Raw genomic sequence first — 230,686 nt, 5'->3', positions numbered from 1 at the left:
GGCAACGCATTGCTGTCGGCGGGTGCATCAGTAAGCGCATCCACCTTTTCGAACCAATCGGATTTCAGCGTATTTGACACCGATGACGCCTGATAATCGCCCAAACCGGTTCCCAATTCGCTCAAGCCAACACGCGCGTCCGATTGCAGCGGCATGGCACCATGCTTTTCGGCATCATACGCAGCGGTGTTCAGACAGACCATTTTGCGTTCAGGGTTTGAGAACAGACCCCAGGACCCTGTGGTGAAATCCTGAAGTCGCGTGCCTACACCCAACACCAGATCGGCCTCGGCACACACGGCATTTGCAGGCTCTCCGCCAGTTACGCCAACAGGGCCAAGATTAAGGGGATGATCCCACGCAAGAGATGACTTGCCAGCCTGCGTTTCTGCGACAGGCACATTGTGGGTTTCGGCAAAGCTTTGCAATGCGGCAGTAGCATCCGAATAGTGCACCCCGCCTCCGGCTACGATTACCGGACGTTTGGCGGCCTTAATCGCTTCGACGGCACGCGCAAGCTCACCTTCATCCGGTCGAATACGGCGTTGGTACCAAACGCGGGGCTCAAAGAAGCTTTCGGGATAATCATATGCCTCGGCCTGAACATCCTGACAGAAGGCCAGCGTCACCGGCCCGCAATCGGCAGGGTCGGTCATGGTGCGGAATGCGCGCGGCAATGCTGTCAACAGATGTTCGGGGCGGCTGATCCGGTCGAAATACCGGCTGACAGGACGGAAGCAGTCATTTGCACTTACGGTTCCGTCGCCGAAATCTTCGATCTGTTGCAGCACCGGGTCCGGACCGCGCGTAGCGAACACATCACCCGGCAGCAACAGAACCGGCAGGCGGTTAACATGCGCCAGCGCTGCTGCAGTAACCATGTTGGTCGCGCCAGGCCCAATTGAAGATGTCACGGCCATTGCGTGGCTGCGACCCATCTGCTTGGCATAGGCGATAGCCGAATGCGCCATGGTCTGCTCGTTATGTCCCCGATAGGTTGGCAAACTGTCTTTCACGGCGTGCAGCGCCTCACCCAGACCGGCCACGTTACCGTGCCCAAAGATGGCCCAGACGCCTGCGATAAACGGCTCTCCGGCCTCGTTCATCTGCGCCCCCAAATAACGCACCAGAGCCTGCGCCGCGGTCAGTCGGACTGTCTTGCTCATCACGATCCCTTTCAACACGAAGCCGCCATCGGCCTTCCGTTGGTTGTCACATTTGCGAAAGTGTCAGGCTTTTTTGCCGAGCCTGCAATCAGTGTGGCGTCCGGTGCCACCTTCCCTTTCGGATGCCCCTATTGGGACACCCGGAATATCCTAAGTTAAACCGTGCCGCCCAGCGAACCTTCAAGCTCGGCCATTTCCTGACCACCCGCCATCAGGTCCTGCAGCTCTTCGGGCGTGATCTCACCGCGTCGGGCCGTACCAAGCGTTTTTCCCCGGTTCAGCACGGTAAAGCGGTCACCTACAGCCAGCGCATGGCGAACGTTGTGGCTGATGAACACCACACCCACGCCCTGACTGCGCACGCGATCAATGGTAGCCAGAACGTTCGAAGTCTGACGCACGCCAAGAGCCGAGGTCGGTTCGTCGAGGATCAGAATCTTGGCACCGAAATATACCGCCCGTGCGATCGCAACGGTTTGGCGCTCGCCGCCTGACAGTGTTCCGACAGCCTGATCCGGGCCGCGCAGGTTGATGCCCATCTTGCGCATCTCTTCCATGCAGACATCGTTTGCCTGTTCGACATCAAATCTTTTTAGCAAACCCCGGCCTTTGGTCGGTTCGCGCCCCATGAAGAAGTTGCGCGTAACGCTCATCAGCGGGATCATCGCCAGATCCTGAAACACAGTCGCAATGCCTGCTTCCATGGCATCTCTGGGCGTGTCGAAGTGCAAAGGTTTGCCTTCGAACAAGATCTCGCCTTTGGTGGGTTTATGAACCCCGGACATGGTCTTGATGAAGGTGGATTTGCCCGCACCGTTGTCGCCCAGCAGACAGTGACACTCACCCGGCTTCACATCAAAACTGACACCAGCCAGAGCGATGATGTTGCCAAAGTGCTTTTCGATGTCTTTCATCTCGACGATCGGAGCGGCGTCAGTGGCGGAGTCCCCGTGATGGAATTTGGTATCCTCGGTCATATCAGCGCTCTCCCGTTACGCGTTTACGGATCGCGTTGTTGAACAGAACGGCAATCAGCAGCATCGCGCCCAGGAAAACCTGGAACCAGTCCTGATCGAAATCAGTATAGGTCAGGCCGATAACAACCATGCCAAAGATGATTGAGCCGAAGAATGCACCGATGGCTGAGCCATAGCCGCCGGTCAGCAGACACCCTCCGATAACAGCGGCGATGATCGCTTCAAATTCTTTCTGGAAGCCACGGCGGGCATCGGTCGATCCAGCATCCATCACTGTGATGATGGCAACCAAAGCGGCACAGCAGGCGGTCAGCATGAACAGCGAGATCTTGACGCGGTTCACCGGGACGCCCGAGTTTGATGCGGCGGTCTTGTCACCGCCCGAGGCGAAAATCCAGTTGCCAGCAGGGGTACGCAGCAACACATATGTTGCCGCCAGCGCCAGCACGACAAACCACAGAATTTCCACCGGGATACCCGGCACTTTGGGTGCGCCGCTTTTGAATGTATCGATCATTCCGTTTGCGGCGAGCCATGCGAACAGGCTGCCAAATGCTTCACCTGAGAACATCGGCGACAGCCAATCGTTTTCGACCGCGTCACGGACGCCACGCAACTGTGTCGACCCGCCGGTAGCTGCCTTCAGACCCACCAGCGACAGACCGCGCAAGATGAACAGGAAAGCCAGCGTGACGATAAAGGATGGCAGGCCCGAGCGGATCACGATCGTGCCGTTGATCGCGCCGACGAAAGCCGCAAAAACAAATGTCATGGGGATCGCGACGATCAGTGGCAATTGCCATGTCACCACGCAGACGCCGAAGAACAGGCCAGAGAACGCCACCATCGAACCGATGGACAGGTCGAACTCACCCCCGATCATCAGCAGCGCCGCGCCGATCGCCAGAATGCCCAGCTGCGCCGCAGGTGTCATGAAATTCATGATCCCGGCAAGGGTAAACATCGAATCATCCGCCGTAAGGGCGAAGAAGATGACGACCAGAACCACCCCGGCCATGGCGCCAAGCTCGGGCCGTTTCATGAGCTTGGTCAGGAAAGGCTCTTTCTTGACCCTTTCATCCCCTGCGAGTTGAGCTGAATCACTCATCGTTTCCTCCCATTCGGTGGGAACGGCGCTGGTGCGCCGCCCCGTTTGTTCAGGTGTTGGTGTTGATCAACGGATGCCTTGCGAGGACAGTTCGATCACCTGAGCTGCCTTGTCCTGCGTGATCAGGTTCGGACCCGAAGGTACATTGCCACCCGGCATCAGGCCGTACTTGGCGTGCAGACCCATGAAGTTCACCGACAGGTAACCCTGCAGATACTGCTGCTGGTCGATTGCAAAGGCTGCGTCGCCATCCGCGATCGACTGCAGGAAGTTGGCCGACAGGTCGAAGGAGGCAACATTCACGTCACGGCCCGAACCTTTGACTGCTGCTACAGCAGGCTCACCGGCCGAGCTGGCACCCAGTGCCATGACGGTGTCGATGGCTTCGTTCGCAGCCAGAGCAGCAGCAACCTTGGATTCAATTTCTGACGGATCGTTCGAAGTTGGCAGTACCTCAACGTTTCCACCGAAACCTTCGGCAAAGCCCGCGCAACGCAGGTCAAGGGCAACGTTGCCTACTTCGTGGTTCACACAGATCGCGGTGCTGCCGCCCATCGAGGCAAGCTCTGCACCGGCTGCCTTGCCCGCGTCGAACTCATCCTGACCCACGTGTAGCAAAGCGCCCAGATCTTTCGACACATCCGAGCCCGAGTTGATCGAGATCACCGGAATACCCGCTGCGACGGCGCGTTCGATTGACGGGCCAAGCGCGTCCGCATCCGGGATCGAAACGATCAGGCCATCGGGTTCCTGGTTCACGGCGGCATCGATCAGCTGCGACATGGCGACCATGTCGAAAGTTTCGGGCGCGCGGTATTCGACGTTTACACCGACGTCCTTACCGGCCTGCTCGACACCGTTCTTTACCACGTTCCAGAATGCATCATTGGCCTGGCCGTGCGAAACGACAACAATTTCCTGCGCGAAGGCCGGCGTTGCGAGCGCCAGCGCGCCTGCGGCCAATGCACCTTTAACGAACTTGTTCATTTGGTTTCCTCCCATTGGAACAAATTTTTCTTCGTGTCGGGGTCTCAACCCCAAGCATTCGGCCAAGCCGAATCTCTGCGGCCCCGCACCAAAACGGGGTCTAATTCAGTTTCCGGATATCCAATCATTTTGCAACCGGTTTCAAAATTTCGGACATCGCGACCGGTTGACCGGTCTGTGCGGAACGCGTCGCGGCCTCGGCCATGGCCAATGCGGCAACACCATCTTCCAGCGTCACAGGCAGTGAAGATCCAGACAGAGTGGCCTGAACAAACGCATCCCATTCCGCCTGATATGCGGGCATATAGCGCTCGAGGAAAAAGTAGGTCGGTTTCGCGCCGACAACGCCGTCCGCAGTCGATTTGACCAAGGTATTTTCCAGCATGTTCTGCGCCTGTAGCAGGCCCTCGGATCCCAACATCTCAACACGCTGGTCATATCCATAGACCGCACGCCGCGAGTTCTTGATGACCGCGATCCGCCCATCATCGTAAGCCATTGTAACAACAGCTGTATCGACGTCTCCGGCGGCCCCTATTTCAGGATCGACGATAGATGTTCCTACCGCTGAAATGACCTTGGGCAACTGCCCCATCAGATAGTTGGCCATATCAAAGTCGTGGATCATCATGTCCCGGAACAACCCACCGGAAACCTTGATATAGCTGACCGGCGGAGGCGCCGGATCAAAGGACGTGATCGACAGCATTTCGGGTGTCCCGATCTCGCCGGCATCTGCTGCGGCTTTGAGCGCCGAAAAGTTCGGGTCGAAACGCCGGTTAAAGCCAATCATCACAGGCTGACCGTTAGCGGCTGCGGATTTCTGGCAGGCGACGGCACGGTCAAGGTCCAGATCGACTGGTTTTTCACACAAAACCGCTTTGCCAGCCTGAGTCGCCGCCTCGATCAAATCGGAATGGGTGTCTGTTGGCGTGGCAATCAGAACGGCATCAATCGAAGGGTCCGCGATGATTTCGTCGGAAGGCCGCGCCTCAGCTCCGCTTTCCGCAGCCAAACCCTGAGCCGCATCCTCAATGGCATCCGATACAGCGCACAGCTGGCTTTGGGGATGTGCAGTGATGGCCTTTGCATGAACACGACCAATGCGCCCAGCCCCAAGCAATCCGATCCTCAGCATGCAGTTCTCCCGAATCCTTAATTTTCGGGTGCCAGAATGATTCTCTTTGCAACCGGTTGCAAGATATTTTTTGCATACATCTCAGACAGCCCCGAATTAAGCCTGATCGTCGGGTCTATGCCCCCGGTCCGAACGGATCAGACCACAGTGCAAACAACAAAAAAGGGCAGCCGATGCGGCTGCCCCAGAGCTGAATTCTCCGGTCTCTTACAGTTTGATGCGGAACGCAGCGAACCCATCGGCACCTTCGCCTGCATCCTCCAGTGACACGCCCTCGACATCACTTAGATAATCACGGGCCTTGGGTCCGGTTTCAAACAACACGCTGGTGTCGTTGAGAGGGGCGAAAGACCAGTTTGCATCCGCCTTTGGATCGATGGTTCCCTGTTCGACGATGTAACGCACGATAACGTCGCGATTGGTGTCCGGTGCCTCGAAGATAATCGTGTCACCCATTGCACCGGGGAAAGATCCCCCACCCGACGCACGATAATTGTTGGTCGCTACGATGAACTCCATATCGTCTGTCACAGGCGCGCCATTGAATTCGAGGTTCACAATCCGCGCCGCATCGGGGTTGAGCTCTTCTCCCTTCGGGTCAAAGCGCGATGGCTGGGACAGATCGATTTGATAGGTCACGCCATCCATGACGTCGAAATTGTAGGACGGGAAAGACGGGTTCAGCAGAATTGCGTCCTCCGATCCAACTTCGATCTGGTTGAACATTCCTGCGGACCGCTCGAGCCAGCCGCGGACCTGAGCCCCGTTTACGCGCACGGCCCGCACCGTGTTCGGATACAGATAAAGGTCCGCCACGTTCTTGATCGCAACATCTCCCACAGGCACATCTGTGTAGTATTCGGGGCCGCCGCGGCCACCGGCCTTGAACGGAGCCGCTGCAGACAGGATCGGCAGACCCTCATGCTCGGTGCCTTTCAGCATCTGTTCGACATACCATTTTTGCGCGATCGAGACGATCTGTAACGAAGGATCATCTGCAACCAGCGCAAAATAGCTGTGCAGCGGCGCCGAGGTCTTGCCAACCGCGCGGCGAACATAAGCAAGGGTCTCGTCATGGTCGGTGGCAACCGAGTCCAGCACCTTTTGGTCATCCCCCACCAGCGCGGTGATCGAACGATCTTCGTTGCGTTTCGAAATGGGGCGCGCCTCGGATGTTGTGGTCACCACCCGCCACGTATCTCCGTCACGTTCGAGCAACAGATCCAGCACGCCAAGATGCGACCCCCAGAAGCCCCCCATGACAGCGGGCTTGCCCATCAAAGTACCCTTTTCGACATCCACACCGGGACTGTCGGCAAAGGTGGGCGATGGGAACACAAGATGGTTGTGACCAGTAACCAGGGCATCGATACCTTCAACCCCCGCCAAGGGTACCGAGGCATTTTCCATCCCTTCCGAATGATCCGCCTCGCCGATACCCGAGTGGGACAAGGCGATGATTAGATCGCAGCCCTGCTCCTTCATTTCTGGAACATACGCCTGCGCAGACTCAACAATGTCACGGGCCTGGACATTGCCTTCAAGATGCTTGCGATCCCAGTTCATGATCTGGGGTGGGGTAAAGCCTATGACGCCGATCTTGATGGGATGCGTGCTGCCGTCGCCCAACTCGATTTCGCGGTCAAGGATTGCGTATGGGGCAACCAGCGTTTTGTCGTCACGCGCAGTCGCGCCTTTTTCCGTGACAATATTCGCCAGAACAACCGGGAATTCGGCCCCGGCAAGCGACTTCTCGAGAAAGCTCAGACCGTAGTTGAATTCATGGTTGCCCAATGTGGCTGCATCATAGCCGATGGTGTTGAACGCTGTGATGATCGGATGGGCGTCCCCGTCTTTCATCCCGCGCTCGTAGGCGATGTAATCCCCCATTGGGTTGCCTTGCAGAAAATCACCATTATCGACCAGCAGCGAATTGGTGGCCTCGGCCCGTATCTGGTTGATGATTGAGGCAGTCCGCGACAAGCCAACCGTATCTCGCGGCTTGTCGGCATAATAGTCATATGGGAACACGTGCACGTGGATATCCGTGGTCTCCATGATCCGAAGATGCGCCTGATTGCCAGCCGCAGAAGCCGAGAATGGATGAAGCGTGGCCAATGCCACCCCGGCGGTTGTCGTTGCAAGAAACTGTCGGCGCGAGATTGAGAAATTACCGGAAACAGACATCTTCAAACCTTTCTGAAATTGAGTTTGACGTGTGTTTAGAGTGCCTTTGACAACAAAAGCATGACACGGGCGGCAATACTGGCCCTTGTCACATGTTCAACATGTCTGAGTCGTAGTCTGCGCTGATATCCCGGGGTTAGTAAAGCACGTCCTGGGCTGACACGTTTGTCAGGCTCCTAAATCTGGTGCCGCGCCGAAACGTAACGGAACAGTGGCAAAAGCTGACATGCACCGACACAGTTCGACCGGATTGGGTCGGCGATAAGGGCCTGAACAATTGGTGGGGAGTATTCGTGTTGCGCAAAGCACTTAAAATATTCGTTGGAACAGTGGCTTTGCTTGCAGTCGCTGCAACGGGGTACTTGCTGTTCGCACCGCCGGATTTGCTAAAGGTTGGCACGAATTACTCAGCCAAAATCGTGTGTTCCAATGTCTTCATTGCAGGCCGTGATCCTGACGAAGTGCTGGAGATCGACGTGCAGGCCCCGGGGCATCCACTCCTCAAACAGATCTCGATTGAGGTGGACCAAGACGCACAGACAGTAAAGGCCTGGATGTTCGGCTTTTTCGCACCGGCCACATCGCAATATCGCGACGGTCTTGGATGCACAAATGTTCACGAGGCCGCGCTAAGCGACCGAACTCTCGCAGCTCCCGCGCCTTTGCCAGCCGGTCCATGGCCACAGGGCAATGATGTGAGTCTGTCTCAGAATCCTGAAGTCCTGAACATAATGTCTGACAACGAACTGTTGGGCGAAGGCTATCGCGCGGTTGTTGTTGTTCGAAACGGACGGATCGTGGCCGAGGCTTACGCAGACGAGTTTGATGAAAACACACCGCTGCTGGGCTGGTCGATGACCAAAACGGTGACAGCCGGACTGATTGGAACGCTGATCAAGTCGGGCCGCATGTCGCTGGATGACACGCTTATAGATAGCTACCCGGATTGGTCGCAGGACAACCGCAAGGACATCACAGTCAGGGACATGCTCGCAATGTCGAGCGGGTTGCAGTGGAACGAAGAATATGGCGACGTATCAGACGTTACCAGAATGCTCTACCTCAACGATGACATGGCGGAATTTGCCTCGGGCCGGGACGCAGGCGTCGAGATCGGCACCGAATTCAACTACTCGTCCGGCACATCCACAATGCTGTCACGGGTCTGGCAGGACAAGCTGGACAAAGACAGCCTCAGCTATCCGCGTGACGCATTGTTCAAGCCGTTGGGTATGACTTCAGTTGTGTTGGAAACCGACACCGATGATACCTTTGTCGGGTCTAGTTACATGTACGCAACCGCGCGTGACTGGGCCCGTTTCGGTCAACTATTGCTGCAGAACGGGGAATGGGAAGATCAACAGCTTCTGCCTGAAGGATACACGGACTGGATGTTCGAACCGGTCGAAGTCTCAGACAATCTGTATGGCAAAGGCCATCTCTGGCTGGAAGCGCCGGGCGGATACCCCCCTTTCGAAGATTCAGTCTGGCTTCAGGGGCATGACGGGCAGTTCATCGGCGTATTCCCATCACATGACATGGTGGTTGTACGGCTTGGTCTGACGCCCTCTCGGCTCGAGTACTCTTCTCTTCCGCTAGCCAAAGAGCTGATCGTCGTTTTCGGAGAGTGACGCACCCGCGATCAGCAACCAAGTTCAGCCTGCAGATCGCGGACACCGTTACCGTCCTGATCTGCGACACCACTGTCGATCAGGCGACCGGTCTGACCGCATCGGATGACGCTGTCGTTCTGATCAATCATCTCGGGCCGTTCGGTATAAGCGACCAGCCCGCTACCCAGCACCGTATAAAGACCATCAGGTTGCGGGGCTGAGTAGTATCCCTGTACCTGGATGATGCCGACAGTTTCATCGAACAGGCCGGTCTCAAGCCGCGTCGCCTCGATACCGGATGGTTTGGGTTCGCCATAGACACGGACCAGATCACCCGATTGCAAATGCTGTGGACTGATCCCGCTGATCAGGCTGCTGCCAACAACCAATGCGCCGTTCTGGTCTGAAGACAGATATGTTCCACTGATGCGGGCCTGATATTCAGTGCCGATCAGGAGTTCAATCCGCGACGCACGAACAGCCTGGTCCTGCCACAGACCGCTGACCGCAACCCAATCCCCCACCATCAAATCCGGAAGCGTCTCGCCGACATTGACCCTGGTACCCAGAACGGCCAACTCACCGTCACCAAAATCTGTGACCTGACCCACCAGTGGAAAAACCTGACGGATATGGCGGGCGTGCCAACCATCTTCGACCCGTTCAGCGACAATCGCGACCGTGTGACCGGGCTCCAGATCACCAGCGGTCATAGGCTCGACAGACCCGCTTATCGGCATCATGTCATCGACTTGTATGTGCAGACCGTTCACATGAATGCTGCCCAGATGGGTGATCGTCCCAACAATACCGGTACCGATAATTCCACCTTCTCGCTCTTCCTCACTGCGGCCCTGCGCCGGAGCATAAACCCAGAGCGCGATCAGGAATGCGGCCAATATGCGGGGAAACAAAACCATGGCTACTCCCCGTCTTCCTGCGTCCCATCCGGAGAGGGCAGGATATATGCGCCCAGTGCGAACCGGCCCGTATGGCCACCCTTGTGATCGTGGTCCTGCAGCTTACGAGCCAGCGCATTAATGTCCTGCAACAAGGTCTGCGCCCGTTCATCGGATATCCGCCTCAGCTCTTCGATCGACTCAGCCGACAGGTGTGAGTATCGGACGGCACGATCGAAATTCCGCGCCGCGCCCGGTTCGGCCAGCAGGTTCTGGGTCGCCGCCATCATGTGCACCGACAGGGTTGCCTGATAGGCCGCCACCTGCTCTGCACCGCCACCCGAAGGCAGAAACGCATGGGTCAGAAGACGTAATCCCCCTGCCCCGTTCTGTTCGACGATATTCTGGTCCAGCAGCGTTTTCAGGACAGTTCCCGGCGCCATGTCGATCCGGGCAAGACGGACCAGATCGTCAAATCCCGGCCCATCCTCACCCCCCTTGCGTGTGAGTTCACGAGGATCACCGGATTCATCCTGAAATTCAGGAGACGTGGCCCAATGGCTGATTACCAAAGCCGCCGCGCTGCAGCTGCGTCTTTCCGGTGTATCCTCATCCAGATTGCGCAGTCGCTTTACATCTTTCCGGTGAAGACCCGTCAAAAGGCTGGCACGACTGTCGCTGAGCGCGGCGTCGGAGCTCTGTTCCGCTGCGGTCAGCAACGCTTTTTTCAGTGCTTCGGTGGCCGATCCTACCGTGACGCCATGCGCGACCATCGCTTGCGCCAGTGGCTCAAGCAGTGCGGCCAGCGCGGATTCAAGAGGTGGCTTGGAGTTCGTCGGCATCACGTCACTCGTTACAGGTTGGTCTCTGATAACATTTCTCAGTTGTTAACCAATTCAACGGTTTCGTGACCATAATGTGATTGATTGTGACGATAAATGGGAATTTTTCCCATTATCACTAAGGCGTGACCCTCTCAGAAAAGGAAAACGCCATGCAGAACTTTGCTGTCAATCCTCTGAAAGACTACCATCCCCTGACACTCCCCAAACCCGGCAATGACTGTCTTGCTGATCTCAACTCTGCAGATCGGGCCAAATTCCGGGCCTTTGGATGGGGTCCAACACTTGCACCGCGCCACGCAACAATTGCCGACGCACTGCGCCATCAACTTCATCAGAATTCCGATGCTATAGCCGTTGAATGCAGCAGGCATGCGCTCAGCTATGCGGCGCTGGATGAAGCGTCAAACCGACTGGCCAACGTGCTGCGGGCCCATGGTGTGAAACGCGGCGATGCCGTTTGCCTGTTCCTGCACCGCTCGATCGAGATGGTGGTCGGCATTGTCGCGGTGATGAAGCTGGGGGCTGCCTATGTTCCGCAACATGTGGGTGTTGCCCCCACAGAAACCCTACGCCATGTGGCAGAAGTTACCGGCGCTAAGGTTCTACTTAGCCTGAGCTCTCTAGCCGATCAGGTGCCCGTTGCGGTCAATCAAACTCTGATCACCATCGATACGATCATGTTCGATCCGATGCTGGATGCTCCCGCCCCGGATACCGCTGCTCACCGTGCCCGAGCGGACGATCTTGCGATGATCCTGTTCACCTCCGGAACGACGGGTGTACCGAATGGCGTACAGGTCACTCATGCCAATCTGGCCAATATCCTGCTGACTTCGCCGGGTGATCTGGGAATGCGGCCGGGACTGCGGGTTGGGCAGATCCTGTCCATTGCCTTCGACATGGCCGCGTGGGAGACGCTGGGTGCCCTGTCCAATGGGGCAACATTAGTCATTCGCGGTAAATCCATTCAAGATACTGCAGAACGGGTCGATGTGCTGATTGCCACCCCTTCGATCCTGAACGCGCTGGACCATAGCCGGTGCCAGCAAGTAAAAGTCGCCGCCGTCGCCGGAGAGCCCTGCCCGCGTCCATTGGCAGATGCCTGGTCGTCCTTTTGCACCTTTTACAACTCATGCGGCCCGACCGAGACCACGATCATAAACACGGCTGAGCCACATCATCCTGACAAACCCATCCTGTCGATCGGCCGCCCAACACCGAACAACACGGTCTATGTTCTGGATGAAAATCTGCGCCCCCTGCCCATCGGGCAGAAGGGAGAGATGTGGGCTGGCGGTGATTGCGTGACAGCAGGTTATCTGGCCAACCCCAAACTGACCTCAGAACGTTATCGCCCTGATCCGTTCCGGCCCGGTCATATGATGTTCCGTACCCGTGATCTGGGTCGATGGTCCCCGGATGGAGAGCTAGAGCATTTCGGGCGTGTCGATGATCTGGTCAAAATCCGCGGTTTCCGGGTTGAACTGGACAGCGTCACAAATGCGCTTGAAGCTTCACCCTGCTGTCAGCAGGCGGTGACTCTGCAATATGACAGCCGAAACCTTGTCAGCTTCATTTCCCCCGGTACGGCCTGCCCCAAACGGGCGACGCAATCGGTCGCTGATCGCCTGCCCTATTATTGCAGCCCGATCATGGTGATGCCCTTGGACGCCCTGCCCCGAACCCCGCGCGGCAAGCTGGATAAGAGACTGTTGCTGAAACTTGCGCAGGACCACATCGCCAAGACCCGGACGGAGCTGAACTGATGACAACCGAAGCTACAAATCTGGAATCCCGTGCGCTGAACTGGCGGCGGGTTACCCGGCACCCGGCGCTGATGGAATATCGCCGACTGGCACTGCTGGTCGCGCTGGTGAATCTGGGTGTGTTCGCGATGGGGCTGCGTGAAGGTCGCTGGTTATCCGGGAATGAGTACACGCTGTCCCTTATCGCGGACATGGCGTTGATCAACCTAAGCATCGGAATCCTGATCCGACAGCAAAGGGTGGTCAACGCTCTGTTCTGGCTGGCCACACGAGTCCCGACATCGTGGCCGCTCTGGATACGCTGGGGCGCCGGAAAGGTGTTTCACTTTGGCGGATTACATTCGGGCTGCACCGTTGCGGGCACGATCTGGTTCGGTTTTCTGCTGTTTGGCATGGTGTCCAACCGTGTGGTCGGCGCATCCATCCCCTCGGATCTGACCCTTGGGCTAAGTGCAACAATGGTTGTGCTGATGACAATCATGGTCGTCTCAGCGCTGGGGCCAATTCGCGCCCGTTTTCACAACGCGTTTGAAAAAATCCATCGCTTCGTCGGCTGGACTGTTCTGGCGCTGTTCTGGGCGCAAACGATCTCGATCACACACGATATGGGCGGTGAACTGTTACAAAGCCCGGCGTTCTGGATGCTATGCCTGATCACATTGTCGATCCTGTCCCCCTGGCTAACCCTGAAGCGTGTGAGTGTTGAGATCGAGAAGCCTTCGAACCACGCTGTAATCGCCCGGTTCAATTATGGTGATACGCCATTCCCCGGCAGCTCCAACGCGATCAGTCACACGCCGTTTGGCGAGTACCATTCCTTCGCCAATATCCCTGCCCCGGACGAATCCGGCTATCGACTGGCGATCAGCCGTGCCGGAGACTGGACAGGCAGGTTCATTGACACTCCACCAGACAAGGTCTGGGTCAAAGGGATCACCACCTCGGGTGTTGCCCGGATCGAGGTTCTATTCAAAAAGGTGGTCTATGTCGGCACCGGGTCGGGCATCGGGCCGATCCTGCCACATCTGCTGGCGGGTGACGTGCCCAATCGCCTGATCTGGTCAACACGAAGCCCGCGCAAAACCTATGGCGATGCTCTGGTCGACGAGATCGAAGCGAACACCGAAAGGCCTCTGATCTGGGACACCGACGCGCAGGGCAAGCCAAACCTTTCAGCATTGGCATTGCAAGCTGTACGCGAGAGCGGTGCCGAGGCAGTCATCGTGATCTCGAACCAGAAACTGACACGAAAAGTCGTACACGACATGGAAAGCCTGGGCATCCCGGCCTACGGCGCAATCTGGGATAGCTAACTATGTTTGAGACAATCGAGACATCCATACAGGGGCGGGTCGCAACGATCCGCTTCAATCGGCCGGATCAACTCAACGCCCTGAACACACAAGTGATGGAAGAGGTGCTCGCTGCTGCATCCGGTTTTGAGGCTAACCCGGATATCGGTTGCCTGATCCTGACCGGTAATGGCCGCGCCTTTGCGGCTGGCGCAGACATCGGTGAACTGGCAGTCCAAACCTATGCCACGATGCAGTCCAGCGATTTCTTCGCAGGTTGGGACCGCTTTGCGGCGCTTCGTATTCCCAAAATTGCGGCCGTCAATGGCTATGCCCTGGGCGGCGGGTGCGAGGTTGCGCTTATGTGCGATCTGGTCTTCGCCTCGGAAACCGCAAAATTCGGGCAACCCGAAATCAAGATCGGTTGCATTCCGGGTATTGGTGGCACACAGCGCCTAACCCGTTTGATTGGGCGCGTTCGCGCGATGGATATGATCCTGACCGGGCGCATGATCGATGCGCACGAAGCCCTGCAGATAGGTCTGGTCAGCCGGTTGGTACCTTCTGACGACCTCGCAGATATCGCAATGGAAACGGCGCAGATGATCGCGGGATATGCCCCCGACATCACCCAGATGGCACGTTCATGCGTGAATATGGCCGAGCAAAGCACGCTGGACACCGGAATACGGCACGAACGCCAAACCTATCACGCGCTCTATGGTCTGCCTGCTCAAAAGGAAGGCATGGCAGCATTTCTGGAGAAACGATCACCGAAGTTTCATCCTGACTGAGCCAAGTCATGACGTTCATTCCCGGTTTTGAGATGAGATAGACTTGGTTCAGTTGCGGTCTCTTGCGAACGATGGCCTGTTTAGTCGAATACAGATGATCCGAAAAGAATCAGCTCGGCGACGGAGACGGGCCATTCAAACAGCATGCTCAGTTAACCAACTAAGCAGTGCAAGTTTCGAGCCGCGCTCATTCTTCCAAAAAACTCGCGACTGAGACTCAGTAATGCGCAGATAGCGGGCTTATAGCTTTTTTTGCTGGGCTACCGAATGGCGCGCACCTCCAAGCGACCAGGGTGTTGCAGGCAGTAAGATGAGATTTTTTTGTTGCCGAAACCGGTTTCGGAGAACCAAATAATGGAATGATAACGAATCCCAGTCTACCGAAGCGCCAATCTTCGCTCCGTCGCGACCCTTCATCCGGAAGGGTGAAGCTGGACGAATTGGCTCATCACCTCGGACTTTCAAAGAGCACCGTGTCGCGCGCTTTGAACGGGTATTCCGACATCTCAGAGTCCACCAGAAAACGGGTCGAGACTACTGCAAGGAAGATGGGCTATCGCCCGCTCAGCCACGCGCAGGCGATCCGCACAGGGAAAGTGCGTGCAATTGCGATGGTCATTAACAGCGGGGAACCGGACCGGCATAATCCGTTTCTGCAGGACTTTCTGGCAGGCGCTTGCGAAGGTGCCAGCGCATTCGATTGGACGATGACTATCTCAACGGCCAAGTCCGAAGAGGATATGCTCAACGTTCTGGGGCGCCTTGTGGAAGAGCGCAAAGCGGATGGGTTTATTCTGCCCAGGACGGAAGTCGACGACGCTCGTATCAAGTATCTAAGCGCGTTGAGTGTTCCATTCATACTCTACGGTCGAACAGGATACGGGCAGGCGGACACATACAGCGATACATCTTGGTTCGATATCTCGGGTGAGACGGCAATCCGTAGCGCGGTCAGCCGTTTGAGCGGCTTTGGCCATCGCCGCATCGGCTTTGTCGGCAGCGATCCGAAATTCAACTACAGCCACCTTCGACGCGATGGCTATCTTGAAGGTCTGAGGGCCGCTGGCCTGCCTATCGATCCTGAACTGATCCGCGAGGGCGCGCGCACTCGTGATGAAGGGGCAGTCCAGGCGCGAGCTTTGCTGGAGATGGAGAATCCACCAACCGGGATCGTCTTTGCGACTGATCTGGCCGCACTGGGGTCATATACTGTTTGCGCCAAGTTTGGTCTGCAAATCGGTCAGGATGTCTCGATCCTTGGGTATGACGGCATACCCGAAAGCCAATACGTCAGCCCGGGTCTTACGACATTCAGCGTCGATTCACAGCGGGCTGGCGAACGCCTTGCTGAAATGCTCATACGGCAAACCCGTGGAGAAGCACCGGAAAGCCTGCGTGAGCTGGGCGAAGCCGTTCTTTTGGAACGGGAATCTGATGGACCACCGCGCCTGACACCTGAAGAGCTGGCGCAAAAAATTACACAATTCAGAAATGGAAATCGGGGAGGAGACCGATCATGAAACTTACACCAAAGGCATCTCGACTGATGCTTGGCACATCGCTGGCGCTGGCCTTGGCAGCCGTGTCAGCACAGGCAGATACAATTCGTTTCTGGACAACTGAGGAGCAACCAGAGCGGCTCGCGAAGCAGCAGGAAATGGCGGACCAGTTTAAAGCGGAAACCGGCACCACCGTTGAGGTGATCCCGGTCACCGAGACCGATCTGGGCACGCGAGCGACCGCAGCCTTCGCAGCAGGAGATCTGCCAGATGTGGTCTATCATCCATTGCAATACGCCCTGCCCTGGGCCGAAGCAGGTATCCTTGACACCGAAGCTGCGACAGAAGTGATCGAAGAGCTGGGTGCCGACACTTTCGCCCCCGGTGCGTTGGGTATGGCGGCCTTTAATGGCGAAACAGCCTCAGTGCCTGTCGATGGTTGGACACAGATGGTTGTCTACCGCAAAGACTTATTTGACGAAGCCGGGCTGGATGCGCCCAACTCGTTTGAAAGCGTCTTGGCCGCACTGGAGAAACTGCACAACCCGCCTGAAATGTATGGCTTCGTTGCGGCGACCAAAGTGGATGAGAACTTCATGAGCCAGGTGCTGGAACATGTGTTCCTCGCCAATGGCGTCTCGCCGGTTGGCGCTGATGGTTTCAAGCCACTGGATGAGGCCAAGACAACCGAGGTTCTCGATTTCTACAAAGCAATCTCAAAAGCGTCGCCTCCGGGTGAGCTGTACTGGAAGCAATCGCGAGAGCTTTATTTCGACGGCAAGGCAGCGATGATCATCTGGTCGCCCTTCATTCTTGATGAACTGGCCGGCTTGCGGGACAGTGCGCCGCCGACAATCAACGACGATCCGACCTCAAGCGAACTGGCAAGCAAGACCGGCATCGTGACCAACTTCTCTGGCCCGTCCAATCCAGATGGCGCAGCGTGGGGTGATGTGCGGTACTTTGGCATTACCAACGATGCTGACACGGACGCGGCGATGGAATTCGTGAAGTTCGCGATGGATGACGGATACACCCAAACGCTGGCAATTGCGCCTGAGGGCAAGTTCCCTGTTCGTCGCGGCAACGCCGACAATCCGACTGCCTTTTCCGAAGCATGGGCCGAGCTGCCTGTAGGCGTTGACCGTAAGGCCCCCCTGGGTGAGCTTTATGACCAAGCGATGATCGACGAGATCGTTGGCGGTCTGGACGTTGCGCAGCGCTGGGGTGTGGCTGAAGGTCAATTGGCGCTGGCGTCGAAGATGATCAACTCTCAGGCCATCAACCGCGTGGTCCGGCAGTATATCGATGATGAGATTGACGCGGCTGCCGCAGTTGCAGCCATGAACGAAGAGCTGGCCAAAGTTCAGTAATCAACCAGCACCTGCAGCGGCGTTCGCGCCGCTGCTCGCAACCCTTCGAGGTATCTCATGTCTTCGGCCACCCCACCGACCGGAACCGGGGCTCTTGCCAAACGCGAGGCGCGTCTGGCCTGGGCGCTGCTGGCTCCGACCGTGATCAGCGTGTCGCTTGTGGTGATCCTGCCCTTGCTGGCAATCATCTGGATCAGCTTCAAGCCGTTTACCCTGTCCGACCTGCGCCCGCCTGCTCCGGTTATCCGTGAAAGCCTACGCGGCTCTGGTGACGATCTGCGGATCGAATACCGTCTAAGGAACTCCAGCCAGGAAATCGCCATCGAAGGCGTGACCCTGACCGATGTGCTGCCCGATGGTGTTGCCGTGGGCGAAGTCACAGCGCCCTGTGTTCTGGACGGGAAGGATTTGTTCTGCGATTTTGGAACCTTGGACGGCGGCCAGCGTGAGCGTATCCGCATCCCGGTCACGGTCGACGGAGATCCCGACGCATTCGAAGAAATTGTTGAAGGCTCCAAACCGCGCCTCACCGGCAGTGGGCCGAACGTTCTGACCAACTTTGAATTCAGCCTCGAGAACTTCGCCCGTGTCTTTGATGGGTCGGAGTTCTGGGGCGTCCTCTGGGTCACGCTTTTCTATACGGTCTTCGGAACGATCGGCGCTTTGGTCATGGGCTTGTTCGCGGCTATGCTGTTGAACAAAAGCTTTAGGGGTCAGGGGTTTATTCGTGGCCTCTACCTGTTCCCCTATGTCGCCCCTGTCATCGCCGTCGCATTCACCTGGGTGACGCTGTTTGACCCCTTCTCGGGTTCCGCAAATGCCTTGCTGGTGCAGATGGGGCTGAGTAGCGAGCCGATCAATTTCTTCGGTGAACGTCCGCTGGCGCTGATCATGGTCACAGTGTTCGAGATCTGGCGCTACTTCCCGCTGTCCTTCCTGTTCATTCTGGCCCGGATGCAGTCCATCGACTCCAGCATGTACGAGGCCGCCGATATGGACGGGGCCTCTCCGTTCCAAAAGTTCTGGTTGCTGAGCATCCCGCAACTGTTGGGCATTCTGTCAGTGCTGTTCCTGCTTCGCTTCATTTGGACGTTCAACAAGTTCGACGACATTTTCCTGCTGACCGGCGGCAATGCAGGCACCCGCACGCTGACCGTCAACGTCTATGAACAGGCCTTTGCGATCTCGAACATCGGTGCCGGTGCGGCGGTGGCCGTCGTGATCCTGGTTTGCCTGATCGCCTTCAGCTTTGTCTTCTTCCGCTTCATCAGCCGTGAGGAGGGTCTGTGATGCGCAAAGGGTATCTTACCGCTCCGGTTTTGGGCGCGCTGTGGCTAGTTGTAGTCGCCACCACCGTTGCCATCACCATGTCGTTTTCAACCGGGGCCGCTTTTCGCCCGCAAGTTCTGCTCTGCCTGATCTGGGGTGCGGTCGCCGGTTTGGTATATGTCCGCTTTCCCGCGCAGCGTGCTCCGGCCCGCCTTGGCATATCGGCGTTGTTGGGCCTGTCTGGGCTGACCGGGTTTGGCCCGGTTCTGATCGGCTCGGACACATCCCTGCAGGCGGTTTTGGTCACAGTTATCGCCATGGCCGTCGTCATGCACCTCTCCTTGGCGGCAATCCTGAAAGAAACGCCATTCGGAGAGCTCACGCGCCATGAATACGAAGAGGCGTTGATCCGCTTCTGCACAGGTTTCGGGTACATATTCTTCACGGCAATCGTCGTGATCCCGTTCTACGTGATGGTCATGACCAGCCTCAAATCTCAACAGGCATTGTTGCAGAACCCGTTGGACTTCTCGGTCGACCTGTCTCAGGGCACCGACCTGTTCCGCAGCTACACCGAACTGTTCCGTGACTTCAATTTCGGTACATACCTATGGACCTCGCTTTATGTCTCGGTCCTGACCGTATTCATCACGCTACTGTTCAGCGTACCTGGCGCATACGCGGTGGCGCGGTTCCGGTTTCAGGGTCAAAAGGCGTTCTCGCGTTCGATCCTGTTGATCTACATGGTGCCGATGATCGTTCTGGCGCTGCCGATCTATATCGCCTTCTCGCTGACCGGATTGCGCAACTCGATCCTCGGCATCGTCATGATATATCCGGTCACCACGATCCCCGTCGCGCTGTACATGCTGCAAGGCTATTTCCGCGGTCTACCTACCGAGGTTGAAGAGGCCGGGTTGATGGACGGGTTGTCGCGTCTGGCGGTGATCTGGAAGATCACCCTGCCACTCAGCCTGCCGGCGCTGGCATCGGTCTCACTTTATGTCTTCATGATCGCTTGGAATGAATTCCTGCTGGCCTTCATGCTGCTGGACGACCCGTCGAAATTCACTCTGACCCGAGGGGTCACGATGCTGAACTCCTCAGAAATTCCCCGTCAGCACCTGATGGCCGGTGCGGTGATCGCCACCGTTCCGATCATGGCGCTGTTCCTGGGGCTTGAACGTTTCATGACCAAGGGCCTCACAGCGGGGTCTGTCAAAGGATGACACAGATGAACCAACATACGAACCCCGACCGCGAGGCGCGCAATATCCTGATTGCCAATGATCGCGGCGGCTACACCATCCCGACCGAAGGGCTGTATCCATACCAGTGGAACTGGGACAGCGCGATTGCAGCACTTGGCTTTGCCCAATTCGACCTTGACCGCGCCTGGACTGAGATCGAGACGCTGTTCACCGGGCAATGGGAAGACGGCATGGTCCCGCATATCCTGTTCCACCAGCAGGATGATGGATATTTCCCCGGTCCCGATGTTTGGGGATGCAATGGCCCGATCCCGTCTTCGGGCATCATCCAACCCCCAATTGCCGCGACCATGGTACGCAAAATCTGGGAACAGGATACCGCTTTCGGGGACGATCGCATGAAGGAGCTGTTCCCTAAAATGCTGGCGTGGCATCGTTGGATCATGAAATGGCGCCTTGATGAATTCGGTGCCGTGTGCACGACCCATCCGTGGGAGGCGGGTCGCGATAACGCCCCTGATTGGGACAACTCTATGGCGCGCATGGATGCATCGGATGTTGGGGAATACCAGCGCCGCGACACCAGCCACGTGAACAGCGACGACCGACCCACAAAGTTCGACTACGACCGATACATCAAGCTGGTTCAGATCGGCCGAGATGCGGGATGGGACCAGCAAGCCCTGTTGTCGCTCAACCCATTCCGCGTCGCCGATCCCACTATGACTTTCACCACCCTGCGCGCTGCACGGGACTTGCTGATGATCAGCGAGAAGCTCGAACTGGAGGCCGAGGGCCTGAGTGAGGATATTGAAAAGCTGGAATCCGGCGCGCGTTCGCTTTGGAACGAGGACCTAGGGAGCTTCGACTCCCGTGACGCGCATACCGGGGAGATTGCCGACAGTATTTCCAACGCGTCATACTTGTGTTGGTACGCTGGCATGGAGTCTGATCGGATGCTTAAGGGATTGAAATCAGTTCTGGAAACTGTGCCTTACCCCGTTCCTAGCTACGATCCGGATATGCCGAAATTCGACGCACGTCGGTACTGGCGAGGTCCGACATGGGCGTTCATGAACATGATGATCGGGTTTGGCCTGGCGGATATGGGGCATGCACAGCAGGCAGAACAGCTGCGCCAGAAGACTGCCGAACTGATATCGGGCTATGGGTTCGCCGAATACTTCGACCCAAAAACCGGCAGCCCTGCAGGTGGCCAGGCATTTACCTGGACAGCCGCCGTCTGGCTTCACTGGGCAGGGAGGGCCTGATGGGTAGCATCGAACTAAGGTCAGTCGAAAAATGGTTCGGCTCGGCGCAGGTCATCAAGGGCGTAGATCTCAAGATCGAGGAAGGTGAGTTCATTGTCTTCGTCGGCCCGTCCGGCTGCGGAAAGTCTACCTTGCTGCGCATGATTGGCGGGCTAGAAGACATCTCGCGCGGGTCTTTGTTGATCAATGACAGCGACGTCACAGATCATCCGCCCTCAAAACGCGGGCTGACGATGGTGTTCCAATCCTATGCGCTTTACCCGCACCTGACGGTTGCCGAGAACATGGGGTTCTCTCTGAAAGTAGCCGGTGCTTCCAAGGCCGAGATAGCCGAACAGGTCAACCGGGCCGCCGAGGTTCTCAAGCTGGGACCATTCCTTGAGCGCAGGCCAAAGGACCTGTCTGGCGGTCAGCGGCAGCGGGTGGCAATCGGAAGATCCATCGTACGCGATCCGACGGCGTTCCTCTTCGATGAGCCACTTTCAAACCTAGATGCAGCGCTTCGGGTTGAGATGCGGTATGAAATCGCCAAACTTCACCAAAGCCTCAAGCGTACGATGATCTATGTCACGCATGATCAGGTTGAGGCAATGACACTCGCCGACCGCATTGTTGTTCTCGAGTACGGCAAAATCGCCCAAGTCGGTACGCCACGTGAACTTTATGAGCGTCCTGCCAACCTGTTCGTGGCCCAATTCATCGGTAGTCCAAAAATGAATATCCTGCCCTGCACGACCGAAGGCGGCACTTACAAGCTTGAGCACGGTCGCAGTGGTGAGTTCGGTCTATCGGGCAACGCAACCAAACTCGGCGTGCGGCCTGAGCATATTGAGGTGGTCGCAGCTGGTGATGGTCAAAGCGATGGTATCATTGAGGTAATCGAATATTTGGGCGCTGATACTTTCCTAATCGTTGATTGTGGCGGCGAAGAAAAAGTTACTGTCCGCCTGAATGGAGATACGGATCTTGAGCCCGGGGCTAAGATCGGATTGCATTTCCCACCTGAAAAACTGCACTTCTTTGGTGAAAGCGGGCAGGCTTTGGGGGCGAGTTAATGCCGTTGCCAATCCATCTTGAGAGATCATGTCGAAAAAGATGCTCTGGCTCCTCTTCTTGAGGAACTCAGAGCATTCCTCGGATTTGATCATGAACATCAAATATAGGATTCGCACTACGAAGCAGGCGTGCATATCTTTCCCGTTCCGACCGATGTAAGCACTACTGAATGGCCGGTATGGCGAAACGCAGCATTTGCACCGCTCAATATCCGCTCAGGGTTCAAAGGGTCTGTTCAGGCTCGCCCCAGAGAGCGGCGGCAGGATCTCATTTTGACAAACGTCGCACGGTCAAGACACGTCCGCTTTTCGGTTCATATTTCATTTAGTTCGGCAAAGATCGAATGGGCAATGCCTTAGTGTCTGTGTACTGCGAATTCAGGTCGAGGCCGCAATTCGGCAGAGTCTCATTGAGAAGACCGATACCTTTCTAAACATTCGTGTGATGGTACATCTTTGTCTTTGACCAATCCCCGGCGGTCAGCGCTTCGATCGGAGTCCAGATCGAAAACCCATCTTGGTGTTCACTCTCGGTGCCAAGATAATAATCAGCTTTGATATCCAGCACGCATTGGACACTGCGAAAGTCCAGGATCGAAGTCGTTTTTGGAAGTTTCTGGCCAAAAAGCCTATGTCCGCGCCAGGCGCTAATGTGCTTGCTCACAAAGTCGTGGAAACACTCAGGCAGGTCAGACAGCTTTTCCTCAAGTGTCACATCTCTTTCCAGAAGCAAGCTATGAAGTATATTTGATTGATGATCGCGGTTGAGCGAAGCGATACCGTATTTGGCATTTGCAGGCAGATTTGCCACAAGGTCCATCCGTGCAGACATCAGGCGTTGTAAGGCTTCCTGATCTACGACGTCGCTTGGATCGTGGTTTTCCGCAAGCTTTCGAAACGCTGCAATCTCTTTCTGCAAGGGCGACAACAAATTCGAGACCTGCCGGTAGAATCTTGTTCTTTCCAGTATCTCTGGGTTGCCGCGCGCTGCAGGCCATTCACTCCGTTTCATTCGACGCAGGTCGCTCAGATGCCTGTTTCGGTCACTCCGATGGCTCCGGATTGAACCGGATGCAGCATCCAGCTCTGCCAATGCGAGGCCCCAGTTCGTGATCCATTCGTGAGGTTCCTCTTCACCCAATATTCCGGGCGGAGTCGCTTCGGCGCTGTCTAGATAAGGAATCAGCTCAAAATGCCACTTTGGAAACACAGCCTTTCTTCGATAATGGAAAGTGGCCTCCAGATCATCTGGCTCTGACCGTTCCCGCAACTGACTATGCTCTGGAAAGATCGTGATCAAATGGCCCAGATCGCCTCGGAAATTGGCAAAAACCACCATCGTGCCGGCCTCGGGAAGCCCGGGTATTCTTTGCGTAGTCTCCGGTTCCGGGGGGATTTCGCCGAGATCTATCTGGGCTACAAAATTCATCGCCTGACCCGCTGTGTTCCTCGGCCATTCAAAATCAGCGGGAAGTGCGGGCCGTCCTCCGAACCAAGAGTTCGGCGGTGGCGTATCTGCATAGGGCGACACCAACCGAATGGCCCAACCCGGTATTTCAGCTGGTCTCGTCGCATGACCTTCCAGCTCTTCCATGACTGCTCCGATTTCCTGGGAATCGACACCAGAAAGCATCTCATCAACAGTCATTTCAATTCGCGGTTTTTCAGGCTCATCAGGGCGTTTCGATGAGGGGCTGCCCAGATCCCAGGGCTCTTTAGCCATCAGCGCAACGAAAGTTGCGAAAATGCCGCCCAGCAACAGCAGAAAATGGGTCATGCTCAGCGGCGTCTTTGCTACCTGGAGCATCCAGAAAAGAGTACCAAAGCAGTAGATTATTGCGCAAATAGCGGCGATCTTTATCAGGGGTCTCAATACAAATCCTAATTCTTTGTTTTCAATAAAGATTAATGCACAAACGCAGAAGCGCAACACCCTTCAGGCACCGAGTAGCCTTAGCTTTTAAGGTCATCAGCTGAGTGCTGCCGTTCATGAGGTTCGGTGCTGCAAACGCGACTGGCCCAAAGATGACATTCTTTGGTCCGCAAAAGTCGATTCTAAGCGAACCTTCCTCCCCGGCAGTTTTCAGTTTGAAGAGCCAAAGTTGCCTAACTCTGCTCGCTTCCCGTCTCATCTATCCCAACTGCATGAGGCTTGGCTTTCACCCCTTTCAACATCTTTAGCACTTCGGCTTTCCAACCCGCTTTGATCTTCAAAGCCAATTGAGACGGTGGACGGTGATCGGGCTCGAGAAGCGCGTATTCGTATCTTAGTGGTTTCTCAAAGGGTAAAAACGCGACCTTTCCGTTTGACAGATTTAGTTCTTGTTCAGTCGCTACGGTCAGCGGGTCCACGATCGAGTAACACTGACCAGAACTCACGAATGGTATCAATGGCAGAAAGTACTGGCAGGTCACCGTTGGATTATAGTCAGCGGAGACATCCTCAAACTCTTGTCTAATTTTGCGCTGGAATGGATGCGTGGCATGCAACCCTCCCATGGGAGCCCCATCGAGGTCGGAAATGCTTATGATCTTGCGGGAAGCAAGCGGGCTATCACTGTCAACGGCACAAAAACAGTCTGCCCGGATCAGTTCGGTAGAATACTGGGGCTCTTTCCCGGCTGAATGCTCGAAATCCGCAAAGCCAAAATCAATATTCTGGGTCCCCGCAAGCTCCATAATCTGAGGCGAACTGCGCGTGGACAATGTGATACGTATCTCGGGGTTCTCACCAACCGACTGGCTAATAAAACGCGGGAACAAGAAGGCGGACGGACCAGGCATTGTAGCGATATTGAGGCTGCCGGAATGCCCCTTGATCAATCCTTCCATTGTGCTGGAAATTGCCGCGAGGCGGTCCAGAATACCTGTGGTTTCAGCTAAAAGGTAATGCGCCTCAGGTACGGGCACTAATCGTCGTCCCTTGCGCTCGAACAGGGTCAGTCCCAGTGCCTTTTCAAGGTTCTTCAATGCAAGGCTGATCGCGGGCTGAGTGCGGTTCAGTTTCTTGGCGGTTTGCGAGATGGAGCCGGTTTCCATCACCTCGCGAAATACGGTGAGCTGTGTCAGGTTCATACTCAATACATAAGCGAAACCTTAGTTTTGTGAAATATAACAAATTTGTATTTATGATAATTCTCACTAGGCTTTCAGGATCGAAGTTCGGATCAACCGAATCCAACGAACCAACGACGGAGACTACAATGAAATTTGTGAAGTGTTTGACAGGCCTTGCATTGGCTGGCGCCTTAGCCGCACCCGCGCTGGCGCAGGACCCGACGTTTTTCCGCATCGGCACCGGTGGAGCCGGTGGCACCTATTTCCCCATCGGCGGTACCATCGCAAACGGTATCTCCGCCCCTCCGGGGTCGCGCCCGTGTGAAGAGGGTGGACAGTGCGGTGTTCCGGGTCTGATCGCGATTGCGCAATCCACCACCGCGTCTGTCTTTAACAATGCAGCCGTTCAAAACGGCGAGTTGGAGGCCGGTCTGGCCGCCGCCGACGTCACGCGCTCGATGTATCTGGGTGAAGGCAAGTTTGAGGGCAAACCTCACCCCAACCTGCGCATCGTGGCCAACCTGTTCCCAGAAGACCTGCATCTGGTGCTGCCAGCCGGAGCGACGATCAACGATCTGAGCGATCTGGAAGGCAAGCGGGTTGGTATCGCGCAGGCTGGTTCCGGCACACAGGTTGCCGTGCTGCAGATGCTGGACGCCTGGGGCGTCAACCGTGACAACATGGACGAAGCCGAGTTGAACAACAGCCAGAGCGCCGAGCGACTGGCAGACGGTCAGCTGGACGCCTACTTCTATGCTGCGGGCTGGCCGGTTGCCGCGATGGTGCAGCTGTCCTCGACCAAGGGCATGAACCTGCATTCCTTCTCGGACGAGGATCTGGCGAAGATCAATGAGATCATCCCGGCCTATATCCCCTCGGCCATTCCGGGCGGTGTCTATGAAGGGATCGACGCCGAAACCAAAACCCCCGCTGTCAGCGCGATGCTGGTTGTATCCTCGGACCTGTCCGACGATCTGGTCTATCAGCTGACCAAGGCTCTGTGGAACGACAACACCCGCAAGCTGCTGGATAACGGTCATGCCAAAGGCAAGCAGATCACAGCCGAGACGGCGCTGGACGGTGTCGAGGCACTGGGTGTTCCGCTGCATCCGGGCGCTGAGAAGTTCTACAAAGAAGCCGGGCTTCTTCAGTAATCCTCTCTCACGAAACTTAAACGTCCGGTGTCCCGATTGGGGCACCGGGTACTCGAAATACGCGTAATCAGGGGGCCATCATGTCCGAGACACAGAAACTTGATGACCACGAGCTGACAGCCGAAGAGCTGGCTGCCATCGAAGAACAATTCGACGAAGGTGCCGCCGTCCGGCAGGTTACGCCGACAACCGGCAAGGTTCTGCGTGTCGTTGCCCTGATCTTTGCATTCTATGAATTCTTCACGGCCGGGTTTGGCCTGCCGGCCGATCACTGGCACATGGGTATCTATCTGGCCCTGCTGTTCATTCTGGTCTACGCCACCATTCCGATTATCGGGGCCAAAAGCCTCTATGCGCTTAAGGTCAGCCGGTTCCGCATCGGCAACATCCCTCTTTACGATCTGGTCTTCATGGCGCTGGGGATCGTGGCTGCCCTGTATGTGGGCGTTGCATGGCGCGGCATTCCGTTTCTGGGGATCGAGGAACAAACGTTCCGCATGGGCAACCCGAACACCTATGACGTGGTTTTGGGCGTGATCATCATCCTTCTGGTGCTGGACATCGCGCGCCGCACGCTGGGCTGGGTGCTGCCGCTGATCATCTGTGTCTTCATCTCATATGCCCTGCTGGGGCCGTACTTCCCCGGATTGCTGCAGCATCCCGGCGTGAACTTCAAAACCTTCGTGTCTTCGATGTATTTCCCGCAAGAGGGCATCTACGGCGTCACCCTTTGGGTTGTTTCGACCATCGTGTTCCATTTCGTACTGTTTGGCGTGATCGCGCAGCGCACGGGGTTGGGACAGCTTTTCATCGATAACGCCACGATTTTGGCGGGCCGCTATACCGGCGGTCCGGCAAAAGTGTCGGTGGTATCCTCGGCCTTCTTCGGCACGATTTCGGGCTCTTCGGTGGCCAACACCGTTTCGACCGGCGCGCTGACAATTCCCAACATGAAGCGCCTTGGATACCCCGGCCATTTTGCGGGCGGGGTCGAGGCCGCGTCGTCGGCCGGTGGTCAGATCACTCCGCCGATCATGGGGGCGGCCGCCTTCATCATGGCCGAGTTCCTCGAGGTTCCCTACACCACCATCGTAATCGCGGCGATCTTCCCGGCAATCCTGCACTATGTCGGCGTCTTTGCCGTGGTGCACCTGATGGCGCGCAAACTGAACCTGAAAGGTCTGGCGAAAGAGCAGCTGCCGCAGTTGAAGGCTGTCTGGGCTGAGGGTTGGGCCAATATTGTCCCTCTGATCGGCCTGTTGGTGGTGCTGTTCACGGGCTACACACCCTTCATGTCGGCCTTCTGCGGCATATCGCTGGCGGTGATCGCGGGCATGTCGCGCATCAAGCAACCGACAACCCTGATCTATACGGCGGCGTTCCTTGCGTTCGTGCTTTGGAAGCTCTCTGATGGCGGATTCGATCTGACCATGACGGCCATTCTTTGCGGCCTGTCAGTGATCGCTACGCTGAACCCCCAGAAACGGATCGAAGTGCCCGAGATGCTGGCCGCGGTCGAACTGGGCGTGAAATACTCGCTGGCCGTGGGGGCCGCTGCCGCCGCTGTCGGCATCGTGGTGGGTGTCATCAACACCACCGGCATCGGCTTTCGCATCGGTTTTATGGTTACGCAGGGTGCGGGCAATCTGGCTTCGGATCTCTACAACATGATCTCATTCGGCAGCTTCCAGCTATTTGCTATGGAAGACCTGCAGTTGTTCATCTCGCTGGTCTTCATTGCTGTTGTCTGCATCCTGATGGGCGCAGGCATCCCGACCACGGCGCTGTACATCATGCTGGTATCCGTTGCGCAGCCCGCACTTGCACAGCTTGGTGTCCCGCCCATCGCAAGCCACCTGTTCGTGCTGTATTACGGTGTGGTGTCCGAGATCACCCCGCCGGTCTGTACATCGGCCTATGCGGCTGCGGCGATTGCCAACTCGAACCCGTTCCGAACCGGGTTGTCGGCCTTCACCCTTGGACTGGGCAAAGTCATCGCCCCGATGGCCTTTGTCTATGCACCGGTCCTGCTGTTTGTGTCCTCAACCGGGTTCAATCTGTGGGAGTTCACCTATACCGCAACAAGCTGTATCGCCGGTGTTATAGCCCTGTCGGCCGCTGTCGTGGGCTATTGGCTGAAACCGATGAATATTGCAGGTCGGGTTCTGATGGCTATCGCAGGGATCATCTTCGTTGCACCAAGTCTGACAGCGGACCTGATCGCTCTGGCCGTGGCCTCTCCGGTCATTGTCACCCAGTTGATCGCGCGCAGCCGCAGTCAATCTCCGGCCTGATGCGATGACGGAACAAGTGACCATCATCGGCGCTGGGATCGTCGGAATTTGCTGTGCCCTGTCACTGCAGGAACGCAGCATCCCGGTTCGGCTGATCGACCGAGGTGAACCCGGGCAAGAAACTTCGTTCGGGAATGCTGGTGTGGTATCGCCGTGGTCGATCATTCCCCAGGCAGTTCCAGGCATTTGGAAGAAACTTCCCAGAATGCTGCTGGATCCCAAAAGCGCGCTATCGGTCCGGACGTCATTCTGGCCCAAGATGATCCCATGGGGGATGCGTTTTCTTGGCAAGTCCGACGAGGGGTCTGTGCGCGAAGTCTCGGATGCGATGGAGATTTTATGTCGTCCGTCCATCGATCTATATCGTCGGCATCTGCAAGGAACTGGGCATGAAGACCTGATCGCCGACAGCTACTACATCCACGCGTTCCGCAACCCGGAGGAGGCGGACCTGGATGGGCTTGGTTATCTAATCCGCCGAGAAAAGGGAGGTGAGTTGGAGCGTGTCGACGGCACTGAGTTAAGACGCCTGGAGCCCGCTCTGTCTGAAGAATTCAAAGCCGCAATTGTGATCAAGGGACAGGCGCGCGCAATTTCTCCGGGTCGTTTGGGTGCGGTTCTGGCCGAAAAAGCACGTGCGCAAGGGGCCGAATTCGTGCGATCCGAAGTCACCAAGCTGACACGCAACGAAGAAGGCAACTGGCAGCTCGCCACGTTGCAAAACACGCTGCACGCGCGCCAGGTTGTTCTGGCGGCCGGCGTTTGGTCTGCTGACCTTCTGAGACCCCTCGGTTTATCTGTGCCGCTCGTTGCCGAGCGGGGCTACCATGTTGAATTCCCAAGCCCTTCAGCTGTGTTGAACAATTCAATCATGGATGTGGATGCAAAGGTCGTCGCGAGCTCAATGCAAGGCGGTCTAAGGGTCGCTGGTACGGCCGAATTTGGCAGTGTCGATGCTCCGGCCGATCCGCGCAAAGAAAAGATACTAATCGATCAGGCCAAGTCTTTGGTGCCGGATCTCAATACAGAAGAAGCACAGTTCTGGATGGGACGGCGCCCCTCTTTTCCCGATAGCCTGCCCGCAATTGGGCCGCTCGATGGCAAAGACGGGCTCTACGCTGCGTTCGGGCATTCTCATTACGGCCTGATGATGGCGCCAAAGACCGGAGAGCTCGTGGCGGATCTCATGTCTGATCGCAGCCCAAATATCAATCTGGACCCATTCTTGCTGGCCCGTTTCTAAATCTTCAATTCGAAAGGACCTTAGCACCATGCCAATCTACGAAGGCGGCCAGAATATTTGCGGGGCTTCGATCGGGGTATTGTGCCTTGAAAGCTATTTCCCGAAACCGCCCGGGCATATCAAGAATCCGTCCAGTCTGCCATTTCCAGTGCTCTATGAAATGATCGACGGCATTACGGTCCCGACACTGCTGAACAACCCCACGCCTGAGTTGCTCGCCCCCTTTATTGAGGGCGCAAGACGGCTTGAGGCAGAGGGCGTTCGGGCCATCACAGGAAGCTGCGGTTTTCTGGCCTTGTTTCAAAAGGAGCTAGCCGCTGCAGTTTCCATTCCCGTCTTCGCGTCCAGTCTGATCCAGGTGCCACTGGCCTTTCACATGACCGGAGCGAATGCCCCGGTAGGCGTGCTAACCGCAGATGCATCAGCACTGACACCTAGGCATTTCGAAGGTGTCGGGGCTGCTGGTATTCCTGTCGCGGTGCAAGGGTTGGAGGATACCAGCGAATTCGCTGAGGTTATCCTGAGGAACACGCGGACCCGCATGGACACTGATCTGATCGAGGCCGAAGTTCTAGAGGCCGCGCGGCGACTGAAACACCAAACACCTGAAATACGGTCTCTGGTGCTGGAGTGTACTGATTTGCCTCCATATGCCGCGCGCCTTCAGGAAGAGCTTCAGCTTCCAGTCTTCGATTTGACGACACTGGCGCAGATGGCACATACCGTTGCGACGCGCCAAGCCTATACCGGCATCATGCCTTGGGCGTAACGAGACATCAGAATCACGCGGAATGTGGGGGGGTTAGTGTCCGTTGACTTTGCCATCCTGATGGCTGCCATCGGCCTTGGCGCAATGCTGCAAGTCGGCGTTGGCATCGGGTTTAGCATCATTGCAGGGCCGCCGATGATGATCCTGCTTGGGACTTCGACAGCGGTTCCAGTATTGCTACTGTTGAACACCCTTGTTTCAGCAGTGGCAACGGACAGGCACGTGCTCAGGTCCGACAGTCAGACAATTCGCACGGCAATTTTAGGATGCCTCGCCGGAGTCATTGCAGGACTCGCAATCTACCCCTTGTTGAGTGAGGCGTTTGTCCTGGCATTGACGGCCAGCCTGTTGCTGATCGGGCTTATTACGACCTTGCTGCCCTTGCGGCGTTCAATTGGAACAGCGGGATTTTCAGCCGTCTCTGGATTGTCCGGGCTGGCAACCGTTTGGGCGGCGACGCCCGGTCCCCTGATGGTTTTCGGATTGATTGCGAAAGGCCGCTCAGCCAAAGAGGTTGCAAAGCTGGTGCAACCCATTGCGCTTGTGGCGTACGGTATCGCGTTCCTGTTGCATAGCCTGTCTCAGGCACAGGCGTTCACTTATGGACCACAACTATGGGTCTTCGTCGCACTCACACTGATTGGTAGCCTTCTCGGTCGCGTCATTGGCCCTTATTTGGCACAATCGCTAGTCACTGCAGCTATCCGCGTGGTTTCTTTGATAGCCTGCGGTGTTCTCTTTCATCGCGCATTTACGATCGCATAAAATCGAAGGGCAGACGATGACACAAAGAAATAACTTGGACAGATTTCCGCGAGCCCAGCTCATGTCTGGTGCAACACCTTTGGAACGGTTGGACAGATTGTCTTTGGAATTGGGGATAGACCTTTGGCTTAAACGCGATGATCTGACTGGTCTGGGGTTCGGTGGAAACAAAACGCGGCAGCTTGAGTTCTATTTTGGGGACGCACTTCAACAAGGTGCCGATACCATTTTGATTACCGGTGCAGTTCAGTCCAACTTCGTTCGGTCCGCGGCAGCCGCTGCCGCCAAATTAGGAATGCAGTCCGTGCTGCAACTGGAAGAGCGTGTGCCGGATATGGGCGAGGAATATTACAGTTCCGGGAATGTGTTGTTGGCTCAGATTCTAGGCGCTGATCATATGAGCTATCCTGAGGGTGAGGACGAAGCAGGCGCGGATGCTGCGTTGCACGCGCGCGCCGACGAACTGAAAGCTCAAGGGCGCAAACCATATGTCATACACTTGGGATTGAACCATCCACCCTTAGGTGCCTTGGGCTATGTCATCGCCGGACAGGAATTGTCCCAACAGATGCAAGATATCGATGCCGTCGTTGTCCCGTCTGGTAGCGGAGCCACACATGGAGGCTTGTTGACAGGAATAGCCTTGGAAGAAAACGGTGCCTCCGTTTTTGGGGTCTGCGTGCGCCGGGATCGCGAAAAACAACAGGCCCGAATGAATACCGTTCTGCAGAAACTGGCGGATTTGCTGGATATCAACGCAGCACCCCTGCAGGACCGGATAAACGTTCTGGATGAGGCGCTGCCCCCGGGGTATGGCAAACTAAGTGGAATGACCCACGCGGCTCTAAAAAAGATGGCGCGCACAGAAGGAATATTCCTCGACCCAGTCTATTCCGCAAAAACCTTTGCGGGGTTGTTGCATCTGGTGACCGTAGGTGAAATCCAACCCGGGCAGAAAGTCGTCATGTTACACACTGGCGGGTTGCCTGCGCTCTTTGGGTACCAAAACGAGCTGACAAACGACCAACCATAAAACCAGCCAACACTGTCCCGAAAGCCCTGCAAGACGCAACAAATCTTAACTGCCAATCGCCTTCTGGCATCACACAACATCACTCAAGCTTCCCAAAATTGGAAGGGTACAAAACATGACTATCACTCGGATCGAAACCGGCCAGCGCATGAGCCGGATCGTCAAACACAACGGCGTAGCTTATCTTTGCGGCCAGACCTCGGACGCAGCTACAGTATCCGAGCAAACGCGCGATATCCTGGCCAAGGTTGAAGACCTGCTGACCAAAGCCGGCAGTGACAAAACCCGTATTCTTAAATGTGAAATCTGGCTGGCCGACATGGCTGACTTTGCCGAGATGAATGCTGTTTGGGATGCTTGGGTACCCGAAGGCCATGCTCCAGCCCGGGCATGCGGGGAGTCTAAGCTTGCACGCGACGTATTGAAGGTAGAAATGATTGTCACGGCGGCCTATGACTAAACCTCTATCAGGCAGAGCCAGTAAGATTGGTGAAGTGCTTTATGAGGTATGGCAGGCATAAGCCCTCGGGTTTGCTCCGTTGGTAGCAAAGTTTTATTGCCTGCCGACTAAATGCGGCCCCAACAGCGCTCAAGCCGAGTGAGAGGCTCTCTTCAGGGTATCCTGAGCTTAGCACTGAGTCCTCACGCAATTCAGCCTTTAGTGGCTGTTTTCGGTCATGAACGTATGGTGTTGAGTGCTTGCTTTGAAGGCCATGTATGGATGTCGGCATTGATGCAGCGAAGGCCAGCTCTCACCGCCCATAGCGCATTTAGGGGGCAGTTCTGTCGCTGACACGAGGCAATTATGTACAAAGTACGCTGGTACCGTTTCTCAGCCCCCTACCCTTCCCGGTCCAGTTTTAGCCAATAGCGTGTATACCGGAGTTCACCCGTTCGGGTCAGAGCACCCTTCTCCACCAGATCATGCAGATCGCGCGTCGCGGTAGCGCGCGACGTTCCGGTGATCGATATATAGTTCTCAGCGCTCAGCCCCCCGTTGAACCCGTCCGGCCCAGCTTTGAACAAACGGGCTATTACCTTGTTTTGACGGGCGTTGAACTGATTGCGATACCGGTCATAAAAATGCGTCTTGGAGATAAAGAAACCAACCCGGTCGAGTGTCACTTGCTGTGCTTTCAGGACGGTTTCGGCAAACCAGATGAGCCATGATGTGACGTCCAGCGTCTTTTGATGGTGTTCGAGTTGGTCGTAGTAAGCCTTCCGCTCTCGCTCAATCGTGAAAGCCAGCGCGATAAGGCTTGGCTGACCAATATTCTGTGCCAGAGACTTTTCAGCCAACGCCCTGCCCAACCGGCCATTGCCGTCTTCAAAAGGGTGAATGCTCTCAAAATATAGATGGCTCAACCCGGCGCGGATCAGTGCACGCAGTGGTTTGGGACCATCTGGTGCAGTGCGGTTGAACCAGTCTACGAACTGATCCATTTCAGTTGGAATATGATGTGAAGGTGGTGCTTCGAAATGCACCGTTGGGCGGTCTAATCGGCCTGATACGATTTGCATCGCATCCTCGTGGCTCCGGTAGGCTCCAATCGTCTCCAAGTGCTTGTCATACGAAAGCAACATGTCATGCCACCGAAACAGGGTGCTGTGTGACAGTGGTTCCGAATAGTTGGAGTAAACATCCACCATCATCTCAGAAACCCCCTGCTCGCGAGGCTTGGATGGATAGCTGTCAGGGGTCAGTCCAAGATGCCGACGTAAGGATGACTGCACGCTAAGCCGATCCAGCATCTCACCTTCGATCGCGCTGGTTTTCATCGCTTCTTCGCTCAGAAGGTCGATACGCAATTGGTCTCGATCCGACGCGTTCACATGATGTACCGCACCTATAACTTCTCCTGACGACAACAGGAACTGTTGTTCGTAAGGTTCAAGTCTTGCGGCGTCGTAACAAAATGTCGGCCAGTTTGGGTTCTGCCAGTTCCACATCTTGAGGTATAATAATCCACTCTATAACTCACTATTTATGTAATTATGATCCATAGAGGTCAATCTTATAACTCATCTTCCCCATTACTGTTCGATTCAACCGTCAGCTAGAATGGGCAACCTGCGAAGGCACTGCTCCTCTATGTTGAATAGAATCTGATGAGCATTGGAGGTCCGAGACAGCATTGCCTTTAGAAATGCTCTCTCTTTTCGAACCTGGCCAGAAGAGAAAGCTAATAAGCCCTAGGAGATTTAGTTTTCTCAGCAGGTTGAAAGGTCTAACGCAGTACATCGACCCTATCGAAAGAGTGGTGACTGCATCATTGTTAACTTTCTGTAAGTCGGGATCCCTGACCTATAATGCGCATTATTCGATCACTTTGCGGATCACATGGAAACCACGTATAAGGTACCCATTTCCGGGATGACCTGCAGCTGACCGTTTGAAGGACCGACCGCAGGCCATTATTGGGTTTCGCAACGAAACTAGTTCAGCTTTCGGGCGATTTCATTCAATAGCTTTTGAGCTTCTTCGACGGAAATCGATCGCCCTCGAATACGAATACGCAACTCATCTGAGGTCACTTCGGCCCGCATGTCACCTCCGCCCGACAATGCCTGTGAGGGAATGCGCTGGACCTGTTGTGGGCGACCGCCCTTGGCTTTGTCCTTGGATACCTCAGGAGCCTCCTTCAGCGCCGCCTCCAACAGCATCCACTCGGACTTCGGGTCTGCAACCGTCGCACCGGCCAAAGCTTCACGCAGTTTGCTTTGGGCACCATCACGCAAGGCCGCTGCCAGTTTCAGACCGGCTTTCTCGGTCAATGAAATCGGATGCTGCAACAAATCCCCAAGCGCCTCATGTACCACTGCGAAACTGCGCACCTTGGATCGCTTTGCTTTTGAGGCCGCTGCAAAGAGAACATCAACAGCGGCCTCGGTTGTTGGGAAGACCCCCTGCCCTGCTGCCAGAACCGCGATGCGTCCCCGCTCATACGGGCTGAGGTTTGCACGCAGCTCGTTCTCTTCGACCATTGAGATATATGCGCCCTGCCCTGTCCCAGCTTCGCGAATAAAGGCCGGGATCTCGGCAAAGCGCGGATCAGTTTCGGCGAGACGCCGAAACGCATCAAGGCGCCGAAATCCCGAGATCAGGCCATAACCATCATCCACCTTGGTGACTTCGATTGGCGTGCGCAACCCGTGAACGCGTAGCGACTCCAGCAGCTCGGCCATCGCCTCTTCGTCTTCAACCATCCGGTCACGGCGAATAAAGTCGGCGTCGATTTGGTCCAGCGGCAGCATTTCTGCAACCAGACCAGCGTCCTGCGCATCGCGCCAGCGCGCGGCATCACCCTGATCCTGCGCCAATGCGACCCGATCTGTCACAGCAGCCATACCATTCAGCGATGCGGCTTCACCTGCCACCTTGGCAATTGGCGGCGTTGTTGACTTGGTTTCAAACGGGCTGATCGAGGGTTTCGTCGCGAAACCTGCCTCCATCTGTTCCAGTTCAGTCGTATCCGGGGCGATCAGTCTTCTGCGTTTAGCCATCTGCCTCTCCTCCCATCTGAGCATCGCGCCACCAACAACCGATCAGAACCTCTTTAAATTCCGCATAGGTCCGATCAAAGGTTTCTCGCCCGCGCACATAGGTGTCGCGGTTGAAATCGCGATAGTCTGCTTCGTAGATGCCGTTCACCTGCTCGCCAGCCTGCCCGACCAATGCCGTATAATCCTGCCGATAGGCATTCATGAAATCTCCGAAATACGCCTGAATTACGTTGGCCATGTCCGTCTGTTGGCTTGCATCGAACCGCGTGATTATCGCACGCACTACATCCCATTCGAACTTTAGTTCCGGTAAACCAGCCGCGCGTTGCGCTGCATTCTCTCCATCTTCGATACTGGCGAAGGTGGTATAGAGCATGTCAAAGAACCGTCCGGTCGAGTCGAACTCAAGAAACGATGCCCCAAGCGGCACCAGCAAAATGTCTGCCGCAGCCAGCGCATTGATCGTTAGGTACCCAAGAGCAGGAGGCGTATCGAGGAAAACGATGTCGTAATCATTCAGCACACCTTCATCGTGCAGGAAGTTCGTCAAGCCATCCCACAGCGGCCAGCTACGCAATCCCATGCGCCAGACCGGGATCTGAAATTCAGCCCAGTAAAGGTTCAGCTGAGCGCCAATCAGATCAATATTAGGCCAGTGGGTTTTCTGGATGACATCGCCGGGCAGTGTGGTCAGTGCCTCCTGCAATGTCTCATCCAACGGAATCTCGGGCTGACCAGCGGCGGTCCGAACGCGGTTTTCCTCTTGCACAGCACGCGCATAATCCTTGGCGATCAAGGGGAAGACCGTCTGCCATTCATCTGCGACCCGTCCCCCAAGTATGGATGTCATAGAACCCTGGCTGTCGAGATCGATCACCAGAACCTTGTAGCCATCCAGCGCAGCGGACATAGCCAGATGTGCAGCTGTTGAGGTTTTGCCTACGCCGCCCTTAAAATTGGCGACAGCTACAACCTTGGCTGGCAAACCTTCAGGCCGATAAGGAAGATACTCTTTGGTGCTGACACCTTCAGCTGCAAAGTGGCGCCTGAGTGTCAGGACCTCTTCCAGCGTAAACCATTTGGAACCCGCTTCCCCTTCGCCTTGTGGCAAATCGGGATTTGCTTTCAGAACGCGGCGCAGATGTGCTGGCGCGACGGGGATAAGGTACTTGGTGATTTCCCAGATTGAGAAACGGCGAAGGCGCTTTTCGCCGTCAGGGGCATAGCCGCGCCGGGCAAGATCTTCGCGCCCTTTGGCGCAGAAAGCCGCGGCTTTAGCGAATCGAGAAGTCCCGATAGGATCAGGTAACTTCGTCGCTGAAATCTCGGGATCGAGATTCAAATAGGGCGGCAGGGGAGGTTGGGTGCTTTTGTTCACTGTCGATGCCTCAGATAATGTTCGCCTTACCGGCGTATATCGGGCAATGTAGCGAACATTTCGCTTCGAAGCTATCCTAGAATGCAGAGTTTTCCACAGAAGAAGCGCCCTTAGCCAGGTTTCGCCACGAAACCATTCAAAAAGATAAGAACACAAGCGAACAAATCGTTTATTATCTTTAGATAGTTTAGAATATTTGGCATACTATTAGTTAATTAAAACAATTGGTTATGCCAAATTCGGTACCAAGATACGGTCTTAAGGGTACCTGAATACAGGATCAATGGTACCCGGATACAGGTGCTAGAGTGCCAGAATCCAGTAGCAAGGGTGCCGATTCGCAGGACATTGGAAATATTACCGTTTCAGGGTCTATTGTTGCGGCATCTGATCCACTAGTCGAAGCTGATTTGAGTGCTCGAACTCTTATTCAGGTCCCAGCCTGGGGATAACTCTGCCTCGCTGACTCTTAGGTACCTGTTTGCGGGATTTGCTTCATCCTGTATTTGGGCACCCAAACAAGATTGATCCATGGGTACCTTTTGTGCCACAAATACCAAAACGAGCAGTCAGGCAGAATCATGCCAGATACACAATTGGACATGGACCACCTTTCCGGCGCATTGCGACGGGAAACGGTGAAGAAGAACGTTGCCGCGATTCACATCAGCGGCAAGCTTTCGTTGTTGCAGCGAAAGCTATCGAATGTGTTGCTACTCAATGCCTATGATGCGCTGACCTCTGCGACTACGCATACGATCGATGCTCGTACTCTGGCAATGATGGTCGGCTACAACTCGAATGATTTCGATACGCTCCGCGCGAGCTTGCGAGCCCTGGCAGAAACCGTGGCAGAGTGGGATATGCTCGACGAACAGGGCAAACAGGAATGGGGAGTGTCATCGCTCCTTAGCTTTGCCAAGCTTAAGAATGGCGTGTGTGAATATGCGTATTCTCCGGCCTTGGCGCAAAAGCTGTATGACCCAAAGATCTACGCACTCATCAATGTGCACATTCAGCGTAACTTCAGCTCCGGGCACGGGCTGGCCCTTTATGAAAACTGCTACCGGTTTGTCCGCACAGGCTCGACCGGATGGTGGGCGCTTGATGTGTTCCGCAAGTTGATGGGGGTGGATGGCAGTGACTACTACGCCAGCTTCAAACACCTCAATGCCAAGATCATCAAGACAGCAGTAGCCGAGGTGAACAAAAGTTCGGACATTCTGATCGAGCCTGAGTTCCGCAAGAAGGGCCGCAGTGTCACGGACATTCGGTTTAGGATCAAAGGCAATCCGCAAAAAGCGATGTTCGAGATTGATGACAGCGATGGCGTACGCAATCTGGATGTCTACAAGACGCTGCGCAAACAGGGTGTTTCGGATCGTCTGGCACGTCAGTGGATAGCTGAGCATGGGGAAGACTATGTGCAGCAAAAGCTCGACTATGTGACGGGGCAGGGGGACGTGAAATCGACGGTCGGGTATCTGTCGGCTGCTTTGCGTGACGACTATCAGGCGCCCGGAAAAGAAACACCACCAGAACCCAGCGCCGAAGCAATTGCCGCCGCGCGCCAGCGCGCTGAAGAAAAGGCGAAAGAAGATCAGGCCTTTGATGCACGGGCGGCTGAAAGAACAGAACGGGCGCGTAAACTTTCGATCGTCGAGGAACTGGTTTCGCGGCGAAACCCCACACAAAGGGACGCCGACAAGCGGCTGTTCATGGCGGGACTAAATGATGAGCTGGACCGTGAACATTTTCGGGCGCATGGTTGGCGATCCGGATTGAACGCATCGGCGATATTTGATTTTTGGGAAGAACTGGAACCGGACGCATTCCAGTAAAAGAAACCCTCTGGCGCAGGAAAGGCAGAGGGTTTCGTTGTCACCAGCCTTTATTGCTTTTTGAATGCGTCGCGCAGCGCGTCACCAAGCGCGCTGTGCTGCGCATTATGTCCAGATTTTGCGTGTTGTGATGATCGTGGTTTTGAGTGCGCATGTTGCTTCTTAGGCCCGCGAGAGGCCTGATCCTCGCGTGCAGATGCACCACCGTCCTTGCGCATGGTCAGCCCAATGCGTTTGCGAGGCACGTCCACTTCGACAACGCTGACTTTGACAACCTGCCCAGTTTTGACCACTTCATGCGGATCTTTGACGAACCGGTCCGCCAATTGGCTGACGTGAACCAGACCGTCCTGATGAACGCCAATATCCACAAAGGCGCCAAAGGCGGCGACATTTGTGACTGTCCCTTCCAGCACCATTCCGGGCTTTAGATCCGTGATCTCTTCGACGCCGTCCGTGAAAGAGGCGGTCACAAAACTGGGGCGAGGGTCGCGACCTGGTTTCTCGAGCTCGGCAAAGATGTCCCGCACGGTTGGCAGCCCGAATGTGTCATTTACAAATTGCTCGGCGCGAAGCCCTTTCAGTGCACCGTCGTTCCCCATGATCTGGCGGATATCGCGTCCACAGGCAGCGACAACTCGTCGTGCAACGTCATAGGCTTCAGGATGAACCGAAGAGGCGTCCAGCGGTTCGGCCCCGTCGCGAATGCGCAGGAAGCCCGCACATTGTTCAAAGGCGCGTGGTCCAAGTCGGGCCACGTTCAGCAAATCCTTGCGTGATCCGAATGCGCCATTCAGATCGCGATGCGTGACAATTGCTTCGGCAAGACCCGGGCCAAGACCCGAGACATGAGAGAGCAGGGGAGCTGAAGCCGTGTTCAGATCGACCCCGACAGCGTTCACCACATCTTCGATCACTGACTCGAGCGATTGTGACAGGCGATGTTGGTCCACGTCGTGCTGGTACTGACCGACACCGATCGACTTGGGCTCGATCTTCACCAGTTCTGCCAGAGGATCCTGCAGGCGCCGGGCGATGGACACAGCACCACGCAGGGACACGTCCAGATCCGGGAATTCACGCGCCGCCAGTTCTGAGGCTGAATAGACCGAGGCACCGGCCTCGGACACGACAACTTTGGTTGGCGCTTTCACCGTTTTAGGTAACAGGCTGAGGGTGTCTGCCACCAGCCGCTCTGTCTCGCGGCTGGCAGAGCCATTGCCGATGGCAATCAGCTCGATCTTATGAGCGCTGATCAGGTTCAGAATAGCAGCCTGCGCCCCGCGCAGATCGTTCTTGGGCTGAAATGGATACAATGTATCCGTCGCGACCACTTTGCCGGTTGCATCGACCACTGCTGCTTTCACTCCGGTCCTAATACCGGGGTCCAGGCCCAACGTGGCGCGTGCCCCGGCAGGGGCGGCGAACAGTAAGTCTTTGAGATTACGAGAGAAAACCTGAATTGCCTCATCTTGCGCGCGCGAGCGCAGATCAGCCATCAGCTCGACCATCATCGACAGCGACAGTTTCACCCGCCAGGTCCAGCCTGCCACTTTGCGCAGCCATAGATCACCCGGCTGATCGCTGCGCGTCTGCAGATGAGAGGCAACAATGGCTTCAGCCCTTGCCGCGCCTGCCTCGGGTTCCGGCGCGATATCCAGCGTCACAATCCCTTCTTTCGACGCGCGCAGCATTGCCAGTGCGCGGTGAGAGGGAACCTTTGCCCATAGCTCGGAATGTTCAAAGTAATCGCTGAATTTGGCGCCTTCTTTGTCTTTGCCCTCGATCAGTTTAGAGGTCAGCAGGGCTTCGCTTTGCATGAAGCTCCGCAATTCGCCCAGCAATGTCGCGTTTTCTGTCAGACGCTCGGTGATGATATCCCGGGCACCGTTCAGAGCGTCCCTTGTGGTTGGTACCGCTTCGGTCACGTAGGCTTCGGCCATCGTTTCGGGGTTTGCCGACCGGTCATTCAGGATTGCATCTGCCAGCGGCTCCAACCCGTTTTCGCGCGCGATCATGGCCTTGGTGCGGCGTTTGGGTTTGTAGGGCAGATAGATGTCTTCCAACTGCGCTTTGGTATCAGCCTGCGCAATGGATTTGACCAGATCATCGGTCAGCTTTCCCTGATCCTTGATCGAGTTCAGGATCGTTTCACGCCGGGCCTCAAGCTCTCGCAGATAGGTCAGGCGGTCAGCCAGCGTTCGTAGCTGGCTGTCATCCAGCCCGCCCGTTACCTCTTTACGGTAACGCGCGACAAAAGGCACGGTCGCCCCTTCATCCAGCAGCCTGACTGCGGCACCCACCTGCTCGGGTCGCGCGTTGATTTCCGTGGCGATAGTGCGGGCGATACGATCCAAAGGGGCCTCCTGAAATTCGGTTGGGAGAACTTCTTAGCCAGCAGGGCAGGGGAGGGAAAGAGCATCTGCCCGGCTCAAGAGAAAATTCGCCTTCTGCACAGATTCTGCACGACCGGTACGCGGTGATCTGCACCTGTTCGGGCCAGACATGATCGCACAAAAAAGGAGCAGATCATGGGACAGTATGTTGTACGGGGCGTTCCGGCCTCGGTGTTGCAGGACAGTTGGTGGCTGGACGAACCGAAAAAATCCCCGGACCGGTCTGATGGGACCACAGGTCCGAACAAGAAACTTGCCGGCGGTGCGCTTGCGCTGTTGGTTGCATTGGCAGATGTGTTGTTTCTGGACTATGCGCCGGGGATTTCGCTGGCAGTGTTCGCGCTGGTTGTTGCGGGTTTAGTTTGGGTATTGCTGGGTCGGCGATCAGGTCTTTTTGGTCCGGCTTTGCTTCTGATCCTTAGCGTTTTGCCTGTTGTGGAATATGTGCAGGCCTTGTCCATCGCTTTTCTGATTGGCGGATCGACAGTGGCGCTGTGCTGGGCTGTTTTGGGCAGCAGGCATGATCTGGGCGCTGCCGTCCGCCGGTTTCTGGGGCTGTGGCCTATTCTGGCTATCTGGCAATTGATCGGCGCGCTTCGCAGTGGTCAGGCATTGCCCGACAAGGACAGAATTGGTCTGCAGTTTCTGCGGGCCTGGGCCTTTCCGATTGGGGGCGCTCTGGTTCTGGCGAGCCTGATGGTGTCGGCGAATCCCGTTCTGTCTGAATGGGTGGATGGTCTTTGGAGTTTTGATATCCGGTTTGAGCGGGTGCTGTTCTGGATTGGCACTGCGATAATGATCTGGCCTGTCCTGGCGGTTGCATCCCAGCCGGGAATACTGTCACCGAAGTCCGGACCCGCCAAACAGCGAAAACTGCCGGCGATTGGGCTGAACGCGCAATCCGTGGCGAATGCATTAATCCTCTTCAATCTGATGCTGGCGGTTCAGACCGTAATGGATGCCTTTTTCCTGTGGGGTAATGTCGAATTGCCCGACGGTATGAGCCATGCGGAATATGCCCATCGTGGGGCATACCCCCTGTTGGTAACTGCTTTGCTTGCTGGCGCATTTGCACTGGCCGCGCGGCCATATCTGACCGAGCGCAAAGGGTTGACCGGTTGGATGATGCTTTGGCTGGGGCAAAACGTATTGTTGGTGATTTCGTCGATCCTGCGCCTGTCGATCTATGTGCAGGAATACGGTCTGACCTATCTGCGCATCCATGCGGCGATCTGGATGGGACTTGTTGCGGCGGGGCTTTGCCTGACTGCATGGCAAATCCTCAAGGGACGGTCCAACAGATGGTTGCTGCTGCGATCCGCTGCCCTTGGACTTGCGGTCCTTTATGCGTGTTCGTTTGTGAATTTCGCCGCTGTAATCGCCCGTGAAAACTTACGCCACACCGAGCGATACGATGAGTACTATGTTTGCCAATTGGGTCGGATGGCCTCGGCCGAGATCGCGGCCTCTCCTCGCCCGACGGGTTGCACGATCTATCCCCCGCATATTGCCAACTGGCGGGAATGGGGGTTTCGCGCGGATCGGGTGAGCCGTAGTCTGAACGCTGAATTGAAACCGGAGACTGGCTATGAAAATCCTCGTCGTGGATGACGACCCGCGCCTGCGCGAGCTGGTTTCCATCACATTGGAGCGCGCCGGATACCAGGTCGTTACTGCGCGTGATGGGCAGATGGCCCTGACCCATGCCATGCGAGAGGCGCCTGATCTGGTTGTTCTGGATGTTGGCCTGCCCGAGCTGGATGGGTTGGAGGTCTGTCGCAGGCTGCGTGCGCGGTCGGACGTACCGATCCTGTTTCTGACCGCACGTGATGATGAGATTGATCGGGTGCTGGGACTTGAACTCGGCGCCGATGACTATGTCACCAAGCCCTTCAGTCCGCGTGAGCTGGTAGCGCGGATCAAAGCCATTTTAAAGCGCAGTACAGTCCGTGGTGCTGCAACGGTTCTGCGCTATGGACCACTTGAGTTAGACCCGACAGGGCATTCGGCAAAGGTAGAAGGTGAAGCCCTGACGCTGACCGCAACTGAATTGTCGATCCTGCGGCGCTTGATGCAAACGCCCGAGGCAATTGTTTCGCGGCCGCAACTGATCGATGCGATTTATGGTTCAGGCAGCCCTGTCTCGGACCGTACGCTCGACAGTCACCTGCGAAATTTGCGTCGCAAGCTGGGGGATCAGGGTTGGGCAAGCGCGATTGAAACCGTGCACGGCATCGGGTTGCGGATGGGTCAATGGCAAGGCTAAGGCGTAAATGGCGCCCATCTCTGGGTTTGGTTCTGGGCGGAGGATTGGCCGGAACATTGGCCTTGTCTTTACTTGGCCTGATTGCCCTGCGTTATCTTGGCCCCGAGATTGGGTTTCGCAACGCTGCAATTCTTCTTGCCGTAATGATTGGTCTGGCCACCGCATTTCTGGGATATTTGCTAGTACGTCTGTTGTTAAGGCCGATAACTGCACTGGCTGAGTATTCATCCGCTGTGCACAAGGGCGAACCTGCCTCGCCACCGGGTCATTACGGAACACAGGAGCTATCTCGCCTTGCGGGATCAGTTCTGGATATGGCGGCTACGCTACAGAGGCGCGAGGCGTCGATCCGCAACTTCGCCGACCATGTGACGCATGAACTGAAAACGCCGGTTACAGCCGTGCGCGCCGCGGCAGAATTGCTGCAGGACGCAGAAGGGTTGGATGATCAGGATCACGTTGTTCTAAATCAGATCATCGGTGCCAACGATCAGATGCAGACCCAGTTGCGCGCTTTGAATCAGGTCGCCGCGTCTCGTGTGCCCGAGCATCACGGCCAAACAACACTTGCAGAGCTGGAAGCCACCCTGCGCGATGAGTTTCCTGAAATTGAGTTAACCATTGATGGTGCTGAGGTGCCGCAGCCCCTGGCCATTTCGGGCATGAAAGTGGTGTTTGGGCAGCTATTGGACAATGCGCGTCGCCATGGGGCAGGGCGGGTCAGTCTAACCTCGACCCCGGGGCGGGTAATCGTGCAGGATGACGGCCCCGGCATTTCCGAAGGGAACCGGGACCGTATCTTTGCGCCATTCTTCACCACCGCGCGTGAGCAGGGTGGCACAGGAATGGGTCTGAACATTGCCTCAAATCTGCTGGCCGCACACGGTGCCCGGATCGATCTGGTTTCGACCGATCATGGCGCCCGGTTTGAGATCCGGTTTCCGGACGTCTGAAGCACGCCTATTGATCAATTCTGGATTAGCAAGTTCTGCCGGATCATCTGAACCTCAGCGTCACTGATACCCAGAACATCACGACGATAGGCCTCGAATGAACCGTGTTTGTCGGTGATGGTTTGCAGCGACGCCTGGATCTGCTCGGAATGGGCCCCAAATGCGGGTTGGAGCGATTGAGGGCCTTTGCCAACCAACTGTTCCAGTTCGTCGAAGGTATAGAGATTTGTGGTCAGGTAATCGCGCATCACATCCTGTTCGGAATAGCCCAGCGTCAGCAGAGTGACCGCCGCCAAATATCCGGTCCGGTCTTTGCCTCCGGCACAGTGAAAAAGCAGTGGGAAGTTCTGATCATCGGTCAGCAGATGCAGAAAACGTGAGACCTGGGGATCGAATTTGGTCGCAAAATCCCGGTAGCGATCGATCCGTACCTGCGGCAGGTCTACGTTATGATCATCCAGTAATTGATCGATTTCGTCGAACTTGCCATCGAACCACAAGGGACGGATCTGCGCTGCAACTTCGACCGGCATGATCTTGGCTATGTCAGCGGGATCAGAGCCGATTGGCAGATTGACATCAAAACTGACCGTATCAAGCCGCGTGTTCGGGTGGGTTTCCAGCTCTTCATGCGAACGCAGGTCGACTATGGTTTCAATACCAATGGCGGTCAGTTCTGAAACTGCGTCCTCGGACAACTCATCCAGTTGATCCGAACGAAATAGCAGATTTGGTTTGATCCCGTTGTCGGGTGTGGTCAGTTGCCGAAAATTCCCGAGCCCATCAACGGGGTGGGTCACAGGGATGGTCTCGCACTCGGCCGGCACATCAATATCCAGCGAAGTCTGACATGCTGGCGATTGTGCAGCAGCCATGTGCCCGAGGGTAAGCAGGCTCAGTGTTCCTGCACCCATGACCAGAAGAGGGGGCGTTCTCATTTGTGTTGTCCTCACAGCAATGCAGAATCTTTCCGCGCCCTTTAACCAGACCCATATGTGATATAGAAAGTTAAACTCTATCGTAATTTATGATGGAGTTTTTAATGTCTGATATCGACCAGCTTCGCGCGTTTGTTGCCGCCGCCGACTGTGGCTCATTCTCTGCCGCAGCACGTAATCTGGGCAAGGCTCAGTCCGTCATCAGCACGACGATATCAAATCTCGAAATTGACCTGAATCTGCCGCTCTTTGATCGAGAAGGCTATCGGCCGGTTTTGACTGAGCAGGGCATCTCGGTGCTGCGACATGCCAGAACAGTGCTGGAAAGCGTTGACGCCCTGCGTGGTCAGGCAGAAGCGCTGAACGGTGCGATGGAGCCTAGTTTTTCACTTTATGTCGAGGATGGGTTGCTGGTCGAACGGGTCAGAAGCTTAATTGCAGAACTGTCCGAGACCTTTCCCGGGATCGAGTTGAGCATCGAACAGCGACCAAGGGACATGATCCTGAATGCGGTCGAGAGTGGCGAGGCCAATGGCGCATTTGTAACTCAGGCACCGGAAGGGGAACGACATTATCAAAGCCGGGGAATCGGGTTTCAAAGAATTGTACCGGTGTGCCGTGCCGATCACCCTCTGGCAGCTAAGAAACGTGTCAGCCGAAGTGATTTGGCCTGTTACCGGCAGATCGTGGAAGGGCTGCCATCGTCAAGCAAACGACACTTCAGCCCGGATGTCTGCGTGTCCGTAAATCCGGATATTCGCAAGCAGTTGGTGAGCGATGGTCTCGGCTGGGCCGAGCTCCCGGTTACTACGGTCGAGCGTGATGTGCTGAATGGCGAACTGAAAGTGATCGACTATGCGTTTGCGCAGAATGCGATCCTGAAAACCGTTGATTTTCTGACCTCGAACCCGTGGGTGGATGGACCTGTCATGAGATGGGCAATTGAACAGATCAGCAGTTGGGATCAGCGCGCCTGGATAGGTGATCATCAGGTTGGCAGAAGATAGCCGTGACCCCCCGACTTAGCAGGCGGTCTGCAACAGAACACCCGCTGGTCGCCAATCATCCCATGTGACCGGTTCAACCGGTCAGCCACGCCTTCCTGATCTGAACAGGTAAATGAACACAAAGAGCGACCCGATCGATGTTGTCACGATACCCACGGGCAGTTCCTGTGGTGCCAGCAGAAGTCTGGACAGGATGTCCGAGAGGGTCAGCAGCACGGCTCCTACAAGCGCCGCCGTTATCAACAGGTTCTTGTGAAGTGGCCCGGCAATACCGCGTGCAATGTGCGGGACCATAAGGCCGACGAACCCGATCACGCCCGCCACAGATACAAACGCTGCCGTCGCCAGGGCTGCTGCAAAGAACAGTCTGTATCGCAGTCCTTTGACAGGTATGCCCAGAGTCGAAGCGGTGAAGTCTCCGGTCAGCAGCGCATCCAGCCATCGGCTGCGATAGAGTGCATAGGCTAGGATCAGGCCAAACCCTGCAAGGACAAGAGGGAAGGTTTCCCACCGCGCCAGTCCAAGCCCGCCCAGCATCCAGAAAATCACGGAATGGGCTGCTCGGTTGTCGCCGGCAAAGATCAGATAGTTGGTAATTGCCGAGAACAGGAATGAGACCGAAAGCCCGGCAAGGATCAGTTTTTCCGGTGCACTTGTGCGTAAGCTCTGCACCAAAGCCAGAACTACCCCGGATGCGATAAGACCACCGCAAAAGGCTGCAAGCGGCAAGGTCCAGATGCCCAGAACATCACCAGTGACGGTGATGACCAGAACTGCACCCGCGGCAGCGCCAGAGGAAAGGCCGAACAGAAACGGGTCGGCAAGATCGTTTCGAGTGGTGGTCTGAAGCACGACCCCGACCACACCAAGACCCGCGCCGATCACCGCAGCGAAAAGAGCACGTGGCAAACGCAGGTCGAACACGATCCGATGCAGCGGGGACATGTCGCCTTCGCTGATACCAGTGCCAAGCGAGATGGCGGTCAGGACGTCCGCAACAGGGATCGGCGTGGTGCCGTAGATTGTCGACACCAGCAAAAGGGCGACCAGAACGGTCGCCCCCAGCAGTGTTGTCCGGCCCAACGGGCCCATATCAGTTGATCTCGGCGTGCATTTCGCGCGCCATTTTCTCGATCGCTTCGATGTTTGCCGGTCCCGGTGTCAGCTCTTCGTAGCGCAGACCGATCCAGCGCTCGTTCTTGACTGCGTCAGTCTGGGACATCACCGGATGCTCTTGCAGGAATTTGAAGGTATCCGCGGCACCGTTGCCGGTCTGGTAGTCCAATAGAACCAGGAATTCAGGGTTCGTGGCGGCGACTGCCTCCCACGAGGTGCGGCCCCAGCTGGTGTCCAGATCATGGGTTACGTTTTCGCCACCAGCGGCGGTGATCATCGCGTCAGGGATCGCGAACTTGCCCGCGGTAAAAGGCGCATCAGCCGGGCCATCCAGAAGGAAGACGCGGGGTTTCGCCAGATCTGCGGTTTTGGCTTCGATGGCGGATAGTTGGCCTTTCCAGCCATCGACCAGTGCTTCGGCCTTGTCCTCAACATGCATGACTTTGCCCAGACGCAGAACGTCATCGAACAACAGGTCCATGCTGGCTTCGGGGAGGTCCTTGTTCAGGTGTACGCAGCTTTCGGTCAGGACCATGGTCTTGATACCGAACGGGGCCAGCGTGTCCGGAGTGACTTCGCCGCCGGGCTTCATGCCATAATACCACCCGGCAAAGAACAGATCGGGTTCTACCGCTACCAGATTTTCGACAGTGGGGTATTTCGGCGCCAGCTCGGGGATGTCACCGCGCAGCGTGTCGAATTCCGGGCTGGTCTTGTACCATCCGGTGATACCGGTCAGACCAACGATCTTGTCCTGCAGGCCAAGCGCAAAGGCCATGTCGGTCATGTTCATGTCGTGTACGACCAACCGTTCGGGCGTTGAGTCAAAAACAAGCGGTTCGCCGCAATTGTCTACGGTGACCTCATGTGCGGCCGCACTGGTGGCGAGGCCGATGATCAGCGCCACGGGCCAGAGTTTCACGTTCATGGAAAGCTCCTGTCAGTTTGTAAGCTTGGTTTTTCGGATGTCGAGTGCGGGGATCACCCGGTCTTCGTGTTGAAAACACAGGTATTCGACGCCAAAGGTTTCGCGCACGCGCTGTGGCGTCAGGATGTTGCTGACCGGTCCAAAACCCGTCAGTCGGGTGGATTTCATCAACGCAACATGGGTGGCGAATTCTGGTATCATGACCAGGTCGTGGACGATCATGACCACGGTGATACCAAGATCGGCGACCAGCGAGAGCATGCGCCCCTTGGCGTCGGGATCCAGATGGTTGGTGGGTTCGTCCAGAAACAGCAGCGACGGGTTTTGGGCCAAAGCGCGCGCAATATGCGCGCGCTGACGCTCGCCTCCGGACAGGGTCGACATCTGCTTGCCTGCCAGATGATGCAGCTCGGTCAGGTCAAATATCCTGTCCAATGCCTGTTTATGTTCATCTGCAGATCGGTCGCCTTTGATGGGAATCTGCCCCAAGGCAACGTAATCTCTCAGTCGTAACCGTCCATCGGGCAACTCTTGTTGGCTTACAACAGCGATGGTCCGGGCGCGATCCTGAGGCGATAGCGATCGCAGGCTTTGACCGCGTATCAGTACATCCCCGAGCGCGATGGTTTCGACACCACATAGCAAGTTCAGCAGGGTGGTTTTGCCTGCGCCGTTCGGGCCTGCGATGGCCAGTACTGATCCCTCGTCCAGATCAAAGGACACACCCTGCAGCAGCACATCACCGTTCAATGCATAATACTCGAGATTTTCGGCAACCAGAAATGTCATGCCTGACCTCCAGACAAGATGCGCGGCATGCGCGACAAGGTTTTGGTGTAAAGGGCAGAGGGTCTGTCCGTAGCATTGGTCCAGCCGTCAGCGCTGTCCTGATATTGCCAGGCAAACGCGGCCAGCGCTTCAATGTCCTGCGCTGAACTAATGCGACCGAACAGGTATTGCGCTTTGTCCGCTGCCTGAAAGCCAACAGTCGTAGGATGTGAACAGCCAGCCATGCAGGAAACCCCTCGGATTGCGAAGCAGGACGGAAGCTTGTCCGCAATCGCCGTTCGAAGCGCATCGGCACTGTCCGAGCCCTGACAGGTCTCGCAAATCAACAGGAAATGATCAGAGTTTTCTGGCATTGCGCGCTCCACTTACTGACAATCCGGATGATAAACAATGTAATAACATTACAGAAAATTCATTGCAGCTCGGATTTGCGATGCTGTGCCGCTGCTGGTTATGAAAATACAAAGCGAAGGGTTCAGTTGCTTCCGGCATGGTCCGCTCCACTTGTTGCCAAGTGCGGACAGAAGGTGCCGTTTATGTACACACGCAGATTATGCGCCATCAAAGCCTCCTTCCAGGACGCCCCGCCCCGGGTTGGTTAAACATCTGATGGCAGGTCTCCTGACTCGCGGGTCGATGCTTGGCCAACCTTCCCGGCCTTTGGGCCAGTGGTCTTTTGGCTTCGCTCTCCGCCTACAGTTGCGGGGGCAGTCACGGCATTGGTACGCAGAACGTACCGCACCGTATTCCCATTTTCATCCCTCGGGCAAACCGTCGGGAACCATCTCGTGTCAGCTAGTCTGGTGTCGATAGCGTTGTCAAGCGCCAGCTGAAGGCTTGGGCAACGCAGGGATAGGTTTTTACTTCACGACCCGAAGCATCGGCCGGCGGAAGGTGTCGCCGCGTCGATCGGTACCGTTCGGAAAGCGATTGGCAAGCGTCAGACCAGCCTGAATCAGATGGGCATCCGGATAGCCGCCTGTAACAAGGTTGACGGCATCGCGCGCTTCGGGCGTGTTGTCGCGCCGCATGTGATGCAGCATCTTCATCAGCGCAAGCTCATCGCATGTCAGTGACCCACGCTGTTCAAGGCAAAGCGGGTCGTTGAAGGCCAGCCCCGCCGGGCGGCAATACAATGTGACCTTGACGATTTTATAGACCAGATGCGCAATGCTCAGGCCCTGATCAACGCCCCAGCGTTCGATGGCCGTGGAATAGGCGTGTTGCCACGATTGTGTATCGGGATCGGCAAAGCTGAGGATGAAGTGCCGCATGACAGGCAACAGTCCCAGCTCAAAATCATCGAAGTCTGGTCTGCCCGCAGCTGGTCTGTCGCCGTTTGATCCATAGACTGAAAAGCTCATGCGCGCTTCCTTTCAGAATTTCGGGAATGCGCCGAGAGGCTGAGCACGTTTTCTGGCAGCTCATCTGCGGTCAGCTCTGTTTCCGGGCGGGGTGCGGTGGCATGTGCAGGGAACCTCAGGTTGGCTTCGATGGCCTCGCGGAGTTTCGGTTTCAATGCACATCCATGTCGGCTGGCAACAGCATCCATGGCCAGCAGGTCAGCAAGCGATTTTGTCATTATCTGGTTGTCTCTTGGTCAGCGTCGGGCAGGGCGGTGACCGGGCGTGAATCCAGAGAATCTGACTAGGTCGGGATTAAACTGACAAAAATAGTCGGGAAAAGCAATAAGGAAAAGACGGACCGGTTGCGACGGTCCGTCTTCCGGCGGGAAAACCCGCCTTCCAAGGCGAAAGCCAACCCTGCGAACCTGGGTCAGCTAACTGATGGGGTTATCAGCCGCCGTTGGAATTCGCGAGCGCAGGCTGGGCAAAGTCATTCGCTTCAGGGGTAAGATCCTGCGCGCCGGTGCCCGGCATCAGTTCGAAGCCAAGATCGAACTGATCAAGTGTCGAGGCCAGTTGTGCTACGATCTCGGTATCGCCTTCAGATTTGGCGGTTCCATCTGCCAGCATGTCGGTCAGCTTACGTTCGCCGGTCATGACCTTTTCCAGATCAGCGCGGTTCAGACTGATCGACAGGTCGGCGTTTTCCGCGGTCTGATCAACGATATGGGTCAGGGTGGCGTTGCTCATTTCAACCACAATGTTTTCATCGCGATCCGGAATCGACAGGTTGATGGTGAACTCCATGTCTGCCGCTTTTTCGCTGTTGACGCGGATGCCAAGGAAATCCAGCCACATGGTGGTTTGCATCGCCTTGATCGTATCCGGACCGGTAGTCTCGATGGTGGCGCCCTGCGGGATACCGTTGCGCAGTTCATAGGCCGCACCAAGGAATGAGTTTCGGACCGACGGGCTTTCCTTTTGGTATCCGATCTGCTCGAAGGCGTCCGCCAGCAAGTCCTTGGCGGCCTGGTTCTGCGGTTCGGCATAAACCAGTTTGTTGAGGATCTCGGTCGCTTCCAGATATTTCCCGGCATCGACCAGTTCTTGCCCTTTCGTCATGATCGGTTCGGCACCGCCCATCATCTCGACAAACAACGGAGCGCTGTCTTCAGGCGAAAGCGGTGTCAACGTGGTCGGATTAGCATCCCAATACCCCAGGTATCGGTTGATAACCGCACGGCTGTTATGCTCGACGGAACCGTGATAGCTGCGCGCCGCCCATTGCTGCTGCAGGCTTTCCGGTACCTCATAGACATTGTGCACCTCATTGATGGTGACACCCTTGTTGGCGAGGTTCAGAACGCCGTTGTTGAGGTTGGCATAGGTATCGCGCTGCGCCCGCATCACTTCCTGAATGCGGTCATTGCCGAACCGTGGCCAGGAGTGAGAAGCAAACATCACCTCTGCCTCCTGGCCGAACTCGTACAACGCATCGTTGATGTGCTTAGACCAGCTCAGCGCATCGCGGACCAGTGCACCGCGCAGGGTGTAGATATTGTGGATCGTGCCGGTGATGTTTTCCGCCGCCCAGAAGGCCTTGAGGTCGGGGAAATAGGTGTTCATCTCGGCAGGGGCTTCGGTGCCGGGAGTGTTCTGGAAGATCATGCGGACACCATCAATGGTGATCTCTTCATAGTCGTCCGAGACATAGCGGGTTGGCTCGATCAGGCCGGTGGTCCCGGCCGAGATGTTCTTGCCGATCGACTGATCCACGTGACCATAGGGGTTACGCGGCAGCAGCACGCCGTATTGGAAGAACAGGCGGCGGTTCATCACGTTGCCTGCATAGACGTTTTCGGACACCGCATGTTCCATGAAGCCAGCCGGCGCGATGACCTCGACACCGTTTGCAACGTCTTCGTCAGTGATGACACCACGAACGCCGCCATAGTGGTCGGCATGCGAGTGTGAATAGACTACGGCCTTAACGGGAAGTTCGCCGACCGTGTCGTTCAGCAGTTTCAGCGCTGCTGCAGCTGTTTCTTTCGAAGCCAGCGGATCAAAGATGATCCAGCCAGTGTCGCCCCGGATGAACGAAATGTTGGACAGGTCGAAACCGCGGACCTGATAGATTTTGTCATCCAGAATCTCGAACAGACCATAGTTCATGTTCAGGATTGCCTGACGCTGCAGCGACGGGTGGATCGAGTCGAATTCCTGACCTTCCTCAAGCAGGAAGTCATAGCTGCCGATGTCCCAGGCAACAGTGCCGTCTTCGGTTTTGATCTGGCGGTAGTCGGGGACGGCGATCAGGCCCTTGCTGCTTTCTTCAAAGTCGCGCTGATCTTCGAACGGCAGAGAGTCACGCATCAACTCCTGAAATTCGACGGTGAAGCGCGAGGGCGCTTTGCCCTTGGGGTCAAAATGTTCCTGCGCGGTCGCGACGCTGGCAGTGAAGCCCAGCAGCGCGGTTGTCAGTACCAAAAAGTTTCGGCGTGCCATATTTGGAACGGCTCCTGTGGATGGTGGTGTCAGAATACGTATGGGGCAGAAAAAGAATGGGCGTCGCCGCGCGTATATTCGGCATACGTAGCTGCGTCGGTGGCGATGATGGCCGACATTCAGGCGCTCTCCTTGACCCCTTGAAGCTCGCCGAATTGGCAAACAGTCCACCTGTCCTAGCCATCCGCATCGTTCCGTGAAGTGCGAACATGTTGCTACCTGCGAGGTAAACAGAGTAAGAGCCGTTGATCGCACACGGTAACTCACCGGTTTTAAAAGCTTTTAGTATTGGGGCTCTGACGAGTGACAATTTCGGAACAGGACATCCGCGAACAGCTTTCGCGCTTACTGAAGCACCCGGATTTTGCCGCGACACCGCAACGCCGGGCATTCCTGACCTATGTTGTCGATGAGTATTTGGCGGGGCGCGCGGATCAGATCAAAGGCGTTTCGATCGCCATGTCGGTCTTTGACCGCGACGCAAGTTTCGACCAGCAGGTCGATCCGGTTGTCCGGCTCGAGGCGCGCCGGTTGCGTCAGGATATTGACGGCTATTATGCGGGCCCGGGACGGAATGACCCGATCCGGCTGTCGATCCCAAAGGGTGGATATTCCCCCCGATTTGAGCGCGTGGAAATCGTAGAACCCCATTCGCAGGATGATCCGAACACGAGCGTCGAACCCGAACAGCGTTTTCGCTGGCCATATCTCGTCGCAAGTTTCGGGCTGCTGCTCGGTTTGATATTGTTTGCAGTGGTTCAGAACACTCTGGCGACCGGGCGCGATCCGGAATTGCCCAACGGACCGGTCATCGCTGTTCTTCCCTTCACATCACCAGATGATGCTCAGGAAACGCTTGCAGATGGTATTACGCAACAGCTGACCACCGAACTGGTTCGGTTTCGCGATCTCTGGATATTGCCGCTGGGTACTGTCAGCCGGTATCGCCAGCAGGAGATGGACCCGCAACAGTTGCGGGACGAGTTCGGGACGGATTTCGCGCTGGAAGGGTCAGTGTTGGAAACCGGAGACCAAGTCACCCTCTCAGCGCGTCTGATCGATTTGAATGAGGGGCGCTATTCCTGGGTGCGCTCCTACACGGTCGGGCAGTCCCCGGGCGAGATCTATGCGGCTCAGGATCAGATTGTTCGGGATGTGACTGGTCAGCTGGCCGGAAAGTATGGGTTGTTGACGCAGGGCGCGATGCAAACCGCTGCACGTACGCCGCCGGGAAATCGCGATGCCTATGATTGTGTGCTGGATTACTACAGCTATCAGATCACCATCAATCTTGAGCGGCACGGCGACGTACTGGCCTGCATTCAGAATGCGGTGAAACAAGACCCCGGTTATGCCGAAGCCTGGGCTGTGTTATCGAACCTTTATCTGCAGCAGATCCGGTTCAACCTTGGGGGGGATCGAGCTGAAATTCTTGCGTCAGCGGATATGGCTGCGCGCAAGGCGATTCAGTCGGATCCCAATCTGGCCGCGGGTCATCTGATGTTGGCGAACATGCGATTTGTCACGGGTGATATCGAAGGGTTCAAACAGGCCGGTCAGGCAGCGGTTGCGCTCAATCCCAACGACGCGGCTGTTCTGGCCCATTACGGGATGCGGCTGGCGTTTGGGAATGACTGGGATGAGGGGCTGGCCATTGTTGATCGGGCCATTGCGCTGAACCCCGTACATCCACACTGGTATCATTTTCCACGCGTGTTCTATCTGTTCGATCAAGGTGAGTACGAAGATGCTCTGACCGTACTCGACCGGATCGATATGCCCGGATTTTTCTGGACACATCTCTGGCGCGCGGCCCTGAGTGTCGAGGCCGGGGACCAGCAGCAAGCTAAGACTGCTTTGGACAGATTACTGGAACTGCAGCCGGACATCGCGGCCAAAGCACCTGACATTTTTTCGATCTGGCAGCTGGATGAACCATTCAAACGCAAGCTGATGGATAGCCTGAACAGCGCCGGATTGGGCAGCTGACCCTAGTAGTCCGCCACCAGCAGAAAATCGGGTTCGGCATCCTCTTCGATGTTGGCGAAACGAGGTATCGGAGCTTCGAACACGTTGTCGGTGCGGTCATCGTTGACGGTTGAAACTTCGCCGATCAGACAATCGCCCTGTTCCGCCCAAAAGGCGTGCCAGATACCGGGCATCAATGTCACGCTTTGACCGGGTTTCAGGCGCAGATGCTCTCCGGGCTGGATGGTCACCGGGCAGGCATCACTTGGCACAACCACGGGATTGTCGCGATCAATCCCACCTTTCGCGTCAGATGCGTAGATCTCCATCACGAGATCGCCGCCACCACGGTTGATGATATCTTCGGCTTTGACGATGTGACGGTGCATGGGCGACAGCTGGTTTTCGCGCGAAATCAGCAGTTTTTCGGCATAAAGCATACCGCGGCCTTCGCTGAGGTCTTTCTCATTGCCGTTGCGCAGGGTGAACAGAAACAGACCCAGTTCGTCGAACTTTCCCTGCCCGTAATCCGTGATATCCCAGCCAAGGCTGCGTTCGCGAATTCCGGCGGCCTGTTCGCTGCGCATCAGATCCGGCGACCAGTCTGCAAATGGCGGCAGGACTGCGCCAAAGGAGTGGATGAAAGCCTGTGCCTCGGCCTTGATGCGATTGATCTCGGATCGTTTCATTTCTGGTCTCGTCTTTATCAGAGCTCGTGCGCCCATGGCGGGTTTGCCCCGGCGCGAGATACGGTGATTGCTGCCACTTCGGCCCCAAGGGTGAGCGCGGCATTCAGGTCTGCCGGCTTCATAGCCCGCAAACCTGCTTTGGTCAGATGGCCCGAGCGGTCCAGCTCGGCCAGAACACCAGCGTTGAATGTGTCGCCGGCACCAACCGTGTCTACAACTTGAACCGCCTTTACAGAAACCGATGTTTCCGATCCATCGGCCAGATAGCCTGATGCGCCTTCGCTGCCACGGGTGACGATAACCACCGCTGGTCCGGCCTGCAGCAATAGTGGAACTTTCTCGTTCAGGCTTTCAGGGCCGGGTATGATCCAGTCCAGATCCTCATCAGACACCTTCACGATGTCAGCTTGTGCGATCATGGCGTTCAGCCGGGTGCGATAGCGGGTTTGATCCTTGATGAAACCCGGTCGGATATTCGGGTCCAGCATGACAGCACGCTCTGACCCATGTCGCTGCAGCAAAGACGCATAAGCATCGGCGCAGGGTTCACAGGCCAGACTAATCCCCCCAAAATAGAGTGCAGAGACCGCTGGCAATTGATCGGGCATATCATCAGGTCGCAGCATCCGCCCGGCGGTGTTTTCATCAACAAAATTATAGCGTGCCTGACCATCCTGTAGCTGCACAAACGCCAATGTCGTTGGCCGATCTGAGCGAATTACATGGCTCGTATCCACGTGGCTTGTCTGCAAAGCTTCTGCCAGTTGAGTGCCGAACATGTCCGTGGAAAGACCGGTCAGCATTCCGGTCGGCACACCCAAACGCCCCAACGCGATGGCAGTATTGAAGATGGCACCGCCCGAATGAGGCACAAAGCCTTGTTCGCCTGAAACCGTAGGTGCGGCGATCATGTCGATCAGGGCTTCACCGCAGCATAAGATCATGCCGGGCTCCTTTGATTCTATTGGGTTTCAGGTGACGAGTTTAGTGTGCGAGCGCATTTTTACAGAAATTGTTAGCGCCAACAATGCCAAATTCGTCTTGCTCTGAAACGTAAAGGTTCATCGAACGCCTCAGATCATCGAACCGTCCGCCCGCGTTGAAGGCTGCCAGAAAGTCATCCTGAAACAGCCAGCGGTTTTTCTCAGCAACGCCGCCAACAAGAAATACACCCCCGGCGGGCACAAGTGCGACCGCAAGATCCCCCATAATCGCGCCAAGGTGGGTGGTAAACATATGTGCCGCCCGGACCGCATATTCATCCGATCCCTCCCGGGCATCGTGCAGAATATCCTTGGCATTTCGCAAGCTCTCTTTGGCCTTGCCACCAGCCATCGTGACAGCCTGATACAGGATTGGCAGTCCGGTTCCGCTCAGGAACATTTCAGCCTCAAGCGTCAGGCTGTCGTCAAAGAAACACTCCGGGGCGATCTGCCGGGCGGCTTCAAAGATCTCGACCTCATCACGATGCCGGGGGGAAAGCCCCATATGACCACCTTCGCCGGAAACGGTGTGATAGTGCCCTTCAGAATAGAGTAGCGCCCCGACCCCAAGCCCGGTGCCGGGGCCGACGACCAGTCGCGTGCCTTTGGGTGGGGTGGCTTCACCCTGCAAAACCTCGACATCCGCGGCGGTGATTTCTGCTACCGACCATGCAGCGGCGGTGAAGTCGTTGATGACGTAAGTATGTTGAGCGCCCGTTGCCTTGGCCAGTTCATCCTCTGACAAATCCAGATGGGCGTTGGTCAAGCGGATGGTTCCGTTCTTCACCGGTCCGGCCCCGGCAGCGACAACAGCGCGTGGATCGGTGCCAATCTCATCACGCAAATCATGTAGTGCTGCCAGCAAATCGGGCAGCTTTCCGGTCGGGTATTTCCGCAGGTCGGTAAGCTGGCCATTGGAGACAACGCCAAGCCTTGTATTGGTTCCGCCGATGTCGGCGACCAGGTTCCAGTGTTCATGCATGGCGCCCGCCGGCTGAGACAACGGCAGGGAAACGGGCTGTACTTTTGTGAGTACGGTTTTCAGGTTTTCAGGATCTGCCATCGGCCCAAGAAAGCAACCTTTGATCGGGTGGTTTTGCTTCACAGCTCCCAGCATAGCGTTCAGATGTTGAGACAGGCTATCGGAACGCTGACCCGTGGGATTCGTTGCATTGTCGTCGGTAAGATAGATCGGCAGATCACCTGTGTAATCCTTGCGGATTCTGGTCAGGACCTGTGACAGTGCACCGGAAATGTCTTTGTCGGTATGTATGGCCGTATCCGATGAAGTAGTCTGATTCTGAGCGCCAAAGGTCAGCCCATACCAATCGATCGGAGTACCAATCGTTTCCAGGTCGTTTTGCCAACCTGAAGGCAAATGTGGCTCCAACTCTTCCAGCACGGATTCGGGATAAGCCCTGTGGAACACGCCACCCAGAATGAAACGTTTGCAGAATTCGTTGCTGAAAAGAGCAGTCGGTGCTGTTTCTGAAGGGTCAACCGACGCATTGATCCAATCTATATCGAACATGGCACCCAGATTGGACATGCCCAAACCGCGCATCGCCTGAATAGCGCACCCATGCGCCAGCAACACATGGTGCATGGTACGTGCAGTGGCGCGTATGTCGGGATGTCCGGACGGTTTGCAGCTTTCGATATGGCTGTGCAAACTGATGTACTCAGGCTCGTCGATTGGGGCAACGCTGTACATACGATCCCCGATCCGACCCATGATCACTTCGGTAAAATCAGCAAACCAGTTGGCAACATCTGGATTGCGCCAACCGCCAAGATCAGTGATGGCGAGTGGGAGGTTGCGCTGAAAGAGCGTGGCACATGGACGTACTTCGCGCTCCAACAGCGCATCTGCCAGACGGTCGTAGAAATCCAGCCCCGCCTGATTGATCCCGCCTTTGCCCTCGGGCAGCACCTGAGCCCAATTGATCGGGAACCGATAGCCATCAAACCCTGTAGACTGAACCAGATCAAATTCCTGGGATTGGTGGCCTAAGCGATCGGCAGCTCCTTCAGAGATGCTGGGGACATGATGTTCAACCGAATTGGCAGAGGCGACCACACCAAAGAGGAAATCTTTGGGAAAGTCGGTACGGGTGAGATTCATGTTCGGAACCTGTTGGGGCTGTAATGATTGCGCTACCATCTAACAGTTCAATCATCGAAACTCCAGTTCTATGAACTCTCGATCTGAAAGTGCTTTGATTTCGGATATTCTGACAAACATGCCCGTAGGAACGACATGCTTGACAAGTCGGGTTGTGATGTTTCACGCTAATTGAAACGTTTCAACGTATTCACAAGCGACAGAATGCGGATATCGGCACAGCTTTATACCGTCCGACAGATCGGCGATCTGAAAGCCCAGCTTGAGTTGGTTGCAGGCACTGGGTTTGCCGATATTGAAACGATTGGCTTTCATGATCTCAGCCCGCCTCAGATGGTCGATCAGGTTCGACAATCCGGGCTAAACGTAAGATCCGCTCATTTTGAGTGGTGGGAGTTTGAAAGCCGGTTTCAGGACATTCTCTTTCTGCTCAGGAAATTGGAATGCCATGTGGCTGTCATGCCTTGGCTGACGCCCGAGGCAAGGCCCGACACTGTTGGGGGATGGAGAGCAGTGTCGGGCCAGTTGAACATTTGGGCGGATCAACTGGCGGTCCACGGTGTCAAGCTGGCGTATCACAATCATGATTTTGATCTTGAAGACTATCAGGGTGTCACACCTCTGGATTTGATTCTTGCGCAAGGGAACATCTGGTGGCAGCCAGATATCGGCTGGTTGGTTGCGGCGGGGCTGGATCCGGCTGCAGCGATCAAGCGTTACGGTGATCGCATCATTTCCGTACATGCCAAGGATTTTGATCCGCTGGCCGGGCAGGGGGACGAATGCTGGCGCGATCTTGGACAAGGTGTCGTGGACTGGCCTGCCGTGCTGGCTGCGCTTGGCAACACTGGCTGCACTGACCTGTTTGTAGAGCATGATGAGACGCTTGATCATCAGCGTACGATGGAAACCGGCCGTCGGTTTCTGACTGACCAGCTTTGTGAGGGCGTGTAATGGCCCGCGCAACGATCAAGTCGATTGCCAAACACACCGGATACTCTGTCGGTACAGTGTCAAACGCACTTCGCGGCACAGACTCCGTCAAACGCGAAACACGTGAAGAGATTCAACGGGTCGCCAAGGAGCTTGGTTATCGTGTCAATCTGGATGGCCTGAAGCTGCGTACCAAGAAATCCTATCGCATCGCCGTTTTGGTAGGCGTCTCGGCAGATGTACCTGAGGAATGGGAGGGGGTGGAATTCACTCGCATCCTTGCAGGGATTTCGAATGCGTTGCGTGGATCGATGTATGAGCTCAGCGTGTTCAGCGTGGCTGATATCGATGGGTCGATGAAGACACTGCAATCCATCGTTCACGAGGGGCTGGCCGATGGGGTGATCTTTTCCGGCACTCGCCGGAATGATCCTCGTATCGCTTACTTACAGGAACAGGATTTCCCCTTTGTCACCTATGGTATGAGCGACAGTTCCCAGCCCCACCCTTATGTGGATTTTGACAGTCAGGCAGCGGCGTTTGATGCGACGGAGCGTTTGTTGAAACTCGGTCACCACCGCATTGCCCTTATCAATCCGCCGCAAGAGCTGATCTATGCTGCACAGCGGGAGCAGGGATATTCAGACGCCTTGTCCGCTGCGGGAGTGTCTCAGGATCCTGCGCTTGTTTTCAGTGGCCCAACAACGGCAAAAACCGGCCAGCAGGGCTTCATATCCCTGATGAAGATGCCGGATCGTCCAACCGCCATCATCTGCGCGAATGAGGCGATGACCCTTGGTGTGTTGTCGGCTGCCTCTGATACCGGCATTCGGGTCGGGCGCGATATTGTTGTAATCTCAACCGACGATCTTCAACTCAGCCGCTATTTCGTGCCACCGCCCAGCACCTATTACGTACCGATTTCTGAGACCAGCCACCTGCTGGGTGAATTCATGCTTAAATCCCTGGACGGTGTTGATCCGTCCGAGATCCAAAAAAAGATCAGGGCCACCTTAATCGAGCGGCAACCTGACACCCCGGCGCCGGAAGCGGCGTAAACCACAGACCAACAAAGGAGAAACCGGACATGTTCAAGAAACTGCTTGCTGCCGCAACGCTAGCCGCGATGACAGCGCCTGCGGCCTTTGCCGCCGATCTGGAGGGGCGTGTGCTCAAGATCGGAACGGACGCCACTTACCCGCCGATGGAAACCGTTGATGAAACAACGGGGCAGATCGTGGGCTTTGACGTGGATGTGATGAATGCGATCTGTGAAAAGGTCAATTGCGTCCCGAACTTCGTCAACACCGCCTGGGACGGCATCTTTGCCGCGCTTCAGCAGGGCGAGTTCGATCTGGTGATCTCAGGCGTGTCGATCACGCCGGAACGCGAAGAAACCATGGATTTTTCCGAGCCTTATATCGTGGTCAGCCAGGCGATCCTGCTGCAGGTCGACAATGCCGATATGACACTGGATGACTTCAAGGCTGGCGGTCAGAAACTGGCGGCTCAAACTGGCACCACGAACGCGCAACTGGCCGAAGAACTGGTAGGGCGTGAAAATGTCAGTCTCTATGACAACTTCTCGGCCGCTATTCTGGCGCTGCAGAACGCGGACGTGCAGGGCGTCATCATCGATGGAACCTCTGCCGCCGCGTATGAGCAGGAATTTGCGGGTGAATTGACCGTCGGGATCACGGGTCTGCAGTCCGACCCGCTGGGCATCGTCTTTCAGGAGGGTGATGCAACCGTTGATGCAATCAACGAAGGACTGGCGGCAATCAAAGAAGACGGAACGCTGGATGCTCTGATCGGTAAATACTGGAGCACGAACTGATCGGATAAAGCTTCCATAGGCTCCGGCGGCCGCAGTCGCCGGAGCTCTGTCCCAGCGGAGAGAATTCATGTCGCGCCTAAGCCGGATTCGCCCGAGCAACCTTGTATTGCTCGCTGCAGCCCCGTTCATCATCTACCTGTTTGCCACGTCGTCAAAGTACCTGAGATCGCTGATCGCGATTCTAGGGATAGGCAACAACGCAGGGCCAATCTTTATCGGGTTTCTGTTGATGCTGACTGTGGCGGTGCTGGGCTATCTGTGTGCCCGAAATGCTCGTTTCGCGACCGCACCAAACTGGCTGCGAATTGCGGCTTTGGCCGCGCTACCAGCAGCGCTGGGACTGGCCGTTCTGGCACTTGTTGCGCCTCAGGTGTTGATGCCCTTTGCGGAATCCGTGTTCTTTCATGCACTCAGCGAAAACACCTCGACCCTTATTGATCGGACAAATCAGACCTGGGTTCTGTTCCCGGAAGTGGTCGGACAAGTGCAGACCGGATTGCAGGTGCTTTTGGCTGTCTACGCGATCGTCATTGCCTTGTGCCTCGCGTCCGGCCGATTACGCAATCCGCTAAGGGGTCGCGTTACGTTGGGGTTCGAAATTCTGACCGGCGCAGCACTGTTCTACATGCTGTTCATGGCGCATTGGCAGTTTGCCACCGGCGTCGCCATTACGTTTCGTGCCGCAATTTTTGCGTATATCTTTGCCGCGATCCTTGGTTTGATCTGGGTGGGGCTACAGTCGTTCAAACCAAAGGCACGAACAACCGTGACCTATGGTTCGATCAGTCTGGCGTTGCTGGCAATCTCGGCTTTTTTCTTCATGCAGCCGCAGGTCAGGTATGTACTGGTCGGCAGCACCGAAGCGCGTATCGCGATCGTACGTGGTACACCGCAGGCGCAGGCAGATATCATCAGGTTTGGTGAATTCGAAGGTGGCGAAGAACGGCAGTATCGCATCCGCAGCGCGACGGATCCGGCAAGTGCGTTGGAACAGATCGAAACAGTCGACAGTGTCTCAGGCGCCTTTGTCCCGGTCGAGGCGCATACGCAAGGCTACCCCGTTCTCTGGCAGACGAGCTTTCTGCCGGACAAGTATCGCAATCCGGCGCTGACTTTTGCCGTTTTTGGCTTTCTGCTGCTGACGCTTACCATTGGAGGGTCACAGCACAAGTTGCACCCGCTGGCTGTCGGGGCCGAGTTCTTTGTCGACACGATCCGGGGCATACCGATGCTGGTGATCATCCTCTATATCGGGTTGCCGCTGGCAGGTGCGGTCAAGGATGCAACCGGCGGCGGGATCGACATGACCAATATGACCCGCGGGATCATTGCGATCTCGGTCGGTTATTCTGCTTACATGGCCGAGATCTTTCGGTCCGGCATTGAGGCAATTCCCAGAGGGCAGCTTGAGGCCGGCAGCTCGCTTGGCCTGTCGCGCTGGCAGACTGCGCGGTTGATCATCCTGCCTCAGGCATTGCGCATCGTGACGCCGCCCTTGGGGAACGAATTCATAGCGATGATCAAGGATACATCGCTGCTGTCGATCCTGTCGGTCCGCGACATGACCCAGCGCATGCGTGAATTTCAGGCAGCCAGCTTTCTGCCCTTCGCACCCTTCAATACGGCGGCAATACTCTATGTCGTCATCACGCTTGGTTGCGCCAGCTTCCTGAAATGGATCGAGCGGCGCACCGCAAAGGACGAAAGATGAGCAAACTGGAACTGGGGGTTTGTTACTACCCCGAACAATGGGATCGGTCCCAATGGCGTGATGATGCGGCGCAGATGATCGCGATGGGTCTGGACTGGGTTCGGATCGCTGAATTCACCTGGGGGCTGATTGAACCAGAGCGGGGTCGTTTAGACTGGGACTGGCTGGACGAAGTGATCGATATTTTGGGCGCGGCCGGTTTGCGGGTAATGATGTCCACGCCCACCGCAGCACCGCCAAAATGGCTGATTGATGAACATCCCGAGATCCTGCCAGTTGGACCAGATGGTCGGGTTCGTGGTTTTGGTTCGCGTAGACACTATTGCTTTTCCAGCGAGATCTATCTGGAAGAAGCCTGTCGCATAGCCAGCGCATACGCCCGAAGATACGGGCAAAATCCGCACGTTCATGCGTGGCAGATCGACAATGAGTACAATGATCACGACACGGTGCTCAGCTACTCCGATGCAGCAAAGCATGGGTTCCGTCTTTGGCTTCGACAGCGTTATGGAACGATTGAGACGCTCAACCAGACATGGGGTACGGTCTTTTGGGGATCGCAGTATTCTGACTTTGATCAGATCGAACTGCCAAATGGTCTGGTCGCGAACCCGAACCCGACACATGCGCTGGATTTCGCACGGTATTCCTCTGATCGGGTTCGGCTGTTCAACAAGGCGCAGGTGGACATTCTGCGCGAATATGCGCCCGGACGGGACATCACGCACAACTTTATGGCCGGCAGTTTCGAGTTCGATCACCACGCTGTTGCCACCGATCTGGATGTTGTGGGATTTGACAGCTATCCGCTGGGAAATCTGCTGGGCTCAACCCTGTCTGATCAGGAAAAGCAGCGGTATCTGAGAACGGGTGCGCCGGATTATCAGGGCTTTCATTGCGATCTCTACCGATCGCAGGGGCGTGGTCGGATGTGGGTTCTGGAACAGCAGCCTGGGCCGGTTGATTGGGCCGAAAAGAACCCCTCGCCCGCCGACGGAATGGTGCGGCTGTGGACATGGGCAGCCTATGCCCATGGTGCACAGGCTGTGATGTTCTTTCGCTGGCGGCAGGCGAAGTTCGCTCAGGAACAGTTTCACACTGCACTTCTGCGATCTGACGGAAGTCCGGATCAGGCAGCAGAGGAACTAGCGCAGATCGTAGCGGAACGAGAGGTTATGCCACCCGCCGTTCGGACATGTGCGAAGGTGGCAATGGTGCTGGATTACACGTCAATCTGGGCCGCTGATATTCTGCCACATGATGATGCGTTTCCGAACGCGCAGATCATCCGCGAATGGTATGCGGCATTGCGCGAACTCGGCGTTGATCTGGATTTTCTGGGGCCCGAAGATGATCTATCGGATTATGCACTGGTGATCCTGCCGCAGAATATGATCGTGACATCGGATTTTGCGGCCAAACTCCAGGATTGCCAGGCGAAGCTTTTGATTGGAGCCCGGTCAGCCAGCAAGACCGAGGATATGCATACCCCGGACAACCTCGCTCCGGGTGTTCTGGCCGATCTGACCGGGGTTCGTATCAATCGAGTCGAATCATTACCAAAGTTGGCGGAGGAGGCCGTTCGTTTTGGCGACGCTGCCACGTATGATTTCATCGGATGGCGTGAAATTATTGAGACAGAACAGGAAGTTATTGCCAGGTTTGTTAGCAAGTATCGCGATGGTAGTCCTGCTGTGATCAGGTCCGAGCGGGCCACCTATCTGGCAATGGTGCCGCAAGGCAAGCTTTTGCGGATGATTCTAGAGGATGTTTTGGCGTGGGCTGGAATCGAATTCACTGTCTGCGATCCGGATTTGCGGATTACGCAGCGCGGTGATCTGAAATTTGCATTTAATTTCGGCGATGAAGATATCCGCCTGCAAACGGACCAAACACGGTCCTTTCTCGTTGGTGGAGAGGTCGTTCCCCCTTACGGCGTTTGTATTTGGCGAGGTAGCAAGGCGAAGCAGAGCGCGTCGGATGTAGGTCCAGCACGAGGCAATTTCCCGAACTGGACTTAAGAAAACCGCGAACTGTCACTTTTGGGCTGACGCGGGCGCCGCAAATCTCTACGCTGTTAAAAAAGAACAAAAACAACACAATCCAACTACGGGAGAAAACCAATGGTGAAAACCAAATCTGTTACCCGCCGCTCGGTCTTGAAGGGTGCGGGTGCTGCTGCTTTGGCAGCGCCACTTTACAGCAAGAGCGCGCTGGCTTCGTCGGGTGAAATCAACATCCTGATGTGGTCGGACTATCTGCCGCCCAGCTTTATTCAAGAGTTCGAAACTCTGACCGGTATCAAGGTGAACTACACCGGTATCGGGTCGAACGAAGAAATCATCAACAAGATGAAGGCGACCAAAGGTCAGGGCTTTGACATCGTCTCGCCGACCAACAACCGTTCGCTTCAGTGGGAACCGCTGGAACTGTTGCAGCCGTTCGACATGAACAAGGTTCCGATCGATCTGGTGAACCCTGCGATGGCCAAGATCGGCACCGACGCATGGAACTTTGGTGACAGCGGCGCGCACTGGCTGCCGCATATCTGGGGTACCGAAGGCATCGCCTATCGTACTGACCTGTGGCTGCCCGAAGGCGACGCGCCGTCCTATGGCGACGTGTGGTCGGAAGAAAACGCTGGCAAGACCATGGGCCGTGCGCACTCGATGATGCTGGGTGCGGGTCTCTACATGGAGCGCGCCGGTGAGATGGAACCGGGTTCGGTCTGGGCCGCTTATGGTGACGAAGACACCATGCGCAAGGTCTGGGGCCAGATTGCCGACTGGTGCATCGAGCGTAAGAACCGGATCAAGCTGATCTGGAACGACGCGGATACCCAGAAGAACGGTCTGCTGAACGAAGGTGTGGTTGTCGGCCAGACATGGGACGGCCCGCCGCTGGCCCTGAAATCTGCCGGTGAGCCTGTGCACTATCAGGCGCCTGTCGAAGGTGCGATGGCTTGGGTTGACGGTATCTCGATGCCGACAGGCGCGGCGAATATCGATCAGGTCTATGCCTTCATCGACTTTGCCTATCAGGCCAAACCGGCCGGTGTCGCAATCGACAGCCACGGCTATAACTCGCCAGTTCTGGGTGCCGACCAGTATTCGGGCGACACCTATAAAAAGAACTTTGCCGAAGCCTATCCGGGCGACTCGCTGGCCAACCTGAACCCATGGCCGGCCGAAGCACCCTGGTATGCTGAAACCCGGACCGAGTTCGTCAATAAGTTCAAGAGCGCCTGATCGCCTTGAAACCGGGCCCCTCGCGTAACACGCGGGGGGCTGCTACCCGTGCGCCGCCCCGGCGTAACGGACAGTTATGTGACACGGCCCTGTGCCGTGCTCCAGGGAGATACCAAAAATGAGTGCAGGGGTCGGAGTCGATCTGGAAAACCTGTGGATCCGCTTCGGTGATTTTGTCGCCGTGCGTGATGCGAACGTAAACATTAATGGGGGCGATTTCTTTTCGTTCCTTGGCCCCTCTGGCTGTGGCAAGACAACCATCCTGCGCGCCGTTTCGGGCTTTCTGGAGCCCAGCGAAGGCAATGTTCTGATCGGTGGCAACAACATGAGAGGGATCGGGCCGAACAAACGTCCGACCGCATTGATCTTTCAGAACCTTGCGTTGTTCCCGCTGATGAAGGTCTGGGAAAACATCACCTTCTCGATGGAGATCAAAGGCGCCAGCGCTGCCGAACGCCGCAAGCGTGCTGATGAGTTGCTGGACATGATCGCACTTCCGGGGCAGGGCGATAAGTTGCCCAGCGAATTGTCAGGTGGTCAGCGTCAGCGTGTGGCAATCGCCCGCGCCCTGTGCGCCGAACCCGATGTTCTGCTGCTGGACGAACCCCTGTCGGCGCTTGACCTCAAACTACGCCAGCACATGCGGACCGAGCTGCGTGAAATTCAGCAGCGTGTTGGCATTACTTTCATCTACATCACCCATGATCAGGGCGAGGCGTTGACCATGTCGGACAACATCGCCGTAATGCGGGCAGGGGTGATTGACCAGATTGCAGACGGCAAGACCATCTACAACGATCCAAACACCGCGTTTGCAGCTTCTTTCGTGGGCGAAAACAATGTGTTCCGCGGCAAGGTCAAGCAGGTCATGGGCAATGAAGCGTTGATCGCGACTAACCGTTCCGGCGATCTGGTCGCGCGGATTTCCACCGCCAACCAGGGCAAGATGAAAGAGGGTGATGACGCCATGATGTTCATCCGCCCTGAAGCCTTTGCAATTGCCTCTGACGGTGCGGCCGGAGATCACTTTGTCACCGCGCGTGTGAACCACGAGGAATTTGAAGGCAATGTCTTCAACATCTTCACCGAAGGTGAGGGCGGCAAAGAGATCAAGGTTTCGATCCCCAACCTGGGCCAGTCCTTTGAGGATCACACCGGGCAGAACATCACGCTGGAATATGAGACCCGCAACGCGGTTGTCGTTCCCGCGGGTGAACTGGCTGCGGAATAGGGAGGCCTCACAATGCCAGGCTTCCTCAAGGAGTTTTTCAATCGCAATGGCACCGGCATGGGGCTGGCGATTTTGGGCCTGGTCCTGTTCTGGACCATCGGCCTGATTATCCTGCCCCAGCTGTCGATGCTGGACTTTTCCTTCCGTCCGAACCTGCCGCCGCCAGAGATTGGTGGGCCCAAGGACGTCTATACGCTGGAGAACTACAAATACCTGATCTACGGACCCGAAGGGGGCAGTCAGTCTTATAACGCTGTCGACTTGCGGGTGTTTTTCCGGACGCTGATTGCGGCGGTCTGTGTAACGATCTTCAACCTGATCATCTGTTACCCGATCGCCTACTACCTCGGTCAGTCCAAGGGCAGCCATATCCGCATCTTTGCGATCATGCTGATCATCCCCTACTGGATCAACGAGATCCTGCGCGCCTTTGCCCTGCGGATTATCTTTGGGGAAACAGGCGTATTGAACACATTGTTCATGGGCTTAGGTATCTTTGATACTCCATTTGACTTCATCCGCAACGATATCGCGCTCTATGCGGGTCTGGGCTATGCCTACATCCTGCTGATGATCTTCCCGATGTACAACGTGATCGAAAGCCTGGATGGAAACCAGATTGAGGCCGCGCGTGATCTTGGTGCGCCCTGGTGGCGGATTCACTGGCGTGTGGTCATCCCCTACGCCAAGCCAGGCATCAGTTCGGGCTGTACGATGGTCTTCATGCTGAGCGCCGGTGCACTGGCCGCGCCACAGATTCTGGGCGGGCCCTCGTCCTTGTGGTTCACACAGCTGATCTATCAGCAGTTCAATGACAACAACGACTGGCCGCAGGGTGCTGCATACGCCATCGTTCTGCTGGTGACCTGTATCCTGTTCGTGCTGGCGATGATGCGCCTGTTCAAGGTGAACATGGGGGATATCGGGAAATGAACACTTCCTTCCTCCGCATAAGCATCTGGGTCTATCTGGCGATCTTCTTCGCCTATCTACTGGGGCCGCTGGTGATCATGTCGATCACCGCATTCAACTCGTCCGGGTTCCCAAGGATGTCGCCTTGGGAATGCCTGACCTTCCAGTGGTTCAGTGAACTGTTTCAGGATCAGCGCATCCTGAACGGTATCAAGAACTCGCTGATCATCGGTGCCGGAACAGTTGTTCTGTCGGTAGCGATGGGTCTGGCCGGGGCGCTGATGTTGACCCAGATCTGGCCCAAGTTGCGCGCGACCTACTACACGATCATCATCGCACCGATCCTGATCCCAGGTGTTGTTCTGGGTATCTCGACACTGGTGTTCTGGGATCGGATCAACCGGATGTTGGGTCTGGGTGCCGACAGCTTCTTGTCCAACGGTGTTTTCCTGACGGTGATCGGTCAGTCCACCTTTATCGCCAGCTACTGCATGCTGGTACTGGTGGCGCGTCTGCAGCGTTATGACATCGCCCTGACCGAAGCGGCGCTGGATCTTGGCGCAACTCATGCGCAGGCGTTCCGTAAGATCCTTCTGCCGTTCATGCGCCCGGCGATTGCCTCAGCTGCGGTGCTGGCGTTCCTCGCCTCGTTCGAGAACTACAACACTACCACCTTCACCTTTGGTGAGTACCCGACGCTAACGATCGAACTGGCCCAGAAGGTCCGGTACGGCATCACACCTGCGATCTCGGCGCTGGCCTTCATCATCGTGGCGTTGACTGTGTTCTTTGCACTGTTGAACGAAGCCAAGCTGAAGCGTCAGGAACTGGTGGCTGCGGCGCGCAAGAAAGCCACGGTTGAAGAACTGGCGGGCAAGATCAAGCTGCCAAGCTTTTTTGCAGGCAACATGGCTGCGGTTTTGCTGGTTGTGTTCGCGGTTGCCACGATCACCGTGGTAGGCACGGCGACGGCCTATAACCCTGCGCAGTGTATCGCCAACGTGAAAGAGCAGAAGCAACTGGAAGCCGAACAGCGCATTCAGGAACTGCGCAAGCAGCGTGAAGAGCGCCGCAAGCAACGCGAAGCCGAAGAGGCCGAGCAGGGCGATGCGCAGCAGTCGGCTCCGAAACCGTCAAATAACAGCGGCTTTGGCAACGTCTTTGCGCCGAATACGTTGGGCGGTGAAGAGGATGAAGGCGCTGCGGATACCGAAGAGCAACCTTCGGGCTCCAATAACAGCGGCTTTGGCGGGGTCTTTGATCCCAACAGCCTGCAAAACGATCAATAGGCACAAACGCCTTGCATAAACAGCGTCCCGCCCGGTCAGGTCAGTCCTGTCCGGGCGGGTTGCGTTTCAGGATGGCGACATCGCATCCACCGATGTCATGATCGTTCCACGTAACCGGTTGTGCGTTGTAATTGATCAGAAACACATGCTCTGCCGTTTCGCGCCGTCGCAATCCGGCGGGCATGGGATGCAGCGCGATGCGGGCCTCGCGCGCGGCCAGTTCAATGACGCGGTCCCACAAGGCTTCATCCGGAAAGCACCCGAGATACCAAAGGTTCCCCGAACTCATGAGCGCTGGATTTCCGTCTGAGAATGTCAGTAAATTCCGGGCTTCGCCGGACAGCCGTTCAACCCAATGCAATGCAGCGCCACCACCCTCAATTGACCGTTCACTGGTCGGGGGCAGGGTTTCGATGAGATCGACGTCGCAATCCAGACCTGAAAGACCGGGGCGACCTTGTTGCGGGATTTGAAAACCATCTGTTATCGCGCCGGTTCTTGGTCCGAGGATGACCAGTGATCCGGACGCTTCCAGACGATCTGCCAGTTCAGTGTCCAGTGAAGCCAGACCCGGCGTCAGGACCAGCTTGTACTGATCTGCCGGGATATCTGCAGCAGATACAAAATCCACTGACAGGCCGGCGCGGCGCACGGCTTTGTAGGTTGAGAAAACCAGTCTGAAGTAGTCGAACCCGGCACCCTGAGGTTGGGTGTTCCAGGCCCACTCCGAAGCATAGTCGAAGACGATCGCAACTTTTGCGACCCGCTGACGGACATCGCCGAGCTTGGTCAGGTCATCAGCCACATGCCGCGCTTCAGCCAGTGCGGGTGCTGCGCGGTTATGCGGCGTCATAAGCCCCGCGTGCATCTGTTCCTGACCGAACGGGGCCTGACGCCAGCGGAAATAGCTGACGACTTCGGCACCATGGGCAACGGCCTCAAGTGACCACAGGCGCACCATGCCGGGTAGTGGGGCAGGATTGTAGGGCGCCCAGTTCACCGGGCCCGGTTGTTGTTCCATTACCCACCATCTGCCACGCCCGACCGCACGATAGAGATCATGATGAAAGGCCTGCATATCCGGGTCGCCTTGCTGCAGATAGGCGGTTTTGTGTGCCTCGTCTGCCTCAAGCCGATCTGAAAGAAAGCCGATCGGATAGCTGTCCCATGTGGCGATATCCAGATCAGCCCCGACTTTGAAGTGATCGAAATCCAATATGCGCCCCATGTAGTTGTGCAGCAACGGGGCATTGGTCAGCGGGCGCAGTGCATTTACCTGCGCCTTGTTGAAGGCAACGACCTGATCCGAACTGAAACGACGGAAGGCCAAAACATGGGATGGGTTGGGCTCGGTTACGGTCAGGTTCGGCAGATCAATCTGGTCAAAGCTGTTGTATTCCATCGACCAAAAGACATTTCCCCATGCCTCGTTCAAGGCATCGATGGTGCCGTACTCGGACGCCAACCAGTTCCGAAATGCCTGCAGGGCAGATGCGCTGTAGCTGACGGTGGTGTCATGACAGCCATATTCGTTGTCGATCTGCCAGGCGGCGACATGCGGGTTCTGCCCGTATCGTTCTCCCATGATGCGCGCGATGCGCCAGCATTCGTCGATATAGCCCTGATGGCTGAAACAGTAGTGCCGGCGCGACCCGAATTTGCGCGGGTTACCTTGGGCATCAACGGCCAGCATGTCGGGGTGCTTGTCCAGCATCCAGCGCGGCGGTGTTGCCGTGGGTGTCCCCAGCACAACCTTCAGCCCGGCGTTCCCGAGCGTCTCAATCGCGCGGTCCAGCCAGTCGAGTTTCAGATGGCCGGGTGTGGGTTCCATCCGGCTCCAGGCAAACTCACCGATGCGAACCCATGTCAGACCTGTTTCGACCATGCGGGCAGCATCGTCGGCCCACATCGCCTCGGGCCAATGTTCGGGATAGTAGCAAACGCCAAGTTCCGGCTTCATAGGATGACTCTGTGTTCCGCCTGACCCTGCGCCACGTTTGGTGCGGCGAAGGTCATTCCGTTAGAAGGTTGTGTTTCGATTGTATGCGCATCCAAGCCCTCGCGGGCCGTTGTGCAATAAAGCGTCGTCAGGTCGTCGCCGCCAAAGCCGGGGCACGAGGCGTGTCGGGCGTCAAACTGCACGGCCTTGAGGAACTGTCCACTGGGGCTGTAGACCGCAACGCGCGATGCGCCCCATTGTGCAATCCAGATGTTTCCGTCGGCATCCACCACTGCACCGTCGGGGTTCAGGCCTTCGCTGCGAAGGTCCAGAAACACCGCGCTGTTCCCTTCGGGCCAACCGGTTTCGGGGTTCAGACCCCAACGCCTGACCTGTCTGGTCACGGTATCGCAGAAATAAGCGCAGGATTGGTCCGGCGCAAAACTGATGGCGTTCGATATGGTGATGTCCGAAACCAACTGACGCAATTCCCCACGGTAGAAACGATAGATCGCTCCGGCGCCGGTTTCGGCCTGTTTTCCCATGGTCCCGATCCAGAACCCGCCCCAGGGATCGGCGCGGCCATCGTTTGATCGGGTTGCCGGATTGTCTGCTTCCATGGGTGAGATCAGTTCTTTCTGACCATTCTCCAATCCAAACCGCCAAAGACCGGTTTCTGAGGCGACAAACAGCGTGTCCCGGTCAACCCATCCTGCGGCCGAGACATGTTCAGCAAAATCCCAGCTTTGGGGCTCATCGTCTACACGCGTCATCAGGCGCTTGTTGACGATGTCGAACCAGAAAAGCTGTTTCCGTTCGGGGTGCCACAGCGGGCCTTCGCCCAACTCGCAGGGGCGGTCGTCATAGATGACGCTCATCAGGCGGCCTCATCATAGGCGGCAACGATTTTTTGGGCATGATCAGCGATTTCATGGACATCCATACCCGGCTTGTAAAGCGCTGAACCTATACCAAACCCGTCGGCTCCGGCTTTGATCCAATCCCCGAAGTTATCCGGCCCGGCACCACCGACGGCAAAGACAAGTGTTCCTGCCGGCAATACAGGCCGCAATGCAGCCAAGCCGGTTGGGCCTGCCATCACACCGGGAAACAGTTTCAACCCGGTTGCGCCGGCCTTGAGTGCGGCAAAGGCTTCGGTCGGTGTGTAAACACCCGGCCAGCTTTGCAGGTTTAATTCAACGGATCGGTGGATCACATCCGCATCGTAATTCGGCGACACGATCAGCTTTCCACCGACATCGGCAACCGCATCGACCTGTTCCGGCGTCAGCACGGTACCCGCGCCGATCAGGGCTTTGTCACCCAATTCCCGGGCCATCGCGCCGATGCTGTCCAACGGGTCTGGTGAGTTCAAAGGGACTTCGATCCGGTCGATCCCCGCATCGATCAGGGCGTGTCCGACCGGAATGGCCTCATGCGGGCGTAAACCACGCAGGATCGCAATGATGGGTCGGCTCATGCGTGTTGCCTCGTCAGGTTTCGGGCCTGCCTCAGACCTGCCAATGTTGATTGGGTTGCGTCAGCGCTTTCGACAAAGGCACCTTGCTGTTGCAACGCATTTGAATATGCATCCGCCAGACCCCGGGCGCCAATGATTGCCAGTTGCTGCCCCAGCCAATAGGGGCGAGTGGCGGCCAGTTCGGCTCCGATCAGATAGCCTGACAGGCGTGCCCGGGCGGTATCCCCATCCTGCCCGTGCAGCAGATCGGCTGCGCGCAGGCCAAACAGGCGAGCGGCCAATTGCTCGGGTTTCGACAGCGTATCTGCAACGGCTTCGGCAAAGGCACCATCATCCCAGCCATCCGCAACCGAGTGTCGCAACACGGATTGACCGCGCAGCAGATCGAATAGCTCTCCGGTCATGAAGGTGCGAAAACTGACCACCTCGCTGGCGCTGATCTGCACCCATTTCGTATGGGTTCCGGGCAGGCAGATCACGCCGTCCCAATTTGGACGGGTTGCCAGATACCCTGCGATCTGGGTCTCTTCACCTCGCATGACATCTGCCGGATTGACCTGTTTCAGACCGGGCACAACAAAGGCCCGGATGCGCGGATCGGTATCCGGCACGCGAACTGGTCTGTTGGGCAAAGGAGCAGAGGGTACAGCCGCATACGGAGCCTCGACCCAGCCCTGCCGTGCACCCACCATGCCGCAGGCGACAATGTCGGTTGGCGAAGTACCCAACCAGCCGCCGATCAGTTCTAACAATGCCACCTGAAAGTCGCCACCCGCCACGCGGGACATGCCGTTTTCTGATTGCGCGTGATCCTGCACAGTCTCGCCTTGCATAGCCCAGGCGCGCAGGTGTGACGTTCCCCAATCGACCGCTATCCATTCTGTATTCATGGCACTACCCCGTTGTCACTACGCCGCCATCGACCACCATGCACTGACCGGTCATCGCGCGGCTGGCGTCTGAGGCCAGAAACAGCGTCGGTGCGATCATGTCCTCGGGCGTCAGATGCTCTTTCAGGCATTGGCGTTCCATATGAGCTGCCAGATCTTCGGGTGTGGCCCACATGTCCAGTTGTTTCTGTGTCAGCACCCACCCGGGCGCCAGCGCGTTGATGCGGATTTTCTGCGGCCCCAGTTCGCGGGCCAATGACCGTGTCATGCCGGTAATCCCGGCATTTGAGGTGGTGTAGATCGGATAGCCGGAATTACCCATCATGTAGCTGATCGAACTGAAGTTGATGATCGACCCGCCAGTATCCTGCATCTGCCGCGCGGCCTCCTGACAGGCAAAGTAGTAGGCCTTCAGATTCACCTCGATCATCCAGTCCCAGAACTCTGTCGTGGTCTCGGACAACCCGTGGCGTTTGTCATTGGCGGCGTTGTTGACCAGTACCTTGATTGGCCCAAAGGTTTCGGCGGCCTTGGCCATCGTCGCATGCAGCAATTCGGTATCGGTGATGTCGCCTTGCAGGAATAAGGGCTCGCGCCCGTGTTTGTCGCGCATTTCTTCAACAAAGCCGGTGGCATCAGAGCGGCCGATAAAGGCGACATTGGCGCCCTGTGCCAAAAAGCCGTCGGTCAGTGAGGCACCTACACCTGACCCACCCCCGGTGATGAAGACAGATGCGCCCTTGAGGTCGTGGAATGTGGCTGGTTGGTCCATCAGTGGCTCTCTCTGGTCACGAGGCGGGTGTCTTTGCCGACAAGGAAATCAAGGTCCGCGCCCTGATCGGCCTGCAGGACATGATCGATGTAAAGCTTGGCATATCCGCGTGTGTAATGCGGTGCGTCCGGTTCCCATGCAGCGCGGCGAGCGGTCAGCTCCGCCTCATCGACCAGCAACTCAAGCTCGCCCTTACTGGCCGAAACACGGATGCGGTCGCCGGTTTTTACCAATGCAAGTGGGCCACCTGCCTGCGCCTCGGGGCTGACATGCAGGATGACAGTACCGAATGCGGTGCCCGACATGCGCGCATCCGAGATACGGATCATGTCACGTACGCCTTCCCTCACCAGTTTGGCCGGGATCGGCATGTTGCCCACTTCGGGCATGCCCGGATAACCCTTTGGACCGCAGCCTTTGAGTACCAGAATGGTTTCTGGCGTGACCGGCAGGTCGTCGCGGTCGATATTGGCCTTCAGGTCTTCGATGTTTTCAAAGACATAGGCCTCTGCTTCGGTTTCCAACAACTCATCCGTTGCCGCAGAAGGCTTCACGATCGCGCCGTTGGGGGCGAGGTTTCCGCGCAATACACGCAGCCCAGCGGCGGGTTTTACCGGGTCATCGAAACTGTGGATCACGTCGCTGTTGAAACACTCTGCGCCTTCGTAATGGGCCGAGATATCCTTGTTCAGAACAGTTCTTGCCGGGCGCAGGAAGGATTTGAGCTCGTTCAGCACTACAGGCATACCGCCTGCATAGCAGAAATCCTCCATCAGATATTTGCCCGAGGGCATGCAATTGACGAGCAGTGGGATATCCGATCCGATTTCAAAGTCCTTGAGTGTTAGATCAACACCCACCCGGCCTGCCAGCGCCAGCAAATGAACCACCGCGTTGGTCGAGCCGCCAACAGCGGCATTGGCCAGAATGGCGTTTTCAAACGCTTCCTTGGTCAGAATGTCCGAAGGCTTCAGGTCCTCGTCCACCATCTCGACAATCCGTTTGCCGGTCAGATGCGCCAGCGCCATGCGGCGTGCATCAACAGCAGGAAGTGCGGCGTTGGTGGGCAGGCTCATGCCCATCGCTTCGACCAGCGACGCCATTGTCGACGCCGTACCCATGGTCATACAGACCCCGGCGCTGCGGGACATGCCGGATTCTGCGTTCATAAAGTCCTGAAGGGTCATCTCTCCGGCGCGCACAGCCTCAGAGAACTTCCAGACATCGGTGCCGGAGCCAATGTCCTGACCGCGATACTTGCCGTTCAGCATCGGGCCAGAACTGACCACGATCGAAGGCAGATCGACCGAGGCCGCGCCCATCAACTGTCCCGGCGTGGTCTTGTCGCAACCACCCAGCAGGACAACGCCATCAATGCCATAAGCACGGATCGATTCCTCGACATCCATTGCCAGCAGGTTGCGGAACAGCATGGCAGTCGGCTTCATCTGGGTCTCACCCAGTGACATCACCGGAAATTCGACGGGGAAACCACCCGCTTCCCAAACGCCGCGTTTGACGCCTTCGGCCAGATCGCGCAGGCCCGAGTTGCAGGGGGTCAATTCCGACCATGTGTTGCAGATGCCAATGATCGGCCGGCCATCAAAGGCGTGATCCGGAAAACCCTGATTTTTCATCCACGACCTGTGAATGAAACCATCCTTATCCAGCTTGCCGTACCAATGTTGCGAGCGGCGTTTTTTTGTCATTGTTTTCAGCCTTCTAAATTGGGGTCAGGCAGCCTTGGCGGGTTTGCACCAATCCGGCAGCCAATCGGCATGTGCCACTAGTAGATCATTTACCAGACTGCGTATTTGCCGCAGATCCAATTCAGCCGCTGTGTGGGGGTCCATCATGGCGGCGTGATAAATGTGTTCCGGGTTCTGCTCAACCAGTGCACGCACGGTCAATTCCTGCACATTTATCTGCGTGCGCATCAAGGCGATCAATTGTGGGGGAATGTCCGTCACGACGGAAGGCTGAACACCGTTGGAATCCACAAGGCAGGGGGTTTCGACAGCTGCCCCCAGCGGCAATTGTGGAACCTGACCGGTATTGGGCAGATTGCCGTATGCCACATAGGGCGTATCAGTCGTGATTGCATTCATCAGGTCGGCGGCAAATTCGTGGCTGCGGACAACCTCGATATCTCGTCCGTCGGTCAGGGTTTTGGCCTGTTCCTTCCAGCCGGCGACCTGTTCCTCGCATCGTGTTGGATATTCGTCGAGAGGGATGCTGAATTGATCGATCAGGTCCTGCCGTCCGTCTTTGATGAACCACGGCACGTATTCCGCCAGATGTTCCGAGCTTTCCGTACAGAAATACCCCAGATGGTCCATCACTTCATAGCGTACCTTGTTGGGGCAACGTGGCATCAAGAGTGGGGGTTTGGGAATGCGTCCACCGGCATATCCATGGCGCAACGAAGGGTAGAGATCACGACCGTCATGGTCCAGTCGCAGGAAAAAGGCGACGTGATTGACGCCGGCGACCTTGTACCGGATCTCATCCTTGGGCAGGTCCAGATCATGGGCCAGTTCTTCGACCGTGTTTTGTACTGAATGGCAAAGACCCACATGTTTCAGTGCAGGGAAACGTTCCGCAAGCGCCCAAGTGTTGATTGCCATTGGGTTGACGTATTGCAACAGCGTCGCGTTCGGGCAGAGCTGCATCATGTCCTGTGCCACATCCCACAGAACCGGAACGGTTCGCAGCCCGCGCATGATGCCTCCGATACCCAGTGTATCGGCGATCGTCTGGCGCAGGCCATACTGTTTGGGAATCTCGAAATCGGTCACCGTGCAGGGTTTGTAGCCACCGATCTGAAAAGCAGTGATGACGAAATCGGCCCCGTCCAGCGCGGCCCGGCGGTCGGTATGAGTTGATACGGTCGCGCCTGTTCCCACCGAGCGGATCATGGCATTTGCCACGGCCTCACTTTCAGCCAGCCGAACCGGATCGATATCCATGAGTGCGAAATGGCTGTCCGCCAAGGCGGGGGTCAGCAGCGCGTCGCCCACGATGTTCTGCATGAAGATCGTGGAGCCCGCCCCGATAAAGGTGATCTTGGTCATTTTTCAAATCTTTGGTTTGACGTCATTTTACAGCTCCGAGCGTCAGGCCCGCGATGAAGTGTTTCTGCATGAGGAAGAACATGGCCACCGGCGGCAGCGCCGCGACGATGGAACCGGCACTCATTAACTGATAAGCCGCCCTGAACTGAGCGTTGAAACTGGTGATACCTGCCGTAACAGGCTGACTTTCTGCGCCTTGCGTCAGCACCACAGCCCAGAAGTAATCGTTCCAGATGAAAGTAAAGATCAGCACGCTGAGCGCCGCAATTGCTGGCTTCATCAGTGGCAGAACCACGTACCAGAAAATGCGCCATTCGCTGATGCCTTCAACGCGCGCGGCCTCGATCAGCTCAAAGGGCAGAGCACGGATGAAGTTACGCATGAAGAGCGTGCAGAATCCGGTCTGGAACGCGATGTGGAACAGCACAAGCCCGGTTTTGGTATTGTAGAGGCCCAGCTGCAGGGTCAGGTCGCGAACGGGCACCATCAGGATCTGGAAGGGAACAAAGTTACCCGCGACGAACATGAAGAAAATCCAGAGGTTCGATTTGAACTTGTATATCCCCAGCGCAAAGCCGGTCATGCAGCTAAGCGCAACAGCGCCGATCACCGTTGGAATGGTGATCAGGAATGAGTTCAGCAGGTAACGCGGCATGTCTGAATTGAAGAAGACCTGCCCATAGTTGAATGCCCCCTCAAAGCTAGATGGCATGCCCCAATAATTGGCGTTGGTAAAGTCAGCCTCGGGCTTGACCGAAAACAGGGCAACCGCCAGCAGCGGCCCCAGCCACAGCAGCAATGCCAAAGGCAGCATGGCCTGATAGGTGATCTGCGCGGCGCGAGGTTGTTTTTCGATAGGTTTGGGAAACATCTCAGTGCCCCTTCTCTTCGCGGTACATCGACCAGAGGAAATAGGCGATGAAGCACAGCATGATCAGGAACAGGATCACCGCGATGGCGGCACCATATCCCATGCGGAAACCGTATTCGGACAGCGCGACCTCGAACATGTAGTAGGCAAGCACGCGCGACGATCCGAACGGCCCGCCCTGGGTCATGATCGAGATCAGGTCAAAGGATCGCAATGCGCCGATGATGGTGACGACAAACGCGATGAAGGTCGCGGGGCGCAGTTGCGGCAGGATGATGTGCCAGAGCATCCGAAAACCTTTGGCGCCATCCAGACGTCCGGCCTCGATCTGTTCGGGGTCTACTGCATTCAGGCCGGTGAGGTACAGGATCATGCAATAGGCCGTTTGCGGCCAGAGGCCCGCGAAAATGATGCCATAGGTGACATAGCGCTCATCGCCCAGAACATTCAGCGGGCCCATGCCAAACAGGCTGAGGAATTCGTTCAGCAGGCCAAAGGTCGGGTCGTAGAACCATGTGAAGACCAGACCGACGACAACCTGTGAAATCACAAAGGGAAAGAAGAAGAGCGATTTATAGAGGCGGATGCCCCATACGGTCTGGTTCAGGAACAATGCGATAAACAATCCCGCCGGGATCGCCAGCAGATACAGGATCAGCCAGATCAGGTTGTTCTTGAGCGATATGAAAAAGGCGTCGCGATCGACCCATTCCCAATAAAGGTCTTCATAGTTGCGAAAGCCTACGTATTCGGCAGCCCCAAGTCCGTCCCACTCGTAAAGAGACAGATTGAAAGACTGGAACACCGGGATGATCACGTAGACCATGAAGAACAACATGCCCGGAGCCAGAAACAGCCACGGCGCTATGCGCTGTTGGTTTCTGTGGAACCAGCTTTCCTGTTCTGGTGCATCAACGGCAATGGTCATGGAGCATCTCGGGTTTGGTGGGTGTGAAGGCGGGCTGTCGCCCGCCCTGCAATTGGCGATGACACAGGCCGGGCCTTAGCCCGGCCTAAGCCTGATCAGTTGTCGTAAATGCGCTGACGTGCGCGTTCCAGCTTGGCCAGAATCTTGTCTGCGTTGTCAGGCTTAACCATGAATTCCTGGAAACCTTCCATCGAGACTTTTGCCATCTCGGCAGGCGCATCGCGGTCCCAGAACTGGGCAACACCGCCGGGGCTGTTGGCCGAAAGCATTTCAAAGCCCTGATTCAGGAACTTGTCGTTATCGACCGAAGACTTTGCGTTGACGGGCAGTTGGCCCAGGTTCGCGCCGTTGTTGATCTCGGTCTGCTCGTCCGCGGACACGACAAAGCGCAGGAACTCACGTGCTGCTTCCTTGTTCGATGCGTTGGCCGGGATGTGGAACGTATCGGTTGGCGCATCTTCTGCCAGTTCGACATCGGGGTTGATCGCAACGAACTGGTAGAAGTCCAGTTGATCGTCGGTCAGACCCGCATCGCGCAGCGGGGCCACTGCAAAGTTGCCCATCAGATAAGCCGCGGCATCACCCTTGACCATGAAGGGCAGGGCTTCCTGCCAGCTATAGGTCTGATGGTTGTCAATGAACGCGCCCATATCGATCAGCTGTTTCCAGTTCGCGAAGGTCTGTTTGACCCGGTCATCTTCCCAGCTGACTTCGCCGTTGGCGAGTTGCTGATGGAAGTCGAACCCGTTGGTGCGCATGTTCAGATAGTCGAACCAGCCACCAGCAGTCCAAAGAAACTTGGTGCCGATGGTATAGCAGGCGCGACCGGAATCGACGATCTTCTGACAGTTGGCCAGCTCTTCTTCCCATGTGGTCGGCTCACTCAGGCCCAGCTCGTCAAAGATGTCTTTACGATAGTAGACACCCCACTGGTAATAGGTATAGGGCACGCCCCATTGCTTGCCGTCGATGGTCATCGCACCTTTGGTTGAGGCCAGGTTCTCGGCAATTTCAGGCTCGGCCCAAAGGTCCGATACATCCTCGAACAGGCCCGCCTCGACATAAGGCTTCATCCGGTTCGCGGCGTACCATGTGGCAACGTCTGGTGTATCCGCAGTCAGGAAGTTGCGGATCTGAGTTTTATACGCCTCACGGTCGATCACCGTCGTTTCAATCTCCAGCCCCGGATGCTCTGCCGCAAACCGGTCGATCATCGCCTCCATCGTCGCACGTGGCGCCGGGTTTGACGTGTCGAGAAAGATTCGCAGTTCACCGGTGAGTTCGGCTGATGCCGGAGCAGCAATTGCCACACTGGCAGCCAACGCCGCCGCCGTGCGCTTGAACATGGAATGCATGGTTTCCTCCCTTAGCTTCCATTTAGAGGTTCCAAATAGTGAAACCAAGTTTTATATATTGAAAACTACACATCGAATCGGTTAGCGTTGTCAATACTCTCGTGAGGAGGATGCGAGGGTATAAGTGGAGGAGATCGGGCACCCGTGGCTGGTGACGGAACAATAGGTAAGGCATGTGACGTGCTTGAACAGGTAGCCGCGTTTCAGCGGCCCGTCCGGTTTGGAGAGCTGTTGGACAGCAGCGATTTCCCAAAGGCGTCCCTGTACAGATTTCTGCAATCCCTGACCAATCAGGGTATGCTTTCATATGATCCTGACCGGCAAACCTATTCGCCGGGATTGCGACTTGTCCGATTGGCGCATTCGGCCTGGACCCAAAGCTCACTGGCGCCGATCGCACGGCCCATATTGGATATGCTCAGCGTTGAAACTGGTGAAACCGTGCATTTGGCGCAGCTTGATGCAAGCCAGGTTCTGTATGTGGACAAGCGCAACGCCAAGAACCCGGTCGAGATGTACTCCGAAGCTGGCAAAGTCGGTCCGGCCTATTGCACAGGCGTAGGTAAGGCCATGCTGGCCTATCTGGATGAAGACAGGCTGCAAAAGGCAATTTCATTGCAGAGCTTTCACCGCTTCACAGATCACACGCTTACGTCTGCGGACGCTTTGCGGGCTGATTTGGAGCTGATCCGCAACCGCGGCTATGCGGTTGATGATGAAGAGCATGAGCCCGGCATCATCTGTATCGCCTGTCCGATCCTGACCTCTGGTGGACGGATGCTGGGGGCGATTTCCGTGACCGGTTCGACCGAGCGGATGGGCTTTGATCAATTGGAAAAATGGGTTCCGCGCGTTCGGCAGGCCGCCGAACGGATTGGGGCCGAAGCACAAGCATGGCGGTTTCCTGAAAGCCGCGAGAACAGGATGCAAGCATCATGACGGGCGTTACTCTGAATGGCGCAATCAAGCGCTATGGCCAGACACAGGTTATTCACGGCGTGGACCTGCAGGTCGAAGATGGCGAATTCTGCGTGTTCGTCGGACCTTCGGGATGTGGTAAGTCAACATTGCTGCGAATGATCGCCGGGTTGGAAGAAACCACCGAGGGTGAAATTCACATAGGTCAACGCGAGGTCACGCATGTCGATCCCGCCAAGCGCGGCGTTGCGATGGTGTTCCAGACCTACGCGCTCTATCCGCATATGAGTGTTGCCGAGAATATGGGTTTTGGTCTGCGCATGAATGGTGTGCCCAAGGCAGAGATCGACACAAAGGTTCAGGAAGCGTCCGAAATTCTGAAACTGGGCCCGTATCTCAAACGTAAACCCAAAGCCCTGTCAGGTGGTCAGCGCCAGCGCGTTGCCATCGGCCGCGCGATCGTTCGCGGGCCGGAAGTTTTCCTGTTTGACGAACCCCTATCGAACCTCGACGCAGAGCTGCGGGTTGAAATGAGGGTTGAAATTGCGCGTCTGCATCAGGAAATCGGTGCGACCATGATCTATGTGACCCACGATCAGGTCGAGGCGATGACCATGGCTGATAAGATCGTTGTGCTGCGTGATGGGCGGATCGAGCAAGTCGGTGCGCCGATGGATCTGTATCGCGATCCGGATAACCAATTTGTGGCGGGTTTCATCGGGTCTCCTTCGATGAACTTTCTTGATTGTGACATCGTCGACGGGATGGTGCGGCATCCGGCGCTGACGGATGCGATCCCCGTAACCTCGTCTGTGCCAGCAGGTGCAACGAAGGTAACGCTGGGCATTCGCCCTGAACACATTCAGGTGGATCGCGCAGGCGACACCTGCACTGTTGATCTGACCGAGGCGCTTGGCGGGGTGTCCTACACCTATCTGATCGCTTCGAACGGCGACAAGATGATCGTGGAAGAGCGGGATGATCAGCGCAGTGCACAAGGTGAACGGATCGGTATTTCAGTGCGTCCTGAGCGGGCAATGCTGTTTGATCCGGAAAGCGGACAACGACTGCGGTGATAGTGACCTGAAGACCTGTAGTTTCACCGCCGGTTGAAACGCCTACACGGGTTCACGGCAGGCGATAAAGATACACGTTGTTCAGATACCCTTGTTCCTCGATACGGAAATGGGTTTCACCGATCTGCTCGAAACCTCGCGCGAGATAAAAGGCGATGGCTGGGTCATTCTCAGCATTTGTTGTCAGCCAGACTGACTCGGCTGATTGTTCTTGGCAGTATCGCAGGGCTGCGTCCAACAGAAGGCCGCCGATGCCTTTGCCATGGTGGCGAGGCTGAACGTAGAAAGTCGCGATTTCCATCTGAGAGCAACCCGCCACAGGGGATTTGCTTGCTGTGGAAACACGAATGAAGCCATCGATGCCGTCTTTGTTCTCGGAAACCAGAATGAACTCATCCGGGTTTGAAATGAGCGCTTCGGTTTTTGCAGTTGTGAATTCGTTCAGTGCATAGTCGGCAAAAAATCCGCTGACGCCATGTTTCAGATAGGTTCCAATCCACACTTCAATTGAAATGGCGGCGATGCTGGACGCGTCTGACTTATGGGCTTTTCTCAAAGACATGACGCCATAGGTGCCAGAAAGCCTGCGGGGTTCAATGTCTAAATTCGTGTGGTTGAGGGTGGCGGCATAAATGATGTGGATTTTGTATCCAATATCCGCTAAGCCCTTATGCAATGAACCTCGGATCAAGCCTGGCCCCGGCCATTCTTTAAAGGATAAGCCCAATGCAATCAGATGTTTTTACCGGCACGATGCCTGCCCTCATGACCCCCTGTACAGCGAATCGCGAGCCGGACTTCGATGCGCTTGTCCGTAAGGGTCAGGAAATGATCGATGCCGGAATGTCGGCGGTGGTCTATTGCGGCTCGATGGGTGACTGGCCCTTGCTGACGGATGCCCAGCGGATGGAAGGTGTCGAGCGGTTGATCGGTGCAGGTCTGCCCGTAGTTGTCGGAACCGGGGCGATCAATACAAAGTCAGCTGTGGCGCACGCGGCCCACGCGCAGAAGATGGGCGCAGCTGGTTTGATGGTCATCCCGCGGGTGCTGTCGCGCGGTAGTTCACCCACGGCACAAAAGAACCATTTCAAGGCCATCCTGACGGCCGCTCCGGATGTACCTGCGATTATCTACAATAGCCCTTACTATGGCTTTGCAACGCGGGCTGATCTGTTTTTTGCTCTTCGGGCAGAGCACTCCAATCTTGTTGGTTTCAAGGAGTTTGGGGGGAAGGATGACCTGCGCTATGCGGCCGAAAACATCACCAGCCAGGATGATCAGGTCACGCTGATGGTTGGGGTGGACACAGAGGTTTATCATGGGTTTGTCAATTGCGGTGCGACCGGCTCGATCACCGGGATCGGAACGGCACTGCCGCGCGAGGCCCTGTTGCTTGCGGCTTTGTCGCAAAAGGCAGCATCGGGTCATGCCGAGGCACGCCTGCGTGCACAAGAGCTGACCGAAGCTATTCACGTGCTGTCCAGCTTTGACGAAGGTCCGGATCTGGTGCTGTATTACAAGCATCTTCTAGTGCTGAACGGTGAGCAGGAATACAGTCTGCACTTTAACGAAACCGACGAGCTGACCGATGCGCAGCGCAACTATTGCGAACAGCAATACACCTTGTTCCGTAACTGGTTTGCGGATTGGTCCGAGCAGGGCGGAGTAATCGCTGAATGCATGTGATCGACAGCCATACCGGCGGCGAGCCAACCCGGGTTATCCTGGACGGAGCCCCTGATCTGGGCGCAGGCCCTTTATCTGAGCGCGCGCACCGGTTGGCGACTGAGCATGAAAGCTTCTATCGTTCAGTGATGTTGGAGCCGCGCGGCCAGCCTGCCATGGTGGCTGCATTGCTCGTTAAGCCGGTTGATCCGACCTGTGTGACCGGCGTGATCTACTTTGACGTCGATGCGGTTCTGGGCATGTGTGGTCATGGGACGATTGGGCTGGCCGTGACGTTGGCGCATTTGGGCCGGATCGGCGTTGGGACGCACCGGATTGAAACCCCCGCAGGGGTGGTGACGATCGAATTGCACGATCCCAACACCGTGACCGTGACCAATATCGAAAGCCGCCGTGTCCATCAGTCCGTGACCATTGACGTTCCCGAATACGGCGAAGTGACAGGCGATGTGGCCTATGGTGGCAACTGGTTCTTTATTGTTGATCCAAGCCCCATCCCGGTAGATGCCAACAATATCCGCGCATTGACCGACATGACCGTCGCAATCCGCGAGGCTTCGATCGCACAGGGCGTGGGTGGTGAACAGGGTGAACCCATTGATCACGTGATCTTTCAGGGCATTTCACCAAATGCAGACGTGCATAGCCGTAACTTTGTTTTGTGTCCGGATGACAATTATGACCGCTCCCCCTGCGGCACCGGCAGCTCGGCGCGACTGGCTTGTCTGGCAGCGGATGGACGCCTGGCGGCGGGGGAGGAAATTGTACAGGAAAGCGTTATTGGAAGTTCCTATCGCCTGTCCTATCAGCCGGGTCCGAACGGAGGGGTGATCCCCTCGATTACCGGGCAGGCCTATGTCATGGCCGAGGCCAAGCTGATCTTTGATGGGCAGGATCCGTTCCGGGACGGGATCGAGACGTGACGCAAGAGCCGGTCATTGTCATTGGCGCCGGTGTCATCGGCATTAGCATCGCGCTGGAATTGCAACGCAAAGGCAATTCGGTCCGGGTATTGGACCGCAAAGGGGTGGCCGCAGAAGCATCGGCAGGAAATGCCGGTGCCTTCGCCTTTGCAGAAATCGAACCATTGGCAAAGCCGGGCATCATGCGCAGGGCGCCAAAATGGTTGCTGGACCCGCTTGGGCCGCTTTCTATACCGCCTGCCTATGCGTTGAAGATCGCGCCTTGGATGCTGCGTTTCTGGCAAGCCAGCAGCCTGGATCGCTATGAGCAATCGGTCGGCAATCAGGCAGCGTTGATGGAACATTCTCGCGCGGCTTTGGATCGACAAATAGCGTATGTCGATGGCGAGGCGATGATGCAGCGCGATGGGCAAATGCAGCTATATGAATCCGATGCCGAATTTCGCGACAGCCTGCCCAGTTGGGAGTTGCGACGCAGAAATGGCGTCGCGTTCGACCTGCTGGAAAGCCCTGAGGCCATTGCCGAGATTCAGCCGGGCCTAAGCCCGCGGTTCACCCACGCCGGGTATACTCCGGGCTGGATGAACACGACCGACCCTAAACGCTGGGTTCAGCATCTGGCGCAAGTGTTCGAGGGGCTTGGCGGGACAATTGAACGACAAGACGTTCGCGCGCTGGAGGTCACAGGTGAACGGCTGCGGGTTGTATCACGAGATGGATCAACCGAATGCTCTCAGGTGATTGTCGCGGCGGGTGCATGGTCACATCAGCTCGCCACAACAGTTGGGGACAACATACCGCTGGAAACCGAGCGTGGTTACAATACGACCCTGCCTGAAGGGGCATTTGACCTGCGGACCCATCTGACCTTCCCGGCTCATGGATTTGTTGCCAGCCGTATCAACGGCGGGGTGCGGATAGGCGGTGCAGTTGAACTGGGCGGCCTCAAACTGCCGCCAAATTACAAGCGCGCGGATGTCCTTTTGCAGATGGCCAGTCAGTTTCTGCCCGGTCTCAATACCGATGGCGGAACGCAATGGATGGGTTTCCGGCCATCCTTGCCTGATAGCCTGCCTGTTATCGGCCGCTCCTCCAAGTCAGCCGGACTGGTCTATGCATTCGGGCATGGCCATCTGGGGCTGACCCAATCGGCGGGCACAGCCGAACTGATTTCGGCAATTGTTGAAGGCCAGACGCCTGCCATCCCTCTCGATCCGTTTTCGGCCAACAGATTTTAAGGAAAGCTCATGCGCAGCAGCAAAACCATTCATGTGATTTCAGCCCATGCAGAGGGTGAAGTTGGCGATGTGATTGTGGGCGGTGTAAACCCGCCGCCGGGTGAGACGGTCTGGGATCAGCGGTCCTTTATCGAAAGCGATCAGGTTTTGCGAAATTTCGTTCTGAACGAGCCGCGCGGTGGTGTATTTCGCCATGTTAACCTGTTGGTTCCACCCAAGAACCCCGAAGCAGACGCCGCATTCATCATCATGGAGCCGGAAGATACACCCCCCATGTCCGGTTCTAACTCGATATGTGTTTCAACGGTTTTGCTGGATGGTGGGATCTTGCCGATGACTGAACCTGAAACCCACCTGACGCTCGAGGCTCCGGGCGGGTTGGTTCGGGTGCGGGCCGAGTGCCGAAACGGAAAGGCCGAGCGCATCTTTGTGCACAATGTCCCAAGCTTTGCTGACAAGCTGGATGCAATGATCGAAGTTGAAGGGATCGGCACTTTGCGCGTCGACACGAGCTTTGGCGGAGACAGTTTCGTTATTGTCGATGCCGAAGATCTGGGTTTTGCACTGACCCCGGACGAAGGTGGAGACCTGGCGCGTCACGGAGCACGCATCACGGATGCCGCCAATGAGCAACTCGGGTTCAGCCACCCTACCGAGGACTGGAACCACATATCCTTTTGCCAGATCGCTGGGCCGCTTAGCCGGCAGGGCGATATCCTTACGGGTCGAAACACCGTCGCGATCAAACCTGGCAAGCTTGACCGATCCCCTTGCGGAACCGGTGCCTCGGCCCGGATGGCAGTCTTGCTGGCCAAAGGCCAGATGAGTGCAGAGGATCAGTATCATGCACGTTCGATCATCGACAGCGAGTTTCGGTGCCGTATCGTGGCCCAGCATGACCTGAACGGGCGCGCCGCCATTACGCCCGAGATATCAGGGCGTGCCTGGATTACAGGAATACATCAACACATGCTGGATCCGGATGATCCCTGGCCCGGCGGATATCGCCTCAGCGATACCTGGGGGGCTTAGTTTTTGGGGAAACCTTGAACCGCCAATACCCTGCCGAGCTTCGCACTCTTGGGACATTGGCGGTACAGAAAGTACTGTGTATTCCCCAATAGCTTTAGACCAACAACGCCAGCAAATCGGTGTGTAGCTGCTCTGGAATTTCCGCATAGCCGCGCTGATGGTTTTGGGCGCGGGCCGCAAAACGCCGTTGTGAGGGCAGGCGAGCGCCCTGATCCAGAATATCAGCAAACAGGCGTTCGGCACGGGCATCATTGGCCTCGGCCTTTCCGCCGCTGAACTGGTTGGGGTCAAAGGCGATGATAATTTCGCCGTGATACGGCGCACCGCCCGTTCCTTCGGCGAATTCCATGCTTTCAAGGCTGGTCAGATCATCAATCAACGGGCCGGCCAGAAGCTCGATCATGATCGATAGGGCAGAGCCCTTATAGCTGCCGAATGTCAGCATTGCGCCATCCATCGCCGCCTGCGGATCGGTTGTCGGGTTGCCATCTTTGTCGATTGCAACACCCTCGGGCAGAGGTTTGCCCGCCCGTTTGTAAAGCTCGATCTCGCCACGGGCAAAGGCGCTGGTGGCAAAGTCGAAGGTAAACGGGTCTTTGCCCATGCGTGGCCAGCTGAATGCCAGCGGATTGGTGCCCAGACTGCCCCGCGTACCACCCGCTGGGGCGACCCACGAGTGACTTGGCACCATGGCCATTGCCGCCAGTCCGGCAGAGGACAGGCTTTCAACCTCGGGCCAGAGCGCCGAGAAGTGAAAGCACCGATTGATTGCCATGGCGGCTATACCGTGCGCGCGGGTTTTCTCGATCAGAACGGGCAGCGCTTTCTGAAATGCAAGCAGCGACATGCCACCCTGAGCATCCACCCGAACAATCGCATTATCAGAAGGTTCCAGAACCGGTTCTGCATGGCCGTCGATCTTGCCTGCCTGCATGGTCTGGGCGCACATGAAGAGGCGGAACAGGCCATGGGACTGACAATCATCCAACTGACAGGTGGTCAGCATTTCCGCAATTGCGGCTGCATGGTCAGGGCCATAGCCCGAATGCGACAGAACCTTCAGGGACAGGTCCCGGATTTCTTCGGGTGTCAGTTTTACGGTTGTGCTCATGTCCCATCCCCTGTGCTGATAAGGGATGGATAGCGGGGAAAAGGGCCGGGTTTCAACTGCATTGGCGGGTGTTTCAGGTTGGAATGACACGAAAAGCCGGATATTTGTATCCAAAATTCAAATGACGGATATCCACTTGCCAGCAAAGCGCGCAATAGCCCGGCAGAGCCTTCCTGACGTCATCGCAAATGACTTGCGAGAACGTATTCTGAGCGGCGAACTGGCCGAAGGTGAGATTATCCGGCAGGAAGCACTGGCCGAAGAATATGACGTTTCGCGCATGCCGGTTCGCGAGGCGCTGAAACAGCTGGACGCCGAAGGGCTGGTGTTGCTGACCAACAATCGTGGGGCCAGTGTCACCAAGCACTCCCTGACTGAGATTGGTGAGATTTTTGATCTCCGCGTATTGCTGGAAGTCGATCTGTTCCGTCGCGCCATTCCGTCGATGACGTCGACAGATTTTGCCCGTTGCGAACAGATTCTCAAGCAGATGGAGGCATCATATGATGCCAATGATGTGGGCCGCTGGGGGGCACTGAACTATGAGTATCACTCGGCACTTTACGCACCCGCAGGGCGTAGCCTGACCAATGAGCTGCTGCAGCGGGTCAGCTTGCAATCAGACCGCTACATTCGCATGCACCTGAGTGTGATGAAACAACGCGAACCAGCGCGGAAAGAGCACCGTGAACTTTTGCGGTTGGCGAAAGAAGGGCAGGTGGACGAAGCCTGTGCTTTGCTGACCCTTCATATCGGCCGTACCAAAGACCAGCTTGTAAAACTGGTGGCCGACAAGAGGGCATCCGAGGCTTCGCCAACAGAGTAACTCGATCAGACTCAGCCCTGTGTTTCTGCCTGAATATACGCGATCACATCGGCGATATCGGAATCCTTCTTCAAACCCGGAAAGGCCATCCGGTTTCCCGGGATGCTTTTGCGAGGATTGGCCAGAAACTCGGTCAGTGCAGCTTCGGTCCAGACAATTCCTGAATCCTGCAGTGCTCCTGAGTATTTAAATCCTTCGACCTGTCCCGCGCTGGCATTGATCACGCCATGCAGCGTCGGGCCTACCGTGTTTCGACCCGGTTTCAGTTCATGGCAAGCCTTACACTTGCGAAAGACCTTTTTGCCCGCCTTTGGGTCTCCGGCAAGACTTGCGGTCTCTACGACTGCGGCAGCGGTCGGGGCGGCCTCAGCTTTCTTGTCATCCAGTGTAAACATAAAGCGGGCGGTCACCGGAACGGTGCGCGTAATGCCGGGTAGTTCCGCCAGTTCCATCAGCTTATCGACACCCGCGTTGACGCCAGCATCCTCGGTGCTGATGAAAACCATATCGTTGGTCGATACCATCACTGTGGTTTCGGACAAACGGGCCACGAACATCTCGGCATCGAATTCGACCTGGGTTCCGGCCAGCGACAGCTCAGCCTCGGCATCCACGATGCCGGTTGCACCGATCGCTAGGCCAGAAATCTCCTCCATATCGAACTCGGCTGTCAGTGTGGCAGAACCGGCTTTGCGAAATACGTATTCGATCATCCGTTCATTGCGGATGTCGATATTGGTCTCGACCGAAGACAGGTCAATTTCGATCTCGGCCTTGCCATCAGCGCTGACCCGTCCACTGAGATTGGTAAAGCTGTTGACCTCGCCCACGGTGTCTTTCTTGATCGTGCCATAGGCCAGATGAGAACCCTCAGGGGTCAGCGTCCAGGTCTCTGCAGACGTCTGGGTTGCAACAATTGCCGACACAATTGTGACTGCCTTCAACAGAAGTTTCATTTCTTTCCTCCTAGATTTGTGCCAGTCCTGACCGCGCGGGTCCGGCCCGTGCAAAGACAAACACACGCAGGTCGCGATTTATTCGATGGTTGGCGAAATGAATTCCGAACAGGCCGTGCGCGGCGCGATCCAGATGCATTCGAAACGCGTCTGGCGGTTCGGACTTGCCTTGTCGGGCACATCCGATGTTGCGGATGATTTACTACAGTCGACTTGCCTGCGGGCTTTGGAACGGCATCATCAGGTTACATCGTATGAACGGCTGGATTCCTGGCTGATGACGATCTGCCGATCGATCTGGCTGAACGAAGTGCGTGCAAGGTCTGTTCGACGCGCGCAGGCTTTGTCGGTGACGCCCGAGGCGGAGCTGGTTGCAACCGGTCCGGATTCGGAAACGAATATTTTCGCCGCTGAAGTGTTTACACAAGTGATGCAGCTGCCAGAGGCGCAGCGGGAAACGGTTATGCTTGTGTTCGTCGAGGGCTACAGCTACCGCGAAGCTGCTGCGTTGCTGGACGTTCCCATCGGTACAATCATGAGCCGGTTATCGAATGCCCGGCAGAAACTGAAAACCGTGATGCAGCATGATTTGGCTGACACCGCGCGACGGAGTGGCAAATGAAGTTTTCCGACGAGACGCTGCTGGCGTATCTGGAAGGCAGTCTTGACGAGGATCAGTGCCGCGCCATTGAGGCTGCGGTCGAGGAAGACGTCACGCTGGAACAGCGCCTGATGTCGCTTGATCCTTTTGCGCCGGTTGTTAAGCAGGTCTTTGAGGGTTTGCCAGCCGATACGCCGCAAGTGGATCTGCCGGAAATGGTTGCTGCGTCGCCTGTGCGTTCATCCGGCGGGTATCTGCGTTTGATCGGTGTCGCGGCGGCGACCGCAATTGCTGCGGTGGCTTTGACCTTATGGGCCACGCGGCCGGTTGAGCCGGGTTGGGCAGAACAGGCAGCTATATATCAGTCGCTTTATGTTCCCGAAACGATTGCATCCCTGAACAGTTCCCAGCAGTCGCTTGATGCGCAGTTTGAAATGGCTGAGGAAAAACTAGGCCGTTCACTGAACCGTGATGCATTGGAAGCATTGCCGGGGCTGGAGCTGAAACGCGCTCAGATCCTGTCTTTCAAAGGCAAACCGCTGGTGCAAATCGTGTTTGCGGACGCGCAGGGTGAACCATTTGCGTTCTGTGTCATCCGGCAGGGGCCAGCAGCACCGAACAAGGACGTTAAACAGGCGGTTCTGAGCGGTCTGGCAACTGCAACTTGGGCGCAGGATGGCTATGGCTACATGTTACTGGGCAGCAATCAGCAGACCAATTTGGATGGTGAACTGGGTGTTCTGAGAAAAACCTTCTCGGGCTAACCTCACTTAAACAGAAAACCTCTTGTGAACCGGTGGAAATGCCCAAAGAATGGCGGGCATGAAGTCGAAACGTGTCATGCCTGATCCGGATGACGAGGCTGCGGATGTCGGGCCTCAGAGCATCTATGACACTGACGAGCCGGATGAAGAGGATCTGTGGTTTCTTCCACCCGAAGATGATGAAGTCAGGGATGACTTTCTTCCGCCCGGTCCGCGGGCAGACCGGCGACTTCTTTTTGATCCGCGCGACTGGCGGGCGGCGCAGGATGAGCTGTCATCTGAACTGGCTGATCTGGCCGTCACATTCGGCGCATTGGACGAACGTTTGCGCGCCGGACCGGATGGCTGGACGCATCGTCTGGCATTGATGGATGTATCCGATCTGGGTTGGTGGACCGGTGACCGGATCAGCGTTGACCGGTTGGCCTTGTGGACAGGGCTTCGGATCGGTGCGACCAGTGATGATGTGCAGGCCCTGTTTCGCGCAGGTTGGGCCGTGCGCCGCCTGACTTCGGGTGCACCACCTGCTGCGGGTGGGTGGGAAGACGGGCTGACGGCATTTCTCGATCGGCTGGCGCAGGGGATCGAAGATGTTCCTGAAACTGTGGGCGATCTTGCCGAAGTGATGGGTAACGCCGAAGGCTTGCACCCCGTCACACAGGCCGCGATCGCCTTTCATGCGTGGCGTGCCTTGTCGCAAGGAATTGGTCACGATACCGAGGCGGCGATCATTGCAGCCCGCCATGCGGCGTCCATGGGACGCGGTGGAGCGATGTTCATGCCTCTGGCCTTGTCGGGGCCCGGCGCACTGCGCGGTGTGGGTGAACCGGCCGAGAAACTGTCCGCGTGGATACGCGGTGCAGGACAGGCGGCGCTGGCCGCCTTGCTGCATCTGGATCGGGTAAGCGCCTGGGAAAACCGCGCCAGAGAGGCAACCGGGGATCTCAGCGGGCGGACACCACCGATATTGATTGACGTGCTGACGGCATGGCCGATGGTTTCCGTCCCGCTGGCCGAAGAACTGACAGAAGCCTCGCGGGCGGCAGCACAGCGGAACATCGACATATTCACCCAGCGTGGTCTGATCCGCGAGGTAACGGGGCAGGGCCGTTACCGCGTCTGGACGGCGGCACTGTAATTCAGCAGCCAATCCCGAAAGGCACGCGCGGGCGGCCGCAGCGCTGCGCGATCCGGATAGATCAGGTGATATGCTTCCTGACCCTCTACTTCGATATCCGGCAGACAGGGCACGAGGCCAGACAGTTCCATAATGCGATCCGACGCGGGCGCGCGCGCCAACGCAACGCCACCGCCGCTGGCAGCAAGCTCGGCCGCCATCAACGAATTGTCAGCAAAGAAGTAGCGCGCTTGTCCTGCAGGCAGGCGCAGGCTTTCGAACAGATGGGGCCAGCTGGCGCGATGCGTTGAAACCTCGATCAGGTTGAACTGGAACAGATCCTGCGGATGCTGAATCTGTGCAGCGATGCCAGGCGGAGCCACCGGATAAAGGCGTTCGCGCAACAACTCGTCACCATCGGTGCCAAAAAGTGCGGGATTGCCGAAGACAATTTGCAGATCGGTAAATCGGTTTGCGAAATCAGCGACCATGTTCCCTGTCGATAGCGACAGATTGATCTGCGGCTGATTGGCCTGAAATTCTGGTAGGCCACCCGCAAGAATGCCGTGTGCAAACAGCAGAACGGATTGCACGTAGAGCCTCTGTTCCCGCGTTTCGCCGAACAGCCCCGTGGTCGCTGTTTCCAGCATCAGCAAGGATTGCTGCACAGATGGCAGATAGGCACGGCCAGCTTCGGTCAGTGTCACGGCATGGGCGTGGCGATTGAACAGAGGAGTTCCCAACCGGGTTTCCAGTGCCTTGACCTGTTGACTGACGGCGGCGGCGGACATGTTCAGTTGCACGGCCGCGCGGGCAAAGCTTTCGGTTCGCGCTGCTGCCTCGAACACGCGCAGCCAGTTGAGGGATGGGATACGAGTTGCCATGCACACAGGCTAAGCAAAACTTAGGCTGACCGGCAAGACATTACGTTCTGAGGATTACGCGAAGGGTCGTACAGTGCGTGGCAGCGAACAGAAAGAATGAGCTACGCCATGTCAGATCCCGCCACCCAACCGCGCCCCAAGCGCAAGATCTGGAACTATACCCCGCAACTGCCGATCCAAACCTCGCCCTATTGGGACTGGCCGATGAAGCCGCTGGCCACATTGCGATACCTGTTGCAGAGCTGGAATCCGTTGGCTTTGCGGGCGTTTCTGCTGGTCTTTGCGATCATCACCTGGAACTACCTGACACCTTCACTGGCCCGGATCGAGACATTGAGCTGGGACTGGGTCGCTGAGATCTGGTTCCGCAATTTCTGCATCCTGATGGTGGTAGCAGGCGGTTTGCATCTGGCCTTGTGGAAGTTCCGCACGCAGGCCGACGAATACCGCTATGACATGCGCCCGATGATGAAAGGTGCAAAGGTCTTTACCTTCAAAAACCAGGTTTGGGACAACATGTTCTGGACGCTTGGCCCGGCCCTGACATTCTGGACTTTTTGGGAGTGTTTCATCCTCTACTCCTATGCCAACGGCTGGGTAACGATGATCACCTTCGACGGCAATCCGGTCTGGTTTATTGCGATGGTGGTGTTCATCCCGATCTGGGCTGGTTTCCACTTTTACTGGTTGCACCGCCTGCTGCACGTCGGTCCGCTATACACCAAGGTTCACGCGTGGCATCACCGCAATATCAATACAGGTCCATGGTCAGGTTTGGCGATGCATCCCGTCGAAAGCTTCTTTCTGATGTTCGACACGATGATTTTCTTCCTGCTGCCGTCGCACCCGGTCCACGCCATTTTCCTGCTGTTCCATCACGGGATTGGTGCTCCGACCTCTCATGCCGGGTTCGAGCATGTGAAACTCGGCAACAAGGCCAGGTTCCAGGTTGGCGACTTTTTCCACCAGCTGCACCACAAGTTCTTCGACTGCAACTATGGCACATGGGAGACGCCGTGGGATGAGTGGTTCAACACGTTCCACGATGGCACCGATGAGGGCAACGACATGGTCAAGGAACGCCGTCGAAAAATCTGGGCCGCCGAATAGCTCGACCAGAACAAGACTGTGCCGGGTCCTGATGGGCCCGGCAATTGCTATGAAAGAACAGGGTACATCATGAAAAACATCTACACGTTTGGCCGCCGTCCCGCGCAACGCAACTATACGGTCAAGGACCTGCTGGATCTCAAGAAAACCGGCGAACGGCTGACCATGTGCAACCCGGCGAATGAGGCCGAGATTAAGGCTTGTGTCGATGCCGGAATCGATCTGCTGACGCTGTGGGATGTGCATCTGGATATGGCGCGTGAAATTGCGCCAACCCATTTTGCCGGGACTGCCATGAACTGGGGTCAGTTCGCCACAAATGACGAGATCATGCACCATGCCATCGACTGTATGGAGAAGGGCGCAGATATGTATTTCACCAACCGTTCGTTCGAAGTGGTTGAGATGCTGGCGCGCGAAAGCATACCAGTTCAGGTTCATATGGGGCTGGTGCCATCGCTCAGCCATTGGGCAGGTGGGCTGCGCGCATTTGGCCGGACAGCGGATGAGGCAATGCAGATTTACCGGACGTTCAAACGCTATGAGGATGCAGGTGCGATCGCCTGCGAGATTGAATGCGTGGCCGAAGACACTCTGCGCCTGTTGAATGATCGAACCTCGATCGTCACCATCTCATTGGGGTCAGGCAATGCAGGCGATGTGATCTTTCTGTTTATGGCCGATATCTGCGGTGAGGCTGAAAACCCGCCGCGCCATGCCCATGCTTTCCGTGATCTTGGGCGCCTGCACAGGCAAATGTATCAGGAGCGTGTCGAGGCGCTGAAAGAGTTTCAGTCCGAAGTCCGCGCCAAATCCTTTCCCTATCAGGCTCAGGCCATCTCGATGCGAGATGGCGAACTGGCTAAACTGGAAGAGGCTTTGGACAAAGTCTGACGTAATGATCGGGCGCGCTCAGCGCCCGACACCAACATAGGATTCAAAGCCGGATTTCAGCGCTTTGCTTTCGGCATAGATATTGCGCAGATCAACCATTCGGGCGGTCTTCATCGCGCCGGCCAGCTCTTCAAGGTTCAAGGCACGGAATTCGTTCCACTCAGTCAGCAGAACCACCGCGTCGGCATCCTTGGCGGCTTCGTAAGGATCTTCTGCCCATTCAACGCCCGGCAACAATGCCTCGCCTTCGGCTTTACCTTGCGGATCAACGACGCGCACTTTTGCGCCTCCGCCAATCAGAGCTGGAACAATAGTCAAGGACGGGGCATCGCGCATGTCGTCGGTGTTGGGTTTGAACGTCACCCCAAGGATCGCGACGGTTTTGCCGTTAAAGCTGTCATCGCAAGCATCGCGGATTTTCTCGGTCATCCGCTTTTTGACCTCGTCATTCACGCGAATGACAGTCTCGGTGATCTGCATCGGGTGCGCATGTTCCTGTCCGATCCGGGCAAGCGCGGCGGTGTCTTTGGGAAAACAAGATCCGCCATAGCCGGGACCGGCATGCAGGAATTTGTTGCCGATCCGGCCATCCAGCCCGATACCGCGCGCCACCTCTTTGACGTCGCCGCCCACGCGTTCGCACAGGCCCGCGATTTCGTTGATAAAGGTGATCTTGGTCGCCAGAAACGCATTGGCTGCGTATTTGATCATTTCAGCGCTTTCCAGATCGGTGGTCAGTATAGGGAAGTCGCGCAGGTAAAGCGGGCGGTAAATCTCGGCCATGACTTCGGCAGCACGATCGCTTTCGACGCCTACGACCACGCGGTCAGGGCGCATGAAATCGTCGATCGCCGCACCCTCACGCAAAAACTCGGGGTTCGAGGCCACGTCGAATGCCGCCTTTGGGTTCGCCGCGGTGACCACCTCATGCACTTTGCGGTTAGTTCCCACCGGAACGGTCGATTTTGTGACGATGACGGTATAGTCGGTGATCGCGTTTGCGATCTCTCCAGCAGCTGCCATCACATAGGTGAGATCTGCATGGCCATCCCCACGGCGCGTGGGTGTCCCAACGGCAATGAACACCGCATCCGCCCCGTCAACAGCCGCCTTCAGATCGGTGGTGAAACTCAGCCGGCCTGCAGCAACGTTTTTGGCCATAAGGGTATCCAGGCCGGGTTCATAGATGGGCACCTCACCGTCTTGCAGCATGTCGATCTTCTGATCCGCCTTATCAACGCAAACCACATCATGACCGAAATCCGAGAAACACACCCCCGACACCAGACCAACATAGCCGGTGCCGATCATCGCAATACGCATACTTAAAAATCCTTCTTACCAATTACGCCGATGGCGCGCATACATTCGAAGAAACTGCTGGCGGATTCAATGCCTGTCAGTGATCTTGGGTTGCATTCAATAGTTTCTCGCCGTCATTGAGACAACAGACAGGACCTCGAAATTGCGAGGCGGAACATTGGTCAAGACTGCATTGATAATCGGTATTGCCGGTAGGGACGGGTCAAATCTGGTCTCGACATCGGACAGTATGGATTGGTAGGGGAACGCCTCAGCGTTAAGCCACTCTGTTTTATCTCCGATTTCTCTATGCGGTGGTCAAACTGTATTCCTTTGGGATCACGAAGACCCGCAACGGGGCGGAACCTCTGTGACGCGAAAAATCACGTGAGGTCTGGCAAGCATCTCGCGGGGGCTGAAAGATTGTCCGTTCATGGTCAATCTCAATAGCCAGCGCGATTGGGGTGATGCGGGAGTTTTCGGGAGAGAGCGTCAATTAGGTCGCAAAGGTGATTGCGGTCGAAGGCGACCATGCGCTGGCCTTGAAAGCATGTGATGTGATCATGCGCATCGATTCCCAATATTCCCGCCTGGTCAACGAGACATTCATGCGCAAGACTTACATGGCAGAGCGTCGCGGGATGGTTGGCTGCGCAATTCTGTTTAAGTTACGTGAGCGGCAGAAGGCTCGTGAAACGCTGTACTTTGTTACTCGCAACCGTAGGGGGTTTGACATGACGGACCAGTCAGCGGCGCCGGAGTTCTTTCAGGCACTACAACTTGATGTTGTGGTCCTGGCTGTAGCCAAGGTTGGTGGCATTCACGTGAACAATGCTATCTTGCAGACTTTGAACACGAAAACCTGCGATCGAGAACAAGGTGATCCATCAAACCCTTGAAGTTGGGGTGCAACGGCTTCTGCAGCTTGGCTGCTCTCACATATCCGACTTGGTATCTGAATCAGGTCACCAGGATTTGCGGACAAGGTGACCGTCCGGTTTCGGACGGTCTGACTGTTTAGAACCAGCGTCCGACAGCTGTGACCGAGGGTGCCTTTGCGGTGGCATCCGATGTCGCGCAAAGCACCTGCAGCGTCACCTGTGTTTCAGACGGCACATCAATTCCTGCGAACCGCCCAACAGCGCCACTGCTTCCGCTCAGTACCGGGACAGAGCCTGCTGCAAAAGCCACCGGAAAGGTCCAAGTCGTTGATGCACTGGCAAAAAGAGCGCCCACAGAGGTAGTGCAGCTGACGGGGTCCAGATTGGCGGTACAGATCTGTGTGCCATCAGCAAACCGCACAAACTCACCATTTGCAGTGCTGCCGCGCTCGATAACCGCACCGGTTGGGGCGCCGGAGGCTTCGGAAACTGAACCCAACAGATTTCCTGGCCCATAACCGTAGTCAGCGCGCATCAAACGCCCGGCTGTCGTGTCTGTTGCACTTGCCTGCACAGCCGCGCCAGTTGCTGTACCCGTGGCTGGATCAATGCTCAGCGCCTCGGTCCAGCTGCCGCCATCTGGGGAAACCTTGATGGCAAATCCCGTGTTGCCCGATAAACCCATCTCGGCGTGACCGGTCCAGTTGGATTGAAAAAGCAAAGATGCGGTATCGCCTGCACTGGCTTTGTTGATCTTCAGCTGATGGCCGCCGCCATCATGGCTCAGCAATGTAGCCGGGCTGCGAACGGACAGGCGATTGGTTGCGTCATGTCCGGTTTGGATGCCGATACCCGGCAGGTTCTGGGTTTCAACGGGCAGGTCAGTCCAGGCGTTCCCATCCCAGATCTTGATGCGATCCGTGTCCTGATCCCATGCACGCCAACCTGTATCCGGTTCGATAAAGTGCCACGCATTGTCCAGCCAGGCCGCAAGCTGCCCGGGGTTGTCGCTCCAGTCTCCGGTTGGTGATGCCCCAAGCGCATACACATCTCCCTGCCCGGGGACGGCGGGTGGGGTGGTTGCATTCATGGACACGACACTCAGCTGAACAATCAAATCCAGCTGACGCAGTGCTTCGTTATGGGTGACATGTTTCTGGGCTTGCGAGGGCTGCAAAAACGGCAGGTTCAGACGGGGTGAGTTTTGTGACATGGGCATCCTCCTGTGGCTGTCGGTTCGACAATGTCGTTGCGCGCCAACCTGCCCTGAAGGGTGTGAAACCTGTCTGACCGGCCCGGATGCCCTGATAATTTTCCGGTAACCTAGGATTTCCGAAATGGAAACAAATCAAAGAAAGACCCAGTGTTGTGGAGGGGTGCGTCACCACTCCTCGCAAAGTGATTCTATCCGCTTGGTATAGTGCGATGCAGCGCTACTGCATCGGCGCAGCGATCACGCAGGCCGCTATTTCCGCGCGTAGAAATCTTCGTACCGGATAATGTCATCCTCACCCAGATAAGCTCCGGTCTGCACCTCAATAAGCACCATCGGAACTTTACCGGGATTTTCCAGTCGATGCTTGGCCCCAAGCGGGATGTAGACCGACTGGTTTTCACTCACGAGCTGGTCTTCAGCGTCGATCGTGACCTTTGCGGTTCCTTTCACTACGATCCAGTGTTCAGAACGGTGATGGTGCGATTGCAGGCTCAGCGCGGCGCCGGGATGAACGTGAATGCGTTTGACCTGAAAACGATCATCAATGACCAGGCTTTCAAACCAACCCCAAGGCCGGTGATCGACCGGCAGAGACTCGGCCTGTTTCGCACCCTTTGCCTTGAGTGCTGTAACCGCCCGTTTGACATCTTGCGCACGATCCATACTGGCCACCAGAACCGCATCGGGCATCGCGACGGTTATCAGGTTCTCAACACCCATTGCCACCACGGTCTGAGCAGGGGATTCTGAACGAACCAACACATTTTGACAGTCGATTGTTGTGACATCGCCGGTTTGGGCGACACCATCCACATCTGGGTAGCTGAGTTCCTGAACAGCAGACCAACTACCAACATCCGACCACCCTGCGGCATAGGGGACGACGCTCAGGTTGTCGGCCTTTTCCATCACCGCATAGTCGATCGAAATGCCCTCAACCTGTTCCCAGGATGTCGCATCCAACCGCAGAAAACCCAAATCCGTCTGAGCCTGATCAACAGCTTGTCGAACCGGTGCAACCAACGCAGAAGCGTGTTCTTTGAAAGCGGCAATGATATCGCGCACGGCAAACAGGAATATGCCCGAGTTCCACATATAGCTTCCATCCGCCAGCATGGCTTTGGCGCTATCAAGATCGGGTTTCTCGACGAACCGGTCCAGAGGCACAGCTGAGCCCGATGTGTCCGGTACGCTGCCGAGTTTTAGATAGCCATAGCCGGTTTCAGGACGATCTGGTGTGATTCCGAATGTAATCAGGTCGCCGCGTTCTTCGATGGTTATCAAACCTTCGGCTACAGCTGCATGAAAAGCCGCTTTATCGGGCACCACGTGATCGGATGGGGCAACCAGCATAACAGCATCGGGGTCTTGATCTGACAAATACAGTGCAGCCGCCAGAACAGCCGGTGCGGTATTGCGACCTTCGGGCTCGATCAGGATCGGCCCCGGATCAATGCCAATCGCAGATAGTTGTTCCGGCACGACAAAACGAAATGCTTCGTTGGTCAGCATCAGTGGCTTGGCATATGGCGCCGTTGTCGGGCCGCGCATCCGTTCAGCGCAATCCTGCAGCAAACTTGTCTCGCCAAGCAGTGGAACAAACTGCTTGGGATAGCTTTTACGCGACAGGGGCCACAAGCGCGTGCCCGACCCTCCGCACAGGATGACAGGACAGACAGTTTTCATGAATTGCATGCCTCAGGACTGCTTAACACAATCGGTATCGTCAAAATGCAGTCAGAGGAAAGAACACCCGATTATTGTGCCGCCCGCTCGGTTGCAACGATGTCATGCAGATACTGATTCAAGTCCGCGCGCAGATCATCGCGGGCAAGCGCAAACGCTACGGTTGCCTGCAAAAACCCGGCTTTTGAACCACAGTCGAATCGTTCGCCTTCAAACTGATATCCAAAGACGGGAACACCGTTTCCGATATCCGCCGCAATCGCGTCAGTCAGCTGGATCTCTCCGCCGCTGCCCTTCTTCTTTTGGTTCAGATTGTAAAGAACGGACGGGCCAAGAATATACCGGCCGATGACAGCAAGGTTCGAAGGCGCCTCTTCGGGCTTGGGTTTTTCAACCATACCTCTCGCGCGCACGACCGTGCCCATGTTTTCGCCCACATCCAAAACACCGTATGAGCTGGTTTTTTCCGCTGGCACTTCCATTGCGGCGACCATATTGCCACCGGTTTCTTCGTAGGCTTCGACCATTTGCTGCAGGCAGGGCTTGTCTGCAGCGATCACGTCGTCAGGCAGCATGACGGCAAAGGGCTCGTCCCCGATCAGACGCCGTGCGCACCAGACGGCATGTCCCAGACCCAAGGCCTTGTGTTGGCGGATATAGGCGATAGCGCCGCTTTCCATGTTGGTCGCATTCAGCGTTTCCAGCAGGTCATCTTTGCCCTTGGCTTTCAGCTCCTGCTCAAGGACCAGATTGTGGTCAAAATAGTCTTCCAGAGCTGATTTTCCGCGCGACGTCACAAAGATGAATTCGGTGATGCCGGCCGCCCGCGCCTCGTCAATGGCGTATTGTACCAGTGGGCGATCAACGAGAGTCATGATCTCTTTCGGGACGGATTTTGTCGCTGGCAGGAAGCGGGTGCCGAGCCCTGCAACAGGAAAAATCGCCTTGGTGACCTTGCGTGTCATGTTACCTCTCAAATTCAATTCTTCGCCCGGTGGTCCGGGGCTTCCTCTTAGGCCGAGAAACCAGATCAATCAATATTGCCCGGTTGACCGGGCATAGACCCCGCAAAAGGTGCCAGCTTGTCGGTGCGGAGTCAAAATCAGGTATCGTTGTTATCAGCCCTATATTGGTATTTTGGCAGCTTTTGGGCCTGTCTGGCACGGTTGAGCTTGATAGGCGAGATTGTGCCTGTGAAATCACATAAAGTTCAGATTGGCCAGCAACAAAAAAGGCCCCGAAGCTGGTTCGCAACTTCGGGGCTTTTTTCTCAAGTGTTTGCCATAATGGCTTCCAGCGTGTCGTGCTCTGCCACAAAGTGATCGGGCGCGACTTCGCTGAGTTTTGGAACATAGTCCGTCTGACCACTGTTCAACCTGCTGGGCAAAAAGCGTAGCGCAGCCTTGGGGTCCATGGGCGATGGCAACTCGCCCGGCAGCTTGAGCCGCTGGCGGCTGCGTTCCACATCCGGGTCCGGGATAGGCACCGCTGAGATCAGCGATTTGGTGTATGGATGGATCGGCTCGGAACAGATCACCTCACCATCCCCCAATTCGACGATCCGACCGAGATACAGAACCATGATCCGGTTCGATACCGCGCGAACCACAGACAAGTCGTGGCTGATGAAAATCATCGACAGGCCGAATTCCTTCTGCAGTTCGCGCAAAAGCTCCACGATCTGAGCCTGAATGGACACGTCCAGCGCCGATACCGCCTCGTCACAAATGATCAGCTTGGGCTTGTTGATCATCGCACGTGCAATACCGACCCGCTGGTTCTGCCCACCAGACAGCTCATGCGGGTAGCGGTTGATCATGTTGGCCTTGAGACCGACCCGCTCCATCATTTCGGCGACCATGTCCTTGCGTTCACGCTCGGTCAGGTCAGGGCGATAGGTCTTCAGCGGTTCGGCAATCGAGGCCGAGATGGTCATACGCGGATCAAGGCTGGCCAACGGATCCTGAAACACGATCTGCAGGTCCTTACGGTACTTGTTCAGCTCGGCGCGTTTCAGTCCGACGATGGGATGACCCAGCCAGCTGACGTTGCCCGCACTGGGCTCGATCAGTTGCAGGACAGCCCGGGCCAGTGTGGACTTGCCACAACCGGATTCGCCCACAACACCCAGCGTTTCGCCTTTGCGGATGTCGAAGCTGACACCATCAACGGCTTTCAGGGGCACTTTGCGACCAAACAATCCGCCAGAGACGTGGATAGGAAAGTGAACCTTGACGTCATCGACTTTGAGCAGTGGCTCTTCGACTTTGTCCAGCGCTTTGGGGGCGTCACCCGCATCGATCCGGGGCATCGCCTCAAGCAGAGTCCGCGTGTACTCGTGCTGGGGGGCGCGGAAGATCTCGCGCGTATCACCGGCTTCGACGAATTGACCCAGCCGCATGACCTGAATGCGATCACACATACGAGCGACGACACCCATGTCATGGGTGATCAGAGCAATCGCGGTTCCCTCGTCCTTTTGCAGGCGGACCATCAGATCCAGAATATCCGCCTGTACGGTTACATCCAGAGCTGTCGTTGGTTCGTCAGCAATCAGCAGCTTTGGGTTACACAGCATCGACATCGCGATCATGACCCGCTGGCGCATACCGCCCGACAGCTCATGGGGATACTGATCCAGACGCCGCTTGGCTTCTGGGATGCGCACGCGATCCAGCCATTCCAGGCAACGCGCCCGCGCCGCCGAGCCTTGCAGCCCTTCGTGAACCTGCAGCACTTCGCGCATCTGCTGACCGATCCGCAGATGCGGGGTCAGTGCCGTCAGCGGATCCTGAAAGATCATGCCGACATCGTCGCCACGGATCTGGTTCAGTTTGTTGACGGGCAGGTTCAGGATTTCCTGCCCGTTCAGCATGGCAGATCCCGAGGCCTTGCCAGCCGGAGGCAGCAATCCCATCGCGGCCATAAAGGTTTGGCTTTTGCCAGACCCGCTTTCGCCCACGATGCCCAGACATTCACCCGGATTGATATCAAAGCTGATGCCTTTAACAGCCTCGACCACGCCATCGGGTGTGTCGAACTGGACGCTCAGATCCTTAACAGAAAACAGACTCATATCAGCGATCCTTCGGGTCCAGAGCGTCGCGCAGGCCATCTCCGATGAAGAACATCGTGATGATGATTGCGACGTAGAATGTGAGCGGGAACATCAACTGCCACAGGGTGCCATAACCCATCGTTCCGGCCCCTTCGGCGATCAGACGGCCCAACGAAGTGTAAGGTTCCGAAATCCCCAATCCGAGGAACGAAATGAAACTCTCGGTCAGGATCATCTCGGGCACCAACAGCGAGGCATAAACGATCACCACCCCCAGAAGGTTGGGCAGGATGTGGCGATACATGATGGTGAACTCGCTGACACCAGCGGCTCGGGCGGCTTCGATGAATTCGCGGTTTTTCAGGGTCAGGGTCTGTCCCCTAACGATCCGCGCCATGGTCAGCCAGCCGACCGCACCAAGTGCAATGAACAGCATAAAGAATGACCGCCCTGCGACCACCAGCAAAAGGATGATGACCAGTGTGGCCGGAATGGCCAGCAGGATGTCGACAAATCGCATCATGGCGCCGTCGGTGCGGCCCCCGATGTATCCGGCGGTAATCCCGTAACACGTTCCAACGATCAGAGCCGTCGCAGCGCCGATCAAGCCCACCAACAGCGATGTGGTTGTCGCCTGAATGACCCGGCTATAGAGGTCACGCCCAAGATCATCGACACCAAAGTAGTGTCCAGTTTCAATGGACGGCATCCCCATGCCGCGTACGTCACCCATGACGTTCCAGTCGATTTCCTCGTTGTTCCACACGGCAAAGTAGGGTCCGATAATCGTGAACAACACGATGAGACCCAGAATGAAGACGCTCGCCATTGCGGCCTTGTTGCGGACAAAACGCATACGCGCGTCCTGCCAGAGTGATCGCCCCTGAATGACCGTGTAATCGGTGATTTCTTCGGCCAGATGAGCGGCTTTTTGTGATTTTCCAAGCATTGCCAGCCCCTCAGTAACGGATTTTCGGATCGAACCAGGCATAGGCTAGGTCGGTCAGAAGGTTCACGAAAACGGTCAGAACGCCGTAGAGGATCGTAACCCCTAGCAGCACGGCATAGTCGCGAGACAGAGCAGATCCCACATAGGCCTGTCCCAATCCGCCGGTCGAGAAGTAGATGTCCACAAAGACCGAGCCGGTCAGAACGTAGACAAAGACCGGACCCAGATAGGATACGACTGGCAGCAAGGTTGGCTTCAGTGCATGGCGCCAGATCACAGTTCTTGTCGGCAGACCTTTTGCGCGGGCGGTGCGGATGAAGTTCGAGTTCAGAACTTCCAGCATCGACGATCGCGTGATCCGGGCGATTGATCCCATGTAAGACGTCGCCAGCGCAATCACGGGCATGATCAGATAGGGCCATTGACCGCCATTCCAGCCACCGCCTGGCAGCCATCCCAGCCACAGGGTAAATGTCAGGATCAGGATCGGACCCATGATGAAGTTCGGAAGTGCCTGCGCAGCGATGCCCAGACCAACGGCAAAATAGTCGATCCAGCTATTGTGCTTGATGGCAGCAGCAATCCCAAGGCTGACACCGACAAAAGTAGCAACAAGAAACGACAGCGAACCATAGGTCAGCGAGATCGGGAAACCCTGTGCGATAATGTCATTTACGTCGCGGTCCTTAAACTTGAAGGACGGGCCGAAATCGAAATGCACGACGATGTTGTAGAGGTAGTCCCAAAGCTGCTTCCAAAGGGGCTGGTCCAACCCGTACCGCGCCTCGATATTGGCCAGAACCGCCGGCGGCAGTGGCCGTTCCGAGGTGAAGGGTCCACCTGGCGCGAAGTGCATTAGAAAGAAACTGGCAACGATCAGCAAAAGGATCGTTGGAACGGCGATCAGCAATCGCCGGATGATATAGGCAAGCATTCCATGCCCCCATTATTGGCTTTGCCCCGGATAGGGTTCCGGGGCAAAGCACGATTTAGGATGATTATTCGGCGATCTTGTAGAGGTTCTTGGAATACCAGTTCTGCTCTACGTTATTGATCGGCCAGTTCCCCAGGTCGCTATCCATCATGTAGACGCCAGCATAGTGATAGATCGGAATGATAGGGGTTTCTTGTGCGATAATACGCTCGACCTCGGTGTACAGAGGTGCTGCATCATCTGCTGTCTTTGCTTCGGCTAGCAGTTCATCAACGCGAGCGTTGTTGTACTTGCCGTCGTTGTAGCCTGAATCCGACTGCAGCAGATCGAGGAAGGTGGATGCTTCGTTATAGTCGCCACACCATGCGCCACGTGCCAGATCGAAGTTCTGGTTGCCGCGCTCTTCCAGGAAGATCTTCCACTCCATGTTGGCGAGTTCGACGTTGGCACCCAGCTTCTGTTTCCACATCTGGCTCAGCGCCACGGCAACTTTCTTGTGCGCCTCTGAGGTGTTGTAGACCATCGAGAAGGTCAGTGGGTTGTCGGGACCGTAGCCCGCCGCCGCCAGCAATTCTTTGGCCAGTTCGTCACGCTCGGCTTGCGACATCGACGCCATTTCCACCTCCGGAACGTCAAAGCCTGCTGTCGCTTCGGGTGCGAAAGTGTAGGCCTGCGGCTGACCGCCAGCCATGATGTTCTCGGTGATGATCTTACGGTCAACGGCCAGGGACAGGGCCTGACGGACGTTCGGATCCTTGAACGCCTCTGGGCCACCTTCGGACAGGTTGAACGTATAGTAATAGTTGCACAGACGTGGATAGCTGATCGCTTCGTCAGGATATTCTTTGCTCAGACGCGGGAACTGACCAGCGGGAACATCGGTACGGTCCAGTTCACCTGCCAGATAGCGGGTCAGGGCAACGTTCTCATCATTGATGACCAGGGCAACGACTTTGTCGAGGATGGTGTTTTCGTTATCCCAGTACATTTCGTTGCGCTCACGAACCGAACGCTCCTGCGGCAGGTGCTCGGTCAGAACATAAGCGCCATTCGATACGATGTTACCGGGTTTGGTCCAGGCATCGCCGAACTCTTCAATCACCTTCTGCGGGGCCGGGAATGTTGTCGAATGTGTGGTCATCTGCGGGAAGTAGGGCAGGGGTGCGCTCAGTCTCACTTCCAGCGTTTGATCGTCGATTGCTTTGACGCCCAGCTCGTCAACCGGCTTTTCACCGGCAATGATTGCTGCCGCATTTTCAATCGACATCAGTTCCATGAACCACGCGTAAGGAGAAGACAGCGCGGGATCGACGGCACGTTTCCAGGCGTATACAAAATCGCCTGCGGTTACCGGATCACCATTTGACCATTTGGCATTGTCGCGCAGGGTAAAGGTGTAGACGTCTTTGGTATCGTTGACGGTAAAGTCTGTCGCTACCCCGGGAACGAGGTTGCCGTTTTCGTCCTGGTTCATCAGACCTTCGAACAGGTCACGGACGATATCGGCGCCATCCGTATCTTCGACAACCTGTGGATCGACCGAGCTGTGCTCATCAAGAACGCGGTAGATAAAGGTCTGGTCGTCGGCCAGCGGTTCACCGGTTTCAGGATGGGTGCCTGCAGCAAAGGCGGCACCTGCGATCATGGTCGAGGACAGCAGCCCCGCCAGCGAGTTTCGAATGTACTTATTCATGTTGTTGCTCCCATTTGTCGGCGCCAGAATTGCACTCTGAAAAGGGGGTGGCATCCGGCAGCCTGATTTGTCCGACGTCCGCTGGGACTCAGTTCAATTCGATTTTGGTTTTGCCAATTCGCAAGGAACACTGCGTCGCAGCTTTCTTGATTGCAGTCGGTGAGGTGGTTGCGAAAGTCGACTTTCACTGCTGCAGAACGTGGCATTATTTGGGCAAGGGATAAAGGCTTGGTCGGTCATTTGAGCAACCAAAGGTAGAAAGAAACCCAAAGCCGGGGGGTGCCCGAAATTTTCTGAGGCGGGGCAGTGTCATCGTGATATTTTTGTGAAGGCCCGAGTCTTTTGCAGGGAAAACCTAAGTCCAGAACGTTTGTTTTCCGAGGCTCCAAAGCCCAAAATCAACCGAATCGCTGGTCGGTTTTACGACTCGCTACTGCGCGCTGGAGTGCATCGAAGATGAGTGATTCAGGGCTTGAGTTGTGACTTCATACGGCTTTCAGGAAAGCACGTGGGTGCCTGACCGGTCGCCTCTTGCCACCGGCCGATCGAACGTCGGGTTTTAAAACCGGGAAGCCCGTCTGCTCCGCCCACATCATGACCCTGCTGCTCAAGTGCGCGTTGCATGCTGGCGACATCAGATCGATATAATCCACCGACTTTACCCCAGCCACTGCTGAAGTTGCCCATCCCATACTGAATGCGGTCCCCAACATGGCCGACGAACAGAGCATAGAGGTCGCTCATATTGTAGTCTTTGAGAACGTAGAAATTCGGCGTGACGATAAAGGCAGGGCCATTTCGCCCGGCGGGCATCATAAGATATCCTTCGCCGGCCAGTTCATGAGGCGGAAATGGTTTGCCCGAGGTTCGCGCAATCCCCATCGCCGCCCAGTCCCGAATTGGCCGCCCCTGATCCGGGCCTTCCAACGCGCAGGACACAGATAAAGGTACTGATACCTCGAAACCCCAGTCGCGGCCTGCGACCCAACCGTGACGGGCCAGGTAATTGCCGATCGATGCGAGCGTATCATCGGTCGACCCCCAGATGTCCGCGCGTCCGTCGCCATTGCCATCTGCGGCAAAGTTCAGAAAACTCGATGGCATGAACTGTGGCTGCCCCAAGGCACCAGCCCAGCTGCTTTTCATGGCCCTGCCTGAAACATGCCCGGCTTCCGCGATTTGCAATGCGGCGATCAACTCATCGGTAAAGTAATCTGACCGGGTACTCATGAAGCCCTTGGTGCCAAGGACCTGGAATGCATCATGACGGATAGCGACCTGTCCATAGCCGCTTTCACGACCCCAGACAGCCAGGATGATACGTCCCGGAACCCCGGTTTGTGCCTCGACACGGGCTAAAGTTGCCGCATGACGTGCAGCCATTTTGCGGCCAACCGATGTTGCACCCTGAACTGACCCGGCATTGAAGTATTTTCCCGGTGATCCGAACTCGGCCTGCCGCTGTTTTTTGGGTGTGCTGGCTTTGGTGCCCGGTGGCACCAGGTCGGGAAGATCCCAGTTCAGCGTGACGCCAGTAAAGGCCTGGTTCATGGTTTGACGAGAAACGCCTTTGGCACGGGCTTTAGGCCAGACCTCTTGTTGCAGCCAGTTCTGAAACTGTTGTTCAACCGCCGCCCGATTTTGTGCGGCAACATTGGTGCCAAACAAGGTCAGGCTAAGGAACAAAAGAAATATACGCATCATGAACCGGTCTCGCCTGCCTTAAGAGTCAAGTCAACAGGCTGGTTGTTCGATCAAGCCAGCGGTTGAATGCCCGGTGGCCCTGACAATCACCGGTTTGGAAAAAACCTTGAGAAATTTCATGACTTTGCCGATAGTTGGACGGAATCGAGGGCATGAAAGGACGGGTGGGCGTGAGCAATTTCAGGTTGTCCCTTGCGTTAGTGCCAATACTGGCGGCAATTGCAGTTTTGTTTGCTTCGGCACAGGTGGTCGGAGCGAGTGACAGTTTCATGGACCCTCAGGGTCCAATCGCAGCAGTCCAGAAAACGCATCTGTTGCGGGCAACGGGCTTGATCCTGATCGCTGTTATTCCCGTTCTGCTGCTCGTCCCGCTCATCGCCCTGCGATACCGTCGCCGCAAGGGTGGCACCGCGGCCTACCGGCCCGATTGGGATTTCTCGGCAAAGCTCGAGTTCCTGATGTGGGGTGTTCCGGTCGTGATCGTCGCCATTCTTTCCTTCTATTTATGGAAAGCGACACATCGGCTGGACCCTTATGCTGCACCCTTCGGTGATGAACCGGCTTTGAGAGTGCAGGTCGTGGGCCTGGATTGGAAATGGTTGTTCATCTATCCCGATCTCGGCATCGCCAGCGTGGGTGAGCTGGGTATACCGGTCAAACAACAGGTGGCGATGACGCTGACGACCGATACCGTGATGCAATCCTTCATGATTCCCGCTCTGGCAGGTCAGATATATGCCATGCCGGGGATGACAACCCAGCTGCATGTGGTGGCAGATCAGCCCGAAACGATGCAGGGTGAGAACACGCAATACAACGGTCGCGGCTTTACCAAGCAAAAGTTCCAGACAGTCGCGATGCAGCCGGATGAGTTCGATGCCTGGGTCGAGAAGGTACGCGGCAATGGCATTCTTCTGGATCCGACGACCTATCAGACCCTAGCCATGCGCACGGATCGGGATGAGGTTCAGGCCGCGCTGGGAACCACACAGATGCCCGAGAATGCTCTGTACTTCAAATTGGACGACGGCGATCTGTTCCACACAATCCTGCACCGATACCATAGCGGCAAGGCATTGCCGCTGGATCAGCAACCCGGCACGACCGAATTTGGTCAGGAGGCGAGCCAATGACATCCACCGATAGCGGTTTCTTTGGTCGTCTGAACTGGGACGCATTCCCGATCGCGGGGCTTATCCAGAACCCGAATACGAATGAAATCGTCGCCAATGCTGCTGCTGGCATAGTGATCGTTGGCGTTGTGGCCGTTTTGGGTCTGCTGACATGGTTCCGACTTTGGGGACCGCTCTGGCGAGACTGGCTGACCAGCGCCGATCACAAGAAGATCGGTATCATGTACATCGTATTTGCAATCGTGATGCTGGCGCGTGGTGTGCTTGAGGGCGTGGTCATGCGCGCTCAGCAAGCGGCGGGTCCGGGTGACGGGTTCCTCGAGGCCGAGCATTTTGCCGAATTGTTCAGCACCCACGGCACGATCATGATCTTCTTTGTCGCGGTGCCTTTTGTGTTCGGCGTGGCGAATTTTCTGGTGCCGTTGATGATCGGGGCGCGGGATGTCGCCTTTCCGGTGATGAACCAGATCAGTCTGGGCCTGACCGTCTCTGCTGGCATGATGCTTATGGTATCTCTGGTTGTGGGCGAGTTCTCGACCGGTGGCTGGACAGCCTATCCGCCCTATACGGGTGCAGCCTTTAATCCGGGCGTCGGGCCGGACTACTGGATCTGGGCTATTGTCGTCTCGGGTATCGGAACGACGCTGACGGGCATCAACTTTGCGGTCACGATTTACAAGCTGCGCGCGCCGGGGATGAAGTTCATGCGGCTGCCGATGTATTGCTGGACGATCATCTGCAGCTCGATCCTGATCATCTTTGCCATGCCGCCGCTTGGGGTAGCCGCGCTGCTGCTGGCGGCTGACCGCTATCTGGATTTTCACTTCTTCACCAACGACCTTGGCGGCAACATGATGAACTATGCCAACCTGTTCTGGCTGTTCGGCCACCCCGAGGTCTATCTGCTGGTGCTGCCAGCATATGGTATCTATTCCGAGGTCTTCGCCACGTTCTCGGCGAAACGGCTCTACGGCTACAACTCTCTGGTCATCGCGACCATGTCCATTGCGGTGCTGTCATTTACTGTCTGGCTGCATCACTTTTTCACCATGGGCCAAAGCGCGCTGATCAACGCAGTGTTTGGTATTGCTACGATGTTGATCGCAATTCCGACAGGTGTGAAAGTGTATGATTGGATGGCGACGCTATGGCGTGGACGCATCCGGTTCTCGGTTCCGATGCTGTATGGTTTGGCCTTCCTGATGCTGTTTGTCATTGGCGGGCTCAGCGGAGTGATCCTGGCCAACCCGACCGTTGACTATCAGGTTCACAACACCCTGTTCCTTGTCGCGCATTTCCACAATGTGCTGCTGCCGGGCGTGCTGTTCGGTTTGCTTGCCGGATACAACTATTGGTTCCCAAAGGCTTTCGGTTTCCGCCTGAACGAGTTCTGGGGCAGGGTGACCGTGGTGCTTTGGACCGTCGGCTTCATGCTGACCTTTCTGCCACTGTACTTTGTCGGCCTGATGGGTATGCCGCGCCGTTCCTACAGCTGGGAAGACCCCAGTTTCCATCCCTATATGATCGTCGCCGTTCTTGGTGCGCTGGTTATCCTCGCCGCACTATTGTCAGTATTGGTGCAGCTTTGGGTCAGTATCCGCGACCGCGAAAAGACCCGTGTGCCAGTGGGCGATCCGTGGGATGCACGGACGCTGGAATGGTCGATCCCGGCACCGCCGCCACCGTATAATTTTGCCATCATTCCGAATGTCACTGATCGCGACAACTTTGCTGCCGCAAAGGAACGCGGTGACGCCTATCCAACGCCAGACGAATACGAAGACATCGTGATGCCGCGCAATACATCGATCGGTTTCATACTGTGTGTTGTCAGTGGGATCTGGATGTTCGCGCTGGTCTGGTGGATCTGGTGGCTGGCTGCGTTAATGACCGTGCTGATCATTCTGTCGATCATCGTCTGGAGCTTTGATACAGAAACAGAAGAGGTCATCACGGCCGAACAAGTGCGCAAAGACCACGAAGCCTGGCTGGCGATCGTTCACAGTGCGGCCGCAGTAGACCGTGATCACGAAACTGCCCCTGAAAACCGCGGACTGGCCCGTCCTGATCTGGAGGCCGTAACATGAGACGAGCGCCATCCCACAGCTATCCCGGTCTGAACCTGGGAGAAGATCATGCCAGCGCCCACAAGTCGAGTGAGGTTGTTACCTTCGGCTTCTGGGTCTTCTTGATGAGCGATCTGGTCTATTTCGGGCTGATGTTCGCGATCTACATTACGATGATAGACGCGCAGGCGGGCGGGCCGGGGCCGCATGAACTGTTCGATCTGAAGAGCATCTTCGCCCAGACCCTGATCCTTCTGACCAGCAGCCTGACGGTCGGGCTTGCCATGCTGGCGCTGAAATACAATCTGCCACGCGCCCGGATCGTGCTTTGGTTTGGGGTAACCCTTGTTCTTGGGATCAGCTTTCTGGTGCTGGAAATCCGCGATTTCATGGCGATGGCTGAACAGGGGGGAATACCACAGCGCAGCGGTTTTCTATCCGCATTTTATGGTCTGGTTCCCCTGCATGGGCTGCATGTCGCTGCGGGCTGCCTCTGGCTGATTGTGCTTGGCATTCAGCTCAGGGTCATGGGTATGACGGACCTCGTGATTTCGCGCGTGATGCGACTGGCGCTGTTCTGGCACTTCCTAGATCTGATCTGGATCGGCATCATTACCATCGTCTATTTCGGAGGGCTGACCTATGGATAAGCGTACCGAGATGCACCGCCGTGAACGCCGTCGTTATGTCATCGGTTATGGCGGTTCTCTGCTGCTGACACTGGCCGTTTTTGCGATTGCCTACTACTTTGGCATCGAAACCAAAGGTGTATACCTGACTATTGGATTGCTGGGCCTTGCACAGCTAATCGTCCAGCTTGTGTATTTCCTGCACATCGACCGGCGTCGCAGCAGCCGCGAAGATCTCGACCTCGTCCTGTTCTCGACAATGGTATTGCTGATCATCATTCTTGGCACAGTCTGGATATTGGGCAACCTGGCCATTCGGATGCACATGCACGTTATGTGATCGATCGCGAACAAGGCAAAAGGATACAGGCACATGAAGTCTCTCAAAGCTGTTGCGGTTGTCGCCATGCTTGTTGCCATCGCGATTGGCCTTTTCCTGTTTTGGAGGCATGAAGAGAGATATCCGTCAACCAAGGATGCCTATGTCGGCGCCAATATCATCAATGTTGCCGCGCAGGTGACCGGGCAGGTCGCCGAGGTGTCAGTGATCGAGAACCAAAAGGTCAAAACCGGCGACCTTTTGTTCACCATCGACGAAACGCAGTTCCGTGCGTCTGTCGATCAGGCCAAAGCCGATCTGGACAGCGCCGAACAACAGGCAAAATCCTTTGCGACACAGCTTCCATCGGCAGAGGCCGAAGTTGATAGCGCGCAATCGGCATTTGATACTGCGCAGAATAATCTGGAACGCGCCAAAGCGCTGTTCTCGACAGGAGATATTGCACAGGCCTCTCTGGATCAGACCACCTCGGCCTTTGCGCAGGCATCAGCGCGCCTGACCACAAGCAAGTCCAGCCTGCTGGCACTGGAGAGCGGTCTGGCTGCCAAGCAGGATGACATTCTGTCGTCGCAGGCCCAGTTGGAGATTGCACAAGCCGATCTGGCATGGACCAAAGTCTATGCCGCAGCCGATGGCTGGGTTGCCAATCTGACCTTGCGTCCCGGATCGTCGGTATCGGCAAACTCGCCGCAGTTTTCCATCGTCGAGTCATCTGATTGGTGGGTCGATGCAAACTTCAAGGAAACATCTCTGCCGCGTATTCGCCCCGGTCAGCCTGTGAAGATCGAGATCGATATGCTTCCCGGCATACAGCTGACAGGCACGGTGGCCTCGATCGGACGCGGGTCGGGTGATACGTTCTCGCTTCTGCCATCCGAGAATTCCAGCGGCAATTGGGTCAAGGTCACTCAGCGTTTCCCGGTCAGGGTCGAGCTTGATCCGACGGATGCACCGCTGCGCGTCGGTGGCAGCAGCAAAGTGACCGTCGACACCACAGTGACACCCAAGGCATCGCAATGACAATGGCAGGTGCCGCCGCTGGCCGGGTTAACCCGGTCATCGTAGTCGCCGTTGTACTCAGTGCCATGCTCGAGGTGTTGGACAGCACCATCGTCAATGTTGCGCTGCCCCATATTCAGGCTGCTTTTGGGGCAACCACCGATCAGGCGACGTGGATCCTGACCAGCTATATCGTTTCCGCCGTCGTGATCATGCCGCTCACCGGGTTTGTGGCCCGGCGCGTTGGGCGGCGGCGATTGATCCTGACTGCAGTAACAGGGTTTGCGACAATGTCCGTGATGTGCGGTCTGTCGTGGAGCCTTGAGACCATCGTGGTGTTCCGTCTGGCCCAAGGCATGTTTGGCGCTTTTCTGATCCCGCTGTCGCAATCCATTCTGTTCGATGCGTTCCCGCGCGAAAAACGTGGTCAAGCGATGGCGGTTTTCGGTCTTGGCGTCGTTGTAGCACCGGTCCTTGGCCCGACGGTGGGTGCCATTCTGACCGAATATTTTTCGTGGCGCATGGTATTCTTCGTCAATCTGCCCGTTGCGGCGATGGCGCTGTTGTTGCTGGCCGGTGAGTTGCCCGATGATGAAACCGATGATGTAAAAATCGACTGGGCGGGTCTGGCCATGCTCGCAATTGGCATCGGCTGTCTGCAATTCGTGCTCGATCAGGGTGAGACCAAAGACTGGTTGTCGTCTCGTGTCATTCAGGTGGCCGTTATCGCTTCGCTTCTCGGAACGCTTGGGTTCATTATCCATGCCGTGACGAAAAAGGGTGCGATCGTTGATCTGCGCCTGTTTGCGGATCGCAACTTTGCCCTGTCCAATCTGATCATTGCCGGTTTTGCTGTGTCCCTGTTCGGTGGCATCGCGATCCTGCCGACCTTTGTTCAGAGCCTGCTGGACTATCCCGTCATCGAATCCGGGCATCTGTTCATTCCGCGCGGTATCGCAGCCGGGGCTTCGATGGTTGTCACGGGTTCGGTTTTGGTAACCCGCTTTGACCCCCGCGTACTGGCAGGTTTGGGTCTTTTGCTGACGGCAATCGGAAACTTCATGCTGGGTATGCTCAATCTGAACGCGGGTTTCTGGCAATTGGCATGGCCCGGCGCGGTCAGTGGCCTGGGCATGGGGCTGGTCTTTGTTCCCTTGTCGATCCTCGCTTTTGAAAGCATCAGCCAGCGTCGGCAGGACGAGGCTTCGGGATTGTTCAACGTAACACGCCAGCTTGGCTCTTCGGTTGGCATCGCGCTGGTCGGAACCTGGGTCGTGCGCGGATTACAGACGAACACGGCCAACCTCAGCCAGAATGTGACGCCCTACAATCCGGCAGCGCAGGCCTATCTGGAACCGCTTGGGTTGACGCCGGACAGTGCTCAGGGCGCGGCCATTCTGGGTCAGGAAATATCGCGTCAGGCTGAGCTGATCTCATATCTGACAGTGTTCAATAATCTGGGCTTGCTGGCGCTGGCCACCATACCGCTATTGTTCTTTTGCAAGGCGCCAAAGCCGGGCACGCAAGCCACAGTTCACGCGCATTAACGCATCAGGAACAGGCCAAGCCACAGGGCAATCCAACACAGCGCAAGACTGAGAAGAATGTTGCCTGCGGCAAGTGCTATGGTGCGTTCCCGGTGTAATTGAAGCGATTGATAAGCGAAGCTGGAGAATGTCGTGAACCCGCCACAAAAGCCAAAGACAAGGCGCTTTTGCTCTTCGCCCATCTCGACCGGTCCACCGAGATAACCGATCCAAACCCCAAGCAGCAGACTGCCAAGGACATTTACGATGAGGGTGGAAAAGGGTAGGTCATGAGTCACTCGAAGCGCGATCCAGTGTCGCAACACCGCTCCCAGACCGCCGCCGAGGCCAAACATTGTATGCAGATACAGATCGTTCATTCGGGTGGCCGTTCGGAATGAAATGTACGGCCGATGGCTTCACCAAGCATGGCAGCAGCGAGACCCACTATGATCTCGGCGGCCAGCGCGATGATCACAGCCCAGCCATTGGTTTCTGCAATACGCTCAAGCTCAGCTACAAACGATGAAAAGGTGGACAGCCCACCACAAAATCCCACTGCACCCAGATGCAAGACATGTGCATGAACTTTGTGCCGGATCGCATAAAGCCATCCCAGAATGAAACAGGCCACAATGTTGATGCCGAAAGTGGCGGTCAGAAACGGGGCGCCGGGGATTTCGAGAGAGAACGCTTCGCGCAACAACGAACCTGCTGCACCGCCCACAAAAACGGCCGTATACATCAAGGCGCGTTCCCTGAATGCAGTTGCCGTTTTTGCCACTGATGAAAACCTTGCTCAGCCTCAAGTTGCCTTTGGCATACCGTCTGCCTGAACCCGGATCAACCGCTCTGGGTCAGGATCGACCGGCTGGCGAGCGTTCACGAATCCGCTTGCTATGGCTGTAACCGGTTCAAACTCTTGCAATTCTACCCCAAGATACTCCACGATTGGTATCGAAACGGCACCGCAGGGTCCGCTACCAGAGGGCAGGTCATGACATCCAATTCTGTTTGCAAAGTGTTGCTGGACATTCTGGCAGATGCAGGGGGGCGGCAGATCTTCGGCGTAACCGGGGATGCGCTCAATCCGCTGCTCGAAGTGATGCGCAGCGATGACCGGTTCGAGTGGATTGGCGTCCGGCATGAAGAGAACGCGGCCTATGCGGCCTACGCCCAATCTCATCTGACAGGGGGCATAGGGATTTGTGCCGGTACAGTGGGGCCGGGGGCGTTGCACCTGATCAATGGACTTTACAATGCGCGGCGCGAGGGGGCCGGGGTCGTGGCCATTACTGGTCAGATTGCACATCGCGAACGCGGCACTGGTTACCATCAGGAGGTCAATCTCGAGAAGGTTTTCGAAGATGTCTGTGGTTTTCAGGCCGTGATCCACACTCCGGATCAGATGCCCCGTCTGGCACAGATTGCGGTTCAGCGCGCCCTGATCAATCGCGAGGTGGTGCGGATCGAACTGCCGATTGATGTTTCAGAACAACAGGTACCCAGCCTGCATCAGTTCCATCCGATCCTCAAACACCCCTCAATCCTGATCCCGCCTGCATGTGAAATTGATCGTGCCGCCGAACTCATCAACGCAGGCAAAAAAGTCGCCCTGTTTGCCGGTGTCGGATGTCGCGACGCAAAAGACAAGGTTCTTGCGCTGTCCGAAAAGTTGAACGCACCGATTGCGCATTCTCTAAAAAGCAAAGACATCTTCGACTATGACGACCCGAATGTTGTCGGGATGACCGGCTTAATCGGCAATCCGGGCGGTTATCATGCCGTTCGTGACTGCGATGTGCTTGTCATGTTGGGGACAGATTTCCCCTATGAATGGTTCCTGCCGGAAAAGGCTAAGATCATTCAGATCGATCGAAATGTTGAACATCTGGGCCGCCGTGCGCCAATAGCCTCGGGCTTGTTGGGGGATGTTGGGGCGACGCTGGATCTGTTGTTGCCAAAGGTAGATGCCAAGGCAGATCGCAAGTTTGCCGATCATCAGGTCAAGCTGTGCACCAAATGGCTGAAGCAGCAGGACAAGGATGCCAGTCTGGAACGGGATGCTGAACCGCTGCATCCGCAGCTGTTTGCGCGGGAAATTTCCAATCAGGCCTCTGATGATGCGGTGTTTGCCATGGATATTGGTGAATGCACCGTCTGGGTTGCGCGGCAGACACGGATGCACGGCGAACGCCGGATGGTGGGATCCTTCAACCACTCCTCCTTAGGCTCGGGCCTGCCTTCCGCATTGGGTGCCGCTGCACTTGATCCGAGCCGTGAGGTCTGGACCTTCTGCGGGGATGGCGGGTTTGGCATGTCGATGCAGGATTTTGTGACGGCTGTGCGCTATGACTGGCCGATCAAGGTGATCGTGTTCAACAACCAGACACTGGGTTTCGTGAAGATGGAGATGGAGGTGTCGGGCTACCCACTGAACCCGGCTGCGACTGATCTTGTGAACCCGGACTTTGCCGAATACGCCAAGGTTTGTGGCGGTGACGGTGTTCGGGTCGAACACGCGGCCGATATCAAAGATGCGATCGCTCAGGCCAAGGCCAGCCCCAAACCCTTTATCATCGACGCCATGGTAACCCCCGGAGAGTTGGTGATGCCGCCGCATATCGACAGCAAGATGGCCTGGGGATTTGGCATGTCTAAACTGAAAGAGGGCATCCTGCTGGCCAAAGGCGACCACGCACAATGGGATAACTGGGTCAAGGAACTCAAGGCCACGCTCTGATCAGCGTCACCTAGGGAGAACAAAATGATTGTACGCAGAATATACTACGCGGTGACCTATGTGGTGCTGCCTCTGACATTGATATTGGGGCTCTACTGGCCGCCCGCTCACTGGTTGCTGATCATTTTGATCCCATACGCCGTGGTCGGGCTCTATGACATGCTGACCACCAAGCACAACGTGCTGAATAACTACCCTGTTTTGGGCCACTTTCGCTACATGCTGGAATTTGTGAGCCCCGAAATCCGGCAGTACTTTGTGGAAACCAACGAAAGCGGCCGCCCGTTCAACAGGATCGTGCGCGCGTTGGTCTATTCGCGGGCAAAAGGGCAGGTAGATACGCAGGCTTTTGGCACCCAGTACGACATCATGACCGTCGGCTATCACCGCGCGAACCATTCGCTTGCGCCCAAGGATGTGCCGGAATCCGAAGAACGCATCATGTTGGGCGGTCCACAGTGCGAAAAACCCTATAACGCCTCGCGCCTGAACGTCTCAGCCATGAGTTTCGGAGCGCTCAGCGCAAATGCCATCAAGGCGCTGAATGGTGGGGCCAAAGACGGAGGGTTCGCACATAACACCGGCGAAGGCGGGCTTTCGCCGCATCACCTGGCTGAAGGTGGCGATATCATCTGGCAGATTGGCACAGGTTACTTTGGATGCCGCAGACCCGATGGGGGTTTTGACAAGGACAAATTCGCGGAAAAAGCCAAGAAAGACATCGTAAAGGCCATTGAGATCAAGCTGTCGCAGGGGGCCAAACCATCTCATGGTGGGGTACTGCCTGCAGCTAAGGTGGATGAGGAAATTGCCGAAATCCGGGGCGTACCTGCGCATCAGGATGTAATCTCGCCTCCAATCCATTCTGCGTTTGAGGGCCCGACAGGTTTGATGCACTTTGTTCAGCATCTGCGGGAAATGTCCGGTGGCAAGCCCGTCGGGTTCAAGCTTTGCATTGGTAACCAATCCGAGTTTATGGCGATCTGCAAGGCGATGCTGGAAACGGGTATCTTGCCCGATTTCATCACCGTTGATGGAGCTGAAGGCGGCACCGGGGCTGCACCTGTTGAATTCACCAACCGTTTGGGTGTGCCGCTGAACGAGGCTTTGATTTTCGTCAACAACTGCCTGCGAGGGGTAGGTCTGCGTGATAAAATCAGGGTGATCTGTTCTGGCAAGGTCGCAACCGGCTATGACATGATCGAGAAATTCGCATTGGGTGCCGACATGTGTAACGCGGCGCGCGCCATGATGTTTGCGGTGGGCTGTATTCAGGCCTTGCATTGCAACACCAACCGCTGCCCGTCTGGCGTGGCAACGCAAGACCCGATCCGGGGTCGCGCGGTGAATGTTCCCCAGAAACGCAAGCGGGTGCACCGTTTTCACGACTCAACGCTGGAAAGCTTTCGAGAAATTCTGGGAGCCATGGGTAAAGAAAAAGTATCCGATCTGCGTCCATCCGATATACGCCGTCGCACGGCGGATGAACGGGAACATTCATACGCTGAGCTATATAGCTTTATCGATGACGGGGCTTTGCTGGGGGATGCGGTTCCCGAACTCTACGCTGCGGACTGGCAGAAAGCCACGGCCAGCCATTTCTGAGTTAAGTCGAAGAAATAATTTCCGTCCGGTGCCAAGGATCGGGGGTTGGCCTGCGTCTTACTGTTCGAGATGCGAATGATGACTTCGGATGAAGACCTGGCCAAGGCTGCTGCTGGTGGTGACGCGGATGCGTTCGCCACCCTGCTTGCGCGTCACTATGATCGCATGTTTCGGTTGGCCTTTCGGTTAACGGGACGGGCAGAAGCAGCCGAGGATCTGACACAGGACATCTGTGCGGCCTTACCTGCCAAGATCGCAGGGTTCCGAGCGCAGGCCAAATTCACAACATGGCTCTACCGTGTCGTCGTCAACGCTGCTGAAGATGCGCGTCGGCGACAGGCCAGCCGGGATCGGGCCGCAACGGGGTGGGGCGATGTTGAACAGATGCGAAGGGCAGAAGCGGCAGAGGCGACCGAGGCGATGAACTGGCTGCAGCAGGCAATGAACTCCCTTCCGGACGAGTTGCGTGAAACGCTGGCGCTGACATTGGAGGATGACATGACACACGCACAGGCAGCAAATGTCCTGGACGTGTCAGAAGGTACGGTGTCCTGGCGTTTATCCGAGGTTCGCAAACGCCTGCGTGCCATGAAACAAGAGGAGCTTGCCAATGAGTGATGAGCTCGATGATCTGAAAACCCTGATGGATGCGGCAATGCCCGCGCCTGATGCCAAACGTCGGTCCGAAAATCTGGATATGGCGCAGAAAAGTTTTGCCCAAATCCAAGGATCGCGCGTCGGGACGCGTCCCACTGTCGAGCGAGGCTTTTTGGCTCGCGTGACAGAAGGAGCGAAATCCATGTTGAATGCCCTCTCACATCGTGGCGCATTGGCTGCGACGACTGCAGTTGCCGCGGTTGCCCTTGTCATGATTGTCCCGCAAACGCGGGATATCATGGTGAATCCAACATCCCGGTCTGAAAACAGAGCGGCTGCACCGCAGGTGTCGGCTTTGTCTTCCGAGACTGACCTTGCTGATGAACTGCCAGAAGTCGCGTTGGAAGAACCCGTTGTTGAAGCCCCGCTTGCAGTTGAAGAGGCGATAGCGCCATCTTCCAAACGGGTGCAGGGATTTGCGGCGCAAGGTGGGACCACTGCCGGTTTGCTAGGGGGCGTTGTTGAACCGAGCATCGCGCCAGAGCAAAATACCGAAGCTTTCTCCAACGGCGAAACCAATCCATTGAAAGTTACTGCCGAAGATCCGGTTTCCACGTTTTCTATCGATGTTGATACGGCATCTTACTCGATCGTCCGATCCTCGCTGATGAGTGGCCATCTGCCTCCGAAAGACGCGGTTCGGGTCGAAGAAATGGTGAACTATTTTCCTTATTCCTATCCGGCGCCCGAAGGGGATGTGCCATTCAGGCCGACGATCACCGTGACGCCGACGCCTTGGAATGAAGGAACACAGCTTGTTCACATCGGCATTCAGGGCGCGATGCCCGAGATTGATGATCGCCCGCCGCTGAATCTGGTCTTCCTGATCGACACCTCAGGCTCGATGCAGGACGCAAACAAGCTGCCTTTGCTCAAGCAATCGTTCCGCCTGTTGTTGTCCGAGTTGCTGCCCGCGGATCAGGTCTCGATCGTGACCTACGCCGGCAGCGCGGGTCAGGTGCTGGAGCCGACATCGGCATCTGAACGCACTAAGATCCTGTCAGCCCTGGAACAGCTTGAGGCCGGTGGCTCGACCGCTGGTCAGGCAGGCTTGCAGCAAGCCTATCAGGTGGCTGAAGGTATGGCATCGGATGGGGAAGTGACGCGGGTCATTCTGGCGACGGATGGTGATTTCAACGTCGGACTTTCGGATCCCGATGCGCTTGAAGACTTCATCGCGAAAAAGCGTGACAGCGGTACATTCCTCAGCGTTCTGGGCTTTGGTCGCGGTAATCTGGATGACGCCACGATGCAGGCGCTGGCGCAGCATGGTAACGGTCAAGCCGCCTATATCGACACATTGGGAGAGGCGCGGAAGGTTCTGGTTGATCAGCTAACCGGTGCTTTGTTTCCGATTGCCAATGACGTGAAAATTCAGGTCGAGTTCAATCCAGCCCAGATCGCGGAATATCGTCTGATCGGATATGAAACCCGTGCTTTGCGACGTGAGGATTTCTCGAATGACAAGGTTGATGCGGGTGATATCGGCGCCGGCCATTCTGTCACCGCAATTTACGAAGTGACGCCAGTTGGTTCGGATGCAATCCGCAATGGTCCCCTGCGTTATGCGACCGAAACGGCACCCGAGGGATCAGAGGAGCTTGGGTATCTCAAGCTGCGTTACAAATCACCCGGGGCAACGGATAGTCAGCTGATTGAACAGCCAATCCTATTGGGGCAGGGGGTATCGAACGATGATGTCCGCTTTTCCTATGCGATTGCCGGGTTTGGGCAATTGCTGCGGGGGGGAGAGTATCTTGGCGAATGGTCCTATGACGATGCGATTGCCCTAGCCAACGAGTCCAAAGGTACTGATCCCTTTGGCTACCGGGCTGAGGCCGTCACCCTGATGCGCTTGGCAGAGACGCTCTCGCAATAATGCTCATTGGCTGCCGCTCAGGCGGCAGCCGCGCTACATCTGTACTAGTTGATGGATGGTCTTGGATTGTTGGCCGCGTGCGTGTTGATCTTGCGTACACTCCACTCGACTGCATCCCGCATTGTCCGACCCAGTGCCAGATCAAATGCTCTGACCAGATCGGGTGTCTTTTCGCTGGCGGATACAACTTTTTCTTCGAACGAGCTGGAGGCTATGATCTGGTCTTCAAATTCGTCGATGATTTTGATGTTCAGGCGAACTTCGATCTGGATCGTTCTTGAGTTCCCGTCTTGAGCAATGACGATCCCCTGGAACTCACGCAAATCTGGAACAACGAGATAGTCTGCGCGTAGCCCAACGGTGGATTTGCCGACTGCAGCTACTTTGTTGCTGTTCTCATAGCTTTCTACCAACAGGGACTGAACGATAAGTGGCGCGCGATCCACCCAGCGTGCACGCGGCAGATATTGCACCTGCAGCGGTGTCGGCTGGATCGCGATCTGATCGGTGTTGACCGCAGCCGTCGCTGTCGGTTCCTCCACCACTATCTGTTTTCGAATACGCGGAAGCGAAGATGAAAACGTGCTTTTGGGTGTCAGTAGATACAGGTCGTTGGGTTTCGACGCCTGCTTCAGGGTCCCCAAGCCTGCGCACCCACTAAGCGAAGCTATCGCCAGTGTCAGTAGAAAGGGCCTAATCATTGGCGAAACTCCGATGCTTGAGTGCCCAGCAGGAAGCGTGCGGGATCACGTTCTATCTTGTCCACCAGACGATCGAGGCCGATCACCAACCGCTGCGATTCCTCGACGAAGCGGACGAATTGTGGCAACCCGACCCGCAGGAAATCGGAAACCTGCCGACGGTTTTCCTGAACGATTCCATCGATGGTTCCCAACAGTTCCGATGCGGATTTCGATGCGCTCAGGATGTCAGTGGATATTTTGTCGATCTTGTCGGTGACATTCGAAACTGTGGTCGCAACCTGATCCGCCGCCCGACGAATATCTGCAACGACAGCGGACACATCCTCATCCATGACACGGTTGGCTGAGTCAAAGGCCCGCTCGGCGGATGTAAGGGTGGCCTTGGCGGTTTCCATGGCCGATGTGATCGACCCGAGCGTCTTGTTTGCGTTCAGGAATGTCTCTGTAACCGTAGCAAGGGTAACGCTGCCTTCTTCGGACAACACCGTCAGATGTTCAGCAAGGTTTGATGCCCGCTCTATGAATGGACGTACATCCTGCTGGATGACACGATCCGCTGTGGCCAGCGTTTCTTTGGCGCCATCCAATGCCCCTTTAGCGGACTCTGCGGCTGTCTTGATGCTTTTGAGCGTATCGGTCCCGGTTGTCAGCGTGGTTTCTGCCGTATCGGCCAACTGATCAAGTCGCTTGGTGAATGCTCCGATCTCTTTAGCGGCACCACCAAGATCTCCGGACAGTGTTTCGAAATCCGAAAGCGTTTTGTCCAGCCGTCCCGATGCCGACGCCAGATTATCCAGAATGTCCGACACGGCCTTGCGGTTCTTGTCGTCCACGATGGAATTCAGATCCTGCAGAAGGGTGATTGCCTCGTCCAATACTTTGGGTGCGCCTTCGAACAGGGATTGAATGGCGCTGCGTTTGCTTTTGATGACGCTGTCTTCGGGAAGACGTTTGGCGTTTGGTGCACCGCCAGATAGCTCGACATAGCTCACGCCAGTCACACCAAGAGATTGCAATTGCGCGATTGTGTCTTCGGTAACCGGGATGTCTGCGTCTACCTCGATCCGCACCCTGACCTTGGACGCATCGTCATCGTCGAGACGCAGCGATATGACCTGACCGACCGGCAAGCCATTGTAGCTGACGCCACCCGCGGCCGACAGGCCCGAGACATTGTCGAACAACACATCATAATAAGCGTATTGGCGGTTCACTTCGAATTTGGCCAACCACAGGAAAAAGCCAAATGCGCAGAGAATACCCGCAAGGGTGAACGCGCCGATAAGGATGTAGTTCGCTCGGGTTTCCATCGCCTCTACCTGTCCCTACCCCTTCTTTTGCGCCGCACGAGCGCGGGGGCCGGTGAAATATTCTTGTACCCAAGGATGATCTACCTTGGTCATTTCTTCAATCGGACCTTCAACCAGGACGCGTTTTTCTGCAAGTACTGCGACTCTGTCGCAAATGGCATACAGGCTGTCCAGGTCATGCGTGACCATGAAAACGGTCAGTCCAAGCGCGTGTTGAAGCTCTCCGATCAGCTCATCATAGGCAGCTGCACCGATCGGATCCAATCCAGCGGTAGGTTCGTCCAGAAACACGATTTCCGGGTCCAGAGCCAAGGCGCGGGCCAATGCTGCGCGCTTTCGCATACCCCCCGACAGTTCCGAGGGAAACTTACCGCAGCTCAACTGAGGCAGGCCGACAAGACTGATCTTGAGGCCGCCCAAAGACTGCATCAGGCTTTCGCTGAGCTTGGTGTGCTCGCGCAGCGGTGCCATCACGTTCTGCAAAACAGTCAGGGATGAGAACAGTGCGCCATCCTGAAAGGCGACGCCCCAGTGTTTTTCGATGCGCCGCCGGTCTTCCTCGGGGCCGTTCAGCACATCGACGCCAAGAACTTCGATGCTGCCGGAGGCGGGTTTGTTCAATCCCACGATCGTGCGCAGCAGAACCGACTTGCCCGTGCCCGAGCCACCAACGATGCCCAGAACCTCGCCCCGCCAAACGTCGAGGTTCAGGTTGTCATGCACGACCTGCGGACCAAATCGGTTGGTCAGATTCCGAACGCGGATCACGGCCTCGCGCTGTGCGTCGGCGTGTACAGGTTTCTGTTGGGTCGAGCCGTCCATGTCAGACCCCAACTTCTGAGAAGAAGATTGAAAACAGGGCGTCGATGGCGATCACCATAAAGATGGACTGGACAACGGATGCCGTTGTCCTTTGGCCAACGCTTTCGGCCGATCCTTTGACCTGCATGGCCTGCCAGCAGGCAATGACGCCAATGACCAGTGCAAAGAACGGGGCCTTGATCATACCGACGGCCAATTGCCAGACGCCCGTGTTTTCTTTGAGCCGCGTGATAAACATACCGGGGCTCACACCCAGATCGATCCAACTCATCAACGCGCCGCCGATCAGACCGGCCATATCAGCCACAAACCCGAGTATTGGAAGCATGATGAGCAGCGCCAGAACGCGCGGGATAACCAGAACCTCGATCGGGTCCAGCCCGAGCGTTCGCATTGCATCTATTTCTTTCTGCACCTTCATCGAGCCGATCGACGCGGTGAAGGCTGAACCGGATCTGCCCGCGACAATGATTGCGGTCAACAGAATGCCAAGCTCACGAAGCACCGAGATTGAGATCAGCTCGACCACGAAAATCTCGGCACCGAACTGTTTTAATTGTGTAGCGCCCTGAAACGCCAGAACCACCCCGATCAGAAAACCCATCAGACTGACGATGGGCAGTGCTTTAAATCCGACTTCCTCCATTTGGGAAACCAGCGCGGCGCGGCGCAGGCGCCAGGGCATGATAGCAGTGCGAAACAGCCGGTGTAGTGTAAGCCCCAGAAATCCAAGGATCGAGAGGGTGTCGCGCCAGGCCCCGACGGTTTTCTCCCCTATATGTTCGACCCAATTAACAAAGCCTCGTGGGGGTTCAGCAGTGCCGACCTCTTTGGGAATGTTTTGCGATACGGTGTCGATCAGCGCAGAATAGGCCGGATCCAGACCATGAAACGCCAGCTTGGCACCTGCCTCAGTATATCGGCGTGACATGTTGGCGATCAGCCAGGCTCCGCCGGTATCCAGCGCCTCGACTTCTGACATATCTACTGTCACGTCACCGCCGCTTGGCTGAATGTTCTCAAAGTCGGATTCCACAGCACTCAGGGATTGCGTCAGCATTTCGCCTGAAATCCTTATGCGTGTGCTGTCTCCATCACGCTCTGATGCAATCGTGGGCAATGTCATGGGCGTATCAGAGGTGAAACGATGGCCCGCTGCAATGGCTTTATGCATTTGTGCCGGGATTTCAGTTGGATGAATTGCTCAGGTGTTACAGTCCGACTTGAGCCAGTTGCAAATGTGATGCGCAAACCGGTCCGTTAGGTGTCGGACAGAGGGCATGAACTGACCTCAAAGCATTTGCGTCGACTATTTTTAATGCTATCTTATTGTCAGTTTTCTTGTTGAGTTAGTTTGGTTGTGTTCAATGGCAGATCATCACGCAAATGTTGATGTCGAAATCGGGTCAGAGCGAGGCTTTGGCTACGTCTTTACAGCAGTTTTTCTGATCATAGCTTTTTGGCCGGTTTGGGGAGGTGGCGATGTTCGCTGGATTCCTCTGGCCATCGCGGCAGTAATTCTCGCGATTACCTTCTTTGCGCCACATGTACTTCGGGTGCCGAACAGGCTGTGGTTCAAGTTCGGCATGTTGCTTGGGGCGATTGTCGCCCCAATCGTAATGTTTTTGGTTTTCATTACGACTTTTGTCCCATTCGGCATTGCGGTGCGGATTTTGGGAAAAGATCTTTTGTCTGTAAAAACAGATAGTTCCAAGAAGAGTTACTGGGTTGAGCGCGACGATCAGCCCGGCAGTATGAAACAACAGTTTTAAGATAGGGGGTACCAGACATGACCTTTGTTTCGGAAATCTGGTCGTTTATGAAAGTCAGGAAAAAATTCTGGCTGTTACCAATTCTCATTGTTTTGGGCGTCTTTGGTGGCTTGATCGTTATCAGCCAGGGTTCGGCCGTAGCACCATTCATTTACACACTGTTCTGATACCATGACGTATATTTTAGGAATATCTGCGCTGTATCATGACAGCGCAGCAGCCCTCCTGCGTGACGGCGAAATTGTCGCCGCCGCTCAGGAAGAGCGGTTTTCTCGTCGGAAACATGACCCTGGATTTCCGGAACTTGCGATTGAGTATGTTCTGCAAGAATCAGGCATTTCACTCGCTGAAGTTGATAATGTTGTCTTCTACGATAAACCGTTTCTGAAATTCGAACGATTGATCGAAACTTATATCGCGGTAGCGCCAAAAGGGTTCAATTCTTTCCGGATGGCCATGCCTGTATGGTTGCGAGAGAAGCTGTTTCTCAAGGATCTGCTGGCCAAGCAGTTGCGAAAGATGGATCCGGATTTCACGGTCGATAAACTGCTGTTCGCTGAACACCATGTCAGCCACGCGGCAAGTGCCTTTTATCCGTCGCCATTCGAAGAGGCGATCGTGCTGACTGTTGATGGTGTGGGCGAATGGGCCACGACCACGGTAGGTGTTGGTCGTGGCAATGAATTGACCATGTTGAAAGAGCTGCATTTTCCGCATTCGCTGGGGCTGCTTTATTCGGCGTTCACCTATTATACGGGATTCAAGGTCAATTCAGGCGAATACAAGGTCATGGGCCTCGCCCCTTATGGTGACCCGAAATACAAAGATCTGATCCTTGAGCATCTGGTCGACCTGAAAGAGGATGGGTCGTTCCGCCTGAACCAGAAGTACTTCAACTATACCAGCGGTCTGACCATGACCAGCAAGGCGTTGGAGGATCTGTTCGGCCATCCCGTGCGAAAGCCTGAAACCGATCAGCTGACGCAATTCCACATGGATATCGCGGCCTCGGTACAGGCGGTGACCGAAGAGATCATGCTGCGCATCACACGCGATCTGGCGCGTGAACACGGCATTCGCAATCTGTGTATGGCGGGCGGTGTCGCTCTGAACTGTGTTGCCAACGGTAAGATCCTGCGCGACGGCGCGTTTGATAACCTTTGGGTTCAGCCAGCAGCCGGCGATGCAGGGGGTGCATTGGGTGCCGCTTATGCAGCCTGGCATCAGGAGCTGAAAAAGCCCCGCAAGGTTGAGCAAGGCGATCAGATGCGCGGCGCCTATCTGGGGCCGAAGTATGAAGATGGCGACATCGCGCGCGAGTTGACCGAAGTCGGGGCGAAGTTCACGACTTATGAGAACGGCGAGATGATCGGTGAAACAGCTCAGGCGCTGGCAGATGGCAAGGCAGTCGGCTGGTTCCAGGGTCGGATGGAGTTTGGTCCGCGCGCCCTTGGAGCTCGGTCAATTCTGGGTGACCCGCGATCTGAATCCATGCAGAAAACGCTGAACCTCAAGGTCAAGTACCGCGAGAGCTTTCGCCCGTTTGCCCCGTCGGTTTTGCGCGAGGATGTCGCTGAATGGTTCGAGCTGGACGGCGACAGCCCTTACATGCTGATCGTCGCTGATGTTCAGGATCGTATTCGCCGCCAGATGACGGATGAGGAGAACGCGCTGTTCGGGATCGAAAAGCTGAATGTCAAACGGTCCGAGATTCCAGCAGTGACCCATGTGGACTATTCAGCCCGCATTCAGACAGTGCACGAACAGACCAACCCGCAGTATCACGCGCTGATTTCACGGTTCAAAGAGCTGACGGGTTGTTCTCTGGTTGTGAACACCTCGTTCAATGTGCGGGGCGAACCGATCGTATGCACGCCAACCGATGCGTTCCGTTGTTTCATGGGCACGGATATCGAGGTTCTTGCAATCGGGAACTGCCTGTTGCGCAAAGAAGATCAGGATCCGTCCCTGAAAGAGAACTACGAGACCAAATACGAGCTCGACTAAGGTCAAATTCCCACCGTTTAGCCACATGAATGGTGGGAATACCCTCTCTTGCGGTCATATGCCGACAAATATCGGTCATTGATCCAAAATATCTTGCGCGCCTTTTGTATCCGCGACACAGTCCGCCTCAGAATCGCGGGCCTTGAATCGAGGATGTCATCATGCGGCAAGCCGGAAATGTCCTGTTCATCATCATCGACCAGCTTCGGGCAGATTGTCTGACGGGGGCGCTGGCGGATCATGTCGATCTGCCAAACATGCGGGCCTTCATGGGTGAGGCGGTTACTTTCAACCGGCATTTTTCGGTCACCAACCCTTGCGGCCCCTCACGCGCATCCCTGTTGACGGGGCAATACGCGATGAACCACCGGTCTGTTCGCAACGGTACGCCGCTGCGCCACGACATACCCAACATCGCCACTGAAATGCGCAAAGCGGGATATCTACCGATGTTGTTCGGCTATACCGACACATCCGCAGATCCGCGTGCCTTTGATGCGAATGACCCGGTATTGAAAACCTATGAGAATCCGATGAACGGGTTCCACGAAGTGGTCGAGATGCGAATGGAAGAATCCTATCCATGGCAGTCGCATCTGATGCAGAAAGGGTATGAGTTTGAGAACTACTGGGACGTTTACAAGCCGGTTTCACCGAACGGAGGTGAGCCTAAGCTGAACGACCCGGCCCTCTACCGCGCCGAGGATAGTGATACCGCCTTTTTGACGGATGCATTTTTGAACGGGATTGCGGCCTATCACAAACAGAACTGGTTCGCCCATCTGACCTATATTCGCCCACACCCGCCGTTGGTCGCGCCGGCGCCTTACAATGACATGTATGATCCTGCCTCCATTCCGATGCCGGCGGGTCTGGCCTCGCCCGAGGATGAGGTCAGGGTCCATCCGTTCTTTGGGCCAACACTGGATACCTATACTGCGCGAGAATTTGTGCACGGCTTTGATGAGGTTGAGCCAACGGACGAAAACATACAGACGCTGCGGGCAATTTATCTGGGGCTGGCGACTGAGGTGGATCATCACATCGGCCGTGTTGTCCAATATCTCAAAGATAGCGGGCAATATGACGATACGCTGCTGGTGGTTACCGCAGACCATGGCGAGATGCTGGGTGATCGCCACTCATGGGGTAAGATGTCGGTTTATGACGCGGCCTATCATACGCCGCTGATAATTCGGATGCCGGGGAACCAAAGCCAGGCGGGCGCGGTGATCGATGCTCCGACAGAATCCATCGACATCACGCCGACAATTCTGGATTGGGTTGGGCAGGATATTCCGAATTCGATGGATGGCCGGTCTCTGTTGCCGCTGGTCCGGGGCGAGACGCCGGAAGACTGGCGCAATTATTCCTTCAGCGAACTGGATTTTTCCGAGCCTGAAGCCGCAACCAGATGGCAGAAGATTCTAGGCACGGGAAACAGTGACTCGTGCCTTGGGATCCTGCGCGACGACCGGTTCACCCTGGTGGAATTTGCAGCTGACCTGCCGCCGATGCTGTTTGACCATCAGGGTCAGGGAGAGCTGGAAAACGTTGCCGATAAGCCTGAGTTTACAGCGGATCTTGCGCGGCTTGGTCGCCAGATGTTGCGCCACAGGATGCGCAATATGGATCACACTCTTTCGCTATACTCGCTGACCTCTGAAGGCGCGAAATCACAGCGCAGGTATGGCTAGCTGATATTGTCAGAAGGTTTTGCCTGAAAGATGTGCCTCTAACAGCAATATCCATCCGATTGTCACGCCCGTCGACACGATGCCGATGGGCAGGACATCCTTCATGAACTGGGTGAATGTAACTTCGGTGGCACCCATTCGATCTGCCATCTGAAGCACGATGACATTGCTGGCTGCGCTGATGATGAACACGTTGCCCGCCAATGTTGATACACCGGCCAACATCATCAGGTTGGGCACTTCAAAGGACGGCAACAACTTCAGATACATGTCCACCAAGGGTACATTCGAAAAGATCTGACTGCCGAAAAAGCTGATGCCGGCCGTCACCAACGGCTCGTTCATATGTTCGCGCTCTTCACCCAGAATGGATTGCAGTGACCCGGAATCGAGCAGCGCGCCGGTTACAATGAACATTGAAACAAAGAATACAAGCGTCGGCCAGTCCAGACGTACAAAAGTCCTCACGCGTGCGCCATCAAACAAATATACGGGCAGGCAGGCGATCGCGGCGGCAACGCCCAGCGGATAACCGAAATCCGATCCTGTCGCTGCCAGAATGCTCTCGACAGTGACCAGAACAACCAAAACAGCAATGGCCAGAAGGACAGGCCATTGCGTGCCTTCGGTGGTGTCTGTCATGTCGGTAGACCCGCCCTCTGGTGTTGTCACCACCATTCGCTTGGAAAGCCACAGCGCGCTGCCGCCAAGACAGATAAGGGTTGGAACGATCAGCCAGTGAACAAAGGTCACCATGGGTGCTGGTACTACGCCACTGGCGGCGATCAGCAGATTTTGCGGATTGCCAATCGGCGTTGTCATGCTGCCGATGGTTACCGCTACACAAAGGGCGATCAGAAAGGTGCGCTGATCTGCACCGGTCTGATGTGCCAGCATCAGTGCGATCGGAGTTCCGATAATTGCGGCGGCATCGTTCGTTAGTATGGCTGCAACAAGTGCAAACAACATCATGAACGCGACCAAAGAAATACCGGGGGTGCGCCAGCCCACCATCCAGCCCGCGATGCGGTGCGAGATGCCGTTTTCATACAACGCGCGACCTATGGAAAAGACCGAAAAGAGGTACAGCATGACGTTCCAGTCAATCGCGTCCAGCGCTGTTTTGGGTGTTATGGTTCCCGTTGCTATCAGAACAAACGCGCCTGCCGTCATCACGTGCCAGATTTTCAGAAATGAGGGCAGCCATTCGCGTATCGCGATAAGCGTGAAGACGGCAATCGAAACCGCAAGGCTGAATGACACGAGGTTCTCTCCGGCTTGTTGTTGAAGGTTACGGGGTCTCCGGGCTTTCGCCGCTGTTCTGATCGTGACGCGCGTGTTGGGCGGTCTCGGGCATTAGGGTTGCAAAGATCAGGGCGCCCAGCAGTGAAACGCCTGCCAGGAAGTAAAAGGCGGTATCGTAACCGCTTAGCTGTACAATTTCTTCAGCGATCAGGTTGCTTGCTGATGCACCGACACCGACCAACGCCGCCAACGCACCCTGCGCCACGTTAAAGCGCCCGGTTCCTTTGGTCACATCCGACACGATCAGCAGAAACAGCACTGCAAAGATACCGTTTGCTACCCCGTCCAGAGATTGGATTGCCACCAGCGCCACTGAGTTATCTGTCAACGTATAGAGCACAGCGCGGATTGGCAGGATCGAAAACGCGAGCAGGAACAGGGGTTTGCGCCCCCAGCTATCAGCAGTGCGACCGCACAGGACCGCCATCCCGATCATGATGAACTGGGCAGAGATAATACAGGCCGACGTAAATGCGATCCCTGATTTGGTGTCGCCGCCGCTGGCCACCTTTTGACTGACCAGGGGCAGCATGCTGGCATTTGCGCAATGAAACAGGACAATGGATGCGCCAAAAATGATCAGTCGTTTGTCGCTGAGGATCGTGGCAAATCCGCTGGGCTTTTCCTGACCGGTACTGTCCTCAGCCACGCCACCGCGCGCTGCTTCGTGATCGATCTGCGATGGCTTGATCAAAAGTGTGCAGCCGATCATGCCGACGCACATAACCGAGATCAGTACGAACACCCCGTCAACGAAACCTGCCAATGCGAGACCGGCGGCAATTCCCGCTGCGGCGACATTGCCGGCGTGGTTCCACGCCTGATTGGCACTGGTTTGCCGCGTAAAAGCCTCCCGGCCAACCACACCCAGTGTAATCGCGGCAATCAACGGCCCGAGGAAGGCCAACGCCACACCCATCGTGGTCTGGGCACCGTAGATGGCATATTTCTGGTCAGAGATGACAAGAGTTAGCGCGGCCACTCCGACCGCCGTAACACATGCGATCATCAAGCCACGTTTCGCATCGGTCCAGTCGATCAGCGCCCCGGCCGGGGTCTGTGCCAGAACGGTTACGATGGACCCAAGTGCAAGTGCAAAGCCGATGCTTTGCGGCGACCAGTGCAACTGCGCCAGCAGATAAATTGCCAGATACGGCCCAAACCCTGCGGTGACGTCGCCTGCAAAGAAGTTTACACCCAGCAGGGGCCGGTTTAGTGCCTTGGTTCCTTGCTTTGCCGTGTTGCCGTCTATCAAAAACTCTCGCGCAAAACGAACGCCTCCTGCCCGGTGCGTCAGCCAACCGCACAAGATACTTTGCGCGTGTCAGCGTGTGTCCATACTGTGGCTTACTTTCGGAAACCAAACAACCCAGGCGGGATTTGGGTGGCTTGCGCTTATCGAGAAGAGGTTGAATACGCCCGTCTGATGATCCTGCTGTGATCTTGATCGCCAGACATAACAAAGTGGGTTAGGGCTTTGCTTTTGCTCGACACTGTTCGCTAACACAATCTACGCCTCCGGGTTCCGGCGGCATGATGCCATAAACTTTCTGATATTCGGATAATTCTAGACAAACCGGATACTTAGGGTATCGTGACCTCAAAGATTTCCTGTTCTGATTGAATTGGGCCGGACGGGCGGCTCGGAATTCCAGAGAACGGTACGGTGTTTCTGGTGTTCTGCCTGCCCACAAGTTCGGCGCGTTCCGAGCCTGAATGTGGGAGGTGGGCAATGATTGATTGGTTTGTGAATATTCTGCGAACCTATCCTGAACTGGCGGTGTTTCTGGCTATCGGTATTGGGTTTCTGGTGGGGCCATGGAAGTTCATGGGATTCAGCCTGGGGTCGGTCACCGGTACGCTGCTGGCGGCGGTAGTGATAGGCCAGGCACATATTGATATCGATTCAGCCGTCAAATCGACCTTTTTTATCATGTTCATCTTTGCCGTCGGTTATGGCGTTGGTCCGCAATTCATGCGCGGCCTCAAGGTTGATGGCGCGCGAGAGGTATTCTTTGCGCTCAGTGTTCTGGCCTTGTGTCTGATCGTCCCGCTCATATCCGCCAAGATTGCCGGGTTGGAACTCGGTTATGCTGCGGGTTTCTATGCCGGATCTCAGACTATCTCTGCTGCCATTGGTGTGGCGACTGATCAGATCAATCAGCTGGGGCTACCTGCGGATGAAGCGCAGAAATATGCGAACCAAATTCCTGTCGCGTATGCGGTGACCTATATATACGGAACAATCGGTTCCGCGATTATCCTTGCCAAAATCGGGCCGCGGCTGATCGGGGTCGATCTGGTGGCAGCCTGTAAAGAATATGAGGCCAAGCTGGGCGGTGCTTCCGCTGTCGAGACTGGCGACGGCATCGTCTCAGCCTATCGCGCGATCGAAGCGCGCGCTTTTGAAATTCCGGACGGCAGCGATCTGCTTGGAAAGCCGGTCAAGGACCTGCTGCCGGGTGTTCGGATATACGCCGAACGTCTGCGCCGCGATGGCAAGATTATCGAGGTTGACGCCGACACAGTATTGCAAGCCGGTGATGTCGTGATGTTTTCTGGCCGTCGCGGTGATCTGGTTGGGTTGCTGGAAACGAGCCTGAAAGAGGCGGATGCACCCGAATTGCTGAGCATTCCGTCGGAAAAACTGGATGTCCTGATTACAAACAAGGACCTGCACGGTAAAACGCTAGAAGAGTTGGGCAAGCTGCCGGTCGCGCGCGGGGTCTATGTCTCAAAACTGTCGCGCAACATGCTGGAATTACCTCTCTTGCCCGGCACCGAGGTGCACCGCGGCGATATCCTGACGATCCTTGGCAGCAAGCGACATGTCGAAGCGGCGATTGCCGAGATCGGCTATGCGGATCGTCCTGTCGACACGACTGATCTGGCCTTTGTCGGATGGGGTATTTTCATCGGTGGGTTGATTGGCACGCTGGCGATCATGATGGGTGGTTTCCCCATCAGCCTGTCGACGACCGGGGGCGCGCTTTTGGCGGGTCTGGTGCTGGGCTGGCTGCGCACGGTGCATCCGACCTTTGGCCGTATTCCTGCGCCTTCCCTGTGGTTGATGAACACCCTCGGGCTGAACGTATTCATTGCTGTTGTCGGTATATCGGCAGGGCCGGGGTTCGTGGCCGGTTTGCAGCAGGCGGGCATCGCTTTGCTGCTCTGGGGGATCGTGGCGACTTCGCTGCCAATGATCTTTTCGGTTTATGTCGGGCATTACGTGTTCAAGTTTCACCCGGCCATTCTGTTTGGTGCCTGTGCAGGTGCAAGGACGACAACAGCCGCGCTGGGTATGATTCAGGAGGCCGCGCAGAGCCGCATTCCTGCCCTTGGTTACGGAATGCCCTATGCCATCGGCAACACGCTGCTGACCATCTTTGGTATGGTCGTTGTTTTGATATTGAGCTGATTTGGAGAGGTTTGACCAATGGACAGATTAAAGCTGCACGACTACGAAGCGCTTAGCCCGTTTCAGATCAAAGATGAACTGATCCAGCTGGCTTCGGCCGAAGCGAGAAAGTCCAACAGCGCTTTCCTGAACGCAGGTCGCGGGAACCCGAATTGGGTGGCGACTCGCCCGCGCGAGGCCTTTTTTGCGCTGGGGCAATTCGCAGTTACTGAATCCAAACGTGTCATGAACCATCCTGCCGGAATTGGCGGTATGCCAGCAATGGCCGGTTGTCACGATCGGCTGCAGAAATGGGCCAGCGCCAATGCAGATATGCCGGGCACTGACACATTGATTGAAGTGGTCGCCCATGCGATCTCGGCCTTTGATTTTGATCCCGATGAGTTCGTGCACGAGCTGACGGATTCGATCATCGGCGACAACTATCCCGTGCCGGACCGTATTCTGAAGCACAACGCCGTCATTGCACATGAATACCTGATGTGGGCCATGTGTTCGGGGCGCCGACCAGACATGCAGTTCGATCTGTTTGCGGTCGAAGGCGGCACAGCCGCTATGTGCTATATCTTCAAGACGCTAAAAGCCAACCGGTTGTTGAACCCCGGAGATACCATTGCGCTTTGCACGCCGATCTTCACGCCCTATCTCGAAATGCCCGAGCTTGAGGATTACAGCCTTGAGTCCGTACATGTCGAAACGGATGAGGAAGATGGTTTTCAGCTGACTGATGCGGCGGTTGAAAAGCTCAAGGATCCCAAGGTCAAAGCGTTCTTTCTGGTCAATCCCGGCAATCCGTCCTCGGTCGCATTGAATAAACCTTCGCTGGAAAAGCTTGCCGATCTTGTCGAAAATCACCGGCCTGATCTGATCGTGCTGACAGATGATGTGTACGGCACCTTCGTGCATGATTTTACATCCGTCATGGGGTATGTGCCCCGCAACACCATCGGAGTGTATTCCTATTCCAAGTACTTTGGCTGCACCGGTTGGCGGCTTGGGGTCATCGCCGTCGCACAAGATAACATCTTTGACCTCAAGCTGGCTGATCACCCCGAGGATATCAAACAGAAGCTGGATAAGCGCTATGGCACACTCAGTCTGACACCGCGCGACATTAGGTTCATCGACAGGTTGGTTGCCGACAGCCGGGATGTCGCCTTGAACCATACTGCGGGTCTGTCCCTGCCGCAGCAGATGATGATGACGCTGTTCTCGCTGTGCGAGTTGGTGGATACCAAGAAAGCCTATCAGACTGCCTGTATGGAACTGGTACATCGCCGGTTCAAAATGCTGACCGAGGCGATGGGGATCGAGGTGGATGCAGGCGAAAACTACGACGCCTATTACGGCATTATCGATTTCGAGTTCTGGTTGCGCAAATATGTTGGTGAGGATGTCGTCGACTGGATCAAGCAGAACGTTCATCCGCTGGATATCGCGTTCAAGCTGGCCGAAGACTATGGCATCGTTCTGTTGAACGGCAGCGGCTTTGACGCGCCTGGCTGGTCTGCGCGGGTGTCGTTCGCCAATCTTCCGGACGAGGCCTATTCCCAGATCGGGCGCGCGGTCCGTTCGGTCGCACGGGGATATGTAGAAGCTTATCGCGCTTCGCAGGGTAAACCTCTGCACGGCTAACTGGCCCTCGATAAGTCACAGGCAGAACCCTGCCTGTGACATCGAAGTTGTTGCGTTTTTCGACTTTATTGATAAACCCGAGTGAATCTGAATCATCGGGAAAAATTATCTATAAAATGTCGGCTACATCGAACACCTGGACGCGCGAAACTGCGCAGGCAATTCACGACCTGCCGCTGATGGATCTTCTTTACCGGGCTCAAACCGTTCATCGCGAGAACTTTGATCCCAACAAGGTACAGATGTCCCGATTGCTCTCAATCAAGACAGGGGGTTGCGCTGAGGATTGTGCTTATTGTTCGCAATCTGCCCGCAACGGCTCCAAGCTCAGCGCGTCAAAGCTGATCGAGGTTGAACGTGTTCTGAGCGAGGCGCGCAAAGCCGCCGCTTCGGGGTCGACCCGGTTCTGTATGGGTGCTGCCTGGCGCGAGCCCAAGGCCCGCGACATGGATGCGCTGGTTGCCATGATCGAAGGCGTCAAGGCGATGGGCATGGAAACCTGCATGACGCTGGGGATGCTGGATGACAATCAGGTGGTTCAGTTGCGGGATGCCGGGCTCGACTACTACAACCACAATATCGATACTTCGGAACGGTATTACCCCGAGGTGATCACAACCCGTACTTTCGCCGACCGGATCGATACGCTGAACCGCGTTCGCGAGGCGGGCATGAAGGTCTGTTCCGGCGGTATTCTGGGCATGGGTGAAAACGGCGAAGACCGGATCGACATGTTGGTGACCCTGGCCAATCTGCCCGAAGCGCCAGATTCGGTTCCGATCAACATGCTGATGCCACAGGCAGACACCCCTCTGGCTGATGCCAAGCCTATTGAGCCCATTGAGTTCGTTCGCATCATCGCGTTGGCCCGGATCATGATGCCAAAGTCCCATGTACGTCTGTCCGCTGGCCGCAGCGACATGAGCGACGAGATGCAGGCGATGTGTTTCTTTGCCGGCGCAAACTCGATCTTTGCAGGCGATACGCTGCTGACAGCTGAGAACCCCGAAGAAAGCAGCGATGCGCTGCTGTTCGCCAAATTGGGTATTCAGCCTATGGAACCTGAATCCGAAGCGTGCCTGAAGGCTGCCGAATGACAGCCACTGCAAGGCTGGACCGGGCGTTGGATGTGCTGAAAACACGCCATCGCCTGCGTCAGCTTGCACCCCGTCAGGGGCTGGATTTCGCGTCAAACGACTATCTTGGCCTCGCCGGTTCGGATCTGATGCGTCAAGCCGCGCAGGACGCGCTAGCTAGGAAGGTTCCATTGGGTTCGGGTGGCTCGCGACTATTGCGTGGCAACCATCCCGAGCATGAGCGGTTGGAGGCCGAAGCAGCGGCGTTCTTTGGTGCCGAAGCAGCCCTGTTCATGGGCGGTGGCTTTCAGGCCAACCAAGCGATCTTCTCAACACTTCCCGCTGCGGGCGATTTGATCCTGCATGATGAGCTGGTCCATGCCAGTGCGCATGAAGGGATGCGATTGGGGCGAGCGCAAACTCTCGCTTTTCCACATAACGACGTTAGCGCAGCGCGTCAGGTTCTGGCGGACTGGCGGGCCAGTAATGACGGTCAGGTCTGGATTGCTGTGGAAAGCGTGTATTCCATGGAAGGTGACCTTGCACCTCTGGCTGAACTGGCGGCTTTTGCCCGCTCCGAAAACGCTGTGCTGGTCGTGGACGAGGCCCACGCAACAGGTGTTTTTGGGCCTCAGGGGCAAGGGTTGGCCCATGGGTTGGATGCCGAGGTTCTGACCTTGCATACATGCGGAAAAGGATTGGGTGTCAGCGGTGGTTTGATCTGTGGTCCAAAGCCCATGATTGATACCCTGATCAACCGGGCGCGTCCGTTCATATTCGCCACTGCCCCGTCCCCGTTTGATGCGGCCCTGGTTCGCGCTGCGATCAAAGCACTGCATGAAAGTCATGCGCTGACAATTCACGCCCGGGATCTGATGGCCCATGCGCATTCCGAGGCGCAGCGCCTATGTGGACTGGGCGGTTTTCAAAGCCAGATTATGCCCGTGATCGTTGGTGCCGATGAACCAACCATGAGGCGTGCCGAACAATTGCAGGAGCTTGGTTTTGACGTAAGAGGCATCCGCCCGCCAACCGTCCCGCGAGGCACATCGCGCCTGCGCGTGTCGATCACGGGCAATGTTACAAACGACGCCATTACGGCCCTGTTTCAGGCCATCGCCAACCAGCAAACGGATACCCAATGACCGCGTTGATCGTGACCGGAACCGATACCGGAATAGGCAAGACAATCTTCTCAGCCGGGCTGACCGCAGCTCTGGGTGCGCAGTATTGGAAACCGGTTCAATCCGGTCTGGAGGACGCAACCGACAGCCAGATCGTGGCAGAGCTGTCCGGTCAGCCGGTGCTGCCGGAAACCTACCTGTTGGATATGCCAGCATCGCCCCATCTTTCGGCCGAGGATATGGGTGTCGAGATCGATCTGGATCGACTGACATTGCCTGAGGTTGATGGCCCTTTGGTGGTCGAAGGGGCAGGGGGGATCATGGTGCCGCTCACCCGACAGGCCTATTACCTCGACCTTTTTGCCAGATGGAAGGCTCCGGTGATCCTTGTGGCGCGCACCGCGCTGGGGACAATCAACCACACGACCCTGTCATTGATGGCATTGCGCAATGCCGGTTGTCCGGTGGTTGGTGTTGCCTTTGTCGGCGCGGCTGAGCCTGATGTTGAAGAGACCATCATCCAGATGTCCGATGTTCCGCATCTGGGGCGCTTGGACATGATCGACAATCTGAACAGCGCAACCCTCACACAGGCGTTTCAGGCCATCGACATGGATAAAATCCGGAGTGCCCTGTGACACCGCTGGAGTTTGACGCAAGCCATTTGTGGCATCCCTACACGAACGTGGCCGATCCCGGCCCGATGCATCTGATCGATCGGACCGAAGGTGTTTACCTGTTCCGCGAAGATGGTACGAAAATGATCGATGCCATGTCGTCTTGGTGGTGCACGATCCACGGTCATCGTCATCCGGCGATCGTGTCAGCGATGCAGCAGCAGCTGGAGCAGATGCCCCATGTCATGTTCGGCGGGCTGACCCACAATCCTGCGATCGAGCTTGGGCAAAAGATGGTGTCGATGCTGCCCGAAGGTCTGGACCGGATTTTCTACTGCGACAGTGGTTCGGTCTCGGTCGAAGTCGCGATGAAGATGGCCGTGCAATACCAAATGGCTCATGGGCGGGCCGGTAAAGTCGAATTTGCCACCATTCGGGGCGGCTATCATGGCGACACGTGGAAGGCGATGAGCGTTTGCGACCCGGTCAACGGGATGCATGGCCTGTTTCGGGGCGCCTTGTCGATCCAGCACTTCCTGCCGCGTCCTCTGGTTCGGCTGGGTGATGACTGGATTGATGATGGTGTTCAGAACGGGTTGGCCGCGCTTGAGCAGTTATTGAAGGAAAAGGGCGATCAGATCGCGGCACTTATCCTTGAGCCCATCGTGCAGGGCGCCGGTGGTATGTATTTCTATCGCCCCGATTGGCTGCGTGGGGCGAAATCACTGTGCGACGCGCATGATGTTCTGATTATCTTCGATGAGATCGCCACTGGCTTTGGTCGAACCGGGCGCCTGTTCGCCATTGATTATGCGGGGATCACGCCGGATATCATCTGTTTGGGTAAGGCGCTGACTGGCGGCCACATCTCCTTTGCCGCGACGGTCACAAGCAGGAAAGTAGCCTACGGCATTGGCGACAGCGAGGCAGGTGTGTTCATGCACGGCCCGACCTATATGGCGAACCCGCTGGCTTGTGCGGCGGGCATCGCAAGCCTTGGCCTACTGGAAGATGGCGATTGGCAAGCACGCGTTGCTGAGATCGAGGCCCAGATGACCACTGAGCTTGCGCCAGCCCGGGATTTGCCCGGTGTTGCAGATGTTCGGGTGCTCGGCGCGATTGGCGTGATTGAAATGAAAGACACCGTTGATCCCGGCATCGCCCATCAGCGTGCACCTGAAACCGGTGTCTGGCTTCGACCCTTTGCGCACAACATCTATTGCATGCCGCCTTACATTATCTCTCCGGATGACGTGAGCCGTGTCACGGCAGCGATGGTCGCACTCGCAAGGGGGGATGGATGAGACGGCATTGGCTGGCGCGCGAAGGCGGGTCTGAACTGGCCCTTGTTTTTGGCGGGTGGGCCCTTGGGCCTGCGCCGTTCGCCTTGCTCAGCGGGTCAGGGGATGTGCTGGTCGTAGATGATTTTCGCGACCTTGCGGATGAGTTGTCTGAAACCAGTAGCTACGATCAGGTGCGACTGTTGGCTTATTCTTTTGGTGTTGCATCCGCTGCGCATTGGCTGACGTCTGTGCTCCTGAAACCTTCGCAGCTGGTGGCGGTGAACGGGACACTGTTTCCGGCTGATGTCGAACGGGGCATTCCCCCTGAAACTGTTGAGGCCACGGCTGACGGATTGACTGACGCCAGCTTTGCCCGGTTTTGCCGGCGTGCCGGTTTGAATGGTACGCCCCCGGCATTGGATATCGCTGCCGCTCAGGATGAACTTAGGGCGATCGCCCAACGTGGTACGGCACCTGACACACAATTCGACCGTATCTGGATCGCCAAACGGGACAGGATTATCCCCACTAAATCGCAGGAAACGGCGTGGCACGCGCAGGCAGAACGGGTTCGGTTGATTGATGCCCCTCATCAGCCGTTTCTTGCTGGCCAAAGCTGGAAGGAGTGGTTCGCATGAACGTCATGACGTCCGCGCGTGTACAGCGCAGCTTTAGCCGCAGTTTCCAGAGCTATCATGATTCAGCAGGTCAGCAGGCCCGGATCGCGCAGCAACTGGCGCAACGCCTGTCCGATCTGGGTGCACCCAATTCATACAGTTCTGTTTTCGAGATCGGGTGCGGGACCGGGCATCTGACCGAAGCGCTGCATCAGCATTTCAGTCTGGAAAACGTCATCCTGAACGACCTGATGCCCGAAGCCATCGAAACAGCCCATCTATGGGGTGCTGAGTATAGATCCGGGGACATTCGCAATGTAGCCTGGCCGGTGCAGCAGGATTTGATTGTATCGACATCGACGATTCAATGGCTGGATATACCGCAGGATGTAGTGGCCGACGCAGCTCGGTCTCTCGCCCCTGGGGGTTGGTTGGCGATTTCAGGATTTGGGCAGGATCAGTATGCTGAGCTTGTGCATCTTGGCTCGGGCTCGAGGGCGCCGGGTCTGTGTGGACCCGATGTTCTGGCTCAGGCTTTGAAGGCTGCCGGAGACGAGATGGAAATCGTGGACCTTTGGCAGGAACGTCGCAAGTTGTGGTTCGACACCCCTCAGCATGTACTCCGCCATTTGCGGAAAACGGGTGTGAATGGCCGCGCGGCCCAAGTTTGGACGCGTTCCACGCTGGCCGCGTTCTGTGAGGACTACAATCGAGCGTTCGCCACGCCGCAGGGCGTATCGCTGACCTATCACCCGGTCTGGGTGATCGCGCGCAAAAGACCCTAGGGGCCAACAGGTCGCATCCGTTCCCTCTACACCTGCATCAGATCTGATGTTACGCATATGTCCCGGGGAGAAACGATTTGGACATAAGCGAACAGCGTATAAAGGCGATGACGACCGCCGGTTTGAACCTGATCGGTCAGGCGCTGTCGATCTATGACAGTCAGTTGCGGCTGGTTGTCAGTAACCTTCGCTTTCAGGAAATGTTCGATCTGCCCGACAAGCTCGTGCAGCCCGGGGCGTCGTTTCACGACACGATTCACTTTCTGGCCAGTCGCGGAGAATACGGTGACGATCAGAATGTCGATGAGATGGTCGATGTCCGTGTCGAACAGGCGTTGGCGTTCGAGCCGCATTATATGGAACGCGTCCGTCCGAACGGGCAGGTTATTTCGATCGAAGGTGCGCCATTGCCCGCTGGTGGATGGGTTGCGGTTTACACTGATATTACTGGTACAAAACGGGCTGAAGAACTGCTGCGCGCCCGGTCCGAAGAACTGTCCGGTCAGCTTTTGAGCCATGCAGAAGAGTTGTCGGCAACAAACCGGAAACTGGCCGCCACAATCACGGCGCTGGAAGAAGCCAAGCGGCAGCTGACCGAGATCGAAGCGCGGACGCGCATGACGACCGAGATGATGCCGGCACATATTGCCCATCTGGATGCCAGTGGTCGCTATGATTATTCCAATCGCCGCCTGAGTTCCGTGATGCCGGGCCGACCGTCCGAGATTCTGGGTCTGCATATTTCCGAAGCTCTTGGTGCCGCGGCCTTCGACAGGGTGGAGCCGCATCTGGAACGGGCCTATTCCGGCCAGCCTTCGGTTTTCGAGTTCACCGAGGATCAGGATTCTCGCCGTATCCGGGTCTCGTTCACTCCCGATGAGCAGGGTGGTGTATATGTGATGTCGGTCGATATTACCGAAGAGACGCAAGCCCGCGTCGCATTGCAGCAGACACGCAGGCGCGCCATGGCCGCCCAGATGACCAGCGGGCTGGCTCATGACTTTTCGAATCTTTTGACCATCATTCTTGGGATGCAGGCCAAGCTGGACCGGATGAACCTGCCCGATGATGCGGCCGAGCTCGTTTCGGCCACCCAACAAACCGCTCGGCGCGGGGGGCAACTGTTGAACCGGATCGCTGATATGACGGGCAACAGAACGCCCCATCCACAGGCAACGGACATGAAGGCGCTGTTGGAGGATTTGCGGATTCTGGCAACCCCCTCTCTGCCGCGCGGTGTGGGGCTTTCGGTGGTAAACACACTTCCGGATGGGGCATTGATGCTGGATCCGGGGATGGTGCAGGATGCGTTGTTGAATCTGGTACTCAACGCTCGCGACGCCTGCGGGCCATCCGGTCAGATCACCATCAGCGCCCACGCAATTGGCAACATCTGGATCGAAATCACCGTCTCAGACACCGGCCCGGGATTTTCGTCCGAGGCATTGAAGAAAGCGCTGAACCCATTCTTCACAACCAAGGGCAGTGATGGCTCAGGGCTGGGACTGCCGATGGTCTATGATACTGTCAAGCTGGCAGGCGGAGATCTGAACTTGCGCAATACTCCGTCGGGTGCGTCCGTGGTGTTGCGCTTGCCCTATCGACCGGCACCTCCGGTACGCGAAGGATTGGTGTTGCTGGTTGAGGATAACGATGAACTGCGCAGCCAGTTCCGCGATATGCTTATCGAACTGAGCTGCTCGGTGATCGAGGCAACTTCGGTCGATGAGGCACTGGCCCTGACCAAGGATATCGGTGATATCGGGCTTGTGCTGTCGGACATCCGCCTGGAGGGTGCGGGGACGGGTATCGATCTTGTCGAGAAACTGAACCATTCCGTACCCTGTATCCTGATGACCTCGCTGCCCCATGACGACCCGTTGTATCGGCGCGCGCTTGGCCTTGCGCCGGTGCTGCAAAAGCCGTTTACCGGTACGCAATTGTCTGCCCTGATCCGAACCGAGGCTGCCTGATGACCCAACCGCTGGTGACCATCCTTGACGATGAGCCTGAAATACGCCGGATTCTGACTGATGCACTGGAAGAGGCCGGCTTTCGTACACAGAGCTTTGCCCGCGCGCGAGAATTCGAAGCCTCACTCAAGCGCGTGACACCCGATGTCTGTCTGGTTGACCTGTCTTTGCCGGATACGGATGGTTTGGCACTGGTTCACCGTCTGGCGTTGGAGCAAGGGGCGGCGGTGATCATCATTTCGGGGCGTGCACAGGTTCAGGACCGGGTGACCGGGCTGGAGCTTGGAGCGGATGATTACATCACCAAACCCTTTGATCCGGCCGAAGTAGTGGCGCGTATCCGTGCGAGGTTACGTTCACCAAAAGCGCAGGCGCAAAGCTCGGAAACAGCAGGATTTAACGGCTGGACGGCCCATTTTGATCGCTATGTGCTGGAAGATGAGAGCGGCGCCGAAACCACGTTCAGCCACGCTGAAGGTGAGGTGTTGCGATTGTTCCTCGAAAGCCCGAAACGTCTGATCAGCCGGGCCCAGATGCAGGAAATGCTGGGCGGTGCCGCAGGGGAAAGCTTTGATCGGGCAATGGATGTACGTATTTCCCGATTGCGGACCAAGCTGGGTGAAGATCCCAAAAACCCTCAGTTAATCAAGACGATATATGGGGCTGGTTACATATTTTTGGGAGAAGTTGTGTGGCGCTAGAAGCGACGGATTACTTAACTGCTGAGGGCCAGAGCGTGTGTTAATGGTCATGTATCCTCCTATTCTTTGCAGGCCCTCTGGAATCTTGCGCTCGTCCCGCATAACTAGGCGCAACCCGTCTTTTGCGTTGAGTCCAATTCGTTGTGGAACTTTCGGCGTGTGACAGACATGGCCGTGACAGGTTAATAATGATGAGATTTTGGAGAACGGAATGATCAGGAAAGCCTGGACGAAATGGCGATCCGGCTATATCGGCCGTTTGGTAGGTGACAGTATCCGTGGTCAAGGGTGGCTGTACGGTATCGCGATGGTTGCGATGGCCGTTGTTGCTGGTACAACTGCGGGCACCGCCTGGATGATGGAAAACATCGTCGATGCCATGACCAACCCAGATATGCGGTCTCAGGTACACCTGATCGCGTTGGGTGTGGTTGCGCTGTTTTTCACCAAAGCGGTCGCTTCATACATACAGTCTGTTTTTCTGGCGCGTGCGGGTAACCGTATCATCGCGGTGCAGCAAGAGAACGTGTATCGAAAGCTGCTTCGGCGCGGTGTTGACTTCTATTCCAAGGTTGAGTCCTCGGAACTCCTGATGCGCGTGACCTATGGAGCACAGGCCGCGCGGCAGTTGGTTGACGTGATCGTGACCAGTTTCGTACGCGACGCCCTTACCCTGGTGGGTCTCGTTTTCGTCATGGTCTATCAGCAACCCGTTCTCTCGGTGCTGTTCTTCGTCGTTGGCCCGATTGCGTTGCTGAGCGTGCGTTACTTGCTGAAAAGCGTACGAAAAATCATGCAGTCCAACCTCAAGTCACTGGCTGAGATCATCCGTGTGCTTCAGGAAACTTCGGGTGGGATCAAGGTCATCAAAGTGTTCGCGCTGGAAGGTCACATGACCGAGCGCATGGATGAGGCGATCCTTGCGGTAGAAAAGCGTTCCAACGACATTGCCAAGTTGCAGTCTGTTGCCAGCCCCCTGATGGAGTTTCTGGCCGGACTTGCCGTGGCCGGGGTTCTTGTGGTCAGTACGATGGGAATCGCGGGGTCGGAACCACCGACAGCAGGTCAGCTGATGTCATTCATCACAGCGCTTTTGATGGCCTACGAACCGGCAAAGCGTCTGTCACGCATGCGTGTTGTCATCGAAACCGCGCTGGTGCCGATTGGGATGATGTTCGAACTTTTGGACGAAGAAGATCCGATGCGTGAAAGCACGGAGCCAAAACAGCTGCGCTCGGGCCCGGGTGAAATCCGGATGCACAACGTGACATTTGGTTATCAGGGATCGTTGCCCGTCATCAAAGATATGAATTTGACCTTCGAGGCAGGTAAAACCACTGCTCTTGTGGGGCAATCAGGTGGCGGCAAATCCACGATCTTTGGGTTGATCATGCGGTTTTATGATCCTGACGAGGGGTCTGTTGAAATTGATGGTCAGGATTTGCTTGATGTGAGCTTTGCATCGCTGCGGCGGAAAATATCCTATGTGGGTCAGGATACTTTCCTGTTTTCGACCAACGTGATGGAAAACCTGCGTTTTGCGCGCCCTGATGCGACAGACGAAGAGGTGAAGGCCGCGGCGCGCGCGGCGCATGCGCATGATTTCATCAGTGAATTGCCGGAAGGTTACGACACAGAGGTTGGAGAGAATGGCGCATTCCTGTCCGGCGGTCAGAAGCAACGTCTGGCGATTGCGCGCGCTATTCTGCGGAATGCAGAAATTCTGCTGCTTGATGAGGCGACAAGCGCGTTGGATGCCGAATCCGAGTCTCTGGTCAAAGAGGCTCTGGATAAGCTGACAGAAAATGTCACCACGATCGTGATTGCGCACCGTCTGTCAACGATCCTGGAAGCGGACCGAATTATGGTTGTGCAGGATGGTGAAGTTATCGAACAGGGCAACCTTGAGGAGCTGATGGAAGAGAATGGCAGTTTCCGAAGCCTGTTCGATCAGCAATTCAAGACACCTGCTGCCTGACCGGAATTAGGCGGTTTCTGGGATCAATTCATCCTGCAGCGGCAGCATCAAAGCTGCCGCTTCTACATGTCTGATGACAGTCATTCTCTATTAGATGTGTCGGTCTCACGCTTGCGCTGGCGCAGATAGTACCAAGACCCGGTTCGGCACTGCGTTGGTCTACTCAGTTACAAATCCGTAAAACCCTTCAGATGTTCTGTAGAAAATATTCTCCCACTGAGTATCGGGAACGAGGGCAGTGTATCTTGATATGAGTTCTGCATAGGTCGAGGACAGGCTGTCGACCGGAAAGTTTGAGCCGAACATGCAGCGCTCAGGATCGAACTGGGACAGGCAGGTTTCAACAATTACTCTGACATTGTCCGCTGACCAGTCGTGATCAAACATACCAAGCCCGGAAAGTTTGCAAAAAACCTGAGGCATCGAAGACAGGTTTTGCAGCGCTATGGCCCACGTATCCAGGCCATCTTCCGATCGATCATGCGGGGAGCCGGTGTGGCATAAAGCGATTTTTGTTCGGGGCGCGCGCTCCAATACCCGGGCAGTCTGTTCCATCAGTTCCGGCAATAGCTGCAGATCGAATGAAAGGCCCCGCTCACCCAACTCTCTGAGACCGGCCAGAAACTTTGGGTTTTCCAGCAGATCATTCGTACCTGATTTCGCGTCCTCACCTGGCGACCGACCGATGATCTGCCGTACGCCGCGTACCGATGAAAGCGATTGCAGGCGGTCCAGCTGGTCAGGCAGATCATCCGAGGTCAAGTCGCAATAAGCGACCTGCGCCAGAGGCCAATCCGGGTACTGATCGGCCACAGATTGGACCCACTTGGCCTCGGCCCATGGGTCCGCAGCGCCAACCTGAATGTGAACTGATGCCTTGAAACCGTATGCTTCGGCATCCTTTCGGAACTCGGGAAGAAGATAGTCTCGCTGGATCGGAGTTGGGTCCCCAAAAAACCGGGGTGTGCCAGTTTCCATCAACCACGGATAGTGGACTGCGTTCAGGTCCCACAGATGATGATGCGCATCGATCCTCATGGCGTTTCAATCCCGGTAGTCCGTTCAAGGATATCGACACCCTGCTGTTTCCAGAAATGCAGCAGATCTATAAAGATCCAGTTTTCGGCCAACTTGTCACCGCCCCTGCGATAGATATCAATCACGCGAAACTCGCCCGCCTTTCCGGTCGCGGGCATGCCCATGAAGCCGCCAGTTGGTGCTGCAGTGAAATTCGGCCAGCCAAAAAAACCGCCATAATGCCCTTCGGCCATACGGCAGATGTGATTGGTTTTTGACCTATCCTTAAAAGCCGCACGGAAGGGGCCTGAATGTTGCTTGGCATAACGCTCGATCGTGTAGGTCGCGCCGATGCCTTCGGGGCCCCACCAGATCATGTCGTCATGCCATGTGCGAGCCAACTCATCTGTCAGCGAAAGCCCGCTGTCCCATTGCCCAAGGTCTGCAATCATGGCGTTGATCGCGGCGAGGGTGCGCTGACCTTCTTCCTTAGGCGCATCCCTTTCCAAGATCCCATCATGAGTCAGCGGTCCCGGCTGAACAAGATGAGCTGCTGTTTGCGGGGGGAAAGGATTCTGACCCGCCTGCACCATGAGATGGGGAATGTCGAAGAACATTGCCGTCTCGGTGATTTTTCCCTCAGACACTTTGTTGAATTCACAATAGCGTAAAAAGGCCATTTTGCCGGTGGGGCGTATGCCCAGCCAAGGCTTGTCGAACAGGCCCATCAAATGCCCCATCGAGACAACCCAGATAGCACCCTTATCATCCAGTGAGTTTTCTCCGGCAAAGAATATGTCTTGCCGTCGTTGCAAGCGTGTCAGGCTGCGTTTCAGAGGTCGCCAAAACGCGTCCACCACGTGCGCGCCGCCAGTGATTTCATTGAATGGGTGGAAGCCATGCCACCGTAAATCCTGCGCGCAGAATCGCTCAAATATTGAGGGTAAATCTGCGCTATCTGCTTTGTCTAGCTCGTCATGAAACGAAGAGACGAGTTTTTTCTCGTTTTGGAAGCTCACTGTATTACCGTTTCTTTGCAGTACGTTACGCTTGTTGTATCGGAGCAATGAATCACTGCTTTGAACCAGTTTTGCATACGTATGCAAAAAAGTCTTGCCAGAATTGATGAGTGCCGATTACAGTTTTTGCAAACGTATGCAAAACGAATCCGTAGCAGGGGGCACCATGGCGGAAATTCAACTGCGTAATGTCGGTAAGCGTTGGGGTTCCTTTGTTGGGGTCCACAACTTCGATCTGACAATCGCCGACCGCGAGTTTCTGGTGCTGCTGGGGCCGTCTGGCTGTGGCAAGACCACAACTATGCGCATGATTGCCGGGCTCGAGGATGTCACCGAAGGCGATATCCTGATCGATGGCAAAGTAGTGAACGATCTGGAACCCAAGGATCGGGACGTGGCGATGGTCTTTCAGAGCTATGCTTTGTACCCGAACATGAACGTCTACGAGAACATCCGCTTTCCCTTGAAGGTTCGCGGCATTGATCCGTCAACGCATGATGAAAAGGTTCGCCGCGCCAGCGCGATGGTCGAGCTGGATGATTTTCTGCATCGCAAGCCTGCTGAATTGTCGGGTGGTCAGCGGCAGCGTGTTGCGCTGGCACGCGCCATTGTGCGCGAGCCGAACGTGTTCCTGATGGATGAACCTCTGTCGAACCTGGATGCCAAGCTGCGGGTTTCAACCCGAGCGCAGATTAAGAACCTGAGCCATGAACTGGCAGTCACCACCATCTACGTGACCCACGACCAGATTGAGGCCATGACACTGGCTGACCGTGTCGTGGTGATGAAACAGGGCGTGGTCCAGCAGGTTGGAAGCCCGACCGAAATCTATGACCGACCCGCGAATACATTTGTAGCCAGCTTCATCGGCTCACCAGCGATGAACCTGATGGACGGCGAAGTGGCGGGTGGAGTGTTCCGTGCTGAACACGTCGAAATTCCGGTAGACGCGCCAGACGGTCCCATGACGCTGGGATTCAGGGCCGAAGACGCGAGCCTTGCTGAAGGTAATGGTCAGATCACCGCACCGATTTACACGCTGGAGCTGTTAGGCGACGCGACCATGATTTCTGTTCGTGTTGGCGGTGCTCTGGTTTCCGTAAAGGCGGACAAAACATTCCGTGCCGAGATTGGCGAAACCGTTTCGTTCTCGGTGCCAAACGAAATCTGTCATCTCTTCGAAGCTGGAAGCGGTGCGCGGATCGGGGAGCAACCCCACAAACAGCCCATTCGGGCATAACACCGGTCCGGACGTCGACGACGGACCGATCCTGACAGGGAGAAACGCATGAAACTCAAGACGATCCTCATGGCAGGTGCCATGTCCATTGCTGCAAGTGGCGCTTGGGCTGCTTGTTCATTTGAAAATGACGTGCCGCTAAAATCGCTCTCGGCGGGTTTTGAAGCGTGGAAGGCCGTCACCGATGCGATGGCCGAATGCGGAAACTTCAGTGCTTCGTTGGATCAGGAATTCCGCGAAAAGCAGCCCGAAGCTTTTGCTGCAGATCCTGCGCTGTATCAGATTGGCGGCGTATCGAACGCCACTCTTGTACCACTGCTAAACGCTGGCACGATCCGTCCGCTGGATGATCTGGTCGAGAAGTATGGTCAGGATTTGCTGCCCAACCAGTTGATCAAAGTGGACGGTAAGACCATGGCGATCGCGATGATGGTGAATGCGCAGCACCTTATGTACCGCGATGACGTGCTTGCCGAACTGGGTATCGAAGAACCCAAGACCTATGGCGACGTTCTGGATGCTGCCGCCAAGATCAAAGAAGCGGGAGTGATGGATTATCCGATCGGTGGAACGTTCAAGACCGGTTGGAATCTCGGCCAGGAATTCGTCAACATGTATCTTGGCGAGGGTGGCTCGTTCTTTGGCGATGGCAATATGCCTGCCATTAACAACGAGCAGGGCGTAGCTGCACTGGAAACGCTCAAGGCCATGACAGAGTACATGGATCCTGAGTATCTGGTTTCAGACTCGACCTACGTTCAGCAACAGTTCCAGCAGGGCAAGATCGCCATGGCGAACCTCTGGGCCAGCCGGGCGGCTGCGATGAACGATGAGGCCGAAAGCCAGGTTGTTGGCAAGGTCACCATGGCTGCGGCCCCAATGGGTTCGGCAGTACCTGCGACCACCATCTGGTGGGACGGTATTGTTCTGGCTTCGAACATGAGCGACGAAGAGGCCGACGCCGCCTTCCGCGTCGCCCTTGAGGGCATGGACAGCGATATGGTCAGCGCAAACAATGACGTCGCTGTTTGGCTGAGCCCTGCCTATTCAGCAGGTGACTTGGCGGCTGGTGCTGCAGCTTCGGCTGAAGGCGGTGCCAAGGCGTATCCGGCCTCTGGTCCGATGGGTATTATGCACACCGCGCTGGGTAACGGTCTGGCAGACTATCTGACCGGCGCCAAGGATGCACAGACAACACTGGCTGATATCGAGGCAGATTACGTCACTGCTGCGAAAGAAGCAGGTCTGATCAGCAACTGATCCTCCCCTGGGAGGGCTATGGCCCTCCCGTCCCCTCCCTTCGAGAATCATGAGAAAGGCAGAGCCATGAATTTCCGGACATTTGCCGCCTTTGTCGGCCCCTCTGTCTTTATGATGCTTCTCTTCATAGCGTTTCCTCTGGTCAGCGTGTTCAAGCAGAGCTTTTACATCACTCAGCCGATCTATGAGACGGTCGAAAAAGAAACCTGCACCCCGGGTTTCCTGACGCAAACCTGTGTGACCGAGCTGGTGTCTCAGCCAAAGCTTGACGAGCATGGCGAGGTCATTACCCAAACCCAATATGTCGGCTTGCAAAGCTATCGTAACGTATTGGAGCCTGAACGCGCGTGGCGGGCCATAAGCGACGGAAGTTGGCATGTACTGTCCACGATCAACTTCTGGAAGGCGCTTCGGTTTACCCTGACCTTCACGCTGATCACCCTGCCATTGGTAGTAGGTTGCGGGCTTGGGATTGCAATTCTGATCAACAACGCGGCGCGGTCTATTCGCGGGCCAGTGATCTTTGTATCGTTGCTGCCCTTTATCATTACGCCGGTGATCGGTGTGCTGTCGATCAATTGGCTGTTCAGAGGTGACGGCATCCTGACCGCGATGATGGAATGGTGGTTGAACCGCGACATAGCCCTGTTTGCCCAAGCCTGGACTATTGAAGTTCTGATGATGCTTTATCGCGTCTGGCACGTGGCGCCGTTTGCAGCCATTGTCTTCTATGCCGGTCTGCAAACGGTCAATCAGGATAGTCTCGAAAGCGCCGTGATTGACGGGGCAACCCGCTGGCAGCGCCTGAAGTACATTGTCATTCCACACCTGATGCCGCTGATCATATTCGTGTCGATGATCCATTTGATGGACGCCTACCGGGTGTTCGAAGAAATCGTGGGCTTCTCAAGTCAGGGCTACGTCATCTCACTGCAGTGGCTGACCTTCGATTACCTAACGCCGGATCAGGCGGGCAACCGATCAATCAGTCGGGCCTCGGCCAACTCAATGCTGACGATGATCGGTGTCGTGATCCTGCTTATTCTTCCGCTGCGTCGAACCTGGCGCGATCACAAAGGAGGTCACTGATATGTCCTCACGCGCGCTTCGCCAACCGTTCAGCCTGCGTCTGACCTCGAACATCTTTCTGGCGCTTTGGTGTCTGATCGCAGCCTTCCCGATCTTCTGGATCATGGTGATGAGCTTCAAGTCACCGGTCGATGCTTTCGATAGCAACGCCCTGAATGTGATCTTTGGTCCTGCCACGCTGGGTGTTGGAAAGGGATTGTCACTGCTCGACATAATTCTGGGCATTGCAGTGATCTGGGGCACGATCTTCGCAGCCACCAAGACACTGCCTTCGATGATAAAGTCCTACACTAAGCCGGGTCAGGAATGGTTTGGCTGGTTGATCGGTGTGCTAGCCCTGTTAGTCGGATTTTTGCTGGTCTTCTTTGTCATCTTGCCTGCTGTCCTGAACGTGTTGAACCCACTCTTTGGACCTCTCGGACGAGATGTGCTTGGCCTGACCACGGAACATTATAAGACCGTCTGGATCGATCGCGGTTTTTCGAACAATTTCAAGAATTCGCTGATCGTGACGACCGGTGTGGTTACCGTGTCGCTGACGGTTGGTACATTGGCCGGATATGGTTTGGCGCGTTCCGGATCGACATTGGCGTTCTGGATCCTGATCGTCGCCCTGGTGTTTCGGGCATTGCCGCATTCGGTTCTGGTGGCAGGCTATCTGCCCGTATTCATCAATTCGGCAGAATGGCTCAGCCCTATCTTGGGTGAAAACGCACCAACCTTGTACGGCAAGCCTTTTGCGGTGATTGCTGTTTTGGTCGCGATCAACCAACCTTTCACGATCTGGATGTTGCGCTCGTTCTTCCAGAACATCCCGGCCGAGCTGGATGAGGCCGCCCGAGTGGATGGATGCAGCCACTTTCAGGCCTTCCGACGTGTCATCATGCCAGTGATGTGGCCAGGCGTGATCACGACAGGGCTGTTCAGCTTCCTGCTGGCCTATAACGACTTTCTGGTCACCGCACTGCTGCTGGATGCACAGAACCAGACCATGGTTCCGGCCATCGTTGGCATGTTCAATCGCGAGACAACGACAACCGATCAGGTCGTTGCTGTGGCCGCCGCCGTGTCGATCACCGCGCCGTTGATCTTCCTCGTGCTGATTTTCCAGCGCCAGATTGTCAGCGGTCTGACAGCCGGGGCGGTGAAAGGCTGATGAGCAAGAACGCCCGACATAACGCCATGTCGCGCCACCCGGCGCTGAACAGGATGCCGAGGGACTTTCTGAGCATTGGGGTCGCATATCCCAATCCCTCCCCTTGGCAACCTGAAAGGATAGAAAGATGAAAGGTTCCCGTCCCGAACAAGCGGTTCTGACCCGCGACACGGACATGAGCAAAACCGACGACACACGCCGCGTCATCGAAACAATGGTTGATGGTCTGAACGACCACCGCATCGACGATATAGGAGAGTTCTTCACCCAGGGTTTCCGCTGGATGGGCAATCAGGGTTGCGGCACCAAAACCGGTCTGCAGGAATTTCAGGATAACTGGCAACGCCCGTTCCAGGCTGCATTCTCGGATAAGGTCTGCATCGACGAAGCGCGCCTTTATATGGGTGAATGGGCTGCAGCTTTTGGACGCCAGGAAGCGACCCATTCGGGTGAGTTTCTGGGAATTCCCGCCACCGGTAAACGGGTCGAAATCCGCTACATGGATTTCTGGAAAGTTGTCGATGGCAAGATCGTCGACAACTGGGTCAATGTCGATTTCGCCCATGTTGCGGCACAGCTGGGCGTTGATGTGTTCAACGGTGAAGGTTGGGAAGCATTTGACCGGGGGGAAAAACTTCCACCCCGGCCCGAAAACTGAGGATTGAGAACATGGCAATCGAGTATCTTAAACGCGGCAAATCCGATGCTGACCGGGCACAAGACGATGCCAAGACCCGCGCCGTAGTTGAGGCGACGCTGAAAGACATCGAAACTCGTGGTGATGCAGCGGTGCGTGAGCTGAGTGAGAAGTTCGACAACTACTCACCTGCTTCGTTCCGCCTGAGCCAACAGGAAATTGATGACCTGATCGGGCAATTGTCCGATCGTGAGTTGGCCGATATCAAATTCGCGCAGGAACAGGTGCGCAACTTTGCCCAGGCGCAGCGCGACTCGATGCTGGATATCGAGGTCGAGACTCTGCCAGGTGTCATTCTGGGGCATAAGAATATCCCTGTACAATCAGTGGGTTGCTACGTTCCTGGGGGTAAGTTCCCGATGGTCGCGTCGGCGCATATGTCCGTGGCTACAGCCTCGGTCGCCGGTGTTCCGCGCATCATCGCCTGCACGCCTCCGTTCAACGGTAAGCCAAATCCAGCTGTGATTGCAGCAATGTACCTTGGTGGCGCGCATGAGATCTATGTCATGGGCGGCATTCAGGCGATTGGCGCGATGGCACTGGGTACCGAGACGATCGATCCCGTTCACATGCTGGTTGGTCCCGGCAACGCGTTCGTGGCCGAGGCCAAGCGCCAGCTGTTCGGACGTGTTGGTATCGACCTGTTCGCAGGTCCGACCGAAACGATGGTCATCGCTGACGAGTCCGCCGCAGATCCAGAACTCTGCGCCACGGATCTGCTTGGTCAGGCCGAACATGGGTACAACAGCCCCTGTGTGCTGCTGACCAATTCGCGCAAACTGGCCGAAGACACGCTGGCCGAAGTTGACCGTCTATTGGGTATCCTTCCAACAGCAGACACCGCCAAAGTGTCGTGGGATGAATATGGAGAAGTGATTGTCTGCGACACCTATGATGAGATGTTGCAGGTTGCCGATGACATTGCCTCGGAACATGTGCAGGTGATGACTGACCGTGACGACTGGTTCCTTGAAAACATGACCTGCTATGGCGCGTTGTTCCTTGGGCCGCGCACCAATGTTTCGAACGGGGACAAGGTGATTGGCACCAACCACACGCTGCCGACCAAGAAGGCTGGGAGATACACCGGTGGTCTTTGGGTTGGTAAGTACCTGAAGACACATAGCTACCAAAAGGTTCTGACTGATGAGGCGGCAACGCTGATCGGCGAGTATGGCTCACGTCTTTGCATGCTTGAAGGGTTTGTTGGTCACGCTGAACAGTGCAACGTTCGTGTGCGTCGATATGGCGGGATTAATGTTCCCTACGGTGCGCCAGCGCCTTACCGGGACGCTGCCGAATGAGTGACAAACACACACATCACAAGGCCCTGATCGAACCGCTCAGGGCCGCGATGTATGATTTCAACGAGGCTGATGTGCGTCGGGTCCTCGCGGATATCACGTCACCGGATGCCGTGTTCCGTCTGTGTCATCCCTTTGGGGACAGCATCGGCAGAGATGATTTCTATGACACCGGCTATAAGGGCTTGCTGGCGGCTTGGCCCGATCTTGAGCGTCGGGATTACATCGTCATGGCCGGGCCGGATGAGTTCGGCGCAGATTGGGTCGGATGTGGCGGGTATTATACCGGTGTTTTCACCGGTCCCTGGCTCGATATCCCCCCAACGGGTCATCAGGTCACGATGCGGTTTCATGAATTCTTCCGCTTCGAAAACGGCAAGATTGTCGAGATGCAGGCACTATGGGACATCCCCGAAGTCATGATGCAGGCGAATGCCTGGCCGATGGCGCCAAGTCTGGGCCGTGAATGGCACATCCCCGGGCCTGCCACTCAGGACGGTTTTGTCCCCGGTCCTTATGATGAAGCCAAGGGAAAACAGACCTGCCAGCATATCATCGACATGCTCGATCATCTGAAAAAGCACCCATCCGAAGGTGGACCCGAAGTGATGGAGATGGAGCGGTTCTGGCACCCGCGCATGAACTGGTACGGTCCATCAGGAATTGGCACCGGGCGCGGTATAGCAGGTTTCCGCAACTGGCATCAGATCCCGTTTCTCAACGGTATGCCGGACCGCGGAAAATATGTAGACGACATCACCTATCATTTCTTTGGTGACGGGGAATATGCCGCCGTGACCGGCTGGCCCAACATGATCCAAACCGTCACAGATGACGGTTGGATGGGTATCGCGCCATCAGGTAAGAAGATCACCATGCGCAGCCTGGATTTCTGGCGTTTGGAAGAAGGTAAGATCCGGGAAAACTGGGTGCTCGTTGATTTGCTGGATGCGTACCGCCAGCTTGGCGTTGACGTCTTTGCCCGTCTGCGGGAATTCAATAAAGCCCGAAATATGGGTCGTATTGAAATACCGGATGGAATGAGCTGATGACTGAATTGCCGCGCACCCCTTCATTTTCTCTGAGTGGAAAAACCGCCCTTGTGACCGGAGCCTCCTCGGGTATCGGACAGGGGTGCGCGGTAGCGCTGGCCGAGGCGGGTGCACATGTTGTTTGCGCGGCCAGAGGGGCGGATCGGTTGAATGAGACAGTTACCGCTCTGAAAGAGCAGGGATGGTCTGCCGAAGCGCTTGTGATGGATCAGGGTGATCTGGACGCCCTGAAACAGCTTTTCGATCACCGCACCTTCGATATCGTGGTGAATTCAGCGGGCGTGGCGCGCCACAGCCCGGCTATCGAGACAACACCCGATGACTTTGATGTTGTCACCAATGTCAATTTGCGTTCGGCCTATTTCTTGTCGGCCAATGCCGCCCGCGCTTTGATCAAGGCAGGAAAGCCGGGTTCGATCATCCATATCTCCAGCCAGATGGGGCATGTTGGCGGGGTCGACCGGGCGCTTTATTGCGCGACCAAGCATGGGTTGGAGGGCATGGTCAAATCCATGGCCATCGAATGGGGCAAACAGGGCATTCGGATCAATACGGTCTGTCCGACTTTCATCCGAACGCCGTTGACCCAGTCCACATTCGACAATCCTGAACGTGCCGCATGGATCATGGAGAAGATCAAACTGGATCGCGTGGGCGAAGTCGAAGACATCATGGGCGCGGTACGCTACCTCGCCTCGGACGCCTCGGCACTGGTTACCGGCACCTCAATGTTGATTGACGGAGGTTGGACGGCGGACTGATGGCTGAGAAAGTAACATCCCTCCAGGTTGCCCAATTGGCCGGCGTAAGCCAGTCTGCCGTTAGCCGCGTGTTCACGCCCGGTGCGTCGGTGAGCAAAAAGACCGAGGAAAAAGTGCGCAAGGCTGCATCTGAACTCGGTTATCGCCCCAACGTACTGGCACGCGCGATGGTGTCCGGCAAAAGCAGGATCATCGGTTTGGTAGTCGCCTATCTGGACAATTACTTCTACCCCGAGGCGCTCGAGAAACTGTCCAATGCCTTGCAGGAACAGGGCTATCACGTCCTGATTTTCATGGCCTCCAGAACCGCTGGAAACATAGACGACGTGATGGAGGAAATCCTTGATTATCAAGTCGATGGTGTCGTTCTGGCATCCGTTGCGATGTCTTCAGACATTGCCACCCGCTGCCAGCAGGCAGGCGTGCCCGTGGTTTTGTTCAACCGCAGCCAGGACCTCGACGGGATCACGTCTGTTACTTCTGACAATTATGCCGGTGGTCGCAAAGTTGCGGAATTTCTGATCGCCGCCGGGCACAGTCGTATCGCCTACATTGCCGGTTGGCAGGGTGCCTCAACCCAGCGGGACCGCGAGGCCGGCTTCCGCGCCGCGCTCAACGATGCGGGCCAGGAATTGTATGCGCACGAAATCGGAGATTTTCACACCGAGAAAGCACGTTTAGCTGCACGTCGGATGTTTGACGTCGAGCCGCAAAAACGACCTGATGCAGTATTCGTTGCCAATGACCATATGGCGCTGGCCGCAATGGATGTCATCCGTTTCGAGTTGGGAATGCGCGTGCCCGAAGACGTGTCTGTCGTTGGTTACGATGACGTCCCTCAGGCCGGATGGCTTGCCTACAACCTTACGACCATTCGTCAGCGGGCCAATTTGATGGTTTCCGAGACCGTTGATGCTCTGCTGGATCATATCGAAAACCCGACAGCTGCGGCGGCACGCAAAGTCGCCATCGATGGGCCGCTGATCGTGCGCACATCGGCACGTCTGCCCAAAGGCTGGACACCTCAAAGGATGAATTCATGAAAGGCTTTGATCCCAAGTTTCGGGATTTCCCCGACTATATCATCGGTATCACCAAAGAGATCTGGGAAGATCGGGGTATCGCGACACTGCATGAGTATTACAGCGAAGACATCGTGGTACGCTCACCCGGTTCGGTGGTGTTGGGCAATCAGAATGTGATTGGCGCAACCATGGCGACGCTGGCCGAGTTTCCGGATCGGCAGTTGCTGGGCGAGGATGTGATCTGGTCTGGCACACCGGAAGAAGGGATGCTGAGTTCGCATCGCATCATCTCAACGGCCACGCATTTGGCAGAGGGTGTATATGGTAAACCGACCGGCACTAAGCTGCGCTATCGGATTCTGGCCGACTGCCATGCCATTGATAATCAGATCAACGATGAATGGTTGATCCGCGATCAGGGCGCTATTGTCCGGCAGATGGGCTGGGATCCCAAGGAATACGCCGCCGATCTTATTGCCCGCGAAGGAGGCAAGGAAAACTGCGTCAAACCTCTGACCCCCGAAATCGATCAACCCGGGCCGTACAAGGGCCGTGGCAACGATAACGAGTGGGGCCAACGCTACGCCGACATCCTGACCCGGATCATGAACGCCGACATGGGTGCGATTGAGGCGGAATATGACCGGGCCGTTCAGTCAGAATATGTGGGCGGCGTCACCGGGCATGGCTGGGATGCGGTCGACCGTTTCTGGATGGGTTTGCGGGCAAGCTTTCCGAATGCTGAGTTCAAGATCGAGCATCAGATCGGGCGCAGCGATCCGGACATGCCCCCTCGAGCGGCGATCCGCTGGAGCTTGTGGGGTAAACATGACGGGTGGGGCGTGTTTGGTGCGCCAACGGGTGCGCAGGTTTATGTTTTGGGGATCAGTCACGCCGAGTTTGGTGCGCTGATTGGCGGTCAGCCGCAGCTGCGCCGTGAATATACTCTGTTCGATGAAACGTCGGTCTGGAAACAAATCCTTTTGCAAGGCAGCGAGGACTGAGTGGTTCACCCGATCACATATCGCATACTTGTGGATGGTCTGCATGAGACCGGGGCCAGCCGACGGTTCCACATGTTCCGTCAAAGCCTGCGCGCACGCCGATTGAACCTGCGTCCACCGGGAGAGTGAGGGCCTGTGCTGCACGAGCACAAGAACCTCCTTTCCTGAAAACGAAAAATCGGAACAAACGTCATGACCAAGTCAACCATTTCTTCCCGCATTGTTCGCTACGGTGAACTTCAGCCCTGTAAGACTGCCTTCATCGATGCCCACACACCAGGCAGCGATCAGAAAGAGAACTTTACGATTGTCGGCGGCGGCGTCTCGGAATCCCCTGACCAGCACGTGCACATCACTGACAAGATCGGCTTCAACATTGGCGCTGCGGGACAGCCGCCGAAATGCCGGAACTCGCTGCACAGCCACACGACGGCTGAGGTGTTCTTTGTCGCCAAGGGCCGTTGGCGGTTTTTCTGGGGGCGCTACGGTACGGCAGGCGAGTTCATTGCCGAAGAAGGCGATATCTTCAACATCCCGACTGGTATTTTCCGTGGTTTCGAAAACGTCGGTCAGGATTACGGAATGATCATGTCGATCCTGGGCGGGGATGATGCCGGTGGCGGCGTGACCTGGGCTCCGCAAGTCATTGAAGATGCCCAAGCGCATGGCTTGATGCTGGGCGACAACGGCGTTCTCTACGACTCTAAAAAGGGTCAGGAACTACCCCATAATGTGCGCCCAATGCCGTTGCTGTCCGAGGAGGAGTTGAAAAACTACCCTGAGGTTCCGGTCGAAGATGTCGTTGGAAAATACGTCGCGCGGTATTGGGATTTGATGGCGTTATCGGCCAACAAACCCGCACAGGTGATTGGTGAAAACGGCCTGATCAAGGACAAACCTGGTTTCAAAGTCGACTTCATAGGACGTGGATCCAGCGTGGCCGACCCGGTGGATGCAGATAAACCGGTTGTTCTGATGCCGGCCAGTGGTCATTGGCGTGTCTCGATTGATGGACATGTCGTCACTTTGTCGACCGGAGACACAGCTTTGGTTCTGCCCGGCGAAACCTATAGCGTCCAACCATCAATGACCGGACAGGCGGGCCTGTACCGGATCACTGCAACCGATGACCCGGCAGGAGCAACCTGGACAGGATGAACGCAAACCCCGATGACACCCATGCCGTCTACGAGCGGCAGGCTACCGAGTATGACAAACGTCGTTCAAAGGCCTTATTCGAAGCGCGCTGGTTGGCGCGCTTCACGGCCAGCCTGAAACCCGGCGACCATGTATTGGATCTGGGGTGTGGCGCCGGTGATCCGATTGCACGCTGGTTCATGGCCGAAGGCTTTGACGTTACAGGCGTCGATTTTTCCGAGGCGATGTTGACCATCGCACGGGAGCGCTGGCCAGAGGGTGATTGGCGATACGCCGATATGCGTGAATTCGAACTGGATCAGAAATTCGACGGCATCATTGCATGGAACAGCTTTTTCCATCTTACGGCGGACGAACAGAAAGCCTGTATCGCACGCATGTCGCATCATTTGCGGCCCGGTGGGATGCTCATGCTGACTGTCGGCCCAAGCGAGGGCGAGGCAAGCGGCACGGTAGGGGCGGAGATCGTTTATCACGCTTCGCTGTCCCCCGCCGGTTACGCCTCGTGTCTGGAGGAAAACGGGCTGCTGCTAACCGGCTTTCTCGCCGAAGACCCGGAAACCCAAAGTCATACCATTCTGATGGCCCGAAAAATCTGAGGAGGCTCTGATGACCGTCAAAACCACACATGTTGGGTCTCTGCCCCGCACGCAGGAAGTAGTGGATTTTATCTTCGCCCGCGAAAACGAAAAGCCTTACGATGCCAGCGCGTTTGACAGCTGCATGGCAAAAGCCGTCTCTGAGACTGTGCGCAAACAAGTTGAGGCTGGTGTCGATATCGTCAGCGATGGCGAGACCTCAAAGATCTCTTATGCCACCTATGTAAAGGATCGCTATACGGGCTTTTCCGGCGACAGTCCGCGAAATGCCCCTGCGGACCTGAAGATGTTCCCCAGCTTCCTGCAGCGGCTTGCCGATGATGGTGGTACACCGCAATACGCGCGTCCGATGTGTACCGGCGAGGTACGGTCCAAGGGGCAGGGTGAGCTGGGGAAGGATATCGCCAACCTCAAAGCAGCGATGGCGCAACATGGTGCGGAGCGCGGATTCATGAATGCTGCATCGCCGGGGGTGATCTCTCTGTTCCTTCAGAACGATTTCTACCCCACGCGCGAAGCCTACCTGGGCGCATTGGCCGATGCCATGAAAGAAGAATACGAGACCATCGTTGGCGCCGGTCTGGATCTTCAACTGGATTGCCCGGATCTGGCGCTGTCACGTCATATGCTGTTCACCGACCTCTCCGATGATGAGTTCGTCAAGATTGCCGACATGCATGTTGCAGCGCTGAACCATGCGCTTGAGAACGTTCCGCAGGATCGCGTTCGCGTTCATATTTGCTGGGGGAACTACGAAGGCCCGCATTGCTGTGACATCGCTATGGACAAGGTGTTCAATACCCTGATGTCGACCAAGGCGCGCTATGTTCTGTTTGAAACCTCAAACCCGCGCCATGCCCATGAATGGAAAGTCTTTCGGGATCGTAAGACTGAAATCCCGGACGATAAAGTCCTTGTGCCGGGGGTGGTTGATACGACGACAAACTTCGTGGAACACCCGGAGCTTGTTGCGCAGCGCATTGAACGATTTACCGACATCGTGGGCGCAGACCGCGTGATTGCGGGCAGCGATTGTGGTTTCGGGACGTTCGCAGGTTTTGGCGCAGTCGATCCGGAAATCGCCTATGCCAAACTGACGTCCTTGTCCGAAGGCGCAAAGCTGGCTGCGCGATGACACCACTGGTTTTTTTGCCGGGAATGATGTGTGATGCGCGCCTGTTCGGGCCGCAGATCAATGCGTTGTCCGGCTCAAGACCGTTGATGACGTTTCCACTGTTGGGGCAAGAGAGCATTGAGCTCATTGCCTCAGAGATACTAGAAAACGCACCGCCCGTATTTGCCTTATCTGGTTTGTCGATGGGCGGAATCGTTGCGATGGAAATCTTACGGCAGGCACCTGACCGGGTTGAGCGGTTAGCGTTGCTGGACACGAACCCGCTTGCTGAAACTGATGAGGTAAAGGCACGACGTGGCCCCCAGATAGAAGCTGTTCGCGATGGCAGGCTTCGGCAGGTGATGCGGGATGAGATGAAGCCGAATTACCTTGCCGATGGCCCAAGACAGGGTGCCATATTGGACCTTTGTATGGAAATGGCGATGGGCCTTGGGCCCGAGGTTTTTCTGTGTCAGTCCAAGGCTCTAATGAACCGCGCTGATCAATCGGAAACACTGTTGAATTATCAAGGGACCGCATTGGTCCTGTGTGGCCGAGAAGACGGGTTGTGCCCCGTTGAACGGCATGAATTGATGCATGATCTGCTGCCCAACAGCACGCTCGAAATTATCGAAGATGCAGGGCATTTGCCCACTCTTGAAAAACCCGACGAAACAACGGCGGCCCTGATCCGCTGGCTGGAGGATTCATGACACCGTCCCTTTTGGCATTGCTGCGCAAAGTTGATACCCCAACAGTCTGCAACGCCATCGAAGTTGCACAGGGCAAACGCGGTTTTGATAGTTTCACACGCGGAACGATGCTGTGCTCGGCCCCGTCTGAACCCGCTATTGTCGGTTACGCCCGAACTGCAAAAATCGCTGCCGTAAATCCGCCATCCGAGCCGTCAGAAATCATCAAAGAACGTCGGATGGCCTACTATAAATACATGGCCGAAGCACCCGCTCCGTCAGTCGCGGTGATCGAGGATCTGGATTATCCCGACTGCATCGGCGCGTATTGGGGCGAAATCAACACTACGGTCCACAAAGGGTTTGGTATGTCGGGCGCGCTGACAAACGGGGTCATGCGCGACCTTGGGGATCTTCCTGACGGATTTTCCGTTGTCGCGGGGTCGGTTGGGCCAAGCCACGGTTTTGTTCATGTTCGCGAGATCGACACGCCCGTTTCCGTATTTGGTCTTAGGGTCAACCCCGGTGATCTGATCCATGCGGACCGGCATGGGGCGCTGGTCATCCCGCCCGAATTGATCGAGCAACTCGAAGAAGCAATTCAAAAACTCTTCGCGACTGAGCGCATAGTTCTAGACGCGGCCACACAGCCGGGTTTCGATTTTGACAAGTTTCGCCAAGCTTGGGAAGAATTCGAGCGGGCACGGGTTTGACATGAGCCATCAGCTGTAGCGGCCCACAGACCGACACACGGGCCAATACCCTGGCCCGTCGGATGGCGATAGCGCCGCTATATCACGCCACTGATGGAACAAGTGAACCTGTCCGCCGATGCGAACCTATCGGCGGACAGGAATGACTGGCACTTACGTTGTGTAGTGGGGCGCTTCGACATCTAGGCGTCTGCGAATGGCCAGCCATTCCAATTCGCCTTCATAGCCATACCAATCACTGTTGTTCATGTCCGTCAGGTGACGCTGGATCTCATGTTCAGGGATCTCCCGAATAGTGGCGCCACCGGCTGCGGATTTCTGAACCTCAAGCTGCACGGCGCAGGCCTGATCGAGATAGAAGGACCGAAAGAATGTTTCGCCGGCGGTCGCTCCGAATACAAATGCGCCATGCCATGCCTCGACAATAGCCTTTTTGCCGATACCCGCCTTGAGCAACCCGGTGAGAAAGTCATCAGTGCACTCGAACTCGTAGTCGGTGTATCCAAGCACGTCGCCGCCACCGATCATCAGATAGGCTTGGCTTAGTGGCTGCAGACCCTCTTTCTGAGCAGACACTCCCATGATCGCCTTTGTGTGGATATGCATGATGCAGTTCATGTCAGGGTTGGCTTCAAAAAAGAGCTTGCCGATTTCCGTGGCCGATGGGTTCGGTTCACCGTTTTCCGGACTGTGGTTGGTGTGATCAAACCCAACTTTGATCAGATTGGATGCAGTGACCTCTTCGTGCATCCAGCCGTAGTGATGGGTTAAAAGAGCATCTTCACCGGGCACCCGAACGGCGTGCCATTGGTTCGTAAGATCCGTCAGACGATACTTTACCAGCGCGTTGTAGATGGCAGCGAGCTCGCAGCGAGCCTCCCACTCTACATCACTGCAGTTTGCTGGGCGCTGGCCGCTTGGCTTCGGGGTCATGATATTCATTGCGATTCCTCCAATCTGCTACCACCGTAAAAATCCGGAGCGGTGATATTTGTCTTGATTTGCCCCAAATTATGCGCCGAATACCCATGTATGAAAAAAGTCAGCTTTGTCCTGTTCCCAGAATTCCAGATGCTTGCCTATGTTCTGGCGACCGAGACCTTGCGGATCGCGAATAAATGCGCGGGCCGAAGCGAAATTGTCTGGCAAACCCGCACCGCAACCAATACACCGGTTCAGGCTTCAAACGGGGCAATGATCGCGCCGGATACACTCGATTGGTTGGGTGCCCCCGATGCCGACCTCGTGGTTCTTTGTGCCGGGTACAGTCCGCTGGATTATCTTACGTCGCGCGTGCGCGCGTATATTGCCCGCGCCGCAGCTGAGGCACGCGTGCTGGGCGGGCTTGATACCGGGGCGATCATTCTGGCTGAGCTTGGATTGTTAAATGGCAGTCAGGCCGTCTTGCACCATGAGGCCGAAGCGGCCTTTCGCGAGCGTTGGCCCGAAATCATCATCGCGGATAAGATTTTCTGTCTGGATAAACAGAGGCTCACGGCGGCAGGAGGCACTGCGACCGGTGATGCTATGCTGGCCTGGATCGCCCGTGATATCGATCAGGAACTTGCAGAGGCAACGGCAAACGGGATGATCCATGGTGGACCCCGGAGCAGTGAAACCCCCCAGCGCCATATTCGAACAGCGGATCCAGCGCTTTTGCAGATGCATCAATTGATAGTGGACAACATCTCAGACCCACTCACCGTTCAGGATATCTGCACCAAACTGGGTCTGTCGCAAAAACAGTTACGGCGGCGTTGCTGTGCTGCCTACCAGATGACGCCATCGGAATACTATCGCCGCAGGCGGTTGGAAGCGGCCCACCAACTGCTGGTTAATTCACAACTACCAGTGACCCAGATCGCACTATCTTGTGGGTTTGAAACGGTTTCGAGCTTCTCGCGGGCTATGCATCAGTATTTTGGGAGCCCGCCAAAACAAATCCGAAAGCGGTACTTGGGTTCGGGCCAAACGATCACGTGCTTCAATGCCCACAATGATAATCAGGGACGTTGTTTATAACCCGAATTCACACCAAAGCGGCAAATGGTCCGATACCCGGTGTGAGATCGAATTCCTGCTGAAATCGGTGTCGGTGTAGACGAAGGGAAGAAAATTAAAATTTCCACCGGACCGCAGTTCAATATCAATCAGCGCGCCGGAACCGGTGGTGAACCAGGCGATCTGGTCGTAGTAGTTATCATCACTTGGATCGCCGGGATCATCAAACACTGTTCGTGGCAGATTGCGCAATTGATCCGGAATGCGCAGGCCGGTCGATGTGAAGGCGTCAAATAACGGGCTGCCTTCGCGATCGATGTTAAAGTCGCCCAGACAGATGAGGTTGTGGTGAAATCTGTTTGATCGTCTGGCCCAGTCTCTGAAGATGTCAGCGATTTCAGCCAGTTCCGGAATTCGGTCTGCGGCTACATCTCCGAAGAGAATGTGAAGCGTGACAAGAATGAAGGTGGTGTCCGACCTGCGAAAGCTGACCGCGTACGGAGTTCTGACAAACTGCTCTCGCAGGGCATCTGCCCCCACTCTTTCCAACCGATCCGGGGGCACAACCAACTCTGCTGCCAATCCGGATGGCCTGATGCGGGTTCGGTCGAAAATGAAGGCCAGACGTTCGTTGTTTCCGGCTTCCCCAGCGGTCACATCCGTCATCAGGAAATCCCAGTCATCCCCCAGAAATCGCATCGTATCGCGCAGTGCACGGAGGTTACCTTTGAGTTCCTGCACGGCGATTACATCGAAACGCGAGAGGATCTCAATGATCGCGCGCAATCCGCGCAGGTCACGCTTGGGTGAATCGTCTGAGGACGCGGTCCACCTACGTGTCAGGGACGAGAAAGAGCGGATGTTCCATGTCGCGATGAGCAAGTTATCAGCTTGCTTGGCTGGGATTTCTGTATCCAGGCTTGCCGCAAGCGCGTTCAGATCATCTTGAATTGGGGCAGGGGGATTGTCGGTAATGACAGGCAAAATACATCTCCGGTATCGCGTTGATCTTTGAAATAAGTTTATCGGATCTCATAATGTTTGCTCAAAATGCGTAGTGTTTTGAGCTGTCACATAGTGCCAGATCGACAGGGCTCGGACCAAGCATATCTTCCGAAGATCTGCAGACTTATATGTGCCAACCGCGAATACATCGTCCGAGGTCTGTTTTCTCGTTCGTGGTTGCGGTTCTCTTCACGAGTGATCCCGCCGGTTTGAAATGTAGTTATAATTACAAGCTTTTAATTGACGATTGAGCCGTCTAAGCTCAGGTCTCCGGCGCCCTCCGCCATAACTGGAGCTGCTATGCGTGTCAGCGTAGGCATCGCTGTAACAATGCTTGTTGCGCTGTCGATCGGTGTGTCGACATTTGTTGTGCACTCGTTGTGGTGGACAACCGCCCGGGAAAACAGCCGGATGCTTGCGGCAGAGATCAACAGTCAGATCGCAAATACGGTGCGGATTGAAGTTGGTCTGACTCTCAGATCCGCAGAAGCGGCATGGGCTGCAGTGCGAACCATTTTCGTTCAGAACGTCATCACCACCCGACAGGCTGACAAACGTGAATTCGTCTTCCTGTCTCAACTACAGGCCCAACCCAACATCTCGTGGATCATGTTCGGCTGGCCGGATGGGAATTTTTTTGCGGCACATCGTCTGGGCGATGGTGGGCTTGAGATGATGGAAATTGACGATGAAATCCGCGACGGGATGCTGCGCCGGGATCGATACATCTTCATTCCGGGCGACATTCAGTTTGAAGAACGAGATTTCTCGGCAACAAATTTCGACCCACGAGAACACGCCTGGTACGCGAACTTCATCGGGCGTGACGCCACGGATTGGATAGAAGCCCGCGACTTACCCGGCAGTCAAAAGACGGTCTACGCCTATGCAGGTCCGGTCGATGTGAACCGCAGGCGACAGGGTGTGTTGGCTGTCGTTATCGAAACCGATCGGTTGTCGCGATTTTTGGGAACGTTACGGCCGGGTGAGTTCGGCGCGGCATTCATCCTTGATGCAGACGGAAATGTGATTGCAGCACCCGACCCAAATGCAGATGAAGTTACGCCCGCTCGTATGGGTGAAGGGGATCTCTACGAAATCGCGAAAATGTCCGGTGAGCAGTTGCTAGGCGGATCCGACATGCCTCCGGTTGCCAATTCGACGACAAGGATTGTCAATGATGGGGTTCCTTACGCGGTCGCTTTGACACCACTTGGTTTCTACGGGTGGCGAGTTGCGACGGTCATTCCGGAATCCGCCTTCCTGTCCGGGATCGATGCAGCGCTGTTGAACCTGATTTACATATTGATTGGCGTTGTGGTCGTGGCGACCGCACTTGCGATCTGGCTTATGCGGACGGTTGTTGCAACGCCGCTTGCACATATCGTTGAAGATCTCAGCAAGGTTGAACGCTTTGATATCGAACAGATTGCACGCCGCCCTTCCAAGCTAAAAGAGCTTTCGAACCTGTCGGCGGCGACTGTGAATATGGCCGCTGGCCTGTCGGCGTTTCGAAAATACGTACCCACCGACCTTGTTCGAAGCCTGGTTGCTGAGGGTGTCGAAACCCAGCCCGGTGGAGAGATGAAGCGGATTTCGGTGCTGTTTTGTGATGTTGCTGGATTCACTGGCTTGTCCGAGCGGCTGGGGCCCAAGATCGTTCAATTAATGGAGCCGTTTTTCAGTGCGACCTCATCGGCCATCGCGCGTCATGACGGGACGATCGACAAGTTCATGGGTGATGCGGTGATGGCATTCTGGGGTGCACCGCGCCCCGATCCAAAACACGCTGAAAACGCCTGCCGGGCCGCACTGGACCTCGTGGCAACCGTCGCTGCGACGGGTATCAAGGATGACACCGGATCGCCCTTGCGCATTCGTTTGGGCCTGAACACGGGTGAGGCGCTGGTCGGCAATATCGGATCGGAAGAACGGCTGAATTACACAGCCATTGGTGACGTAGTGAACGTCGCCAGCCGTTTGGAAGGGGCCAACAAAGTATATGGTACCGCAATTCTGATTGGCCCGGAAACACGGCGCGCTGCCGGTGATACGGTGGTTGTGAGAGAACTGGATACGCTGGCGGTTTTCGGCCGCGCCGAGGGCCTTGTTATATTCGAATTGATCGCGATGGCGGACAATGCCGATGGATCTTTTGGGTGGATCGCGACCTATGAGGAAGGTCTGAACCACTATCGGAACCGTCGTTTTGACAGAGCGATCGAAGCATTTGAGGCTGCCGACAAGAAACGTGGTGGAGATCCTGCTTCTGCTGTCATGAAAAAGCGTGCCCAAGCCTTTCAATCCGAGCCGCCGCCTAGTGACTGGATGGGCGTTGCGATTGCAGACAAGAAGTAAGGTGGCTTACACAACAGGGTCAAAACAAAGCGAAGCGCTGGATTGGGTCCTGCTCTATGCTTCTCTATGCAAAAAAAATACTACACCATTGAGCCGTATGACCCGTCTTAAGCGATCGAGCGTCTGGTATTTTGCCCGAAGGGCTTCAAGTCGTCGGGCAAATACTGCGTTGGGGCTGCAGGTAACTATCCGATAGTGAGGTCAGGCCACTACCCTCTGGAATGCAGTCCTCTGGCAAGTACAGTGTAAATACTTGGCTCATATTCAGCCTGACTGAGGGTCGTGCGTCCTGTAGATAAATATCTGCCGGGTGGGCGTGGTGCTAAACTGCGCACTACTGCCCCGCGCTATCGGGGCGATACAGTTCCGGAAACCCAGAACTCGTTACGCCTGGATCTGATCCGTTCGGCAAGAAAGTCGACAAATAGTCGGACGCGTGCCGTGTTTCGAAGGTCGCGATGCAGCAAGAGCCAGATGTTCCGATAGGGCATAGGCTTTTGGAACGGCGCGCGGATTAGGTCGGGGTGACGGTCGCCTAGGTTGCACGCAAGGTAGGCCATCCCCAAACCTGATGCCGCCAAAGTGATCAACGGAACCAACTCCGAAACCCGGTGTTTTAACGTGGCCTTTGGGTAGTAGCTGTCTTTCACCCATTTCGCCGTGGTTGCCTGTTCGGGTTCGTGCCAGCCGATCAGGTGCAATCCTTCGCCACCATTGTCGCAGATCCGTTCGGCGTATTCGCGCGTGCAATAGGCCGCCTGAGACATCTGGACCAGTTTCCGCCCGACCACATCATCTGTCACTTCGTCAGCTACACGCAAGGAAACGTCGGCTTCCCGACGCATGAGATCGCGAACATCGTTTGTGAAATTCATGTTGAGGATGATGTCCGGATAAAGATCGGCAAAGGCAGTAAAGTCATCCATCAACGAAGTCATAGCCAGCCCGTGGGGCAGGGTGACGTAGACTGTGCCGGACGGTTGCGCATCCCGGCCCACAATGACCCGCGATGCAGCGGTCATTTCTGCCTCAACGCGTTCGGCATGAGGCAGCAGGTCTTCGCCAAGCTGTGTCAGGGCGAGGCCAGACCTGGTACGGTCGAACAACCGACTGCCCACGCGCTCTTCCATGACCGAAAGCCTACGCGTCAGCGTGGTGTGGTTCACCTGAATGCTGTCTGCCCCACCCCGAAGGGTTCCGGTTCGTGCAACCGCAAGAAAGTACTTCAGATCGTCCCAGTTTAGGGAATGGCTTTCCTTTATCGACATGAGACATCTGTTTCATTTTTGAAGCACGATGTCCAGAAATACCCATCTACAGATCAAATAATGGGCGCCTTACCTTGGCTTCACCAATCTTGAACCAAAGGAGCCCAACCCATGAACCAGATCCAATCTGTATTGATCACTGGCGCAAATGCTGGACTGGGCCGCGAGGCCACCCGACAACTCGCCCTACAGAAAGGTATTGCCAAAATCTATTTGGCTTGCCGCAACCGGAGCAAAGCGGAGGCCGCCAAAAAGGCACTGGAGCATGAGACCGAGCGTAAAATCTTTGAAATCGTTCTGATGGATGTGACAGATCCCGCTTCGGTTCGTAAAGCGGTCGCTGAACTCTCTACCCCGATTGATGCTGTCATTCTCAATGCCGGTGGCACCGGCGGACAACATCCCAACGGCCTCACCAGGGATGGCGTAACCAATATCTTCGCGACCAATGTTCTAGGCCATGTCGTACTGGTGGACGAATTGATGGAGCGCCAGTTGGTAACGTCCACAATACTCTACGCAGGGTCCGAGGCAGCCCGGGGTATTCCCAAAATGGGTATGCACCGCCCTGATCTGTCCGAAGGTACCGTGGACGAGTTCAGATCAATCGCCGATGGCAGCAAGTTTGGCCCCGAGGGCGATCCGATGCAGACCTATGGTTATGCCAAATTGACGGCGACCCTTTGGATGGGGGCGATGGCCCGTCGGCACCCGCATGTTCGCTTTGTCACCATGAGCCCGGGTGGCACCACAGGTACTGCGGGCTTTGATGATCTGCCTCTGATGAAACGCATCTTCTTCAAACATGTGGGCGGAGTGCTGATGCCTCTGTTCGGCATGATGCACAGTGTTGAAACCGGGGCAAAACGGTATCTCGACGGATTGCTCAACCCGGAATTCAAGACCGGTCATTTCTACGCCAGCCAAGCAGGTTATCCCACAGGGCCGGTCGTCGATCAGGCCAGCATCGATGGCGCTCTGTCAGACATCAACACCCAAGACAACGCCGATCTGGCGCTGCGCCAGTTTGTCTAATCCAAAGGAGATATGAAATGGAAACTACACTTAACATACTCGTCGTTCTTGCAACTCTCATGTTGGCTGGCCTTGGCCTCACCTCGATGTTTGCACCCCGTCGAATGGTCGCGAACTTTGCCATCGAACCGGTGGGAACAGCAGGGCTCAGCACAATTCGCTCGGTAGTTGGGGGGCTATTTCTGGCGTCAGTTGCCTTACTGGTGATTGGCCTGACGACCGGCCAGACACAGGGCTATTTGGCGGTCGCAATCCTGATGGGTGTCGTAGCCATAGGGCGTATTGTGGGCATTCTCGCTGACGGGTTCGACAAGGCTGTTCTGCCGCCGCTGCTTGCAGAGCTGGTGATCATGGCGGTGTTGATCACGGCCCATAGCCAACTGTCCGTTTAGACGGTCGGAGATCATTCGGGCGGCGGCTAGGGTGAAATCGCCGCCGCCCTCTCAGTTTTTGGGTCAAGCAAAACGGCAGATGGCATGGATAGCTACCGCAACGGAAGCCCGCACGCTGCACACCAGACAAATGCCCCGTTCTTAATCTCGCCACGTCAGGCTTTGCGTTGAAATGCTGCGTCGCAGAAGGCTTGGATTTGGGTGTATTCACATTGTGAACAGAAGCGACTAAATTAAGCTATTGTCATCAGACCGACCCAAATCTCTACCGGTTTTTTGGCGATCCTTGACAGCTCAGCACAGCTGTTACGATTTTAGAGTAGTACGTTTGAACGAAACGGAGGCTTTGGCCACCAACAAACCTAAATTTCATTTGCGTGATACAATCGGCATTAACCGCTCCGTTTTCCAGCGCATCAATCAGAGACGCCAACAGCTAATGCATTTTAACGATATCGATTTTGTGATTATTGGCGCCGCGAAGTCGGCAACCACATGGCTTCAGAAACAGTTGCAGACGGATCCGGCCGTCTACATGCCCGACCCGGAGCTTCACTATTTTTCCAGAGAGTACAGTAAGGGACAGGACTGGTATTTTTCGCAGTTCGACGAACAACTGCTCGATAGGGTCGTTGGCGAGAAATCCAACTCCTACCTTTATGAACCCGAAGCAGCGGCCCGTCTTCACCGAGACCTGCCGCAGGTGAAATTGATCGCGCAACTGCGCAATCCGGTTGAACGAGCCTATTCCAGCTACTGCATGCGGTTCAGGCGCGGTGAGGTTGGGAAGGATATAGAATCCTACCTCGATCCCACGTTAGGTGAGAACCTCAAGTACCTGATCTCGGGAAAATTCGCGTCGCACCTGCAGACCTTTGTCGACCTCTATGGCCGAGACAAGCTTCTTATCTTGTTTTTCGAAGGCGTATCGCTCGACCCGGAGGCTCAGATGGCTCAGGTCCGATCCCACCTTGGTCTGCCGCCACGTCCGTTTTCGTCAATCGGGCGAGAGAAGGTAAAGGACAAGACATCACTGATGGTCTCTCCCCGATTGCGCAAGCATCTTGCGTGGGTAAAACCCATAGTTCGCCCCTTACGGGGGACGTCCGGGTTCGAGACTGTCCGGGGATTGGTTACCCAGCAGACCCGGTATCCGAAGCTGACAGACGAGTTGCGAAATCGTCTTTATGATTACTACCACCCCTCGATCGAGGCCCTGGAAAAGATGAGCGGCCAGTCGCTCAGCCACTGGTATGGGCCGTTGGATCGGGCCAGCTGATGAGACACTCGCTTTATTCAGGTCTTCAGGCCCGGGTCCACGATCTATGCGGGGCACATGTAGTAACTGGATACCTTACAGGAAGCGACACCTGCGACAGTTCTGAAAGACAAGGAGGAAAAGTGAAAGCCTAACGTCTTTCACTTATTGATATGAAGAAGTTTATTATCACCGGAATTCAGATGAGAAACAAAGGCTCACAAGCCATGTTTCTATCTTTGTGCTATGGCTTGAAGTCTATTTACAAGGACTGCGAGGTTATTGGTTTTGCTAATAAATATGACTCGCCCGAGCAGTATTCGTTCAAGTTGTTACCCTACGACTACTACACGCGTTTGATATTCAAATATCATTTGTACAAGGTGCCACTGTTGGAGCCGCTGCTAACGCGTTTTGCCGGTTTCTGGAGAAAAACTGACAAATGGAACGGCAAGGTTCCGGAAATGGTAAAAGCTTTGAAAGACGCGGACGCCATTCTCGATGCAAGCGGCTATACGCTTGGCTCTGGCTGGCCCAAGGGCGGCGGCGAGTTGTTAATGCAAACGATAAAAATCGCAAAACGTTACAATAAACCAGTCGTCCTGATGCCCCAGAGCTTTGGTCCGTTTGACTGGCCCGACGGTAATAATGAGGAATTCCTTAAGAGAGTGAAAAAGGAGTTAACTTACGCCACCAAAATCTATGCCCGCGAAAAAGAAGGGTATGAATGCTTAAAATCTCTGGACCTGGACAATGTCGAGCTGTCAACGGATATGGTTATCCGGGAGAAGGTTTTTCCAACAGCCAGCGATATCTATGCTTCGCACGAGAATGACGAGATAGACTATCCAGCCCCCAATTCTGTCGGCTTCATTATCAATGAAAACGTATTCAGGATTGGTGATTCCAGTTCGGTGTTTGATCTCTATGCAAAGATACTGGATAGGTTGGTCGATAATGGCGAAAATGTGTACATCCTGAACACGTCCACCGCCGATATTCACCTTGTCGAAAAGGTTCTGAACAAAACCAGGAACAGAGACAAGGTAAGCTTGATTACCAAAGAATACGCGAGCCCGGAGCTGATCGACATCATCGGAAGGTTCAAATACGTGATCGCGTCGCGCTATCACTCTGTGGTCTTCGCTTATCGGAGTGGCGTTCCTGCAATTATTCTCGGATGGGCCAGCAAATACACTGACCTTGCGGAGCACTTCTTGCAGCAAGATTACGTATTTGACATCAGAAACCCGGGTGTTGATCAGATTATCGAAAAAATCGACAACATGGGTGAGAAACATGAACAGGAATCACGCCGCATAGCTGGCCAGCTAGAAAAGCTGCAAGCCACTTCGGTTGTGCAAGATGCCATGGATGCTTTGAAGGGTTGAGTTTCTTTGAGCCGTCGTCCGGCAACGGTCACTCGTCGCGAATGCCCGCTGCTTTGAAGCGGGTGTTGGCGGCTCCAGATGTGCAGCGTTTCGAGAGACGGAGGGTACCGGGTTCGTCGATGCCAGTTTGTTGTGGAGATGAACCAAGAAGTCCGGAACGCCTATTGATGCCGCTGATAAATTGATCAGGGCATCAATAGGAAGACCCGCTAGTAGTCTCAGTTGAAAAGGCGATTAGGATTGCCCGGCTCGGCTTGCGCACATGATCGATACAAGCGGGATGATGAGCGGGGTTCAGAAGCTTCCCTGCAAGCACTCGTGTAAACCGTTTGTCGCATTCGGTGCTAATCGGATGCGCTTTTCAAAGAAGCCATCAGGTTGTGGAACTTTTCCCCTTGTACGGCAACATGTGCGCGTAATGCATTTGCCGTATCCTCAGGGTGACCACTGTCGAGCGCGCGTACGATGTCTTCATGCTCAGACATCGATTGCGTCATGCGGCCCCGAAATCGAAGCTGTTGCCGCCGGAAGGGTTTGAGGCGTCTGTGTAGCTTGGACGCCTCTTGCTCCAGAAATGAATTGCCGGACTGGTTATATATGATTCGATGAAACCGTTCGTTCTCGAGGTAGTATGTGTCCGGGTCTCCGGCATCGACCGCCATCTGACATCTTGTATTGGCGTCGGTGAGGTCTTTCAAAGCTTCATCGGAAATGCGCAGCGCTGCTAGTCGGCCGCAAACGGCTTCGAGCTCGGCCATGACTTCGAACATCTCCATCAACTCTACCGGGCCCGGTTGCCGGACAAAAGCACCCCTGCGCGGTATGAGGTCAACCAGACCCGATAGGGCAAGCCTCTGAAATGCTTCTCGAAGTGGCGTTCTTGAAACGCCAAATTGCTCTGCCAGTTTAACTTCGTCCAGCCGGTCTCCGTCCGCAAATGTTCCGTCAAAGATCAGCTCTTCCAGATCCTGAGCGATAGTATCGGCAAGTCTTTGGTCCATAGTGTCCTGTTTTACTCGTGATCGATTGGGAGCTCAAGAATTCAAATCTTGTATACAAAAATATTGACTTAAAAAACAAAAGGACTTTATGCTTCTGTTCATCCCCGGCAGGCCCGGGTTTGAAAACGGGAGGAGATAATGAAAACCATGTTCAAAACAGCCGTCGCTGCTTTGGCGCTCGCGTCCGCTGGCACTATGGGTGCTGCGGAAGAGCTACGACTGTCACATCAGTGGTCGAACAAGGACATCCGTCACCAAGTCGCTCAGATCGTTGCAGATGAGGTTGCCGCGGCGGATGTTGATCTGGAAATCAAGATTTTCGGCTCGAAATCGTTGTTCAAACCACGGGAGCAATACAAACCGCTTAGCCGTGGGCAGTTGGACATGACTGTTCTGCCGCTGAGCTATGCCGGAGGTCAGCAACCAGCCTACAACCTCACCCTGATGCCGGGTCTGGTGAAGAACCACGATCACGCAGCGCGTTTGGCCGACTCACCCTTTATGGAAGCGTTGGAAGAGAAGATGGCCGAGGACGACGTGATGGTTCTGGTCCATGGCTATCTGGCAGGTGGATTTGCCGGCAAAGACAAATGCATTACGAAACCTGAAGATGTCGCAGGCCTTCAAACACGCGCGGCAGGTAAATCCTTTGAGCAGATGCTGGCCGGCGCCGACGCCTCGATCGCCTCGATGGCGTCGTCGGAAATCTATAACGCCATGCAGACCGGCGTTCTGCAGGCTGCCAATACATCGTCCTCGTCTTTTGTCAGCTATCGTATTTACGAACAGGTCAGCTGCTATACCCCCGCCGGTGATGTGGCGCTGTGGTTCATGTATCAGCCGCTCCTGATGAACAAATCCACTTTCGAAGGCTTGAACGAAGATCAGCAGGCTGCGCTGCTGGCAGCCTCGGAAAAGGCACAGGCATACTATCTGGAAGAGGCCAAGAAACAGGACGCAAACTCAGCCAAGGTCTTCGCAGAAGCAGGCGTTGAGATTGCCGAGATGAGCCCTGAGGATTTTGAAGCCTGGCGCGCGCTGGCTCAGGAAACATCCTACAAAGCTTTCGTGGAAGAAGTAACTGATGGGCAGGAGCTTCTGAACAAGGCTCTGGCGGTCGAGTGACACCACTCAAGCCGGGCGGGGCAGAACCCGCCCGGCACCCGATTACTTGTCTGATTTTCAGACCTCCCTGCATCTCAATCACAGGAGGCGCACATGGCTGGCCATAGCTCTGCCGTTGCTTCTCACACCGGGAACAATCCCTTCCTCCGCTTTGTCGCCGCGCTTTCAACTTTGGCGGGCTGGTGCTCAGCAGCAATGATCGTCGCCGCCGTCGCAATCACCTGTCAGATGATTGTTGTGCGCTTTGTGCTGAATGGTTCGACCATCTGGCAAACCGAGGCCGTCATTTATCTCGTCATCGCTGCCACGCTGGTGGGTCTGCCTTATGTGCAGCGCTTGCGCGGGCACGTGAATGTCGACCTGATCCCGATCTCGCTGGCCCCGCGCCCCCGCTTTTTCATGGCGATACTGACCTCGGTCCTGTCCATCGCCATCGTCTCGGTCATGCTGTTCTACGGCTACGAATACTGGCACTTCGCGTGGGAGCGCGGCTGGAAATCCGACACCGTCTGGGGTGTTCGCCTGTGGATTCCCTATTTGTCCATCCCGGTCGGCTTCGGGCTGCTGCTGTTACAGCTGATCGCCGACCTCGTCGCCGTTCTGCTTGGCATCGATAAACCTTTTGGTCTGGAGTAAAGCCGATGGATCCCCTTCTGCTCGGCGCTATTGTCGCCATCGCAACCATCCTAGTTCTATTCTCGGGCGTCTCCGTGGCCATCGGTCTGCTGATCGTTTCCGCCGGGTTCCTGATCATCTTTGACGGCCCCCGGTCGCTGGAACTGATGCCCGAGATCCTATTCGGCAAGCTGGACAACTTCGCACTGCTCTCGATCCCGATGTTCATCATCATGGGGGCGTCCATCGCCTCAACAAGGGCAGGGGCCGACTTGTACGAAGCCCTCGAACGCTGGCTGACCCGTGTCCCCGGCGGGCTGGTCGTGTCGAACCTTGGTGCATGCGCTTTGTTCGCCGCCATGTCCGGTTCATCGCCCGCCACCTGTGCTGCCATCGGTAAGATGGGCATCCCCGAAATGCGCAAGCGTGGCTATCCTGACGGTGTGGCCGCCGGTTCAATCGCCGCAGGTGGCACACTGGGCATCCTGATCCCGCCGTCGGTCACGATGATCGTCTATGGTATCGCCACCGAGACCTCGATTGGCCGCCTGTTTCTGGCGGGCGTAATCCCCGGGCTGATGCTGGTGGGTCTGTTCATGGCCTGGTCGCTGTATTCGACCTGGAAATCCGGCGATGCGACCCGCCTGGGTTCCGGTAGCTACACCTGGAGTGAACGCTTCGAGATCCTGCCGCGCGTCCTGCCTTTCCTCGGCATTATTCTTGGTGTGCTCTATGCCATGTATGGCGGTATCGCCACGCCGTCGGAGACTGCCGCCGTTGGCGCGCTGCTTTGCCTGATGATTGCGATGATCATCTACAAGCTTTGGAATCCCAAGGATATCTGGGTCGTGCTGCGCGATAGCACCAAGGAAAGCGTGATGATCCTGTTCATCATCGCCGCCGCTGGGGTTTTTTCTTATATGCTCAGCTCGCTGTTCATCACGCAGGCGATTGCGGAGTGGATCGGCACACTGGACGTGAACCGCTGGGTTCTGATGGGTGCGGTCAACGTGTTCCTGCTGATCGCCGGGTTCTTCCTGCCACCTGTGGCCGTGATCCTGATGGCGGCCCCGATCCTGCTGCCGATCATCACCACCGCTGGATTTGACCCGATCTGGTTCGCGGTCGTGCTGACGATCAACATGGAGATCGGCCTGATCTCACCCCCCGTCGGCCTGAACCTTTATGTGATCAACGGCATTGCGCCGGATATCTCACTGAAAACCATCCTGACTGGATCACTGCCTTTCGTGGCCTGTATGGTGGTCGCGATAGTCCTGCTGTGCTTGTTCCCGAGCCTCGCCACGTGGCTGCCTGATCTGGTGATGGGGGCAGCGGTATGACTCTGCTGGCCGATCTTCTTTCAACCGTATTTGAGCGGCGGTATCGTCGCTCGGGCGCGGCAGCACTTGACGGCCGCCCGCTGTCCGAACTGGCCGCCGCGCTGGTTGGGTCGGCGGGGGAAACATCTGGGTTGGCGTTGGCCGAAGAGATACTCAACCGGTTCGACACGCTGGGGGATGACGAAAAACTGGAGTTCTTCCGGTATCTCGCCACAGCGATGAATATCGATCCCGAGGCGGTGCGTTCGTCACTGGACGAATACGAGCGCGACCCATCGAAAGCAACCTATCGCAGCTTTGCAGCTGCGGTGGAACCGGCCCGGCAAGAGCTGATCCGTCGACTGAACCGGGTGCCCGGTGCGACCGGAGCGTTGGTGCAGATGCGTGCCGATCTGCTGCGGCTGGGCGGCAAGGAACCCGAATTGCAGGCGCTGGATTTGGATTTTCGGCACCTGTTTGCCAGCTGGTTCAACCGGGGCTTTCTGGTCCTGCGTCCGATCAATTGGGAAAGCCCGGCACATATCTTGGAAAAAATCATCGCTTATGAGGCGGTGCACGCCATCGACAGCTGGGATGACCTGCGCCGTAGGCTGGAACCCACCGACAGGCGCTGTTTCGCCTTCTTCCACCCCTCGATGCCTGATGAGCCGCTAATTTTTGTCGAAGTCGCTCTGAACAGCGGCATTCCCGGATCGGTTCAGGCGCTTCTTGCCGAAGATCGCGATCCGATGCCCGCAGAGCAGGCTGACACAGCCGTGTTCTACTCGATCTCGAATTGTCAGGCGGGTCTGGCCAGCATCTCGTTCGGCAACTCTCTCATCAAGCAGGTGGCGTCGGATCTGGCTGCAGAGCTGTCAGGGCTGAAGACTTTTGTCACCCTGTCACCGATCCCGGGATTGACCCGGTGGCTGTCTCAGGAAGGTCTCGATTGGGACATCGAACAACCCGATCAGATGAAGGTGCTGGCCGCACACTACCTGTTGAACGCCAAAGGCCGGGGAGATCTGCCTTTCGACCCAGTGGCTCGGTTCCATTTGGGTAATGGCGCGCTGGTCCATGCTGTTCATGCCGATGCCGATACTTCTGACAAGGGGCGCGCCCAGTCTGGCGGCACTATGGTCAACTACCTCTATGACCTGGCCCGCGTAGCCCAGAACCACGAAGATTTTGCCAACACACGCTCGATCATCGCTTCGACCGAGGTCAAGTCGCTTGCGGCATCAATCTCTCTTTCTACGACACAAGAAAGGTAAACCTTATGGCCAATCCTCTCTATGACGGTTTGTTTGGCATTCATGCTGGTAGAGACACACCTTTTTTGCACCTGCTTGACGGGTCAACTATCACGCATCAGGACTTTCTGAGTACAGCTGCTCAGATAGCGCACGTGGCAACCCAATTAGGTCTGAAGCCCGGCGACCGGGTCGCGGCGCAGATCGAGAAATCGCCCGAAGCGCTGGCGCTCTATGCGGCCTGTGCGCAAGCCGGTCTGGTGTTCCTGCCGCTCAACACTGCCTACACGGTGGATGAGCTGACCTATTTCATCGAAAACAGCGGTGCTTCTTTGATCGTTTGCGACAGCAGAAACGAAACGAAGCTAGCCCCAGTCGGCGCGCAACTGGGCGCAAAGGTCGAAACGCTGAACGCCGATGGCTCGGGTTCACTGATGGATCAGGCCGCAGCAATGCCAGCCAGCTTTGAAACCGTTGATCGTGACGGTGAAGACTTGGCGGCATTTCTCTATACTTCGGGCACGACGGGCCGGTCGAAAGGCGCGATGCTGACCCAGAACAATCTGTTGTCGAATGCACAAACGTTGGTCACAGAATGGCGTTTCACTTCCGATGACGTGTTGCTGCACGCGCTTCCGATCTTTCATACTCACGGGCTGTTTGTGGCGACCAATGTCACACTGGCGGCTGGCAGCAGCATCGTATTCATGCCCAAATTTGATCTTGATGAGATCATCGGGCGGATGCCGCAAGCCACTACAATGATGGGTGTGCCGACCTTCTACACCCGCTTGTTGGATGATGACCGGTTCACCAGGGAACTGGCTGCGGATATGCGTCTGTTTGTTTCCGGTTCCGCGCCGCTGCTGGCGGAAACACACGTGCAGTTTGAGGATCGTACCGGCCATCGCATCCTCGAACGCTATGGTATGACCGAGACCAACATGAATACCTCGAACCCTTACGAAGGTGAGCGCCGTGCAGGTACGGTGGGTTTCCCGCTGCCGGGGGTCGAACTGAAAATCTGCGACTCTGATGGCAATGGCCTTCCACAGGGTGAGATCGGCGAGATCGAGGTGCGTGGGCCAAACGTATTCAAGGGCTATTGGCAAATGCCCGAAAAAACCGCCGCTGAACTGCGTGAAAACGGGTTCTTCATCACAGGTGATCTGGGCCGGATCGACGAGGATGGCTATGTTCATATCGTTGGCCGCAACAAGGACCTGATCATCTCTGGCGGCTACAACATCTATCCCAAGGAAATTGAGCTTGTGCTGGATGACCAGCCAGGAGTGCTGGAAAGTGCGGTAGTCGGTGTGCCCCACCCGGACTTCGGTGAAACGGTTCTTGGTGTGGTTGTGGCTGAACCGGGTGAGGCCCCCAACCTTGAAGAAATGCAGGCTGCAGTATGCAACAGCCTCGCTCGATTCAAGCACCCCCGCCAGTTGATCCTGATGGATGAATTGCCACGTAACACCATGGGCAAGGTTCAAAAGAACATCCTGCGTGATCAATACAAAGACATGTTCGTGGAAGCGTAAGAAAACACTCCCCAGCCCGACAGCTCTCTTCTCGATATTGCTGCGGGCTAAACTTCAACGGCCTGAAGGTCCGAAATCTATGTCTTCGAGGCGTTGATTGCTCTCTCGGCAGGGGCTTGCAACGAAATGTATATGAACATCCTTGTTGCGGTTTCTCTGGATGGAGACCGTGTCACTGCATGCTCAGTGCAAGTTGCATGGGCGTTTTAAACCGGCGATGGTCACATCATATTCTGACATGTCGCCGAACATCTGCCTCAATACAGGAATAACTTGCTGACACACTGCCGGTGTTCGTAGTTAGGCAAACAACTATCATCAGTCCGAGAAATATGAGTGCTGCTGCAACCGGGCGCTCGATTAACTCCCGTCAACCATCTCCCGAAGCGGAAATCGACCGAAGAAAAGCAGCGCTTGCTTCGTCAGAGGGGAAGAACAGCTCGATCTTCAGGTCGTCAAGCGTCACATCCGTGACCGTGCTGAATTGTGCGATGGTGCCAAACATAGAAACCCGTTGGTTTCCAAAGCGATAGACCGCAGGAACCGTTGGCCCAATGGCCCTGTCCCTGTGAGTTTTCGCGTATGGTGCAAGCGCCCTTGCGGCCGCGTCCAACTCAGGCAACCCGCCGGCATTCGCGCTTTCCGAGCGCAGTCGTAGCATCGTATGATGGGCGACCTCGGGCCAGTTCTCTACAAGCTCCGCCATGACCGGATTCGTCACAAGCGTCAGCAGATTTTGCCCGATTTCGATCCCAAGTGGCGCAAAAAGCACTTCGGCGGATCTGTTCAACCTGACGATCCTCCAGACCCGATCCAGCACCATCCCTGGATACGGTTCATGCCGTTTTAGCGTCCATTCAACCGCATCGCGGATTGGGACCATGGCGTTGTCATCAAGGGGGGTCGTGGCAAACCGAGCGGCAAATCCTTCCGCTCGCATCATCTGGTTTCTGGCATCGACAGGAATATCCATGACGTCCGACAGATGTAGGATCATATCCGGGCTGGGTCGGGACCGGCCGGTTTCGAGAAACGAAATATGGCGCGCACTCACATCGGCTTCGGTCGCCAGATCAAGTTGGCTCATTCGCCGACGTTTCCGCCATTCTTTCAGCAAACTGGGATACGGAGTCATCGGTCGAGTTTAGCAACCGTGTGAACAGAAATCACTTACCTCTAACGTAATTGATTTCTATCCAGCGTCAGCCGCATGAAAGACATCATCTGAAGGAGGATGTCATGACCCCGCAACAAACCGCCATGCGCCTGTCCGGCACAATTCTGATTGTCACCGGAGTTCTGTTTGCACTGACCGCACTACCAGCTTTGCACGTAATTGCTCAGATCTTTCTGACAGTGGCGTATTGGCCGATCCATTCTGTTCCATCTGATATAGTGGTCCCATCGCCATTGTTGCTTGCAATTGTCGGCGGACTGACCGCCGGGTTGGGAGCGATGCAGTGGGCCTTGGGAACCTATGTCGCGCCCGTGTCGTCTACTGTGGCGGCCAAAGTGGCAAAGATCACCGCGTGGGTTTGGTTTTGTACAGACAGCGCTGGCTCTGTGTTGGTGGGGGCGCCGGTTAATGTTGCGCTGAATCTCTCATTCCTGCTTTTAATCCTGCTGACTAGCCGACCTCAAAGTGACGGTAGCAGTTATTAGCCAGACGCCTTTGCTCGTGTCGATCGTGTCACTGGCAGGAGGGCTGTATCGACGCATGTTTGGGCCGCGTTTTGTGGGTCAAAGCACAAATGGAAAAGGATGCCGCATCAATCCCAGTGGAAGAACAGAGCCCATCACTGCCGCTGAACTTGAAACCTGACCAACTTGAGTCTCGTCTAGATCACTAATCAATAGCTCATGTTGCTCGACGAACCCCGACCCTGGCGTTAGGTTGCTCGAGCAGGTTGGCGAAACGATCAACCACTTATGAGCGGATTGGGCGGAGGCGAATAAGTATAGTGTCTGAGCAAAAATTTCTAACATCGCAATTAAGGCAATTCTTCCGAAAAACACTTGGCCGTAAGCGCAATACTCAAAGGCAATCTGATGAAGGCGAAAATTTCGTCGCCAACGCAGCCTCGGATATGTTGTCACAAATTCAGTATGAAGCGGATTTGCGCGCGGCCCGTGGCAACGAGCCACTATCTGTTCGTCTGGTACCTCAAGTACCAGTGCGGGACGTTGATGCAGCGGCAGGTTGGATCGGCGGGGGGGCATGTTTGCCCATTGGGACGAGCTGGCCCATACTGGATTCCCCAACGCAGCTTTTGGCACAAATCAATTGTGGCAAGTTGCCAGAAGATCTTTGGCAAGGGCTTGGTCCACGCGAAGGTTGGCTTGCGATCTTTCTTGATCCCGTGAGCTTTAAGTTAACGGCACTTCACTTCGATCAAGCCGGTCCTTTTGTTCCCTCACCTGAAGTCGATCAAGAGTGTTACATTCTGGGAATTGACCACTCTCGACGGGCCCCAAATCGCACTTGGCGTTTTACACGTTGGCCGGTGGATATCGTGCCTGTTCGACTGGGGCAGGATGATCCGCATTTATACGGTCGGTGTAAAATCACCAACGAACGCTACAAAGAACGCCATGATATCGTTGAAAAGCACCGGTTGCCATTCGATTGGCCATCGACTCAGACGATGATCGATAAGGCGCTCTCTTTTGTAGAATCGATGATCGCCACTGGCGACCTGCCAGATCATTTGAAGCCCGAAAGTATCGAAGCAATGAAAAGGCGTGTTGAGCAGGCAAAAAAGAACGGTGATCCAATTGATGAAATTGCAAAGATGACTTTCGACTACGAAAATCATTTCGCTTTAATTGAATCATTTAAGTTTCGGTCTGAGAATGGACCCAAAGTTGTCAAAAAGCTAAAGGCGATAAAGTCTGAAGTGGACAAGATGGCGTTAAGCGGCGATTTTTCACAGGAAAAAATTTCGCAGTTTACGACTGAGCTGAGTCAACTGACTTGGATGTATGTAAAGACACCGCCGTGGACAATTTCTCACGTTGAACGCATGAAAGAAGGTGTGAAGGTATTTGAGTTACCTCTCACGACACATGACCCAAAAGCGTCACCCAACTGGATTTATTCGTTTGAAAGTGAATTGTTAGACGCTGCGAAGGCCCCTTATTTTCAGCAGGACGAGCAATTGCCCGACGCACTCATTTCAGACTGCGAAGAGGTTTGGGCTGCCCAAGCCCGTCATGAAATGGGGGGTATGGGCCATACGCCATGGGGTTATGTTCACCAGTTCAACAGCCGGCAGGAAGTAACCTTGCTCGAATTGCCTTCGAGCGATTTGATTGGTTGGATGTTCGGAGACGTTAATAATCTGGTGATCACAATCAAGAAGCGTGACCTGAAAAGAGGGGATTTCTCGAACTTGAGTGTCCAAGTAACAAACTAGCTTATTTGGGTTTCAAAACTCGCGCCAATGCTTTCGTTCTTGTTGGTTAGGATTTCCAGAATGAATCACTTTCGGCGGGTAGGGCTTCAACCATCCAAATGCGTGTGATCTGGCCTTTGCTGACCGACATAAGAAAGGCCGCAAAATTGTGAAGTGTCCGGCCTTTGCGTTTCGCTCGAATTTCAACCATCGCCATCACCTGATCGGAAGAAACAGGCGCGATTTGCGTCGCCTTGATACTTGGGCGAACTATTGCGATATCCATTGCGTCTATGGATCTCATGTATCCGTCTCGCCCATGGACTTGTTTGGTGCTGCCATCGGGTTGGGTTATTTCGGCTACGAGATCTTTGGCCAAACATGCGACGATGCGATCACGATCCGCAACATCGAAGGCTTTAACAAAGTGTGCGGCGATAGCGGAAGGATCATCGAGACTTTTTGCCATTAGCTTTTCTCGCATTTGCTATTTTGTTTGGTTGAATCGTCAGCCGCAGCTCAGAATAAGTCAACATAGGCCACGGCCACTGTTCTCTGTTGCAAGCTAGGGTAGGCCCGCCAAACCCAAATCGATCGGTAGTTGTACTCAGCGTATTCTCTCGGCGCGGCAGGCCGCAATAGGCGTATACCGGAGTTAACAGTTTGACTCACAAACAGCTATGATGCGGATGAAGTGAACTATCGCTGCCTCAGCACGAGTTTCTGCTGCGAAGTGGTTCAGATAATCGCGTTATCGATCAATCGGTAGAATTCATCTTTGGCATGAATTTCCTGCCATGGCTTATGTCCGCAACGTTCAAGTTCGACGAACTTCGCCGATGGAAGCGCCATCTTCAAAGGAAGCTGAACGCCTTCCGATGGTCTTGGATCATAATCGCCATGGATTGCGAGGACGGGGCACTGAATGGCCGCAACGGCCTTTAGCAGTGAGCCTTTAGTGCGCATCTCATCCGCTTCGCGCCAGACCGCTGAGTGAATTTCGCCATCAAAAACAACGGTTGGAGGGGATGATGAGTCACGCGCATAGGTATCTGCCAGATCACTGAGTTCGATAAACCTTGCAACGTCCTCGATGCTACCTTCCGAAGCGCCAAGCATGTTCAGTTCCGACCGCTGCTTATTCGTCAAACGGGAGTTTTTCGTCGTTCGAATAGCAGAGGCAAAACGCGCTTCAAACGGCCCGCTGCCCAGAAGGATGAGATTGTGCACCAAACTTCTGTGGCGTGCAGAAAACAAGCATCCAAGCCACGCGCCCCAAGACCATCCGATAAGAGATACAGGTGGCGAACAATGTGCTTCGATCTGGGCTTTGAGTTCGTCCACCTGTCCATCAACCGAGTGACGGGTCTGAAAAGGTTCTAAGACAGCATGGCCTCTTTTGCCCAGCTCACGTGCAAGGGGTTCGATCTCGCCCGCGCCCCCTGGTCCGCCGTGAAGCACGACGACCCGAGAGGTTTTGCCTCCATACTGACGAACGTCCTGTCGAATACCAGTCATCCAGCAAACGTCACCACCCAGGCGCGGTATTGTCAAATCGAAACCAAGCGTGACGTGCTGAACACAAAGCCGACATTCATTCTTAACGCAGCACCGGTTACTCGGGGTCATAACCGTCGTTTTCGGCAGCAGGCATAGGCGGCTAAGAAGAAACCAAAGACTCCGTGGACAACATTATAGTTTATTGCGCGCACCGCAAATTGCGAACGACACTCACCAGACTCTAGGCATCACCGACCGGCTTTATGCCGGATACAAGCCTTCCGATGGTAGCTCTGAGCCGTAGTGTTCTACACAAGTCCGAACTCACTCCGCAAAGCTGTTCTACAATACAGTTATAGTAACACCGCTTTCTTGACTCAGGGCTAAGCCTTCGACACGACTAACAGGAACACACCCGGATCACACAATACAGTTACCAACTAAATTGAAAAAAGACTTCTTGTACTACGCAACAGGCGGATGGTTGTTTCTAACTGTCATGGCCGGAGTTTACTACCTGTTTCAGGCAATGTTGCCTTCTGCAGACGTCGCAAGCGTTCCACGGCCTGCTGTCTACACTTTGGACGTGGAGAACTTTGAACCCGGCCAATCTGCAATGTTTAGGCTTGACGAAGTTCCAGTGATTATCTGGCGACGAAATTTCGAGCAGAAAGTTCAGGCGCTTGAGCTCCTTGGTTTCGAGTTCAACAGCAATGCGAGCCTTCTCGACGAAGTGCGGGCTAACGAAGAGATAGAGATCGAACCCGACCGCGTTTTGAGGTTTGAGTGGTTTGTTGTGAGTCCGATCAACACTGGCGGATACGGGTGCATCGTACGGCCAGTTTCAGGAGACTTGGGTGGTTTCTACGACCCATGCGAAGATGTTCATTTTGATCTTTGGGGGAGGGTCGGAAAAGGACCAACTGAAGTGGACCTTCAGGTTTTGCCATGGAGCATTTCTGACGATAGAAGCGCAATAACTGTCGATGTAAGCAATGCGCCAAGGCTTGAATGGTAGCGCCGCAAACCGGCTATAGTGCTAGGGCAGCTCTGAGACCATTGCCGCTGTCGATCAGACATCAGTCATTCGCGTGTGCAGTAGGTCGCGAACCGCAGATTCCAGTCATTCAGGACCAGGTGCACATGGCAAGTGAGCATACAAACCCACCGTTCTTTACGGCCGCCAAACGACCGCTTTCATTTGCAACGGCCGGGCTACGTTAAGTTCTGGAAAGTTAATGTAGTGCTGGGTCGGCGACAGGTACTTCGTACCTCAAAGTGAGCTTCTTTTCGGGCAGACCAACTACGATAACAAAATCCCACCAGCTTTCTTGCTCATCATCGTTCCAAGAAGTGGCAGGGATATTTTCGGGGATATCGACAGAGATTCTTATCTGGCCACCACTCATCTCTTCCGTCTGACCTGTTAGTTTATGATCCACGACTTTCTCAAAAGCGACTCCATCACTTTCTTCTAGGCGTACGACTTTCAGGTGCTCCAACCACGCTTCGACTTGGTCAGTCCGCCGAACACCAACCACTTTCATCACTGCCGAGAACTTTGAACCTATCCATGCAGGTCGGGTCTCGGAAATCAGGTTGACGTGCCGCTCCAGACTCCAAGTTCTCCAGGCAATATAGGTGCTGCGCGCGAAGTAGAGCGCACCTGCGATCGGAATGAAGTTGAGCAGTACCCAATAGTTTCCCTCGGGTAGTCCTGATTGCAAGGAAACAATGCCGGAGAGGGCAAACACTCCCAAAATAAGAGTGAACGCCAGACTTCCCCAGAATTCCGGTTTGCTTCGAGACGTCATGTTGTCTGTCCGCCACCTCTTGTTTCTCATCCAGGGCTCATCCGGAAATTTACCTTCGGATGCGCGGCGAAATCTGTCTTCGCGGTGATCCAAGAAACATACCCACAAGATTCCGGCGAAGACTGTAAGAAACAACAATCCGAAGGGGAAAACCCACCAAGAGAATTGTTGATACGCGATTGCAGCGACCATGATTGCCATCATGGTTACCACCCCAATTACGATAACCCCATTGGTCGTAACACGCATTGGACGGTCTCCGAAAACCCAAGCTCGTGGGACTATTACGCTCGCCCGGCACGTTATTTTGACTTTGAGACGAAGATAAGGCGCATGCTGAAAATGCAATTATTCATCCATTTCGCCTCACCGGTCGAAGTGGGCTTGCTGCCGCCATTCTCTAGGGTGAGCTTGTATAAGTTCTTTGAGACCATCACCGCCGTCGGCCAAACATCGGCATTTCGTTTGTGCAGCGCGTCGCAAACCGGACATTCAGGATTAGTCGGCCAATCGTGAATGGGCGCAACAATGCGACCTTTCGCGGCGCTGGCAATCAGGTTTGATTCAGAACACTTAGTGCTCCTGTGGGGCGCCAGTCATCGCAGTGTTAAACGACTAACCCAAAGATCCAACCTGCCGCCATTGAACCGGTTAACGCAAGGGAGAGGTAGAGCAAAAACGGCTTCAACTTCAGCACTGGAAAGATTGCCATTGCACCCCAGATGCTGACGACGCCACCGGATACCAGAAACGCCATCGCTGCACCGGATGACATGCCATGGTCCATGAGGGAGCGGGTCAGCGGCAAAGCAGCGTATCCATCCAGATAGGCAGGCGCGCCAACAAACACCGCCAGCGGAATGGCCCACCACACATCGCCACCCACGTAAGAAGAAAGAGCTTGGGGCTCCAGCAGGCTTTGAAGAACAAATTCGGCGGCAAAGGCGGGGATCAGGCAAATCAAGACAAGACGTGAAATGGCGATGAACTCGGTTCGAAAGTGAGTGCGATGTTCAGGTGACCGCCAGACAGCCCATTCGATTTCATATGCCTTGCAAACCCGCCCGAGGCTTCCGACCACGGCATTGTCGCGTAGTGCCGTCTGCGCCCATGACCGGTTGATGAGCAGAGCAGTTACGCCTCCACCAAACAAACCCATCGCCATCGCGACGAGGGTCTTGCCGATGGCAAAGCTCATCCCCAAGGTTGCGGCGGTTGTAGCCAGCATGGCCGGATCGGTGACTGGCGACGACAGCCAGAATGCCATGACCGGTGCAAGCGGCACACCTGCAGCCAGCAATCCGGCCATCAAGGGCAGAACGGTGACACCGCAGACCGGAGTGACCGCTCCGATCAAGGAGGCTGCAACAATTGTTTTGAACAGGTTTCCGTTGAACACCTCGGCGATACGACTGCTGGCACCGCTGGCGCTGACCCAGGCCGCTATCAGAATGCCGGGTATAACAAGAGGCGAAACCTGAAGCAGGCTGATTGCTACAAATTCAAATGTTTCGAGGGCTTTGGCAGGAAAGGCGATAGAGATTGCACCCACGGAGACTAACGCCGCAACAATCAGTATTTTCGCTGTAGAGATTCTGGAGTTAAGGGCGCTGTCGTTCGCCATGGCACTTCCTTTCAAAGGCTGCATCATAGGTAGCAACTTGAAAGAAATCGGAAAAACGAATAGTTTTTGACACAGATATAAGAAATCACGAAACCTCACGATGCCGCATCTGGATAGCGATCTGCTCAGGACCTTTCTTGCTGTCACGGATACCGGCAGCATTCTGGCGGGTGCGGAGAGAATTCACCGCACTCAGTCTGCCGCCAGTATGCAAATCCGAAAGCTGGAGGAGCTTCTGGGCCAAGACGTATTTGTGCGTCACGGGCGAGGTGTGCGTCTGACAGCTGCCGGTGAAAAGCTTGAACCCGTTGCCAGAAAGGTCGTTAGCGACCTTAACGACATCTTTGCGGAACTGACCGGAAAGGAACTGACCGGGGTACTTCGAATTGGTATCCCCGACGATCATAGTTCTGAATTGTTGTCTGAAATCATCGCAGATTTCGCCCGAGAAAATCCCAAAGTCGAACTCAACGTGCAGCGCTCATTAAGTACAGGGTATTCGGCTGCTCTGGCGTCGGGGCAAATGGATATCGCGGTTCATGAGGTTGCAGAGCTGGGTCCCAACATGGAGTCATTGAAAGATGAGCACATTGTCTGGGCAACGTCACGGGCACATGCCGTTCACGAAGCAGACCCATTGCCTGTTGCCTTGTTTGACCGCGACTGCTGGTGGCGCGACGTGGCGGTGAATGCGCTGATTGAAAGCGGCCGCAACTACCGGGTTGTCTATTCCAGTGAAAGCGCCACCGGCGTAGCCGCAGCCGTTCGGGCGGGTGTGGCTATTGGTGTTTTGAATGCGGACATGCTGACGGCCGACATGGTGCAACTGACCACCGAGAACGGATTTCCCAAGCTGCCTGCATCCAAGCTGGTGATCGAATATGGTCAGAACATCGATTTCGAGAATTGCGGAGCGATGGCGGATGCAATTCGAAGAGCGTTCGGGGTCGCGAGTTGATCCGGGTTGAATACAGCAATTTGTAATGGGCAGAATTATCAGCCGAAATGGCTTTGATGCGGGCGGACTTGAAGGTCCGATTTTAGGAGCATCTTGGCCACAATACAAAATGCGGCCCAAGCCGGTGAGGAAGTACTTAAGTGTCTCGGTTATGTGGAACACCTGCTTGGATATGAATCCGCGTCGTGGAAGCACCAGCCTTGCAATGCGAGGTTTTTTGACCAGCGGTCAGAGGGTTAGTTCGGAACCCAAAAACCCCAGTGTCCAGTTTTCGGTCATTTGCAGGTGCGGCCCTTCGCCAACTGCGCATTCTGGACCTCCAACACCTTGCATTGGGCCAAGTTCCGTTCCCAACACCTGATCGGTTTCGATACGACCGTCTCTTTACTGAGTCAGTGTATCAAGACTTGGTCGAATTCGTCCTCAGGATCTGCGACCGGATCAAGGACAAGCACAAGTCGCGTTTCTCCGGACCCTTCAATAGGTGGCGAGCGATGCAAAAGGCCTGACCTCGGTTGTTCAGGCCAGCGTGTTCCTCGCAATATTATTGGTGCAGCAGTGGGAACTGTGAAGACGCGACCTGGATCATCTCCGTCGGTGGAGATGCCATATTGAGTACCCGTGCCGCGATACGTGCAGACGAGGCGGGCAGTGACCGCATCTATGTGAAACCTACGACAGGCATTCGTGGTCACGACATCTAAGCGCAGGCGCAGCCATTCTGCGCTCATCAAACCTGCGGAGATCTCCGACAGCGCGGTGACGTCATCAATCAAGCGGTCGCATTCTTGGGCTTTAGGAGTTCCGGAGAGTTCACATATTTCAGAAACCGCCTGCCGAACAGATCCCGGGCGCAGGACCAATCGCGCTTTTGGCAGGTTTTCAGGCGGTATTCTGTCGATCCACGATTGAAAGCTCTGCACAGGGTTCCTGCGCCAGACCACAGCAGCACAACCGGGGTGATGGATTGCTGACAAACCCTCAGGCGTTTCCGCGACACCGACGCCGATTGCGGCATCTTCGATGATCTCACGAGCATAGTTCATGCTGCGGCCTCGGCGCGTCGCCACAGGGGGAACGGATCGGGCAGGTTTGGTAAGTTCTCGGGTCGGTCTGCAACCTGCGTGGGCAGCAAGGCTGCGTCTAACCGGGCCTTTAGAGTTGGCCAATCTATGCCGCTTCCGATGAACACGATTTCCTGCCGCCGGTCGCCCCATGGCTCTTGCCAGTGTGCCTCCATGTAAGCGCGGGCGCTTTCGTGATCCGGGCGCCGGTCTTCCGGAACAGTTGCCCACCACGTTCCAAGCGGTTTGACTGAAGACAAAGAGCCGGCGAGTGAAAACTCGGCAACCCAATCCGGACGGGTGGCAATCCAGAAATGACCCTTGGCGCGGATTACTCCGGGCAGTTCCCCGTTCAGAACAGTCAGAATTTTTTCAGGTACGAACGGCTGCCGCGCGCGGTAGACGAAACTTGTTACTCCATATTCTTCAGTCTCGGGAACATGGTCCGAAAACCCATAAAGCTCTTTGGCCCACATTGGGTGTTCATGCGCTTTCTCGAAATCGAAAAGGCCGGTATCCAGAATTGCATCTGCGGGTACATCAGAGTGATCGGTCTCAACGATCTGAGCATCAGCATTCAGACTCCGGATAATCTTGCGTGCTGCGTCCACACGATCAGGCCCGGCATCAGTGATTTTGTTCAAAATCACAACGTCCGCAAACTCGATCTGGTCTGTGAGCAGATGAACCAGAGTGCGCTCGTCTTCTTCGCCAAGCACCTCACCACGGTCACTCAGGAAGTCGTGGCTGGAAAAATCTCTTAGCAGATTCACAGCGTCAACAACGGTGACCATAGTGTCTAACCGCGAAACATCCGAGAGGCTATTTCCATCGGCGTCCCGAAAATCGAAGGTGGCAGCGACGGGTAGTGGTTCGGAAATTCCGGTTGATTCAATTAGCAAATAGTCAAACCGGTTCTCGGTTGCCAATCTCCTGACCTCATCCAGAAGATCGTCGCGAAGCGTACAACAGATGCAACCGTTGGACATCTCCACCAGCGTTTCGTCCGTGCGGGATAGCTCTGTATCGGCGCGCACAAGGTCGGCGTCGATATTGACCTCGGACATATCGTTAACAATTACAGCGACCCGTCGCCCGTCACGATTGTTCAGCACGCGGTTCAGAAGAGTTGTCTTACCAGCACCGAGGAAGCCGGAGAGGACGGTGACAGGAAGGCGGGTGTCTAGCATGAAGTGTATTCCTCATCTGGATGGATCGGACGGATCGTCGGGTACGCGGGATCTGACTTCCTACAATCGGCATACATGTTTGTTATGTTATTGCATAACAATCAGCAAGGGGCGATTTACTGGAAAATTGAGTTGCGCCCAAATCCTGGAAGGTCTTCGAGCAGCCTATGGGCTCTAAACTCCCCCAGATCAGAAGAAAAATACAGCGTGGAAAGCTGACGAAGTTAGGCTCACTGCCACCATCTCCTGCCAGGCGCTTCAATTGGTCGAACGAGCCCTTACCCGTTATCCAAAAAGGTAACAGTTTATGCATGTGAGGCATGATGCCAACCCGGCGGAATCCAAGGATTGCTTGCGTATCCCGATCATTGCCTGATGAAAACTGTTCACCGCCTTTGCTGCATGCCAAACGAAAATTCGGTAAGCAACAGCGCGAAGGCAGGAACCTGTATTATCTGGGTTGATCGAAGATACAGCCGTATCTCAATCCAGTCGTCCTCTTTGCAGCATTGGTGTTACGCCAAATGCCGCCCTGTATACGCGGGAAAAATGGCCTGCACTTTCAAAGCCGCAAGCAAAAGCGACATCCGTTACTGATGCCTCAGTCTGTATGAGAAGGTGGCGCGCGCGCTCTAACCGCATCTCCATAAAGTACTTTTTCGGCGATGCGTTGAGGTACTTCCCGAATAAACGTTCAAGTTGCCTGGTTGAAATCCCAAGTTGCTCGGCGATGACGGATGGCGAAACCGGGTTTTCGATGCGATCGTGCATGATCTGGATCGCCTTTGCCAAATGTGTATTCCGCATTCCGTTGCGCGACTGAAGAGAAACGCGTTGTTCGGCGGTTGCATTCCGGACCGCGTTGTAAACCATCTGATCCGCCACGGCGACAGACAGGTCATAGCCGTGGTCACGCTCGATCAGATGCAACATCAGATCTGCAGTAGCCGTGCCGCCCGAAGCTGTGACATGTTTTTCATCAGCCACAAAAACGCTGCGGACCAGATTCACCTCCTGAAACGCCTCCATAAAGGCATCATGGTATTCCCAATGGATCGCGGCTTGCATGCCATCCAAAAACCCGGCCTCGGCAAGCACCCAGGCACCCGAACACAATGCGCCGATCGCTGTTCCCTTGGCCCGCTCGCGCCGCAAACTGCTCAGCAAAGAACGTGACACGTGATTGCGCATGTGTATGCCTGACAGCACAAAAATCTGATCGCATTTGGGAAGCAGATCGAACCCTGAATGCACCAAAGTGACAGATCCGTTTGAACAAACGGCCTTTTCCCCTTGCTCCGAAGCAAAGGTCCATTTGTACAACTCGTGCCCGCTGACAAGGTTGGCAATGCGCAATGGTTCGACGGCACAGGAAAACGCCAGATGCGAGAATTCCTCGACCAGCATGAAGTTGTAGTGCTGCGTCTGGGTTTGGATCATGATTACGTCACCCTAAGAAAGAAACTGCGCGAGCTTCAGCCCGCGCAGATCCCAGTTTGGCTGATAGACTTGATTATTGAGCAGCAGCCTGCGCTGCTTCAAGCCAACTGTTGTAAGTTTCGCGGTTTGCTTCGATCCAGGCTTCGACGTGACGGTCGATATCATCCGAGCCGTCTTCGCCATCAGACACCATCTTGTTCTGCGCTGAGATGTCGTTGATGTCGATCTTGGCTACCTCAAACAGCTTGGCTGCCGCGGGGTTGGCGTTCAGAAAGTCATCTGTGGCGACAACACGAATACTGTCTACTGCAAAACCAAGATCTTTGCCGTCAAAGGTTGTTTCCGCTGTGGCCCCATCCGGAAGAGAGGAATAGGGAACAGCCAGCCATTCCACATCTTCGCCCGGAACCAGCGCGCCTGACACCCAGTACGGTGTCCATGTATAGTACAGAACGTTTTCTCCTGCAGCGTTGCGAGCGATCGTGTCTGCGATGATGGCGTTGTAAGCGCCTTGATTGTGGGCGATGGTGTCACGCAGTCCGAACTCATCCAACTGATGTTCGATCACACGCTCACAACCCCAACCCGGCACGCAACCTGCCAGATCAGCTTTGCCGTCGCCATCGGCGTCGAAAAGCTTGGCCTTTTCCGGGTCTTTCAGGTCGCCAAGATTCTGAACGCCCGCATCATAAGCCGACTTGTTGACAAGATAGCCCTGTAGCGCACCGTCAATCAGCGTACCGACTTTTTCCAGAACGTCATCGCCACCGGATTCCTGATAGAACGTGTCGTGCAGCTTGTTCCAATGCACGGCGGTGAAGTCACCATCGCCGGTACCCAGGGCCAGGTGGATCGTCTGGTACTCAACTTCCTGCGGATCAGCGATCTCGTAACCCAGGTCCTCGAGTGCGGCAAACAAGATGCGATGTTGGAAGATTTCCTCGACCGACGGCGCCATCACCGGACGAACGGTCACGCCTTCGCCCGGTTTTTCTGCCGCATATGCGACGCTGGTCAGCATTGTGGTCGCTGCAAAGGCCGCGATCGCTTTGATTTTGAGCATAGAATTTCCCTCCCTAGGGTGTTGTTGAATTGTGAAGCTCAGGTTTTGTTAAAGACGCGCATCACGGCACCTACTGGTCCGGTTTGCCACCAGTGGCGATGGCCGCGTTCGCGACCGGACTGCCCCATGCCTTGCGTAATTCTGTCGAGGACGATGGCCAGGATCACGATGCCCAAGCCGCCAACCAGCGCCTTGCCTGCATCCAGACGACCCATGGCACGCAAAACCTCGTTACCCAGCCCTTTGACAGAGATCATCGATGCAATCACGACCATGGACAGCGACAACATGATGGTTTGGTTGACACCAGCCAGAATGGTTGGTGTCGCCAAAGGCAGTTCGACCTTGAACAGAATCTGACGGGGGTTCGCACCAAAAGCACGGGCAGCTTCAACCACGGATGCATTCACGCCGCGAATACCCAGCGAGGTCAGTCGGATCAGGGGTGGCAGTGCGAAGATTATGGTGACGATGACGCCCGAAACGTTGCCAATGCCGATCAGCATGACGACCGGCACCAGATAGACGAAGGCAGGGATGGTTTGCATCGTGTCCAGAACAGGACGGATCGCGGTTTCGAACCGGTCGTTCTTGCCCGCCAGAATGCCAAGCGGCAAGCCGATGATGAAACACAGGATAACGGCCGAGATAACAATCGCCAGCGTCGTCATCGCCAGCCCCCAGGCATTCGGCGACAGAAAGCCCAGCACCGTCATGCTGATAGCTACCAGAATGGCGACCCGACGGCCTGCGGCTTGCCACGCGATCAGGACTAACAGGACCAACATGATCAGCGGCGGAACCGCATTCAGACCGTTGTCTATGCCAACTATCAGATCATTGAAGAAGTTCTTGATCGGTTGGATGATGCCACGATTGGAAATCGCCCATTGCTTCACACCGTCGGCCGATTCCGCCAGCCCAAGATCGACCGAGGAAAACGGGTCTAGAATATTGAATTCCTTATCTGCCATAACGTTTGATCCTCAGTGCTTTAGGGTGCTGGCGTCTTCGACATCGCCCTGAATGCCGCGCAGCAGGGCGTTCTTGGTCACGATCCCGATGGCCTTGCCATCCGCCTTGACCACAACCGGGTGTTGGGTGGAGATCGACAGGTTCACCAGATCGTCCAGCGAATGATCCGGATGCGCTTCGGGCCAGTCGCTTGCATCGAACGGACCGCTATGGCGTTCGAAGGCCTCGACGGGTTCCATGATTTTGCCGGCCGAAATCAACTCAAGTTTGGAAATGCCCGCGACGAAATCAGCAACATACTCGTCGACCGGATTGGTCACGATATCCTCGGGTGTGCCAACCTGCACCAGCGCTCCGTCTTTCATGATCGCGATCCGGTCACCGATGCGAATGGCCTCGTCCAAATCATGTGTGATGAACAGCGTGGTTTTCTTCATCTCGGCGGATAGGGACATGAATTTGTCCTGTAGTTGCCGGCGGATCAGAGGGTCGAGGGCCGAGAAAGGTTCGTCCATCAAGAGAATTGCCGGGTCGGCGGCGATAGCACGGGCCAGACCAACCCGCTGCTGCATGCCGCCAGACAGTTCGTCCGGGTATTTCTGATCCCAGCCATTCAGATCTACTGCATCAATGGCGCGCAAAGCGTTTTCGCGACGTTCGCGTACATCATGCCCTCGCACTTCCTGACTGAACGAAACATTGTCCAGAACCGTCCGGTGGGGCATCAGCGCCATGTTCTGGAACACCATGCCAATTTTCTCGGCGCGCAGTTCGCGCAGGTAACGGGCAGACAGGGTGTTTACATCCTGGCCCTCGATAAAAAGTTGCCCCGAAGTTGGCTCGATCAGCCGGTTCACATGGCGAATCAGAGTGGACTTGCCGGATCCCGAAAGCCCCATGATGCAGAAGATTTCACCGCGATTGACGGTGAAAGTCGCGTCCTGAACGCCCACGACACAGTTGAACTGATCCCGAACCTCAAGCTTTCCAAGTCCCTGCGCCTGAACGGCTTTCATCGCCTCATCGGCGTGTTTCCCGAATATCTTCCACAGATTTCGGCAATCGATCACGGGTTCTTCCATGCTGCTGCCCACCGGCGCTGTCCTCCTCCAGTTTTTTTGTATGCTGCATAAATTTATATTGTGTACAAGATGTATTTTTGAAAGATACACGGTGAGCGCCAATTGTGTTTGCCGCACGATTCGTCATTCTGGCATCCCGGCAACGCAACATGAGGACATGCGATGAAAGACGAGGCGAAGAAGCGGAAGGATGAGCTGAGAGAGCACCTGAAGGTGTCGATCCTGACTCTACGTTTGCGCCCAGGTGCTGATTTGGATGAGGCGCAGTTGTCTGACGCCTTTGGCCTGTCCCGGACACCATTGCGCGAAGTTTTCCGGCAGCTTGCGGGTGAGGGTTATCTGGATCTGCGCACGAACCGCAGCGCCCGCGTATCTGAAATGTCCTATACGACGCTGCGCGACTTCTTTCTCGCCGCTCCTATGATCTATGGGGCTGTCTTGCGCCTCGCAGCACAGAATGCGACGCCCGACCAAATCGAAGAGCTCAAAACGTCCCAAGAAGCGTTCAAGGCTGCATTGCGTAGCGGGTCAGGCGAAGAGCGAGCACTGGCCAACAACCGCTTTCATGAGATCACCGGCGAAATGTCGGGGAATATCTATCTGCTACCCTCGTATAACCGGCTGCTAATCGATCATTCCCGGATTGGTATGACCTTTTACCGCCCGCAAACTGCGGAGATGTCGGAAAATCTGTCAGAAGCCAGCCAGCAGCACGACGCCATCATAGCTGCAATTGAAGCGCGTGATGAAACAGCAGCAGCTCAGCTGGCCGAAGACCACTGGAACCTTTCTCGCGACCAGATCGAACTGTTTGTAATGCCCGAGGCCTTGGACGTTCCGATGGGCGCGTTGCCTCGATCGAAACCAGCATGAGGACTGAATGAACCCGATATTCAGATTTGAGGGGATCTATACCCCTATCGTCACGCCATATCACAGTGACGGAACCGTCAATTGGGATGCGTTAAATGACGTGATCGACTATTTGATCGAAAACGGCGTGCACGGCCTGATATCGGGGGGATCGACCGGCGAAAACTATGCGCAAACCGTAGAGGAACGCCTGGAACTCGCTCGTTTCACTCATGAACGTTTGAAGGGACGTCTGCCGCTGGTTGTCGGAACCGGCTCCATGCTGACATCGGATTCAATCACGTTGGCTAAGGGTGCTCGGGAACTGGGAGCGGATGCGATCCTGCTTGCAAGCCCTGCTTATTCAGTGCCGACAGACCGGGAAAACGCACTGAATGCTCTGGCCATCGACAAGGCCGCCGATCTTCCGGTGATGCTGTACAATTATCCGCATCGTACCGGGACAATGATGGGCGAGGAGTTCCTTGACCGCGTGGGTCGCAGCCGCAACTTCTGTGGCATTAAAGAAAGTTCAGGCGATATCAATCGGGTGCACCTGCTGGCCCGCGACTATCCCCATATCCAGCTTGGCTGCGGCATGGATGATCAGGCGTTGGAGTTTTTCGCATGGGGCGCACCATTTTGGGTGTGTGGAGGGTCGAATTTCCTGCCTGCCGAGCATGTTGCGCTGTATCAGGCCTGCGTGATCGAAGGCAATTTCGCCAAGGGTCGTCGGATCATGTCCGCAATGATGCCGCTGATGCGGGTACTCGAACAGGGTGGCAAGTTCATTCAAACCATCAAACATGGCGTGACCATGAACGGTATCGAAGCGGGCGCGATGCGGCCTCCGCTGAAAGGCCTCAACAAAGATGACAAGCGCGCGCTGGAACAGGTGACACGTGTGCTGAAAAAGACAATCGCAGATATCGTGGCGGAGGGTTAAGGCATGGAATTGCTGACACAGGACGAATACAAATCCATCGCTGCCGGCCTGACCTTGCCCACGGGCGCTTTCATTGATGGCGCGTACCGCCCGGCGATCTCTGGCGAGACTTTTGAGACTGTTAACCCGGCGACTGGCGAAAAACTGGCTGACATCGCGGCCTGCGGCGCGGCGGATGTAGACTTCGCCGTAGAAAAGGCGCGAGAGGCATTTGACGATGGCCGATGGTCGAAGCTCCACCCATCCGATCGCAAGGACGTGCTGATCCGGCTATGCAAGCTGATAACCCGTAACGCTCGCGAACTGGCGGTGATGGAGAGCATCGACAGTGGCAAGACGATCTATGACTGCGAAACCGTGGACGTGCCTGAAACGATCCATTGCCTGAAATGGCACGCCGAGGCGATCGACAAGATCTATGATCAGGTCTCGCCCGCCAGTGACGATCACATCGCTATGGTGGTCCGCGAACCGATTGGCGTTGTGGGTTTGGTATTGCCCTGGAACTTCCCGCTGCTGATGCTTGCATGGAAGATTGGGCCTGCTCTGGCGGCGGGGTGTTCGGTGGTGGTGAAACCGGCAGCCGAGACCTCTCTGACTGCTCTTCGTCTGGCCGAGTTGGCGATGGAAGCCGGGCTGCCACGTGGCATTCTGAACATCGTCCCTGGCGGTGGGGCTGAAGTTGGCGAACCCATCGGGCGGCACATGGATATCGACATGGTCTCCTTCACCGGCTCAACTGTCACTGGCAAACGCTTCCTGACCTATTCCGCCGAGAGCAACGCCAAGGAGGTGGTGCTGGAAATGGGCGGCAAAAACCCCGCCATCGTGATGGACGACGCCGAGAACCTCGACCGAGTGGCCGCGCACGTGGTGAATGGCGCTTTCTGGAATATGGGCGAGAACTGCTCGGCCTCGTCGCGCCTGATCGTGCATAAGGATGTGAAGGCTGAACTGTTGGAGCGCATCGCACACCACGCCCAACAATGGAACATCGGAGATCCGCTGGACCCGGAAACCCGTATGGGCGCGCTGGTAAGTGATAGCCACTACAACAAGGTTTGCGGCTTTCTGGATCAGGCCGAGAGCGTGTTAATCGGCGGCAAGGCTGATAACGGATTTGTCGAAGCTACCGTGGTCGAAGTACCCGGCAACGATGCTCCCCTGGCGCGGGAAGAGATTTTTGGTCCCGTGTTGTCGGTGATCGAAGTCTCGGGGTTCGATGAGGCCATCAGGATTGCCAATGACACCGAGTATGGGCTTTGCGCCTCAATCTTCACTGCAAACGCTAAACGCGCCATTCGTGGCGCGCGCGCCATCCGGGCAGGAACCGTGACCGTCAACAGCTTTGGCGAGGGCGACATCACCACGCCTTTTGGTGGTTACAAGCAATCGGGATTTGGTGGGCGCGACAACTCGGTGCATGCCCACGACCAGTACACTCAGCTGAAGACCATCTGGATTGATCTGGCCGATGATGCGGATGAGGCTGTGGATTGAGTAACTATTCCGCGCGACAACAACCTGTCCATCGTGGGGCGGCTGCCTGGAATGCCATTTTGGGCAGCCTGCCACCGGCACAAGAGTTAGATACCCACATAACAGCCGATTTCGCTGTAGTTGGTGGAGGGTTCGCAGGTCTGACAGCAGCCCGTCGTCTGCTGCAATTGCAGCCAGGCGCCAGGGTTGTCGTATTGGAAGCAGGGCGCGTGGCTGAGGGTGCGGCTGGCCGCAACTCAGGTTTCATGATCGACCTGCCTCATGATCTGTCCTCGTCGGATTACTCGGGTTCGGGGGACGACAAGGCGATGATTGCGCTGAACCGGCAAGCCATCGCATTTGCCCGCGGCGCAGTCGAGGAATACCAGATCGACCCGAACTATTTTGATCCGGTTGGCAAGGTGAACGGCGCGGCCAGTGCGGCTGGCCAGACACATAATGAAAGTTACGCCAAGCATCTGACAGAACTGCGTGAAACCAGCGAGATGCTGGACGCACAGCAGATGTATGAACTGACCGGATCACGCCACTACGTTTCCGGACTTTACACGCCAGGTACCGTGATGCTGCAACCCGCGGGTTACGTTCGCGGGTTGAGTGCCGGCCTGTCCGGGGATGGCGTTAAGGTCTGCGAAAACTCGGCCGTTATCGGGTTCGAAAAACAAGGTGATGCATGGCTTGTCAAAACGCATCGTGGCTCGGTCAGCGCAGGAGCAGTCTTGTTGACCGTCAATGGCCATCTGGAAAGCTTTGGTATCGAACGGGGACGATTGATGCAGCTCTTCCTGTATGCCGTTATGACGCCGGAGTTGGACGAAGGTGATCTGTCGCGTCTTGGTGGACAATCGCGCTGGGGTGTGACTCCTTCGGATCCGATGGGCACCACCATGCGTCGGATCGATACCGGACAGGGTGGCAATCGCATCATCACCCGCACCTGCGCGACTTTGCGCCCCAACATGAAGGTTTCCAAGACCGATCTAGCGCGGGCGACGAAAGTCATGCAGCGCAAATTCGACAAGAGGTTCCCACAGCTTGCGGGAATACAGATGGAATACAAATGGGCGGGCCATCTTTGCCTCAGCCTCAATGGTGTCTCAGTCGCGCGCGAGATCGAGGAGGGTGTTTTTTCTGGCTGTGTTCAGAATGGGCTGGGAACAGCGCGCGGTACTCTGACAGGGATTGCAGCGGCAGAGATGGCCTGCGGGCACAGCTCGGACATCACTCGGTTTTTTGCGGGCGCAGACAAACCAAGGCGCCTACCGCCACAGCCATTCCGAGAAATCGGGGCCAACATGGTTCTGCGTTGGAAAGAATGGCGCGCCGGTGACGAATAGCAGCGGCGTAACCAAAGCCAATCAGGGCAGGCTTAGCTTGGCCATGCGACCGCCGTCAACAGTATAGACCTGACCAGTGATAAAGCCGGATTCTTCTGCGGCGAGAAACGCTACGAGCGCGGCGACCTCATCCGGCGTTCCGGTTCGGCCGACGGGATGGATATCCCCGATATTTCGGCGAAACGCCTCAGGATCCGGCATGGAGTTGATGAAGCTCATGTTGAGTTCTGTATCGATCCACCCCGGAGCAATCGCGTTGCAGCGTATACCCTCGGCCCCATGATCCACAGCCACGGCACGGGTCAGACCGTGCAATCCGGCCTTTGATGCACAATAGGCCGCGTGGCCGGGATTACTTCCCAGCCCTTCAATCGAGCCAACGTTGACGATGCTGCCGCGAGTTTTGCGCAAATATGGCAACGCTGCTTTGATCATCAGGAACGGCGCAGTCAGGTTGACCATCAGGTTGTTCTGCCATTCCTCAACCGACATATCCTCGACAGTGGATTCCTGCATCATCCCGGCGTTGTTCACCAGTAGGTCGAGCTTACCTGCTGCCTCAATGACCTGAGAGACTACGGCGCTGGGGCAGTCGGGATTGCCAAGGTCCGCCTCGATCCCTTCGAAGTCCATCTCTGGTCCGCGCTGTGCCGTGAATACGCGCGCACCCTCCTGCCGCAATCGCTTGGCAATCGCTCGTCCAATACCGCTGCGTCCGCCGGTTACCAGCGCGATTTTTCCAGCAAACCGGTTCATGATACCGGCTTCCCACCATTAACCTCGACCAGCGAACCACAGATGTATCGCGACGCGTCGGACACGAGAAACATAACCACGTCCGCAATATCGTCGGGTTCGGCAATCCGGCCCAAAGGAACCGTCTGTCCAAGTTCTGCCACCGCTGTATCCGGATCGAAGCCACGTTTGGCAAAACCGGTGCGCAGCATCGGCGTGTTCACCTCGTTCGGGCAAACCGCATTGACGCGAATGCCCTGATGCGCGTGATCCATCCCCATACATTGCGTCAGCGATGCGATGGCAGCCTTGGTCATGCAATAAAGCGCGTGATTGCCACCTGGCCTCAATCCCCAGCACGAGCCGGTGTTAACAATCGCCCCGCCACCGTTTTGTGCCATGATCGGAATTGCCGCCCTGCAAATACGGAACGGAGCCTCGACATTCACCCCAACAGACAATGACCAGTCTGCATCCGAAGTATCGGTGACCGGTCCGCGCGTGATCACCCCTGCGTTGTTGACCACGATATCTAACCCGCCCAGCAAAGCAGCGGCGGCCTTAGGCAATTCGTCCGAGTATGCTGGATCCAACAGATCACCGGGCAAATGCGCTTCGGCCTCGACATCCGCAACCGAACGATCCGCAGCGGCGACGTGAACGCCTGCGGACCTTAGCTGGCTGACGATGGAGATGCCCAAGCCACCAGCCGCACCCGTAACCAGGGCTTTCTTGCCCTCAAGGTCCAATTTACTTCCGGTCATGCGAACGACTCCACAGGTGCGCCAAAGTTGCTTTCATCAGGCTGGATGCCTAGCCCGCTTCCCGTTGGAACCGAGATATGCCCGTCATTGATTTGGATACCTTTTTCGGTGTCGTAGTGACCTTCGATGTAAGGCTGAGCAAGCCAAACCCCCTCTAACAGATCGGAACGGACTGTCGCGCCTATATGGGTGCAGGCCGCGGCAATGATGTCACCCCCCCAGCTGTCATCACAGGTGTGAGGGAGGTTCCGCGCTTCACAAAGATCGCGGAAAGCACGCATCGGCTGCAGGCCACCGATGCGGGTAATCTTCATGCCGAACCCGTCGACCAGACCAGTGCCAGCAGCCGTGACCGCAGCATTCAGGTTCACCCCACTTTCATCCATGTAAATGGCGTGACCTACTTGAGGGCGGATCATCTGAATATCCTCAATCGTATTGCAGGGCTGTTCCATCACAAATGGGATGTCAGGGCATTCGCGGCTGACCCTCAGTGCATCGCGGGTGGTCCAGCCTCTGTTGCCGTCGACTGCCAAGCGTATACCCTTACCCCGTACTACGTCCCAGACTTTGCGGATGGTTTCGATATCCAGGTCAACCGGGCGACCGCCAACCTTGATTTGCAAGCGGGGGAAACCTTCGGCGACCTTTTCAGCTGCCAGTCTTGCGATGTCGTCCGGTTCACCAACACCAGTTGCATAATAGGATGGTATTCTGTCCGTCGTTGCCCCACCCAACAGCGTAGCGACGCTGATATCCAAATGTTTGCCCAATGCATCATGCACAGCGATATCAATCGCTGCCTTGGCATAGTTGTGACCGTTCAACAATTTATCCATTTGGCGGTGCACAGGCAGTGGCAGAACCTCGGTGCCGATTAACCCCGGAGCCATCTCTGTCAGCGCCGCACGTGCGCCGCTTGTGTGTGATTCAGCGTAGGTGGGGCCAACGGGACAGGTTTCACCCCAACCAATCAAACCGGTATCCGTTACCAGTTTGACCAAGGTCGTATTCAGCGACCACACTTGGGCATTTGCCATCGTGTAAGGGCCGTCTTTTACCGGCAATTCGTAGCTGTAGATATGTAGCTCAGCAATCTTCATGGCTGGATCTTTCAAAGCAATTGAGGAAACCGCCCCCGTGTCCGCGAGCGGTAGAAACCGTGTCCTTCAATAGGTCTGGTTCAACTCGTCTGCTGCGGGGATCTCACGCTCTCTGCGCGCTATGTAGTCGAGCAGCGCTTCGTTCTTTGCTTCGTCCAATTTGGGTTCTTCATACTCAGCGAGCAGTTTACGGGCGCGTTTCAAAGCCCGCTCGGTAATCTCGACTTCGCCTTCAGCAGCCCACTGTTCGATTGAGTTGTTGTCGAACAGTTCCGGCATAAAGAACGCATCCTGAAAGTTTTGTTGTGTATGAGGGTGGCCCAGATAATGTCCGCCTGGCCCTACATCCGGAACGGCCGACACAGCCTCATCAAAGTCATGCCATTTGGGACCTTCGGCCATGCGATAAGCCATTGCGCATTGTTCAGCATCTACGATGAATTTTGCGACCGAGCAGTGCATTCCAGCCTCGTTCCAGCCAGCGCTATGCCAGATGTAGTTGGCACCGGAATGAATGACGGCTTGAAGCGTAGTGGCAGACTCGTACCCAGCCTGCGCATCGAACGTCTTGGCACCACCAAGTGTGTTCGAGGTCCGCCAAGGAACCTCATAGTACCGGGCCATTTGGCCGATCATGAAGTTCATCAGGCTGATCTCGGGCGTGCCTGCCATCGGAGCACCCGACTTCATCGAAACTGTCGACAGATAATGACCATAGATAGCGGGTGCGCCTTTGCGAATAACCTGCGTATAGGCCAGTGCAGAAAGTGCCTCGGCATTCAATTGCGCCACCGTTGCGGGCACTGATGCGGGCGTGTTGGCACCACCCAGCACAAAGGGCGAGCACAGAACCGGTTGATTGCGCCGACAGAACGCGCGCATCGCACCCAGCATGGTTTCATCCCAAACCAGAGGCGAGTTACCGTTGCAATTGCCGGTGGTAACCGGATGGGTATCCAAAAACTCCTCACCGAACAGGATGGCGCACATTTCCATCACGTCTTCGGCGTTCTTGGGAGAGGTCGTCATGCCCATGAACGTTTTGTCAGAATACTTCATTGACGAATAGGTAATCCGCAGATGCCGCTGACTGATCGGATGGTCGTACGGCTCGACAATATGATGGGCCGAACTGTGCAGCGCCGGCATCATGTGTGCCAGCTTGTGAAACATCGCAAGGTCATCCAGCGTCGGATTGCGGCGCACGTCCTCCAGATCTCGCAGGAATGGAGCCCCCGTCATCGGGACAAAGATCGAATGGTTGCCACCCAGGCGGACATTTTTGTGAGGGTCGCGCGCGTGGTAGGTAAAGTCAGACGGGATGGTGGAAATCAGTTCGCGTACGAGATGGCGATCCAGATAAACGAGTTCGCCCTCTACCTTTGCACCGGCCTTCTTCCAGTCCTCCAGTGCGATTGGGTCACGAAACTGAACTCCTACGTTTTCCAGGATGTCCATTGACGCGTTATCAATGCGTTCAACTTGGTCGGCATCCATGACTTCGCAATTCTGGATGTTGTGCTTAAGGCCGGGAAGCATATCAAATTTTGGTGCTGTCCGCTGTGCCCGACGGGCTGAACGCCCTCCGGCGCGGGCTCTTGTGGCTGTGGCAGAGGTAGTCATGTTGGTGATCTCCTTTGCCGCTATTTTTTTCGAGTGATCGTTTCTCCACATGCAGGAATGCGAAATGATTTTGCAGAATCCGACGCGACACATTTGTCGCCACATTTTTGATGTGCAGCCAACTCAGGCGACCGGCACAACCTTTAGGTCGGGCGCGGGCATAATTGCATGACAATGTCAGCGCCCACCCGCGTTTGGTGCAGGTTGCACTATTCGGTAGGTGTGGGCCCGAAGCAGTAGATTTTGCAGAAACCCTGTGTCTGTTCGTCGAGTTTGTTGTGCCTGGCACCACGGATGGCGATAACGCGCAAATTCGTGTGGGCGAACCAAGGTCGACAGTCCAAGAACGCTAATCACAGGGTGCTATGATCCAAAAAAGAGAGACCTTGATTGAGCTCACCTGTAACCGATGTCTTTGCACTTAAGCTGAAGCTATTTGCCTATTCAGGCTCAGCTAGTGGCAAAAATGCGACATAGTGAACTGGCAAATTCCTGCCGGGGAATTGACGGGTCTCTTTTTATAATCCGATAAATCGCCGTAAAACACCCTAACCACTCAAACCGGCAACTAAGTCTCTTGCAGATCAGCATTAGCAAAACCAACACGATTTGGCCGCGCCTGACCGGCGCCACCCGCGCTGCGATTGCGCTGGGATTTATTGTTCTCGTCTCTGCCTGCGCAAAGAACCCTAACGACGTGGATCTCGATCCGGAACGCCAAGCAATGGCGCTGCAAGAGGTTTCAAAAAAACGGGCACGTGGGCAAAGAGTTTGGTGTGTGCCCTACGCACGAAATCTCAGTGGCATCGAAATTCGCGGCAACGCCAAGGACTGGTGGGGCAAGGCGCACAATATCTTTCAGCGAGGCAATGAACCGGTTGTCGGTGCAGTGATGTCATTCCGGGCAACCCGCGGTATGCCTTTGGGCCATGTGGCGGTCGTATCCAGTATTGTCACTGACCGGGAAGTCATCGTGAATCATGCCAACTGGCACCGCAACAAGGTGTCTTTGAAGATGGGCGTCAAGGATATATCCAAAAACAATGATTGGACTTTGGTCCGGGTCGAAAGCCAGCCAGGTCAATATGGCAGTCTCTACCCGGTGAACGGGTTCATCTACCCGAAAGCTGCTGAGTAGCCCAAATCAACTTCTCATTGCAGCCACCGCGAACCCAAGGAATGCGTCATGGGTGGCTCGGTAAGGAAGCTATCGAGAGCTGTTCTGGATGGGCATTCAAGGATGGCGATCAACGTACAGTCTTTTATATCACCTTCGAGGGTCTCAGTGTTTCCGCTGCGTGAAAGATAGCTGCCGCCGTGCTTCTCAACCAGATTTTGGACGTTGGCCGCAATTTCCGTAACCCAGCTATCATCTGTAACTTTGATTTCTGCGATCAAGTAGTCGCTCATTTTCGATTTCTTGCACAAGGGGCAACCGGGATGGTTCGCTCAAGTTAAGGAAGGGTGTCAACTCAGCCGATTCTCATCCAGTCACAGAACTGGAGCGTACAGTATGTTCAGTGCTAGCTTGTTCTCTACACTATTACCCAGCCTCAACCCACTTATGCACGGTGAAGCGCCCTGCCATGAGTCAGGCCATTCACTTTTTCCAGGATTGCGTCTGCGTCAATGCAGTGGTGGCGATATAGATCGCCGATCGTTCCGGTCTGACCAAAATGCTCGACACCCATTGGGATAGTCTGATGTCCAAGCACTGCCCCGAGCCAGGATAGAGTTGCAGGATGACCATCGATAACGGTGACGAGCTTGCAGTGTGGCGGAAGGTCGGACATCAGGGTTTCGATGTGAGAGCGTGCCGCTTGGTTGCCGCGAGAACGCGCTCGTTGCGCGGCGGTCCATCCGGCATTCAGGCGATCTGCGGATGTCACGGCCAATACACCTACGTCGCGACGGCCTTCACCAATCATACCGGCGGCCTTGATTGCCTCCGGCGCGACTGCTCCTTGATAGGCGATCACAACTTCGCAATTGGGCCCGGGTTTTCGTAACCAATAGGCCCCATCGATGGCGCCTTGGCGGAACTCATCGTCGACACGCTTTCCAGGCTGTTCAATCGGGTTGGTCGTCAGGCGCAGGTAGACAGACCCACCGGTTTCATCGCGCAGCCATGTGCGCTCATCCGGTTGCCCTTCGCCATCGCGCTGCAGGTAATCGAAGGCCCATTCCATAATCACCGCTAGCTCGTCGGCAAAGGCGGGTTCAAAAGCGGCCAACCCGTCCTGGCTCATACCGATGAGCGGTGTTCCAACGGACTGGTGTGCTCCACCTTCAGGTGCGAGTGTGACGCCCGATGGTGTACCAATCAGCATGAAGCGCGCGTCCTGATAACAGGCGTAATTCAGTGCATCGAGGCCGCGGCTGACAAATGGATCATAGACGGTGCCAATTGGGATCAGTCGCTTACCGAACAGCGAATGCGACAGACCCGCCGCTCCCAGAAGCAACATGAGATTCATTTCGGCGATACCAAGTTCGATATGCTGCCCTTCCGGCGTGAATTCCCATTTCGCCGTCGAAGGGATCCGGTGTTCTATAAAGGCGTCGGATTGTTCGGATCGAGCAAATAGCTTGCGCCTGTTCACCCAAGGACCAAGGCTTGTCGTGCCTGTCACATCTGGGGAGGTCGTCACTAAGCGTTCGGCCAATGGGCTGTCGCCTTTTGACAGATCGTCAAGAATCTTGCCAAACGCCATCTGTGTCGAGATTTCGCGGCTGGTGTCGATCCCGATTGGAGGCACATCCAACTTGTCATCAAAATAGCGGCGCGGACCTTTGGCAAAGAAAGGTGTATTTGCAAGGAAATCCCTGAGCTTGTCTGGTTTCCGCACTGTCGCTAGCGGTTCCCATTCTTCGCCCTTCGGCACTCCCATATGCGACTGCCACGCGGCGAACTGGTTATTATTCATCAGCCCGCCGTGATTGTCCTTGTGGCCTGCAATGGGAGTGCCCCATCCTTTGACTGTGTAGGCCAGGAAACATGTTGGGCGATCATGATCGATGGCGGCAAATGTCTGGGCCATGGTCTCGACGCAGTTGCCGCCCAGGTTTTCCATAAGGGCCGCGAGCTCTGCATCCGTGCGCCGTTCGATCAGAGCGGTCACATCCCCCTGATCCCCCAGATCGTCCATGAGGCGCTGTCGCCAATTCGCACCACCCATGAAAGTCAATGCGGAGTAATCCTGGTTGGGGCAAGCGTCTATCCAATCACGCAGTCGGTCGCCGCCGGGCTCGTCGAAGGCAGCGCGTTGCAAGACACCATATTTCACACGAACGACATCCCAACTGAAAGCATCGAAGATTTTCTCGATCCGTTCAAACAGTCCTTCCCGGACGATACCGTCCAGAGACTGCCGGTTGTAATCGATGATCCACCACGTGTTGCGCAGGTCGTTTTTCCAGCCTTCTTGTAATGCCTCATAGACGTTGCCTTCATCGAGTTCGGCATCGCCTACCAGGGCTACCATACGCCCCATCGGGGCGTCTGAACCCCAGCTTTTGGCCTTGATGTAGTCTTGAATGATAGAGGCAAACGAGGTGATCGCGACACCTAAACCCACAGACCCGGTCGAGAAATCAACATCGTCAATGTCCTTGGTCCGGCTGGGATAACTTTGCACACCGCCAAATCCGCGGAAATTCTCCATCTTCTCGCGGGTCTGATTACCCATGAGATACTGTATCGCATGAAACACCGGCGAGGCATGCGGTTTTACTGCAACCCGGTCCTCAGGGCGTAAGGCCGAGAAATAGAGCGCGGTCATGATCGATACCATCGAAGCAGACGAAGCCTGATGGCCACCAATTTTGATCCCATCCACCTTTGGTCGGACATGATTGGCATGGTGGATCATCCAATGAGACAACCACAACAGGCGCTGTTCGACGATCTTTAGTTGGGTGGGATCAATGTGCATGGTGGTCTCCGGGTTCAGGCGGCGCTGCGGGCAGGGTAGGGCAAAGCTTGCTCTAGGTCTGCAAGGATATCTTCGACATCCTCCAGCCCGACGGACAGACGGATCAGGCCATCGCTGATCCCATGCTCCGCCCGCTCTTCCGGCGTATATGTCGAATGAGTCATGGATGCCGGGTGTTGGATCAGTGTTTCCGCGTCGCCCAAGGACACCGCACGCTGGATCATGTGCAGGCGGTTCATGAATTCAATCCCACCAGACAGGCCAGACTTGATTTCAAATGCAATCATAGCGCCGGGTTGGGACATTTGTCGTTGCGCTACATCGTGCTGAGCGAAACTCTCAAGACCGGGGAAATAAACCTCGTCGACGGCAGGATGCGCTTCGAGGAAGTCTGCGACGACCTTGGCAGAGTCACAATGACGGTCCAGACGAAGGTTCAGTGTTTTCAGACCACGTAGGATTAGCATCGCGTTGAAAGGCGCCATTACCGCGCCTGTCATGTCTTTCATTCCAACTAGGCGGATCTCAGCAATCTGTTCAGCGGTTCCGACAACCAAGCCTGCAACCACGTCTCCATGCCCGCCGAGATACTTGGTAGCGGAGTGTAGAACGATATCTGCGCCGTGCTCGATCGGACGGGTCAGATAGGGGCTGGCATAAGTGTTATCGACGACGACCGTTGCACCGACCGAGTGCGCAATTTCGGCGCTGGCGGCGATGTCCACCAATCGCATATTCGGATTGGCCGGAGTTTCGAAATAGACAACGCGGGTTTTGTCAGAAACGGCCGCTTTTAGGTTCTCGGGGTCTGTCATGTCGACATGTGTGATGGTGACCCCCCATTTCGCCAAACCGTGACGCATGAAGGCGAAGGTGCAGCCATAGAGCGTTTTGTCCACGATAACTTCGTCACCTGGCGACAGCAGGGTCCAGAGCACTGCTGTGATCGCCCCCATGCCGCTTGAGAGAGCTAGCCCAGCCTCGGCCCCCTCAAGCACGGCAATGCGTTGTTCAAGAAGGTCGCAGGTGGGGTTTGAAATACGGCTGTAGATATGACCTTCACGCTCGCCCGCAAACATCTCTCCACCAGCCTCTGCCGTTTCAAAGGTAAACGTGGACGTCAAGTGCAGCGGTGGCGTCAACGCGCCGTCATTTTCCAAAGGGTTGTAAGCGTGGTGAATGGCGCGGGTGGCAAATCCGGTTGAACGAGTCATTGCAAGCTCCTGATACATGTTGGAGCCAGTTTGCGCCTTTACTTTGGGCTATTGGTTGCGAAATATATCAATCTAATTGGTACAATTGGCATATTCTGCCAAACAAGAGGGTAAAATGGACGCTAAGGACAGGCAGATCATTCGAGCGCTGCAGAGAGACGGGCGCATCACGAACCAGGATCTTGCCAACGAAGTGAACTTGTCTCCCTCGCCGTGTTTGCGTCGGGTCAAAAACCTAGAAGCCAACGGAGTGATAAAGGGATACAGCGCCGAGGTTGACGCTGCCGCGTATGGGATGGCCATTACCGTCTTCGTGCGTATCAGGTTGGAGCGACACAATGAAACGGACGTCCAGAACTTCGAAAAGCGCGTTCGGATGATCGATGAAGTTCTTGAATGCCACGTGCTGACCGGGGCAATGGACTACCAATTGCGGGTTTTGGTATCGGATCTCGAGGCCTACGAGGAATTTATTCGTCACCGAATTCATCCTATCGGTGGGATAGCCTCGATCGATACCAGCTTTGTCTATGGAACGGTAAAAAAGACCGCAATTTTTCCGCCCGGATAGATGGACCCAGTTAGAATGAGTTGTTGCCAATCGGCTAAACATTTTATTTGATTGATTTTTCCCTCCGCAATTTCCCATTCTCACCGTCGCTATATCAAAGACATGCAGCGCTTGCTGCATCACTTCTGAGAGGATAGCGATGACCAAGAAACCACACGAAAAAACAAGGTTGGCAAAATACGTCGAGCGCAGGGTGCTCGAATTGAAACCGACCAAGAGCCAGGCTGAGATTGCCGCCCTGGCCGGCTATGTGAACCAGAACATGATCACGATGATCAAGCAGGGTAGCTCCAAAGTGGCGCTCGATCGCGTCCCGGCGCTGGCGGTTGCGCTTGAGGCGGACCCTGCTTTCGTGATGCAGCTCGCTCTGGAGCAGGCGATTGGTCGGACGGCAGCTGAAGCAGTCGTGGAGGTATTCGGGGAGCCAGTCACGGAAAATGAAGTTGGCTGGCTGCAAGCGATCCGTGAGGCTTCCAATAATACCGATCCAAGGCTGACGAGCAGGTCCCAGGCTGCGATCAACGCGATCTTCGGGAGATAAAAACCATGTGTGATAAGACTGGCGATTTGACTCCTAACGAACGCGCCTGGCTGCGCTTCCTGCGGGATGTTAGCAATGAAAGTGATCCCGGCATTACTTTGCACCGGGTGCAGTTACTCCGGCGTCTATGCGGCCTCAGGCGGCTCGATGAAAATCCATAGCATGACGGCGGTGAGGAATGATTGAAGTGCTGAGCTTCGTTGGATCCCTCTGGATGCATGAAAACTGTTGGTGATGTCCTAGTTGACGGACACGAAAACGAGCTCCGGCAAAACCACCTCCCATGCATCGCGGCGGAGAGTGTGCTGGAAGGCTTCACCTGAGTCTTCCTTTCGCCATGTAAGGATAGCGGCGACTTCACCCCGATCAAACCTGGTATTTGGCGGTGGTTCGAAGGATTTGGACATGCGGCTCAGCACTTGCCCTTTTTCGTTGTGTAGCAACCAGCGGTCGCCGTCCTTTACCAATAACGCTGCATCGCCGACGCGTGCCGCATTAACAGCACTCAGAGAAGAATGGCCTGGATGCAGGCGTCCAGCATAGGAAAGATCAACCATCCGCGCCTCAGCCGCCTGAAAAAAGCGACGGGGACCAGGCAACGCGTTCATGTCAGGCGTCACGCTACGGGTGAGAACTGACGGTGCTCCTGTTGGTAGGTATTCATGGTTGTCGTTGCTCATTACTACAAGGCTGCGGCGGGCACGTGTCATAGCGACATAGAACAGTCGACGGGGTGCGTCCTGATCTTCGGACCGCGAGGGCCGCTCCCACCCGCCATCGAGTATAACTACATCGTCAAATTCCAGGCCTTTTGCGCGGTGGGCCGTCAGCAGCTTTAACCCTCTTTGTTCATCCCAGCTATCACGGGACCATTCCGCGAACCATTCGACTATGTCTGGGACGGGCAGGCTGCGCGACCCAACCTCGCGTGCCAGTAGGCCCAGTCCTTCACCAATACGATCGGTCCAGCGCGAATGCGAAAGTGTGTTCAGCACTTCGGTCAACTGATTGATCGAGTAAAGCTTTGAGGGTGTCTCGCGTAGGGCTTTGACAAACGTCTGCATCTCGCGCATCCGCCATAGGCTAGGTATGTTTTCGTTAGCCATTTCAACCGGTATTCCGAGGTTTTCGGCAAAATCGCGCACCGGTATCAGCTTTCGCCAATCGCGCGAGATAATCGCGGCGTGCGACCATGTCCAATCGGGGTCGAGACGAGAGAGGCGGATCAACTCGTCTAGTGCGGCCATAGCTTGCTCTTCATTACCAGCGGGGCACTCAAGGATCTGCACACGGCCCTGTGCTACTGGATCCAATTTGGCCAGAGATCCACCGGCGTCAGCCTTCGTCCGGGCCTGATCTACGGCAATATCATGGCCAAGTTTCATACGCGCGGCTGCCCCGGCGATCACGGCATTGGCGGTGGCGACGATATGACCGGTAGAGCGGTAGTTCTCGGTTAAGAAAACCGGTTTTGCTGCGTAGTCCTGTTCAAACTGGCGGATGTAGCGGATCGATGCACCGGAGAAGGCATAAATGTTCTGGTCGTCATCACCCACGGCAAAGAGACTGAGTCGCAGATCGGGATCATCCAGAGTTCTCCCTGCCACAGCAGCGATCAGCGCGTATTCATCTGGACCGATATCCTGATATTCATCAACTAAAATCCAGCGATACCCCTGTATCAGTGTTTCACGCAGCGCTTCGGCCTCTTGCTTGCTTAGACCGTCGCCCCGAAGCAATGCCGCAGCCTTTTGCAATAGACCTTTGAAATCGGGGATGTCGGCTGTTTGAATGCCCGCGAAACTAGCTCCGACCAGGCGCATAGCCAGTGAATGCACCGTTGAGACGGTTACTAAGGTTGAGTCATCTCCAACTAACCGGCGAAGGCGTTCACGTATTTCAGCGGCTGCGTGACGGTTGTAGGCCAGCACGAGGATACCGCGGGGATCCTCGCGTTTGATGCGCAGCAGATAAGCGATGCGATGAACCAAGACTCGTGTTTTGCCCGAGCCTGGTCCTGCCAGCACAAGGACGTTGGTTTGTTCCCGGTTGTCACGCACAATTTTTTGCTGCACCGGATTGCCAAGGTTGTCGACAATTGCCTTATAGGTGGCGCCAGTGGCCTGACGCCGGAATTCGGTCCCGCGCCCCGGCATCCATCGGCGCATGAAGGCGTCTTGCTCCAGCACGAAATAGTCGTCGGACAAGCGCTGCGCTGTCTCAATGTTTTCCAGTCCTTTTTCCGCGTAGGCTGCCATCACATGGGTTTGGATGGTTTGTTCGTCATAGTGTTCCTCGAGTGGTGCGAAATGCTGGACGGTGAAACCACCTCCTTTGGAGCCAAGATGCACCGTTATGGCAGGGCGAAAGATGGACAGTCCGCGTCCCAGCGTAGCCACCTGCTGTTCGTGCATCCACAAAAGTGATCGGTCCATTAAGCGGTTTGGGTCTTTGATGCTGGTGCGCAAAAGCGTGTCGCCGGTAATCGTGGACAGCATCGCTCCCAGAGTGGTCTCGACCTGAATGTCCTTGCCGTGTGTGCCTTTCGGCACGAGGGTCAGAAGATGCGCCAGCAGGCGTTGTGCGCCCTGATGGCGCAACTCGGCGGTTTGAGCGACAAAGCGCCAAGACTGTTGAAGTCGCACAAGGATGCTACCGCGCACTGATTTACGCAGAGAAAGGTTGCCACGCCCTCCCTCCGTATCACGTCCATCCTGTGCCATACCGCGCAGAAGGGTCTCCACCAGATACGGACGCACCTCGCCATGGCCGCGCTGTTGCAACTCCTGACAGGCAATGGAGAGGTTGAACGGAATCGGTTCAGCCTGATCGGCATCTGGGGCCATTTCGCGCATCACGGCGATTAGGTCTTCTTCTAGTCGCGCGGCCCGATCCAGCCGGGCTTGCGATGCGTCGGTCACGCCATAGTGCACAAAAATGGTTATATTGGTGTCGTCGCTGGCAATTCCAATCGCCTCCAGATCGGTCAGCGCCTTGCGCAACTCAGCGGAGGAGAGCCCGCTAGTTCCTGCTAATTCGTCGGTGGAAACACCTTCTCCCACTGGTGTGTTTACGATATGGCGCACTATCGCCAGCAGTTGCTTGCGCCGAGCGCCCGAGATATCTGCCTTTTCCAACAACGTGGCTGCGGTATTCACATCGCGCACGAGTAAAGAGGCGGGGAAGACTTGCACGCTGTTTTCTTCACGCCGCAACAGGCTCGCCTCCTCGAGCCAAGCAATAGCTGTTTTTACGCGCGTGTCTTCAGTGTTGTTATCGCGCAGAAATTCAAAGTCCTTTTCCTCTCGCACAATCTCGCCAGGAGTGGCGACGATCTTACCTTCGTCTCGAGTGCGAATGTCCAAGCGACGCAGCGCTTTAAGGATGGCACCTATTTCATGCCGCGCGAGGCGGGAACGGGCCGAAAGGCTGAACTGGCGTTCAACATCCTCGGTGTTGAACAATAACACGCAGCTAGCGGGGTCGCGGTCGCGTCCCGCGCGTCCTGCCTCTTGTAAGTAATTCTCCAACGAGCCTGGCACGTCGCCGTGGACTACGAGGCGGATGTCAGGTTTGTCGATGCCCATGCCAAAGGCGTTGGTCGCAGCAATCACGCGCAATTCGCCAGTCCGGAATTGCTCCTGGATCTCGTGCTTTTCTTCGGGAGGTAGGCCAGCGTGGAAACGTTCGGCGCTGACACCCTGCTGTTTTAGGAATTCGGCTACGCGTTCTGTCGCACCTCGGGTCGCGCAATAAACCACGGCTCCGGAGACGCCAGAGGCGGGCAAGCCCTGCTCGATCGCGTTCAATATATCTGCGAGTTTCGTCGCACGCTGGGTTTCACGCACCGAAAAAGAAAGATTCGTGCGCGAGGCACCACCGTCCAGCAGGATCAGATCCTGATCCAGTCGTGTTTTGAAATGCTCTCTTATATCGCGCACTACCTCGGGTTTGGCAGTGGCGGTAAGGCAAAGTATCGGAGCGGGGGCGTCGCCGGAGTTTTCTTTGATGAACCGGCTGACGTAGCGGTAGTCGGGCCTGAAATCATGGCCCCATTTTGAGATGCAATGTGCTTCGTCTAGCACCCAAAGGCCAATTTCGCGTTGTGCCAGAGCGCTGCGAACTGACTTGTTGCGAAGCTGTTCGGGTGAAATCATCAAGATCGCAGCATCACCCATGCGCACTTTGTCCAGAGCGTCGTGACGTTCAGGCAGCGACAGAAGGCCGTTGATCGTGACGGCGGAAGATATACCGGCTCTCGCCAGGCCCTGCACCTGATCGGCCATGAGTGCGACTAACGGTGAGATAACGACGGTTAGCGCACCGGTCTTGTCGAACCGTGAAAGGGCTGGAATCTGATAGCAGACTGACTTGCCAGTTCCGGTTGGAAGGATGCCCAGAACGCTTTTGCCTGCCATCGCCTCAGCCACAATGCGTTCCTGCAACGGTTGACCGAATTCGTCCAGGGGTTCGGGTCTGAAGGACGGAAAGCCGAACCAGCGATCTAGCGCCCTTTTAGGATCGTTGTGTTCGACACACCATTGGCAAGAGTCATCGTTACAAGCAGCCTCTCGCAAGTGACGCACAATCAGAGAAGCTTCGCGGAATTGCATGCGAACCCAGGGAGGCATGACGCTGTCGCCGCCAGCAACAGAAATCCACGACAAGGCATAGGCCAAAGGCCAGGCAAGGTTCGGGTTTTCCATCCGGCTAAGAGTCTGTTCGAGCCGATGCAAGCAGACTTGTCCAGCCAAAAGGCGGCGAACGGCGTCAAAAGCTTCTTGTTTATTGGGTCTGCTAGTGCCTCGCACAGCAGTAAAAAGAGCGTCAAACCCTCCGCTGCGTGGGGGGCGTGTGGCAAGGAAATGATAGGCTGTCAGCGCATCTGGGGTCGTGGTGTTTAGCTTGGCGAACGCCTCGATCTGGTTTTGCAGAACCTCGAAGACCAGACGTGCATCCTTTTCGGGATCGTTGACATGACCCGTTTGCAACCGTCCGTCTTGATAGTGTTTGACTAAATGGTGATAGGGGTTGCGCGGGAAGGCCAAAGGATTGAGCCAGAGCGTGTCGATTGGTGCCTCTGCCAAGGCGGTAAAGCGGGGCGCAGCAGCGGCCAGGTGGGGCAGGTCGTGGTGCAAGATGTTGTGGCCGATGACACTGTCGAAACCTTTACAATATGTGTCGAGTTGCGACAGTGCTGAGGCGGAGCTGCTTTTTTCAACTAGAGCCGGTCGGGAGTCATCGTTCGTTGTGGCAGCCAATGCGAATATCCGAGCGGATTTAGGATCCACTTCCAGGTCAATCGATACACAGCGCTCAAGAAAGCGCGAAATGTCCACCTGACCGTTCGTTATCATTGCTCGCCAAATTTTCTCTTTTAGTGTCTCCTTGATAGCTACCGGATTACAGACAAAAGAGAAGGTGCGTTTCAAATTGCTCTTCGCAATGTGGATTCCCCGCACTCCTCAATGGTTGCATAAGGTTGACAAAGGTTTACATCAGCCCCTCGCGAGATCGACGGATGTAAACCTTTCGACCTCAAAAACACCCCAAAATCAGGCCAAAGGTTTACACTAAGTTTACATTAAGTTGACAGATCCGGACCGAAATCGGGATTTTTCCGGAGAAATGTAAACCTTTGAATCAGACCAACCCATAAAAACAACGGTTCTCGGAAAACACATATCCGAAGACAGGCCAGAAAAGCGCGCACAGCGACAAAACACAGGCCAGACGACCCAGACACACATAAGAGAACGGACGTAACTCAGGCCTGCTCACAACGCTCCTGAGAGAGAACCACATTGAGAGCGAAAGCACAGGTCTATGCCAGGCAGTGTATAGAGCTACTCCGGAGAGTAGAATCCGACGATTGCTAATAGTGGGGATTAGTCGTGAAAAGTGAGCTGCACCGTATAGAGGCTGACTGTGCCTAGATATGCAAAGTAGTGCTAGGTCCGTCCTAAAAGCTGGTAATTTAATAGGGAGGCTGGTGACGGGAGATTGTCGGGAGGAGCTCTCAGAACCGAAAACTTTTCCCGAGCTCAAGTTCACAGGTGTGGTGGATGCTCCGCAAACAGAATTGAACGGATCAGCTCGACCTGAAAGAATGTGAGTTTGGGCATGTCGTAGACCCGATCTATCGCGTAACACATCAAAAGCAGCTTTTTCGAAGGGTGATAACTTGGACAAACTGTCAGTGATGCAAGCTTTTCGCCGTATCGTTGAACGCGGTAGTTTTGCCCGTGCGGCGGAGGACCTTGGTGTTTCTCCCGCGCTTCTCAGCAGAGAAATCAAGCTTCTGGAAGAAAGTCTGGGAACCGTCCTGCTCACCAGAACGACCCGATCCATGTCACTAACTGACACCGGCAGTCTTTATTACCAAGATGCAATTGGAATTCTCGACGCGGTCGAAAAAACGGAACAGACCATCAGGGAAGGTTCAAAAGCGGTGCGTGGGCACCTTCGGGTGAATGCGTCAAGTTCCTTCGGCCAAACCGTTATCGCACCGATGCTTCCAGAGTTCTTGAAAACCTATCCAGATCTGCGATTTACTCTTTCGATGGACGACAAGGTGATCGATATGGTCGAGGGCGGGTTCGATCTGTCGATACGAATCCGAGCCGCGATGCCGGATTCGGCCCTTGTTGCGCGACGGATCGGCGTGATGCGACAGCGGATTTTTGCGTCTCCTGACTATTTGGAGCGATGTGGGACGCCGACCCAGCCGGCGGATCTGCAAAACCACGCGATCATCGGCTTTTTGCTTGCTGATCATTTGACGAGCTGGAAGCTCTCGGCCGCCAACGGTGTCACAGCATTAGAGCTTGATCCGCGCGTGCGGGTTGGCAATAGCCTCGTTTTGCGCGATCTGCTGATAGCGGGGCAAGGTATTGGAACCCTGCCTGAGTTCGTTTCTGATGCTCCTGAAGCTAGCGGGGCTTTGGTGAGAGTTCTTCCTGACCACGAATTGCCCGCGCCAGAAGTATTCGCCGTTACAGCATCTCGCTTGGGAATGGACGCCAAGGTTACAGCCTTTCTTGATCATCTGCGCCTGGCTCTCAGGTCCTGACATTATTCAATACAGGTAAAGAGTGATGTCAAAGAGCGTGCCTTAATTGGCGGCGCAACAAATTCCATTCTCTCAGGGAACAAGTCACAGCCCTGAGAGGTATCCTATGTCACGTATTCTCGTTCTCTACTATTCAAGCTATGGCCACGTCCGCACATTGGCCGATGCCGAAGCTAAAGGCGCCAGAAGTGTTCCCGGCACTGAAGTTGACGTTCGGCGTGTGCCCGAAACCGTCCCTGAAGAGGCCCGTCAGCAGGCTGGCTATGTCGTAGATGATACACCTGCCGCCTTGCCGACCGATCTGGAAAACTATGATGCAATCATCATTGGAACACCAACCCGATTTGGCATGATGGCTGGCCAAATGAAGTCCTTCCTTGACCAGGCGGGAGGGCTTTGGGCCAGGAATGCACTGGTTGGTAAGGTCGGGGCGGTCTTTGCATCAACAGGTTCGCAACATGGCGGGCACGAGGCCACCCTTCTGACAACGCAAGTCCCACTTCAACACTTTGGGATGCTGATTGCCGGAATGCCCTACACATTTGCTGGCCAGACTACATCAGAAGAAATCATTGGCGGCGCACCGTATGGTGCCGGAACGATCGCCGGTGCTGATGGTTCCCGCAAGCCTACCGAAACTGACCTAGCCGGAGCGCGGTTCCAGGGCGCTCATGTTGCAAGGATTGCAGCGTGCCTCGCTGGATCAAACCTGCAAGCGGAAGCAGCTTAACCCGCGCGCCTCTGAAGTCTCACTCAAATTCTGAAACGCCTCAGCCGGGAGACATAAAATGTCACGATCAACCGATATTCTTCTCACTTCACTCGCCCCAGCGGTATGGGGAAGCACTTATCTGGTAACTACCGAAGCGCTCCCGGCTGGCTACCCGATTACCCTGGCTGCGTTACGAGCTCTGCCTGCTGGGTTGTTGTTGCTTGCAGTGACGCGTTGCGTTCCACCACGCGAATGGCTCGGTCGAACTTTCGTCTTAGGCAGCCTCAATTTCGCTCTGTTCTGGGTGCTCCTCTTCGTTGCTGCGTATAGGTTGCCCGGTGGTGTGGCCGCCACCCTAGGATCGTTGCAAGCGATGATCGTGATTTTGATGGCGTGGGGATGGCTGGGAACCCCAATCCGACTCGGTGCTCTCGCCGCCGCCGCGACTGGCGTAATGGGTGTGTCTCTGCTGCTGATCGGACCAGAAGCACAACTTGATTGGATCGGTATAGCAGCGGGTTTGGGAGGAGCCGCGTCAATGGCTGCTGGCACTGTTCTCAGTCGGAAATGGCAACCTCCGGTCTCGGCGCTTAGTTTCACTGCGTGGCAATTAACAGCCGGTGGTTTGATACTGCTGCCAGTCGCTCAGTTTCTTGAGCCGCCTCTACCTGCGCTCAGCGCGACAAATGTCGCCGGCCTGATTTGGCTTGGCTTGATTGGTGCCGCAGCAACCTATGCTCTTTGGTTTCGTGGGATAGCGCGCCTTGAACCTAGTGCAGTTTCGATGCTTGGCATGATGAGTCCTTTGACTGCCGTCGCGCTCGGCTGGGTATACCTGGGACAAACGCTTAGCATCACTCAGTCTATAGGAGCAGCCATAGTTATTGGTTCTGTTGTGGTTGGCCAGAGCGTGAGCCGAAGGGACTATTTGGGTTTGAAAAAATGGAGATCAGCAACAGCCGGATCTGTCTAATGGGTGCTGAGTCGCAAACAATAGGCCCAATCACGCAAGCGGGCGAGGAATGGCTCAGCGACTCGCTCAGACCCGTTTGCCAGATCCTTACAATATCGAAGTCCTAGGTTTCCTTACGCATGATTAAGGGGATGGGTTCTGGCGCCACTGCGTTTGGATAATCGAAACCTCCCATAGGCTATAGCATTCCCTGAGTTAGTGTGTCGACGATTGGCTATTAAGGTTGAATTGGAAATCCTAGGGCGAACAAACTTAAGATAGGTGCGTGACGGAATTCGATAGGTGATCTTAAAGAGGAGTGCTGCTTTTCGGCTCCCCACTTATATTCGTCTATAACAGATGACGCCGAAACTCCTCCACAGACACCAAGCTACCTAGAATGGGGTGGTGAAGCACTTGCTGCAAGTTGAAGATTAATGTCCGCAGAATTGCACATTGTAGCCTTAGACATATCTGATCGAATTAATTGGTCTACCTCCTTCAGCTTAATATGGGGACCAACCTCGGCGCGCGGTTCGAAAGATCCAGCGGGCACTAGAGATTTTCGCTGAGCAAGCCCATTATTTTGGAGCACCTAAAACAAGAAACTAAGACAATCTTTGGTTGCGGAGTTCGTCGCTTAAGCATATCAAATCAATGTATAGTTTGAGGAAAATTGATGTCTGCGAGATTCAACATTCTCTCGTTAAGCGGTGGTGGCTACTTGGGCCTCTATTCAGCCAAGGTCCTTTCGCTTCTGGAAGAGCTTACAGGTGGTAAACCTATTGCAAGATCTTCGGAACTTCTGGCCGGGACGTCCGTCGGGGGCATTATAGCGCTCGGCCTCGCGGCAGAGGTCGAGGCCAGCAAAATTTTATCAGCGTTCAAAGAGCGTGGCCCGCTCATTTTTCCTGATCGCCCGGAAATGACAAGCAAATTGGGGATGGCGAAGTATCTCTGGAAATACGGAAGAATCGCTAAATATACGAGCGATGCGCTGCGAGAAACGATCGAGGAACTGCTGCCGCACAAAGATATGAAACTCGGGGATCTTTCACACCGTGTCATCATCCCAGCAGTGAATCTGTCGACTGGGGCCCCGCGAGTATTCAAGACCCCACACAAAGAAAACATAACATATGACGCTCGGTTGCGTGTGGTTGATGTCGCTTTAGCTACATCTGCGGCTCCAACTTTCCTGCCGATGTCTGAGTTGAATGGCGCTCTTCACGCGGATGGAGGACTGTTTGCCAACGCTCCGGACATTTTAGCACTTCACGAGGCCGAACACTTTCTCCACCAAGATGTATCTCTGATCCATATGCTCAGTATAGGGACCACCACCTCAAAGTTCTCATTCTCTCACAAGACCGGCCGCAACTTCGGTCCGATACAATGGATGAAGGGTCAACGGTTGATCAAGGCAATGATGGCCTCTCAGCAAAAATCGGTCGAGTTCATGATAAGCCATCGGCTGCAGGAGCGATATCTGCGGCTGGATGAAGAACAATCGCCAGAGCAGAATGCTGACCTCGCGCTGGATGCTGCCACGCCTCACGCCATCAGCACTCTGATGGCACTTGGTGAACAAACTGGCAAGGAAGCTCGAGCCATGGATGCCGTCATAGAGTTCCTACACCATGATGCCCCTGCAGCAGGTTTTTTTGGAGATATCAATGGGTCAATGTAGCACTCTCTTTCACAATAGGGTTGCCGATGAGGAATCTCTAAACAAACGGATCACACCCACAGAAGAGCAGATGACGTTGCAGCAAGAACGCTGGAACGACTTGCGTGATTTCCTCGTAGACCGACTCTCAGACGAAACGGGACTTTCGATGCGATCCTGGCTTCAGGGGTCTTACAAATTTCGAACTCAAGTCCGTCCGTTGTTCATGGGGGAAGAGTTCGATATCGATTTGGGCCTCTACTTTAAATGGTCGGGTTTGGCGTCTGCAGGAGACTACGGCCCCGATGATCTCAAGGCGGCCTGTCAGACGTCGCTCGAGGTCTATGGGAAGGAGACAGATCATGATGTCGTATCGGTCGAGCCTCCGAAGAAGAACTGCAACAGAATTCGGTTCAACGGTGACTTCCACATAGATGTGCCAGTCTATCATCTTGATGAACCTAATGATGATCGAACGCTGGCTTCTGAAGACGGATGGGTAAAAAGCGACCCAAAGGCTATCTACATTTGGTTCCGGGACAAATTTCTTGATGATGACCGCGCAGTCGTTCGCCGGCTGATCCGTTATATGAAAGCGTGGTCAATTCTTAGATACCATGGCGAAACTGGCCGCCCATCATCAGTTTTGCTGACGGTTCTCGTAGCCGATGCCTGCATTTCTTCAAGGATCAATTCAAAGTGGGAAGATGACGATGCACTCCAAGCCTGCATTGAAGTTATCATCGCGCGCCTCGAGGCGAACTCAAGAGTTCTAAATCCGGTCGATTCAAGTGAAGACTTATCTCGTCTTTCCGACGATCAAATGGGCGTCCTAATCCAACGCTTGAGAGATTTTCAGACCGTTGCCCAACGCGCCAATGCCGCCGAGACGTCTTTGGCAGGAGCTTTTTTGTGGCAGGAAGCATTTGGGCATTTCTTCCCACTTCCTGAAGATGAGGTTCTAGTAAAGTCGGACAGGTCGCTGCCGGTATTGTATCCGCAACCAGAAATCTTAGTTGATATCTCCCTGCCCAATGGCAACAGATCGACCAGCATCAATACCGTCGGTCCTGTTCCAAAGAAAACCAAACTGAAGTTTACTTTGATGAACTTAGATCGCTTCCCGCGAGAGGCTATTTTTCAGTGGATAGTTAGAAATTCGGGAGAAGAAGCATCTCGGACAAATGACCTTGGTCATACATCTCAGGCGGGTCCTTACGCCGAGGAAAACACAGCTTACAATGGGCGACACTTTATGGATTGTATGGTTGTGTTGCATGGAAACCTGATTTCGATCAGGCGTGTGCCAGTGATTGTAAACAATGCACAGTATATGAGGAGGACGCGCGGAGGTCGGCCGGCTTGGACATCGCTTCGTTGATCGCAAAGTTCGCTTTTGCACGTGCCCCATCCAAAACGAAATGACCGCGACTTCCAAAATCGTGGCCTTTTCTTAGGATCCGGACATAACAGGCTTCGAGGCCAAGGTGAAAGTGGTTCGTGGCAAGGACCGCTTGCTCTACACCATACAAGCGCTGTCGCCAAACTGGAGCGAGCCTCACGCAGTTGATAGGATCAACCTTAGTTTTTGGCTTTGTTTTGGTCGGCCAAAGAGTAAACGGAAAGGACAATTCAGGTTCAATAAAGTGGCGATCAGCAACAGCTGAGTCCGCCTGATAAGTGGTTTTCTGTCGAAAATCTGCCATTCGCGCAATTCCGTGAGGAATGGCTATAAGTTTCGTTTGAGCTCGCTCGTCGGATCCGGTCGTAATCCAAGTTCTAGGTATCCCTACAAATGATGAATGGGATGTATTCTGGCGACTCCGCGTCCGGGTGTTCCAAACCTCCTGTAGCCATGGTGGAATGTTGATCGAACAACCAAGCGATGAGAGCGCTCAGGGCGCGCGTTTTGATTTGAGCGCTGTCGCGTATCGAAAACTGCGTTAAATGCTGCCAGTGATCGCCCCAGCCAGCCTGGTGCTAATTATAGCAGTCGTAAAGCGTTCAGCGTGCGCAAACTCACGTTAGAGCAGTGTCAGGTCAGTAGAAATGATCTGGAAAGGTATTTATGCTCACATGCTAATTAGTAACCGATGCCCGGATCGCTCGCTTGAGTTCCTACCTCCAAAGCAGATTCAATCTTTTTGTCCGGAACAGCCTTGATCTTGAGCAGGAAAGAGGAGCTTTGCCCTACTTTAGATGTATATATTAAGTAAGAGATTTACATATTAGTAGAGAGACGGCTTTGGGAGCTTAAGGGAAATCGGAGCTTCCGGATATCAAGTGATTGCAGAGTGGTTTCTTCCAGATCAAGTCGCGTGTAGTCAGTTCCTGCACCACAACACACTTTTCACGTTTGTGAAGGCCTACACAAACGTGAAAATTAGGAGCCAGCATGATATTCTACGTTCTGCTCACTTACGGAAATCGCCCCACCGGGCCGATCAAAAGTCACCCTGCGGCCAAAGCCCAATTGGCACTTATCGATCGAATTGCATCTCTGAATCCGCGCATCAAAGCCGAGGTTGTGTTCGACTATGCTCGTAGCGTTGAGGGTCTTCATTCACTACCACGACTTGAGAAAGTCCTGGCCAGTTTGAATGACGTTGATGGCGTAAAAGTGCGACTCGATGATTTGTCTCGGTTGTTTCGTATAGCAAAAATGGGAGACCGAGAACGCCTGCTTGAAGAACTGCAGGTTTTTGGCTCGAGTCTATACTCGGTGAAGCACAAGAAAACCCTATCAAATTTCTCAACTGGTGAAATTCACAACCTTATCCTGCATGCTGAGAAATCGAATTTGCCGGCTCAGCAAGAGCGGGCAGGTGATACAGCTAACGCTCGAGCAGCATCGTTAAATTCCCGGAAGGGCAAATCAATCGCGGTTGCAAAACAGCTCCAAGCCGTAAAAAACGAATTACTTCGGAGAGAAGTCTCGGCGGTTAATCAAAATGTTGCAGACGAAGCCAATGCGCGAGGTATTCGAACCACCAGAGGAGGCAAGTGGACAGCTCAGAATGTCGACCGCATGCTCAAGTCACTAGAGCGGGTATGACAGCAAGTGTGATAGACAATTGCTTCAATGGCGACTGGGAAAAGAGAGTGTTAAGCCGCAGCTGAAGCATTTAGCCGTTTTACGATCTGGATAATGCGCTTGGTTTGTTCGGCGGGAAACACGCCGGAAATTCCTTGATCGTCGAAATCTGTATATGGACTTTCATAAAACCGTTTGGGTTCGACGAACCCGGCTTCAGTAAGGTGGTCGATAATCAGATTGAGAAACTCCATCTGGTTCGCAGTCGGGTTTGCTTCGCCGATAAACTCGTTGAAGGCTGCTTTGGCAGCAGAGCGTTCCATTCCAATCAGCGACCTTAAAAAGATCCCAAACCCATGTTCTTGGGCTACTTCATTCAAAGTTTTCTCATCCGCGACGCCTTCGGAAAGGAACATTCGTTCAAGTTCACGAAGATCCTGTTCGGTCAGTTGTTCTGCCCGTTTTAGTTTCAGGATAGTGATGTGGTCAGAATGGTCTTCTAAAAACCTCCGGACCTTTATGTTAAAGCGTCCTTTGTCGACGCCGGAGCCGACATCTGGCAGGTTGATCGCGCTGCCATGTCCGATTTCGTCCTCGAAATCTGTCACTACAACTTTGCGTTCCGTTGGTTTGATAAGTTCCACCAATCCTCGTAATTTGAGACGCACGCTCTCAAGCATCTCCAACGTCACATCTTCCCAAAATGCTCCATCTTGAAGTTCAAGAATGAGCTCCATTTCCTTAGCTACCACGGGCACATTCGAAAGTGTCTCAAGTGATGAAGCTACCTTTTGGATCCGTTGTTGCAGAGCTGAAAATGCAGCCTCACCGTCGAGAAGACAGAGTTGCGCATTCAATAACAGGAGGTCGAATTGCTTGGCTGGCAGATTGTCATCCTTGAAGGATGTTGGAAGCCCGGCAACTCGCTCTGTAAGATCAAGCTGCGCGTCGAGATCAAGATGTTCCCAGTTCTCAGACTTTTGAAACTTTTCGACGGGCCTACGGTTCTGCCTAACCAAAAAGTTTTCGAGGTTCATACCCGAAACTTCGTCGATCAATCGCGTTTTGATTGCCTGGGTCAGTTTGTAATGACCCTCTTCACCTTCCTGCAATGCACTAATGAGAGACACCCTGGTCGAGAACAATCGTTCTCCGATGGGCTTTGCAACGGCACCATCTAAAGCTTCCGGATTTTCTTTGAAGAACTCCAGGTTTTGGCAGAAATCGAAGATCAGGAATTCTTGTTTGTCCTCTCCGGAACCAAAAAGATCAGGACATAGTCGCGTGCCACGCCCCACCATCTGCCAGAATTTAGTTTTGGACCTCACTACCTTGAAAAAGACGAGGTTCACCACCTCCGGAACGTCGATTCCAGTGTCCAGCATGTCCACCGACACAGCGATATGTGGTGATTTTTCTGATTCAGAGAAATCGTCGATCAACGAGCCAGCATAGCTAACGGAATAGTCGATAAGCCGAGCAAATTCTCCTTTGAGGTGAGGATAGTTGGCATCAAAACGTTCAGTGATGAACTGGGCGTGCCGACTGTTCTTAGCGAAGATAATAGTCTTTCCTAGTCGGTCGCCGCCCGCCACCTTGATCCCGTTAGCCATCAAGTGTTCTAGAACCTTGTCGACAGTATCCTTGTTAAACAGCCACTTGTTGAGGTCGCCCGACTCAACCCGGTCAGGCGTGGAACCTTCCTCATCCCATTCCAACGCATCCCACTCTTCTTTTTCTTCCTCGGAGAGGTCGTCATAGGATATACCATCTCGCTGAAACTTGAGTGGAACGGAAATGGTTTTAGGCGGCACGAGAAACCCATCCCGAACCGCGTCTTCCAGATCGTATGCGTCTGTGGGAACACCTTTTTCGAGTTGGAACAGCGAATAAGTATCCCTGTCAATCTCATCGCGCGGCGTTGCGGTCAAACCAATCAACATTGCGTCGAAGTATTCAAAAATCGCCCGGTATTTTCGATAGACAGACCGGTGGGCTTCGTCGATGACAATCAGATCGAAGTGGCCGGGACCAAAGCGTTTTTCACCTTCCTTGGTCTCGTCGATCATCCCCATCATCGTTGGGTAAGTAGACAACAAAACACGCGCGCCGGAATGGTCGTTGTTTGTGGCGTCATGGCGCTCCAATAGGTTCGCACTTGGCGCCGAGGACAAATGTGTCTTGAAGGCGCCATGGGCCTGTCTAACAAGAGCAACCCGATCCGCCAGGAACAGAACACGACGCACCCAATTGGCACGCATGAGCTGGTCAATCAGTGCGACGACAGTTCTGGTTTTTCCTGATCCAGTCGCCATGACCAATAGTGCCTTGCGCTGTTTGTCTCGTTCAAAGGCTTCCCCGACCCGGCGAATAGCGCGCTGCTGATAAAAACGCCCAGCGATGTCTTCATCCACGGACACGTCATCAAGCACTTTCCGAGAAGACCGACGTTGATGAAGTAGAACCAATTCGTCTTTCTTCAGGAACCCCGAAATCGGGCGGGGTGGATACGTCTGGTCATCCCATATCCAGTGCTCGTATCCGTTCGTGCAAAAAATTACAGGTCTGGTGCCATACATTTTTTCGAGACAATCGGCATACAGCTTCGCTTGCTGCTGACCGACGCGTG

The 230,686-nt window shown here is 55.6% G+C and carries 198 protein-coding genes and 1 riboswitch (1 of these 199 cut by a window edge); of the genes, 115 read left to right on the top strand and 83 right to left on the bottom strand.

Annotation, left to right across the window (positions count from 1 at the left end; translation table 11 throughout):
- From iolD to GOX61_RS10700, 6 genes are all read right to left on the bottom strand, one after another.
- On the bottom strand, positions 1 to 1,166 hold the 5' portion of the coding sequence (iolD, locus tag GOX61_RS10725) for a 3D-(3,5/4)-trihydroxycyclohexane-1,2-dione acylhydrolase (decyclizing) (RefSeq protein WP_170333572.1). Its footprint begins 667 nt before the window's first position; the window shows 1,166 of its 1,833 coding nt (coding positions 1-1,166); it begins with the start codon at positions 1,164 to 1,166; its stop codon lies off the left edge, out of view.
- 155 nt (positions 1,167 to 1,321) lie between these two features.
- Positions 1,322 to 2,143: an ATP-binding cassette domain-containing protein gene (locus GOX61_RS10720; protein WP_155148563.1), complete on the bottom strand. Its 822-nt coding sequence runs from the start codon at positions 2,141 to 2,143 to the stop codon at positions 1,322 to 1,324.
- Between the two features lies 1 nt (position 2,144).
- Entirely contained in the window at positions 2,145 to 3,251 is a 1,107-nt protein-coding gene (locus GOX61_RS10715) for an ABC transporter permease (protein WP_155148562.1), read from the bottom strand.
- 66 nt (positions 3,252 to 3,317) lie between these two features.
- The gene (locus GOX61_RS10710; RefSeq protein WP_155148560.1) at positions 3,318 to 4,238 is read right to left on the bottom strand and encodes a sugar ABC transporter substrate-binding protein; all 921 of its coding nucleotides are present in this window, start codon (positions 4,236 to 4,238) and stop codon (positions 3,318 to 3,320) included.
- A 124-nt stretch (positions 4,239 to 4,362) separates the two neighbouring features.
- Positions 4,363 to 5,376 carry an inositol 2-dehydrogenase gene (gene iolG, locus GOX61_RS10705; RefSeq protein ID WP_170333570.1) on the bottom strand — a complete coding sequence of 338 codons (1,014 nt, stop codon included), beginning with the start codon at positions 5,374 to 5,376 and terminating at the stop codon, positions 4,363 to 4,365.
- A 207-nt stretch (positions 5,377 to 5,583) separates the two neighbouring features.
- Positions 5,584 to 7,563, bottom strand: a complete 1,980-nt coding sequence (locus GOX61_RS10700) for a bifunctional 2',3'-cyclic-nucleotide 2'-phosphodiesterase/3'-nucleotidase (RefSeq protein WP_170333568.1) — start codon at positions 7,561 to 7,563, stop codon at positions 5,584 to 5,586.
- A 185-nt stretch (positions 7,564 to 7,748) separates the two neighbouring features.
- Here GOX61_RS10700 and GOX61_RS22425 point away from each other — a divergent pair, with 185 nt between their 5' ends.
- Entirely contained in the window at positions 7,749 to 9,194 is a 1,446-nt protein-coding gene (locus tag GOX61_RS22425) for a serine hydrolase domain-containing protein (protein ID WP_217353836.1), read from the top strand.
- Between the two features lie 11 nt (positions 9,195 to 9,205).
- Here GOX61_RS22425 and GOX61_RS10690 read toward each other — a convergent pair whose 3' ends face one another.
- Together GOX61_RS10690 and GOX61_RS10685 are read right to left on the bottom strand one after the other, a co-directional pair.
- Positions 9,206 to 10,096 carry a DUF5666 domain-containing protein gene (locus GOX61_RS10690; protein WP_170333566.1) on the bottom strand — a complete coding sequence of 297 codons (891 nt, stop codon included), beginning with the start codon at positions 10,094 to 10,096 and terminating at the stop codon, positions 9,206 to 9,208.
- Between the two features lie 2 nt (positions 10,097 to 10,098).
- Positions 10,099 to 10,917, bottom strand: coding sequence for a DUF6502 family protein (locus tag GOX61_RS10685; protein WP_170333564.1), 819 nt, complete (start codon positions 10,915 to 10,917; stop codon positions 10,099 to 10,101).
- Positions 10,918 to 11,069: 152 nt separating this feature from the next.
- Between GOX61_RS10685 and GOX61_RS10680 the strand changes: the two genes are divergently transcribed.
- The 9 genes from GOX61_RS10680 to GOX61_RS10640 all read left to right on the top strand — a co-directional run bounded on the left by GOX61_RS10680 (position 11,070) and on the right by GOX61_RS10640 (position 22,450).
- Positions 11,070 to 12,686, top strand: a complete 1,617-nt coding sequence (locus GOX61_RS10680) for an amino acid adenylation domain-containing protein (protein WP_170333562.1) — start codon at positions 11,070 to 11,072, stop codon at positions 12,684 to 12,686.
- A complete protein-coding gene (locus GOX61_RS10675) occupies positions 12,686 to 13,999 on the top strand; it encodes a hypothetical protein (protein WP_170333561.1) in 1,314 nt (437 codons plus the stop codon). Before GOX61_RS10680 ends, GOX61_RS10675 begins: the two co-directional genes overlap by 1 nt.
- A gap of 2 nt (positions 14,000 to 14,001) precedes the next feature.
- Positions 14,002 to 14,772, top strand: coding sequence for an enoyl-CoA hydratase-related protein (locus GOX61_RS10670; RefSeq protein ID WP_170333559.1), 771 nt, complete (start codon positions 14,002 to 14,004; stop codon positions 14,770 to 14,772).
- Positions 14,773 to 15,131: 359 nt separating this feature from the next.
- Positions 15,132 to 16,292 (top strand): LacI family DNA-binding transcriptional regulator, encoded by a 1,161-nt coding sequence (locus tag GOX61_RS10665; RefSeq protein WP_170333557.1) that lies wholly within the window; start codon positions 15,132 to 15,134, stop codon positions 16,290 to 16,292.
- Positions 16,289 to 17,644, top strand: coding sequence for an ABC transporter substrate-binding protein (locus tag GOX61_RS10660; RefSeq protein WP_170333555.1), 1,356 nt, complete (start codon positions 16,289 to 16,291; stop codon positions 17,642 to 17,644). The genes GOX61_RS10665 and GOX61_RS10660 overlap by 4 nt, the downstream gene beginning before the upstream one ends.
- 57 nt (positions 17,645 to 17,701) lie before the next feature.
- A complete protein-coding gene (locus GOX61_RS10655) occupies positions 17,702 to 18,934 on the top strand; it encodes a carbohydrate ABC transporter permease (protein ID WP_170333553.1) in 1,233 nt (410 codons plus the stop codon).
- Complete coding sequence (locus GOX61_RS10650) at positions 18,934 to 20,142, top strand: carbohydrate ABC transporter permease (protein ID WP_170333551.1); 1,209 nt, start codon at positions 18,934 to 18,936, stop codon at positions 20,140 to 20,142. The genes GOX61_RS10655 and GOX61_RS10650 overlap by 1 nt, the downstream gene beginning before the upstream one ends.
- 5 nt (positions 20,143 to 20,147) lie before the next feature.
- Entirely contained in the window at positions 20,148 to 21,395 is a 1,248-nt protein-coding gene (locus GOX61_RS10645) for an MGH1-like glycoside hydrolase domain-containing protein (RefSeq protein WP_367646957.1), read from the top strand.
- Positions 21,395 to 22,450, top strand: a complete 1,056-nt coding sequence (locus GOX61_RS10640; protein ID WP_170333548.1) for an ABC transporter ATP-binding protein — start codon at positions 21,395 to 21,397, stop codon at positions 22,448 to 22,450. Before GOX61_RS10645 ends, GOX61_RS10640 begins: the two co-directional genes overlap by 1 nt.
- A 430-nt stretch (positions 22,451 to 22,880) precedes the next feature.
- Here GOX61_RS10640 and GOX61_RS10635 read toward each other — a convergent pair whose 3' ends face one another.
- Positions 22,881 to 24,257, bottom strand: a complete 1,377-nt coding sequence (locus GOX61_RS10635) for a DUF1963 domain-containing protein (protein ID WP_217353835.1) — start codon at positions 24,255 to 24,257, stop codon at positions 22,881 to 22,883.
- 299 nt (positions 24,258 to 24,556) lie between these two features.
- Positions 24,557 to 25,525 (bottom strand): LysR family transcriptional regulator, encoded by a 969-nt coding sequence (locus GOX61_RS10630; protein ID WP_170333544.1) that lies wholly within the window; start codon positions 25,523 to 25,525, stop codon positions 24,557 to 24,559.
- A 128-nt stretch (positions 25,526 to 25,653) separates the two neighbouring features.
- Between GOX61_RS10630 and GOX61_RS10625 the strand changes: the two genes are divergently transcribed.
- From GOX61_RS10625 to GOX61_RS10595, 7 genes are all read left to right on the top strand, one after another.
- Positions 25,654 to 26,661, top strand: a complete 1,008-nt coding sequence (locus tag GOX61_RS10625; RefSeq protein ID WP_170333542.1) for a TAXI family TRAP transporter solute-binding subunit — start codon at positions 25,654 to 25,656, stop codon at positions 26,659 to 26,661.
- An 80-nt stretch (positions 26,662 to 26,741) separates the two neighbouring features.
- Entirely contained in the window at positions 26,742 to 28,955 is a 2,214-nt protein-coding gene (locus GOX61_RS10620; protein WP_170333540.1) for a TRAP transporter permease, read from the top strand.
- Between the two features lie 4 nt (positions 28,956 to 28,959).
- Complete coding sequence (locus GOX61_RS10615) at positions 28,960 to 30,198, top strand: NAD(P)/FAD-dependent oxidoreductase (RefSeq protein ID WP_170333539.1); 1,239 nt, start codon at positions 28,960 to 28,962, stop codon at positions 30,196 to 30,198.
- Positions 30,199 to 30,226: 28 nt separating this feature from the next.
- Positions 30,227 to 30,967, top strand: a complete 741-nt coding sequence (locus GOX61_RS10610; RefSeq protein ID WP_155148524.1) for an aspartate/glutamate racemase family protein — start codon at positions 30,227 to 30,229, stop codon at positions 30,965 to 30,967.
- A gap of 36 nt (positions 30,968 to 31,003) precedes the next feature.
- Entirely contained in the window at positions 31,004 to 31,732 is a 729-nt protein-coding gene (locus GOX61_RS10605; RefSeq protein ID WP_170333537.1) for a TSUP family transporter, read from the top strand.
- A gap of 61 nt (positions 31,733 to 31,793) precedes the next feature.
- Positions 31,794 to 32,765 (top strand): D-cysteine desulfhydrase family protein, encoded by a 972-nt coding sequence (locus GOX61_RS10600; protein WP_254436826.1) that lies wholly within the window; start codon positions 31,794 to 31,796, stop codon positions 32,763 to 32,765.
- Between the two features lie 115 nt (positions 32,766 to 32,880).
- On the top strand, positions 32,881 to 33,225 hold the full coding sequence (locus tag GOX61_RS10595; protein ID WP_170333533.1) for a RidA family protein: 345 nt from the start codon (positions 32,881 to 32,883) through the stop codon (positions 33,223 to 33,225).
- Positions 33,226 to 33,605: 380 nt separating this feature from the next.
- Here GOX61_RS10595 and GOX61_RS10590 read toward each other — a convergent pair whose 3' ends face one another.
- The 3 genes from GOX61_RS10590 to GOX61_RS10580 form a co-directional block, all read right to left on the bottom strand.
- Positions 33,606 to 34,715: a Fic family protein gene (locus GOX61_RS10590; RefSeq protein WP_170333531.1), complete on the bottom strand. Its 1,110-nt coding sequence runs from the start codon at positions 34,713 to 34,715 to the stop codon at positions 33,606 to 33,608.
- Positions 34,716 to 35,201: 486 nt separating this feature from the next.
- Positions 35,202 to 36,269, bottom strand: coding sequence for a ParB/RepB/Spo0J family partition protein (locus GOX61_RS10585; protein ID WP_170333529.1), 1,068 nt, complete (start codon positions 36,267 to 36,269; stop codon positions 35,202 to 35,204).
- A complete protein-coding gene (locus GOX61_RS10580; protein ID WP_170333528.1) occupies positions 36,262 to 37,647 on the bottom strand; it encodes an AAA family ATPase in 1,386 nt (461 codons plus the stop codon). Before GOX61_RS10580 ends, GOX61_RS10585 begins: the two co-directional genes overlap by 8 nt.
- 581 nt (positions 37,648 to 38,228) lie before the next feature.
- On the opposite strand from GOX61_RS10580, the gene GOX61_RS10575 reads away from it, so the two are divergent.
- On the top strand, positions 38,229 to 39,488 hold the full coding sequence (locus tag GOX61_RS10575; protein ID WP_170333526.1) for a replication initiation protein: 1,260 nt from the start codon (positions 38,229 to 38,231) through the stop codon (positions 39,486 to 39,488).
- 50 nt (positions 39,489 to 39,538) lie between these two features.
- On the opposite strand, the gene GOX61_RS10570 is transcribed toward GOX61_RS10575, so the two are convergent.
- Positions 39,539 to 41,845, bottom strand: coding sequence for a Tex family protein (locus GOX61_RS10570; RefSeq protein WP_170333524.1), 2,307 nt, complete (start codon positions 41,843 to 41,845; stop codon positions 39,539 to 39,541).
- A 174-nt stretch (positions 41,846 to 42,019) separates the two neighbouring features.
- On the opposite strand from GOX61_RS10570, the gene GOX61_RS10565 reads away from it, so the two are divergent.
- From GOX61_RS10565 to GOX61_RS10555, 3 genes are read left to right on the top strand one after another with little or no spacing between them, the layout of a single operon-like run.
- Complete coding sequence (locus GOX61_RS10565; protein ID WP_170333522.1) at positions 42,020 to 43,495, top strand: DUF4153 domain-containing protein; 1,476 nt, start codon at positions 42,020 to 42,022, stop codon at positions 43,493 to 43,495.
- The gene (locus GOX61_RS10560) at positions 43,473 to 44,150 is read left to right on the top strand and encodes a response regulator transcription factor (RefSeq protein WP_155148504.1); all 678 of its coding nucleotides are present in this window, start codon (positions 43,473 to 43,475) and stop codon (positions 44,148 to 44,150) included. The genes GOX61_RS10565 and GOX61_RS10560 overlap by 23 nt, the downstream gene beginning before the upstream one ends.
- On the top strand, positions 44,138 to 45,103 hold the full coding sequence (locus GOX61_RS10555; RefSeq protein WP_170333520.1) for a sensor histidine kinase: 966 nt from the start codon (positions 44,138 to 44,140) through the stop codon (positions 45,101 to 45,103). Before GOX61_RS10560 ends, GOX61_RS10555 begins: the two co-directional genes overlap by 13 nt.
- 14 nt (positions 45,104 to 45,117) lie before the next feature.
- Here GOX61_RS10555 and GOX61_RS10550 read toward each other — a convergent pair whose 3' ends face one another.
- Positions 45,118 to 46,041: a tyrosine-protein phosphatase gene (locus GOX61_RS10550; RefSeq protein ID WP_170333518.1), complete on the bottom strand. Its 924-nt coding sequence runs from the start codon at positions 46,039 to 46,041 to the stop codon at positions 45,118 to 45,120.
- Positions 46,042 to 46,145: 104 nt separating this feature from the next.
- On the opposite strand from GOX61_RS10550, the gene GOX61_RS10545 reads away from it, so the two are divergent.
- Positions 46,146 to 47,048 carry a LysR family transcriptional regulator gene (locus GOX61_RS10545; RefSeq protein ID WP_170333516.1) on the top strand — a complete coding sequence of 301 codons (903 nt, stop codon included), beginning with the start codon at positions 46,146 to 46,148 and terminating at the stop codon, positions 47,046 to 47,048.
- An 81-nt stretch (positions 47,049 to 47,129) separates the two neighbouring features.
- On the opposite strand, the gene GOX61_RS10540 is transcribed toward GOX61_RS10545, so the two are convergent.
- The 7 genes from GOX61_RS10540 to GOX61_RS10510 form a co-directional block, all read right to left on the bottom strand.
- Complete coding sequence (locus GOX61_RS10540; protein WP_170333514.1) at positions 47,130 to 48,140, bottom strand: FecCD family ABC transporter permease; 1,011 nt, start codon at positions 48,138 to 48,140, stop codon at positions 47,130 to 47,132.
- Position 48,141: 1 nt separating this feature from the next.
- Positions 48,142 to 49,092 carry an ABC transporter substrate-binding protein gene (locus tag GOX61_RS10535; protein WP_170333512.1) on the bottom strand — a complete coding sequence of 317 codons (951 nt, stop codon included), beginning with the start codon at positions 49,090 to 49,092 and terminating at the stop codon, positions 48,142 to 48,144.
- A gap of 12 nt (positions 49,093 to 49,104) precedes the next feature.
- Positions 49,105 to 49,881, bottom strand: coding sequence for an ABC transporter ATP-binding protein (locus GOX61_RS10530; RefSeq protein WP_170333510.1), 777 nt, complete (start codon positions 49,879 to 49,881; stop codon positions 49,105 to 49,107).
- Complete coding sequence (locus tag GOX61_RS10525) at positions 49,878 to 50,234, bottom strand: DUF1636 family protein (protein ID WP_170333508.1); 357 nt, start codon at positions 50,232 to 50,234, stop codon at positions 49,878 to 49,880. Before GOX61_RS10525 ends, GOX61_RS10530 begins: the two co-directional genes overlap by 4 nt.
- 241 nt (positions 50,235 to 50,475) lie before the next feature.
- Positions 50,476 to 50,682: riboswitch (cobalamin riboswitch) on the bottom strand.
- Positions 50,683 to 50,741: 59 nt separating this feature from the next.
- On the bottom strand, positions 50,742 to 51,245 hold the full coding sequence (locus tag GOX61_RS10520; RefSeq protein WP_174825260.1) for a hypothetical protein: 504 nt from the start codon (positions 51,243 to 51,245) through the stop codon (positions 50,742 to 50,744).
- A complete protein-coding gene (locus GOX61_RS10515) occupies positions 51,242 to 51,463 on the bottom strand; it encodes a hypothetical protein (RefSeq protein ID WP_170333506.1) in 222 nt (73 codons plus the stop codon). The genes GOX61_RS10520 and GOX61_RS10515 overlap by 4 nt, the downstream gene beginning before the upstream one ends.
- Positions 51,464 to 51,677: 214 nt before the next feature.
- Complete coding sequence (locus GOX61_RS10510; protein WP_170333504.1) at positions 51,678 to 53,732, bottom strand: alkyl/aryl-sulfatase; 2,055 nt, start codon at positions 53,730 to 53,732, stop codon at positions 51,678 to 51,680.
- Positions 53,733 to 54,035: 303 nt separating this feature from the next.
- On the opposite strand from GOX61_RS10510, the gene GOX61_RS10505 reads away from it, so the two are divergent.
- On the top strand, positions 54,036 to 55,721 hold the full coding sequence (locus GOX61_RS10505; RefSeq protein WP_170333502.1) for a hypothetical protein: 1,686 nt from the start codon (positions 54,036 to 54,038) through the stop codon (positions 55,719 to 55,721).
- A 2-nt stretch (positions 55,722 to 55,723) separates the two neighbouring features.
- Here GOX61_RS10505 and GOX61_RS10500 read toward each other — a convergent pair whose 3' ends face one another.
- Genes GOX61_RS10500 through GOX61_RS10490 form a run of 3 tightly spaced genes read right to left on the bottom strand, consistent with a single transcriptional unit; the run spans position 55,724 to position 59,497 of the window.
- On the bottom strand, positions 55,724 to 56,389 hold the full coding sequence (locus GOX61_RS10500; RefSeq protein WP_170333500.1) for a D-lyxose/D-mannose family sugar isomerase: 666 nt from the start codon (positions 56,387 to 56,389) through the stop codon (positions 55,724 to 55,726).
- A 17-nt stretch (positions 56,390 to 56,406) separates the two neighbouring features.
- Positions 56,407 to 57,333 (bottom strand): carbohydrate kinase family protein, encoded by a 927-nt coding sequence (locus GOX61_RS10495; protein ID WP_170333498.1) that lies wholly within the window; start codon positions 57,331 to 57,333, stop codon positions 56,407 to 56,409.
- A 40-nt stretch (positions 57,334 to 57,373) separates the two neighbouring features.
- Positions 57,374 to 59,497 (bottom strand): family 1 glycosylhydrolase, encoded by a 2,124-nt coding sequence (locus GOX61_RS10490; protein ID WP_170333496.1) that lies wholly within the window; start codon positions 59,495 to 59,497, stop codon positions 57,374 to 57,376.
- Positions 59,498 to 59,668: 171 nt separating this feature from the next.
- On the opposite strand from GOX61_RS10490, the gene GOX61_RS10485 reads away from it, so the two are divergent.
- The 9 genes from GOX61_RS10485 (at position 59,669) to GOX61_RS10445 (ending at position 70,658) form a co-directional block, all read left to right on the top strand.
- Entirely contained in the window at positions 59,669 to 60,451 is a 783-nt protein-coding gene (locus GOX61_RS10485) for a sugar phosphate isomerase/epimerase family protein (protein ID WP_170333495.1), read from the top strand.
- Positions 60,451 to 61,488: a LacI family DNA-binding transcriptional regulator gene (locus tag GOX61_RS10480; RefSeq protein ID WP_170333493.1), complete on the top strand. Its 1,038-nt coding sequence runs from the start codon at positions 60,451 to 60,453 to the stop codon at positions 61,486 to 61,488. Before GOX61_RS10485 ends, GOX61_RS10480 begins: the two co-directional genes overlap by 1 nt.
- Positions 61,489 to 61,517: 29 nt before the next feature.
- Positions 61,518 to 62,267, top strand: a complete 750-nt coding sequence (locus tag GOX61_RS10475) for a basic amino acid ABC transporter substrate-binding protein (protein WP_155148475.1) — start codon at positions 61,518 to 61,520, stop codon at positions 62,265 to 62,267.
- Positions 62,268 to 62,334: 67 nt separating this feature from the next.
- The gene (locus tag GOX61_RS10470) at positions 62,335 to 63,978 is read left to right on the top strand and encodes an amino acid ABC transporter permease (RefSeq protein WP_170333491.1); all 1,644 of its coding nucleotides are present in this window, start codon (positions 62,335 to 62,337) and stop codon (positions 63,976 to 63,978) included.
- The gene (locus tag GOX61_RS10465; protein ID WP_254436825.1) at positions 63,975 to 65,999 is read left to right on the top strand and encodes a beta-galactosidase; all 2,025 of its coding nucleotides are present in this window, start codon (positions 63,975 to 63,977) and stop codon (positions 65,997 to 65,999) included. Before GOX61_RS10470 ends, GOX61_RS10465 begins: the two co-directional genes overlap by 4 nt.
- Before the next feature lie 102 nt (positions 66,000 to 66,101).
- Positions 66,102 to 67,226, top strand: coding sequence for an extracellular solute-binding protein (locus GOX61_RS10460; RefSeq protein WP_155148469.1), 1,125 nt, complete (start codon positions 66,102 to 66,104; stop codon positions 67,224 to 67,226).
- 118 nt (positions 67,227 to 67,344) lie between these two features.
- Positions 67,345 to 68,457, top strand: coding sequence for an ABC transporter ATP-binding protein (locus GOX61_RS10455; RefSeq protein ID WP_155148467.1), 1,113 nt, complete (start codon positions 67,345 to 67,347; stop codon positions 68,455 to 68,457).
- A 12-nt stretch (positions 68,458 to 68,469) separates the two neighbouring features.
- The gene (locus GOX61_RS10450) at positions 68,470 to 69,390 is read left to right on the top strand and encodes an ABC transporter permease (protein WP_155148465.1); all 921 of its coding nucleotides are present in this window, start codon (positions 68,470 to 68,472) and stop codon (positions 69,388 to 69,390) included.
- Complete coding sequence (locus GOX61_RS10445) at positions 69,387 to 70,658, top strand: ABC transporter permease (RefSeq protein ID WP_155148463.1); 1,272 nt, start codon at positions 69,387 to 69,389, stop codon at positions 70,656 to 70,658. Before GOX61_RS10450 ends, GOX61_RS10445 begins: the two co-directional genes overlap by 4 nt.
- Positions 70,659 to 70,698: 40 nt before the next feature.
- Here GOX61_RS10445 and GOX61_RS10440 read toward each other — a convergent pair whose 3' ends face one another.
- The 10 genes from GOX61_RS10440 to GOX61_RS10395 all read right to left on the bottom strand — a co-directional run bounded on the left by GOX61_RS10440 (position 70,699) and on the right by GOX61_RS10395 (position 81,967).
- Complete coding sequence (locus GOX61_RS10440; RefSeq protein ID WP_170333488.1) at positions 70,699 to 72,618, bottom strand: beta-galactosidase; 1,920 nt, start codon at positions 72,616 to 72,618, stop codon at positions 70,699 to 70,701.
- A complete protein-coding gene (locus GOX61_RS10435; protein ID WP_170333486.1) occupies positions 72,615 to 73,475 on the bottom strand; it encodes an SMP-30/gluconolactonase/LRE family protein in 861 nt (286 codons plus the stop codon). Before GOX61_RS10435 ends, GOX61_RS10440 begins: the two co-directional genes overlap by 4 nt.
- Positions 73,475 to 74,077, bottom strand: a complete 603-nt coding sequence (locus GOX61_RS10430; RefSeq protein ID WP_170333484.1) for a 2-dehydro-3-deoxy-6-phosphogalactonate aldolase — start codon at positions 74,075 to 74,077, stop codon at positions 73,475 to 73,477. The genes GOX61_RS10435 and GOX61_RS10430 overlap by 1 nt, the downstream gene beginning before the upstream one ends.
- Complete coding sequence (locus GOX61_RS10425; RefSeq protein ID WP_170333482.1) at positions 74,074 to 74,967, bottom strand: 2-dehydro-3-deoxygalactonokinase; 894 nt, start codon at positions 74,965 to 74,967, stop codon at positions 74,074 to 74,076. The genes GOX61_RS10430 and GOX61_RS10425 overlap by 4 nt, the downstream gene beginning before the upstream one ends.
- 4 nt (positions 74,968 to 74,971) lie before the next feature.
- Positions 74,972 to 75,739: an SDR family NAD(P)-dependent oxidoreductase gene (locus tag GOX61_RS10420; RefSeq protein ID WP_170333480.1), complete on the bottom strand. Its 768-nt coding sequence runs from the start codon at positions 75,737 to 75,739 to the stop codon at positions 74,972 to 74,974.
- Positions 75,739 to 77,448, bottom strand: a complete 1,710-nt coding sequence (locus GOX61_RS10415) for an IlvD/Edd family dehydratase (protein WP_170333478.1) — start codon at positions 77,446 to 77,448, stop codon at positions 75,739 to 75,741. The genes GOX61_RS10420 and GOX61_RS10415 overlap by 1 nt, the downstream gene beginning before the upstream one ends.
- A 24-nt stretch (positions 77,449 to 77,472) precedes the next feature.
- Positions 77,473 to 78,813, bottom strand: coding sequence for an alpha-glucosidase/alpha-galactosidase (locus GOX61_RS10410; protein ID WP_170333475.1), 1,341 nt, complete (start codon positions 78,811 to 78,813; stop codon positions 77,473 to 77,475).
- 22 nt (positions 78,814 to 78,835) lie between these two features.
- On the bottom strand, positions 78,836 to 79,684 hold the full coding sequence (locus GOX61_RS10405) for a carbohydrate ABC transporter permease (RefSeq protein ID WP_155148447.1): 849 nt from the start codon (positions 79,682 to 79,684) through the stop codon (positions 78,836 to 78,838).
- A gap of 1 nt (position 79,685) precedes the next feature.
- Positions 79,686 to 80,612, bottom strand: a complete 927-nt coding sequence (locus GOX61_RS10400) for a carbohydrate ABC transporter permease (RefSeq protein WP_155148445.1) — start codon at positions 80,610 to 80,612, stop codon at positions 79,686 to 79,688.
- Positions 80,613 to 80,707: 95 nt separating this feature from the next.
- The gene (locus tag GOX61_RS10395; RefSeq protein WP_155148443.1) at positions 80,708 to 81,967 is read right to left on the bottom strand and encodes an ABC transporter substrate-binding protein; all 1,260 of its coding nucleotides are present in this window, start codon (positions 81,965 to 81,967) and stop codon (positions 80,708 to 80,710) included.
- Positions 81,968 to 82,111: 144 nt separating this feature from the next.
- On the opposite strand from GOX61_RS10395, the gene GOX61_RS10390 reads away from it, so the two are divergent.
- Positions 82,112 to 82,906: an IclR family transcriptional regulator gene (locus tag GOX61_RS10390; protein ID WP_170333474.1), complete on the top strand. Its 795-nt coding sequence runs from the start codon at positions 82,112 to 82,114 to the stop codon at positions 82,904 to 82,906.
- Positions 82,903 to 83,961: an ABC transporter ATP-binding protein gene (locus GOX61_RS10385; protein ID WP_170333472.1), complete on the top strand. Its 1,059-nt coding sequence runs from the start codon at positions 82,903 to 82,905 to the stop codon at positions 83,959 to 83,961. The genes GOX61_RS10390 and GOX61_RS10385 overlap by 4 nt, the downstream gene beginning before the upstream one ends.
- Before the next feature lie 52 nt (positions 83,962 to 84,013).
- On the opposite strand, the gene GOX61_RS10380 is transcribed toward GOX61_RS10385, so the two are convergent.
- On the bottom strand, positions 84,014 to 84,523 hold the full coding sequence (locus GOX61_RS10380) for a GNAT family N-acetyltransferase (RefSeq protein WP_170333470.1): 510 nt from the start codon (positions 84,521 to 84,523) through the stop codon (positions 84,014 to 84,016).
- 164 nt (positions 84,524 to 84,687) lie between these two features.
- Here GOX61_RS10380 and GOX61_RS10375 point away from each other — a divergent pair, with 164 nt between their 5' ends.
- Genes GOX61_RS10375 through GOX61_RS10360 form a run of 4 tightly spaced genes read left to right on the top strand, consistent with a single transcriptional unit; the run spans position 84,688 to position 88,840 of the window.
- Positions 84,688 to 85,647, top strand: a complete 960-nt coding sequence (locus tag GOX61_RS10375; RefSeq protein WP_170333468.1) for a dihydrodipicolinate synthase family protein — start codon at positions 84,688 to 84,690, stop codon at positions 85,645 to 85,647.
- The gene (locus GOX61_RS10370; protein ID WP_170333466.1) at positions 85,638 to 86,570 is read left to right on the top strand and encodes a proline racemase family protein; all 933 of its coding nucleotides are present in this window, start codon (positions 85,638 to 85,640) and stop codon (positions 86,568 to 86,570) included. The genes GOX61_RS10375 and GOX61_RS10370 overlap by 10 nt, the downstream gene beginning before the upstream one ends.
- Positions 86,567 to 87,808, top strand: coding sequence for an NAD(P)/FAD-dependent oxidoreductase (locus tag GOX61_RS10365; protein ID WP_170333464.1), 1,242 nt, complete (start codon positions 86,567 to 86,569; stop codon positions 87,806 to 87,808). The genes GOX61_RS10370 and GOX61_RS10365 overlap by 4 nt, the downstream gene beginning before the upstream one ends.
- A gap of 9 nt (positions 87,809 to 87,817) precedes the next feature.
- Entirely contained in the window at positions 87,818 to 88,840 is a 1,023-nt protein-coding gene (locus GOX61_RS10360) for a trans-3-hydroxy-L-proline dehydratase (RefSeq protein WP_170333462.1), read from the top strand.
- A gap of 94 nt (positions 88,841 to 88,934) precedes the next feature.
- On the opposite strand, the gene GOX61_RS10355 is transcribed toward GOX61_RS10360, so the two are convergent.
- Positions 88,935 to 89,951: an Ldh family oxidoreductase gene (locus GOX61_RS10355; protein WP_170333460.1), complete on the bottom strand. Its 1,017-nt coding sequence runs from the start codon at positions 89,949 to 89,951 to the stop codon at positions 88,935 to 88,937.
- A gap of 136 nt (positions 89,952 to 90,087) precedes the next feature.
- On the opposite strand from GOX61_RS10355, the gene GOX61_RS10350 reads away from it, so the two are divergent.
- On the top strand, positions 90,088 to 90,777 hold the full coding sequence (locus GOX61_RS10350) for a GntR family transcriptional regulator (RefSeq protein ID WP_170333828.1): 690 nt from the start codon (positions 90,088 to 90,090) through the stop codon (positions 90,775 to 90,777).
- 11 nt (positions 90,778 to 90,788) lie between these two features.
- Here the strand turns inward: GOX61_RS10350 and GOX61_RS10345 are convergent, their stop codons facing one another.
- Positions 90,789 to 91,733: a c-type cytochrome gene (locus GOX61_RS10345; protein WP_170333457.1), complete on the bottom strand. Its 945-nt coding sequence runs from the start codon at positions 91,731 to 91,733 to the stop codon at positions 90,789 to 90,791.
- 97 nt (positions 91,734 to 91,830) lie between these two features.
- Between GOX61_RS10345 and GOX61_RS10340 the strand changes: the two genes are divergently transcribed.
- The 3 genes from GOX61_RS10340 to GOX61_RS10330 are packed head-to-tail and all read left to right on the top strand — an operon-like array spanning position 91,831 to position 94,236.
- Positions 91,831 to 92,355, top strand: coding sequence for an RNA polymerase sigma factor (locus tag GOX61_RS10340; protein WP_254436824.1), 525 nt, complete (start codon positions 91,831 to 91,833; stop codon positions 92,353 to 92,355).
- Entirely contained in the window at positions 92,352 to 93,098 is a 747-nt protein-coding gene (locus GOX61_RS10335) for a hypothetical protein (protein WP_170333453.1), read from the top strand. The genes GOX61_RS10340 and GOX61_RS10335 overlap by 4 nt, the downstream gene beginning before the upstream one ends.
- Positions 93,099 to 93,156: 58 nt before the next feature.
- Entirely contained in the window at positions 93,157 to 94,236 is a 1,080-nt protein-coding gene (locus GOX61_RS10330) for a helix-turn-helix domain-containing protein (RefSeq protein WP_170333451.1), read from the top strand.
- On the opposite strand, the gene GOX61_RS10325 is transcribed toward GOX61_RS10330, so the two are convergent.
- Positions 94,209 to 95,099 (bottom strand): LysR family transcriptional regulator, encoded by an 891-nt coding sequence (locus GOX61_RS10325; protein ID WP_170333449.1) that lies wholly within the window; start codon positions 95,097 to 95,099, stop codon positions 94,209 to 94,211. The genes GOX61_RS10330 and GOX61_RS10325 overlap by 28 nt on opposite strands.
- A 108-nt stretch (positions 95,100 to 95,207) precedes the next feature.
- Between GOX61_RS10325 and GOX61_RS10320 the strand changes: the two genes are divergently transcribed.
- Both GOX61_RS10320 and GOX61_RS10315 read left to right on the top strand, forming a co-directional pair.
- Positions 95,208 to 96,209: a sterol desaturase family protein gene (locus GOX61_RS10320; protein WP_170333447.1), complete on the top strand. Its 1,002-nt coding sequence runs from the start codon at positions 95,208 to 95,210 to the stop codon at positions 96,207 to 96,209.
- A 69-nt stretch (positions 96,210 to 96,278) separates the two neighbouring features.
- On the top strand, positions 96,279 to 97,103 hold the full coding sequence (locus GOX61_RS10315) for a 3-methyl-2-oxobutanoate hydroxymethyltransferase (protein ID WP_170333445.1): 825 nt from the start codon (positions 96,279 to 96,281) through the stop codon (positions 97,101 to 97,103).
- Positions 97,104 to 97,121: 18 nt separating this feature from the next.
- On the opposite strand, the gene GOX61_RS10310 is transcribed toward GOX61_RS10315, so the two are convergent.
- Positions 97,122 to 98,426, bottom strand: coding sequence for a UDP-glucose dehydrogenase family protein (locus tag GOX61_RS10310; protein WP_170333443.1), 1,305 nt, complete (start codon positions 98,424 to 98,426; stop codon positions 97,122 to 97,124).
- A 488-nt stretch (positions 98,427 to 98,914) separates the two neighbouring features.
- Here GOX61_RS10310 and GOX61_RS10305 point away from each other — a divergent pair, with 488 nt between their 5' ends.
- Positions 98,915 to 99,304, top strand: coding sequence for an NAD-dependent epimerase/dehydratase family protein (locus GOX61_RS10305; RefSeq protein WP_170333441.1), 390 nt, complete (start codon positions 98,915 to 98,917; stop codon positions 99,302 to 99,304).
- 118 nt (positions 99,305 to 99,422) lie between these two features.
- Here the strand turns inward: GOX61_RS10305 and GOX61_RS10300 are convergent, their stop codons facing one another.
- The 9 genes from GOX61_RS10300 to GOX61_RS10260 form a co-directional block, all read right to left on the bottom strand.
- A complete protein-coding gene (locus tag GOX61_RS10300) occupies positions 99,423 to 100,499 on the bottom strand; it encodes a DUF2793 domain-containing protein (RefSeq protein WP_170333439.1) in 1,077 nt (358 codons plus the stop codon).
- 252 nt (positions 100,500 to 100,751) lie between these two features.
- The gene (locus GOX61_RS10295; RefSeq protein ID WP_170333826.1) at positions 100,752 to 102,188 is read right to left on the bottom strand and encodes a mannose-1-phosphate guanylyltransferase/mannose-6-phosphate isomerase; all 1,437 of its coding nucleotides are present in this window, start codon (positions 102,186 to 102,188) and stop codon (positions 100,752 to 100,754) included.
- A 71-nt stretch (positions 102,189 to 102,259) separates the two neighbouring features.
- Positions 102,260 to 103,153 (bottom strand): UTP--glucose-1-phosphate uridylyltransferase GalU, encoded by an 894-nt coding sequence (gene galU / locus GOX61_RS10290; RefSeq protein ID WP_155148408.1) that lies wholly within the window; start codon positions 103,151 to 103,153, stop codon positions 102,260 to 102,262.
- Between the two features lie 305 nt (positions 103,154 to 103,458).
- Entirely contained in the window at positions 103,459 to 105,264 is a 1,806-nt protein-coding gene (locus GOX61_RS10285; RefSeq protein WP_170333437.1) for an ABC transporter ATP-binding protein, read from the bottom strand.
- A 1-nt stretch (position 105,265) separates the two neighbouring features.
- Positions 105,266 to 106,195 (bottom strand): ABC transporter permease subunit, encoded by a 930-nt coding sequence (locus tag GOX61_RS10280; RefSeq protein WP_155148404.1) that lies wholly within the window; start codon positions 106,193 to 106,195, stop codon positions 105,266 to 105,268.
- Between the two features lie 10 nt (positions 106,196 to 106,205).
- Positions 106,206 to 107,129: an oligopeptide ABC transporter permease OppB gene (gene oppB, locus GOX61_RS10275; protein WP_155148402.1), complete on the bottom strand. Its 924-nt coding sequence runs from the start codon at positions 107,127 to 107,129 to the stop codon at positions 106,206 to 106,208.
- Between the two features lie 64 nt (positions 107,130 to 107,193).
- Positions 107,194 to 108,822 carry a peptide ABC transporter substrate-binding protein gene (locus tag GOX61_RS10270; RefSeq protein WP_170333435.1) on the bottom strand — a complete coding sequence of 543 codons (1,629 nt, stop codon included), beginning with the start codon at positions 108,820 to 108,822 and terminating at the stop codon, positions 107,194 to 107,196.
- 465 nt (positions 108,823 to 109,287) lie between these two features.
- A complete protein-coding gene (locus GOX61_RS10265) occupies positions 109,288 to 110,523 on the bottom strand; it encodes a lytic murein transglycosylase (protein WP_170333433.1) in 1,236 nt (411 codons plus the stop codon).
- A 28-nt stretch (positions 110,524 to 110,551) separates the two neighbouring features.
- Positions 110,552 to 110,797: a hypothetical protein gene (locus GOX61_RS10260; RefSeq protein WP_170333255.1), complete on the bottom strand. Its 246-nt coding sequence runs from the start codon at positions 110,795 to 110,797 to the stop codon at positions 110,552 to 110,554.
- Between GOX61_RS10260 and GOX61_RS10255 the strand changes: the two genes are divergently transcribed.
- From GOX61_RS10255 to GOX61_RS10230, 6 genes are read left to right on the top strand one after another with little or no spacing between them, the layout of a single operon-like run.
- Positions 110,796 to 111,659, top strand: a complete 864-nt coding sequence (locus tag GOX61_RS10255; protein ID WP_254436823.1) for a cytochrome ubiquinol oxidase subunit II — start codon at positions 110,796 to 110,798, stop codon at positions 111,657 to 111,659. The genes GOX61_RS10260 and GOX61_RS10255 overlap by 2 nt on opposite strands.
- Positions 111,656 to 113,746, top strand: a complete 2,091-nt coding sequence (locus tag GOX61_RS10250) for a cbb3-type cytochrome c oxidase subunit I (RefSeq protein WP_170333431.1) — start codon at positions 111,656 to 111,658, stop codon at positions 113,744 to 113,746. The genes GOX61_RS10255 and GOX61_RS10250 overlap by 4 nt, the downstream gene beginning before the upstream one ends.
- Complete coding sequence (locus GOX61_RS10245) at positions 113,743 to 114,375, top strand: cytochrome c oxidase subunit 3 (RefSeq protein WP_170333429.1); 633 nt, start codon at positions 113,743 to 113,745, stop codon at positions 114,373 to 114,375. Before GOX61_RS10250 ends, GOX61_RS10245 begins: the two co-directional genes overlap by 4 nt.
- Positions 114,368 to 114,694 carry a cytochrome o ubiquinol oxidase subunit IV gene (locus GOX61_RS10240; RefSeq protein WP_209016293.1) on the top strand — a complete coding sequence of 109 codons (327 nt, stop codon included), beginning with the start codon at positions 114,368 to 114,370 and terminating at the stop codon, positions 114,692 to 114,694. The genes GOX61_RS10245 and GOX61_RS10240 overlap by 8 nt, the downstream gene beginning before the upstream one ends.
- Positions 114,695 to 114,727: 33 nt before the next feature.
- Positions 114,728 to 115,714 (top strand): HlyD family secretion protein, encoded by a 987-nt coding sequence (locus GOX61_RS10235; RefSeq protein WP_170333427.1) that lies wholly within the window; start codon positions 114,728 to 114,730, stop codon positions 115,712 to 115,714.
- Positions 115,715 to 115,716: 2 nt separating this feature from the next.
- Positions 115,717 to 117,240 (top strand): DHA2 family efflux MFS transporter permease subunit, encoded by a 1,524-nt coding sequence (locus tag GOX61_RS10230; protein WP_170333822.1) that lies wholly within the window; start codon positions 115,717 to 115,719, stop codon positions 117,238 to 117,240.
- Here GOX61_RS10230 and crcB read toward each other — a convergent pair.
- Entirely contained in the window at positions 117,237 to 117,599 is a 363-nt protein-coding gene (gene crcB / locus GOX61_RS10225) for a fluoride efflux transporter CrcB (protein WP_170333425.1), read from the bottom strand. The two genes, GOX61_RS10230 and crcB, sit on opposite strands and share 4 nt — an antisense overlap.
- Positions 117,596 to 117,964, bottom strand: a complete 369-nt coding sequence (locus GOX61_RS10220; protein ID WP_170333423.1) for a fluoride efflux transporter FluC — start codon at positions 117,962 to 117,964, stop codon at positions 117,596 to 117,598. Before GOX61_RS10220 ends, crcB begins: the two co-directional genes overlap by 4 nt.
- Positions 117,965 to 117,981: 17 nt before the next feature.
- On the opposite strand from GOX61_RS10220, the gene GOX61_RS22350 reads away from it, so the two are divergent.
- The 5 genes from GOX61_RS22350 (at position 117,982) to GOX61_RS10200 (ending at position 124,103) form a co-directional block, all read left to right on the top strand.
- Positions 117,982 to 118,128, top strand: coding sequence for a hypothetical protein (locus GOX61_RS22350; protein WP_217353832.1), 147 nt, complete (start codon positions 117,982 to 117,984; stop codon positions 118,126 to 118,128).
- Positions 118,129 to 118,216: 88 nt separating this feature from the next.
- Positions 118,217 to 119,962 (top strand): thiamine pyrophosphate-dependent enzyme, encoded by a 1,746-nt coding sequence (locus GOX61_RS10215; RefSeq protein WP_170333420.1) that lies wholly within the window; start codon positions 118,217 to 118,219, stop codon positions 119,960 to 119,962.
- Positions 119,963 to 119,986: 24 nt separating this feature from the next.
- Entirely contained in the window at positions 119,987 to 121,567 is a 1,581-nt protein-coding gene (locus GOX61_RS10210) for an FMN-binding glutamate synthase family protein (RefSeq protein WP_170333418.1), read from the top strand.
- Between the two features lie 75 nt (positions 121,568 to 121,642).
- Complete coding sequence (locus tag GOX61_RS10205; RefSeq protein ID WP_170333820.1) at positions 121,643 to 122,185, top strand: RNA polymerase sigma factor; 543 nt, start codon at positions 121,643 to 121,645, stop codon at positions 122,183 to 122,185.
- A complete protein-coding gene (locus GOX61_RS10200; RefSeq protein ID WP_170333416.1) occupies positions 122,178 to 124,103 on the top strand; it encodes a vWA domain-containing protein in 1,926 nt (641 codons plus the stop codon). Before GOX61_RS10205 ends, GOX61_RS10200 begins: the two co-directional genes overlap by 8 nt.
- A 44-nt stretch (positions 124,104 to 124,147) precedes the next feature.
- Here the strand turns inward: GOX61_RS10200 and GOX61_RS10195 are convergent, their stop codons facing one another.
- The 4 genes from GOX61_RS10195 to GOX61_RS10180 are packed head-to-tail and all read right to left on the bottom strand — an operon-like array spanning position 124,148 to position 128,065.
- A complete protein-coding gene (locus tag GOX61_RS10195; RefSeq protein ID WP_170333414.1) occupies positions 124,148 to 124,804 on the bottom strand; it encodes an ABC-type transport auxiliary lipoprotein family protein in 657 nt (218 codons plus the stop codon).
- The gene (locus GOX61_RS10190; RefSeq protein WP_155148374.1) at positions 124,801 to 126,117 is read right to left on the bottom strand and encodes an MlaD family protein; all 1,317 of its coding nucleotides are present in this window, start codon (positions 126,115 to 126,117) and stop codon (positions 124,801 to 124,803) included. Before GOX61_RS10190 ends, GOX61_RS10195 begins: the two co-directional genes overlap by 4 nt.
- A gap of 15 nt (positions 126,118 to 126,132) precedes the next feature.
- Positions 126,133 to 126,939 (bottom strand): ABC transporter ATP-binding protein, encoded by an 807-nt coding sequence (locus GOX61_RS10185; RefSeq protein WP_170333412.1) that lies wholly within the window; start codon positions 126,937 to 126,939, stop codon positions 126,133 to 126,135.
- Position 126,940: 1 nt separating this feature from the next.
- A complete protein-coding gene (locus tag GOX61_RS10180) occupies positions 126,941 to 128,065 on the bottom strand; it encodes an ABC transporter permease (protein ID WP_170333410.1) in 1,125 nt (374 codons plus the stop codon).
- Between the two features lie 241 nt (positions 128,066 to 128,306).
- Between GOX61_RS10180 and GOX61_RS10175 the strand changes: the two genes are divergently transcribed.
- From GOX61_RS10175 to GOX61_RS10165, 4 genes are all read left to right on the top strand, one after another.
- The gene (locus GOX61_RS10175; RefSeq protein WP_155148368.1) at positions 128,307 to 128,711 is read left to right on the top strand and encodes an SxtJ family membrane protein; all 405 of its coding nucleotides are present in this window, start codon (positions 128,307 to 128,309) and stop codon (positions 128,709 to 128,711) included.
- 17 nt (positions 128,712 to 128,728) lie between these two features.
- On the top strand, positions 128,729 to 128,878 hold the full coding sequence (locus GOX61_RS22420; RefSeq protein ID WP_155148366.1) for a DUF5989 family protein: 150 nt from the start codon (positions 128,729 to 128,731) through the stop codon (positions 128,876 to 128,878).
- Positions 128,879 to 128,882: 4 nt separating this feature from the next.
- The gene (locus GOX61_RS10170; protein WP_155148364.1) at positions 128,883 to 130,718 is read left to right on the top strand and encodes a carbamoyltransferase family protein; all 1,836 of its coding nucleotides are present in this window, start codon (positions 128,883 to 128,885) and stop codon (positions 130,716 to 130,718) included.
- A 161-nt stretch (positions 130,719 to 130,879) separates the two neighbouring features.
- A complete protein-coding gene (locus GOX61_RS10165; protein ID WP_170333408.1) occupies positions 130,880 to 132,415 on the top strand; it encodes an alkaline phosphatase family protein in 1,536 nt (511 codons plus the stop codon).
- A 9-nt stretch (positions 132,416 to 132,424) separates the two neighbouring features.
- Here GOX61_RS10165 and GOX61_RS10160 read toward each other — a convergent pair whose 3' ends face one another.
- Positions 132,425 to 133,678, bottom strand: coding sequence for an SLC13 family permease (locus tag GOX61_RS10160; RefSeq protein WP_170333406.1), 1,254 nt, complete (start codon positions 133,676 to 133,678; stop codon positions 132,425 to 132,427).
- Positions 133,679 to 133,706: 28 nt separating this feature from the next.
- Complete coding sequence (locus GOX61_RS10155; protein WP_217353831.1) at positions 133,707 to 134,975, bottom strand: MFS transporter; 1,269 nt, start codon at positions 134,973 to 134,975, stop codon at positions 133,707 to 133,709.
- A 477-nt stretch (positions 134,976 to 135,452) separates the two neighbouring features.
- On the opposite strand from GOX61_RS10155, the gene aspT reads away from it, so the two are divergent.
- The 11 genes from aspT (at position 135,453) to GOX61_RS10100 (ending at position 148,927) form a co-directional block, all read left to right on the top strand.
- Positions 135,453 to 137,138, top strand: coding sequence for an aspartate-alanine antiporter (aspT, locus tag GOX61_RS10150; RefSeq protein WP_170333404.1), 1,686 nt, complete (start codon positions 135,453 to 135,455; stop codon positions 137,136 to 137,138).
- Between the two features lie 18 nt (positions 137,139 to 137,156).
- The gene (locus GOX61_RS10145) at positions 137,157 to 138,773 is read left to right on the top strand and encodes a bifunctional aspartate transaminase/aspartate 4-decarboxylase (RefSeq protein ID WP_170333403.1); all 1,617 of its coding nucleotides are present in this window, start codon (positions 137,157 to 137,159) and stop codon (positions 138,771 to 138,773) included.
- A 116-nt stretch (positions 138,774 to 138,889) separates the two neighbouring features.
- Complete coding sequence (gene bioB / locus GOX61_RS10140; protein ID WP_155148352.1) at positions 138,890 to 139,870, top strand: biotin synthase BioB; 981 nt, start codon at positions 138,890 to 138,892, stop codon at positions 139,868 to 139,870.
- Positions 139,867 to 140,994 carry an 8-amino-7-oxononanoate synthase gene (locus GOX61_RS10135; RefSeq protein ID WP_170333401.1) on the top strand — a complete coding sequence of 376 codons (1,128 nt, stop codon included), beginning with the start codon at positions 139,867 to 139,869 and terminating at the stop codon, positions 140,992 to 140,994. Before bioB ends, GOX61_RS10135 begins: the two co-directional genes overlap by 4 nt.
- Complete coding sequence (gene bioD / locus GOX61_RS10130; protein ID WP_170333399.1) at positions 140,991 to 141,611, top strand: dethiobiotin synthase; 621 nt, start codon at positions 140,991 to 140,993, stop codon at positions 141,609 to 141,611. The genes GOX61_RS10135 and bioD overlap by 4 nt, the downstream gene beginning before the upstream one ends.
- Positions 141,608 to 142,894: an adenosylmethionine--8-amino-7-oxononanoate transaminase gene (bioA, locus tag GOX61_RS10125; RefSeq protein ID WP_170333397.1), complete on the top strand. Its 1,287-nt coding sequence runs from the start codon at positions 141,608 to 141,610 to the stop codon at positions 142,892 to 142,894. Before bioD ends, bioA begins: the two co-directional genes overlap by 4 nt.
- Entirely contained in the window at positions 142,891 to 143,511 is a 621-nt protein-coding gene (locus GOX61_RS10120; protein WP_170333395.1) for a pimeloyl-ACP methyl esterase BioG family protein, read from the top strand. Before bioA ends, GOX61_RS10120 begins: the two co-directional genes overlap by 4 nt.
- The gene (locus GOX61_RS10115) at positions 143,508 to 144,275 is read left to right on the top strand and encodes a methyltransferase domain-containing protein (RefSeq protein ID WP_170333393.1); all 768 of its coding nucleotides are present in this window, start codon (positions 143,508 to 143,510) and stop codon (positions 144,273 to 144,275) included. Before GOX61_RS10120 ends, GOX61_RS10115 begins: the two co-directional genes overlap by 4 nt.
- 77 nt (positions 144,276 to 144,352) lie before the next feature.
- Entirely contained in the window at positions 144,353 to 146,248 is a 1,896-nt protein-coding gene (locus GOX61_RS10110; RefSeq protein WP_170333391.1) for a PAS-domain containing protein, read from the top strand.
- On the top strand, positions 146,248 to 146,949 hold the full coding sequence (locus GOX61_RS10105; RefSeq protein WP_170333389.1) for a response regulator transcription factor: 702 nt from the start codon (positions 146,248 to 146,250) through the stop codon (positions 146,947 to 146,949). Before GOX61_RS10110 ends, GOX61_RS10105 begins: the two co-directional genes overlap by 1 nt.
- A gap of 211 nt (positions 146,950 to 147,160) precedes the next feature.
- Positions 147,161 to 148,927 (top strand): ABC transporter ATP-binding protein, encoded by a 1,767-nt coding sequence (locus GOX61_RS10100; protein WP_170333387.1) that lies wholly within the window; start codon positions 147,161 to 147,163, stop codon positions 148,925 to 148,927.
- Positions 148,928 to 149,086: 159 nt separating this feature from the next.
- Here GOX61_RS10100 and GOX61_RS10095 read toward each other — a convergent pair whose 3' ends face one another.
- Positions 149,087 to 149,965: an amidohydrolase family protein gene (locus tag GOX61_RS10095; RefSeq protein ID WP_170333384.1), complete on the bottom strand. Its 879-nt coding sequence runs from the start codon at positions 149,963 to 149,965 to the stop codon at positions 149,087 to 149,089.
- Positions 149,962 to 150,963, bottom strand: a complete 1,002-nt coding sequence (locus GOX61_RS10090; RefSeq protein ID WP_170333382.1) for an ester cyclase — start codon at positions 150,961 to 150,963, stop codon at positions 149,962 to 149,964. Before GOX61_RS10090 ends, GOX61_RS10095 begins: the two co-directional genes overlap by 4 nt.
- 166 nt (positions 150,964 to 151,129) lie before the next feature.
- On the opposite strand from GOX61_RS10090, the gene GOX61_RS10085 reads away from it, so the two are divergent.
- The 16 genes from GOX61_RS10085 to GOX61_RS10015 all read left to right on the top strand — a co-directional run bounded on the left by GOX61_RS10085 (position 151,130) and on the right by GOX61_RS10015 (position 165,827).
- Positions 151,130 to 152,203, top strand: a complete 1,074-nt coding sequence (locus GOX61_RS10085) for an ABC transporter ATP-binding protein (RefSeq protein ID WP_170333380.1) — start codon at positions 151,130 to 151,132, stop codon at positions 152,201 to 152,203.
- Between the two features lie 48 nt (positions 152,204 to 152,251).
- Positions 152,252 to 153,463 (top strand): ABC transporter substrate-binding protein, encoded by a 1,212-nt coding sequence (locus GOX61_RS10080; protein WP_155148332.1) that lies wholly within the window; start codon positions 152,252 to 152,254, stop codon positions 153,461 to 153,463.
- Between the two features lie 66 nt (positions 153,464 to 153,529).
- Positions 153,530 to 154,552, top strand: a complete 1,023-nt coding sequence (locus GOX61_RS10075) for a carbohydrate ABC transporter permease (protein ID WP_155148330.1) — start codon at positions 153,530 to 153,532, stop codon at positions 154,550 to 154,552.
- 1 nt (position 154,553) lies between these two features.
- Positions 154,554 to 155,708 (top strand): carbohydrate ABC transporter permease, encoded by a 1,155-nt coding sequence (locus tag GOX61_RS10070; RefSeq protein ID WP_170333377.1) that lies wholly within the window; start codon positions 154,554 to 154,556, stop codon positions 155,706 to 155,708.
- Positions 155,709 to 155,835: 127 nt separating this feature from the next.
- On the top strand, positions 155,836 to 156,366 hold the full coding sequence (locus GOX61_RS10065; protein ID WP_155148326.1) for an ester cyclase: 531 nt from the start codon (positions 155,836 to 155,838) through the stop codon (positions 156,364 to 156,366).
- An 11-nt stretch (positions 156,367 to 156,377) separates the two neighbouring features.
- The gene (gene hisD, locus GOX61_RS10060; protein ID WP_170333375.1) at positions 156,378 to 157,709 is read left to right on the top strand and encodes a histidinol dehydrogenase; all 1,332 of its coding nucleotides are present in this window, start codon (positions 156,378 to 156,380) and stop codon (positions 157,707 to 157,709) included.
- Positions 157,706 to 158,758, top strand: coding sequence for an ester cyclase (locus tag GOX61_RS10055; RefSeq protein ID WP_170333373.1), 1,053 nt, complete (start codon positions 157,706 to 157,708; stop codon positions 158,756 to 158,758). The genes hisD and GOX61_RS10055 overlap by 4 nt, the downstream gene beginning before the upstream one ends.
- Positions 158,758 to 159,522: an SDR family NAD(P)-dependent oxidoreductase gene (locus GOX61_RS10050; protein ID WP_170333371.1), complete on the top strand. Its 765-nt coding sequence runs from the start codon at positions 158,758 to 158,760 to the stop codon at positions 159,520 to 159,522. The genes GOX61_RS10055 and GOX61_RS10050 overlap by 1 nt, the downstream gene beginning before the upstream one ends.
- Complete coding sequence (locus tag GOX61_RS10045) at positions 159,522 to 160,565, top strand: LacI family DNA-binding transcriptional regulator (RefSeq protein ID WP_217353830.1); 1,044 nt, start codon at positions 159,522 to 159,524, stop codon at positions 160,563 to 160,565. Before GOX61_RS10050 ends, GOX61_RS10045 begins: the two co-directional genes overlap by 1 nt.
- Positions 160,562 to 161,551, top strand: coding sequence for an ester cyclase (locus GOX61_RS10040; RefSeq protein ID WP_170333369.1), 990 nt, complete (start codon positions 160,562 to 160,564; stop codon positions 161,549 to 161,551). Before GOX61_RS10045 ends, GOX61_RS10040 begins: the two co-directional genes overlap by 4 nt.
- Positions 161,552 to 161,680, top strand: coding sequence for a hypothetical protein (locus GOX61_RS22540; protein ID WP_302478283.1), 129 nt, complete (start codon positions 161,552 to 161,554; stop codon positions 161,678 to 161,680).
- Positions 161,681 to 161,743: 63 nt separating this feature from the next.
- Positions 161,744 to 162,709, top strand: coding sequence for a cupin (locus GOX61_RS10035; RefSeq protein WP_170333368.1), 966 nt, complete (start codon positions 161,744 to 161,746; stop codon positions 162,707 to 162,709).
- On the top strand, positions 162,706 to 163,308 hold the full coding sequence (locus GOX61_RS10030; protein ID WP_170333366.1) for a class I SAM-dependent methyltransferase: 603 nt from the start codon (positions 162,706 to 162,708) through the stop codon (positions 163,306 to 163,308). The genes GOX61_RS10035 and GOX61_RS10030 overlap by 4 nt, the downstream gene beginning before the upstream one ends.
- Before the next feature lie 10 nt (positions 163,309 to 163,318).
- The gene (locus GOX61_RS10025; RefSeq protein WP_170333364.1) at positions 163,319 to 164,443 is read left to right on the top strand and encodes a cobalamin-independent methionine synthase II family protein; all 1,125 of its coding nucleotides are present in this window, start codon (positions 163,319 to 163,321) and stop codon (positions 164,441 to 164,443) included.
- On the top strand, positions 164,440 to 165,135 hold the full coding sequence (locus GOX61_RS10020) for an alpha/beta fold hydrolase (RefSeq protein WP_170333362.1): 696 nt from the start codon (positions 164,440 to 164,442) through the stop codon (positions 165,133 to 165,135). The genes GOX61_RS10025 and GOX61_RS10020 overlap by 4 nt, the downstream gene beginning before the upstream one ends.
- Positions 165,132 to 165,827, top strand: coding sequence for an RraA family protein (locus tag GOX61_RS10015; protein WP_170333360.1), 696 nt, complete (start codon positions 165,132 to 165,134; stop codon positions 165,825 to 165,827). The genes GOX61_RS10020 and GOX61_RS10015 overlap by 4 nt, the downstream gene beginning before the upstream one ends.
- Positions 165,828 to 165,980: 153 nt before the next feature.
- Here GOX61_RS10015 and GOX61_RS10010 read toward each other — a convergent pair whose 3' ends face one another.
- Positions 165,981 to 166,769, bottom strand: a complete 789-nt coding sequence (locus tag GOX61_RS10010) for a class II aldolase/adducin family protein (protein WP_170333358.1) — start codon at positions 166,767 to 166,769, stop codon at positions 165,981 to 165,983.
- Positions 166,770 to 166,859: 90 nt separating this feature from the next.
- Between GOX61_RS10010 and GOX61_RS10005 the strand changes: the two genes are divergently transcribed.
- Positions 166,860 to 167,849 carry a GlxA family transcriptional regulator gene (locus GOX61_RS10005; protein WP_170333356.1) on the top strand — a complete coding sequence of 330 codons (990 nt, stop codon included), beginning with the start codon at positions 166,860 to 166,862 and terminating at the stop codon, positions 167,847 to 167,849.
- On the opposite strand, the gene GOX61_RS10000 is transcribed toward GOX61_RS10005, so the two are convergent.
- Positions 167,844 to 168,812: an endonuclease/exonuclease/phosphatase family protein gene (locus tag GOX61_RS10000; RefSeq protein ID WP_170333354.1), complete on the bottom strand. Its 969-nt coding sequence runs from the start codon at positions 168,810 to 168,812 to the stop codon at positions 167,844 to 167,846. The two genes, GOX61_RS10005 and GOX61_RS10000, sit on opposite strands and share 6 nt — an antisense overlap.
- Before the next feature lie 321 nt (positions 168,813 to 169,133).
- Here GOX61_RS10000 and GOX61_RS09995 point away from each other — a divergent pair, with 321 nt between their 5' ends.
- A complete protein-coding gene (locus GOX61_RS09995) occupies positions 169,134 to 171,191 on the top strand; it encodes an adenylate/guanylate cyclase domain-containing protein (protein ID WP_170333353.1) in 2,058 nt (685 codons plus the stop codon).
- Positions 171,192 to 171,538: 347 nt separating this feature from the next.
- Here GOX61_RS09995 and GOX61_RS09990 read toward each other — a convergent pair whose 3' ends face one another.
- Positions 171,539 to 172,459: a LysR family transcriptional regulator gene (locus tag GOX61_RS09990; protein WP_170333351.1), complete on the bottom strand. Its 921-nt coding sequence runs from the start codon at positions 172,457 to 172,459 to the stop codon at positions 171,539 to 171,541.
- A 111-nt stretch (positions 172,460 to 172,570) separates the two neighbouring features.
- On the opposite strand from GOX61_RS09990, the gene GOX61_RS09985 reads away from it, so the two are divergent.
- From GOX61_RS09985 to GOX61_RS09970, 4 genes are all read left to right on the top strand, one after another.
- The gene (locus GOX61_RS09985) at positions 172,571 to 173,494 is read left to right on the top strand and encodes an SDR family NAD(P)-dependent oxidoreductase (protein ID WP_170333349.1); all 924 of its coding nucleotides are present in this window, start codon (positions 172,571 to 172,573) and stop codon (positions 173,492 to 173,494) included.
- A 17-nt stretch (positions 173,495 to 173,511) separates the two neighbouring features.
- The gene (locus GOX61_RS09980; protein ID WP_170333347.1) at positions 173,512 to 173,886 is read left to right on the top strand and encodes a DUF4345 family protein; all 375 of its coding nucleotides are present in this window, start codon (positions 173,512 to 173,514) and stop codon (positions 173,884 to 173,886) included.
- Between the two features lie 439 nt (positions 173,887 to 174,325).
- Positions 174,326 to 175,165: a sulfotransferase family protein gene (locus GOX61_RS09975; RefSeq protein WP_217353829.1), complete on the top strand. Its 840-nt coding sequence runs from the start codon at positions 174,326 to 174,328 to the stop codon at positions 175,163 to 175,165.
- Positions 175,166 to 175,317: 152 nt separating this feature from the next.
- Entirely contained in the window at positions 175,318 to 176,535 is a 1,218-nt protein-coding gene (locus GOX61_RS09970) for a polysaccharide pyruvyl transferase family protein (protein ID WP_155148292.1), read from the top strand.
- A gap of 344 nt (positions 176,536 to 176,879) precedes the next feature.
- Here the strand turns inward: GOX61_RS09970 and GOX61_RS09965 are convergent, their stop codons facing one another.
- A complete protein-coding gene (locus GOX61_RS09965; protein ID WP_155148290.1) occupies positions 176,880 to 177,536 on the bottom strand; it encodes a GntR family transcriptional regulator in 657 nt (218 codons plus the stop codon).
- A 138-nt stretch (positions 177,537 to 177,674) separates the two neighbouring features.
- Between GOX61_RS09965 and dctP the strand changes: the two genes are divergently transcribed.
- The 5 genes from dctP to GOX61_RS09940 all read left to right on the top strand — a co-directional run bounded on the left by dctP (position 177,675) and on the right by GOX61_RS09940 (position 183,392).
- On the top strand, positions 177,675 to 178,661 hold the full coding sequence (dctP, locus tag GOX61_RS09960) for a TRAP transporter substrate-binding protein DctP (RefSeq protein WP_155148288.1): 987 nt from the start codon (positions 177,675 to 177,677) through the stop codon (positions 178,659 to 178,661).
- A gap of 93 nt (positions 178,662 to 178,754) precedes the next feature.
- A complete protein-coding gene (locus tag GOX61_RS09955; protein WP_170333343.1) occupies positions 178,755 to 179,297 on the top strand; it encodes a TRAP transporter small permease in 543 nt (180 codons plus the stop codon).
- A gap of 5 nt (positions 179,298 to 179,302) precedes the next feature.
- On the top strand, positions 179,303 to 180,619 hold the full coding sequence (locus tag GOX61_RS09950; RefSeq protein ID WP_155148284.1) for a TRAP transporter large permease: 1,317 nt from the start codon (positions 179,303 to 179,305) through the stop codon (positions 180,617 to 180,619).
- Complete coding sequence (locus GOX61_RS09945; RefSeq protein ID WP_170333340.1) at positions 180,616 to 181,872, top strand: malonyl-CoA decarboxylase; 1,257 nt, start codon at positions 180,616 to 180,618, stop codon at positions 181,870 to 181,872. Before GOX61_RS09950 ends, GOX61_RS09945 begins: the two co-directional genes overlap by 4 nt.
- 5 nt (positions 181,873 to 181,877) lie before the next feature.
- Positions 181,878 to 183,392 carry a malonate--CoA ligase gene (locus GOX61_RS09940; protein ID WP_170333338.1) on the top strand — a complete coding sequence of 505 codons (1,515 nt, stop codon included), beginning with the start codon at positions 181,878 to 181,880 and terminating at the stop codon, positions 183,390 to 183,392.
- A gap of 370 nt (positions 183,393 to 183,762) precedes the next feature.
- Here the strand turns inward: GOX61_RS09940 and GOX61_RS09935 are convergent, their stop codons facing one another.
- A complete protein-coding gene (locus GOX61_RS09935; protein ID WP_302478282.1) occupies positions 183,763 to 184,527 on the bottom strand; it encodes a helix-turn-helix domain-containing protein in 765 nt (254 codons plus the stop codon).
- A 104-nt stretch (positions 184,528 to 184,631) separates the two neighbouring features.
- On the opposite strand from GOX61_RS09935, the gene GOX61_RS09930 reads away from it, so the two are divergent.
- Both GOX61_RS09930 and GOX61_RS09925 read left to right on the top strand, forming a co-directional pair.
- Positions 184,632 to 185,054, top strand: coding sequence for a hypothetical protein (locus tag GOX61_RS09930; RefSeq protein WP_170333334.1), 423 nt, complete (start codon positions 184,632 to 184,634; stop codon positions 185,052 to 185,054).
- 299 nt (positions 185,055 to 185,353) lie between these two features.
- Positions 185,354 to 186,808 carry a DUF1963 domain-containing protein gene (locus GOX61_RS09925; protein WP_170333331.1) on the top strand — a complete coding sequence of 485 codons (1,455 nt, stop codon included), beginning with the start codon at positions 185,354 to 185,356 and terminating at the stop codon, positions 186,806 to 186,808.
- A gap of 46 nt (positions 186,809 to 186,854) precedes the next feature.
- Here the strand turns inward: GOX61_RS09925 and GOX61_RS09920 are convergent, their stop codons facing one another.
- Together GOX61_RS09920 and GOX61_RS09915 are read right to left on the bottom strand one after the other, a co-directional pair.
- Complete coding sequence (locus GOX61_RS09920; RefSeq protein WP_170333329.1) at positions 186,855 to 187,256, bottom strand: nuclear transport factor 2 family protein; 402 nt, start codon at positions 187,254 to 187,256, stop codon at positions 186,855 to 186,857.
- Between the two features lie 269 nt (positions 187,257 to 187,525).
- Positions 187,526 to 188,305, bottom strand: coding sequence for an alpha/beta fold hydrolase (locus tag GOX61_RS09915; protein WP_170333328.1), 780 nt, complete (start codon positions 188,303 to 188,305; stop codon positions 187,526 to 187,528).
- Positions 188,306 to 188,747: 442 nt separating this feature from the next.
- On the opposite strand from GOX61_RS09915, the gene GOX61_RS09910 reads away from it, so the two are divergent.
- Positions 188,748 to 189,305, top strand: a complete 558-nt coding sequence (locus GOX61_RS09910) for a hypothetical protein (protein WP_170333325.1) — start codon at positions 188,748 to 188,750, stop codon at positions 189,303 to 189,305.
- A gap of 217 nt (positions 189,306 to 189,522) precedes the next feature.
- Here GOX61_RS09910 and GOX61_RS09905 read toward each other — a convergent pair whose 3' ends face one another.
- Entirely contained in the window at positions 189,523 to 190,350 is an 828-nt protein-coding gene (locus tag GOX61_RS09905; protein WP_170333322.1) for a hypothetical protein, read from the bottom strand.
- A 358-nt stretch (positions 190,351 to 190,708) separates the two neighbouring features.
- A complete protein-coding gene (locus GOX61_RS09900) occupies positions 190,709 to 191,725 on the bottom strand; it encodes a permease (RefSeq protein WP_170333320.1) in 1,017 nt (338 codons plus the stop codon).
- A gap of 100 nt (positions 191,726 to 191,825) precedes the next feature.
- On the opposite strand from GOX61_RS09900, the gene GOX61_RS09895 reads away from it, so the two are divergent.
- Positions 191,826 to 192,683 (top strand): LysR family transcriptional regulator, encoded by an 858-nt coding sequence (locus GOX61_RS09895; protein ID WP_170333318.1) that lies wholly within the window; start codon positions 191,826 to 191,828, stop codon positions 192,681 to 192,683.
- Positions 192,684 to 193,075: 392 nt separating this feature from the next.
- On the opposite strand, the gene GOX61_RS09890 is transcribed toward GOX61_RS09895, so the two are convergent.
- The 6 genes from GOX61_RS09890 to GOX61_RS09865 form a co-directional block, all read right to left on the bottom strand.
- Positions 193,076 to 193,729 (bottom strand): DUF1826 domain-containing protein, encoded by a 654-nt coding sequence (locus tag GOX61_RS09890; protein WP_170333315.1) that lies wholly within the window; start codon positions 193,727 to 193,729, stop codon positions 193,076 to 193,078.
- Entirely contained in the window at positions 193,726 to 194,937 is a 1,212-nt protein-coding gene (locus GOX61_RS09885; RefSeq protein WP_170333312.1) for a GTP-binding protein, read from the bottom strand. Before GOX61_RS09885 ends, GOX61_RS09890 begins: the two co-directional genes overlap by 4 nt.
- A gap of 483 nt (positions 194,938 to 195,420) precedes the next feature.
- Positions 195,421 to 196,377, bottom strand: a complete 957-nt coding sequence (locus GOX61_RS09880; RefSeq protein WP_170333309.1) for a GlxA family transcriptional regulator — start codon at positions 196,375 to 196,377, stop codon at positions 195,421 to 195,423.
- Between the two features lie 73 nt (positions 196,378 to 196,450).
- Positions 196,451 to 197,440, bottom strand: a complete 990-nt coding sequence (gene proX, locus GOX61_RS09875; protein WP_170333307.1) for a glycine betaine/L-proline ABC transporter substrate-binding protein ProX — start codon at positions 197,438 to 197,440, stop codon at positions 196,451 to 196,453.
- A 38-nt stretch (positions 197,441 to 197,478) separates the two neighbouring features.
- Entirely contained in the window at positions 197,479 to 198,414 is a 936-nt protein-coding gene (locus tag GOX61_RS09870; protein WP_170333305.1) for an ABC transporter permease, read from the bottom strand.
- Positions 198,415 to 198,426: 12 nt separating this feature from the next.
- Positions 198,427 to 199,497, bottom strand: coding sequence for a quaternary amine ABC transporter ATP-binding protein (locus GOX61_RS09865; RefSeq protein WP_170333303.1), 1,071 nt, complete (start codon positions 199,495 to 199,497; stop codon positions 198,427 to 198,429).
- Positions 199,498 to 199,659: 162 nt separating this feature from the next.
- Between GOX61_RS09865 and GOX61_RS09860 the strand changes: the two genes are divergently transcribed.
- The 4 genes from GOX61_RS09860 to GOX61_RS09845 are packed head-to-tail and all read left to right on the top strand — an operon-like array spanning position 199,660 to position 204,132.
- Positions 199,660 to 200,370 (top strand): GntR family transcriptional regulator, encoded by a 711-nt coding sequence (locus GOX61_RS09860; RefSeq protein ID WP_170333300.1) that lies wholly within the window; start codon positions 199,660 to 199,662, stop codon positions 200,368 to 200,370.
- Between the two features lie 7 nt (positions 200,371 to 200,377).
- Complete coding sequence (locus tag GOX61_RS09855; protein ID WP_170333297.1) at positions 200,378 to 201,295, top strand: dihydrodipicolinate synthase family protein; 918 nt, start codon at positions 200,378 to 200,380, stop codon at positions 201,293 to 201,295.
- A 3-nt stretch (positions 201,296 to 201,298) separates the two neighbouring features.
- Positions 201,299 to 202,795 carry an aldehyde dehydrogenase gene (locus GOX61_RS09850; RefSeq protein ID WP_170333295.1) on the top strand — a complete coding sequence of 499 codons (1,497 nt, stop codon included), beginning with the start codon at positions 201,299 to 201,301 and terminating at the stop codon, positions 202,793 to 202,795.
- The gene (locus tag GOX61_RS09845; RefSeq protein WP_170333293.1) at positions 202,792 to 204,132 is read left to right on the top strand and encodes an NAD(P)/FAD-dependent oxidoreductase; all 1,341 of its coding nucleotides are present in this window, start codon (positions 202,792 to 202,794) and stop codon (positions 204,130 to 204,132) included. Before GOX61_RS09850 ends, GOX61_RS09845 begins: the two co-directional genes overlap by 4 nt.
- 21 nt (positions 204,133 to 204,153) lie before the next feature.
- On the opposite strand, the gene GOX61_RS09840 is transcribed toward GOX61_RS09845, so the two are convergent.
- The 4 genes from GOX61_RS09840 to GOX61_RS09825 all read right to left on the bottom strand — a co-directional run bounded on the left by GOX61_RS09840 (position 204,154) and on the right by GOX61_RS09825 (position 208,357).
- Entirely contained in the window at positions 204,154 to 204,888 is a 735-nt protein-coding gene (locus tag GOX61_RS09840; RefSeq protein ID WP_170333279.1) for an SDR family NAD(P)-dependent oxidoreductase, read from the bottom strand.
- Complete coding sequence (locus tag GOX61_RS09835) at positions 204,885 to 205,631, bottom strand: SDR family NAD(P)-dependent oxidoreductase (protein WP_170333276.1); 747 nt, start codon at positions 205,629 to 205,631, stop codon at positions 204,885 to 204,887. The genes GOX61_RS09840 and GOX61_RS09835 overlap by 4 nt, the downstream gene beginning before the upstream one ends.
- Positions 205,628 to 206,734, bottom strand: a complete 1,107-nt coding sequence (locus GOX61_RS09830) for a mandelate racemase/muconate lactonizing enzyme family protein (RefSeq protein ID WP_170333274.1) — start codon at positions 206,732 to 206,734, stop codon at positions 205,628 to 205,630. Before GOX61_RS09830 ends, GOX61_RS09835 begins: the two co-directional genes overlap by 4 nt.
- A 66-nt stretch (positions 206,735 to 206,800) precedes the next feature.
- Positions 206,801 to 208,357, bottom strand: coding sequence for a trimethylamine methyltransferase family protein (locus GOX61_RS09825; RefSeq protein WP_170333273.1), 1,557 nt, complete (start codon positions 208,355 to 208,357; stop codon positions 206,801 to 206,803).
- A 577-nt stretch (positions 208,358 to 208,934) separates the two neighbouring features.
- On the opposite strand from GOX61_RS09825, the gene GOX61_RS09820 reads away from it, so the two are divergent.
- Positions 208,935 to 209,495, top strand: a complete 561-nt coding sequence (locus GOX61_RS09820; RefSeq protein WP_254436821.1) for a CHAP domain-containing protein — start codon at positions 208,935 to 208,937, stop codon at positions 209,493 to 209,495.
- Between the two features lie 14 nt (positions 209,496 to 209,509).
- On the opposite strand, the gene GOX61_RS09815 is transcribed toward GOX61_RS09820, so the two are convergent.
- The 3 genes from GOX61_RS09815 to GOX61_RS09805 all read right to left on the bottom strand — a co-directional run bounded on the left by GOX61_RS09815 (position 209,510) and on the right by GOX61_RS09805 (position 213,506).
- Positions 209,510 to 209,767, bottom strand: coding sequence for a DUF1330 domain-containing protein (locus GOX61_RS09815; RefSeq protein WP_170333272.1), 258 nt, complete (start codon positions 209,765 to 209,767; stop codon positions 209,510 to 209,512).
- A 152-nt stretch (positions 209,768 to 209,919) separates the two neighbouring features.
- Positions 209,920 to 212,292 carry a 1-deoxy-D-xylulose-5-phosphate synthase N-terminal domain-containing protein gene (locus tag GOX61_RS09810; protein WP_170333271.1) on the bottom strand — a complete coding sequence of 791 codons (2,373 nt, stop codon included), beginning with the start codon at positions 212,290 to 212,292 and terminating at the stop codon, positions 209,920 to 209,922.
- Positions 212,293 to 212,306: 14 nt separating this feature from the next.
- Positions 212,307 to 213,506, bottom strand: coding sequence for a methionine gamma-lyase (locus tag GOX61_RS09805; RefSeq protein WP_170333270.1), 1,200 nt, complete (start codon positions 213,504 to 213,506; stop codon positions 212,307 to 212,309).
- Between the two features lie 115 nt (positions 213,507 to 213,621).
- Between GOX61_RS09805 and GOX61_RS09800 the strand changes: the two genes are divergently transcribed.
- Together GOX61_RS09800 and GOX61_RS09795 are read left to right on the top strand one after the other, a co-directional pair.
- Complete coding sequence (locus GOX61_RS09800) at positions 213,622 to 214,077, top strand: Lrp/AsnC family transcriptional regulator (RefSeq protein WP_170333269.1); 456 nt, start codon at positions 213,622 to 213,624, stop codon at positions 214,075 to 214,077.
- A 139-nt stretch (positions 214,078 to 214,216) separates the two neighbouring features.
- Entirely contained in the window at positions 214,217 to 214,618 is a 402-nt protein-coding gene (locus tag GOX61_RS09795) for an XRE family transcriptional regulator (RefSeq protein ID WP_170333268.1), read from the top strand.
- Between the two features lie 239 nt (positions 214,619 to 214,857).
- Here the strand turns inward: GOX61_RS09795 and GOX61_RS09790 are convergent, their stop codons facing one another.
- Entirely contained in the window at positions 214,858 to 219,957 is a 5,100-nt protein-coding gene (locus GOX61_RS09790; protein WP_367646956.1) for a RecQ family ATP-dependent DNA helicase, read from the bottom strand.
- 863 nt (positions 219,958 to 220,820) lie between these two features.
- Between GOX61_RS09790 and GOX61_RS09785 the strand changes: the two genes are divergently transcribed.
- The 6 genes from GOX61_RS09785 (at position 220,821) to GOX61_RS09760 (ending at position 228,078) form a co-directional block, all read left to right on the top strand.
- The gene (locus tag GOX61_RS09785; protein WP_254436820.1) at positions 220,821 to 221,690 is read left to right on the top strand and encodes a LysR family transcriptional regulator; all 870 of its coding nucleotides are present in this window, start codon (positions 220,821 to 220,823) and stop codon (positions 221,688 to 221,690) included.
- A gap of 106 nt (positions 221,691 to 221,796) precedes the next feature.
- Positions 221,797 to 222,420 (top strand): NAD(P)H:quinone oxidoreductase, encoded by a 624-nt coding sequence (gene wrbA, locus GOX61_RS09780; RefSeq protein WP_170333264.1) that lies wholly within the window; start codon positions 221,797 to 221,799, stop codon positions 222,418 to 222,420.
- Positions 222,421 to 222,478: 58 nt separating this feature from the next.
- The gene (locus tag GOX61_RS09775; protein ID WP_170333262.1) at positions 222,479 to 223,375 is read left to right on the top strand and encodes an EamA family transporter; all 897 of its coding nucleotides are present in this window, start codon (positions 222,479 to 222,481) and stop codon (positions 223,373 to 223,375) included.
- Positions 223,376 to 224,033: 658 nt separating this feature from the next.
- Positions 224,034 to 225,044, top strand: coding sequence for a CBASS cGAMP-activated phospholipase (locus GOX61_RS09770; protein WP_170333261.1), 1,011 nt, complete (start codon positions 224,034 to 224,036; stop codon positions 225,042 to 225,044).
- The gene (locus GOX61_RS09765) at positions 224,995 to 226,404 is read left to right on the top strand and encodes a CBASS cGAMP synthase (RefSeq protein ID WP_367646955.1); all 1,410 of its coding nucleotides are present in this window, start codon (positions 224,995 to 224,997) and stop codon (positions 226,402 to 226,404) included. Before GOX61_RS09770 ends, GOX61_RS09765 begins: the two co-directional genes overlap by 50 nt.
- A gap of 1,014 nt (positions 226,405 to 227,418) precedes the next feature.
- Complete coding sequence (locus GOX61_RS09760) at positions 227,419 to 228,078, top strand: hypothetical protein (protein WP_170333259.1); 660 nt, start codon at positions 227,419 to 227,421, stop codon at positions 228,076 to 228,078.
- Between the two features lie 50 nt (positions 228,079 to 228,128).
- Here the strand turns inward: GOX61_RS09760 and GOX61_RS09755 are convergent.
- Positions 228,129 to 230,686, bottom strand: a 2,558-nt coding sequence (locus tag GOX61_RS09755; RefSeq protein ID WP_170333257.1) for a type I restriction endonuclease subunit R, incomplete at its 5' end; no start/stop codon positions are given.

It is taken from the genome of Ruegeria arenilitoris (assembly GCF_013030265.1).
Lineage (GTDB): Bacteria > Pseudomonadota > Alphaproteobacteria > Rhodobacterales > Rhodobacteraceae > Ruegeria > Ruegeria arenilitoris_E.
Note: the sequence above shows the minus strand (reverse complement) of the source record. Positions and strands in the feature narration are given on the sequence as shown.

Excerpts from the sequence above, each read along its gene's own strand:
- GOX61_RS10720 (WP_155148563.1), bottom strand. The coding sequence starts at position 2,143 with ATGACCGAGGATACCAAATTCCATCACGGGGACTCCGCCACTGACGCC.
- GOX61_RS10715 (WP_155148562.1), bottom strand. The coding sequence starts at position 3,251 with ATGAGTGATTCAGCTCAACTCGCAGGGGATGAAAGGGTCAAGAAAGAG.
- GOX61_RS10710 (WP_155148560.1), bottom strand. The coding sequence starts at position 4,238 with ATGAACAAGTTCGTTAAAGGTGCATTGGCCGCAGGCGCGCTGGCGCTC.
- iolG (WP_170333570.1), bottom strand. The coding sequence starts at position 5,376 with ATGCTGAGGATCGGATTGCTTGGGGCTGGGCGCATTGGTCGTGTTCAT.
- GOX61_RS10700 (WP_170333568.1), bottom strand. The coding sequence starts at position 7,563 with ATGTCTGTTTCCGGTAATTTCTCAATCTCGCGCCGACAGTTTCTTGCA.
- GOX61_RS10690 (WP_170333566.1), bottom strand. The coding sequence starts at position 10,096 with ATGGTTTTGTTTCCCCGCATATTGGCCGCATTCCTGATCGCGCTCTGG.
- GOX61_RS10685 (WP_170333564.1), bottom strand. The coding sequence starts at position 10,917 with ATGCCGACGAACTCCAAGCCACCTCTTGAATCCGCGCTGGCCGCACTG.
- GOX61_RS10680 (WP_170333562.1), top strand. The coding sequence starts at position 11,070 with ATGCAGAACTTTGCTGTCAATCCTCTGAAAGACTACCATCCCCTGACA.
- GOX61_RS10675 (WP_170333561.1), top strand. The coding sequence starts at position 12,686 with ATGACAACCGAAGCTACAAATCTGGAATCCCGTGCGCTGAACTGGCGG.
- GOX61_RS10670 (WP_170333559.1), top strand. The coding sequence starts at position 14,002 with ATGTTTGAGACAATCGAGACATCCATACAGGGGCGGGTCGCAACGATC.
- GOX61_RS10665 (WP_170333557.1), top strand. The coding sequence starts at position 15,132 with ATGATAACGAATCCCAGTCTACCGAAGCGCCAATCTTCGCTCCGTCGC.
- GOX61_RS10660 (WP_170333555.1), top strand. The coding sequence starts at position 16,289 with ATGAAACTTACACCAAAGGCATCTCGACTGATGCTTGGCACATCGCTG.
- GOX61_RS10655 (WP_170333553.1), top strand. The coding sequence starts at position 17,702 with ATGTCTTCGGCCACCCCACCGACCGGAACCGGGGCTCTTGCCAAACGC.
- GOX61_RS10650 (WP_170333551.1), top strand. The coding sequence starts at position 18,934 with ATGCGCAAAGGGTATCTTACCGCTCCGGTTTTGGGCGCGCTGTGGCTA.
- GOX61_RS10645 (WP_367646957.1), top strand. The coding sequence starts at position 20,148 with ATGAACCAACATACGAACCCCGACCGCGAGGCGCGCAATATCCTGATT.
- GOX61_RS10640 (WP_170333548.1), top strand. The coding sequence starts at position 21,395 with ATGGGTAGCATCGAACTAAGGTCAGTCGAAAAATGGTTCGGCTCGGCG.
- GOX61_RS10635 (WP_217353835.1), bottom strand. The coding sequence starts at position 24,257 with ATGCTCCAGGTAGCAAAGACGCCGCTGAGCATGACCCATTTTCTGCTG.
- GOX61_RS10630 (WP_170333544.1), bottom strand. The coding sequence starts at position 25,525 with ATGAACCTGACACAGCTCACCGTATTTCGCGAGGTGATGGAAACCGGC.
- GOX61_RS10625 (WP_170333542.1), top strand. The coding sequence starts at position 25,654 with ATGAAATTTGTGAAGTGTTTGACAGGCCTTGCATTGGCTGGCGCCTTA.
- GOX61_RS10620 (WP_170333540.1), top strand. The coding sequence starts at position 26,742 with ATGTCCGAGACACAGAAACTTGATGACCACGAGCTGACAGCCGAAGAG.
- GOX61_RS10615 (WP_170333539.1), top strand. The coding sequence starts at position 28,960 with ATGACGGAACAAGTGACCATCATCGGCGCTGGGATCGTCGGAATTTGC.
- GOX61_RS10610 (WP_155148524.1), top strand. The coding sequence starts at position 30,227 with ATGCCAATCTACGAAGGCGGCCAGAATATTTGCGGGGCTTCGATCGGG.
- GOX61_RS10600 (WP_254436826.1), top strand. The coding sequence starts at position 31,794 with ATGTCTGGTGCAACACCTTTGGAACGGTTGGACAGATTGTCTTTGGAA.
- GOX61_RS10595 (WP_170333533.1), top strand. The coding sequence starts at position 32,881 with ATGACTATCACTCGGATCGAAACCGGCCAGCGCATGAGCCGGATCGTC.
- GOX61_RS10590 (WP_170333531.1), bottom strand. The coding sequence starts at position 34,715 with ATGTGGAACTGGCAGAACCCAAACTGGCCGACATTTTGTTACGACGCC.
- GOX61_RS10585 (WP_170333529.1), bottom strand. The coding sequence starts at position 36,269 with ATGGCTAAACGCAGAAGACTGATCGCCCCGGATACGACTGAACTGGAA.
- GOX61_RS10575 (WP_170333526.1), top strand. The coding sequence starts at position 38,229 with ATGCCAGATACACAATTGGACATGGACCACCTTTCCGGCGCATTGCGA.
- GOX61_RS10565 (WP_170333522.1), top strand. The coding sequence starts at position 42,020 with ATGGGACAGTATGTTGTACGGGGCGTTCCGGCCTCGGTGTTGCAGGAC.
- GOX61_RS10560 (WP_155148504.1), top strand. The coding sequence starts at position 43,473 with ATGAAAATCCTCGTCGTGGATGACGACCCGCGCCTGCGCGAGCTGGTT.
- GOX61_RS10555 (WP_170333520.1), top strand. The coding sequence starts at position 44,138 with ATGGCAAGGCTAAGGCGTAAATGGCGCCCATCTCTGGGTTTGGTTCTG.
- GOX61_RS10550 (WP_170333518.1), bottom strand. The coding sequence starts at position 46,041 with ATGAGAACGCCCCCTCTTCTGGTCATGGGTGCAGGAACACTGAGCCTG.
- GOX61_RS10545 (WP_170333516.1), top strand. The coding sequence starts at position 46,146 with ATGTCTGATATCGACCAGCTTCGCGCGTTTGTTGCCGCCGCCGACTGT.
- GOX61_RS10540 (WP_170333514.1), bottom strand. The coding sequence starts at position 48,140 with ATGGGCCCGTTGGGCCGGACAACACTGCTGGGGGCGACCGTTCTGGTC.
- GOX61_RS10535 (WP_170333512.1), bottom strand. The coding sequence starts at position 49,092 with ATGAACGTGAAACTCTGGCCCGTGGCGCTGATCATCGGCCTCGCCACC.
- GOX61_RS10530 (WP_170333510.1), bottom strand. The coding sequence starts at position 49,881 with ATGACATTTCTGGTTGCCGAAAATCTCGAGTATTATGCATTGAACGGT.
- GOX61_RS10525 (WP_170333508.1), bottom strand. The coding sequence starts at position 50,234 with ATGCCAGAAAACTCTGATCATTTCCTGTTGATTTGCGAGACCTGTCAG.
- GOX61_RS10520 (WP_174825260.1), bottom strand. The coding sequence starts at position 51,245 with ATGAGCTTTTCAGTCTATGGATCAAACGGCGACAGACCAGCTGCGGGC.
- GOX61_RS10515 (WP_170333506.1), bottom strand. The coding sequence starts at position 51,463 with ATGACAAAATCGCTTGCTGACCTGCTGGCCATGGATGCTGTTGCCAGC.
- GOX61_RS10510 (WP_170333504.1), bottom strand. The coding sequence starts at position 53,732 with ATGGCACGCCGAAACTTTTTGGTACTGACAACCGCGCTGCTGGGCTTC.
- GOX61_RS10500 (WP_170333500.1), bottom strand. The coding sequence starts at position 56,389 with ATGAAACGATCCGAGATCAATCGCATCAAGGCCGAGGCACAGGCTTTC.
- GOX61_RS10495 (WP_170333498.1), bottom strand. The coding sequence starts at position 57,333 with ATGATCTTATGCTGCGGTGAAGCCCTGATCGACATGATCGCCGCACCT.
- GOX61_RS10490 (WP_170333496.1), bottom strand. The coding sequence starts at position 59,497 with ATGAATCTCACCCGTACCGACTTTCCCAAAGATTTCCTCTTTGGTGTG.
- GOX61_RS10480 (WP_170333493.1), top strand. The coding sequence starts at position 60,451 with ATGGCCCGCGCAACGATCAAGTCGATTGCCAAACACACCGGATACTCT.
- GOX61_RS10475 (WP_155148475.1), top strand. The coding sequence starts at position 61,518 with ATGTTCAAGAAACTGCTTGCTGCCGCAACGCTAGCCGCGATGACAGCG.
- GOX61_RS10470 (WP_170333491.1), top strand. The coding sequence starts at position 62,335 with ATGTCGCGCCTAAGCCGGATTCGCCCGAGCAACCTTGTATTGCTCGCT.
- GOX61_RS10465 (WP_254436825.1), top strand. The coding sequence starts at position 63,975 with ATGAGCAAACTGGAACTGGGGGTTTGTTACTACCCCGAACAATGGGAT.
- GOX61_RS10460 (WP_155148469.1), top strand. The coding sequence starts at position 66,102 with ATGGTGAAAACCAAATCTGTTACCCGCCGCTCGGTCTTGAAGGGTGCG.
- GOX61_RS10455 (WP_155148467.1), top strand. The coding sequence starts at position 67,345 with ATGAGTGCAGGGGTCGGAGTCGATCTGGAAAACCTGTGGATCCGCTTC.
- GOX61_RS10450 (WP_155148465.1), top strand. The coding sequence starts at position 68,470 with ATGCCAGGCTTCCTCAAGGAGTTTTTCAATCGCAATGGCACCGGCATG.
- GOX61_RS10445 (WP_155148463.1), top strand. The coding sequence starts at position 69,387 with ATGAACACTTCCTTCCTCCGCATAAGCATCTGGGTCTATCTGGCGATC.
- GOX61_RS10440 (WP_170333488.1), bottom strand. The coding sequence starts at position 72,618 with ATGAAGCCGGAACTTGGCGTTTGCTACTATCCCGAACATTGGCCCGAG.
- GOX61_RS10435 (WP_170333486.1), bottom strand. The coding sequence starts at position 73,475 with ATGAGCGTCATCTATGACGACCGCCCCTGCGAGTTGGGCGAAGGCCCG.
- GOX61_RS10430 (WP_170333484.1), bottom strand. The coding sequence starts at position 74,077 with ATGAGCCGACCCATCATTGCGATCCTGCGTGGTTTACGCCCGCATGAG.
- GOX61_RS10425 (WP_170333482.1), bottom strand. The coding sequence starts at position 74,967 with ATGAATACAGAATGGATAGCGGTCGATTGGGGAACGTCACACCTGCGC.
- GOX61_RS10420 (WP_170333480.1), bottom strand. The coding sequence starts at position 75,739 with ATGGACCAACCAGCCACATTCCACGACCTCAAGGGCGCATCTGTCTTC.
- GOX61_RS10415 (WP_170333478.1), bottom strand. The coding sequence starts at position 77,448 with ATGACAAAAAAACGCCGCTCGCAACATTGGTACGGCAAGCTGGATAAG.
- GOX61_RS10410 (WP_170333475.1), bottom strand. The coding sequence starts at position 78,813 with ATGACCAAGATCACCTTTATCGGGGCGGGCTCCACGATCTTCATGCAG.
- GOX61_RS10405 (WP_155148447.1), bottom strand. The coding sequence starts at position 79,684 with ATGTTTCCCAAACCTATCGAAAAACAACCTCGCGCCGCGCAGATCACC.
- GOX61_RS10400 (WP_155148445.1), bottom strand. The coding sequence starts at position 80,612 with ATGACCATTGCCGTTGATGCACCAGAACAGGAAAGCTGGTTCCACAGA.
- GOX61_RS10395 (WP_155148443.1), bottom strand. The coding sequence starts at position 81,967 with ATGCATTCCATGTTCAAGCGCACGGCGGCGGCGTTGGCTGCCAGTGTG.
- GOX61_RS10385 (WP_170333472.1), top strand. The coding sequence starts at position 82,903 with ATGACGGGCGTTACTCTGAATGGCGCAATCAAGCGCTATGGCCAGACA.
- GOX61_RS10380 (WP_170333470.1), bottom strand. The coding sequence starts at position 84,523 with ATGTCTTTGAGAAAAGCCCATAAGTCAGACGCGTCCAGCATCGCCGCC.
- GOX61_RS10375 (WP_170333468.1), top strand. The coding sequence starts at position 84,688 with ATGCAATCAGATGTTTTTACCGGCACGATGCCTGCCCTCATGACCCCC.
- GOX61_RS10370 (WP_170333466.1), top strand. The coding sequence starts at position 85,638 with ATGCATGTGATCGACAGCCATACCGGCGGCGAGCCAACCCGGGTTATC.
- GOX61_RS10360 (WP_170333462.1), top strand. The coding sequence starts at position 87,818 with ATGCGCAGCAGCAAAACCATTCATGTGATTTCAGCCCATGCAGAGGGT.
- GOX61_RS10355 (WP_170333460.1), bottom strand. The coding sequence starts at position 89,951 with ATGAGCACAACCGTAAAACTGACACCCGAAGAAATCCGGGACCTGTCC.
- GOX61_RS10345 (WP_170333457.1), bottom strand. The coding sequence starts at position 91,733 with ATGAAACTTCTGTTGAAGGCAGTCACAATTGTGTCGGCAATTGTTGCA.
- GOX61_RS10340 (WP_254436824.1), top strand. The coding sequence starts at position 91,831 with ATGAATTCCGAACAGGCCGTGCGCGGCGCGATCCAGATGCATTCGAAA.
- GOX61_RS10335 (WP_170333453.1), top strand. The coding sequence starts at position 92,352 with ATGAAGTTTTCCGACGAGACGCTGCTGGCGTATCTGGAAGGCAGTCTT.
- GOX61_RS10330 (WP_170333451.1), top strand. The coding sequence starts at position 93,157 with ATGAAGTCGAAACGTGTCATGCCTGATCCGGATGACGAGGCTGCGGAT.
- GOX61_RS10325 (WP_170333449.1), bottom strand. The coding sequence starts at position 95,099 with ATGGCAACTCGTATCCCATCCCTCAACTGGCTGCGCGTGTTCGAGGCA.
- GOX61_RS10320 (WP_170333447.1), top strand. The coding sequence starts at position 95,208 with ATGTCAGATCCCGCCACCCAACCGCGCCCCAAGCGCAAGATCTGGAAC.
- GOX61_RS10315 (WP_170333445.1), top strand. The coding sequence starts at position 96,279 with ATGAAAAACATCTACACGTTTGGCCGCCGTCCCGCGCAACGCAACTAT.
- GOX61_RS10310 (WP_170333443.1), bottom strand. The coding sequence starts at position 98,426 with ATGCGTATTGCGATGATCGGCACCGGCTATGTTGGTCTGGTGTCGGGG.
- GOX61_RS10300 (WP_170333439.1), bottom strand. The coding sequence starts at position 100,499 with ATGTCACAAAACTCACCCCGTCTGAACCTGCCGTTTTTGCAGCCCTCG.
- GOX61_RS10295 (WP_170333826.1), bottom strand. The coding sequence starts at position 102,188 with ATGAAAACTGTCTGTCCTGTCATCCTGTGCGGAGGGTCGGGCACGCGC.
- galU (WP_155148408.1), bottom strand. The coding sequence starts at position 103,153 with ATGACACGCAAGGTCACCAAGGCGATTTTTCCTGTTGCAGGGCTCGGC.
- GOX61_RS10285 (WP_170333437.1), bottom strand. The coding sequence starts at position 105,264 with ATGAGTCTGTTTTCTGTTAAGGATCTGAGCGTCCAGTTCGACACACCC.
- GOX61_RS10280 (WP_155148404.1), bottom strand. The coding sequence starts at position 106,195 with ATGCTTGGAAAATCACAAAAAGCCGCTCATCTGGCCGAAGAAATCACC.
- oppB (WP_155148402.1), bottom strand. The coding sequence starts at position 107,129 with ATGCTTGCCTATATCATCCGGCGATTGCTGATCGCCGTTCCAACGATC.
- GOX61_RS10270 (WP_170333435.1), bottom strand. The coding sequence starts at position 108,822 with ATGAATAAGTACATTCGAAACTCGCTGGCGGGGCTGCTGTCCTCGACC.
- GOX61_RS10265 (WP_170333433.1), bottom strand. The coding sequence starts at position 110,523 with ATGCGTATATTTCTTTTGTTCCTTAGCCTGACCTTGTTTGGCACCAAT.
- GOX61_RS10255 (WP_254436823.1), top strand. The coding sequence starts at position 110,796 with ATGGACCCTCAGGGTCCAATCGCAGCAGTCCAGAAAACGCATCTGTTG.
- GOX61_RS10260 (WP_170333255.1), bottom strand. The coding sequence starts at position 110,797 with ATGAAACTGTCACTCGCTCCGACCACCTGTGCCGAAGCAAACAAAACT.
- GOX61_RS10250 (WP_170333431.1), top strand. The coding sequence starts at position 111,656 with ATGACATCCACCGATAGCGGTTTCTTTGGTCGTCTGAACTGGGACGCA.
- GOX61_RS10245 (WP_170333429.1), top strand. The coding sequence starts at position 113,743 with ATGAGACGAGCGCCATCCCACAGCTATCCCGGTCTGAACCTGGGAGAA.
- GOX61_RS10240 (WP_209016293.1), top strand. The coding sequence starts at position 114,368 with ATGGATAAGCGTACCGAGATGCACCGCCGTGAACGCCGTCGTTATGTC.
- GOX61_RS10235 (WP_170333427.1), top strand. The coding sequence starts at position 114,728 with ATGAAGTCTCTCAAAGCTGTTGCGGTTGTCGCCATGCTTGTTGCCATC.
- GOX61_RS10230 (WP_170333822.1), top strand. The coding sequence starts at position 115,717 with ATGGCAGGTGCCGCCGCTGGCCGGGTTAACCCGGTCATCGTAGTCGCC.
- crcB (WP_170333425.1), bottom strand. The coding sequence starts at position 117,599 with ATGAACGATCTGTATCTGCATACAATGTTTGGCCTCGGCGGCGGTCTG.
- GOX61_RS10220 (WP_170333423.1), bottom strand. The coding sequence starts at position 117,964 with ATGTATACGGCCGTTTTTGTGGGCGGTGCAGCAGGTTCGTTGTTGCGC.
- GOX61_RS22350 (WP_217353832.1), top strand. The coding sequence starts at position 117,982 with ATGCAGTTGCCGTTTTTGCCACTGATGAAAACCTTGCTCAGCCTCAAG.
- GOX61_RS10215 (WP_170333420.1), top strand. The coding sequence starts at position 118,217 with ATGACATCCAATTCTGTTTGCAAAGTGTTGCTGGACATTCTGGCAGAT.
- GOX61_RS10210 (WP_170333418.1), top strand. The coding sequence starts at position 119,987 with ATGATTGTACGCAGAATATACTACGCGGTGACCTATGTGGTGCTGCCT.
- GOX61_RS10205 (WP_170333820.1), top strand. The coding sequence starts at position 121,643 with ATGATGACTTCGGATGAAGACCTGGCCAAGGCTGCTGCTGGTGGTGAC.
- GOX61_RS10200 (WP_170333416.1), top strand. The coding sequence starts at position 122,178 with ATGAGTGATGAGCTCGATGATCTGAAAACCCTGATGGATGCGGCAATG.
- GOX61_RS10195 (WP_170333414.1), bottom strand. The coding sequence starts at position 124,804 with ATGATTAGGCCCTTTCTACTGACACTGGCGATAGCTTCGCTTAGTGGG.
- GOX61_RS10190 (WP_155148374.1), bottom strand. The coding sequence starts at position 126,117 with ATGGAAACCCGAGCGAACTACATCCTTATCGGCGCGTTCACCCTTGCG.
- GOX61_RS10185 (WP_170333412.1), bottom strand. The coding sequence starts at position 126,939 with ATGGACGGCTCGACCCAACAGAAACCTGTACACGCCGACGCACAGCGC.
- GOX61_RS10180 (WP_170333410.1), bottom strand. The coding sequence starts at position 128,065 with ATGACATTGCCCACGATTGCATCAGAGCGTGATGGAGACAGCACACGC.
- GOX61_RS10175 (WP_155148368.1), top strand. The coding sequence starts at position 128,307 with ATGGCAGATCATCACGCAAATGTTGATGTCGAAATCGGGTCAGAGCGA.
- GOX61_RS22420 (WP_155148366.1), top strand. The coding sequence starts at position 128,729 with ATGACCTTTGTTTCGGAAATCTGGTCGTTTATGAAAGTCAGGAAAAAA.
- GOX61_RS10170 (WP_155148364.1), top strand. The coding sequence starts at position 128,883 with ATGACGTATATTTTAGGAATATCTGCGCTGTATCATGACAGCGCAGCA.
- GOX61_RS10165 (WP_170333408.1), top strand. The coding sequence starts at position 130,880 with ATGCGGCAAGCCGGAAATGTCCTGTTCATCATCATCGACCAGCTTCGG.
- aspT (WP_170333404.1), top strand. The coding sequence starts at position 135,453 with ATGATTGATTGGTTTGTGAATATTCTGCGAACCTATCCTGAACTGGCG.
- GOX61_RS10145 (WP_170333403.1), top strand. The coding sequence starts at position 137,157 with ATGGACAGATTAAAGCTGCACGACTACGAAGCGCTTAGCCCGTTTCAG.
- bioB (WP_155148352.1), top strand. The coding sequence starts at position 138,890 with ATGTCGGCTACATCGAACACCTGGACGCGCGAAACTGCGCAGGCAATT.
- GOX61_RS10135 (WP_170333401.1), top strand. The coding sequence starts at position 139,867 with ATGACAGCCACTGCAAGGCTGGACCGGGCGTTGGATGTGCTGAAAACA.
- bioD (WP_170333399.1), top strand. The coding sequence starts at position 140,991 with ATGACCGCGTTGATCGTGACCGGAACCGATACCGGAATAGGCAAGACA.
- GOX61_RS10120 (WP_170333395.1), top strand. The coding sequence starts at position 142,891 with ATGAGACGGCATTGGCTGGCGCGCGAAGGCGGGTCTGAACTGGCCCTT.
- GOX61_RS10115 (WP_170333393.1), top strand. The coding sequence starts at position 143,508 with ATGAACGTCATGACGTCCGCGCGTGTACAGCGCAGCTTTAGCCGCAGT.
- GOX61_RS10105 (WP_170333389.1), top strand. The coding sequence starts at position 146,248 with ATGACCCAACCGCTGGTGACCATCCTTGACGATGAGCCTGAAATACGC.
- GOX61_RS10100 (WP_170333387.1), top strand. The coding sequence starts at position 147,161 with ATGATCAGGAAAGCCTGGACGAAATGGCGATCCGGCTATATCGGCCGT.
- GOX61_RS10095 (WP_170333384.1), bottom strand. The coding sequence starts at position 149,965 with ATGAGGATCGATGCGCATCATCATCTGTGGGACCTGAACGCAGTCCAC.
- GOX61_RS10085 (WP_170333380.1), top strand. The coding sequence starts at position 151,130 with ATGGCGGAAATTCAACTGCGTAATGTCGGTAAGCGTTGGGGTTCCTTT.
- GOX61_RS10080 (WP_155148332.1), top strand. The coding sequence starts at position 152,252 with ATGAAACTCAAGACGATCCTCATGGCAGGTGCCATGTCCATTGCTGCA.
- GOX61_RS10075 (WP_155148330.1), top strand. The coding sequence starts at position 153,530 with ATGAATTTCCGGACATTTGCCGCCTTTGTCGGCCCCTCTGTCTTTATG.
- GOX61_RS10070 (WP_170333377.1), top strand. The coding sequence starts at position 154,554 with ATGTCCTCACGCGCGCTTCGCCAACCGTTCAGCCTGCGTCTGACCTCG.
- GOX61_RS10065 (WP_155148326.1), top strand. The coding sequence starts at position 155,836 with ATGAAAGGTTCCCGTCCCGAACAAGCGGTTCTGACCCGCGACACGGAC.
- hisD (WP_170333375.1), top strand. The coding sequence starts at position 156,378 with ATGGCAATCGAGTATCTTAAACGCGGCAAATCCGATGCTGACCGGGCA.
- GOX61_RS10055 (WP_170333373.1), top strand. The coding sequence starts at position 157,706 with ATGAGTGACAAACACACACATCACAAGGCCCTGATCGAACCGCTCAGG.
- GOX61_RS10050 (WP_170333371.1), top strand. The coding sequence starts at position 158,758 with ATGACTGAATTGCCGCGCACCCCTTCATTTTCTCTGAGTGGAAAAACC.
- GOX61_RS10045 (WP_217353830.1), top strand. The coding sequence starts at position 159,522 with ATGGCTGAGAAAGTAACATCCCTCCAGGTTGCCCAATTGGCCGGCGTA.
- GOX61_RS10040 (WP_170333369.1), top strand. The coding sequence starts at position 160,562 with ATGAAAGGCTTTGATCCCAAGTTTCGGGATTTCCCCGACTATATCATC.
- GOX61_RS10035 (WP_170333368.1), top strand. The coding sequence starts at position 161,744 with ATGACCAAGTCAACCATTTCTTCCCGCATTGTTCGCTACGGTGAACTT.
- GOX61_RS10030 (WP_170333366.1), top strand. The coding sequence starts at position 162,706 with ATGAACGCAAACCCCGATGACACCCATGCCGTCTACGAGCGGCAGGCT.
- GOX61_RS10025 (WP_170333364.1), top strand. The coding sequence starts at position 163,319 with ATGACCGTCAAAACCACACATGTTGGGTCTCTGCCCCGCACGCAGGAA.
- GOX61_RS10020 (WP_170333362.1), top strand. The coding sequence starts at position 164,440 with ATGACACCACTGGTTTTTTTGCCGGGAATGATGTGTGATGCGCGCCTG.
- GOX61_RS10015 (WP_170333360.1), top strand. The coding sequence starts at position 165,132 with ATGACACCGTCCCTTTTGGCATTGCTGCGCAAAGTTGATACCCCAACA.
- GOX61_RS10010 (WP_170333358.1), bottom strand. The coding sequence starts at position 166,769 with ATGAATATCATGACCCCGAAGCCAAGCGGCCAGCGCCCAGCAAACTGC.
- GOX61_RS10005 (WP_170333356.1), top strand. The coding sequence starts at position 166,860 with ATGAAAAAAGTCAGCTTTGTCCTGTTCCCAGAATTCCAGATGCTTGCC.
- GOX61_RS09995 (WP_170333353.1), top strand. The coding sequence starts at position 169,134 with ATGCGTGTCAGCGTAGGCATCGCTGTAACAATGCTTGTTGCGCTGTCG.
- GOX61_RS09990 (WP_170333351.1), bottom strand. The coding sequence starts at position 172,459 with ATGTCGATAAAGGAAAGCCATTCCCTAAACTGGGACGATCTGAAGTAC.
- GOX61_RS09985 (WP_170333349.1), top strand. The coding sequence starts at position 172,571 with ATGAACCAGATCCAATCTGTATTGATCACTGGCGCAAATGCTGGACTG.
- GOX61_RS09980 (WP_170333347.1), top strand. The coding sequence starts at position 173,512 with ATGGAAACTACACTTAACATACTCGTCGTTCTTGCAACTCTCATGTTG.
- GOX61_RS09975 (WP_217353829.1), top strand. The coding sequence starts at position 174,326 with ATGCATTTTAACGATATCGATTTTGTGATTATTGGCGCCGCGAAGTCG.
- GOX61_RS09970 (WP_155148292.1), top strand. The coding sequence starts at position 175,318 with ATGAAGAAGTTTATTATCACCGGAATTCAGATGAGAAACAAAGGCTCA.
- GOX61_RS09965 (WP_155148290.1), bottom strand. The coding sequence starts at position 177,536 with ATGGACCAAAGACTTGCCGATACTATCGCTCAGGATCTGGAAGAGCTG.
- dctP (WP_155148288.1), top strand. The coding sequence starts at position 177,675 with ATGAAAACCATGTTCAAAACAGCCGTCGCTGCTTTGGCGCTCGCGTCC.
- GOX61_RS09955 (WP_170333343.1), top strand. The coding sequence starts at position 178,755 with ATGGCTGGCCATAGCTCTGCCGTTGCTTCTCACACCGGGAACAATCCC.
- GOX61_RS09950 (WP_155148284.1), top strand. The coding sequence starts at position 179,303 with ATGGATCCCCTTCTGCTCGGCGCTATTGTCGCCATCGCAACCATCCTA.
- GOX61_RS09945 (WP_170333340.1), top strand. The coding sequence starts at position 180,616 with ATGACTCTGCTGGCCGATCTTCTTTCAACCGTATTTGAGCGGCGGTAT.
- GOX61_RS09940 (WP_170333338.1), top strand. The coding sequence starts at position 181,878 with ATGGCCAATCCTCTCTATGACGGTTTGTTTGGCATTCATGCTGGTAGA.
- GOX61_RS09935 (WP_302478282.1), bottom strand. The coding sequence starts at position 184,527 with ATGACTCCGTATCCCAGTTTGCTGAAAGAATGGCGGAAACGTCGGCGA.
- GOX61_RS09930 (WP_170333334.1), top strand. The coding sequence starts at position 184,632 with ATGACCCCGCAACAAACCGCCATGCGCCTGTCCGGCACAATTCTGATT.
- GOX61_RS09920 (WP_170333329.1), bottom strand. The coding sequence starts at position 187,256 with ATGGCAAAAAGTCTCGATGATCCTTCCGCTATCGCCGCACACTTTGTT.
- GOX61_RS09915 (WP_170333328.1), bottom strand. The coding sequence starts at position 188,305 with ATGACTGGTATTCGACAGGACGTTCGTCAGTATGGAGGCAAAACCTCT.
- GOX61_RS09905 (WP_170333322.1), bottom strand. The coding sequence starts at position 190,350 with ATGCGTGTTACGACCAATGGGGTTATCGTAATTGGGGTGGTAACCATG.
- GOX61_RS09900 (WP_170333320.1), bottom strand. The coding sequence starts at position 191,725 with ATGGCGAACGACAGCGCCCTTAACTCCAGAATCTCTACAGCGAAAATA.
- GOX61_RS09895 (WP_170333318.1), top strand. The coding sequence starts at position 191,826 with ATGCCGCATCTGGATAGCGATCTGCTCAGGACCTTTCTTGCTGTCACG.
- GOX61_RS09890 (WP_170333315.1), bottom strand. The coding sequence starts at position 193,729 with ATGAACTATGCTCGTGAGATCATCGAAGATGCCGCAATCGGCGTCGGT.
- GOX61_RS09885 (WP_170333312.1), bottom strand. The coding sequence starts at position 194,937 with ATGCTAGACACCCGCCTTCCTGTCACCGTCCTCTCCGGCTTCCTCGGT.
- GOX61_RS09880 (WP_170333309.1), bottom strand. The coding sequence starts at position 196,377 with ATGATCCAAACCCAGACGCAGCACTACAACTTCATGCTGGTCGAGGAA.
- proX (WP_170333307.1), bottom strand. The coding sequence starts at position 197,440 with ATGCTCAAAATCAAAGCGATCGCGGCCTTTGCAGCGACCACAATGCTG.
- GOX61_RS09870 (WP_170333305.1), bottom strand. The coding sequence starts at position 198,414 with ATGGCAGATAAGGAATTCAATATTCTAGACCCGTTTTCCTCGGTCGAT.
- GOX61_RS09865 (WP_170333303.1), bottom strand. The coding sequence starts at position 199,497 with ATGGAAGAACCCGTGATCGATTGCCGAAATCTGTGGAAGATATTCGGG.
- GOX61_RS09860 (WP_170333300.1), top strand. The coding sequence starts at position 199,660 with ATGAAAGACGAGGCGAAGAAGCGGAAGGATGAGCTGAGAGAGCACCTG.
- GOX61_RS09855 (WP_170333297.1), top strand. The coding sequence starts at position 200,378 with ATGAACCCGATATTCAGATTTGAGGGGATCTATACCCCTATCGTCACG.
- GOX61_RS09850 (WP_170333295.1), top strand. The coding sequence starts at position 201,299 with ATGGAATTGCTGACACAGGACGAATACAAATCCATCGCTGCCGGCCTG.
- GOX61_RS09840 (WP_170333279.1), bottom strand. The coding sequence starts at position 204,888 with ATGAACCGGTTTGCTGGAAAAATCGCGCTGGTAACCGGCGGACGCAGC.
- GOX61_RS09835 (WP_170333276.1), bottom strand. The coding sequence starts at position 205,631 with ATGACCGGAAGTAAATTGGACCTTGAGGGCAAGAAAGCCCTGGTTACG.
- GOX61_RS09830 (WP_170333274.1), bottom strand. The coding sequence starts at position 206,734 with ATGAAGATTGCTGAGCTACATATCTACAGCTACGAATTGCCGGTAAAA.
- GOX61_RS09825 (WP_170333273.1), bottom strand. The coding sequence starts at position 208,357 with ATGACTACCTCTGCCACAGCCACAAGAGCCCGCGCCGGAGGGCGTTCA.
- GOX61_RS09815 (WP_170333272.1), bottom strand. The coding sequence starts at position 209,767 with ATGAGCGACTACTTGATCGCAGAAATCAAAGTTACAGATGATAGCTGG.
- GOX61_RS09810 (WP_170333271.1), bottom strand. The coding sequence starts at position 212,292 with ATGCACATTGATCCCACCCAACTAAAGATCGTCGAACAGCGCCTGTTG.
- GOX61_RS09805 (WP_170333270.1), bottom strand. The coding sequence starts at position 213,506 with ATGACTCGTTCAACCGGATTTGCCACCCGCGCCATTCACCACGCTTAC.
- GOX61_RS09800 (WP_170333269.1), top strand. The coding sequence starts at position 213,622 with ATGGACGCTAAGGACAGGCAGATCATTCGAGCGCTGCAGAGAGACGGG.
- GOX61_RS09795 (WP_170333268.1), top strand. The coding sequence starts at position 214,217 with ATGACCAAGAAACCACACGAAAAAACAAGGTTGGCAAAATACGTCGAG.
- GOX61_RS09785 (WP_254436820.1), top strand. The coding sequence starts at position 220,821 with ATGCAAGCTTTTCGCCGTATCGTTGAACGCGGTAGTTTTGCCCGTGCG.
- wrbA (WP_170333264.1), top strand. The coding sequence starts at position 221,797 with ATGTCACGTATTCTCGTTCTCTACTATTCAAGCTATGGCCACGTCCGC.
- GOX61_RS09775 (WP_170333262.1), top strand. The coding sequence starts at position 222,479 with ATGTCACGATCAACCGATATTCTTCTCACTTCACTCGCCCCAGCGGTA.
- GOX61_RS09770 (WP_170333261.1), top strand. The coding sequence starts at position 224,034 with ATGTCTGCGAGATTCAACATTCTCTCGTTAAGCGGTGGTGGCTACTTG.
- GOX61_RS09765 (WP_367646955.1), top strand. The coding sequence starts at position 224,995 with ATGATGCCCCTGCAGCAGGTTTTTTTGGAGATATCAATGGGTCAATGT.
- GOX61_RS09760 (WP_170333259.1), top strand. The coding sequence starts at position 227,419 with ATGATATTCTACGTTCTGCTCACTTACGGAAATCGCCCCACCGGGCCG.